General features: G+C 68.5%; 206 protein-coding genes, 3 tRNA genes, 3 rRNA genes, 1 other RNA gene, 10 pseudogenes and 1 riboswitch (2 of these 224 running past the window's edge). Of the genes and pseudogenes, 96 read left to right on the top strand and 127 right to left on the bottom strand.

Features of this window, described 5'->3' with window-relative positions; translation table 11 throughout:
* From OG953_RS27660 to OG953_RS27635, 6 genes are all read right to left on the bottom strand, one after another.
* On the bottom strand, positions 1 to 365 hold the 5' portion of the coding sequence (locus OG953_RS27660; protein WP_405687632.1) for a fumarylacetoacetate hydrolase family protein. The gene continues 496 nt to the left of window position 1, outside the view; 365 of the gene's 861 nt are visible here — the first part of the coding sequence; its start codon is at positions 363 to 365; the stop codon falls past the left edge of the window.
* Between the two features lie 136 nt (positions 366 to 501).
* Entirely contained in the window at positions 502 to 1272 is a 771-nt protein-coding gene (locus OG953_RS27655) for a YidC/Oxa1 family membrane protein insertase (protein ID WP_405687631.1), read from the bottom strand.
* A 91-nt stretch (positions 1273 to 1363) separates the two neighbouring features.
* Complete coding sequence (locus OG953_RS27650; protein WP_405687630.1) at positions 1364 to 1696, bottom strand: DUF6412 domain-containing protein; 333 nt, start codon at positions 1694 to 1696, stop codon at positions 1364 to 1366.
* A 297-nt stretch (positions 1697 to 1993) separates the two neighbouring features.
* Entirely contained in the window at positions 1994 to 3556 is a 1563-nt protein-coding gene (locus tag OG953_RS27645) for a sodium:solute symporter (protein ID WP_405687629.1), read from the bottom strand.
* The gene (locus OG953_RS27640) at positions 3553 to 3711 is read right to left on the bottom strand and encodes a DUF3311 domain-containing protein (protein WP_114249032.1); all 159 of its coding nucleotides are present in this window, start codon (positions 3709 to 3711) and stop codon (positions 3553 to 3555) included. The genes OG953_RS27645 and OG953_RS27640 overlap by 4 nt, the downstream gene beginning before the upstream one ends.
* Positions 3712 to 3766: 55 nt before the next feature.
* The gene (locus OG953_RS27635; protein ID WP_405687628.1) at positions 3767 to 4570 is read right to left on the bottom strand and encodes a class E sortase; all 804 of its coding nucleotides are present in this window, start codon (positions 4568 to 4570) and stop codon (positions 3767 to 3769) included.
* 78 nt (positions 4571 to 4648) lie between these two features.
* Here OG953_RS27635 and OG953_RS27630 point away from each other — a divergent pair, with 78 nt between their 5' ends.
* From OG953_RS27630 to OG953_RS27620, 3 genes are all read left to right on the top strand, one after another.
* A complete protein-coding gene (locus tag OG953_RS27630; RefSeq protein WP_405687627.1) occupies positions 4649 to 5650 on the top strand; it encodes an SEC-C metal-binding domain-containing protein in 1002 nt (333 codons plus the stop codon).
* Positions 5651 to 5758: 108 nt separating this feature from the next.
* On the top strand, positions 5759 to 6253 hold the full coding sequence (locus tag OG953_RS27625; protein ID WP_405687625.1) for a GNAT family N-acetyltransferase: 495 nt from the start codon (positions 5759 to 5761) through the stop codon (positions 6251 to 6253).
* A 109-nt stretch (positions 6254 to 6362) separates the two neighbouring features.
* On the top strand, positions 6363 to 6731 hold the full coding sequence (locus OG953_RS27620; protein ID WP_405687623.1) for a hypothetical protein: 369 nt from the start codon (positions 6363 to 6365) through the stop codon (positions 6729 to 6731).
* Positions 6732 to 6901: 170 nt separating this feature from the next.
* On the opposite strand, the gene OG953_RS27615 is transcribed toward OG953_RS27620, so the two are convergent.
* The 3 genes from OG953_RS27615 to OG953_RS27605 all read right to left on the bottom strand — a co-directional run bounded on the left by OG953_RS27615 (position 6902) and on the right by OG953_RS27605 (position 8069).
* Positions 6902 to 7138: a transposase gene (locus OG953_RS27615; protein WP_405692097.1), complete on the bottom strand. Its 237-nt coding sequence runs from the start codon at positions 7136 to 7138 to the stop codon at positions 6902 to 6904.
* Between the two features lie 19 nt (positions 7139 to 7157).
* Entirely contained in the window at positions 7158 to 7550 is a 393-nt protein-coding gene (locus tag OG953_RS27610) for an SgcJ/EcaC family oxidoreductase (RefSeq protein WP_405687622.1), read from the bottom strand.
* 99 nt (positions 7551 to 7649) lie between these two features.
* Entirely contained in the window at positions 7650 to 8069 is a 420-nt protein-coding gene (locus OG953_RS27605; RefSeq protein ID WP_405687621.1) for a RidA family protein, read from the bottom strand.
* Positions 8070 to 8204: 135 nt separating this feature from the next.
* Here OG953_RS27605 and OG953_RS27600 point away from each other — a divergent pair, with 135 nt between their 5' ends.
* Together OG953_RS27600 and OG953_RS27595 are read left to right on the top strand one after the other, a co-directional pair.
* Complete coding sequence (locus tag OG953_RS27600; protein WP_405687619.1) at positions 8205 to 8363, top strand: hypothetical protein; 159 nt, start codon at positions 8205 to 8207, stop codon at positions 8361 to 8363.
* A gap of 572 nt (positions 8364 to 8935) precedes the next feature.
* Positions 8936 to 9913, top strand: a complete 978-nt coding sequence (locus OG953_RS27595) for a NaeI family type II restriction endonuclease (protein WP_405687618.1) — start codon at positions 8936 to 8938, stop codon at positions 9911 to 9913.
* A 223-nt stretch (positions 9914 to 10136) separates the two neighbouring features.
* Here OG953_RS27595 and OG953_RS27590 read toward each other — a convergent pair whose 3' ends face one another.
* Together OG953_RS27590 and OG953_RS27585 are read right to left on the bottom strand one after the other, a co-directional pair.
* A complete protein-coding gene (locus tag OG953_RS27590) occupies positions 10137 to 10316 on the bottom strand; it encodes a hypothetical protein (RefSeq protein WP_405687617.1) in 180 nt (59 codons plus the stop codon).
* Positions 10317 to 10446: 130 nt separating this feature from the next.
* Positions 10447 to 10713 carry a hypothetical protein gene (locus OG953_RS27585; protein ID WP_405687615.1) on the bottom strand — a complete coding sequence of 89 codons (267 nt, stop codon included), beginning with the start codon at positions 10711 to 10713 and terminating at the stop codon, positions 10447 to 10449.
* Positions 10714 to 11490: 777 nt separating this feature from the next.
* Between OG953_RS27585 and OG953_RS27580 the strand changes: the two genes are divergently transcribed.
* The 4 genes from OG953_RS27580 to OG953_RS27565 all read left to right on the top strand — a co-directional run bounded on the left by OG953_RS27580 (position 11491) and on the right by OG953_RS27565 (position 15950).
* Positions 11491 to 12189, top strand: coding sequence for a hypothetical protein (locus OG953_RS27580; RefSeq protein ID WP_405687613.1), 699 nt, complete (start codon positions 11491 to 11493; stop codon positions 12187 to 12189).
* Between the two features lie 62 nt (positions 12190 to 12251).
* Complete coding sequence (locus OG953_RS27575) at positions 12252 to 13658, top strand: transcriptional regulator (protein WP_405687611.1); 1407 nt, start codon at positions 12252 to 12254, stop codon at positions 13656 to 13658.
* A 2-nt stretch (positions 13659 to 13660) separates the two neighbouring features.
* Complete coding sequence (locus tag OG953_RS27570) at positions 13661 to 15502, top strand: DEAD/DEAH box helicase (protein WP_405687610.1); 1842 nt, start codon at positions 13661 to 13663, stop codon at positions 15500 to 15502.
* Positions 15492 to 15950 carry a very short patch repair endonuclease gene (locus OG953_RS27565; protein WP_405687608.1) on the top strand — a complete coding sequence of 153 codons (459 nt, stop codon included), beginning with the start codon at positions 15492 to 15494 and terminating at the stop codon, positions 15948 to 15950. Before OG953_RS27570 ends, OG953_RS27565 begins: the two co-directional genes overlap by 11 nt.
* On the opposite strand, the gene OG953_RS27560 is transcribed toward OG953_RS27565, so the two are convergent.
* Entirely contained in the window at positions 15885 to 17102 is a 1218-nt protein-coding gene (locus OG953_RS27560) for a DNA cytosine methyltransferase (protein ID WP_405687606.1), read from the bottom strand. The two genes, OG953_RS27565 and OG953_RS27560, sit on opposite strands and share 66 nt — an antisense overlap.
* A gap of 161 nt (positions 17103 to 17263) precedes the next feature.
* Here OG953_RS27560 and OG953_RS27555 point away from each other — a divergent pair, with 161 nt between their 5' ends.
* Positions 17264 to 18019: an HNH endonuclease gene (locus tag OG953_RS27555; protein ID WP_405687604.1), complete on the top strand. Its 756-nt coding sequence runs from the start codon at positions 17264 to 17266 to the stop codon at positions 18017 to 18019.
* Positions 18020 to 18050: 31 nt separating this feature from the next.
* Here OG953_RS27555 and OG953_RS27550 read toward each other — a convergent pair whose 3' ends face one another.
* Positions 18051 to 18674, bottom strand: coding sequence for an ATP-binding protein (locus tag OG953_RS27550; protein ID WP_405687603.1), 624 nt, complete (start codon positions 18672 to 18674; stop codon positions 18051 to 18053).
* Positions 18675 to 18888: 214 nt separating this feature from the next.
* Between OG953_RS27550 and OG953_RS27545 the strand changes: the two genes are divergently transcribed.
* From OG953_RS27545 to OG953_RS27515, 7 genes are all read left to right on the top strand, one after another.
* On the top strand, positions 18889 to 19734 hold the full coding sequence (locus OG953_RS27545) for a helix-turn-helix transcriptional regulator (protein WP_327275028.1): 846 nt from the start codon (positions 18889 to 18891) through the stop codon (positions 19732 to 19734).
* A complete protein-coding gene (locus OG953_RS27540) occupies positions 19734 to 19946 on the top strand; it encodes a DUF397 domain-containing protein (RefSeq protein ID WP_405687601.1) in 213 nt (70 codons plus the stop codon). The genes OG953_RS27545 and OG953_RS27540 overlap by 1 nt, the downstream gene beginning before the upstream one ends.
* A 243-nt stretch (positions 19947 to 20189) precedes the next feature.
* Positions 20190 to 21896, top strand: coding sequence for a hypothetical protein (locus OG953_RS27535; RefSeq protein ID WP_405687600.1), 1707 nt, complete (start codon positions 20190 to 20192; stop codon positions 21894 to 21896).
* Complete coding sequence (locus OG953_RS27530; RefSeq protein ID WP_405687598.1) at positions 21886 to 22407, top strand: hypothetical protein; 522 nt, start codon at positions 21886 to 21888, stop codon at positions 22405 to 22407. The genes OG953_RS27535 and OG953_RS27530 overlap by 11 nt, the downstream gene beginning before the upstream one ends.
* A 16-nt stretch (positions 22408 to 22423) precedes the next feature.
* Positions 22424 to 22936, top strand: a complete 513-nt coding sequence (locus OG953_RS27525) for a nucleoside deaminase (protein WP_405687597.1) — start codon at positions 22424 to 22426, stop codon at positions 22934 to 22936.
* A 33-nt stretch (positions 22937 to 22969) separates the two neighbouring features.
* On the top strand, positions 22970 to 23059 hold the full coding sequence (locus OG953_RS27520; RefSeq protein ID WP_405687596.1) for a DUF397 domain-containing protein: 90 nt from the start codon (positions 22970 to 22972) through the stop codon (positions 23057 to 23059).
* Positions 23060 to 23421: 362 nt separating this feature from the next.
* A complete protein-coding gene (locus tag OG953_RS27515; protein ID WP_405687595.1) occupies positions 23422 to 23748 on the top strand; it encodes a hypothetical protein in 327 nt (108 codons plus the stop codon).
* 366 nt (positions 23749 to 24114) lie between these two features.
* Here OG953_RS27515 and OG953_RS27510 read toward each other — a convergent pair whose 3' ends face one another.
* Positions 24115 to 26172 carry an NPCBM/NEW2 domain-containing protein gene (locus OG953_RS27510; RefSeq protein ID WP_405687594.1) on the bottom strand — a complete coding sequence of 686 codons (2058 nt, stop codon included), beginning with the start codon at positions 26170 to 26172 and terminating at the stop codon, positions 24115 to 24117.
* A gap of 102 nt (positions 26173 to 26274) precedes the next feature.
* The gene (locus tag OG953_RS27505; RefSeq protein WP_405692096.1) at positions 26275 to 26715 is read right to left on the bottom strand and encodes a helix-turn-helix domain-containing protein; all 441 of its coding nucleotides are present in this window, start codon (positions 26713 to 26715) and stop codon (positions 26275 to 26277) included.
* Positions 26716 to 26744: 29 nt separating this feature from the next.
* Between OG953_RS27505 and OG953_RS27500 the strand changes: the two genes are divergently transcribed.
* The 4 genes from OG953_RS27500 (at position 26745) to OG953_RS27485 (ending at position 32635) form a co-directional block, all read left to right on the top strand.
* Positions 26745 to 27203 (top strand): hypothetical protein, encoded by a 459-nt coding sequence (locus OG953_RS27500; RefSeq protein ID WP_405687593.1) that lies wholly within the window; start codon positions 26745 to 26747, stop codon positions 27201 to 27203.
* A gap of 383 nt (positions 27204 to 27586) precedes the next feature.
* Positions 27587 to 28528 (top strand): ABC transporter ATP-binding protein, encoded by a 942-nt coding sequence (locus OG953_RS27495; RefSeq protein ID WP_405687591.1) that lies wholly within the window; start codon positions 27587 to 27589, stop codon positions 28526 to 28528.
* Positions 28525 to 29883: an ABC transporter permease gene (locus tag OG953_RS27490; RefSeq protein WP_405687589.1), complete on the top strand. Its 1359-nt coding sequence runs from the start codon at positions 28525 to 28527 to the stop codon at positions 29881 to 29883. Before OG953_RS27495 ends, OG953_RS27490 begins: the two co-directional genes overlap by 4 nt.
* A 4-nt stretch (positions 29884 to 29887) precedes the next feature.
* Positions 29888 to 32635: an alkaline phosphatase family protein gene (locus tag OG953_RS27485; protein WP_405687588.1), complete on the top strand. Its 2748-nt coding sequence runs from the start codon at positions 29888 to 29890 to the stop codon at positions 32633 to 32635.
* 104 nt (positions 32636 to 32739) lie between these two features.
* Here the strand turns inward: OG953_RS27485 and OG953_RS27480 are convergent, their stop codons facing one another.
* The 6 genes from OG953_RS27480 to OG953_RS27455 form a co-directional block, all read right to left on the bottom strand.
* Entirely contained in the window at positions 32740 to 33123 is a 384-nt protein-coding gene (locus OG953_RS27480) for a hypothetical protein (RefSeq protein WP_405687586.1), read from the bottom strand.
* Positions 33124 to 33188: 65 nt separating this feature from the next.
* A complete protein-coding gene (locus tag OG953_RS27475; RefSeq protein ID WP_405687584.1) occupies positions 33189 to 34172 on the bottom strand; it encodes a hypothetical protein in 984 nt (327 codons plus the stop codon).
* Positions 34173 to 34577: 405 nt separating this feature from the next.
* Positions 34578 to 35147: a DoxX family membrane protein gene (locus tag OG953_RS27470; protein ID WP_405687582.1), complete on the bottom strand. Its 570-nt coding sequence runs from the start codon at positions 35145 to 35147 to the stop codon at positions 34578 to 34580.
* Positions 35148 to 35697: 550 nt separating this feature from the next.
* Positions 35698 to 36456, bottom strand: a complete 759-nt coding sequence (locus OG953_RS27465; protein WP_405687580.1) for an LPXTG cell wall anchor domain-containing protein — start codon at positions 36454 to 36456, stop codon at positions 35698 to 35700.
* 383 nt (positions 36457 to 36839) lie between these two features.
* Positions 36840 to 37742: a serine hydrolase gene (locus OG953_RS27460; RefSeq protein WP_405687578.1), complete on the bottom strand. Its 903-nt coding sequence runs from the start codon at positions 37740 to 37742 to the stop codon at positions 36840 to 36842.
* Between the two features lie 2 nt (positions 37743 to 37744).
* Positions 37745 to 38656, bottom strand: a complete 912-nt coding sequence (locus OG953_RS27455; protein WP_405692094.1) for a LysR family transcriptional regulator — start codon at positions 38654 to 38656, stop codon at positions 37745 to 37747.
* Between the two features lie 245 nt (positions 38657 to 38901).
* On the opposite strand from OG953_RS27455, the gene bla reads away from it, so the two are divergent.
* The 5 genes from bla to OG953_RS27430 all read left to right on the top strand — a co-directional run bounded on the left by bla (position 38902) and on the right by OG953_RS27430 (position 45395).
* Positions 38902 to 39831 carry a class A beta-lactamase gene (gene bla / locus OG953_RS27450; protein ID WP_405687576.1) on the top strand — a complete coding sequence of 310 codons (930 nt, stop codon included), beginning with the start codon at positions 38902 to 38904 and terminating at the stop codon, positions 39829 to 39831.
* 277 nt (positions 39832 to 40108) lie between these two features.
* Positions 40109 to 40420 (top strand): ArsR/SmtB family transcription factor, encoded by a 312-nt coding sequence (locus OG953_RS27445; RefSeq protein ID WP_405687574.1) that lies wholly within the window; start codon positions 40109 to 40111, stop codon positions 40418 to 40420.
* A 76-nt stretch (positions 40421 to 40496) separates the two neighbouring features.
* On the top strand, positions 40497 to 41705 hold the full coding sequence (locus OG953_RS27440) for an MFS transporter (RefSeq protein ID WP_405687573.1): 1209 nt from the start codon (positions 40497 to 40499) through the stop codon (positions 41703 to 41705).
* A gap of 337 nt (positions 41706 to 42042) precedes the next feature.
* On the top strand, positions 42043 to 42828 hold the full coding sequence (locus OG953_RS27435; RefSeq protein WP_405687571.1) for an ABC transporter ATP-binding protein: 786 nt from the start codon (positions 42043 to 42045) through the stop codon (positions 42826 to 42828).
* Positions 42828 to 45395, top strand: coding sequence for an FtsX-like permease family protein (locus tag OG953_RS27430; protein ID WP_405687569.1), 2568 nt, complete (start codon positions 42828 to 42830; stop codon positions 45393 to 45395). Before OG953_RS27435 ends, OG953_RS27430 begins: the two co-directional genes overlap by 1 nt.
* A gap of 40 nt (positions 45396 to 45435) precedes the next feature.
* Here OG953_RS27430 and OG953_RS27425 read toward each other — a convergent pair whose 3' ends face one another.
* Complete coding sequence (locus tag OG953_RS27425; RefSeq protein WP_405687568.1) at positions 45436 to 45645, bottom strand: hypothetical protein; 210 nt, start codon at positions 45643 to 45645, stop codon at positions 45436 to 45438.
* Between the two features lie 304 nt (positions 45646 to 45949).
* On the opposite strand from OG953_RS27425, the gene OG953_RS27420 reads away from it, so the two are divergent.
* Together OG953_RS27420 and OG953_RS27415 are read left to right on the top strand one after the other, a co-directional pair.
* Positions 45950 to 46753: a hypothetical protein gene (locus OG953_RS27420; RefSeq protein ID WP_405687566.1), complete on the top strand. Its 804-nt coding sequence runs from the start codon at positions 45950 to 45952 to the stop codon at positions 46751 to 46753.
* Positions 46754 to 46886: 133 nt separating this feature from the next.
* On the top strand, positions 46887 to 47363 hold the full coding sequence (locus OG953_RS27415; RefSeq protein WP_405687564.1) for a GNAT family N-acetyltransferase: 477 nt from the start codon (positions 46887 to 46889) through the stop codon (positions 47361 to 47363).
* Between the two features lie 36 nt (positions 47364 to 47399).
* On the opposite strand, the gene cpt is transcribed toward OG953_RS27415, so the two are convergent.
* Entirely contained in the window at positions 47400 to 47930 is a 531-nt protein-coding gene (gene cpt / locus OG953_RS27410; protein WP_405687562.1) for a chloramphenicol phosphotransferase CPT, read from the bottom strand.
* 97 nt (positions 47931 to 48027) lie between these two features.
* Positions 48028 to 49857: an acyl-CoA dehydrogenase gene (locus OG953_RS27405; protein WP_405687561.1), complete on the bottom strand. Its 1830-nt coding sequence runs from the start codon at positions 49855 to 49857 to the stop codon at positions 48028 to 48030.
* Between OG953_RS27405 and OG953_RS27400 the strand changes: the two genes are divergently transcribed.
* From OG953_RS27400 to OG953_RS27390, 3 genes and pseudogenes are all read left to right on the top strand, one after another.
* Positions 49850 to 50131: a hypothetical protein gene (locus OG953_RS27400; RefSeq protein WP_405687559.1), complete on the top strand. Its 282-nt coding sequence runs from the start codon at positions 49850 to 49852 to the stop codon at positions 50129 to 50131. The two genes, OG953_RS27405 and OG953_RS27400, sit on opposite strands and share 8 nt — an antisense overlap.
* A gap of 175 nt (positions 50132 to 50306) precedes the next feature.
* On the top strand, positions 50307 to 50654 hold the full coding sequence (locus tag OG953_RS27395; protein WP_405687558.1) for a hypothetical protein: 348 nt from the start codon (positions 50307 to 50309) through the stop codon (positions 50652 to 50654).
* Between the two features lie 104 nt (positions 50655 to 50758).
* A pseudogene (locus OG953_RS27390) lies at positions 50759 to 51001 on the top strand (NADPH-dependent FMN reductase); the annotation flags it as partial.
* Positions 51002 to 51085: 84 nt separating this feature from the next.
* Here the strand turns inward: OG953_RS27390 and OG953_RS27385 are convergent.
* Both OG953_RS27385 and OG953_RS27380 read right to left on the bottom strand, forming a co-directional pair.
* A complete protein-coding gene (locus OG953_RS27385) occupies positions 51086 to 51841 on the bottom strand; it encodes an IPT/TIG domain-containing protein (protein WP_405687556.1) in 756 nt (251 codons plus the stop codon).
* 555 nt (positions 51842 to 52396) lie between these two features.
* The gene (locus OG953_RS27380) at positions 52397 to 52687 is read right to left on the bottom strand and encodes a hypothetical protein (RefSeq protein ID WP_405687555.1); all 291 of its coding nucleotides are present in this window, start codon (positions 52685 to 52687) and stop codon (positions 52397 to 52399) included.
* 259 nt (positions 52688 to 52946) lie between these two features.
* Between OG953_RS27380 and OG953_RS27375 the strand changes: the two genes are divergently transcribed.
* Positions 52947 to 53456 (top strand): MepB family protein, encoded by a 510-nt coding sequence (locus tag OG953_RS27375; protein WP_405687553.1) that lies wholly within the window; start codon positions 52947 to 52949, stop codon positions 53454 to 53456.
* 138 nt (positions 53457 to 53594) lie between these two features.
* On the opposite strand, the gene OG953_RS27370 is transcribed toward OG953_RS27375, so the two are convergent.
* Both OG953_RS27370 and OG953_RS27365 read right to left on the bottom strand, forming a co-directional pair.
* The gene (locus OG953_RS27370) at positions 53595 to 54179 is read right to left on the bottom strand and encodes a TetR family transcriptional regulator (RefSeq protein ID WP_405687552.1); all 585 of its coding nucleotides are present in this window, start codon (positions 54177 to 54179) and stop codon (positions 53595 to 53597) included.
* On the bottom strand, positions 54176 to 55678 hold the full coding sequence (locus OG953_RS27365) for an MFS transporter (RefSeq protein ID WP_405687550.1): 1503 nt from the start codon (positions 55676 to 55678) through the stop codon (positions 54176 to 54178). Before OG953_RS27365 ends, OG953_RS27370 begins: the two co-directional genes overlap by 4 nt.
* A 176-nt stretch (positions 55679 to 55854) precedes the next feature.
* Between OG953_RS27365 and OG953_RS27360 the strand changes: the two genes are divergently transcribed.
* Complete coding sequence (locus OG953_RS27360) at positions 55855 to 56157, top strand: hypothetical protein (RefSeq protein WP_405687549.1); 303 nt, start codon at positions 55855 to 55857, stop codon at positions 56155 to 56157.
* Between the two features lie 337 nt (positions 56158 to 56494).
* Here OG953_RS27360 and OG953_RS27355 read toward each other — a convergent pair whose 3' ends face one another.
* A complete protein-coding gene (locus OG953_RS27355) occupies positions 56495 to 57877 on the bottom strand; it encodes a DUF445 domain-containing protein (RefSeq protein ID WP_405687547.1) in 1383 nt (460 codons plus the stop codon).
* A gap of 202 nt (positions 57878 to 58079) precedes the next feature.
* Between OG953_RS27355 and OG953_RS27350 the strand changes: the two genes are divergently transcribed.
* Together OG953_RS27350 and OG953_RS27345 are read left to right on the top strand one after the other, a co-directional pair.
* Positions 58080 to 59330 carry a GDSL-type esterase/lipase family protein gene (locus OG953_RS27350; RefSeq protein ID WP_405687546.1) on the top strand — a complete coding sequence of 417 codons (1251 nt, stop codon included), beginning with the start codon at positions 58080 to 58082 and terminating at the stop codon, positions 59328 to 59330.
* A gap of 62 nt (positions 59331 to 59392) precedes the next feature.
* Positions 59393 to 59833: a hypothetical protein gene (locus OG953_RS27345; RefSeq protein ID WP_405687544.1), complete on the top strand. Its 441-nt coding sequence runs from the start codon at positions 59393 to 59395 to the stop codon at positions 59831 to 59833.
* Between the two features lie 136 nt (positions 59834 to 59969).
* Here the strand turns inward: OG953_RS27345 and OG953_RS27340 are convergent, their stop codons facing one another.
* The 3 genes from OG953_RS27340 to OG953_RS27330 are packed head-to-tail and all read right to left on the bottom strand — an operon-like array spanning position 59970 to position 62777.
* Positions 59970 to 61058: an ATP-binding cassette domain-containing protein gene (locus tag OG953_RS27340; RefSeq protein ID WP_405687543.1), complete on the bottom strand. Its 1089-nt coding sequence runs from the start codon at positions 61056 to 61058 to the stop codon at positions 59970 to 59972.
* Positions 61059 to 61102: 44 nt separating this feature from the next.
* Positions 61103 to 61984 (bottom strand): ABC transporter permease, encoded by an 882-nt coding sequence (locus OG953_RS27335; RefSeq protein ID WP_405687542.1) that lies wholly within the window; start codon positions 61982 to 61984, stop codon positions 61103 to 61105.
* Positions 61977 to 62777: an ABC transporter permease gene (locus OG953_RS27330; RefSeq protein ID WP_405692092.1), complete on the bottom strand. Its 801-nt coding sequence runs from the start codon at positions 62775 to 62777 to the stop codon at positions 61977 to 61979. The genes OG953_RS27335 and OG953_RS27330 overlap by 8 nt, the downstream gene beginning before the upstream one ends.
* 170 nt (positions 62778 to 62947) lie before the next feature.
* Here OG953_RS27330 and OG953_RS27325 point away from each other — a divergent pair, with 170 nt between their 5' ends.
* The gene (locus tag OG953_RS27325; protein WP_405687540.1) at positions 62948 to 65323 is read left to right on the top strand and encodes a transglycosylase domain-containing protein; all 2376 of its coding nucleotides are present in this window, start codon (positions 62948 to 62950) and stop codon (positions 65321 to 65323) included.
* Here OG953_RS27325 and OG953_RS27320 read toward each other — a convergent pair.
* The 3 genes from OG953_RS27320 to OG953_RS27310 form a co-directional block, all read right to left on the bottom strand.
* Positions 65317 to 65637 (bottom strand): DMT family transporter, encoded by a 321-nt coding sequence (locus OG953_RS27320; protein ID WP_405687538.1) that lies wholly within the window; start codon positions 65635 to 65637, stop codon positions 65317 to 65319. The genes OG953_RS27325 and OG953_RS27320 overlap by 7 nt on opposite strands.
* A 40-nt stretch (positions 65638 to 65677) precedes the next feature.
* Positions 65678 to 65743, bottom strand: a riboswitch (guanidine-III (ykkC-III) riboswitch).
* Positions 65744 to 65798: 55 nt separating this feature from the next.
* Positions 65799 to 66137, bottom strand: a complete 339-nt coding sequence (locus OG953_RS27315; protein ID WP_030923137.1) for a co-chaperone GroES — start codon at positions 66135 to 66137, stop codon at positions 65799 to 65801.
* 61 nt (positions 66138 to 66198) lie between these two features.
* On the bottom strand, positions 66199 to 66519 hold the full coding sequence (locus OG953_RS27310) for a DUF3618 domain-containing protein (RefSeq protein WP_405687537.1): 321 nt from the start codon (positions 66517 to 66519) through the stop codon (positions 66199 to 66201).
* A gap of 128 nt (positions 66520 to 66647) precedes the next feature.
* Here OG953_RS27310 and bcp point away from each other — a divergent pair, with 128 nt between their 5' ends.
* The 3 genes and pseudogenes from bcp (at position 66648) to OG953_RS27295 (ending at position 67455) form a co-directional block, all read left to right on the top strand.
* A complete protein-coding gene (gene bcp, locus OG953_RS27305) occupies positions 66648 to 67115 on the top strand; it encodes a thioredoxin-dependent thiol peroxidase (protein ID WP_405687535.1) in 468 nt (155 codons plus the stop codon).
* Positions 67116 to 67170: 55 nt separating this feature from the next.
* Positions 67171 to 67320 (top strand): annotated as a pseudogene (locus OG953_RS27300) (MFS transporter); the annotation flags it as partial.
* A 51-nt stretch (positions 67321 to 67371) separates the two neighbouring features.
* A tRNA-Leu gene (locus OG953_RS27295) sits at positions 67372 to 67455 on the top strand.
* A gap of 54 nt (positions 67456 to 67509) precedes the next feature.
* Here OG953_RS27295 and rdgB read toward each other — a convergent pair.
* Entirely contained in the window at positions 67510 to 68118 is a 609-nt protein-coding gene (gene rdgB / locus OG953_RS27290) for an RdgB/HAM1 family non-canonical purine NTP pyrophosphatase (protein WP_189279139.1), read from the bottom strand.
* A 194-nt stretch (positions 68119 to 68312) separates the two neighbouring features.
* Between rdgB and OG953_RS27285 the strand changes: the two genes are divergently transcribed.
* Positions 68313 to 69941: an IS200/IS605 family accessory protein TnpB-related protein gene (locus OG953_RS27285; protein ID WP_405692091.1), complete on the top strand. Its 1629-nt coding sequence runs from the start codon at positions 68313 to 68315 to the stop codon at positions 69939 to 69941.
* Positions 69942 to 69950: 9 nt separating this feature from the next.
* On the opposite strand, the gene OG953_RS27280 is transcribed toward OG953_RS27285, so the two are convergent.
* From OG953_RS27280 to OG953_RS27270, 3 genes are all read right to left on the bottom strand, one after another.
* On the bottom strand, positions 69951 to 70343 hold the full coding sequence (locus tag OG953_RS27280; RefSeq protein WP_405687533.1) for a hypothetical protein: 393 nt from the start codon (positions 70341 to 70343) through the stop codon (positions 69951 to 69953).
* Between the two features lie 102 nt (positions 70344 to 70445).
* On the bottom strand, positions 70446 to 71183 hold the full coding sequence (rph, locus tag OG953_RS27275) for a ribonuclease PH (protein ID WP_405687532.1): 738 nt from the start codon (positions 71181 to 71183) through the stop codon (positions 70446 to 70448).
* A 119-nt stretch (positions 71184 to 71302) separates the two neighbouring features.
* Entirely contained in the window at positions 71303 to 71536 is a 234-nt protein-coding gene (locus OG953_RS27270) for a glucose PTS transporter subunit EIIB (protein ID WP_014156020.1), read from the bottom strand.
* A 222-nt stretch (positions 71537 to 71758) separates the two neighbouring features.
* Between OG953_RS27270 and OG953_RS27265 the strand changes: the two genes are divergently transcribed.
* Together OG953_RS27265 and OG953_RS27260 are read left to right on the top strand one after the other, a co-directional pair.
* On the top strand, positions 71759 to 73069 hold the full coding sequence (locus tag OG953_RS27265) for a PTS transporter subunit EIIC (RefSeq protein WP_405687530.1): 1311 nt from the start codon (positions 71759 to 71761) through the stop codon (positions 73067 to 73069).
* 191 nt (positions 73070 to 73260) lie between these two features.
* Positions 73261 to 73437 (top strand): hypothetical protein, encoded by a 177-nt coding sequence (locus OG953_RS27260; RefSeq protein ID WP_405687529.1) that lies wholly within the window; start codon positions 73261 to 73263, stop codon positions 73435 to 73437.
* Between the two features lie 159 nt (positions 73438 to 73596).
* Here OG953_RS27260 and OG953_RS27255 read toward each other — a convergent pair whose 3' ends face one another.
* The gene (locus OG953_RS27255) at positions 73597 to 74349 is read right to left on the bottom strand and encodes an MBL fold metallo-hydrolase (protein ID WP_405687527.1); all 753 of its coding nucleotides are present in this window, start codon (positions 74347 to 74349) and stop codon (positions 73597 to 73599) included.
* A 177-nt stretch (positions 74350 to 74526) separates the two neighbouring features.
* On the opposite strand from OG953_RS27255, the gene OG953_RS27250 reads away from it, so the two are divergent.
* Complete coding sequence (locus OG953_RS27250; protein WP_405687525.1) at positions 74527 to 75033, top strand: type II toxin-antitoxin system PemK/MazF family toxin; 507 nt, start codon at positions 74527 to 74529, stop codon at positions 75031 to 75033.
* 158 nt (positions 75034 to 75191) lie between these two features.
* Here OG953_RS27250 and OG953_RS27245 read toward each other — a convergent pair whose 3' ends face one another.
* From OG953_RS27245 to clpS, 7 genes are all read right to left on the bottom strand, one after another.
* A complete protein-coding gene (locus tag OG953_RS27245; RefSeq protein WP_405687524.1) occupies positions 75192 to 76142 on the bottom strand; it encodes a PLP-dependent cysteine synthase family protein in 951 nt (316 codons plus the stop codon).
* Positions 76142 to 76420 (bottom strand): MoaD family protein, encoded by a 279-nt coding sequence (locus tag OG953_RS27240; protein WP_405687522.1) that lies wholly within the window; start codon positions 76418 to 76420, stop codon positions 76142 to 76144. The genes OG953_RS27245 and OG953_RS27240 overlap by 1 nt, the downstream gene beginning before the upstream one ends.
* A gap of 105 nt (positions 76421 to 76525) precedes the next feature.
* Complete coding sequence (locus tag OG953_RS27235) at positions 76526 to 76651, bottom strand: putative leader peptide (protein ID WP_405687521.1); 126 nt, start codon at positions 76649 to 76651, stop codon at positions 76526 to 76528.
* A 143-nt stretch (positions 76652 to 76794) separates the two neighbouring features.
* On the bottom strand, positions 76795 to 77226 hold the full coding sequence (locus OG953_RS27230) for a Mov34/MPN/PAD-1 family protein (RefSeq protein ID WP_405687519.1): 432 nt from the start codon (positions 77224 to 77226) through the stop codon (positions 76795 to 76797).
* Positions 77227 to 77508: 282 nt separating this feature from the next.
* Positions 77509 to 78948, bottom strand: coding sequence for an amino acid permease (locus OG953_RS27225; RefSeq protein ID WP_405687517.1), 1440 nt, complete (start codon positions 78946 to 78948; stop codon positions 77509 to 77511).
* 407 nt (positions 78949 to 79355) lie between these two features.
* Positions 79356 to 79940: a DUF2017 domain-containing protein gene (locus OG953_RS27220; protein ID WP_405687516.1), complete on the bottom strand. Its 585-nt coding sequence runs from the start codon at positions 79938 to 79940 to the stop codon at positions 79356 to 79358.
* Between the two features lie 45 nt (positions 79941 to 79985).
* Positions 79986 to 80300 (bottom strand): ATP-dependent Clp protease adapter ClpS, encoded by a 315-nt coding sequence (gene clpS, locus OG953_RS27215; protein WP_093900291.1) that lies wholly within the window; start codon positions 80298 to 80300, stop codon positions 79986 to 79988.
* Positions 80301 to 80378: 78 nt separating this feature from the next.
* Between clpS and OG953_RS27210 the strand changes: the two genes are divergently transcribed.
* The gene (locus OG953_RS27210; protein WP_405687515.1) at positions 80379 to 81707 is read left to right on the top strand and encodes a nicotinate phosphoribosyltransferase; all 1329 of its coding nucleotides are present in this window, start codon (positions 80379 to 80381) and stop codon (positions 81705 to 81707) included.
* 191 nt (positions 81708 to 81898) lie between these two features.
* Positions 81899 to 82486 (top strand): isochorismatase family protein, encoded by a 588-nt coding sequence (locus OG953_RS27205; protein ID WP_327274975.1) that lies wholly within the window; start codon positions 81899 to 81901, stop codon positions 82484 to 82486.
* 88 nt (positions 82487 to 82574) lie between these two features.
* Here the strand turns inward: OG953_RS27205 and OG953_RS27200 are convergent, their stop codons facing one another.
* Positions 82575 to 82919: a hypothetical protein gene (locus OG953_RS27200; RefSeq protein WP_405687514.1), complete on the bottom strand. Its 345-nt coding sequence runs from the start codon at positions 82917 to 82919 to the stop codon at positions 82575 to 82577.
* A 124-nt stretch (positions 82920 to 83043) separates the two neighbouring features.
* Positions 83044 to 85443: an immune inhibitor A domain-containing protein gene (locus tag OG953_RS27195; RefSeq protein ID WP_405687513.1), complete on the bottom strand. Its 2400-nt coding sequence runs from the start codon at positions 85441 to 85443 to the stop codon at positions 83044 to 83046.
* A gap of 372 nt (positions 85444 to 85815) precedes the next feature.
* Here OG953_RS27195 and OG953_RS27190 point away from each other — a divergent pair, with 372 nt between their 5' ends.
* Entirely contained in the window at positions 85816 to 86181 is a 366-nt protein-coding gene (locus OG953_RS27190) for a hypothetical protein (RefSeq protein ID WP_405687511.1), read from the top strand.
* Between the two features lie 100 nt (positions 86182 to 86281).
* On the opposite strand, the gene OG953_RS27185 is transcribed toward OG953_RS27190, so the two are convergent.
* The gene (locus OG953_RS27185) at positions 86282 to 86998 is read right to left on the bottom strand and encodes an RDD family protein (protein ID WP_405687510.1); all 717 of its coding nucleotides are present in this window, start codon (positions 86996 to 86998) and stop codon (positions 86282 to 86284) included.
* Between the two features lie 134 nt (positions 86999 to 87132).
* Entirely contained in the window at positions 87133 to 88785 is a 1653-nt protein-coding gene (locus OG953_RS27180; protein WP_405687508.1) for an RDD family protein, read from the bottom strand.
* Between the two features lie 212 nt (positions 88786 to 88997).
* Here OG953_RS27180 and OG953_RS27175 point away from each other — a divergent pair, with 212 nt between their 5' ends.
* Positions 88998 to 89474 (top strand): SsgA family sporulation/cell division regulator, encoded by a 477-nt coding sequence (locus OG953_RS27175; protein ID WP_405687507.1) that lies wholly within the window; start codon positions 88998 to 89000, stop codon positions 89472 to 89474.
* A 23-nt stretch (positions 89475 to 89497) separates the two neighbouring features.
* Here OG953_RS27175 and OG953_RS27170 read toward each other — a convergent pair whose 3' ends face one another.
* Positions 89498 to 90865, bottom strand: coding sequence for an FAD-binding oxidoreductase (locus OG953_RS27170; RefSeq protein WP_405687506.1), 1368 nt, complete (start codon positions 90863 to 90865; stop codon positions 89498 to 89500).
* A 97-nt stretch (positions 90866 to 90962) separates the two neighbouring features.
* Here OG953_RS27170 and OG953_RS27165 point away from each other — a divergent pair, with 97 nt between their 5' ends.
* Positions 90963 to 92564, top strand: a complete 1602-nt coding sequence (locus OG953_RS27165) for a tetratricopeptide repeat protein (RefSeq protein ID WP_405687505.1) — start codon at positions 90963 to 90965, stop codon at positions 92562 to 92564.
* Between the two features lie 196 nt (positions 92565 to 92760).
* Here OG953_RS27165 and hppD read toward each other — a convergent pair whose 3' ends face one another.
* Positions 92761 to 93906 (bottom strand): 4-hydroxyphenylpyruvate dioxygenase, encoded by a 1146-nt coding sequence (hppD, locus tag OG953_RS27160; protein WP_405687503.1) that lies wholly within the window; start codon positions 93904 to 93906, stop codon positions 92761 to 92763.
* Positions 93907 to 94040: 134 nt separating this feature from the next.
* Between hppD and OG953_RS27155 the strand changes: the two genes are divergently transcribed.
* The 8 genes from OG953_RS27155 to OG953_RS27120 all read left to right on the top strand — a co-directional run bounded on the left by OG953_RS27155 (position 94041) and on the right by OG953_RS27120 (position 100608).
* On the top strand, positions 94041 to 94514 hold the full coding sequence (locus OG953_RS27155) for an Lrp/AsnC family transcriptional regulator (RefSeq protein WP_405687501.1): 474 nt from the start codon (positions 94041 to 94043) through the stop codon (positions 94512 to 94514).
* 15 nt (positions 94515 to 94529) lie between these two features.
* The gene (locus tag OG953_RS27150) at positions 94530 to 95177 is read left to right on the top strand and encodes an ABC transporter permease (RefSeq protein ID WP_405687500.1); all 648 of its coding nucleotides are present in this window, start codon (positions 94530 to 94532) and stop codon (positions 95175 to 95177) included.
* A complete protein-coding gene (locus tag OG953_RS27145) occupies positions 95170 to 96441 on the top strand; it encodes an ABC transporter ATP-binding protein (protein WP_405687498.1) in 1272 nt (423 codons plus the stop codon). The genes OG953_RS27150 and OG953_RS27145 overlap by 8 nt, the downstream gene beginning before the upstream one ends.
* 101 nt (positions 96442 to 96542) lie before the next feature.
* The gene (locus OG953_RS27140; RefSeq protein ID WP_405692089.1) at positions 96543 to 97337 is read left to right on the top strand and encodes an ABC transporter permease; all 795 of its coding nucleotides are present in this window, start codon (positions 96543 to 96545) and stop codon (positions 97335 to 97337) included.
* 1 nt (position 97338) lies between these two features.
* Positions 97339 to 98319 carry a glycine betaine ABC transporter substrate-binding protein gene (locus OG953_RS27135; protein ID WP_405687497.1) on the top strand — a complete coding sequence of 327 codons (981 nt, stop codon included), beginning with the start codon at positions 97339 to 97341 and terminating at the stop codon, positions 98317 to 98319.
* A 112-nt stretch (positions 98320 to 98431) separates the two neighbouring features.
* Positions 98432 to 99040, top strand: coding sequence for an ArsR/SmtB family transcription factor (locus tag OG953_RS27130; RefSeq protein WP_405687496.1), 609 nt, complete (start codon positions 98432 to 98434; stop codon positions 99038 to 99040).
* A gap of 22 nt (positions 99041 to 99062) precedes the next feature.
* Complete coding sequence (locus tag OG953_RS27125) at positions 99063 to 99260, top strand: hypothetical protein (protein ID WP_405687494.1); 198 nt, start codon at positions 99063 to 99065, stop codon at positions 99258 to 99260.
* Positions 99261 to 99264: 4 nt separating this feature from the next.
* Positions 99265 to 100608, top strand: a complete 1344-nt coding sequence (locus tag OG953_RS27120) for an MFS transporter (protein ID WP_405687493.1) — start codon at positions 99265 to 99267, stop codon at positions 100606 to 100608.
* Between the two features lie 202 nt (positions 100609 to 100810).
* Here OG953_RS27120 and OG953_RS27115 read toward each other — a convergent pair whose 3' ends face one another.
* The 4 genes from OG953_RS27115 to OG953_RS27100 form a co-directional block, all read right to left on the bottom strand.
* Positions 100811 to 101605 carry a PDZ domain-containing protein gene (locus tag OG953_RS27115; RefSeq protein ID WP_405687492.1) on the bottom strand — a complete coding sequence of 265 codons (795 nt, stop codon included), beginning with the start codon at positions 101603 to 101605 and terminating at the stop codon, positions 100811 to 100813.
* Between the two features lie 165 nt (positions 101606 to 101770).
* Entirely contained in the window at positions 101771 to 102412 is a 642-nt protein-coding gene (locus tag OG953_RS27110) for an IclR family transcriptional regulator (RefSeq protein ID WP_405687491.1), read from the bottom strand.
* Positions 102413 to 102750: 338 nt separating this feature from the next.
* Positions 102751 to 104721 carry a hypothetical protein gene (locus OG953_RS27105; RefSeq protein ID WP_405687489.1) on the bottom strand — a complete coding sequence of 657 codons (1971 nt, stop codon included), beginning with the start codon at positions 104719 to 104721 and terminating at the stop codon, positions 102751 to 102753.
* Between the two features lie 146 nt (positions 104722 to 104867).
* Complete coding sequence (locus OG953_RS27100) at positions 104868 to 106505, bottom strand: hypothetical protein (protein WP_405687488.1); 1638 nt, start codon at positions 106503 to 106505, stop codon at positions 104868 to 104870.
* A 287-nt stretch (positions 106506 to 106792) separates the two neighbouring features.
* Here OG953_RS27100 and OG953_RS27095 point away from each other — a divergent pair, with 287 nt between their 5' ends.
* Positions 106793 to 107362, top strand: a complete 570-nt coding sequence (locus OG953_RS27095) for a hypothetical protein (protein ID WP_405687486.1) — start codon at positions 106793 to 106795, stop codon at positions 107360 to 107362.
* An 83-nt stretch (positions 107363 to 107445) separates the two neighbouring features.
* Here OG953_RS27095 and OG953_RS27090 read toward each other — a convergent pair whose 3' ends face one another.
* The 4 genes from OG953_RS27090 to OG953_RS27075 all read right to left on the bottom strand — a co-directional run bounded on the left by OG953_RS27090 (position 107446) and on the right by OG953_RS27075 (position 111464).
* Positions 107446 to 109227: a DEAD/DEAH box helicase gene (locus OG953_RS27090; protein WP_405687485.1), complete on the bottom strand. Its 1782-nt coding sequence runs from the start codon at positions 109225 to 109227 to the stop codon at positions 107446 to 107448.
* Between the two features lie 163 nt (positions 109228 to 109390).
* Positions 109391 to 109759 carry a type II toxin-antitoxin system death-on-curing family toxin gene (locus OG953_RS27085; protein ID WP_405687484.1) on the bottom strand — a complete coding sequence of 123 codons (369 nt, stop codon included), beginning with the start codon at positions 109757 to 109759 and terminating at the stop codon, positions 109391 to 109393.
* On the bottom strand, positions 109759 to 109956 hold the full coding sequence (locus tag OG953_RS27080) for an Arc family DNA-binding protein (protein ID WP_114249050.1): 198 nt from the start codon (positions 109954 to 109956) through the stop codon (positions 109759 to 109761). Before OG953_RS27080 ends, OG953_RS27085 begins: the two co-directional genes overlap by 1 nt.
* A 32-nt stretch (positions 109957 to 109988) precedes the next feature.
* Positions 109989 to 111464, bottom strand: coding sequence for an MFS transporter (locus OG953_RS27075; protein WP_405687483.1), 1476 nt, complete (start codon positions 111462 to 111464; stop codon positions 109989 to 109991).
* A gap of 209 nt (positions 111465 to 111673) precedes the next feature.
* Here OG953_RS27075 and OG953_RS27070 point away from each other — a divergent pair.
* Positions 111674 to 111745 (top strand) — tRNA-Cys (locus tag OG953_RS27070).
* A 109-nt stretch (positions 111746 to 111854) separates the two neighbouring features.
* On the opposite strand, the gene OG953_RS27065 is transcribed toward OG953_RS27070, so the two are convergent.
* The 5 genes and pseudogenes from OG953_RS27065 to OG953_RS27045 form a co-directional block, all read right to left on the bottom strand.
* Positions 111855 to 112613: a hypothetical protein gene (locus OG953_RS27065; protein WP_405687482.1), complete on the bottom strand. Its 759-nt coding sequence runs from the start codon at positions 112611 to 112613 to the stop codon at positions 111855 to 111857.
* A 512-nt stretch (positions 112614 to 113125) separates the two neighbouring features.
* Positions 113126 to 113656 (bottom strand): annotated as a pseudogene (locus OG953_RS27060) (IS200/IS605 family accessory protein TnpB-related protein); the annotation flags it as partial.
* Between the two features lie 123 nt (positions 113657 to 113779).
* Positions 113780 to 113947 carry a hypothetical protein gene (locus OG953_RS27055; protein WP_405687481.1) on the bottom strand — a complete coding sequence of 56 codons (168 nt, stop codon included), beginning with the start codon at positions 113945 to 113947 and terminating at the stop codon, positions 113780 to 113782.
* Between the two features lie 62 nt (positions 113948 to 114009).
* Positions 114010 to 114525 (bottom strand): DUF1269 domain-containing protein, encoded by a 516-nt coding sequence (locus tag OG953_RS27050; RefSeq protein WP_405687480.1) that lies wholly within the window; start codon positions 114523 to 114525, stop codon positions 114010 to 114012.
* 97 nt (positions 114526 to 114622) lie between these two features.
* A pseudogene (locus OG953_RS27045) lies at positions 114623 to 115065 on the bottom strand (phosphotransferase); the annotation flags it as partial.
* Between the two features lie 108 nt (positions 115066 to 115173).
* On the opposite strand from OG953_RS27045, the gene OG953_RS27040 reads away from it, so the two are divergent.
* Positions 115174 to 115248, top strand: a tRNA-Cys gene (locus OG953_RS27040).
* Positions 115249 to 115305: 57 nt separating this feature from the next.
* Here OG953_RS27040 and OG953_RS27035 read toward each other — a convergent pair.
* The gene (locus OG953_RS27035) at positions 115306 to 115530 is read right to left on the bottom strand and encodes a hypothetical protein (protein WP_405687478.1); all 225 of its coding nucleotides are present in this window, start codon (positions 115528 to 115530) and stop codon (positions 115306 to 115308) included.
* A gap of 382 nt (positions 115531 to 115912) precedes the next feature.
* Between OG953_RS27035 and OG953_RS27030 the strand changes: the two genes are divergently transcribed.
* From OG953_RS27030 to OG953_RS27005, 6 genes are all read left to right on the top strand, one after another.
* Positions 115913 to 116668, top strand: a complete 756-nt coding sequence (locus tag OG953_RS27030) for a hypothetical protein (RefSeq protein ID WP_405687476.1) — start codon at positions 115913 to 115915, stop codon at positions 116666 to 116668.
* 692 nt (positions 116669 to 117360) lie between these two features.
* A complete protein-coding gene (locus tag OG953_RS27025) occupies positions 117361 to 117774 on the top strand; it encodes a hypothetical protein (RefSeq protein WP_405687475.1) in 414 nt (137 codons plus the stop codon).
* Between the two features lie 3 nt (positions 117775 to 117777).
* Complete coding sequence (locus OG953_RS27020) at positions 117778 to 118353, top strand: hypothetical protein (protein ID WP_405687474.1); 576 nt, start codon at positions 117778 to 117780, stop codon at positions 118351 to 118353.
* A gap of 652 nt (positions 118354 to 119005) precedes the next feature.
* Positions 119006 to 119479 (top strand): hypothetical protein, encoded by a 474-nt coding sequence (locus OG953_RS27015; RefSeq protein ID WP_405687473.1) that lies wholly within the window; start codon positions 119006 to 119008, stop codon positions 119477 to 119479.
* A 167-nt stretch (positions 119480 to 119646) separates the two neighbouring features.
* Entirely contained in the window at positions 119647 to 122127 is a 2481-nt protein-coding gene (locus OG953_RS27010) for a hypothetical protein (protein WP_405687471.1), read from the top strand.
* A 3-nt stretch (positions 122128 to 122130) separates the two neighbouring features.
* Positions 122131 to 122751 carry a hypothetical protein gene (locus OG953_RS27005; protein WP_405687470.1) on the top strand — a complete coding sequence of 207 codons (621 nt, stop codon included), beginning with the start codon at positions 122131 to 122133 and terminating at the stop codon, positions 122749 to 122751.
* Between the two features lie 53 nt (positions 122752 to 122804).
* Here OG953_RS27005 and OG953_RS27000 read toward each other — a convergent pair whose 3' ends face one another.
* Positions 122805 to 123047: a hypothetical protein gene (locus OG953_RS27000; RefSeq protein WP_405687468.1), complete on the bottom strand. Its 243-nt coding sequence runs from the start codon at positions 123045 to 123047 to the stop codon at positions 122805 to 122807.
* A 125-nt stretch (positions 123048 to 123172) separates the two neighbouring features.
* Between OG953_RS27000 and OG953_RS26995 the strand changes: the two genes are divergently transcribed.
* The 5 genes from OG953_RS26995 to OG953_RS26975 all read left to right on the top strand — a co-directional run bounded on the left by OG953_RS26995 (position 123173) and on the right by OG953_RS26975 (position 127255).
* The gene (locus tag OG953_RS26995; RefSeq protein ID WP_405687467.1) at positions 123173 to 123634 is read left to right on the top strand and encodes a hypothetical protein; all 462 of its coding nucleotides are present in this window, start codon (positions 123173 to 123175) and stop codon (positions 123632 to 123634) included.
* Positions 123635 to 123646: 12 nt separating this feature from the next.
* Entirely contained in the window at positions 123647 to 125893 is a 2247-nt protein-coding gene (locus OG953_RS26990; RefSeq protein WP_405687466.1) for a DUF6571 family protein, read from the top strand.
* Between the two features lie 3 nt (positions 125894 to 125896).
* Positions 125897 to 126469, top strand: coding sequence for a hypothetical protein (locus OG953_RS26985; protein WP_405687464.1), 573 nt, complete (start codon positions 125897 to 125899; stop codon positions 126467 to 126469).
* Between the two features lie 61 nt (positions 126470 to 126530).
* Entirely contained in the window at positions 126531 to 126683 is a 153-nt protein-coding gene (locus OG953_RS26980) for a hypothetical protein (RefSeq protein ID WP_405687462.1), read from the top strand.
* Positions 126683 to 127255 carry a hypothetical protein gene (locus OG953_RS26975; protein ID WP_405687460.1) on the top strand — a complete coding sequence of 191 codons (573 nt, stop codon included), beginning with the start codon at positions 126683 to 126685 and terminating at the stop codon, positions 127253 to 127255. Before OG953_RS26980 ends, OG953_RS26975 begins: the two co-directional genes overlap by 1 nt.
* A gap of 8 nt (positions 127256 to 127263) precedes the next feature.
* Here OG953_RS26975 and OG953_RS26970 read toward each other — a convergent pair whose 3' ends face one another.
* From OG953_RS26970 to OG953_RS26955, 4 genes are all read right to left on the bottom strand, one after another.
* Positions 127264 to 127443, bottom strand: coding sequence for a hypothetical protein (locus OG953_RS26970; RefSeq protein ID WP_405687459.1), 180 nt, complete (start codon positions 127441 to 127443; stop codon positions 127264 to 127266).
* 144 nt (positions 127444 to 127587) lie between these two features.
* Positions 127588 to 128154: an AAA family ATPase gene (locus OG953_RS26965; protein WP_405687458.1), complete on the bottom strand. Its 567-nt coding sequence runs from the start codon at positions 128152 to 128154 to the stop codon at positions 127588 to 127590.
* 11 nt (positions 128155 to 128165) lie between these two features.
* Complete coding sequence (locus tag OG953_RS26960; protein WP_405687457.1) at positions 128166 to 128414, bottom strand: DUF397 domain-containing protein; 249 nt, start codon at positions 128412 to 128414, stop codon at positions 128166 to 128168.
* Complete coding sequence (locus OG953_RS26955; RefSeq protein WP_405687456.1) at positions 128411 to 129187, bottom strand: Scr1 family TA system antitoxin-like transcriptional regulator; 777 nt, start codon at positions 129185 to 129187, stop codon at positions 128411 to 128413. Before OG953_RS26955 ends, OG953_RS26960 begins: the two co-directional genes overlap by 4 nt.
* A gap of 123 nt (positions 129188 to 129310) precedes the next feature.
* Between OG953_RS26955 and OG953_RS26950 the strand changes: the two genes are divergently transcribed.
* On the top strand, positions 129311 to 129823 hold the full coding sequence (locus OG953_RS26950) for a hypothetical protein (RefSeq protein WP_405687454.1): 513 nt from the start codon (positions 129311 to 129313) through the stop codon (positions 129821 to 129823).
* A gap of 135 nt (positions 129824 to 129958) precedes the next feature.
* Here OG953_RS26950 and OG953_RS26945 read toward each other — a convergent pair whose 3' ends face one another.
* From OG953_RS26945 to mycP, 4 genes are all read right to left on the bottom strand, one after another.
* On the bottom strand, positions 129959 to 130627 hold the full coding sequence (locus OG953_RS26945) for a hypothetical protein (protein WP_405687453.1): 669 nt from the start codon (positions 130625 to 130627) through the stop codon (positions 129959 to 129961).
* Between the two features lie 2 nt (positions 130628 to 130629).
* Complete coding sequence (locus tag OG953_RS26940) at positions 130630 to 132900, bottom strand: hypothetical protein (RefSeq protein ID WP_405687452.1); 2271 nt, start codon at positions 132898 to 132900, stop codon at positions 130630 to 130632.
* 25 nt (positions 132901 to 132925) lie between these two features.
* Complete coding sequence (locus OG953_RS26935; protein WP_405687450.1) at positions 132926 to 133357, bottom strand: hypothetical protein; 432 nt, start codon at positions 133355 to 133357, stop codon at positions 132926 to 132928.
* Between the two features lie 199 nt (positions 133358 to 133556).
* Positions 133557 to 134828 carry a type VII secretion-associated serine protease mycosin gene (gene mycP, locus OG953_RS26930; protein WP_405687449.1) on the bottom strand — a complete coding sequence of 424 codons (1272 nt, stop codon included), beginning with the start codon at positions 134826 to 134828 and terminating at the stop codon, positions 133557 to 133559.
* A 1102-nt stretch (positions 134829 to 135930) separates the two neighbouring features.
* Here mycP and OG953_RS26925 point away from each other — a divergent pair.
* The gene (locus OG953_RS26925; protein WP_405687448.1) at positions 135931 to 136221 is read left to right on the top strand and encodes a hypothetical protein; all 291 of its coding nucleotides are present in this window, start codon (positions 135931 to 135933) and stop codon (positions 136219 to 136221) included.
* Positions 136222 to 136520: 299 nt separating this feature from the next.
* Here the strand turns inward: OG953_RS26925 and OG953_RS26920 are convergent, their stop codons facing one another.
* From OG953_RS26920 to OG953_RS26875, 10 genes and pseudogenes are all read right to left on the bottom strand, one after another.
* Entirely contained in the window at positions 136521 to 137003 is a 483-nt protein-coding gene (locus tag OG953_RS26920) for a hypothetical protein (RefSeq protein ID WP_405687446.1), read from the bottom strand.
* A 203-nt stretch (positions 137004 to 137206) separates the two neighbouring features.
* Positions 137207 to 139543 (bottom strand): xanthine dehydrogenase family protein molybdopterin-binding subunit, encoded by a 2337-nt coding sequence (locus OG953_RS26915; RefSeq protein WP_405687444.1) that lies wholly within the window; start codon positions 139541 to 139543, stop codon positions 137207 to 137209.
* Complete coding sequence (locus OG953_RS26910; RefSeq protein WP_405687443.1) at positions 139540 to 141270, bottom strand: 2Fe-2S iron-sulfur cluster-binding protein; 1731 nt, start codon at positions 141268 to 141270, stop codon at positions 139540 to 139542. Before OG953_RS26910 ends, OG953_RS26915 begins: the two co-directional genes overlap by 4 nt.
* A complete protein-coding gene (locus OG953_RS26905) occupies positions 141267 to 142163 on the bottom strand; it encodes an FAD binding domain-containing protein (protein ID WP_405687441.1) in 897 nt (298 codons plus the stop codon). The genes OG953_RS26910 and OG953_RS26905 overlap by 4 nt, the downstream gene beginning before the upstream one ends.
* Positions 142164 to 142560: 397 nt before the next feature.
* Positions 142561 to 143153, bottom strand: a pseudogene (locus OG953_RS26900) (family 20 glycosylhydrolase); the annotation flags it as partial.
* Between the two features lie 60 nt (positions 143154 to 143213).
* A pseudogene (locus tag OG953_RS26895) lies at positions 143214 to 143354 on the bottom strand (hypothetical protein); the annotation flags it as partial.
* Positions 143314 to 143603 (bottom strand): annotated as a pseudogene (locus OG953_RS26890) (carbohydrate ABC transporter permease); the annotation flags it as partial. The pseudogenes OG953_RS26895 and OG953_RS26890, both read right to left, overlap by 41 nt.
* A 9-nt stretch (positions 143604 to 143612) precedes the next feature.
* Positions 143613 to 143834: pseudogene (locus OG953_RS26885) on the bottom strand (sugar ABC transporter permease); the annotation flags it as partial.
* 200 nt (positions 143835 to 144034) lie between these two features.
* Complete coding sequence (locus OG953_RS26880) at positions 144035 to 144322, bottom strand: DUF3039 domain-containing protein (RefSeq protein WP_405687440.1); 288 nt, start codon at positions 144320 to 144322, stop codon at positions 144035 to 144037.
* Between the two features lie 30 nt (positions 144323 to 144352).
* Complete coding sequence (locus OG953_RS26875; protein ID WP_326765863.1) at positions 144353 to 144913, bottom strand: YqgE/AlgH family protein; 561 nt, start codon at positions 144911 to 144913, stop codon at positions 144353 to 144355.
* A 276-nt stretch (positions 144914 to 145189) separates the two neighbouring features.
* Between OG953_RS26875 and murA the strand changes: the two genes are divergently transcribed.
* Positions 145190 to 146530 (top strand): UDP-N-acetylglucosamine 1-carboxyvinyltransferase, encoded by a 1341-nt coding sequence (murA, locus tag OG953_RS26870; protein ID WP_093900252.1) that lies wholly within the window; start codon positions 145190 to 145192, stop codon positions 146528 to 146530.
* A 194-nt stretch (positions 146531 to 146724) separates the two neighbouring features.
* Here the strand turns inward: murA and OG953_RS26865 are convergent, their stop codons facing one another.
* The 6 genes from OG953_RS26865 to OG953_RS26840 form a co-directional block, all read right to left on the bottom strand.
* Positions 146725 to 147006, bottom strand: a complete 282-nt coding sequence (locus OG953_RS26865; protein WP_003968811.1) for an HU family DNA-binding protein — start codon at positions 147004 to 147006, stop codon at positions 146725 to 146727.
* A 388-nt stretch (positions 147007 to 147394) separates the two neighbouring features.
* On the bottom strand, positions 147395 to 148831 hold the full coding sequence (locus tag OG953_RS26860) for an NAD-dependent malic enzyme (RefSeq protein WP_405687438.1): 1437 nt from the start codon (positions 148829 to 148831) through the stop codon (positions 147395 to 147397).
* Between the two features lie 461 nt (positions 148832 to 149292).
* A complete protein-coding gene (locus tag OG953_RS26855) occupies positions 149293 to 151671 on the bottom strand; it encodes a HelD family protein (protein ID WP_405687436.1) in 2379 nt (792 codons plus the stop codon).
* A 103-nt stretch (positions 151672 to 151774) separates the two neighbouring features.
* Positions 151775 to 152674 carry an anti-sigma factor family protein gene (locus OG953_RS26850; RefSeq protein ID WP_405687434.1) on the bottom strand — a complete coding sequence of 300 codons (900 nt, stop codon included), beginning with the start codon at positions 152672 to 152674 and terminating at the stop codon, positions 151775 to 151777.
* The gene (locus OG953_RS26845; RefSeq protein WP_405687432.1) at positions 152671 to 153258 is read right to left on the bottom strand and encodes a sigma-70 family RNA polymerase sigma factor; all 588 of its coding nucleotides are present in this window, start codon (positions 153256 to 153258) and stop codon (positions 152671 to 152673) included. Before OG953_RS26845 ends, OG953_RS26850 begins: the two co-directional genes overlap by 4 nt.
* A gap of 88 nt (positions 153259 to 153346) precedes the next feature.
* On the bottom strand, positions 153347 to 153964 hold the full coding sequence (locus OG953_RS26840) for a CGNR zinc finger domain-containing protein (RefSeq protein ID WP_405687431.1): 618 nt from the start codon (positions 153962 to 153964) through the stop codon (positions 153347 to 153349).
* A 118-nt stretch (positions 153965 to 154082) separates the two neighbouring features.
* Here OG953_RS26840 and OG953_RS26835 point away from each other — a divergent pair, with 118 nt between their 5' ends.
* On the top strand, positions 154083 to 154637 hold the full coding sequence (locus OG953_RS26835) for a GNAT family N-acetyltransferase (RefSeq protein WP_405687430.1): 555 nt from the start codon (positions 154083 to 154085) through the stop codon (positions 154635 to 154637).
* A 97-nt stretch (positions 154638 to 154734) separates the two neighbouring features.
* Here OG953_RS26835 and OG953_RS26830 read toward each other — a convergent pair whose 3' ends face one another.
* The 6 genes and pseudogenes from OG953_RS26830 to OG953_RS26805 all read right to left on the bottom strand — a co-directional run bounded on the left by OG953_RS26830 (position 154735) and on the right by OG953_RS26805 (position 158537).
* Positions 154735 to 155298, bottom strand: a complete 564-nt coding sequence (locus OG953_RS26830; protein WP_405687428.1) for a GNAT family N-acetyltransferase — start codon at positions 155296 to 155298, stop codon at positions 154735 to 154737.
* 9 nt (positions 155299 to 155307) lie between these two features.
* Positions 155308 to 155721, bottom strand: coding sequence for a winged helix-turn-helix domain-containing protein (locus tag OG953_RS26825; protein ID WP_405687426.1), 414 nt, complete (start codon positions 155719 to 155721; stop codon positions 155308 to 155310).
* Positions 155718 to 156236 (bottom strand): hypothetical protein, encoded by a 519-nt coding sequence (locus tag OG953_RS26820; protein WP_405687425.1) that lies wholly within the window; start codon positions 156234 to 156236, stop codon positions 155718 to 155720. The genes OG953_RS26825 and OG953_RS26820 overlap by 4 nt, the downstream gene beginning before the upstream one ends.
* A gap of 167 nt (positions 156237 to 156403) precedes the next feature.
* On the bottom strand, positions 156404 to 156913 hold the full coding sequence (locus OG953_RS26815) for a GNAT family N-acetyltransferase (protein ID WP_405687424.1): 510 nt from the start codon (positions 156911 to 156913) through the stop codon (positions 156404 to 156406).
* Between the two features lie 348 nt (positions 156914 to 157261).
* Positions 157262 to 157460, bottom strand: a pseudogene (locus OG953_RS26810) (winged helix-turn-helix domain-containing protein); the annotation flags it as partial.
* Positions 157461 to 157535: 75 nt separating this feature from the next.
* Positions 157536 to 158537: a LysR family transcriptional regulator gene (locus OG953_RS26805; RefSeq protein WP_405687423.1), complete on the bottom strand. Its 1002-nt coding sequence runs from the start codon at positions 158535 to 158537 to the stop codon at positions 157536 to 157538.
* Positions 158538 to 158621: 84 nt separating this feature from the next.
* On the opposite strand from OG953_RS26805, the gene OG953_RS26800 reads away from it, so the two are divergent.
* Positions 158622 to 159878, top strand: a complete 1257-nt coding sequence (locus tag OG953_RS26800; protein ID WP_405687422.1) for an MFS transporter — start codon at positions 158622 to 158624, stop codon at positions 159876 to 159878.
* Positions 159879 to 159941: 63 nt separating this feature from the next.
* Here the strand turns inward: OG953_RS26800 and ssrA are convergent.
* The 5 genes from ssrA to ftsE form a co-directional block, all read right to left on the bottom strand.
* Positions 159942 to 160329: a transfer-messenger RNA gene (gene ssrA, locus OG953_RS26795) on the bottom strand.
* A gap of 109 nt (positions 160330 to 160438) precedes the next feature.
* The gene (gene smpB, locus OG953_RS26790; RefSeq protein WP_405687421.1) at positions 160439 to 160927 is read right to left on the bottom strand and encodes an SsrA-binding protein SmpB; all 489 of its coding nucleotides are present in this window, start codon (positions 160925 to 160927) and stop codon (positions 160439 to 160441) included.
* 18 nt (positions 160928 to 160945) lie between these two features.
* Entirely contained in the window at positions 160946 to 162133 is a 1188-nt protein-coding gene (locus OG953_RS26785) for a S41 family peptidase (RefSeq protein WP_405687419.1), read from the bottom strand.
* A gap of 67 nt (positions 162134 to 162200) precedes the next feature.
* Positions 162201 to 163118 carry a permease-like cell division protein FtsX gene (gene ftsX, locus OG953_RS26780; RefSeq protein ID WP_405687418.1) on the bottom strand — a complete coding sequence of 306 codons (918 nt, stop codon included), beginning with the start codon at positions 163116 to 163118 and terminating at the stop codon, positions 162201 to 162203.
* Positions 163119 to 163141: 23 nt separating this feature from the next.
* Positions 163142 to 163831, bottom strand: coding sequence for a cell division ATP-binding protein FtsE (ftsE, locus tag OG953_RS26775; RefSeq protein WP_124723233.1), 690 nt, complete (start codon positions 163829 to 163831; stop codon positions 163142 to 163144).
* 269 nt (positions 163832 to 164100) lie between these two features.
* On the opposite strand from ftsE, the gene OG953_RS26770 reads away from it, so the two are divergent.
* Positions 164101 to 164301, top strand: a complete 201-nt coding sequence (locus OG953_RS26770) for a hypothetical protein (protein WP_266361154.1) — start codon at positions 164101 to 164103, stop codon at positions 164299 to 164301.
* A gap of 108 nt (positions 164302 to 164409) precedes the next feature.
* Here the strand turns inward: OG953_RS26770 and OG953_RS26765 are convergent, their stop codons facing one another.
* The 4 genes from OG953_RS26765 to OG953_RS26750 form a co-directional block, all read right to left on the bottom strand.
* The gene (locus OG953_RS26765) at positions 164410 to 165330 is read right to left on the bottom strand and encodes a hypothetical protein (protein WP_405687415.1); all 921 of its coding nucleotides are present in this window, start codon (positions 165328 to 165330) and stop codon (positions 164410 to 164412) included.
* A gap of 404 nt (positions 165331 to 165734) precedes the next feature.
* Entirely contained in the window at positions 165735 to 166841 is a 1107-nt protein-coding gene (prfB, locus tag OG953_RS26760) for a peptide chain release factor 2 (RefSeq protein WP_405687413.1), read from the bottom strand.
* A 162-nt stretch (positions 166842 to 167003) separates the two neighbouring features.
* The gene (locus OG953_RS26755; protein WP_405687412.1) at positions 167004 to 168242 is read right to left on the bottom strand and encodes a serine/threonine-protein kinase; all 1239 of its coding nucleotides are present in this window, start codon (positions 168240 to 168242) and stop codon (positions 167004 to 167006) included.
* 181 nt (positions 168243 to 168423) lie between these two features.
* Positions 168424 to 170082: a serine/threonine-protein kinase gene (locus tag OG953_RS26750; protein ID WP_405687410.1), complete on the bottom strand. Its 1659-nt coding sequence runs from the start codon at positions 170080 to 170082 to the stop codon at positions 168424 to 168426.
* 498 nt (positions 170083 to 170580) lie between these two features.
* Here OG953_RS26750 and OG953_RS26745 point away from each other — a divergent pair, with 498 nt between their 5' ends.
* From OG953_RS26745 to OG953_RS26720, 6 genes are all read left to right on the top strand, one after another.
* Positions 170581 to 174249, top strand: a complete 3669-nt coding sequence (locus OG953_RS26745) for an FHA domain-containing protein (RefSeq protein ID WP_405687409.1) — start codon at positions 170581 to 170583, stop codon at positions 174247 to 174249.
* A gap of 142 nt (positions 174250 to 174391) precedes the next feature.
* On the top strand, positions 174392 to 175759 hold the full coding sequence (locus OG953_RS26740) for an ABC transporter substrate-binding protein (RefSeq protein ID WP_405687407.1): 1368 nt from the start codon (positions 174392 to 174394) through the stop codon (positions 175757 to 175759).
* A gap of 4 nt (positions 175760 to 175763) precedes the next feature.
* A complete protein-coding gene (locus OG953_RS26735; RefSeq protein ID WP_405687405.1) occupies positions 175764 to 177182 on the top strand; it encodes a carbohydrate ABC transporter permease in 1419 nt (472 codons plus the stop codon).
* 100 nt (positions 177183 to 177282) lie between these two features.
* Complete coding sequence (locus tag OG953_RS26730; protein WP_405687404.1) at positions 177283 to 178194, top strand: carbohydrate ABC transporter permease; 912 nt, start codon at positions 177283 to 177285, stop codon at positions 178192 to 178194.
* A 158-nt stretch (positions 178195 to 178352) separates the two neighbouring features.
* Positions 178353 to 180665, top strand: a complete 2313-nt coding sequence (locus OG953_RS26725; RefSeq protein ID WP_405687403.1) for a CDP-glycerol glycerophosphotransferase family protein — start codon at positions 178353 to 178355, stop codon at positions 180663 to 180665.
* Positions 180666 to 180708: 43 nt separating this feature from the next.
* Complete coding sequence (locus tag OG953_RS26720; protein ID WP_405687401.1) at positions 180709 to 182910, top strand: CDP-glycerol glycerophosphotransferase family protein; 2202 nt, start codon at positions 180709 to 180711, stop codon at positions 182908 to 182910.
* A 6-nt stretch (positions 182911 to 182916) separates the two neighbouring features.
* Here OG953_RS26720 and OG953_RS26715 read toward each other — a convergent pair whose 3' ends face one another.
* The 5 genes from OG953_RS26715 to OG953_RS26695 form a co-directional block, all read right to left on the bottom strand.
* Positions 182917 to 183291 (bottom strand): hypothetical protein, encoded by a 375-nt coding sequence (locus OG953_RS26715; RefSeq protein ID WP_405687400.1) that lies wholly within the window; start codon positions 183289 to 183291, stop codon positions 182917 to 182919.
* A 70-nt stretch (positions 183292 to 183361) separates the two neighbouring features.
* Positions 183362 to 184876, bottom strand: a complete 1515-nt coding sequence (locus tag OG953_RS26710) for a methyltransferase domain-containing protein (protein ID WP_405687398.1) — start codon at positions 184874 to 184876, stop codon at positions 183362 to 183364.
* Between the two features lie 40 nt (positions 184877 to 184916).
* Entirely contained in the window at positions 184917 to 186158 is a 1242-nt protein-coding gene (locus OG953_RS26705) for a hypothetical protein (protein WP_405687397.1), read from the bottom strand.
* Positions 186159 to 186363: 205 nt separating this feature from the next.
* Entirely contained in the window at positions 186364 to 189930 is a 3567-nt protein-coding gene (locus OG953_RS26700; RefSeq protein WP_405692088.1) for a CDP-glycerol glycerophosphotransferase family protein, read from the bottom strand.
* 113 nt (positions 189931 to 190043) lie between these two features.
* A complete protein-coding gene (locus tag OG953_RS26695) occupies positions 190044 to 192068 on the bottom strand; it encodes a CDP-glycerol glycerophosphotransferase family protein (protein ID WP_405687395.1) in 2025 nt (674 codons plus the stop codon).
* A gap of 101 nt (positions 192069 to 192169) precedes the next feature.
* Here OG953_RS26695 and OG953_RS26690 point away from each other — a divergent pair, with 101 nt between their 5' ends.
* A complete protein-coding gene (locus OG953_RS26690; protein ID WP_405687394.1) occupies positions 192170 to 195718 on the top strand; it encodes a CDP-glycerol glycerophosphotransferase family protein in 3549 nt (1182 codons plus the stop codon).
* Positions 195719 to 195724: 6 nt separating this feature from the next.
* On the opposite strand, the gene OG953_RS26685 is transcribed toward OG953_RS26690, so the two are convergent.
* On the bottom strand, positions 195725 to 196339 hold the full coding sequence (locus OG953_RS26685; protein ID WP_405687392.1) for a TetR/AcrR family transcriptional regulator: 615 nt from the start codon (positions 196337 to 196339) through the stop codon (positions 195725 to 195727).
* A 128-nt stretch (positions 196340 to 196467) separates the two neighbouring features.
* Between OG953_RS26685 and OG953_RS26680 the strand changes: the two genes are divergently transcribed.
* The 4 genes and pseudogenes from OG953_RS26680 to OG953_RS26665 all read left to right on the top strand — a co-directional run bounded on the left by OG953_RS26680 (position 196468) and on the right by OG953_RS26665 (position 198656).
* Positions 196468 to 197409: an ABC transporter permease gene (locus tag OG953_RS26680; protein ID WP_405687391.1), complete on the top strand. Its 942-nt coding sequence runs from the start codon at positions 196468 to 196470 to the stop codon at positions 197407 to 197409.
* Complete coding sequence (locus tag OG953_RS26675) at positions 197402 to 198190, top strand: ABC transporter ATP-binding protein (RefSeq protein WP_405687390.1); 789 nt, start codon at positions 197402 to 197404, stop codon at positions 198188 to 198190. Before OG953_RS26680 ends, OG953_RS26675 begins: the two co-directional genes overlap by 8 nt.
* A 99-nt stretch (positions 198191 to 198289) precedes the next feature.
* Positions 198290 to 198490, top strand: a pseudogene (locus OG953_RS26670) (serine/threonine protein kinase); the annotation flags it as partial.
* Positions 198459 to 198656 carry a hypothetical protein gene (locus OG953_RS26665; RefSeq protein ID WP_405692477.1) on the top strand — a complete coding sequence of 66 codons (198 nt, stop codon included), beginning with the start codon at positions 198459 to 198461 and terminating at the stop codon, positions 198654 to 198656. The pseudogene OG953_RS26670 and the gene OG953_RS26665, both read left to right, overlap by 32 nt.
* 75 nt (positions 198657 to 198731) lie before the next feature.
* Here the strand turns inward: OG953_RS26665 and OG953_RS26660 are convergent, their stop codons facing one another.
* The gene (locus OG953_RS26660; protein ID WP_405687388.1) at positions 198732 to 203723 is read right to left on the bottom strand and encodes an NAD-glutamate dehydrogenase; all 4992 of its coding nucleotides are present in this window, start codon (positions 203721 to 203723) and stop codon (positions 198732 to 198734) included.
* A 390-nt stretch (positions 203724 to 204113) separates the two neighbouring features.
* Between OG953_RS26660 and OG953_RS26655 the strand changes: the two genes are divergently transcribed.
* Positions 204114 to 204683 (top strand): DJ-1/PfpI family protein, encoded by a 570-nt coding sequence (locus OG953_RS26655; RefSeq protein WP_405687387.1) that lies wholly within the window; start codon positions 204114 to 204116, stop codon positions 204681 to 204683.
* A gap of 40 nt (positions 204684 to 204723) precedes the next feature.
* Here OG953_RS26655 and OG953_RS26650 read toward each other — a convergent pair whose 3' ends face one another.
* Entirely contained in the window at positions 204724 to 205395 is a 672-nt protein-coding gene (locus OG953_RS26650; RefSeq protein ID WP_405687386.1) for an HAD family hydrolase, read from the bottom strand.
* Between the two features lie 86 nt (positions 205396 to 205481).
* Positions 205482 to 205988: a DUF6912 family protein gene (locus OG953_RS26645; protein WP_382956879.1), complete on the bottom strand. Its 507-nt coding sequence runs from the start codon at positions 205986 to 205988 to the stop codon at positions 205482 to 205484.
* 291 nt (positions 205989 to 206279) lie between these two features.
* On the opposite strand from OG953_RS26645, the gene OG953_RS26640 reads away from it, so the two are divergent.
* Positions 206280 to 206708, top strand: a complete 429-nt coding sequence (locus OG953_RS26640) for an Rv3235 family protein (RefSeq protein WP_405687385.1) — start codon at positions 206280 to 206282, stop codon at positions 206706 to 206708.
* Between the two features lie 292 nt (positions 206709 to 207000).
* On the opposite strand, the gene secA is transcribed toward OG953_RS26640, so the two are convergent.
* Positions 207001 to 209820: a preprotein translocase subunit SecA gene (gene secA, locus OG953_RS26635; RefSeq protein ID WP_405687383.1), complete on the bottom strand. Its 2820-nt coding sequence runs from the start codon at positions 209818 to 209820 to the stop codon at positions 207001 to 207003.
* A 239-nt stretch (positions 209821 to 210059) separates the two neighbouring features.
* Here secA and OG953_RS26630 point away from each other — a divergent pair, with 239 nt between their 5' ends.
* Together OG953_RS26630 and OG953_RS26625 are read left to right on the top strand one after the other, a co-directional pair.
* Positions 210060 to 210635 carry a GNAT family N-acetyltransferase gene (locus OG953_RS26630; protein WP_405687382.1) on the top strand — a complete coding sequence of 192 codons (576 nt, stop codon included), beginning with the start codon at positions 210060 to 210062 and terminating at the stop codon, positions 210633 to 210635.
* 69 nt (positions 210636 to 210704) lie between these two features.
* A complete protein-coding gene (locus tag OG953_RS26625) occupies positions 210705 to 211880 on the top strand; it encodes a winged helix-turn-helix domain-containing protein (protein WP_405687380.1) in 1176 nt (391 codons plus the stop codon).
* 58 nt (positions 211881 to 211938) lie between these two features.
* On the opposite strand, the gene OG953_RS26620 is transcribed toward OG953_RS26625, so the two are convergent.
* From OG953_RS26620 to mtnA, 7 genes are all read right to left on the bottom strand, one after another.
* A complete protein-coding gene (locus OG953_RS26620; RefSeq protein ID WP_405687379.1) occupies positions 211939 to 212688 on the bottom strand; it encodes a response regulator in 750 nt (249 codons plus the stop codon).
* 184 nt (positions 212689 to 212872) lie between these two features.
* Positions 212873 to 213562: a ribosome hibernation-promoting factor, HPF/YfiA family gene (gene hpf / locus OG953_RS26615; RefSeq protein WP_093894003.1), complete on the bottom strand. Its 690-nt coding sequence runs from the start codon at positions 213560 to 213562 to the stop codon at positions 212873 to 212875.
* A 322-nt stretch (positions 213563 to 213884) separates the two neighbouring features.
* The gene (locus OG953_RS26610) at positions 213885 to 214613 is read right to left on the bottom strand and encodes a ComF family protein (protein WP_405687377.1); all 729 of its coding nucleotides are present in this window, start codon (positions 214611 to 214613) and stop codon (positions 213885 to 213887) included.
* Positions 214614 to 214684: 71 nt separating this feature from the next.
* A complete protein-coding gene (locus OG953_RS26605) occupies positions 214685 to 216550 on the bottom strand; it encodes an LpqB family beta-propeller domain-containing protein (protein ID WP_405687376.1) in 1866 nt (621 codons plus the stop codon).
* The gene (gene mtrB / locus OG953_RS26600; protein ID WP_405687375.1) at positions 216540 to 218564 is read right to left on the bottom strand and encodes an MtrAB system histidine kinase MtrB; all 2025 of its coding nucleotides are present in this window, start codon (positions 218562 to 218564) and stop codon (positions 216540 to 216542) included. The genes OG953_RS26605 and mtrB overlap by 11 nt, the downstream gene beginning before the upstream one ends.
* A gap of 1 nt (position 218565) precedes the next feature.
* Positions 218566 to 219255: a two-component system response regulator MtrA gene (mtrA, locus tag OG953_RS26595; RefSeq protein WP_187438793.1), complete on the bottom strand. Its 690-nt coding sequence runs from the start codon at positions 219253 to 219255 to the stop codon at positions 218566 to 218568.
* 4 nt (positions 219256 to 219259) lie between these two features.
* On the bottom strand, positions 219260 to 220405 hold the full coding sequence (gene mtnA, locus OG953_RS26590; RefSeq protein WP_405687374.1) for an S-methyl-5-thioribose-1-phosphate isomerase: 1146 nt from the start codon (positions 220403 to 220405) through the stop codon (positions 219260 to 219262).
* Positions 220406 to 220545: 140 nt separating this feature from the next.
* Here mtnA and OG953_RS26585 point away from each other — a divergent pair, with 140 nt between their 5' ends.
* Genes OG953_RS26585 through OG953_RS26565 form a run of 5 tightly spaced genes read left to right on the top strand, consistent with a single transcriptional unit; the run spans position 220546 to position 225975 of the window.
* Positions 220546 to 221748 (top strand): glycerophosphoryl diester phosphodiesterase membrane domain-containing protein, encoded by a 1203-nt coding sequence (locus OG953_RS26585; protein WP_405687373.1) that lies wholly within the window; start codon positions 220546 to 220548, stop codon positions 221746 to 221748.
* A 4-nt stretch (positions 221749 to 221752) separates the two neighbouring features.
* Positions 221753 to 222442: a DUF4129 domain-containing protein gene (locus tag OG953_RS26580; RefSeq protein WP_405687372.1), complete on the top strand. Its 690-nt coding sequence runs from the start codon at positions 221753 to 221755 to the stop codon at positions 222440 to 222442.
* Positions 222439 to 223656 carry a DUF4350 domain-containing protein gene (locus tag OG953_RS26575; protein ID WP_405687371.1) on the top strand — a complete coding sequence of 406 codons (1218 nt, stop codon included), beginning with the start codon at positions 222439 to 222441 and terminating at the stop codon, positions 223654 to 223656. The genes OG953_RS26580 and OG953_RS26575 overlap by 4 nt, the downstream gene beginning before the upstream one ends.
* Positions 223653 to 224654 carry an AAA family ATPase gene (locus OG953_RS26570; protein WP_405687370.1) on the top strand — a complete coding sequence of 334 codons (1002 nt, stop codon included), beginning with the start codon at positions 223653 to 223655 and terminating at the stop codon, positions 224652 to 224654. Before OG953_RS26575 ends, OG953_RS26570 begins: the two co-directional genes overlap by 4 nt.
* Positions 224655 to 224664: 10 nt before the next feature.
* Positions 224665 to 225975 (top strand): DUF58 domain-containing protein, encoded by a 1311-nt coding sequence (locus tag OG953_RS26565; RefSeq protein ID WP_405687369.1) that lies wholly within the window; start codon positions 224665 to 224667, stop codon positions 225973 to 225975.
* A gap of 107 nt (positions 225976 to 226082) precedes the next feature.
* Here OG953_RS26565 and rrf read toward each other — a convergent pair.
* The 3 genes from rrf to OG953_RS26550 all read right to left on the bottom strand — a co-directional run.
* Positions 226083 to 226199, bottom strand: a 5S ribosomal RNA gene (rrf, locus tag OG953_RS26560).
* Between the two features lie 79 nt (positions 226200 to 226278).
* Positions 226279 to 229403 (bottom strand): 23S ribosomal RNA (locus tag OG953_RS26555).
* Positions 229404 to 229699: 296 nt separating this feature from the next.
* Positions 229700 to 229701, bottom strand: a 16S ribosomal RNA gene (locus tag OG953_RS26550); it runs 1524 nt beyond the window's last position.
* The 16S, 23S and 5S rRNA genes sit together here, the layout of an rRNA operon.

The following is a 229701-nucleotide window of genomic DNA, read 5'->3' as shown; positions in this document are numbered from 1 at the left end:
CTGCCGCGCGGCACCAGCACCGTGTCGTCGGGCCCGACGACGGTGTCCGCCGCCTTGAAGAACAGGATCGGCTCGGCGGGAATCTCCGCACCGGTCTCGGTGGCGTGGTCGTGGTAGTTCAGCCCGATGCACACGATCTTGCCGATCCGGGCGAGCGGCGGCCCGACCCGAAGCCCCTCGGCGTCGAGCTCGGGCAGCTCGCCGGGCGCGGCCGCGGCGGCCCGTACCCGGGCGAGCGCGGACTCGTCGGCGAGCAGCGCGCTGTCGATGTCGGTGACGATTCCCGACAGGTCACGCAGGGTTCCGCCCTCGTCCAGCAGTGCCGGTCGTTCCGCGCCTGCCGTACCCACACGAAGCAGCTTCAACGGTCTTTCTCTCCTTGGTCGAGATCGGGCCCGTCGGATGGGTGGCGGCCACCGCAGGCTTGTCCGATCGTCCAAGACATCCGATCACTCCGCAAGACCCTGTTCACACACTGGACCGGCGCACTCGCCGTCCCGATTACGCCGCGGTGGCCACGGCGGCGCCCGCGGCCGGCATGTCGCGGTAGAGGACGGCCCGCTCGACCGCGGTCCAGGTGGTGCTCGTGACGACGTACAGCGCGGCGGCGAGCGGTACGACGGACACGGTGAAGAGGGTGGCGAAGGACATCAGGGGCATCAGCTTCGTCATCATGCCCATGCCCGGGACCGGCTGTCCGTCGGGGCCGGTGGTCGGGGTGACGGGGTTGGCGGCCATCTGCCGCTTCGTCCGCCGGAAGTTGAAGGTGGCGACGACGGCGACGATCGCGAACAGGCCGAGGTAGACCATGCCCTGCGCCCCGGACGGCCCGCCGTGCGCGAGCGCGTCCTGCCAGTGCTCGCCGAGCGGGGCTCCGAAGAGCTGGTGGCCGAGCAGCTCGTTGGGGTCGCCGCCGATCTCCGGGCTGGAGAAGAGGTGGTAGAGGAGGAAGAAGGCGGGCATCTGCAACAGGCTGGGCAGGCAGCCGGAGAGCGGCGAGACCTTCTCCTCCTTGTGCAGTTCCATGAGCGCCTTCTGCATGCGCTCGGGGTTCTTGCGGTGTTTCTTGCGCAGTTCGGCGATCTGCGGCTGGAGCCTGGTGCGGGCCTTCTGCCCGCGCGCCGCGGCCCGCGACAGGGGGTGTATCGCGAGCCGCACGAGCGCCGTGAACAGCACGATCGCGGCGGCGGTGGACGCGCCCTGGAAGAGCGGGTGCAGCACATCGGCCAGCACGCCGACCAGGGCGGCGAACGCGGACATGATGACGGACATGGGTGAGCCCTCCGGGGGTCTCGTCTTGCCGGGAAGAAGAGCGAACTCGGCATGACGAACCGCGAGGGGTGCCTACTACTGGTGTGAGCCCCTACGCGGCCGTCGGGAGGGCACGGCCGGGGGCTCGGGGGCGTCTGCGTCCCTTGGCGTCCGGGTCTCGCTGCGGCAGGAACGCGGTGCGTTTCTCCCGGTCGCGTATGGCCGTACGGACCCGGGTGCGGGGCACGGGGACGGCGCAGCGGGCGCTGATGACCGAGGCGACGGCGAGCGCGGAGCCGGCGGCCGCGGTGGCGGCGAGCGCGACGGCGGCGGAGAGGCTGCCGCCCTCGGCGAGGAGGACTTCGGTGACGAGGAAGAGCAGCAGTCCGACAGGGCGGAGCAGCTGGGCGAGGCCACCACGCAGACGGTTCACGTCACCGCTCATCGGCCCCTCCCTTCTTCCCCTTCGCGGCCTGACGGCCGGGCTCACGCAGCCACACTTTTCGCGCAGGTGTGCGTTCGGTACTCCAGCCGTTATACACGATGGGTCCGATATACCCGTCCGCGCTCAGGCGCGATCGGTCTCCAACGGCTGCGGCAGTCGGTGCGGCGCGAGCCGTTCCTGATCGTGGGCAGCCTCGCCGACGACTACGGCCGCCGCTGACGATCGCGATCGCCGCGAGGGGCTCGGGCGCGGACGGCGCGCTGCTGCTGTCGGTGGGTCCGGCCCTGCCGACGACGGTCAGTGTCCTGTTCCTGCGGGAACGCCGCTGAGCTCCGCTCCTGCGGGAGCGCCGCTGAGCTCCGCGTCCTTTTCCGGAGACCCGATCTCGTCCCGCGCGAGCACCTCGCTGTCCGGCCGGTCGTCGTGCTCGCGCGGGCCCGCGTACGTCACGGCGAGCGCGACGACGAGGTTGGCACCGAGCGCCACGATGCCCGCGTTCACCCCCCACACCGGATCGTTCTCCGTGAACACGAACCCGCACACCATGCCCACGCCGACGACCAGCCCGCTCATCGCCCCGAGCAGGGTCAGCCGCCGCCACATCAGCCCCAGCAGCACCATGGGGAGCAGCTGCGCCATCCCCTCGTACGAGATGAGGGAGAGCCGTACGAGGGTGTTCGGCGCGGTGTACGTGAGCACGAGCGCGATCACACCCGCGGCCACCACGACGGTCTGGGCGGCGCCCTTCTGCCGCCGCTCCCACCGCGGCACGAGCGACAGCACACTGCGCCCCCACATCGTTCCGATGACCAGCATGAAGACGGCCATCGGCACGATCGACGACAGAGCCGCCGCCACACCGATGACGCCGACCGCCCAGGCCGGCAGCGAGTCCACGACAAGCTTGAAGAGCGCCAGGTTGGACTCGGCGCCGACGAGCCCCGGCACGACGAAGAGAGCGGCCATGCCGAGCAGCATCGGCACGAAGAGCAGCACGTTGTAGGCGGGCAGCCACATCGCGTTGCGGCGCAGTACGTCGGCGCTCGATGCGCCGAGATAGCCGGCGACGGTCGTCGGGAAGATCACCACGGTGAGGGAGTTGAGGAACGAGGTGGTGATGAACCACGCCTGCCCGAGCCCGCTGTCCCCGTGCCCGGGGAAGGTCAGCCACTGGCTCTTCTCGGTGACGAGCCGGTCGAGGAAGGGCCCGTATCCGTCGAAGTAGTGGATCGGTACGTAGAGGGCGAGGAAGCCGAGCGTGGCGATCACGAGGATGTCCTTGAGGACGGACACCCACGCGCTGCCGCGCAGCCCGCTCACCACGACGAAGCCGGTGGTGACGGCGAAGGCTATGAAGTAGGCCCAGTTCAGGCTGATGGCGCCGTAGGAGATGGTCGATACGACCACGCCCATGCCGGTGATCTGGAGCTGGATGTACGGCAGCAGGAAGACGGTCGCGAGGACGGCGACCAGCGCACCGAGCCAGGGCCGTCCGAAGCGGTGCGCCACCATGTCGGTGATCCCGACGAGTCCGTGCTTGCGTGCGTACGCCCAGAGCATCGGCCCGACGACGTAGCCGAGGGCGTAACCGCAGGACATGTACGCCACCACGTAGAGCACGGGCGCCCCGTAGTTGTAGCCCCATCCCGCGGCGCCCAGGTAGCTGAAGCTGGTGTAGCCCTCGCCGGCCATCAGCACCCAGATGAACACGGTCCCGAGGCTGCGCCCGCCCACGGACCACTCCGCGAGCCCGCCACCCTCGCCGCTCCCTCTCCGCCGCCCGCGCATCGCGAGCAGCCCGAGGGCGACGGTGACGACCATGAAGACCCCGAAGACGGAGGTCGCGACTGCGGCGTTCACCGGCGGTCCCCCCGTCGGGTCAGCCATACGGCGACGGGTGTGAGCAGGGTCGCCCCGAGCAGCCACACGAAGAGGAACGGCAGCCCGAGAACCACGGGATGGACCCGGTTCACGAACGGCAGCGCCCCCAGGTACAGGACATGGGGGACCAGCAACCACAACAACTGCGGACGTCGTCTGAGCACGTCAGGGAACCTTAGTGCGACACCGCTACCGCGCCCGGACCCCCGTCAGTTTCCCCCATACGACAAGCCGGTACCGGGAGGTGAATTCGGGCGTGCATGTAGTGAGCGTCACATAGGAACCGGCGGTGCTGTACCCGGCGTACGGCTTCACATTGCTGCGCGGAACGGCCGCGATGACACCGCTGTCACGGGCGCTGGTCTGCCCGAGCGTCCGGTCGACGGTGTACGTGTAGACGGCGTCCCGGGTCTCCACATCGATCCGGTCCCCGCGCCGCAGCCGGTTGATGTGCCGGAAGGGTTCGCCGTGCGTGTTGCGGTGCCCGGCGAGCGCGAAGTTCCCGGCCCGGCCGGGCTGTGCGGTGCGCGGGTAGTGCCCGACGTACCCCTTGTCGAGGACGCCTCGTTTGCTGATGCCCTGGGCGACGGGGGCGGTGAGCCCGAGCCGCGGGATACGGATGACGGCGTACGCCTGGTCCCAGCGGGGCGCGGGGGGTGCGGTGCGGCCCCCGGACGAACGCCCGCCGGAAGCCCCACGTCCGGACCCGCCGCTGCTCCCCGTGCCGTCCGCCGGCCCCTGTGGCTGTCGCGGCTGCTCCTGCGGCTGCCCGTGCGGCTCCCCCCACTCCCTCTGAAGGGCCTGCACCTTGTGCTGGGCGTCGGCGCGGGCCTGCCGGTTGGTCCACCACAGCTGATGAACAACGAGCAACAACAGGACGACACCCAGGGTCACCACCACCTCGGCGCCCGTCCACAATCCGCGCGCGGCGACCCGACGCCCTCGCGAGTTCCGCTGCACCACGACCGGTATCCGCTCCCGCACGGCCCGCACGATAGGGCCATGTGCCGTAACTCTCCAGGGCCGGAACATCCCTCCGTCCAGGTGCCGTACAGCAGTACGGTGTGGTTCATGCGCCCCGACACGCCTGCTGACCACACCACCGAAGCCGAGCGCCTGCTGCGCACCGCGGCGCAGTACCCCGAGGACCGCGAGCCGCTGCTCCTCCAGGCCGCGGCCCATCTGGAGCTCGCCGGTGACCGCGCCCGCGCCACCACCCTCTACGACGAACTGCTCGGCTCCCCCGACCTCGACCACCCACACCTGGTCAAGGCCCTGAACGCGGCCAACCTGTGGGAGTACGGCCACGAGGCCGAGGCCCGCGCGATCATCGACGGCATCCGTGCCGCGGGCCCACTCGACCCGGCGCCCTGGGAGATCGCGGCCGAGACCCTCGAATCGCACGACGAGCTGGAGGCTGCCCACGACTGCTTCACGACCGCGCTGACGCTTCTCCTCACGCCGGGCGAGGAGGTCCCGTACGCCACGCAGTCGCTGCTGATCGGCCGCCACCGTGTGCGAAGGCTGATGGGCGTCGAGCACGACGTCTGGGACGAGCTGGCCGACACCGTCCACACGGCCTCCGTCCCGCTGGACGAGCTGCACGACCCGAAGCGCCTGTGGGCGCTGGGCTCCTCGGACCCGGGCGAGCTCCGGGCCGAGATCACCCGCCTCCGCGCCGAACTGGGCACGTACCGCACCGCGTTGTCCCGCCCGTTCCCGGTGGCGGTGCTGCACTGGCCGGCCACCGAACTCGACGAACTCCTCAACGCGTACCCGGTCCTGCGCGGCGAGTACCCCTCCCACGCCGACCACCTGGCCCGCCTGGAAGCCGCGCTCCGGGACCTCCACCAGGCCGGCACCCCGAACCTCGGCATCGTGACGGGCACGGTCCCGTCGTACGAGGCCTTCGCCGCCTCGGAAGCAACGTCCCCGGCCGACCCGGACCTCCTCCCCCAGTACGCCACCACCCTCGCCGCCCGCGGCCGAGCGGTCCCCTGGCCCCCGGCCCGCAGCGCACCCTGCTGGTGCGGATCGGGACGGAACTACCGGGAGTGCCACGGGGCGGAGTGACGGCCCCGGTCGATCGGGGGCCCCGCCACGGCAGGGCCCCCGATCGCAGGTCCACGTCCCTTCCCGCCACGGCAAGACCTCTGGCCCCAGCCCCCGTACCCTTCCCCCATGCCCGAACTCCAGCGCCTCCGCGCCGATCACGCCCCGGCCCTGCTCGCGTTCGAACAGGAGAACCGCGCCTTCTTCGCCGCATCGGTGCCGGATCGCGGCGACGACTACTTCGCCCGCTTCGACGCCCGGCACGCCGCCCTGCTCGCCGAACAGGCCGCCGGACTCTGCCACTTCCACCTCCTGGTGGACACCGAGGGCGAGATCCTGGGCCGGTTCAACCTGGTCGACGTCGCGGACGGCTCCGCCGACCTGGGCTTCCGTATAGCCGAAAAGGCCACCCGCCGGGGCCTGGCCACGGCCACCGTCCGCCAACTCTGCACCCTGGCCGCCACCGAGTACGGCCTGACCACACTGCGCGCAGCAGCCGCGCTCGACAACACGGCCTCACGCACGGTCCTGGCCCGCACGGGGTTCGTCCCCACCGGAGAAGAAATCCTGCTGAACGACCGCCCCGGGCTCGGTTACGTACGGAGCACGGCGGCCGAGGTCTGAGGGGCGCCGAGGCCCGAGGAACGCGGTTCGCCAGAGACGCGCCGGGCGATGGCTCGGGTGCCAGGACCGCCCCTCCTGTCCGGGCCGGTGCTCGTGCGAGGATGCGTGAATGGTGACGGAGGCGGAGTGGGAGCGAGTTCAAGGTGAGCTGCGCTTCGGTCAGGTCGTCACGGGCACAGTCGTCCGGGTGCCCAAGCCCGGGGTGATCGGTGTCTTCGTGGACATCGGCCTCAGTGTCGAAGGGTTCGTCGACGTCGTGCTTCTGCCTCGTGGACGAAACGAGGACTGGCCTGTCGAGGGGACTGTGACCGACTTCGAGATCTGGTGCGTGCACACGGGTCACCAGCAGATACGGCTGAAGCCGTCTGATCCGAAGTACCTGTGCGAGGACTTCGCCGACTTCGTTGCGCAATACAGGCCCGCTTGGCCATCCGAAATCGGCAAAGCCGTAAGGGGTCCGAAGCCATCAACTCCGTAGGAACTGCTCGGGCTTCGCTCCACTGAAGACCCGCGAAGTGTGAGACACGCGTGCGGGCAGCTCAAGGAACGCATGGCCCGCAAGCTGCGGACCGAGCCCGGCTAGGACCTGTCCGGGCGATCAAGTGCGGAGCCAGATGACCAGGGCCGCTGTGGTTGCGGTGCCGAGGATCAGCGCAGGTACTGGCCGCAGGGGCCGTTGCTGTAGGCCTTGTCCGCGGCGAGGCTGTCGGGCCTTGTGCGCGGTCTGCCCGGCCCGATGCGCGGGACGCGGATCTTCTCCAGCACCGGCTCGAACTGAGTGCAGTCCGCCCGCTGCCCCGACGTGACGACCAGGGACAGCGGGCGGCAGCGGCCGTCCGCGCTCAGGTGCAGCTTGCTGGTGAACCCGCCGCGCGAGCGGCCCAGTCACGTGATCATTCGGGTTCTATTCGAACCGCACTTCGGTGTTCTGGCATGCGTGCAGCAGCCACCTCCCGTCATCCTGCTTCGTCATGACGTAGAGCGGAGTGCCTTCCGTTTCGCCCTCTGGCGAGTGATAGACCTGCCGAACCTTGACGGCCGCCACGTCGGGCCGCAGGAATTGAGTGTGCACTGCCTCGTAGGTGATCTCACCATCCCAGCTGGCTGCGGGCAGCACGGCGCGGGTGAACTCGGCGATCGCGTCGAAACCGATCAGGACCTTGCCGTGGCCGGTGGTCCAGAGAGCTTCGGGGTGGAAGAGCGCGAGGAACCCCTCGACGTCTTTGGCGCGCTGAGCGTGCTCGACAGTGGTGACGACCTGTTCGATGGCTTTAATATCTGCGGTTTCGGTGTCCATGCAGATCACTCTGGGACCTCAAGCAGGCTTGAGGTCAAGGCCCAGCCGCGAGATCGCCAGGACAGGTCCTAGTCGGTTGCCCGTTACCGACCCACGCTCCTAGCTTTCGGGTCCCTCGGCCGGGCGGACCGCGACCGCGTCGATCTCGAAGAGCATCCCGGGCAGCGCGAGCGAAGCGACCCCGCTGAGCGTCTGGGCGGGCAGCCGGTCGGCCCAGGCGCCGTGCAGCGCCTTGCCGAGGATCTCCAGCTTCTCCAGGTCATGGTCGACGATGTACGTGCCGAGCCGTACGACATGTTCGAAGCCGAGACCGACACCGGCGAGCGCGATGCGCAGGTTGCCGAAGGACCGCTCGACCTGTGCGGCGAAGTCACCGGGCACGACCTGACCGGTGTCGTCGGAGGCGTACTGCCCACCGATGAACACCAGCTCGCCGGGTGCGGAAGCAGCATGGCTGTAACCGAACGGGGTGGGGTCGTGCAGCCCGGCAGGGTTGGTGATGGTGCGGCTGTCGCTCATGTGTGGCGATTCCTTCAAGTGCGGTGTTTCCACCCGGTGAAGCCCCTCCAGCGGAGTGGACACTCGATCCCCGCGCTGCGAGGGCGATGTCGTGACTCTACTTGAGGCACTTCGTGCGGGTTTCGGAAGCCGAGCGTGGCCGACTCACTTACCGTCATCAGCCGTACCAAGCAAAGCCCGTCGACCGGCCGCCGCTGGCTGACCGCGCGCGCCCAGGCCGACTTCACGTTCGCCGACCCGGGCTACTGCCAGGATCTCGTCGACCGACCTGATGAGCATCCTGAGCGGAATTGAGTGGGAACGTCCTAACCTCTTCCGGCCCTACCTGACCTATCTCTCACAACTCGACGGCAAGCTGGCCAAGGTAGACGGCTGGCTGCTCATCGCTCCACAGCTCTCGCGCTCCAGCCGGATCGAAGCAAGCATCCTCGGCTCGTCCCACTTCTCGCACGTCCGCCGTAGCCGCCAGGCAGGAAAGACTGCCTTCGGTCGTATCGCGAGCATGGAACACCGAACCGCAGCGCAGCTCACAATCGACTGCGCAGGGTCCCCTGAAGGTGCCACCAGCGCATCCACCGGAGTAGTCCTGCTGTGCCCGGTTGTGGAGGGTCAAAGCGACGCTGATACCGCGCCGCCGCACCCAATGGCATCGCCGATCCGTCAAAGGTCATCATGGCCTTCACTCTGATACCGCCGACCTGCGCGACCGACTCATCTCGCCGCCTGCTCCGGTTCCGGGCGAAGGACTCCCGGCACGCCAGCAGCATCGTCGTTCCAAACAACTCAGACTGACGGGAACTAGTCCCGTAACCCGGGAGTCATGACAGGTGCCAACGTGTTCTTAACCTTCCGTGAAGGAGCACTGAGTGACCCTGTTCGCCATGCCAGGTCCGGGACCTGGCGTCTGCGATGACCCTGAACTGATGCTGGTGCACCAGTATTTGATGAGGTGTGACCCCGATGGCCAGCGCTTCGCTCGGGTGCTCCGAGAGGCCATAGATCAGTTGCTCGACGGTGAGCACACCGGCCGTTTCGACTGGAAGGACCTCCACAAGACGGAGAAGACTCATGCCGGCACGCTCGTGGAGCTCAACCTCCTCCGAGAGTTCGGGTTCGCCAGCGGCCAGGACATGGACTACCTGATCGAAGGCATTGAGGTCGACTGTAAGTTCTCGCAGAAGGAGTTTGGCTGGATGATCCCGCCGGAAGCCCTGGACGAGATCTGCCTCGTTGTCTGGGCAGACGACCACGACGAGCGGGGCCTCTGGAGCGCTGGCCTCCTCCGCGCCGATCGCCAGAAGCTGACGGTAAGCGGGAACATCACCAAGAAAGGCAATCGCGACGGGAAGTTCCGCCTGACCAGGGATCACCACTCACTGATTACATGGCTTTGGCGCCGAAAGCCCCTGAAGGAAAACCTTCTACTACACCTGGATCCGTCCCTCCAGTCAAAAATTTTCGCGCCGAAGTCAGGGCAGGGGAAAGTTAACGAATTGTTCCGGCTGATTCAGCGACGCCGGATCGACCGCAACGTGGTGAGAACTCTCGCACGGCAGTACGACTACATGGCTCGAGTCCGGGATGACAAAAACGGAACGCGCGCACGCCCAGCCTTGCGACAAGAGGGCATCATCATCACTGGCGACTCGACAAACCATCGAGCGGTTGCTGAGGCACTCGGCGGACCCGTGCCAGAAAAAGGCGAATTTGTGAGCTTCAAAGTCGCCCGTGCACAGCCCGTCCACGGCGACCGCCCATCTGCGGAGCTCGACGGATGCCATTGGGTCGCGGTGAGCAAGGACGAAGCAGTCGACCGGCCCGCACCGAAGCTCCCATCACGTTGAACGGCTTCCCGCGAGACATGTAGATCGAGCGTGTCGTCGCGCAGGGGAAGGACGGTCGGCGCACCTTCCCCTGCAACGCCAGCTCGGCAAGGGGAGCAGGACCACCCTTCGCCACCGGCATACCTCTTCTTGGAAAGAGGGAATGCCCAGTGGTCACCTTGGCGGCTGGGGACATGCTGATCAGGTCAGCACTGAGAGTGGGCGCAAAACAGCCAGCAGGATCTCAGTCCGGCGTCCCGGAGGGCATGGTATCCGCGCTGCCGCTGCGCACCACCGTCACGGTGACCGTTTCGATGGTGGACCAATCGCCGCCCTGGTGAATCTTGGGCTCCAGGTCAATCTTCCGCTCCACGCGGGTCGTGACCTCGGACCAGCCGCTGCACCGGTCGCCGGCATTCTCCATGAGGGTTCTCCGTAGGTACTCAAGGGACAGATGGACATGTGTCATGACACCGACGGATCAACAGTCAGTCAGAGTCAGGGGGCAATTGATCTAGCCGCGGCTGAGCAGTCAGTCGCGGATGTCGGCGGGATCAGCCGCTCTCGGGGGGAAGGGCAACACGCATAACCAGCTCCGCGTACGTGGTGAGTCCAAGAGCGATAAGAGCGAGGGCAATGCGCATGGCCTCCTCCTGAGTGCGCTCACGCCCGCCCATGAGGACAGCCTCGGCCAGATCCACCCGTCCCGTGACATGCAGTTCGTTCACAGTCAAACTGATCTCGTCCGCAGTCATGGTCTTGCTGGCGGACCAGGAGATTCCGAGCACACTCCGACGGTCACCGGCATCGTGCGCAGCCACCAGGACACCGAGCGTCTGGCAGACGGCGTTTGTGGCGTTGCGCCGGTCCGCTGCCTGCCGGGGTGCCGGACGAGTGCCAGCGGGTACATCGGAGGCCGACTCACGGGCACCAACCTGGGGAGAGATCCGCCACCGGGATATGTTCGATGCTGCGGCAACGTCGCGCCCCCGCCGCACAGCGGAGCTGCGGAGCAGCTCAAGCTCAGCGAGGGCCACGGGTACTTCCTCCGGGGCGATGGAGCCGGAGAGCGCCTGGTGCATCGCCCTCAGCCGCTTGACACCGGGCACCCGGCGACCGCTCCAGTAGCAGGACAGGCTGCTGAGCGGGACGTTCAGATGTCGGGCCCGAGCTCCTTGCTTTGCGTTGGGAATGATGCTGAGCAAGTGACGGAAGCGGCGGACGAACTCTATGCGGTCGGGACCGCATCCTTCCCAGTAGCTCTCTCTTACACGGCCGACTGCAGCCACGGATCCCCCTCGCATGAGTACGTGATGAGTAAGAGTCAGTCTTTCCTGAGGGACAGGCCCCGGCGCAACCCGGAATGGGCCCTTCCGGCCTTTGACTTGTTTGCGGACAGTTGGATCCACGGGCCGGTGTTTGCGTTTATCGGAGCCACCCTCGGCTGACGTGTTTGCGTTCGGCCGCAAAGATCGGCAGGGACTTGCCGTGAGTTCTACGCACGTTCAATAGTGGATGCGGGCGCCGCACGCGACGACTGCACTTGCTGTGCAAGCTCGTTGCCCGAACTCCATCTCCGGCTATGAAAGGCAGGAAGTGTGACTTTCCAGGAGATTCCGTCGTGGCGGGATACAAGTAGGGGGACGATGGTCCGGTGCGCCCTCTGGCTGGTTGCTGAGGTAGGTGTGGGTGAGGTTTTCACGAAGACCGAGCTCCGGGATGCCTTTCCCGAGACATCCCAGATCGACCGCCGGATGCGAGACCTCCGGGATCGCGGCTGGAAGATCGCCACCAACCGCGAGGACCCGACGCTGACATCGAGCGAGCACCGCTTCGTCGAGATGGGTGCGGAGGTGTGGAAGCCGGGCCAGTCGAAGGCCAAGACGCCGGCGGCGGGCATTACGGCGACACAGCGCCGTGAGATCTTTGAGGCGGATGACTATCTGTGCCGCGTCTGCGGCATTGCGGCCGGCGAGGTGTACGAGGGGGGCGTGGAAACTGCTCAACTCGACGTCGCACGCCGGGATGTCCTCAAGCCCGGTGCGAAGGTAGTAGTGGAGATGGTTACCGAGTGCCGCCGTTGCCGGGTCGGTGGCCGGGGCGGCCAGGCCGACCTGGCAGGGATCCTCGGCCGTTTGGGACAGATGAGCCAGATCGAGCGGGATCACTTCACTCAGTGGGTGGTTTCGGACCGGCGGGACTTCAGCATGATGGAGCGTCTCTGGGGCGAGTACCGCACTCTGCCCTCGGAGTCCCGGAAGGCAGTGCGGGCTGCGGTCAGACCGGCAGAGCGCTGAGCCGCAGCGTCGGCGGTGCCGGCAGCTCAAGGCACCGCTGGAGATAGAGGAGAAGTACGAAGATGCTGAAGTTCGTCCTCCCGCCGAAGGCGGCTGAGAACGCCGAGTTCATCGCAAAGCGGCTCAAGGGGGCCGTCGAGGGAGAAGGGCCACGGGAGACGGTCACCGTGGAGTGGAACGGCCGCCCGCTTCACGTTGGCGTGATCGACATGCCGCTGCGCGACCTTTATTACAATCCCGCGACACACAGAATCAGGGCTCAACTCGGCCATGACCCGATTCTCTCCAAAAGCCTGCAGGCCGATCCATGGCTCGACGAGAGCCAGGACTACTTGAACCGTCTGCTGATCAGCAAACCGACCAACCCTGACGAATCTGACCCAGAATTTGAGGCTCTAGTAGCAAGCCTCAAAGCAGTCGAACAGCAGGAACCGGGGTTGATTACGCACGAAGGAATCCTGGTAAATGGTAATACTCGCGCCGCAGCGCTGAGGAAGCTACAGAAATCATCGATCCGTGTAGGTGTACTCCCCCCCTCATTCACCTGGGAGGACATCAATGCGGTCGAGCTCGCGCTTCAGCTCCGGCCGGATGAACGCAGGGATTACTCTTACATCAACCGGTTGATTGCGATGGAAGAGCAGGAGCTGTTGGGTCGAGCGGCAGCGGATATTGCTAGAGATTTCCACATCCAGCTGAAGACCTTCAAGCAAGAGAGGTGGATCCTCGGCGTTATCCGGGAAATGATTGAGCGCAGCCAGACAACAGACGGCGCAGAACTCAGCCTCACCGACTTCGAGGGACACAAAGAGAACTTTAAAGAGCTACACCGGAACTACATCAAACATCAGGCAACCAGTCAGGAACTCGCCGAGCAGGTCAAAGAAAATCGCATAGCAGCCATCATTCTTGATTTCGCGAAGACGAAAACACGTCTGATCGGTAGCGAATTCCTCCATGAATATCTAGAAGAAGCGCTTTCTCCGGAATTCAAAAAGATCATCCCCGAAGCTGCTCCTTCCATCGCGATTCCAGGACTTAGCGTATCGGTCGCCCCTCCGTCCGACTTTGTCCTGCAAGCAAGATCCATCACAGATCACATTCTGCAAGCCAAGGCTACGGAATCGGCCCGCCATCTCTCCACAGAAGCCCGCGACGCGGCCCGGCAGACTGTTATCTCAGCGCGTAAGGGAATGGGACGGGCGCTCCACGAGGCTGGCCGTGATGACAACTTGAAGAAGTTCCAACAGACGACCGCGGAGCGTCTCGATGACGCCAGTGCCGCCATTGACCAGAGCGTCAGTGACCTGGCTCAGGCGCTGGCCAGCAGCAGTCTGGACAAGGACGGGTTTGATAGCGCGCTACTGCGACTGAAGGGGAGCCTCGTGAAGCTCGCCCGGCAGGCGAACCGCGGAATTCCCGAACCCGGCGCCGGCATGGCATGGCTCATCAAGGCAAGCGAGGATTAGGCGTGGCTGACCCTGCGGAGCCGTCGCTGCGACTCGGTTTCGACGAGTCGCGGACCAAAGTCATCTTGAGGGCGCAGCCAGAGAGCCACGAGCAACTGGTACGGCTGGCTGCTAGGTTCAGCAGCGGCAGCCAGCGGGGGTCGCTATCCGCTGAGGTTGACCTTGAAGACTTCCTCTCTCATCTCACCCTGCTCAATCAGTGGCACGATCCTTCTGGAGTGATGTTTGCCCCTGACCTGATGGCATTGGCAGAAGGATCGGTGCGGGACTCGCAGGCGCTCGCGTCCCGGCTTGCCGCAGGTAGCCAAGGGAGGGATGTCACCGGGGATGTCCCTCCCGATGACGTGCTAGTGCGGCTAGGGGGAATGTGGAAAGCGCCGCTGACGGAGTTCCAGATCCGCGATACTGCCAAACTGTTGTCTCTCACACACGGGGCGAATTTCAGTGTGCCGGGCGCGGGGAAGACTCGTACGGCGATGGCTGTCTATGCAGCGCTCCGTGAAGCGGGAATGGTTAAGCGTCTACTCGTCGTCAGCCCGAAATCCGCCTACGAAGCATGGCAGGAGGAGGGCGAGCACTGCTTCACGATGCCACTGCCGGTCCGTATCTTCGAGCGACGGCCGGACAACGAAGCCGAAGTGCTGCTGGTGAACTACGAACGGCTGCACCGGTATCAATCAGAACTTGCGGACTGGCTGAGTACAGCGCCCACCCTGATGGTGCTAGACGAGGCTCACCGGATGAAGCTCGGCGTCAGGGGCACCTACGGCGCGACCTGCATGGCACTCGGGCCGCTGGCCCGCCATAGGCTCATCCTCACAGGTACGCCCGCCCCGAATGGCGCCAAGGACCTGGAGAGCCTGCTCTCTTTCGTGTGGCCGGGACACGGCCGCCGTGCTGTCGACAAAGCTGTGGCAGGCGGGGACTTGGCGTATGCGAGCAAAGTTCTCCGCCCACTGTTCACAAGGACGACAAAGAACGAACTTGACCTTCCTCCTGTAGATATCCAGGTGCGTTCTGTGAACCTCCCAGATGCCCACCGAAAGCTGTACTCAGCACTCTGCGAAAAGGCTTCAGATTCTGGACATCCGGAGCAGGACGAGCTCGCCAGAATGGGCAAAGTACTTGCCTACCTCATGATGGCCAGCACGAGTCCAGCGCTGCTGGAGAAGGGGCTGGAACGTTACGAACCGCTCCCCTTCCACATCCCATCCTCCAACGCACCAGACACCGGTTCGCTTCGCGATCTCATGCGGAATCTTCCTCGCTACGAATTGTCACCTAAATATGAGGCCGTCCTTCAGACTGTGTCTGAAAATGCCCGGGTGGGACGCAAGACTCTCGTGTGGTCAACATTCGTCCGCAACCTGACCACGCTAGGCGGCGCCTTGGCGAAATTCCGGCCAGCAATTGTGCACGGCGGAAGCATCGACCGCGATGAGCAGCTTCACCGATTTCGAAAAGACCCTGACTGCATGGTTCTGTTGTCTAACCCAGCAACGCTCGGAGAAGGCATCAGCCTGCACCACGTATGCCACGACGCTATCTTTTTGGATCGAGACTTTGCAGCCGGTCGATTCTTGCAGAGCCTGGACCGAATTCATCGTCTTGGACTCGCCGCCGACACGACGACACGCATCACTATCCTCCTTGCCAGAGGAACAATCGATGAACGAATCCATAGGCGACTCGGAGATAAACTGGAGTTCATGGGGAAGATCCTGGATGACCCCTCGGTGCAGGAACTGGCTGATCCGGAAGAGGAAGTAGCCCCCTACGGGATGGATGCCATGGACCTCCACTCGCTCCTCGAACACGTGGGGGCGGCCAAACATGGTGAATGACGAGAGTAACTGGATTCCCCCGGAGGGGACTTGGGCCTCATCGGCCGCCCGGCGCCGGAACATGCAGGCGATCCGGAGCCGGGACACCAAGCCGGAGCTCATGATCCGGAGGCTTCTCCATGCACAAGGGCTGCGTTACCGCGTAGGGGCCAAGCCTCTGCCGGAGCTTCGCCGGACGGCAGACATTGTCTTCCGCCCGGCGAGGCTGGCAGTGTTTATCGACGGCTGCTACTGGCACGGCTGCCCGGAACACTACGTCTCACCGAAGACAAATTCTGGCTACTGGTCAGACAAGGTCACACGGAACGTGACCCGCGACCGGGACACAGATGAACGCCTCCGCGAAGCGGGATGGACTGTGCTCCGATTCTGGGAGCACGAGTCACCCGACGGCTGCGCCCTCACGATCGCTGCTACGGTCAGCCGGCTCCGGAATGACAGGCGCTGAGAGGTCAGCCAACTTGAACAACAGCTCACTGTCCCGTTCCCGTTCCCCAGCCAGGACCCGCTCCTCCCACCCCGGGGCCACAACTCCTGCCTCGCGAGCCGCTTTCAGAGCGGCGATGATCTGCTCCCCCACTGCTTGAGCGACCGGCGGCGGGAAGGCATTCCCCACTTGCCGGTATGCAGCAGTCTTCTTTCCAGAGAACTTCCAGGTCTCCGGGAAGCCCTGGATGATCGCCGCCTGCGTCACTGTGAGCTTCGGCCCGGCCTTAGCGAAGAGATCACGATCCTGGCTCTCCAGCCGCTCCATTTCCGTTGAGTCATTCGCGACACCGAGCCCGCATACACCCAGCGCTGCCCACGCCTTCTTGGCTCGGGTGGGACCGAGGTCCGCGCCGCCATGCTTCTTAGAGCCTCCAACGAGCGTGGGCGCAACACCCTTCGATGCCTGGCGTAGCCACTTCTGGAACATGTCGTCGGCCCGTGGGTCATCAACGCCGTCGTAGCGTTTTTTCATGGTCTTCTTCAGCGCCTCCCCCACAGTGACGAGCGGCCTTATTTCCGGCTTCGTAATAGCGAAGAATGGAATGTATGCCTTCTTCATCGCCACCAGAATGGCGCGCGGGCGGAGCTGCGGAACCCCGTAGTTCTTGGCTTCCAGAACTTCCCAGTAGCATTTCTCATAGCCCATGGACTCAAGACGCTCCAGAAGCTCCTCACGGTACCCCTGGAACTTCTCCTTAGGCTCAAGCAGCCCCCGGACGTTCTCAATCATGACGGCTTTGGGCTCAAGTTCCTCGACCAGGTCGAGCATGGTCGGGAACAGGTCCCTCTCGTCGTCCCGCCCCAGCTGCTTGCCTGCGATGGAGAACGGCGGGCATGGAACACCGCCGGCGAGCAGGTCAAGGTCTCCCGCTTCCAGCCCTAGCTCCAACCTCAGATCCAGCGGCTTGAGCTGCGTCAAGTCAGCCTGCTTGACCTTGCAGTCCTCCCACTCCGCGTTTCCCTCTACGTTTTTCCTGAGGGTGGCTACCGCGTTCGGGTCGATCTCGATCAGTGCAAGATGCCTGAACAGCGCATTGTGCAGGCCCAACGCCTGCCCACCCGCCCCGGCGCAGATCTCAACCGAGGTGAACTCCCTCTTGGTGCTGGTCACGCACCCTCCTTCCAGACTTGCCCGACTGGCACCGATTGCCACCAGTCATCACAGAGGGTGACAGACCCCACTGACAACACGACCGTCCTCAAGTGTGCGTCACACATCTTTCCGCTCCGACCGCCCCACACGTGACAGCGAACACTCATACGATATGGCCCATGCCGAGAAGCCCTGCATGGACCCGCGACGAGTTGCTGCTGGCCTGCGCACTCGTGGTCGAGAACGGGTGGAATGAACTCCGTGAAGGCGACTCTCGCGTACTCGATCTCTCCGACCTGCTCCGGTCCCTGCCCATCCACGCCAACGCAGCGCAGGCCATCCCGAAGTTCAGATCCATCGGCAGCGTCAGCCGCAAGACTTCCGATCTTGCCTCGAACCACCCCGCATACACCGGCAGCCCTACCAAGGGCGGTCGGCTGGATAAGGAGGTCATCGCCACCTTCATCGCCCGGCCCTCCGAGATGCTTGGGGCTGCCGCTGCTCTGCGGCAGGGTATCGGCACAGGTGAGCTGCACAAGATCCCAGAAGATCCAGATGAACTCGATGATGAGGGAAACTCGGCGATTGAAGGCCGCCTCCTCGCCAGATGGGCCCTCCATCGCGAACGTGACCGCAATCTCCGGGCTCGCAAGATCGCGCGGGCGGAGAAGCTGGGGCAGCCCTTGCAGTGCGAGGTCTGCACCTTCGATTTCGGCCGGTTCTACGGAGCCCTCGGCAAGGGCTACGTTGAGATTCATCACGTACTGCCTCTCCACATATCCGGGCCCCGCGAGACCAAGCTGGAAGACCTCGCCTTCCTGTGCGCCAACTGCCACCGCATGTGCCACAGAGGCCATCGCGGCGCATCATGGCGCACCCCCGCAGCCCTGCGCGCGGAGATTGAGAAAGCCGCCAAGGCGGGCGAGGCAGCGTAGCTGCCCGCCTTCGGCTCGTACGCTGCGCACATCAGGCCGCCTCCGCCTCGAAGTGCATCTGCGCGCGGTCCAGCAACCCGTCCGGGTCGCCACCCCGGGAAGTGACCCAGTGCAGGACATCCGCGATGAGGTCGATGGCAGATTCCTCAAGGATCTGAACGGAGCGACTCTGCAGCAAAGGCGGTGCACCGACATCGCCTCGGTATTTCGTCAGGGCCGCTTCAGCACGCTGCACCCGGCGGCAGTGCAGCTCCGGGTCGGCTGACAGCTCACACCAGACAGCCTTCCCCGTCGCAGTCAGCAACGTTCCCCAGTCGGCAGCCATGCCGGCGAGCAGATGCAGACCCCGCCCGCACTCGTCGTCGCAGGTCGCCGATCCGAGGACCGGCACGCGGTAACTCTTGTCATGGAGTTCGATCCGCAGCCGGTCCCCTGCTGCCTCCAGGACCAGGGTGGCAGCGACACCTCTACCCACATGCTTGATCACGTTGGCTGCCAGCTCACTCACTGCCAGCTCAGCTTCTTCGGCGAAAGCCGGCAAGCGCCACTCCGCAAGCTGCCCCCTGACGGCTCTTCGCAGGTCCCGGACCGCTGCGGGCTCGGCCTCGAACGGCAGAACGCTGCGGAGTTGCGAACTGTTGTCGTGTCCGGACATGCACTCTCCTTCCGGCGCCACATCAGCCCTGCACCGGCCGTATCCAAACGACTGCGCTGAGTGGCCAGGTTTGCGAGTATGGCAGCAAGAAGTCTCTTCATGAAACTTCTCACGAGAATCGATCGGGTGAATCCAGATCCCGGCAACGGGTGTCAGACATAGCCTTGTTGGCGCCGAAGAGCCTCAGCGCACACGGAACGGAAGGCCACCCTCCATGTCCGTCAGGACCACAACACGACGTCGACAGCTCGGCGCGATGATGCGCAAGTTGCGCGCACGGAAGGGCATGACGCTGGAGGAAGCTGGACGGCTCGTCGGGATCTCAAAGGCCACGGTCAGCCGCTACGAGACCCAGGAAGGGCCAGTGAAATGGCCCATCGCGGACGCCCTCTGCCGGCAGTACGACGCGACCGACGCGGAGCGGAATGCCGTGGTCGCCCTGGCGAAGGACGCAAAGCAGCAGGGTTGGTGGGGGCCGTACACCGACTCCATCCCCGCTGACATGAATCTCCTGCTGACGCTCGAAGACGAGGCAGTGCGCGAGGACCACTTCTCCGGCACTTACGTACCCGGCCTTCTACAGACACGGAACTACAGCACAGCGATCCAATGTGCCAGCGAGATGCGTCTGGCGCCCGAGGAGATCCAGCGTCTCGTCGATATCCGCTTGAAGCGCCAGGAGATCCTGAGCCGACCGAAGCCGCCCCACCTGTGGGCGATCCTCGACGAGTCGGTGATCCGGCGCGTCGTCGGATCCCCCGAGAGCATGCGCGATCAGTTGAGTCACCTGCTGGAAGCCAACAACTCGCAACACATCACCCTGCAGGTCCTGCCGTTCTCCAAGGGCGCCCACGGCGCGGCCTTGGGAAGTTTCGTGATCCTCGGCGGGGTCGAGGCAAGCCTGGACGTCGTGTACGTCGACCTGCATGTCGGCCCGCTCTTCATGGAGACGGACGAAGAACTCGACCGATACAGACTTGCGTTCGACTACCTGCGTGCACAAGCGTTGGACATGGCCGCGTCGTCGGCCTTGATCGAGCGCGTTCGCAAGGAGATGTAATGCTTTCGGTTCCTCACTCCCCCGAGCCTCTCAGCTGGTTCAAGTCGTCATACAGCGGAGCGAACACAACTGAGTGCGTTGAGGCCGCCCACCTCCCACAGGCCACCGCGGTCCGCGACTCGAAGACCCCTGGCGGTCCGATGCTGACGTTCGGCCAGGCATCGTGGGCGGGGTTCCTCACCGCCGTACGGCACCAGCAGTTCGGCGGCTGATCAGCCCGCCTCCTGTGAGGGTGGCGTCCGCGCTGTCCTCACAGGAGGGTCTGCCGACCGCAGGCCAGCCCGTGCCCGGCTCCCTTCCCGCCTGTCTTTCGGCACCAGACAGCGCCTCGTCCAGGACTGCCACAGTCCACCTCACCCCCCAAACGCTGGCTCTTTCCCGATGGACCTCCTTGGCAACTCCCGTGCTGGCTGGCACAGTTGATAGAGCCAAATGAGCTCTGGGGGGCATCTGAAGTGCAGCACGTACGTCGCGAGGCTGTCCTGGCGTTCTGTGCTCTCTTACTGATCCCTCTCGCGGTCTACCTCCCTGCCGACCGCGGGGATGCCGTCGACGCGACGCAGTTCACGGTCGCATTCTTCGCAACGCTCCTCACTGGTGAAGCTGTGATTTTCGCGCTCACCTTCTCTGCGGCCAGCTCCTGGCCCTCCCTGCGCGCCATCGACAGCCACATCGCCTTCCGCGAATGGGTCTTCATCGGCTGGGTCGCCGCGATGTTCACCGCATGCGGGCTGCTGAGCAAGAGTGCGACGAGTCTCACGTACGGCGCTCTGCTCTTCATCCTGGCCAACGTCTTCGGTGTCTTCTCGTTCATCCGGCTCTTTGGTCTCGCCAGTATCGGTGGACGTAATCGGCTCCTTCGCCAGACCCTCACCGAGGCCCTGCCCGGTCCGCGGCCCCAGGTACTTCTGGACGACCCGGTGGTCGCCGCCTATCTCGGCGCCCTTGACCAGGCCATCAGCACCAACGATCCGACCGGCATCCGCAACCTTGTAGGCCAGCTCGTCGATGCCGAGGTCGAACCAAGAAGCCACGACTCTTCCGTAGTCCTGCGCCTGGAGGTCCTTCACCGGCTCGCCCGCGCAACCCTCGTGCGCGGTGCTGACCCGGTGGTGGTCGTCGGATGCGCAGAATCCCTGATCAATTCCGTACTGCGGCAGATTCACGATCTGGACGACCCGGCCGTGGTGCTCAGTGAGCTCAGCAGATACCTGGGCTGGCTCGGCAACACGGCCCGCCTCATGTCCGTGCGAGGCATTGCCTCCGGCCGGGCGGCCCGCGAACTCGTCGCCATGACAGTCGACAGCCGACTGCGCATCCTCCTCGCCGTCGATCCCGATCCCAAGCTCTTCCAGAGCCCCGATGAGGTCGGATCCGTCATAGCGGACCCGGCGGGAGTACTGATCTGGGCCCGGGACTTCACCGAGTTTCAGGGCGCCCATCAGGCCAACGCGCTCTACAGCGTGTTCCAGATCCTCACAGGTACCAAGTTCATGGGGAATTACTGGGACGGAGATTCCATCCTCGGCGAAATGCGCCGGAGGCTCTTTGGCTCAGAGATGCTGGCCGCGGGAGCGGATGCGGACGCAGCCCGTCTACTCTTCGGCACTGTCAACGAGTTCGACCGGTTCTGGGCGTTGGTCTCCGTGGGCGCCATCGCCACTCTTCGCGATACGCGAGTCCCTCATCCACCCGAGTTAGTCCGCCCCGAGTTCACGCCGGACCCGCAGCTCCTCGGCGCCTATCTGCGTTCCTTCGGCACGCATCGGTGGTTCGAAACAGCCCGTGAGGCCCATGCGGAGCTCTTGGCACTCGTCAGCCGCGCCGACGGCTCCGACGCCCCCTGGGAACTCATCCGCGAACGCACTGCGCAACGGGCGTTTCGGACACCGGCACCCCGGGCCGAGCCCAGGGAACGACCCGCTGCCATGGTGCTTGCTATCGCCTGTCGGCTCGCGCCCCTCGAACCGGACGGTTCCGACGCCGAACTACGTGCCTTCCTGGCCGCTCTCCCCACACCCGCGCTGGCAGCAGCCGATGAACTGGCTGCCCGGGTGCTCCCCGGTGCGACCGAGCAGAGGGAGCCGGGAGACGCGGTGGTCAAGGGGTTCAGGGTCATGCAACTCGTCGGCTCGCACACTCGGGTGGGACATGGACAGTGAACACTGGCGGAGCCATGCAGAGAGACTGCTGGAACCCTCCGTGCAGGCAGCGGTTGTGGTCCAGTGCGGTCTCGGTTGGCTGCGGCCACCCCAACTGGCCCTGCGGAACGAAATCGACGAAGCCCTCCTGACCGCGCAGCTGCAGCGCGGCGCCGCACTGCGGATCGACAGGCTCGTCCTTCACAATCTGCCGGTCGCGGTGAGTGAGGAGGCCGACTTCCAGGCGGTGACGGCAGCGTTCGACGTATGGCAGTTCAGGCTTGCCGCTGCCTGTTCTCTGCTGCCCGCACCTGCGCCGCGCATACACCGCCTCATTATCCGCGGGGACCGGCCAGAGACACCTCCGGCGGATATGGTCGCGGTACTGAAGGATGGCCAGTGGTCCGATGCGGAGCAGGCTGCAGCTGCGTTGCAGCGCATCGGCGCCCCGGGGAATACCACCCCTCTGACCGGGTACGACGTCGACCTGTCAGGGCCGTTCAGCGACAGCGATCCGTCGGTTCACATGTGAGATGAGGGAGATTCTGTTGCCGTACACCAAGGAGTCACCGGAGGACCGCGCCTTCCTGGAGAAGGCCATTTCGGTGTCACGCCACGCGTTGGACGACGAGGGAAAGACGCCCTTTGGAGCCGTGATCGTAATTGACGGCACGATCGTGGGTACGGGTACGAGCTCCGTGGTGGAACTCCATGACCCGACCGCCCACGCCGAGATGATGGCGCTGCGGGCGGCCGGCAGCGCGCTGCAAAACCACATCATGGAGAACGCTGTCATGTACTCCAGCAGCGAGCCCTGCCCCATGTGCCTCGTCGCGTGCTACTGGGCCCAGATTCCACGTCTGGTCTATGCCGCCACTAGCCACGATGTGGCGGCGAACGGATTCGAAGACCTGCAGTTCTACCGCCAGCTGTCGCTCTCCAACGAACACCGGGGCTTGCTGGAGGAGGTGTCCGTAGATGGCGAGCTACGTGAGAACGCAGCCGGAGCATTGGCGGAATGGGCTAGCCAGCTTCCTTTCACCGTCGTTCCAAAACTCTGACCTTCGTGTACTCAACTGCAGTGGGCCATCGGGGTGCGCGACTCGAAGCAGCCGCAGGGCCCCTGGATGGCCGTAGCCCCTGGAACGTGGGCGCGGTTCGTCGCTTCTCTGCGCACTCAGTAGGTCGGGGTCCGATCCGCCTCGCCGCCGTTCACGATGCGTCCGATGCTTCAAGCCGTGCCATGCTCCGCGCCCCCGCCGCGCGTAGGCCACCCCCGCATCGCGTGCCTCACCGCCCCGTACGAGGATGAGGATCGTCTGCCCGCGAGTGGCGGCGGCAGGGGGTGCAGGATGGACATGTGCGGTCGTCGTGGGGTCTTGGCAGGGATGGCCTCGGTGGTGTTCGCCCTCTCGGTGTCCGGGTGTGGGCCGGGGCAGTACGCGGGGTGCCGGCCGTTACTGGGGTCTCGTGGGCGGAGATCGTCGGGACCTGGCGGTGTATCGATGGCACCGTGGTCACCCTGCGAAAGGACGGAACCGCCGTCGTGAAGCTTCTCGACGGGGAGGAATTCGACTTCGACGATCAGTGGCGGATGTCCGGCGCCGGAACATGGGAACTGACCGACCGGGACATCGGTTGGGGTGATGGTCAGCACGTGTCCCTCTGCGTTACTCGGCGCACCTCGTCGGCGTGGCGTGAAGACGAGGACGCAGAGGACGGGGCAATGGGCACCGCTGACATCAGGGAGCCGGCGCCGGACACATACACCTGGACTCTGGAGTTGGAGCGCGGCGACAAGGGGCTGGCGCTGTATTTCTTCTTCAGCGACCCTGACAACCGCAACACCTACTGCCTGGAGAAAGAGCGGTAGGCCGCAGAAGTTTCGACCGTCCGCGGCCCCCTGCAGCGCGTGCGACGTCAGCCCTCGCCCGGCAGGGCCGCTGGCTTCCCGTTTTCCAGAACAGACGCTCAACTTGATCCGGAGGTGACCCGGCCGGGGCCGCCCCGGCGGCGCCGGCCGGGGTCCGCTGGGTCAGCGGCCGTTGCTGCGCAGGTGGCGGGCGTTCCTGCGCGCATCATCCTCGGCCTGATAGTCCTTCGGTCTGCCGTGATGTACCCGACCTGAGGTCTACGTGCGCCGAGGATGATGTGCAGAGATCGCTGGTGGGAACGCGGATCCGACTTACCGCCGCGGCATGTGGCTGACTGAGCGGGTGAGAACGGACCGGCGGGTGGCTCAGTCGCAGACCACCCGGGCGTCGGCCCAGTCGGCGTGGTCGGAGCCGTTGCCGTCACCGCCGTCGGTGACCCTCAGCCTCAGTACGCTGACCCCCGTCACGTCGACATCGATGGGGCGGGCGCTGTCGGTGCCGCGGACGACAGGCGTGTCGGCGATTTGCCGGCCGTCGCCGAGCACCTGATACGCCACCGAGCCTCGCTGCGTATCGTCATCGACACCAACCTCAGCATGGAAGGTGCGACAAGCACTGCCGAGCCAGAAGGTGATATCGCTGGTCGCGTGCGCCCCAAGGCCCTTGGCGTACGTCTTCCCGCCGATGGTCAGGGGGCCTCCGTCACCGGCGAGGGTACTGCCGTTGGTCTTGTCGCGCTCGACCGGGCCCCACCCGTTGGACTCGCTCAGGAACGGCAGGTCGCTGAGATACGCGGTTCCGCTCGGGTTGTTGGGGGGCGGCACCAACATCTGTCCGGACGCCTGGTCACCGTTTTCCGCACCCTGGTAGGTGGCCCGCGCGGACAGCGGGTAGTAGCTGGTCGCGGCATCCGCGGGTGCGGTGACGGTCCAGGTCGTCGTCGCCGACTTGCCGGGGGCGATGGCGTCGAAGGTGGTGGGGGAGGTGGCCTTCGCCGTCCATCCGCTGGGCACCGTGAGGCCGACGGAGGCGTCCTTCAGCGGGGTCGGGCTGGTGTTGTTGGTGTAGGTCGTCGTCACGGTGGCTGTGGAGCCGGGCTTGATGACCCCTGAGCCGCTGACCGTGAGCTGGTGCGGCGGGACGAAGCTGGGCACGTGCCACTTCTGGTGGAGCTTGCCGTCGCAGTCCCGGAGTTCCGCCGGGGTTCCGTTGGCGATGTCCGCGCCGGGGACGGTCAGGCAGTGGCCGGACGCCGGGTTGAGCAGGGAACCGTCGGTTCCGGGCCGCCAGGTCTGCGCGGGGGTGCCGTCGCATTCGGCGAGTTCGGTCTTCGCGTCCGCGGTGGCGGTCAGGCACTTGTCGGACTGGCGGATCGTGCCGTCCGCGTGCCTGATCCACTGCTGGTTGGCGGCGGCTTCGCAGTGCCACAGGCCGAGCGCGCCCGCCTCCGCCGGATCGGTCTGGTGGTTCTCCAGGCATCGCCCGGCCATGCCGCGCAGGCGCGCGGTCTTGGACATGTCCCACGCATCGGTGATCGTGGAGACGTCCGCGTCGGCCGTGTGGTTGATGTGGTCCAGGCCGTACATGTCCAGCAGCGTGCGCAGGACGTTGTAGTGGTTGATCTTCTCGCTGTACTCGCCGGCCCTGGCCATCGGCCCGACCATGATCGTCGGGATGTGGTTGGCCGGGGTGAAGTCGTCCTCGTCCCAGGTCAGCACGAAGAGGCTGTTGTGCGTCTTGGCCCACTGGATGTACGAGTCGAAGGTGTTCTTGACGAAGGCGTCACCCTGGGCGATGGTGCCGTCGTGCATGCTCTGCTGGCCGTTGCCCACGTAGAAGGAGACGGTGGGCAGCTTGGCGAACCCGTCCGGCGTGGTCGGGAACTCCTCCTGCCGCTTGTCCATCGGGTTCAGGTTGCCCGGGACGCCCGGGATGTTCTTGTAGCGGAGCCACTGGGTGGGCTGGCCCTGGTTGGCGTAGTCCGCGAAGCTGTACCCGTGGGTGGTCAGCTGGTTGGGCAGGTTGTCGGTGTCGACGGACTGCGGGGCCGGCCAGTCGCTGGTCTTCACGATGTCCGAGGCGGACAGCAGCGAGTAGTAGTTGGGCAGGCTCGGGTGCGTAATGCCGTACGAGTTGGTGAACAACGCGCCCTGGGCGGCCAGGGACTTGATGTACGGCGCCTGGTCCTGGGGTTTGGTGGACGGGTTGTTGAGGACGTCGTCGTAGCCCTTGTTCTCCATCATCACCATGACCACGTGGTCCGGCTTGGGAACCGCGGTGGATCCCACGACGACCGAAGAGTCGGCGTCCGAGGGTGCGGTGTCCGGAGTCGCCGCGGCCGCGGAAACCGCACCCGGAAGGGCGATGCATGCCAGCAGGACCGAGGCCATCACGCCTCGGATGCGTGTGCGCGGTATGCGCATCCTGTGCTTCCTTATGTTTGTATTCGATTTTGCTGAACTGGCCCGCGCGGCTTGCCCCTCGACCGATCGCGGACGAGTCGGGCGATCGCGCACGGGCTGACGTCACGGTGAAGACCATCGCGAAATGCAAACCGCTGTGACGTTTGCTTCTCGCTTTCCGCTCTTGACCCACGAAGCCTTGGTCAAATTAGAGCCGTTTGGTTGCCGACCCGGCACTGGTCGGTGAACTTCTCCCAAAATGGAAGTTCTCGTGTTGTTGTCAGCCAGCGGCCTCCCTCGCCCTGGCTCCGCCACTCGTGCACGTACGTGGGACTCGAATCCCTGTAGCCGGGCTTGCAGTTCGTCGTAGGTGCCGGGGTGGCCGGTTGCGACCGCCCGTAGCCTCAGGTCTTCGGGGGTTGCAGTCTGACGGCCGTTCTCCAGCTCGCTGATCCGGGACTGTTCCCATCCTGGGCGTGCGGCCGGTTCTGAACCGGTGAGTCGCCCGCCGGGGCACGCAGTGCGGAGTTCCCGGAGCCTGACGCCCAAGGCCGTCCGTGTCATCCGGTAGTCCGTACTCATCGGTTCAGCGCGTGCCTTCAGTCGAGCTGGTTGCTATCGGCCGCGAACATCTCGTGCGGGACCGCGTGATGCGTGGAGGGGATCCGGGCGAGGGAGTTACCGACCAGGGGCGCGCAACCGGCGGCTCAAACGCGCAGTTCCGATCCGACCAGATCACAGCTCGGCTTGCAGCATGGAACGCCGGGGACGTCACGGCACTGACCGACCGGTTGGGCAGCGCCCGGCTGCAGGCGCCGGGGCTCTCTCGACCGCTGACCACGGCCGCGGGCAAGACCGCTTACCTCAAGCGGCTCTTCGAGCATGCTGATGTGCAGCTGAAGGCGGGCCAGGTCGCCTTCGGGGAACGTACGACCTACGTGGAGTGGCATGGCAAGGTGACCAGTGACAAGGGGGCGGACGTCCCGTTCGGAATCGTCGAGCGGTTCGGCCCCCGGGGGAGTGGGAACTCTACTTCGACACGTTGCCCCTGATCGCCGACAAGGCGGAGATCGCTGCCCTCTTCCAGAGGCTGGCCCAGCCCGCGCCCTGAAGCTTCGATAGTCCGTTGCCTCATATCGGCCTTCAATCAAGGGACGCCGAAGACGAGTCCGAGTTCGCCGGTGCCGAAGCGTGATACCCCGCCCCGGGGTCCCGCCGGCCCGGCACCAACACCCGGGATCAGGCCGCCGGCTTCCCGTTGATCCTCGCGATCCGTTCGCGCCACGGGATGCGTTCGGGCTCCGGTGCGGGGGCGCCGTGGAAGGTCGCGTGCAGGGTGCCGGCCGTCTCCCGTTCCAGAAACGTTCAACCAGCCGCCCCTGCCTGCATCGTGTGCCGTCCCTAAGGTCCTTGAAGGTTTCGAAAGAAGGGTCTCATGGACACAATCCTCGCAATCCGGGCTCGCGGGATCACCAAGGTTTTCGGCGACGTCGTCGCACTCGACGGCATCGATCTGGATGTGGCGCAGGGGCAGATCCACGGCTTGGTCGGGCCGAACGGCGCCGGCAAGACGACATTGCTCGGCCTCCTGCTGGGCCTGGCCGTCGCCGACAGCGGTCGCCTCGAGATCCTGGGTACGCCGGTCGGGCGGGCGCTCGCCGCTCCCGACGGTGTCGCGGGCTTCGTGGACGGGCCCGGTCTCTACCCCTCGCTCACCGCCAGGCAGAACCTCGCCGCGCTGGCCGCTCTCCGTGGCCGCGACGCGCGGACAACGGGGATCGACGACGTGCTCGACCAGGTCGGGCTCACCGATGTCGCCGACGACCGGACACGCGGCTTCTCCCTCGGCATGCGTCAGCGGCTCGGGCTCGCCGCCGCCCTGCTCACCAAGCCTCGGCTGCTGGTGCTCGACGAACCTTCCAACGGCCTCGACCCGGCCGGAAAAAAACAGGTTCACGGTGTCCTCACCCGGCTCGCGGCGGAGGGAACCAGCGTCGTGCTCTCGAGCCACCGCATGGACGACCTCGAGGCGCTGTGTTCCGAGGTCACCATCGTCGCCGCCGGACGGGTCGCCTTCTCCGGCCCGTTGAGCAAGCTGGCCGCCGAGGACCGTGAACTCGACTACCGGTTGCTGACCTCCGACCCGCAGGCCGCCCGCCGACTGGCTGTCGACACGGCCGGGATCCGCGTCGTCGACGACGCCGGGGCACGGCACGACGTTGAAGTGCTCGTCGTGCGCGCACTGGTGCCCGCCCTCGACGAACTGGTGGTGAGGCTCGTGCACGCGGGCATCGCGGTGCGCGAGCTCGCCCCCGTGGTGTCGCCGCTCGAAGCAGCGTTCCTCGCCCTCACCCAGCAGCAGGAGGCCGGCCGATGACCGCGACCCTCACCCACGACAACGTTGCCAGTGCCCGCCGCGTCCCGGTTCTGCGCGGCTACCGCTTCGAGTTGGTCAAGCTGGTCTCGCAATGGCGGATCCGCTTGCTGGTCCTCGCCTGCTGGATCGTGCCGGGGCTCTTCGTCGCCGCCGTCAGCCAGCAGAGCACGCTCCCCACCGACACCCTCTTCGGTCGCTGGATGCACGCCACGGGGTGGGCCGGACCGCTGGTGGTACTCGGTTTCGCGGGCACCTGGGCACTCCCGCTACTGACCTCGGTGGTCGCCGGCGACGTGTTCGCCTCCGAGGACCGGCTCGGCACCTGGCGCCACCTGCTCGTGGCGGTCCGGTCGCCTCGACGGATCTTCGCAGCGAAGGCGCTGGCCAGCCTCACCGTCATCCTGCTGCTCGTGGCCGGGCTGGCCTGTTCCAGTGCGGTCGGCGGGGTCGTGGCGGTCGGTAACCAGCCGCTGGTCGGCCTCGACGGCCACCTGCTGGCGCCGGCGGACGCCGCCGGCAGGGTCTTGCTCGCCTGGGTCTGCGTACTCGCCCCGACCCTGGCCCTCGCCGCGATCGGACTACTCGGTTCGGTCGCGCTGGGGCGGTCACCGATGGGACTGCTGCTGCCCGCGCTTGTCGCGCTCGCGATGCAGGTCGCCCAGATGCTGCCGCTGCCCGTCGCCGTGCGCCTCGCCCTGCCCGGCTACGCCTTCATCTCCTGGAACGGTCTGTTCACCAGCCCGGCACAGGTCGGCCCGCTCCTGATCGGCATTGCGGTCAGCCTGGTGTGGGCCGTGCTCGCGACAGTGCTGGCGTACTTGCTTTTCCTCCGGCGCGATTTCACCAACCTCGCCTACGACGGTTCCGGGCGCCGCGCGATCACCACGGGACTCCTGCCGCTGGTCGGACTGGCCGCCCTCACCGTCGCGGTGGTCGCCGTGGCGACCCCGTCGATGGGCTCCGGAATCGAGCAGGACAAGGTCCAGCGGTCGGTCGCCACGTCATTCGCCCACCTCTACCGCATGCAGACCCAGCAGCTCAACCGCCCCGCCGTCACCGAGGCGCAACTGCGGGTCACGGCGGCGTGCAACAAGGGCGGCGGCCAGGTCGCCCCCCAGGGGCCGGGCAACGACTGGCGCTGCGTCGTCACCTGGCACCTCCCCGGCGTCGCGGCCGCAGGGACGGCCATCTACCAGCTCGACGTCGCCTCAGACGGGCGGTTCGTCGCCGATGGCGACGGACCGAAGGAAGTGAACGGCTACTTCCTGGTGCGGACCCCGACCGGAAACGCACCCAACCCGCTTTGGCAGTTCGACAGCAACGTCGAACTGCTCGACACCACCCCGAAGGGATAATTCCATGCAGGTAACACGACAGCGTCGGATTAACGAGAAGGAACAGATCAGCCTTTTCGGTAGGCGCGTCGGCCGCCGGACCACTCTGGTAACGGCGGGCATCGCTGTCGCCCTCGCCGTCACGGGCACCGCTGTTGCCCAGACGCACCAGTTCGGCACCCAGCAGGTCGGCCAGGTCACCGCTGACGGCCAGGTCGTCTCCGCCGACCAGTACATCGCCCCGTATGGCAGCCGCACCGTCATCAACGACGGCAAGATCATGTCGTCCTCGGTCAGCCCGGACGGCACCCACCTCGCGGCCTCGGTCACCGACGGTGGGATGGCGCTGGTCGTCATGGACCTCAAGACCGGGCAGGTGAAGCAGCGCGTCGGCAACAACGCGGCGGCGGACCTGCGCATCAGCGGCAACGACGTGGGCCAGGAAGGCCCCACGTACTCGCCCGACGGTTCGCAGCTGTGGCTGGGCCAGACCGACGGCTACACCAAGTTCACCGTGAACCCGGACGGCAGCGTCGCCAACCCGACGTCCATCAAGATCCCGGCCGACGGCTCCAAGCGCGCACTGGTGGGTGCGGCGGTGTTCTCGGCCGACGGCTCCACCGTGTACTCCGCGGTCAACGGCCAGAACCGGGTGGTCGCCATCGACGGGGCGACCGGGGCCATCAAGCAGAGCTGGACCGTGGGCAACGCCCCTCGTGGCATCGCCATGGTCGGCAACAAGCTCTACGTCAGCAACGAGGGCGGGCGTCCGGCCAAGGCCGGCGACACCACGATCAACTCCTACGGCACCCAGGTGCCGGCCGACCCGGACACCGGTGCCACCACCACCGGCACGGTCAGCGTCATCAACCTGGCGGCCCCGTCCGCCGCCGTCGGGAGCATCGACGTCGGTCTGCACCCGACCGCGGTGTACGCCAAGAACGGGGCGGTGTTCGTCACCAACACCGCCGACAACGACGTGTCGGTCATCAACACCGCCAACGACAAGGTCGTGCAGACCATCGCCACCCGGCCGTGGCCGGAGGCGTCGGTGGGCTACGAGCCCAACGCAGTGACGCTCACCGACGACGGTCGCCTGCTGGTGACGCTCGGCCGCGCCAACGCGGTCGCCGTCTACCGGTACACCTCCCCGCAGGAGCCGGCCAGCTACGTCGGCCTGCTTCCGACGGACTACTTCCCCGCAGAGATCACCACCGTCGGCAAGAACGTGGTCGTCTCCAACACCCGTGGTATCGACGCCCGCCGCCCCACCAACAAGGCCGGGCACGGCACCCACGACACGACGTCGAGCCTGACGCAGTTCACGCTGCCGGACGACGGCGTCATCAAGTCCGAGACCGGCAAGGTCTTCACCCAGAACGGCTGGCACGGCGGCTCGGTCACCCAGGGCACGGGCGACGCGAAGCCGGTGCCGGTCCCGGTGAAGCTCGGCGACCCCTCGACGATCAAGCACGTCTTCCTGCTCGTCAAGGAGAACCGGACCTACGACCAGGTCTTCGGTGACGTCCCGCAGGGCAACGGCGACCCATCGCTGGCGCAGTTCGGCGAGAACGTGACGCCGAACCAGCACGCGCTGGCCAAGCAGTTCGGGCTGTACGACAACACGTACGACATCGGCACGAACTCCGCCGAGGGTCACAACTGGCTGATGCAGGCCGACAACCCGGAGTACACCGAGTCCTCGGCCGGTGAGTACAAGCGCAGCTACGACACCCAGGACGACGCTCTCGGCCACCAGAAGTCCGGCTTCATCTGGACCGGTGCGCAGGCGGCCGGGAAGACCGTGCGGGACTTCGGCCAGTTCCAGTCGTTCGAGAGCAAGCCGGCCGGCGCGAGCTGGCAGAACCTGTACTGCGACGCCAAGAACATGGACGCGACCGGGCAGAAGACCGCCTACCCCATACAAACGGGCTCGGCGATCCCGTCGCTCAACAAGGTGTCGGTGCCCGGCTTCCCGAAGTTCGACCTCGGCGTCCCGGACGTCTACAAGTACCAGATCTGGAAGCAGGACTTCGAGAAGAACGGTCCGGCGAACCTGAACATGTTCTGGTTCTCCAACGACCACACCGGTGGTCCGACGAACTCGGCCGCCGCGGTCGCGGACAACGACCTCGCGGTCGGCAAGATGGTTGACCAGATCTCGCACAGCAAGTACTGGAAGGACTCGGCGATCTTCGTCGTCGAGGACGACTCCCAGGCCGGTCTCGACCACGTCGACGGCCACCGTGCCCCGATCCAGATCATCAGCCCCTGGGCGCAGCACGGCAAGGTCGACAGCCGCTACTACTCGCAGATCACGATGATCCGGACCATCGAGCAGATCCTCGGGATCCACCCGATGAACCAGAAGGACAGCGCGGCCAGCCCGATGCGTGGGGCGTTCACCCAGAACGCGGACTTCACGCCGTTCACCGCTCTGCCCAACCGGACCTCGCTGACCGATGGTCTGAAGACCCCGCCTGCCTGCGGCGTGGACACTCCGGCGCCGCAGAACCCCAGTGCGGCGGCCGCGCCGTCGGCGACGGTGCCGACGGACAAGCAGGAGGTCGCGGCGAAGTGGGAGGACTGGAAGTCGCATCAGCGGCTGACCGGGCCCAACGCTGTGCCCGACTACGCGAACCCTGCGCAGTTGAACCACTTCACGTGGTATGAGACGCACGACTGGAAGAAGCCGTACCCCGGCGAGAACAAGATCTTCGCGCCGAAGGACGTGCCGGGCGCCTACATCCCGTCGTCGGAGAACGACGGCTGACGTAGGCAGATCGCGTCAAGGGGTCCCTGGCCGGCGCCACCGCTGGCCAGGGGCCTCTTCTGTCCCCGGTCGTGGTGTAGGGGATCAACGTGGAAATCTGCAGGTCACGCATACGATTCGCCGACCGGCGACGCCCAGTACCCTGACGTTCCCTCAGGTCTGATGTGCCGCGCGCGGCCATCGTCATGATGCCCGTTGGCGTGACCTTCGGTGCGCGAGTCGCGCAGGGACTTGCCATCCACGGCCAGGGCCCGTAGCCCGTCGGTGGGTTCGAGGTGAGCGCCGAGCCGTGTCCCGACGGCCCGGTCCAGGGCGCCGTCGTCGATCCGGGCCGGCAGGACTCCGAGCCGGTAGCGGAATCCCTGTTTTCGGCGCGGGTCGGGAGAGTCCTCCAGCACCTCGACAAGATGCGTCAGTTCCTCCGGTGCGACATCCAGCGGGTCCGCTATGCGGTCACGGTGCCAGGGCAGGACTTCGGTCGTGGACACTGATGCGCGTCTCGCCGTGGTCGTGCGGTGAGCTCTCCTCGTCGCAGGTCCAGACGCAGGCGATGTCAGCCTTCACCCGCTGGGGCCGCCGACGTCCCGTTGATCCTCGCGATCCGTTCGCGCCACGGGATGCGTTCGGGCTCCGGTGCGGGGGCGCTGTGGAAGGTCGCGTGTGCTGTGGACCGGCGGCACGGGCCGCATTCCGTCTCGTCGGCCAGGGGGCGGAAGACGTGCTTCTCGCCCGGGCCCTCGCACTCCAGCAGCTCGCGGACGGGCGGGGGCTCGTACGGCGGGAGTGGGGCCTGAGGCTCGGGAAGCTTCTGCATGAGGCGGTAGCGGAGGAAGCCGACCGCTGAGCGCACGCCGTCCTGCGGGCGTTCGGCGAGTAAGGCCTGGCGCAGGTCGGACTCGCTCAGGCCGCGCTCCAGCCACTTGACCGCCTCGACGGCCAGTGCGCGGGCCTCCCGTACGCCCAGGTGCAGTTCGCGGCGTGAGTGGCGCAGGGAGAGCAGGACCCGTTCTGCCCGGGCCAGTTGGAGGGGGTCGGCCGACCCCGCCGTCGGCTCCGGATCCGGGTCCGCCGTTGGCTGGTCTTCGGAGGGTGGGTGGGGAGTGGTCTTATCACTGTGGTCTTCTACCGGTTCATAGCCACCGGCCGGCCGGGCAGTCGGTTCGCCGACGGTCGGGAACTGCGTACTCGGCAGCGGCAGGGCGGCGGGCACGGCCCCGCGCAGGTGTCTCGCCTGCTCACTCGTCAGAGGGTTGTTCGCGACCAGTTGCTCGGTGATCCAACGGCCGCCGACGCCCTGGCTCCGCCACTCGTGTACGTACCCGTGCTCGACCAGCTGGTGCTTCGCCTTCTGGTAGGCGCGGCCCTTGATGCCCAGCTTCTGGGCGAGTTCGCTCAAGGGCTTGGACGTGGCGTCCTCGGGAAGGCCCTGGACGTACACGAGCAGGACCTTCGCGTCACTGTTCAGACGCGGATGGCGGACGACATCGTGCGATGCCTTCGTATAGCGCGCGGACGGCGCGATAGCATGACGCAGCATTTCCGGTGGCCTCGCAGCTCCACTGGTGATGAAGGCCCTCGGTTGGTGTTAGCGCACCGCCGGGGGCCGCCCCATGCACACGAAGGCACACAGAGCGTGATGATTTCGTCACCGTACCGCATTGCCGCCATCTCCCACCATGCGAACGGGACTTCACGCCACTCGCTCGAAGTCGGCGTCAGCGCAAAGCTAACTGTGCCGGTGGTTCGCGGGTGATACGTCCACCGCGTCTGCAGCTTCACGCGCGAGTTCTCCGGTGGAGGTGTCAACCAGGCGCCGGACCATTGCCATCTGTACACGGAGGCGGTAGCGGGCCCGACTGCCCCGAGGAGGCCGGACGCGACGCTTCCCGCGACACCTGGGGATGTGACGCGGGAAGCGGGGGGAGAGATCGCGGGGCGGGGATCAGACGAGCCAGCGGTAGCGGCGGACGAGCCGGAATTCCTTCCACTTCCTGCCCAGGCCGAAGAAGTCGCCGGCATGGGTGGTCGCGATGACGATGCCGGCGAGGGCGAGCATCCAGTGGTCGTCGGTGATCGGGTTGTTCGCGGGCTGGAGCGTGACCAGCCACATGAAGCCGGTCATCACCGCGCAGGAGACGGCGGCGACCCGGGTACCGATGCCGAGCAGGAATGCCAGGCCGATGCCGAGCAGGCCCAGCATGAACAGCACGTCCAGGAACGGGCCTCCGGCCAGCGAGTCAAAGATGTGGCCGAAGGGGCCCTTGGTGCCGTACAGCAGGAACCCCTCGGTCGGCGAACCGCCGTTGATCACGGCATCGGCGCTTTTGGTCGAGAAGCCGAGGCCGAACACCTTGTCCAGGAACGGCCAGATGAAGGTCCAGCCGAGCAGGATCCGCAGGGCGGCGAGGGCACCCCGGGCGGTCCGGCTTCGGACGATCAGTTCGTCGAGGCTGCCGCTCCAGCGGGTCCCGTCGGTTGCACTGACGTTGTTGCGCAGGGGCGTTGCGGCCACCGCACTCACCTTCTCTCTTTCACGGTCCCCGGTTTGTGAACGCATTCACAAGATATCGCGCCGGTTTCACCCCTGAGGCCGGTAAAGGTCCCTGCATGTGGGGACTTTCGACCTTTCTGACCGTTTCGACCAGCAGAGACGCGTCCAACCCGTTACGGGATCCATTCGGCCTCGCCTCGCCAAGTCGGACGCCCGCGGCCCGGATTCCTGCGAAGCGTTCGCGCCAGGGGATGCGTTCGGGTTCCAGCTCGGCGGCGGCCAGCCGGTTCACGTAGCTGTGGACGCGCGGTCCGGGCCGGCCAGCTACCTCGATCACCGGCCACGCAGCCCCCACCCCAGCCCCCGGCCCTCGACGAGTCGCCCTCGCATGCTCCAGCACGCTTGTCCCCAGGTCGTCCGACGTGCCTTGCTCGGCCGAGGCACGTAAGCACTCGAAAACCGTCCAGGCGCCCCGAGAACCTCAAAACCCGTGGTCAGCCAAGGAGCTGACCACGGGCAGAGGTCAAAGAACGAGCTCAGTAACTACGGAGCCCGGGGGCGCAGGTGCGTATCAGTGCTGCTGTGCCTTGCGGCGGCGGAACACCAGGTAGCCGCCGGCCGCGACGAGCGCGGCGGCCGCTGCGGACAGCAGGCCGACGGGCGCGCCGTTACCGGTCTCGGCGAGGTCCCCGCCGCTCTGCGTGGAGGGTGACGACGAGGGGGACGAGGGGGAGGAGGCCGAGGACGTCGGCTTGGTGCCCTCGGGGGCGGACGACGTGGGCGCCGCGGTCGGCTGCGCCGGGCCGGACGGGGTGGCAGGCTTCGACGGGGTGGCAGGCGTCGACGGCTTGCCGCCGCCGGGCTTGCCGGGCTCGCTGGGCTTACCGGGCTTGTCGGGCTTGCCACCGCCCGGCTGCCCCTTGCCGTCGCAGTCGACCCAGAAGGTCTTGTGCTTGGCCCGGCCGTGCTCGCCGTCGAAGTTCCAGAACAGCTTGTAGTGGCCGTCGGGCAGGGACTGGTCCTGCGTACGGCGATGCCCCTCGGCATCGAGCGTCAGCGAACCGGTTTTCACGGTTTCGCCCTTGACCTCGGCGGTAGGGGGCCAGGCTTCGATGTGCCAGTCGACCTTCTGGTCGGCGTCGAAACCGAAGGCATCGAGATAGAAGGTGCATACGTGGGGCTCGTTCTTACGGAGCTCCTCGCCGGTCGCGGCGTCGTGGATCTTCACGGTGCCGTTGTCGCCGGGGGCGGTGGCGTAGGCCGTGGGGGCGAGCAGCAGGGCCGCGGTGACGGCGGCCGTGAGCGTGCCTGCGGAAACGAGTGGGCGCATGGGCAATCCAACGGTGGAGGAGAAGGAGGGGGTTACCGTGGGGGGCTACCGTGGGGGGTTCCACTCAGCCTCCTGTGACCGCGTGCACCCGTCAATGCACCTATGACCACTTGTGTCACATGGCGCACCGCTTGCCCCATTGGTCCCGCATAACGATTGAGGACATGGGCTTCGAGCGTGTTCCCATGGCCGTGGCGCGGGCAGCCCCACGCGAACGGGACTTCTCACCATCAGGCGAGCCAGTCGACCGAGCCGGTCCACCTGAACGTCCCGGTCGAGTTCCCCGACGGCTGGGAGGCCGGCCAGGCGGTGAGGGCGCACCTGACGGCCCATCGGGCGAAGACCCGTTGAGTCAGCCAGGAGTGGTGGGAGCATCCACCTGTTCAGGCCATCCGCAAGTGGTCGCGGAGCGTCCGGGCGACCTGTGCCATCAGTGCTTCCGTCTCGGGCTGCAGCACGGCCGGTACGCGGGATTCGGTGAGGGCGGCGACGGCGAACGCCTGCCCGTCGGCGTGCTCGACGACCCCGACCTCGTGTCGGAGGTTGAGCAACGTACCGGTCTTCGACGACCACCGGGACGCGTCGGAACTGAAGTCGGGAGCCAGCCGCTGCCGGATCACGTTGTTCGTCATCAGCTCGCGGACCCGCGCCGCGGTGGCGGGCTGGATCGTCGTCGGCCGCCACAATCCCTCCAGCAGGTCGACGAAGGTCCGGGCCGACCCGACGTTCGCGCGACTGATGTCGAGCTGGGCCACGGGATGCCCCTGTCCCGCTGTCGCCGCGCCGATGGCGAGGGAGTGGGCAAGGTGCACCTCGGTCGGCGCGAACCGTTCGGCCGGCGTCTGGGTGAGGTCCCCCATGAGGTGGCGTACCACGATGCCGTCGTAGCCGAGCCGCCGCAGTTCCGCGGTGACCGCGGCGGGCGGGGTGAGGGCGAACAGCGCGTCGGCCGCGGTGCCGTCGCTGATCGCCGTGCTGAGATACAGCAGGTCCTCGAGCGCGACCGTGGCCGGGTGCCGGAACTTGGTCAGGCCGGTCGGTCCTGGCACGGTGACGCGGCCGGGCTGCACCACGATCGCTGTGGCCAGGTCGAGTTCGCCGCGCCCGACACGTTCCAGTGTGGCGATCGCGAGCGGCACCTTGACCAGGGAAGCGATCGGATACTCCACCTCGGCGTCGATCGCGAGTTCATCACCGGTGTCGAGGTCACGCACCAGGAACGAGCCGCGCAGACCGCCGTCGTGCAGGGCCTCCCGCGCATCGCGCAGGACCTTGGTCGTCCCCACCGCTACGCCTCACCATCGCCCGGCACGTCGCCGCCCCGGCTGCCGTCGTCCGACATGCCGAGGCAGCGCCCGATCGTGGCGAGCGGGAGGGCCCGGATCCGCTGGGCGTCCTCGCGCAGTCCGGCCTCGACGTCGTAACCCCGTACCAGCTCCAACTCGCCGATCGGCCGCCAGTGCAGCCCCAGTTCGGCGGCCTGGACGGCGGAGCAGAGCAACAGGTCGGCCGAGCCGAGCACCTCGGCCGCGGCGTCGACGAGTGAGGCCGAGACCACGACCTGGGCGGGTTGGAGGCCGACCCCGTCCCGTAACCGGATCACCCGGTCGCGTACGTGCGGCACGTCGTCCTCCGGCTGGATCAAGACGCGTCGCCGGCGTGCGTTACGTGCGGCCCGGCCCGCGCGCAGGCTTTCCACGTATATCGTCTGCCCCGCCGGCTCGGCGCTGCCGGCCAGCCCCAACGGTATCCGCCATGGCGCTCCGTCCGCGGGTACGGACACGATCGCCGCCCGGACCTCCAGCGTCCGTGCGAGCGCCGCGCGTTCACCCGGCCCGGCTGTGTGCAGGGCGAGATTCAGGTCGTGCCGACGCGCCTCGGCAACGAGCCCGGCGAGCCGGCGTGGGGCGGAGACCGCCGGTACGGCCAGCCGGAACCGGCGTCGCTTGGCGCGCTCGGCGTCATGCTCCATCGCCTCGACGAGTTCGACCAGCCGCCGGGCCGAGGACAGCATGTCCCGGCCGAACGGGGTCAGAGTGACGTTTCGCGACGACCGGTCGAACAGCTTGGCGCCGAAATGCTCCTCCAGGGCGGCGATCCGCCGGCTGACGACCGACTGTGGCATGCCTGCCGCAGCGGCACCGACGGTGAAGCTGCCATGCCCGCTCACCGCCACGAACGCCTCGCAGGCCCTGACCATGTCCACGGCCGGAGCTTATAGCCATGCCGGATCAGCATGGGTCTGCGCATTTCTGTCTTGGACAGCATGTACTGCCGAATGCCAGATTGCCTTCTGCCCGACCTGGGCCATCTCTTGAGGCAGATACCGGTTTGCCGGTAATGAGCTTCCGGAGGAGCAGTGTTGCCCGGCGGTCACCCCATCTGCGGCAAGCGAACTCGAGCCGACTTGCCGTAGTCGTAACTCGCCCCGGTGGAGGGAAGACCATGACGTCACGACAACCGGCCATCACGCGCCGCACTCTTCTAGGGGTGGCGGCACTCCTGCCGTTGGCCGGATGCGCGGAGGGCAAGAGGCCGGCGACGCGGCCGTCAGTGGGCGCGCCCTCGTCTCCCTCCGCCACGGCGAGCGCTCGCCACAGCCAACTGGCCTCATTGGAAAAGAAGTTCGAAGCCCGCTTAGGGGTGTATGCCCTCGCCACCGGCACCGGGGCCACCCTCACCCACCGGGCGGACGAACGGTTCGCGTTCTGCTCGACGTTCAAGGGGCTGGCGGCAGCGGCGGTCCTGCACCGCAATCCGCTGTCGCACCTGGATACGGTCATCAGGTACACGGAAAACGACCTGATGAAGAGCTCGGCCATCACCAGGCGGCATGTGGCCACCGGAATGACGATCCGACAGCTGTGTGATGCCGCGGTCCGCTACAGCGACGGAACGGCCGGCAATCTCCTGCTCCGCGATCTCGGCGGACCGGCCCGGTTCACGGCATACGTGCGCAGTCTCGGCGACACGGTCACCAGGATGGACCGGATCGAGCCGACGATCGCGCAAGCCACCCCGGGAGATCCCCGCGACACCACCTCGCCCCGGGCATTCGGCACCAACTACCGGAAGATCCTGCTGGGGGACGCCCTGCCGACGGACAAGCGCACCTTCCTCCGCCACCTGCTGGAACGCAACGCCACCGCTGCCGGCGCGCAACGTATCCGGGCCGGCGTACCGCGGGGATGGAACGTGGCGGACAAAACCGGGACCGGTGACTACGGCACCCTCAACGACATAGCTGTGGTGTGGCCCCCGAATGCCGCGCCACTCGTCATCGCCATCACGTCCAGCAAGGCCACCAAGGACGCCACGTACGACCAGGCCCTCCTCGCCGAAGCCGCCGCGTACGTAGTGTCCACTCTCGCCTAGTCCGACGTCACTCGGATACGGCGTTGGGCGTGGCGTGGGCATGAGGACGGCCACCGCGTTGATCACCGATGGTTTGCGAGGACAGCCGGAGATCCTGCGGTGGCCGTATGCCACAGCGCAGACCCCACCGGGTCGGGGGTTCGCGCCCGTGCGGCGCCGGACGCGGGCGACTGAACATCGCCCGAAGGGAGCGGGGGAAGCCGCCCGATTTGACTCGCCACTACATATCGCGAAAGCTAGATGCGTCCCGTGGAGAAGCAGGCGGAGAGGCAGACCGATGGATCCCCTGGCCATACACAAGGCGCTCGCCAACCCCGCGCGTCTGCAGTTCATGCAGTGGCTCAAGGACCCGGCGAAGTATTTCGACGAGGACTCCTACCGGCAGCAGGGGCTCGGCTTCCACATCGGTGTGTGCGTCGGCGACATCCAGAAGCGTGCCGGGCTGGCACAGTCGGTGGTGTCCGGCTACTTGCAGACCCTGAAGGACGCGGGGCTGCTCACCTCGGAACGCATCGGCAAGTGGACGTACTACCGACGCAACGAAACGGTGATCGCCGAATTCGCCGCGCACGTCCGCGACGAGCTGTAGCCCACCCGACTTCCGTGCACCTGCCCTCTCCCACAGCTCAATGTATCTACTTTTCTAGATTTGATGAAGGGTCCCGATGAGAAAGACCTCCCTCACCGTCCTGGTGCTCGCCCTGGGCGTGTTCGGGATCATCACCACCGAGATGGGCATGGTCGGCGTACTCCCCCAGGTCTCGGCCGAGCTCGGTGTCACGCCGTCCGCCGCGGGGTGGCTCGTCGGGGCGTTTGCCCTGGTCATCGCCGTGTCCGGGCCATTCACCACACTGCTCGCCTCCGGCGTCGACCGCAAGAAGGTGCTCGCCACCGCGATCGCGGTGTTCGCCGTCTCCAATGCCGTCTACGCACTCACCACGCAGTACGAGGTGATGCTGGCCTTCCGCATCGTTCCCGCCCTCTTCCACCCGGTGTTCTTCGCAGTCGCGCTCGCGACCGCCGCACGGCTGGTGCCCGCCGAGGACTCGACCCGGGCCACGACGACCGTGTTCGGCGGAGTCACCGTCGGCTTCGCCTTCGGTGTGCCGCTGACCTCGTACCTCGCCGAGCACGTGTCCCTGGCGTCGGCGTTCTGGTTCGGTGCGCTCGTCAACCTGATCGCCTTCCTCGGCATCCTGCGGTTCGTACCATCGATGCCTGTCGGGCAACGGGTTTCCTACGGCGCCCAGTTGAGCGTTCTCAAGCAGTCCCGGATGTGGCTGACCATCGCGTCGGTCGTCCTCGTCTTCGCGGCGATGTTCTCGGTCTACGGCTACTTCGCCGAGTACCTCGGCCAGGTCACGCACATGGACGGCACCTGGGTCAGCGCCATGCTGATGGCGTTCGGCGTCATCATGATCCTCGGGAATTTCGTCTTCGGTGGGCTGTTGCGGCGCAACCTGATTCGTACGGTGGTCGCCTACCCCGTCCTGTGTCTGCTCGTCTACGTGCTCCTGTACGCCGTCGGCCCGCTGTTCGCGCCGATGATTGTGGCCGTACTGGTCTGGGGGGCCGTGCACTCGGGCGGGCTCATCGTGAGCCAGAGCTGGCTGGGGAGGGACGCCGTCGACGCGCCCGAGTTCGGCAACAGCCTCTTCATCTCGTTCTCGAACCTCGGCATCACCGTCGGAACCGCGGTCGGGGGCTGGGTCCTGGCCGAGTACGGTGCCCGTCAACTGGCCTGGGCAGGAGCCGGGTTCGCGGTCGCCGCACTGATCGCCATGGCTCTGCGCCTGGGACTGGACCGCACCGGTGCGCGACAGACGCCGCCCACCGGCCAGGAGGTGCGGACACTCGGGGACGTCCGGAGCTGAGACGACCGGAGCCGGTCATCGGGACTGCCCGTTCCGTGTCCTGCACGGGGCCTCGTACGCCGGCTGGGCCGCCGCCGTGGTCCACGGCCTCACCGCGGGCCGGCCGCCGGCCCCCTGGGTGGTCGCCTCGTGCGCGGCCTTTCCGGCCGCCGCCGGGCCCAGATGCAGCGCCGCAGACGCGCCTCGGCCCACCGGCGAGCACCGGGTCAACTGCCCCAAACGGCCCCGGAGTAGATCGAATATCGAACTACGGACCACGCTCGACTCGATGCCCTATACGCTCGAAAATCACCCCCCTGAGACCCGGAACCGCACTATGGAGAGGACAGGTCGCAACATGGTGACCGAGACGAGCGGCCCTTCCCTCGACAACGGCTACAACACGGCCAACCGGGGGCACGCCCTTCGTCTGGCCGACGTGACCAAGGTGTACGGCAGGAACGGCCGCGGCGTCCGCGCCCTGGACGGGGTCTCCGTAGGGATCGAGCGCGGCTCCTTCACCGCGGTGATGGGCCCGTCGGGCTCCGGCAAGTCGACGTTCCTGCACTGCGCGGCCGGTCTCGACAAGCCGACCACGGGCCAGTCCTACATCGGGGACACCCAGCTCAACGACATGAACGAGACCCAGCTGACGAAGCTGCGCCGCCGGCGCATCGGCTTCGTCTTCCAGGCGTTCAACCTCATCCCGTCCCTGTCGGTCCGTCAGAACGTCGAGCTGCCACTGCGCCTCGCGGGCGAGAGCCTCGACAAGAACTGGCTCGACGAGATCCTCGGCCGCGTCGGCCTGGGCGGCCGGGCCGCCCACCGGCCCGCCGAACTCTCCGGCGGCCAGCAGCAGCGCGTCGCCATCGCCCGCGCCCTCATCACCCGGCCCGACGTCATCTTCGGCGACGAGCCGACCGGCGCCCTCGACACCGTGACCGCCAAGGAGATCCTCTCCCTGCTGCGCTCCTGCGTGACCGAGACCGGCCAGACCGTCGTCATGGTCACCCACGACCCGGTGGCCGCCTCGTACGCCGACACCGTCCTCTTCCTGGCCGACGGCAAGATCGCCGGACAGATGGACGCCCCGACCGCCGACCTCGTCGCCGAGCGCATGACACACCTGGGAGCGTGGGCCTGATGCTGCGCTACGCACTGCAGACGCTCAAGGCCAGGAAAGGCGGCTTCATCGGCGCCTTCCTCGCCCTGTTCTGCGCCGCCGCCCTGGTCACCGCCTGCGGCATCCTCCTGGAGACCGGTCTGCGCGGCACCATCGCCACCGAGCGCTACGCCGCCGCCCCGGTCATCGTCGGCGCCGACCAGAACGTCCACCAAACCACCATCAAGACGAAGAAAGGCAAGGTCAAGAAGAAGCACAAGGCGAAGCCGCTGGCCGAGCGGGTCTGGCTGCCCGCGGGGACCACCGAGACCCTCGCCGCCTTACCCGGGGTGCGCAAGGCGGTGCCGGAGACGAACTTCCCGGCGTACGCGGTCGGCCCCCAGGGCCAGATCGTGCCCGGCATCGACGGCAAGCCGTCCTACGGCCACGCCTGGTCCTCCGCCGCACTGACCCCGTTCGAGCTGACCGACGGCAAGGCACCCGCGGGCGCCGACGAGGTCGTCCTCGACCGGGAACTCGCGGCCCGCACCGGCCTCAAGACCGGCAGCAGCCTCGTCGTCCAGTCGACCGGCGCCCCGACGACGTACAAGGTCAGCGGCATCGCGGCGGCCAAGGGCGGCGACCTGCACCAGCAGACCTCGCTGTTCTTCTCCGACGAGACCGCCCGCAACCTCTCCGGACGGGCCGGCCAGGTCGCGACCGTCGGCCTGCTGCCCAAGCCCGGCGTCTCCGCGAGCGAACTCGCGGACCAGGCCAAGAAGGCCCTCGCCGGCGACGGCCGCAAGTACGCCGTCGCCACCGGTGGCGAGCGCGGCCCCATCGAGTTCCTCGACGCGGGCAAGGCCCGGGTCAAGCTCGTCTCCATGGGCGGCGCCATGGGCGGTACGTCGCTGCTCGTCGCGATCCTCGTCGTCGTCGGCACGTTCGCGCTCTCCATCCAGCAGCGATACCGCGAGCTCGCCCTGCTGCGCGCCATCGCCGCGACCCCCAAGCAGGTCCGTCAGCTGATCGGTCGCGAGGCCCTGATCATCGGCGGCCTCGCGGGCGGACTCGGCTCGGTCGTGGGTCTGCCCATCGCGTACTGGCTGCACAGCAAGTTCATCGACTTCAAGGCCATCCCCGACACCCTCGCACTCACCTTCAGCTTCGTGCCGTTCACCGCCGCCATAGGCGCGGCCCTGCTCGGGGCGTGGGTCGCGGCCCGCATCTCCGCACGCCGCACCGCCCGCATCCGCCCGGCCGAGGCCCTGTCCGAGGCGTCCATGGAACAGCGCCACTTCGCGTGGGGACGGCTCGGCGTGGGGATGCTCGTCCTGGCCCTCGGTATCGGTGTGGTCGTCCTGCTGGGCTTCCTGCGCACCGAACCGGCCTCGCAACCCGTCACGTTCCTGTCCGTCGTGGTCCTCGCCGTCGCGGTCTCGCTGCTCGGCCCGGTCATCACCCGCGTCGCCGTCGCGATCCTCGGGATACCGCTGAAGTTCTCGCGCGTCGGCGGTCACCTTGCGACCGCCAACGCCCGGGCCAACGCCAAGCGGATGGCCGCTGCCGTCACCCCACTGGTCCTGCTCATCGGCATGGCCTGCACCGTCCTGTTCGTGCAGACCACCATGGGTGACGCCGCCTCGGCCCAGGCCCAGGCGGGTAACAAGGCAGACTGGGTGGTCGCTTCGAACGGCCCCGGCGTCCCCGCCGAGGCGGCGGACGCGCTGCGCGCCGTACCGGGCGTCACCCAGGTCACCGAGATCGTCCGGACCCAGGTCCGCGTCGGCCTCGACAAGTACCCCGCGCAGGGCATCTCCGCGCAGGGCCTCACCACGAACTGGGACCCGGACGTCTCCCGGGGCAGCCTCAAGGGCTTCGGGGACAAGAGCATCGCGATGAGCGACGTCTCCGCCGACCACCTCGGCAAGAAGCCCGGCGACACGCTCAAGGTGACGCTCGGCGACGCCACTGCGGTCGAGCTGAAGGTCGCCGCCGTCTACGAACGGGGTCTGGGATTCGGCGACCTGACCATGTCGCACGACCTGGTCGCCCGGCACGTCGACAACCCGCTCGCCTCCTCCGTCCTCGTCAAGACGGCCGGTGACGGCAAGGCGGGCCGCGAGCAGCTGACCGACACCCTCAAGCGCTTCCCGGGCATCGGCGTCCTCGACCGCACCCAGGTCGACGACCTCCAGGCCGACGTGCAGCAGTCCAACGCCGAGGTCAACTACCTCGCGATGGGCCTGATCATCGCGTTCACCGCGATCGCCGTGGTCAACACCCTGGCCATGTCGGTCTCGGACCGCACCCGCGAGTTCGCCCTGCTGCGGCTCGTCGGCACGACCCGCCGCCAGGTGATGTCGATGCTCAGGATCGAGTCCGCCCTGATCGTCCTGGTCGCCGCGGTGCTCGGCACGGCCATCTCGCTCGCAGTGCTCACCGCCTTCAGCGTCGGGATGACGGGCGCCGCCCAGCCGTCCGTCGACCCGCCGATGTTCCTCGGGGTCCTCGGCTTCGCCGCGGTGCTCACCGCGGTGGCGACGCTGGTCCCCGGCCGCGTCGCACTCGGCGGACGCCCGGCGGACGTCATCAACGCCCGCCAGTAGGCCGACGCACCACGTCAACACCTCAGGGGTGTACGGCAGCTCAGCTCCCGTGCACCCCTGAGTGCTGCACGGAGGCATCACGTGCGGCGTCCAGCCGGCGGAGATCGTCGATCCTGCCGTCCGCGAACCCCTTCGGGGTCAGCTGCTCGACGACGGCGACGAGTGCGTTCTGCTCGGCCTCGGCCAGTTCCACGACGGCGCCGGCCGCTGCTGCCGAAAGCGGCAGGGAAAGCGTATAGGTCTCGGACATGTGGACATTCCTTGGGCCGGTCGGAAATTTCCGCCGCGCTCGGCGGCGATGTGGACAGCGGCAGCTGACCGGGGCGGGAGGGGGCTGGAGGGGGGGCTGGCTCCAGTGAAGCATGTGCGGCCAAAAGAGTGCCGATCAGTCCGTCTCCGGGACGCGCGGCAGGGAGTTTCAGGAGACTGGCAGTCAGTGCTGAAGGTGGTTCTTGACAGTTCGCACCGAAGGTCGATTTCCGGCCACAACACAACGCCCCGTACGCTGCAACATATCGGTCACCATCGGTCGGCCGGGAGAGAAGGGCGACAACATGACCTCCGAGACCAACACACTCGGCACCCTCGATGCAACAACTGCCTTGCTGCAGGCGGAACTTCCGCGTCTGGAACAGCACCAGCAAACCCTGGAAAAGGAGCTCGCGACCGTCACCGAGCGTCTGGAATCGGTGCGGACTGCGCTGACGGCCCTGCGTTCGCTGTCCACTTCCCCTGTCCCCTCCTCGAACACGGAGGCCCAGGAGGTCAAGGCGCCGGACGTCAAGGCAGAAGCCGAGGACGTCAAGGCGGAGGCGGAGACTGAGAGCGTTGCAGCTCCCAAGATTCCGCGGCAGGCTCAGAATTCCATTGCCGCCGCCGTCCAGGCGGAGGCCCCGCAGGAGCCGGCAGCGGCCGCCCCCGCGCGCCGCACCGCCCGGAAGGCGTCTGCGCCCAAGGGCCGCAAGCAGGCTCCCGCCAAGCCGAAGAGCGAGCGCGGGCAGGCCAAGAAGGCCGTCGCCACCAAGTCCGCCAAGCCCGCCAAGGCCACCGCGCCTGCCAAGGCCGCAAAGGCCACCGCGCCCGCCAAGGACGCCAAGCCCGCCAAGGCCAGGGCGCCGAAGAAGGCAGCGCCTGCCGCGCCTGCCGTCGACGACAGCGGCAGCCTCACCGAGATGGCCATGAAGGTGCTGTCCACGTTCGGCGACACGCCTGTCCGTGCCCGTGAGGTCACGAAGGCCCTTGGGCGTGAGCTCACCCCCAACAGCATCAACACCGTGCGCAGCACCCTCGACCGGCTCGTCGGCACCTCCCGGGCGCACCGCGCCGGCCGAGGCCTGTACCAGGCGCCCGCCAACTGACGCTCCCTGCAAGGGAATTCGTTCAGACGCCCCCGCCACGGCCCGATGGCCGCAGCGGGGGCGAAGGCGCTCCTGCATCGTGCGTCAGCGGTTGATCCCGGTGGATTTTCGGCACGCTCTGTAGGTTGCAGACATGTCTTCATCGATCCGCCTCGAAAAGGTCACGTCCGACAACGTCGAGACCGCCTGCCTGCTGAAAGTACGCCCCGACCAGGACGGGCTCGTGAAGCCGGTCGCCTGGTCGCTGGCTCAGGCGTATGCCGCACCCGAGGTCGCCTGGCCCCGGCTGATCTTCGACGGTGAGCGGCTCGTGGGCTTCGTCATGGCCTTCTTCGATGTCCGGTTCGATCCGGAGAAACCGGATGACCGGCTCCGCTCCGGGCTCTGGCGGCTGAACATCGCCGCCGATGAACAGGGTCGGGGTTACGGCCGCTTCGCCGTGGAAGCGGTGTGCGAGGAGATACGGCGGCGCGGGCAGACGCGTACGACCGTGACCTGGGTTCCCGGGGCGCACGGGCCCGAGAAGTTCTATCTGAAGCTCGGGTTCCGGCTGACCGGGGAGATGAGCGGGGATCAGGTCGTCGGTGAGCTGGAGCTCGGCGACGTGTAGTGCTGTGGCCGGAAGTGGCCGCAGCGACCCGACGCATCACTCGATGCGGTCGGCGATGATCCGCGCGCACTCCATGGACTCGCTCCGCGTCGTGTCCACCTCCAGGTCGTAGATCACGCCCCGGTGGACCACGTCCGCCTGCGACGCCGCCATTCCCGTGACCCGGTCGCCGCGCGCGATCTCACGGGCTGCGGCGACCGTGCTCTCGCACCGGACGCCGACCCACAACACCTGCACTCCACCGAGCGCCTTCTGCCACCGCTGCTGGGACGCCGCTCCGCCGAGGAAAACCTCGTCGACGATGACCCTGGCTCCGGCACGGGCCATCGCGGTGACCCCCTCGATCCACGCCGTCTCCAACGTACGGAACTCGGGGCCGACGATCACCTCACCGTCCGGAGCGAACTCGATGCCCGCGTCCGACACCTGCATGGACGCGGGCATCGCCTGGATCAGTGTGTCGACCCCGAAGGCCAGCCAGGGGTCCGGCAGGACCGCCTGCAGGCACCGGGCGATCCCGGACTTCCCCGAGCTGGAGCCACCGTTGAGTACGATCACCTGGGTCATCACCGCGCCACTCCAAAACCGTGTCCCCTGTGGTGACACGCCCTTTCCCGACACGACGCCGCCGAGCGCACGGCTCGGAGATCTCACTTTGAGGCTCTCACCCGGACAGCAGGCTGCCTTCGATGCCGTCGAAGGCATCAGGATGGTTGATGGGATGGTCGCGGAGAACGTCCTCCACGACGGCGAATCCGTTCGTGAGGGTCAGGGCCTCGGGTGCGAGGTCCCCGACGACACTCTCGGCCGCGTCGGGGAGCTGCCTCACCTGGGCGCTGGTCAGATACCCCTCCGCAAGCAGGTCTCCGCTGTGAGCCGCGACACGACGCAGGGTGAACAGTCGGTGCAGCAAACGCAGCTGGCGCTGCGCTTCGGGGTGAGGCGCCTGGTTGGCGGCGTCCAGAAGAGCTTGGGCAGCCTGGCTGTGTGCGTAGGCGTCGACCAGCTCCAGAGCCGGTGTGACGGCGGTGTTCCATCGGTTGAGGGGATTGCCGGCCGGTGCGCTGCGCAGGCGCGTACGTGCACGCTGGTGCCAGATGCGTTCGATGTCCGCCAACAGGTCTTGGAGGAAGTCCGGATCGCCGAGGTCGCGAGCCTCGGGCGGCGCATCATGGGGCTCCTTCGGAGTGAAGTGCCCAAGAAGCATTTCGCCGGCGGCCTTGACCCAGATGACGAGGTTGTCACCTTCCGCTGTGATGGTTCCCTCGTTGGCCGCCAGCTGGCCCGCGATCCCGTTGGCCAGGAAGAGCCCCTGCGCACCGCAGCGTTCGCGGCACTCGGTCATGACGGCACGGGCCCGCCAGGTGATCCAGCCCTTGGCTATGGCTGCGAACCGCTCACCGTTCTCCCGCTCCGACTCCGTTGCCTGCGCCCACTGCCGTACCGCGGCGCGGTGCAGGAGAGTCGCGGCGTAGGTGGTGGCGATGGCATCGAGGAGTGGAGCGTGGTGGCTGCGGTGAGCGAACAGCGGAACACTGCCTCCGGCTGTCACGCCGGAAGTCTGCCTCGCGTGGGCGTGCCGTACGGCCACGGCGAGCGCGTGGCGCGTGACCCCGAGGCTGTAGCCGCTCATGCAGAGCTTGCCGGCGGTGACGCGGCCGATGGAGTGCAGGAAGCGCTTGCGGGGACTGCCGATCGAACTGGTGAAGACGCCTTCCGGTGTGAGGCGTCCGTGGTCGGACTGCAGAAGCGCTTCTTGTGGCAGACGGACCTGGTCGAAGGAGGTGACGCAGTGGTCGACAGGGGCGGTGGCTGTCTGGGGCAGCCTGCGTATCTCGACTCCTGGCATCGGTTGCCCGGTCTCGTCGCTGAGCGGAGTAAGGAACAGGAAGACGCCCTGGTCTTTGCCGTCCGTGATGAGGCGGGCGGCGACGACAGCGGTTTTGGGACCGCCGGTGGAGCTGGTGTTGGGCATGAACTTGCGGGCGGCCGCGCTGGGAGTGTTCAGCACGAACTCGCCTGTGGTTCGGTCGTACGTGGCGGTGGTCTCCAGTTGGGAGGCGCTGTTGCCGTGCCCGGCCTCCGTGCACAGAAACGTTCCTGTACGCCGCAGCTCGACGAACTCCCGCAGATCGCGGTTCGGGCCCGACGTGTGTTCGAGGAGGCTGCCGAGGAAGAGGTTGTAGTGGATACTCGCCACCGTTCCCAGTCCTGCGTCCACCGGGCCGACCCATTCGTGGAGTGCCGCGAGTCGTTCCACGTCGACAACGAAGTCCTCGGGGCTGTCGAGTTCCTCGTTGATCAGATGTAAACGCTCATAGGACAGTGCGGCACGTTCGTCAGGCGACAGCCCTTCTCTGAAGCTGAACGGCTCAGTGCTGAACAGCTTGCGCCAGGGCTCGTGGAGCTGATCCAGTCGTTCGCCGAAGAGTGCCTGCGTCAGCGCTGCGGCGGTCGAAGAGGCCTGGTCAGAGGGGAGCGAGGTCTTGATCACGTTTCGAACGCTAGCTCATACGTTCAGTCAGCACGGCGTGATGATCAACACGATTGAGATCACCTGGATGTTGGTATCAGCCCGTTCCGAGGGGGCACGGGAAACCTTCTGGACCGCCGGCAGCGCCGGCATGGGAAGTCGTCCGCGCGACCGCATGACCGAGCGCATCCAGTGCCTGATACGCAACAGGGACGCGATCGGCGAGTACCTCGACGCCGTACGCGCGACCGGACGACCGGACCCCGCCTCCGAAGCGCCGCCCGTGCTGTCGTGACCCGCCGCGGCGGCGGTCAACTCGATGACCGCGGTACATGACCCACATGGCCGTCGGCAGAACCGATTCAGCAGCTCCCGTCCGGGTGACGGAACCCCACATCTGACAGTAACCGCAGGTCAGCGCCACAGACTTGGGCCGGTTCCGATTCTTTCCCGCACAAGGAGTGCCCTTCATGCGTCTTCGTTCCACCGTGGCTGCCGCCCTCGGCGCGCTCGCGCTCATCGTGGCTGTGCCGTCCTCGGCCGGTGCGGCCTCCGGTGACTTCGGCTACACGTACACCGGTCTCGACGGCTCCCCGCAGATCGGCATCCTGTTCGACCCGCCGAGCAGGGTGTGCATCACCCTGCCCGAGGTCGCCGATCCCGGTTCCTCGAACCCCGCCCACACTCCGTGGAACCACACCGACGCAACCGCCGTTGTCTTCACCGGCGTCGACTGCGAGGGCGAATTCTTCCTCCTCCGGCCGAACGGCGGCCACGCCTCCAGCCGGCTGAAGCTCCGTTCCGTCGCCTTCAGCTGATCCCGCCACCACCGCGCAGACCGAGAGAGGGGCCGTCCCGGGGGCGGCCCCTCTCTCATGCGGGGAATGAGGGTCACTGGTTGACGGGGCATGCCGACGCACCGGTGATCCTTTTGCTGTCCGGAAGTCTGCGCAGCGGCTCCTCCAACGAGACCGTGTTGCGCACCGTGCAGGCTGTGGCGCCTGCGGGCGTACGGACCGTTCTCTACGGTGGCCTCGCGGCGCTCCCGCACTTCAATCCCGATGACGACGCCGTGCCGCTGCCGGTGCCTGTGGTCGCGTTGCGTGCGGCGATCGACGAGGCGGATGCCGTTCTGGTCTGTACGCCGGAGTACGCGGGTACCCTGCCGGGGGTGTTCGGCGACCGCGCCTACGTCGACGCGGTCGCCGCTCTACGGTCCAATGGACCGTCTCACGGCTGGGACTCTTGGTCAGATGCCGGGAGAGGCGAGGTAGGTGAATCCGTCTGCTGCCAGGGCGGTCCCGGCGGCGTTGGTGACCCGGACGTCCGACGGGCCGGGCGCGCCGTCGGTGGTGGGCGGGGCGACCACCGACAGGGTGGTCGCGTTGATGACAGTGAACGGGGCGGGAACGGCACCGAAGGTGACCGAGTCGGTCGTGTCGAAGTTGGTGCCGGTGATGGTCACTGCCGTCCCACCGGACGCCGGGCCGGAGTTGGGGGCGATGGCGGTGATGGTCGGGTTGTCGATGTAGGTGTAGGAGAGGCCGTTGTTGGTTCCGCCTGCGGTCGTCACACTCACCGACACGGTTCCGGCCGCGGCGCCCGCGGGCACTGTGACGCTGACCTGACTGTCGGAGATCACCGTCGGGGTGGCGGTGACAGCGCCGAAGGACACACTGGTCGCGGTGGACAGCCCGGTGCCGTTGACGGTGATGCTGTTGCCGCCGCCCAGCGGGCCGGAGGTGGCACTCAGTGAGGACTCGAACGGGGCGCCGACATAGAAGAACGGCACCGGGTTGCTGGTCCCGCCCGGGGTGGTCACGGTGACGCCGACCGTACCGGCCCCCGAGGGGGACACGGCAGTGACCTGGGTCGGCGAGACCTGGGTGACACCCGTCGCGGACTTGGAACCGAACTTCACCGCGCCGGCGTTGGACAGGTTCGTGCCGGTGATGGTCACCAGAGTGCCGCCACCGGTGGAACCCTCATTCGGAGAGATAGGCATGACTGTTCTCCCTTGCTGGATGAGACGGACGGAGAAACCACGAACCGGCCGATCGGCCACACCGCCTGACAGCCGGCAACCAGCCGGCAATCCAGGGTGAGCGAGCAGTTCCAGAGGGACACGCGATGCCGCACGGCAGCCACCCTGCGCACAGACGCAAAAAACCGGCGGACGTCGCCCACTACCACGTTTCCCCGGCACGGGATGGGCGACCCGCCGGTTCGATACCCACAGTGACCCATGCGGGCGCATAACCAACAAGGGCATAGGCAGAAGAATCAGCCATATGGAGTACACCGAGCCGAGGTCGGCCGGCAGATGGAGCTTGTCGGCGGTGAGCTCGGCGCTGGGCACGCAACCGGCCCCGCGCCGCCACCGGCACCACCGACCTTTCGCAGGCCAGGACGCCAGGCATGACACTGCGGGCCCCGGGATTCCTCGGGGCCCGCAGTGAACCGTTCCGGGCTTGATAGAGACTCCAGCCAGGGCGAGGCAACTGCGGTCCGCCCAGCAGGAGTCGAGCGGGCCGAGTGACTCCCGGCGGGGGCTCGGGGGTCAGGCGCCGATCGCCCAGATGAGGGTGATGGTGCCGACGAATCCGATGGTGCCGAGGGTGGTTCCGGCGATTGCGGTCCACAGGCGGCCGGTGCCGTGGCGGGCGTAGTGGATGCCCGCTGCGCCGAGGGTGACGGCGAGGGCTCCGGCGATGATCGCCCATGGGAACGTGACGAACGCGAGCGCGGGCGCCCATGCACCTATGACGGAGATGGCGCCGAGGACGAGTGCGGTGGGGCCCAGGGCGACGGCGGGTGTGTCGGTTCGGTCGGGCACGGTCGGCTCAGGCATGAACTGCTCCCCCTTTTGAACGAGTTCAAATTGTGTGCCGATCATAGCGCCGGGACGGCGGCGGACCGGCCGGGGGCAGGGCATGGCGAAGCCCCGTCGGCCGGGCGGGTCTCGGGGTCAGCCACGGCAGCCGAACCCGGGTGCGGCCGGCCCCGTGCACTCGTCGGCGCCCCTCCTGCGGCGCGATGACAGAATCGGATGAATGATGACGTCTTGTGGGCCCGGCCCCGCACCCGAGCCCTGGTCGTGCGAGGGGTCGATGCACGCCGACCTTCTCGCGGCGAAGTCCCTGGTCTACGACCCGTGCGGGTTCATATGTTCCCGGCCGGTGCCCGAGGCGGAGAGCGCCGAGTACGGGGCGCATGTATTCACCGTGGACGGCGCCGCCGTCAGGTTCCGGGCGGCCAGGACGACCCCGACGAAGGTCGGCCAGTTCGTGACGGTGTGGAAGCGGTCCGCCGGTGGGCCGATTCAGCCCTACGACTCCGAGGACCCTGTCGATCTCTTCGTCATCAGCACCCGTGACGCCGACCGTTTCGGGCAGTTCGTGTTTCCGCGGGACGTGCTCTGCGAGCGGGGCATCGTGTCGAGGAACGGTTGCGGTGGGAAGCGCGCCTTCCGCGTCTACCCGCCCTGGGTCACGACGACCAATCGCCAGGCAGGCCGTACGCAGGAGTGGCAGGCGGACTATTTCCTGCGTGTGGGCCTGCCTGCGGAAGAGGGTGGGGCGGTCGCCCCCGGCCGGTCCCGGGCGCTCTATCACCCGTGACGGCACCGCCCGCCCGGCGCGGTCGGCACAGGGCGGCGACCGTCAGCGGTAGTCCTCCGGGTGGCCCTGCATCCAGGTGTTGATGCGGTCGCGGGTGCCGATCAGCCCGGACCCTACATTCCCGGCGTCGCCGGTTCCTCACCCCGTGATCAGGATCTGCAGCGCGGGCGCGTACAGGTCCGCGATGTGTTCGGGGGTGGCGTCCGCGCCTGCGCCCTCGCGGTGGAGGCTGAGGGTGGCGCCGAGGCCGAGGAGGTGACCGGCGATCAGTTCGGCGCGCAGGGTGCTCTCGGGGCCGGTGAGACGGGCGGCCAGGGCGTCGGTGACCTGTTCGTGGAAGCGGTCGCGCAACAGGGAGCGTTCGTCGCGGTTGCCGAGCGAGAAGACGACCCGCAGCAACGGGTCGGACTGCAGTTCCCGGCGGCGGCTCACCAGCGTCACCACCATGTGGCGGCCCAGCATGTCGAGCGGGGCGTCGAAGAGTTCGGCGGCTGCGGGGCCGAAGTCGGCGACGGTGTTGAAGAGTTCTTCCTTGCGGCCGAAGTGCTTGACGACCAGGGAAGGGCTCACTCCGGCGTCGGCCGCTATCCCCCTTATGGTCACCTCGGCATACGGGCGCTGTGTGAACGCCCGGCGGGCAGCGCGCAGGATCGCGTCCCGGCCCGTGCCCGGATCGACAGCGGCCGGAGCCGGGACCGGAACGGTGGCCTGGCGGCTGGTCATGCGCCCTCCTGGATCGGCATCGTCCGCACACCGTCCTTCCGGTCGCCCGGGGCGTTGCGGCTCTCTTCGACCGTACCCGCCGTGGGCGTACGGCCGCCCGGCAGGCACAGCGTGACCAGCAGCGCCGCGAGCGCCGCGCCCGCCGCGATCAGGAAGACCACCTGGTAGGCGTGGAGCGTCGGGGCTGTCCGGCCGCCCACCAGGAACGTGATGTCGGCGAGGACCGCGGCCACCGTCGCGCTGCAGAAGGCCTGCCCGATCGACCGCATCAAGGTGTTGAGGCCGTTGGCCGCGCCCGTCTCGCCGACCGGGACGCCGCGCATGACCAGCGCGGGCAGCGCCGAGTACGCGATGGCCGTGCCCGAGGCGACGACCGTCGCACCGGCGATGATCATCCAGAGGCTGTGGCTGGTGAAGTACCGCACCACATAGCCGGCCGCGATCACGCCCGCCGCCAGCGCCAGGCTCACCTTCGGACCGTACTTCGCGGAGATCCGCGCCGAGACCGGCGAGAGCGCCACCATCATCACGCCGCCCGGCAGCAGACACAGCCCGCTGACGACGAGCGAGGCGCCGAGCCCGTAACCCGTCGCCTTCGGCTCCTGCACCATCTGCGCGGTGACCAGGGAGTTCGCATAGAAGGCAAAGCCGATCAGCAGGGCGGCGACGTTGGTGAGCAGGACGGCCGGGCGGGCCGAGACCCGCAGATCGACCATCGGCGTCGGGACGCGGAGCTCGTACGCACCCCAGGCCAGCGCCACGACGACGGCGGCCACCAGCAGACCGACCGTCCGCGCCGACGTCCAGCCCCAGTCGGCGCCCTGGGTGACCGCGAGCAGCAGACAGACCAGGGCCCCGGACAGCCCCAGCGCGCCGACGGCGTCGAAACGGCCACGGGTGCGGAGCGGGGATTCCGGTACGCACCACAGCACCAGCACGATGTCGATGACACCGATCACTCCCGAGACCCAGAACATCGTGTGCCAGTCGAAGTTCTCGACGACGAGGGCGGCGACCGGCAGCCCGACCGCCGCGCCGATGCCGAGCGTCGAGCTCATCAGCGCCACGGCGGACAGCACCCGCTCGGGCGGGAGTTCGTCGCGCAGGATGCTGATGCCAAGCGGTACGACGGCGAGCGCCGCACCCTGCAGGGCGCGGCCGGTGATCAGCACCTCGATGTGGGAGCTGGCCGCGCACAGGACCGAGCCCACCACCAGCACCATGAGCGAGGCGACGAGCACCCGCCGCTTGCCGTACATGTCACCGACCCGGCCCAGTACGGGCGTGAAGACGGCGCCGGTCAGGAGGGTGACGGTGACCAACCAGCTCGCGGCGGCGGGGGTCGCGCCGGTGAGGGCCGGGATGTGCGGGAGGAGCGGGACGACGATCGTCTGCATGACCGCGACCACGACACCGCAGAACGCGAGGACGCCTACGGCGAAACGGGGGTGCGGGGCCTCATCCGTGGCGGCGGTCGGGGCAGGTATGTCCGCGGGCATGGCTCTCCGTACGGTGCTCGTCGGCAGGGGCTTCGCGCAGAGGTGCACGCTCGTTCACCCCCAAGGGTAAACGCTTGTGCACCCCCGCGGCGACAGGAAGTCCGGGCACCGCGTTAGCCTCGAAGACCCGGACTCCGGGTCCGGACAACTCAGACAAGAAGGCGAAGGTGGTTGCGATGGCGAAGGTTCCGACAGCGGCGGTGGCGGCGAGCGGGCTGGTCGGCGGGTACGCCGTCGCACGGTGGACCAAGAAGCGGCCGCTGGGCGGGGTCGCCCTCGCCGCCGCGGGCACCGTCGCCGCGTACGAGTGGAACCGGCAGGCCGGGCCGCGCGCGGCCGTCGGGCTGACCACCGCGTATGTCGCCGCGTTCGCCGGTTCGCACCCGCTGGCCAAGAAGGTCGGCGCCTGGCCCGCCGTCTTCGCCGTGGCGGGCGGCGTGGCCGCCGCGTCGTGGGCGGTCACCCGCCGGGCCGCCTGAATCGCGTACGGATTGCCGGTGATCAGCCGGTGATCATCTACCGGACGCGTTGAACGCGGGCGGGGCCATGTGCGTAGTCAAGGGCACTCCCCCGCGTAAGCCGGGTGCGTATCCGTACGACAGAACGGGTACGCACCCGGAACCCTTGAGACCGACCGGCAATTGGGGGGTGGGTGAAGGAGCGGGGCTGGGGTGCGTGCATCGCAAGGCGGAGGATTGAGCCATGGCGGAGCCATGGTGATTGACGACAACGCCGCGAGGTGCGTGCCCCAGCCCCGTGACGCCGCCCCCCAATTGCCGGTCGGTCTAAGGCTCCGACGAGCCGGAACCCCGGGCCCTACGCCCCCAGCGCCCGCGACACCGTATAGATCAGCAGCCCCGCCAGCGCACCCACCACCGTGCCGTTGATCCGGATGAACTGCAGGTCACGGCCGATGTGCGCCTCGATCTTCTTCGACGTCTGGTCCGCGTCCCAGCTCGCGACCGTGTCACTGATCAGCGACGTGATCTCCGCGCGGTACGTCGTGACGACATAGACCGCCGCGTCCTCCAGCCAGCCCTCCAGCTTGGCCTGCATCCGCCCGTCCGTCGCCAACCGTGCGCCGAACGTCAGCAGTGAGGCCCGCGCGCGCAGCCGCAGCTCGCTCTGCTCGTCGTCCGCAGCCGCGATCATCATCGTGCGCACCGACGACCATGCCGATGCGATGACCTCCTGGACCTCGCCGCGCCCCAGGATCTCCGACTTCAGCCGCTCCACCCGTGCCCGGGTGTCCGAGTCCGTCTGGAGGTCGGCCGCGAAGTCCGTCAGGAACGTGTCGATCGAACCGCGCGCCGGGTGCCCCGGCATGTCCCGCATCTCCGTGATGAAGCGCAGCAGTTCCTTGTAGACCCGCTCCCCCACCCGCTTGTCGACGAACCGCGGCGTCCAGCCCGGTGCCCCGCCCTGCACCGCGTCCATCACCGAATCGCCGTGCAGCACCAGCCAGTCGTGGGCGCGCACACAGATCAGGTCCACCATCCTGCGGTGGCCGCCGTCCGCGACGATCTTCTCCAGCATCTTGCCGAGGCCGGGAGCGATCTCCGCCGCATTGGCCCGCCGGGTGATCGCCTCACCCACCACGGCCTGCACATCGGAGTCCCGCAGCACCGTCAACGCACCGCGCAGCGCGGTCGACAGCTCGGCGGTCACCCGGTCGGCGTGTTCCGGCTCGGCGAGCCAGGCGCCGAGCCGGCCACCGATACCCAGGGCATGGATACGGCTGCGTACGACATCGCCGGAGAGAAAATTCTCACCGACGAAGGCCCCCAGGGAGGCTCCCAGCTGGTCCTTCTTGGAGGGGATGATGGCGGTGTGCGGGATCGGCAGGCCGAGCGGACGCTTGAACAGCGCCGTGACGGCGAACCAGTCGGCCAGCGCACCCACCATCCCCGCCTCGGCGGCCGCGGCGACGAAGCCCGGCCAGCCGCCCACACCCGCGTTCTTCGCCCAGGTGGCGAGGACGTACACGAGCGCGACCAGCAGAAGGAGGCCCGTGGCCGTGGTCTTCATCCGGCGTACGCCGCGACGCTTCTCCTCGTCGGCTGCGGTGTACGCGAACGAGGCGAGGGGGGCTGGGTGGCCGCCGGGCGCGGGACGGGCCGCGCCCGCCACCTGCTCCCGGGCACGCTCCGGCTGCCCCGCACCCTGTTCCCCGGGTCCGGTCCCATCGATCCGTTCCATCCGCTCCACCCGTCCGCGTACGCATCGCCCCCGGTGTCCCGTACGCATTGTCCCTACCTGACCTACTCCCGGGCCGCACGCCGAGTTCCCGACGCCTTGCCCCATCATGGGATCAGTCCGATTAAGACCGACCGGCACAGGGGGGGGCGACGCCGCCCCAGCCATGCGCCGGTCGGTCTCACCACGAGGAGACACACCGCCCATGCCCAGGCGCCAGGGGTACGCCCTGCACATCGCCCTCGTGGCGGGCACAGCCGCACTCGCCACCGGCGTGGCGTTCGCCGGCTCCCTGCTCTTCTCCGGCTCCGGCACCCGGTCGCAGCAGATCGCCGCACCCGACCCGCGGTCCGTGGCCCGTACGCCCGCCGCACCGGCCCACTCCACCGGCCTCTGGCTCGGCACCTGGGCGGCGGCCCCCACCACCGGGGTGATCGACACGTACAACGGCAGCGACCTGACCCGGCGCACCATCCGTAACGTCGTGCACACCAGCATCGGCGGCGACGCGGCCCGCATCACCCTCTCGAACCTCTTCGGTACGCACCCGCTGGTCGTGGACCACGCCACGGTGAACGCCCGTCCCGTGACCTTCCGGGGCTCCGCCGCCGTGACCGTCGCCGCGGGCGGACAGATCGTCAGCGACCCGGTCCTCGTCCCGGTCGCCGCCGACGCCGATCTCGTCGTCACCCTGCGCACCCCCACCGCCGAGGGCCCCGTCACCATCCACCCGGGCACCCACCAGACGTCGTACGTGGAGGACGGGCGGGGCGCCCGGCGCACCACCGACTGGCGCTACCTCACCGCCGTCGACGTACACAACGAGACCGCCGCCGGAACGATCGCGGTGATCGGTGACTCGCTCACCGCGGGCACCGGCTCCACCCTCGACGCGAACAGCCGCTGGCCCGACGTGCTCGCCGACCGGCTGCGCGGCCGGTACGGAGTGGTCAACGCCGGTATCGCGGGCAACCGCATCCTGCGCGACGGCAGCGGCGCACGGGCGAGCGCCCGCTTCGACCGCGACGTTCTGGACGTCGCCGGGGTGAAGACGGTGGTCATCGCGCTCGGCATCAACGATGTGCAGCAGCTCCCGCAGGAGACCGACCCGCAGCGCATCGCGGACGCACTGCGGTCCATGACCCAGCGCGCCCACGCACGCGGACTGCGGGTCGTCGGGGCGACACTGATGCCGTACGAGGGGTTCCGCACCTGGACGCCCGCGCAGAACGCCGTACGGGAACAGGTCAACGAGCTCATCCGGGCGGGCAGGATCTTCGACTCGGTCATCGACTTCGACAAGGCGGCCCGCGACCCGTACCACCCGACCCGGCTGCTGCCCGCCTACGACTGCGGCGACCATCTCCACCTGAACGACACGGGCTACCAGCGGCTGGGCTCATTGGTCGACCTGCCGGCCCTGCAACACGACCGGCCCGTCTCCGACCAGCTCTGACTGCGGGACACCCGCGCCAAAACCGGTTGCCACCCCTGCGCGGCGTGCCGTCATACTCTGCCATGAGCAGAATCGCACAGGTCATTGTGCTGGCGTTGTACGCCGACGAGGTCATGGAACCACTGACCCTCCCCGACGAGTCACGCAGTTGGCGTGGCACGTTCCGGGCGCTCGACCTGTTCGCAGGAGGGTGGGTCATCGAGTTCGACCGCATGAGGCCGCGCACCGGTCTGCTGAGGCATCTGGAGTCGCTACCGTGGCCCGATCCCCGGAAAGTGCAGGTGCTGATCCACGACGAGGAGGACGATGTCTTCGGCCTGTGGACGATGCGGGACGGCGCACTGGCCGAGGTGCCCCTGCCGGACACCCAGCGCTACCACAGCGCGGCGCCGCCGACCGATGAGTTCCCGCCGAGCCCGGGGTACCTCTGGCTGGCGGGCGGAGCCGAAGCCGAACGCGAGGACCTGTTCACAGAACCTCAGGATCTGCGCCCCGCCTGGTAGCGGCAGAGTCGGCCCGATCGGAAGAGTCCTAGTAACGGTCTCCCTCACCCTTCTCCAGCCGCCCCCGCTCGCGCCCGCGCTCCCGGTCCAGCTCCCGCGCCCGCTCCGCGTCCCTCAGGCGCTGCTACCGCGCAGCCTATTGAACGCGTACGCTCCCGTCACCGATCTGCATGCCGCCGGCCGACGCGTACATCTTCGCGATCACGGCCTCGATGTCGGGCTCCCGCACCGACAGGTCGACCAGCGGGTAGTCCGCCGCGATCCGGGCGACCAGCGGTGCGGCCGACTCCGAGGCCGGGAAGGCCAGCCACTGGCGCGGCCCCTCCACCTTCACCGTACGGACCGAAGGCACCGACTCCAGCCTGATCGGCGGGAGTTGACGCTCCAGGTCGACCACCAGCGTCCGCTCACTCTCGCCCACCTCATGCAGTCCGGCAAGCGCCCCGTCGTACATCAGACGGCCGTGGTCGATCACCATCACACGCTTGCAGAGCTGCTCGATGTCCGTCAGATCGTGCGTGGTGAGCAGCACGGTCGTGCCACGTTCGGCATTCAAGTCCCTCAGGAATCCACGGACTTTGGCCTTGGAGACGACGTCCAGACCGATCGTCGGCTCGTCCAGGTACAGCACCTCGGGATCGTGCAGCAGCGCCGCCGCGATGTCGCCGCGCATCCGCTGCCCCAGCGAAAGCTGCCGTACGGGTACGTCCAACAGCTCGCCCAGATCGAGGAGTTCGACGCAGCGGTCCAGATTCTCGCGGTAGCGGGCGTCGGGAATCCGGTACATCCGGTGCATCAACCGGTACGAGTCGCGCAGCGGCAGGTCCCACCAGAGCGTGGTGCGCTGGCCGAACACCACACCAATGCGGTGAGCCAGCCTCGTACGCTCCCTGGACGGGTCGATGCCCGCCACCCGCAGCCGGCCGCCGCTCGGGGTGAGGATGCCGGTCAGCATCTTGATCGTCGTCGACTTCCCGGCACCGTTCGGGCCGATGTAGCCGACCATCTCGCCGCGCGCGACGCGGAAGCTGATGGAGTCGACCGCTCGCACCTCGCGGCGTTCACTGCGCATGAAGCCGGTCTTGCGGCGCACGTCGAAGACCTTTTCGACGTTGTCGAGCTCGATGAAGCCGGTGTCGGTGCCCTTGCCGATGTCCGTGCCGATGTCCGTGCGGATGTCCGTGTCGGTGTCGGTGTCGGTGTCGGTGTGGGTTTCTGCGTTCATGTCCGATGCCCTCGCCCTTGCCCTCGCCCTGCTCGATGTTTTCGTCAACTGCCTGTGCTGCGGTACGCGCGCAGGCCCGAGCGCCAGGCCAGGCCCGCGAGCAGCCAGCACAGGCCCGCCACCACCGGAGGCAGGAACGCCACCCAGTCCGGCAGGCCCAGCGGATAGTCCCGGCCCAGCACATACAGCGCGGGCAGCCAGTTCACGAAGGCCAGCGGCACAACAAACGTGACCCCGCGCACCAGGTCCTTCGCGAAGATCGACGGCGGGTACTGGAGCAGGGTGTTCCCGCCGTACGTGAAGGAGTTCTGCACCTCGGAGGCATCCTGCGCGACGAACTGGAACGCCGCCCCGGCCACGAACACCGCCGCGAAGATCGCCGCCCCGCTCAGCAGCATCAGCGGAACCATCGCCACCTTCAGCGGTGTCCACCCGATGTCCAGCTTCACCAGCGCGTACCCCAGGACCAGCGCCCCCTGAGTGATCCGCCCCATCCTGCGCAGCGCGAACCGGTCCGCCGCGACCTGGGCGAGCACCGGCACCGGCCGCACCAGCAGCGTGTCCAGCGTGCCGTCGCGCACCCGCCGCCCCAGCCGGTCCATCGAGCCCATCACCAGGTCGGCGAGGCCGAACGCGGTGCCCGAGGCCCCGTACAGCAGCGCGATCTCCGCCAGCGTGTAACCGCCCAGCGCATCCACGTGCTGGAACATCAGCAGGATCGCGACGAAGTCGAAGGCGGTCACCGCGAAGTTCCCGAACGCCGTCATCGCGAACGAGGCGCGGTACGCCATCGTCGAGCGCAGCCACATCGTCGCGATCAGCCCGTACGCCCGGACCCCCTCGACAAGCCTCGACCGCTCGACGAACACCACCTCGGGCGTGTCCGCCGCCTCGGCCACCTCCACCGCACCGGCCGTCTCAGCCACCCTGAACCACCACCCTCCTCGTCGCCACCGACTGCACCAACCGCCCCACCAGCAGCAGCGTCAGCGCCCAGCCGCCCTGGAAGGCGTACGCCTCCACCAGCTCCCACCCCGTGCTCTTGCCGAGCAGCACATCGGCCGGCACCTGGAGCAGCGACGACCACGGCAACACCCGCGCCACGTCGCCCAGCACCCCGGGGAACAGCGTCAGCGGCAGCAGCATCCCGGAGAAGAACATCCCGGCCAGGGCCGTCATCTGCGACACCCCCGCCCCGTCCAGCAGCCAGAACGCGGAGAGCGCCACCAGATAGCGGATCGCGAAACTGACCACGACGCCGAGTGCCACCGAGACGAGGAAGGCCAGCCAGACCCCCGGCGAGGCGGGCAGGGCCAGATCGAAGGCGAGCGAGCCCAGCAGCATCGGCACGATGCCGCGGCCCAGCAGATGGAACGCCGCCCGACCCAAGTCGCCTGCCAGCCACCACAGTTGGAGATCCACCGGCCGGTAGAGATCCACCGCGACATCGCCCGTGCGGATCCGCTCGATCAGCTCGTCCTCGAAACCGCCGCCCATCATGGCGCAGGTCATCAACAGCGCCTGCCCCAGCCACACATAGGTGAGCGCCTGGGGCATGTCGTAACCGCCGAGCTGCGGACGCTCGTCCCACAGCGCCACATAGGTGTACGCCATGATGAAACCGAAGACGGTGTTGGTGAACACTCCCGCCGCCGTCGCGGTCCGGTAAGTGGCATAGCGCCGGAACCCACCCGCCGCCACCACCGCGTACAGCCGCACCGCATCCACCCCCATCGCCCGGGCACCCAACGGCGTTGGCCACCAAAGCGCAAGACCTTAGTCCAACGAAGACGACCGCCGCGACCGCTTTTCAGGGGTCGATCCGGCGCTTATTCCACAGAAAAGGGCACTATGGGGGAACTGACCGCGGCCGAGGAGTCTGCACGGACATGAGCGACGAGCCACAGCAGCCGAGTGGGGAACACGAACCCTGGGGCTGGGACCCCAGGAACCCGTCCGCCCATGGCAGCAACAGCGGCAACAGCGCAGATCAGGGCGGCGAAGCCGGCCGGGCGAAGAAGCCGAAGCGCCCCAAGCGCACCGGCTGGCGCCGCGCCGTCCCCACCTGGCGGATGGTCCTCGGCGCAGTCCTCGTCGTCGCCCTGCTCCTGATCGGCGGCTTCATCGCCGGATACCAGCTCGTCGACATCCCGCCCGCCAACGCCAGCGCCACCGCGCAGTCCAACGTCTACCTCTACAAGGACGGCAGCGTCATCGCCCGCTCCGGCGAGGTCAACCGGGAGAACGTCAAACTCGCCCAGGTCCCGCTCACCGTCCAGCACGCCGTCCTCGCCGCTGAGGACCGCGACTTCTACTCCGAACGGGCCGTCGACCCCACAGCCATGGCCCGCGCCGCCTGGAACACCCTCACCGGCAAGGGCAAACAGGGCGGCTCGACCATCACCCAGCAGTACGTCAAGAACTACTACCTCGGCCAGGAACAGACCATCATCCGCAAGATCAAGGAGTTCTTCATCGCGGTCAAACTCGACCGCGAGGAGTCCAAGAACCAGATCTTCGAGGGCTACCTCAACACCAGCTACTTCGGCCGCAACGCCTACGGCATCCAGGCCGCCGCACAGGCCTACTACAGCAAGGACATCGGCGACATCACCACCGCCGAGGGCGCCTACCTCGCCTCCCTGCTCAACGCCCCCAGCGCGTACGACGTCGTCGCCCACCCCCAGAACAAGGCCGCGGCCCTCGCGCGCTGGAACTACGTACTCGACGGCATGGTCAAGGAGAAGTGGCTCGCCGCCGGCGAACGCGCCGCCATGGAATTCCCCGTACCCGGCAAGGTCAAGCCGCCCACCGGACTCTCCGGACAGCGCGGCTACATCGTCCAGGCCGTCGAGGACTACCTCACCAGCAACAACGTCATCGACGAGAACACCCTGGCCACCGGCGGCTACCGGATCACCACCACACTGGAGAAGAAGAAACAGAACGCGCTCGTCAAAGCCGTCGACGACAACGTCATGTCCCGGACGAGCACAGAGCGCGAGGCCGACCGCAATGTCCGCGTCGGCGGCGCCTCCATCGACACCGGCACCGGCCGGGTCGTCGCCATGTACGGCGGCGTCGACTACACCAAGCAGTACGTGAACAACGCCACCCGCCGCGACTACCAGGTCGGCTCCACCTTCAAGCCCTTCGTCTTCACCTCCGCCGTCGCGGGCGGCTCCACCACCCAGGACGGCCGGCGCATCACCCCCAACACCGTGTACGACGGCACCAACAAACGCATGGTCCAGGGCCCGAACGGACCCACCGGATACGCCCCCGCCAACGAGGACGACATCAGCTACGGGCCCATCACCGTCCGCGTCGCCACCGACAAGTCCGTCAACGCCGTCTACGCCCAGATGGCCGAGGACGTCGGCCCCGACAAGGTCAAGCAGACCGCCATGGACCTCGGCATCCCCAAGAACACCCCCGATCTCGCCCCCTACCCGTCCATCGCGCTCGGCGTCGCCACCGCCAGCGTCCTCGACATGACCGAGGCGTACGCCACCCTCGCCAACCACGGCAGGCACGGCGCGTACACCCTCGTCGACAAGATCAGCAAGGGCGGCGAGGACCTGGAACTCCCCGACAGGAACACCGAACAGGCCGTCAGCCGCGAAGCCGCCGACACCACCACCGCCATCCTCCAGAGCGTCGTCGAGAGCGGCTCCGGCATCGCCGCCCAGGGCGCCGGCCGCCCCGCCGCGGGCAAGACCGGCACGGCCGAGGAGGACAAAGCGGCCTGGTTCGCCGGCTACACCCCCGACCTCACCACCGTCATCGCCGTCATGGGCCAGGACCCCGAAACCGGCGTGCAGAAACCGCTCTACGGAGCACTCGGACTGGCCCGCATCAACGGCGGCGGCGCGCCCGCCCAGACCTGGGCCCAGTACACCGAGGCCGCGCTGCGCGGCACCACGGTCGAGAACTTCGACCTCAGCCTCGAAAGCGGCGCCGAAGAAACCGTCCAGCCGACCGAGGAGAACTCCAGCCCCGGCACCACCGGAACACCGTCCGAGACCCCCTCCAGCACAACGCCCAGCAGCCCCGGGAGTATCCCGCCCAGCAGCCCGTCGACCCCCGGGAGCAGCGAACCCGCCACCGGCGGCACGGAAACCGGCAGCCCGACCGGCGGCGGAACGGAAATCGGCGGCGCGGAGAACGGCGGCGCGGAGAACGGCGGCGAGGACGGCTACGACTTCCTCCCGGGCGACCCCGGCACCCCGGCACCGCAGGGCACCCCGGCGCCGCGTCAGTGACCCGAGGTCACCTTCAGCCCCACCACGGCCACCAGCAGCAGAGAGATGAAGAAGATCCGGGCGGCGGTCACCGGCTCACCCAGCACCACCATGCCGAGAACCGCCGCACCGGCGGCACCGATACCGACCCACACGCCGTACGCCGTACCGATCGGCAGCGTCTTGGCGGCCTGGGACAGCAACACCATGCTCCCCACGATCCCGAGCCCCGTGAACACGCTCGGCCACAGCCGGGTGAACCCCTCGGTGTACTTCAGCCCGATCGACCAGGCCACTTCCAGCAAACCGGCGACAATCAGCAGAACCCACGCCACGACAGCACCTCCGACGAGACAGAAAACGCGAACAACACGGGGTGCGTCGTCTTTGCATAACCCGGTACGGCGCGTCTCGTCGGGGTCACCCCACGATAGCAAAGAACATGCAAAGGGCCTGGTGGCACCGGTCACCAGGCCACACTCGCAACTACTGCCGCCTACAGATACAGCCCGGTCGAATCCACCGACCCCTCGAACCGGTCCGCCGCCACCGCATGCAGATCCCGCTCGCGCATCAGCACATACGCCACACCGCGCACCTCGACCTCCGCGCGGTCCTCGGGGTCGTACAACACCCGGTCGCCCGGTTCCACCGTCCGCACGTTCTGACCCACCGCGACCACCACGGCCCAGGCCAGTCGGCGGCCGACCGCAGCCGTCGCCGGAATCAGAATGCCGCCACCCGAGCGCCGCTCGCCCTCCGGCGTATCGGACCGGACCAGCACACGGTCATGGAGCATGCGGATGGGCAGCTTGTCGTCGGTGTTCTCGCTCACGCCCCGCAACCTACCTGTCCGCCGCGGCTCCGCACGCATCCGGGGTGAACGGACCGCGGCATCAGTTCTTCCGCCGCCGCTTCGACACCGCGATCAGACCCACGACACCCGCCGCGAGCAACGCCGCCGGAATCACCCGCTCCAGACGCGGGGCGCCGTCCTCGGACACAAACCGCGCCTTCACGTCCGACACCGTCCGGTTCACCGCCACAAAAGCCCGCCCGGCCGTCCGGTCCACGGCCTCGGCGGCCTTGGCCTTCGCATCACCCATGATCGTCTTCGGGTGCACCCGCACCCCGATCTCATCGAGCACCACCGCAAGCTGCTCACGCCTGCTGATGATGTCCGCCTCGATCTGCGCAGGGGTCCTGGCATCCGACACTGCGCCGCCTCCGTGGTCCTCGTCCGGTAAACCTTCATCGACAGTCTGTCAGCTCGACCGCCCACGTTCCCGGCGGCACCCCTATTACGCTCGGTCCCGTACACCCCACGTGCCACCTGAGGAGAACCATGAGCGAGCGACTCCAGCCCGGCGACACCGCCCCCGCTTTCACCCTCCCCGACGCCGACGGCAACGAGATCTCGCTCGCCGACCACAAGGGCCGCAAGGTCATCGTCTACTTCTACCCGGCCGCCCTCACTCCCGGCTGCACCAAGCAGGCCTGCGACTTCACCGACAACCTGGACCTGCTCACCGGCGCCGGATACGACGTCATCGGCGTCTCCCCCGACAAGCCCGAGAAGCTCGCCAAGTTCCGCGAGAAGGAGGACCTCAAGGTCACCCTGGTCGGCGACCCCTCCAAGGAGACCCTTGAGGCATACGGCGCCTTCGGCGAGAAGAAGCTCTACGGCAAAACGGTGACGGGCGTCATCCGCTCCACGATCGTCGTGGACGAAGCGGGCAAGGTCGAGCGAGCCCTCTACAACGTCAAGGCCACCGGCCACGTAGCCAAGATCATCAAGGACCTCGGGATCTGAACCCGAACCGTCGAGGACTGCCTCGGACGGCCGAGAAGATGTGAGCGACATCCCCGCGATGGCGGCGGCCCTGGTCGGCGTGATCGCCGTGGCCTGCATGAAGGAGACCGCCCAGAAGCCCCTGGCCGGCTCCCCGCCGTCGGTGGAGACACATGAGGAGGCGGCAGAACTGGCCGCGACCCAGACGCCGGATCCGAGGTTCTGACCCCGTACCTGCCGGCCCGCAGGCACACCCCGGTAGCATGTCTGACGGCTGGCGGCGGTGGTGCAATGGCGACACAGCAGACTTAGGATCTGTGGCCCGTGAAACGGCTTGAGGGTTCGAATCCCTTCCGCCGCACAGTAAACGGCCTGCGAATCAATCTACTTGGTTCGCAGGCCGTTCTCTTACCCGTTACGCCTGGCTCAACAGCTCCCGCACCACCGGTACCAGCGCCCGGAACGCCTTGCCGCGGTGGCTGATCGCGTTCTTCTCCGCCGGGGTCAGTTCCGCGCAGGTGCGGGTTTCGCCGTCCGGCTGGAGGATCGGGTCGTAGCCGAAGCCGTTCGTGCCGGACGGGGTGTGGCGCAGGGTGCCCAGCAGGCGGCCCTCGACCACGCGTTCCGTGCCGTCGGGGAGGGCCAGGGCTGCCGCGCAGGCGAAGTGGGCGCCGCGGTGAGGGTTGTCGATGTCGGAGAGCTGGGCCAGGAGCAGGTCCAGGTTGGCCCGGTCGTCGCCGTGGGTGCCGGCCCAGCGGGCGGAGAAGATGCCGGGGGCGCCGCCGAGTACGTCCACGCAGAGGCCGGAGTCGTCGGCGATGGCGGGGTGGCCGGTGGCCTTCGCGAGGGCGTGGGCCTTGAGGAGGGCGTTCTCGGCGAAGGTGACGCCGGTCTCCTTGACGTCGGGAATGTGGGGATACGCGTCCGCGCCGACGAGCTCGTGGTCGAGGCCTGCGTCGGCGAGGATCGCGTGGAGTTCGGTGATCTTCCCGGCGTTGCGGGTGGCGAGGATGAGGCGGGTCATGTCACCCAGTATCGGGGGTTGTGAGCTGCTGTCGGTTTGCTGAGCTGAAGTGCGTTGTAGTGAGCAGGAGTGAGTCCTGTCGGTGGCTTCGCGGGAGTGGGAACGGTAGTTCTGGGGCCGAATGGGTGACCTTGGCGGCTGGTGCTCGTTGGACTGGGTAGCGGGTGTCCGGTCTCGTGGGAGGGGGTGTTGTGGTGGGTGGTTTGCGGGAGCTGGCCGCGCCCTTCGTGGTGCCCGGGCCGTGCGGGGTGGCGGTCCGGGACCGTCTCAAGCACCTCACCCCCCAGGACGAGATAGTCCTGCGTGCGGTCGGTGAGCACCAGGGCGCGCTCGCTTCCCGCGACCTCAGGGCCCGTTGTGCGGATGGCCTGGAGCACAGCAAGGAGACCTGGGCGTCGCGCAAGCGGGACCTGACCGCGCAGTCGTCGTCGCGGATCGCCGGTGCGATCACGAAGGCCACGCACGATCAGTGGGCGCTGGCGCGCCGTTGTCAGGCGGCGCACATCCGGAATCTGGAGGCCGGGATCGGGACGCTGCGGCACCGCCTGTCCCTCCCCATCGGCGCGCCGGGAACGAAGCGGGCAGCCGGTGGCTACCGTTCCAAGGGTGAGTGGTTCCACAAGTCCCGGCGCCTCGCGGCGCTGGAAGCCCGGCACGATGCCGCGGTCCGTGACCGGCAGGCCGGACGCGTCCGGGTCGTACGCGGGGGCAAACGCCTCCTCAACACCCGCCACCACCTCACCCAGGCCCAGCTGACCGAAGATCAGTGGCGGGAGCGCTGGGAAGCGGAACGCTGGTTCATCGCCGCCGACGGCGAGTCCGGGAAACGGTTCGGGAACGAGACCATCCGCGTCACCCCAGACGGCGAGGTCAGCATCAAACTGCCCGCCCCGCTCGCACACCTGGCCAACGCCAAGCATGGCCGGTACACCCTCAACTCGACAGCGGCGTTTGCGCACCGGGGTCAGGAGTGGGCCGATCGCATTGTCGCGAACCGGGCCGTGGCCTACCGCATCCACCTCGACGTGGACCGTGGCCGCTGGTACCTGACCGCGTCCTGGCAACGCCCCGTCGTGAAGACCATCCCGCTGGAAGCAGCCCGGGCCCGGGGCGTGATCGGCGTCGACACCAACGCCGACCACTTCGCCGCCTACCACCTCGACCCACACGGCAACCCCATCGGCGAGCCCCGGCGGTTCTTCTACGACCTGTCCGGTTCGGCCGGTCACCGCGACGCACAGATCCGCCACGCCCTGACCCGGCTGATCCACTGGGCCAAGCGTGCCGGTGTCGCCGCGATCGCCATCGAAGACCTCGACTTCACCGCCGAGAAGACCCGCGAGAAACACGGCCGCAGGAAACGGTTCCGGCAGCTGATCTCCGGCATCCCGACCGGAAAGCTCAAGGCCCGGCTCGTTTCCATGGCCGCCGAACAGGGCCTGAGTATTGTCGCGGTCGACCCCGCCTACACCTCGATGTGGGGTGCCCAGCACTGGCAGAAGCCACTGGCCAACCCGCACCGCAGAATGTCCCGTCATGATGCCGCCGGTATCGCGATCGGACGACGCGCCCTCGGACACCCGGTACGGCGTCGGACGGCACCGCCCCCACACGACCGGAGTGATCGTGCGGGGCATCGGACCGTCCAGGCCGGACCAGGCAACCGGGGGCGTGAGGGAATCCGCCCACCCGCAACGGACCGGCTCCCTGGAGAGCCGTTACCGAACGGGACGCGAAAGCGGGAACCCAGCGCATCCAACACCGTTCGGGATGCGCCCAGCACGCAGCAGTGGGTCCAGGACTCACTCATGCACACTGGCTAGGAACGGTGATCAGGGCGTGCAGACCTTGCCGATCTCCTTGGCGGCGTCGGTGACCGGGGTGATGTCGGGGGTGGCGTCGCCCTTGTCGATGGAGTCGCGGACGTTGCCGACGCCGGACTGCAGGTCGTCGACGGCCTTGCCGAGGTCGGCGTTGTCGGTCTGGTCGCCGAGGTTGCCGAGTTCCTTGTCGATCTCGTCGAGGGCTTCGGATGCCTGGGTGGGGTCGTTCGAGGCGTTGGAGACGGCCTGTTGGAGGTTGTCGACGCTGGTGGCGATGGCGTCGGCGGTGCGGACGCAGTCGAGTGCTTTGTCGACGGCGCCGCAGCCGGCTGTCGCGGTGAGAGTGAGGGCGGTCAGGGTCAGCGCGACGGTGATGCGGCGGTGGCGGGTGGCCTCGGCCATGGTGCGGTTCCTCCCCAGGTGCGGATACGCGGACGGGCGCACGGTTCGACCCGTGCGCCCGTGTTCGTAACGACGCGTTGTGGTGCGTATTTGGTTGCTTCTTTACTCGCTCAGCGTGCGGGCCAGGGCCTCGTTCTGGAAAGCGGTGAGGTCTGCGCAGCCGACGGTGGCGAGGTCGAGGAGGGCGCCCAGTTCCTTGCGGTCGAAGGGGGTGGCCTCGGCGGTGCCCTGAACCTCGACGAAGCGGCCGTCGCCGGTGCAGACGACGTTCATGTCGGTCTCGGCGCGGACGTCCTCCTCGTAGCAGAGGTCGAGGAGGGGGGCGCCGTCGACGATGCCGACGCTGATCGCCGAGACGGTGTCGGTCAGCGGCTTGCGGCCGTGCTTGACGAGCTTCTTGCGCTGGGCCCAGGTGACGGCGTCGGCGAGGGCGACGTAGGCGCCGGTGATGGCGGCGGTGCGGGTGCCGCCGTCGGCCTGGAGGACGTCGCAGTCGAGGACGATGGTGTTCTCGCCGAGGGCCTTGTAGTCGACGACGGCGCGCAGGGAGCGGCCGATGAGACGGCTGATCTCGTGGGTGCGGCCGCCGATCTTGCCGCGTACGGATTCGCGGTCGCCGCGGGTGTTGGTGGAGCGGGGCAGCATGGAGTATTCGGCGGTGACCCAGCCTTCGCCGCTGCCCTTGCGCCAGCGGGGGACACCTTCGGTGACGGAGGCGGTGCAGAAAACCTTGGTGTCGCCGAAGGAGATGAGTACGGAGCCTTCGGCGTGCTTGCTCCATCCGCGTTCGATGGTGACGGGGCGGAGCTGTTCGGGGGTGCGGCCGTCGATACGAGACATGGTGTCGACTTTATCGGGTGCGGGAGTGACGGCCGTTCGGGTGCACCGCAAGCCCCGTCCGGGTGGGCAGGGCCTGCGTGGTGCTGACGTTTCGGCTCAGTGGGGGGTTCGACGGCTGGTCACATCATGTCTTCGATGTCGGCGGCGATGGGGTCGGCATCGGTGCCGATGACGACCTGGATCGCGGTGCCCATTTTGACGACACCGTGGGCTCCGGCGGCCTTGAGCGCGGCTTCGTCGACCTTGCTGGGGTCGTGGACCTCGGTTCGCAGGCGCGTGATGCAGCCTTCGATCTCATCGATGTTCTCGATACCGCCGAGCCCGGCGACGATCTTCTCAGCCTTGCTGGCCATGGCCTTCTCCCTGGTTGTTCACATGCATGCGACGGCCCACCATGGGTCCGTTTCGTCACCGTAACGCACGTTTGGCCCAGCTTCGCGGGCGAGTGACTGGGCCGTCCCGAAGGATGACGATCACCGGTTCCCTGTCTTCCGGGCGGGTTACGCACCGCACCTCAACTGGTCTATACCAGCCTGCAACGACCGCCGAACGCACCGTTTTCCGGGAGGATGCCGATGAGCTCGAGCAGCGCCGCACTTCCACAGAAGACGTGGTGGAACGGCCTCTTCCAGGGCCTCCAGAAGATGGGCCGCAGCCTCCAGCTCCCGATCGCCGTCCTGCCGGCGGCAGGCATTCTCAACCGGCTGGGCCAGCCGGACGTATTCGGCGACAAGGGCCTGCGTTGGGGCAATGTCGCCAAGGTGTTCGCGGCCGCGGGTGGCGCACTGCTCGACTCGGGACTCGGCCTTCCGCTGCTGTTCTGCGTCGGTGTCGCCATCGGGATGGCGAAGAAGTCGGACGGTTCGACCGCGCTCGCCGCAGTGACCGGCTTCCTCGTTTATTACGCGGTGCTGCACGCCTTCCCGGTGGACTGCGCGCCCGGTTCCACGTTCACCTCGGGCGGCACCTGGTTCGGCACCTGCGTCACCGGCGAGGCCAAGGTCACGGCCGCGGAGTACCAGAACCCCGGGGTGTTCGGCGGCATCGTGATGGGTCTGCTGTCTGCCCGGTTCTGGCAGCGGTACCACCGGGTCAAGCTGGTGGACTGGCTGGGCTTCTTCAACGGCCGCCGGCTCGTCCCGATCATCATGGCGTTCGTCGGCCTTCTCGTCGCGGCGCTCTGCGCATGGCTCTGGCAGCCGATCGGTGACGGCCTGACCAGCTTCTCCAAGTGGCTGGTGGACCTGGACTGGGCGGGCTCCGGAATCTTCGGTGTCGCCAACCGCGCCCTGCTGGTCATCGGCCTCCACCAGTTCCTGAACACCTTCGTCTGGTTCCAGTTCGGCGACTTCACCAAGCCGGACGGGACGGTCGTGCACGGTGACATCAACCGGTTCCTGCAGGGCGACCCGACGGCCGGCCAGTTCACCTCGGGCTTCTTCCCGATCATGATGTTCGCCCTCCCGGCGGCAGCACTGGCGATCTACCACTGCGCCAAGCCGCACCGCCGGAAAGCGGTCGGTGGCATGATGCTCTCGGTCGCCCTGACCTCGTTCGTGACGGGAATCACCGAACCGATCGAGTACTCGTTTCTCTTCGTCGCACCGCTGCTCTACGCGATCCACGCGGTGCTCACCGGCGTCTCGATGGCCGTGACATGGGCGCTCGGGGTCAAGGACGGCTTCAGCTTCTCCGCCGGGCTGATCGACTACGTCATCAACTGGCACCTGGCGACCAAACCCTGGCTGATCATTCCGCTCGGCCTGGCCTTCGCCGTCGTGTACTACGTGATCTTCCGGTTCGCGATCACCAAATTCAATCTCCAGACTCCGGGCCGGGAGCCCGACGAGCTGGAGGAGGAGATCGAGAGGAACCTCACGAAGTAGCACTTCAGCCGGGTTTTTCGGCCCGTCCGGAGCAGGCCCTCGGACCTCGCGGTCCTGGGGTCTACGCCATCGTCTTCGGTCTGATCCGGCCGGTCCTCGGCACCGGTCTGCATAACTTCGCTGAGTGGCTGGTCGGTTCGGGCGCGGTCGGCGCGGGCATCTTCGGTGTCGCCAACCTCGAGTTCACCTTCATGTTCATCGCTCCGGTGCTGTACGCGATCCACGCGGTGCTCACCGGCGTCTCGATGGCCCTCACCTGGGGCCTCGGCATGGGGACGGCTTCGGCTTCTCCGCGGGTGCGGTCGAGCCGACTGCTGCGTGAGCGGGAGGTGAGGGCTTCGTCGTGCACCAGATGTGCGAACGGCTAGTGCCGTGACCGGCAATGTTTGCCCGGGAGGAGCGTCGTCCAGTGCGTGCGATCGCAAGGCGGCCAGAAGTCCTTGTAGCGGAGCTACCAGGGCTTTTGGCCAACGCAGCGAGCGTGCGTGCTGGGCGGCGCGACGGGGCAAAGCTTGCCGGGAGTGGCACTAGATCTCGTAGACCGCACCCGGTGCCGCCACCTCCACCGGCCCGCTGTAGAGCAGGCGGGCATCGGCCAGGTTGCGGTCGGCGTCGGTCCACGGCGGGATGTGGGTGAGGACGAGCTGTCCCACCCCGGCGCGGGCGGCGATGTCGCCCGCCTCGCGGCCATTGAGGTGGAGGTCCGGGATGTCCTCCTTGCCATGGACGAACGATGCTTCGCAGAGGAACAGATCGACGCCCTCGGCAAGTTCGTCCAGGGCCTCGCAGGCACCCGTGTCGCCGGAGTACGTGAGCGAGCGGCCGCCGTGCTCGATCCGGATGGCGTAGGAGTCGACGGGGTGGCAGACCTTCTCCGTACGGACCGAGAAGGGGCCGATCTCGAACGAGCCCGGCTTCAGCGTGTGGAAGTCGAAGACCTCGCTCATCGCCCGCTCGGACGGGGTGTCGGCGTGGGCGGTGGTCAGCCGCTGCTCGGTGCCGTCGGGACCGTAGACCGGGATCGGGGCGGGACGGCCGCCGTCGTGCCGGTAGTAGCGGACGACGAAGTACGCGCACATGTCGATGCAGTGATCGGCATGGAGGTGGCTGAGGAAGATGGCGTCGAGGTCGTAGAGACCGACATGGCGCTGCAGCTCGCCGAGGGCGCCGTTGCCCATGTCGAGGAGCAGCCTGAAGCCGTCGGCCTCTACGAGGTAGCTCGAACATGCTGATCCCACGGACGGGAACGAGCCGGAGCAGCCGACGACGGTGAGCTTCATGGAGCGTGAACCTCCGAGACGTGGGAACGGGGAGGGTTCGTGCGGTCTGTTGAGCGGTTCGTCGAGCGTAAGGCGCGAAACAGCCGGTCGCTCCTCCACGGCCGTCCGTTGTGGGGGAACTCACCTGCTCTGTCACCGGTTCGATGGAAGAGGCGGGGACGCCGGTACGGTCGGGACATGGGCATGTCCTGGTGGTGGATCGCGATTGCCGTTGTCGTCCTGCTCGCGCTCGTAGTGGCGGTCGCCGATGGGCGGGGGCGGGGCGGGCAACGGCCTCGGGGCCGCTCCGGCAGGTCAGCGGGTACGCGCTCCGGTGGGCGTCCGGGCGGGCGGACGCGTCCGCCGGCGGGGCCGGGGCGTGGGCCGGGGCCGGAGCGCAGGCCGCGGCCGGGTGAGATCTGGTGGGCCGAGGTGCCGTACGAGGACGGGCCCGGGGCGAAGGACCGGCCCTGCCTGGTGCTGTCGGTACGGGGTGACTCGGCGCTCGTCGCGAAGATCACCAGCAAGTATCACGAGGAGCGGCCCGGGGTGATCGCGCTGCCCGCGGGAACGGTGGGGGATGCGCGGGGGCGGGAGAGCTTCCTGGAGACGGATGAGTTGCGGGAGGTTGCCGTGCGGGGGTTCCGGCGGCGGGTGGGGGTGGTGGATCCGGAGGTGTGGAACCGGGTGCGGGGGCTTGGGTGAGGTGGGGGTGGGGGCGCCCCGCTCCTCAAGCGCCGGAGGGGCTGGGGGCCACGTGGGGCTCCGCCCTGCCCCCGCGCCTCAAGCGCCGACGAGGCTGAAAGATGCCTTCAATCGCCGGACGGGCTCAATGTTCGGCTCGTCCGGCGATTCAGGACGGGCTACGCCCAGAGCTGGCCGTGCAGCGTTTCGATGGCCGCTTCTGTTGTCGGGGCCGTGTAGACGCCCGTCGACAGGTACTTCCAGCCGCCGTCCGCGACGACGAAGACGATGTCGGCCGACTCCCCCGCCTTGACGGCCTTGTTCCCCACTCCGATCGCCGCGTGAAGTGCGGCGCCGGTGGAGACGCCCGCGAAGATGCCCTCCTGCTGGAGGAGTTCGCGGGTACGGGTGACGGCGTCCGCGGAGCCGACGGAGAAGCGGGTGGTGAGGACGGAGGCGTCGTAGAGCTCGGGGACGAAGCCCTCGTCGAGGTTGCGGAGCCCGTAGACCAGGTCGTCGTAGCGCGGCTCGGCGGCGACGATCTTGATGTCGGGCTTGTGCTCGCGCAGGTAGCGGCCGACGCCCATGAGCGTGCCGGTGGTGCCGAGGCCCGCCACGAAGTGGGTGATGGACGGGAGGTCGGTGAGGATCTCCGGGCCGGTGGTGGCGTAGTGGGCGCCCGCGTTGTCCGGGTTGCCGTACTGGTAGAGCATGACCCAGTCGGGGTGCTCGGCGGCCAGCTCCTTGGCGACGCGTACGGCCGTGTTGGAGCCGCCCGCCGCCGGGGAGAAGATGATCTCGGCGCCCCACATGGCGAGCAGGTCGCGCCGTTCCTGGGAGGTGTTCTCCGGCATGACGCACACGATGCGGTAGCCCTTGAGCTTGGCCGCCATGGCGAGCGAGATGCCGGTGTTACCGCTGGTGGGTTCCAGGATGGTGCAGCCGGGGGTCAGCCGGCCGCCCTTCTCGGCCTGTTCGACCATGTGGAGCGCGGGGCGGTCCTTGATCGAGCCGGTGGGGTTGCGGTCCTCCAGCTTGGCCCAGATGCGGACGTCGTCCGACGGTGACAGCCGCGGCAGGCGGACGAGCGGGGTGTTGCCCACCGCGGCGAGCGGGCTGTCGTACCGCATCAGTTCATGCCGCCGGCGACGGCCGGGAGGATGGTGACGTTGTCGCCGTCGCTGAGCTCGGTGGAGATGCCGTCGAGGAAGCGGACGTCCTCGTCGTTGAGGTAGACGTTCACGAAGCGGCGGAGTTCGTTGCCGTCGACGATGCGTTCACGGATGCCGTTGTAGCGGCTGTCCAGGTCCGCGAAGAGGTCGGCGAGGGTCTCCCCGTTGCCCTCGACGGCCTTGGCGCCGTGGGTGTAGGTGCGGAGGATGGTCGGGATGCGGACCTCGATGGCCATGGCGTGGGCTCCTGTCGAAAGCGGAGAGGTGGCGTGGGGCGCGCGGCTCTGCCCCCGCGCAGGGGTTGGTGCGTGACGAATGGGTGCTCGGGCCGCGGGCCCGGCTCAGGCCTCGTGGCCGACGGGCAGGCGGCTCGTACAGATCGCGCTGGAGAGCCTGCACAGGTCGACGTGCAGCCGCGCAACGAGCAGCATGCCCGGCGTCTTGTCGCTCACGTCATGGGGAACCATGCGCTCATCGTATCGATTCCCGGTCCGCGATCCGGAATGTGATCTCACCTGATGGATGGTCGGTGTTCGACAGGTGGACGGGACCGTGGTGGGCCAGGTCCCGTCCGGCCGGTGGAGCGCCGGGGTCGGGCGGTGCGAGGAGGTCAGGCGGCTTCGTACGCCTCGACGACCTCGACGTCCTCCTCGGTGATCTCACCGTCCACGATCCGGTAGGAGCGGAACTGGAAGGGGCCCGCGTCGTCGGTGTCCGCGGTGGAGACGAGCACGTAGTGGGCGCCGGGTTCGTTGGCGTACGTGACGTCGGTGCGGGACGGGTAGGCCTCGGTCGCGGTGTGGGAGTGGTAGACGATCACCGGCTCCTCGTCGCGGTCGTCCATCTCCCGGTAGAGCTTGAGGAGGTCGCCCGAGTCGAACTCGTAGAAGGTGGGCGAGCGGGCGGCGTTGAGCATGGGGATGAACCGTTCGGCGCGGCCGGTTCCGGCCGCGCCCGCGACCACGCCGCACGCCTCGTCGGGGTGGTCGGCGCGGGAGTGCGCGACGATCTGGTCGTAGAGCGCCTGGGTGATGGTCAGCATGGCGCCAGGATAGGCGGGCCGGTGACTGGGGAGCGGGGGAAGGAGCGGGACCTGGTGCGTGCGATCGCAAGGCGGAGGAGGGAGTCATGGCGGAGCCATGCCGACCGACGACAACGCCGCGAGCGTGCGTGCCAGGACCCGTGACGCCGCTCCCCAGCCACCGGCCCGCCTATGCATGCGGGCCCCCGCGTACCGAGGCGTGGTACGCGGGGGCCCGCATGGTGGACGCGACCGTTGGGGCGGCGGCCGTCCGGGGAGTTCCGGGTTCGTACGGAGTTGGCCTCAGCTCTTCGCGAAGGCCTTGTTCTCGGGGTTACGGGCCTTGAGCACCAGGTACGAGACGCCGAGGATGGCCGCCCAGAGCGGGGCGCAGTACAGCGAGATCCTGGTGTCCTTGTCGATGCCCATCATCACGATGACCATGGCGATGAAGGCCAGCGCGAAGACGCTGGTGAACGGGGCGCCGGGGGCCCGGAAGGTGGACTGCGGGAGCACGCCGCGGTCTGCAAAACCGCGGTAGCGGATCTGGCAGATGAGGATCATGATCCAGGCCCACATGCCGGAGATGGTGGCGAAGGAGACGACGTAGGTGAAGGCGTCGCCGGGCCACTGGTAGTTGATCCAGACGCCGACGAGCATCAGGGCGGCGGAGAAGGTGGTGCCGATGAGCGGGGTGCCGCTCCTCGTCAGTTTGGTGAAGAACTTCGGGCCCTGGCCGTTGAGGGCGAGGTCGCGGAGCATGCGGCCGGTGGAGTACATGCCGGAGTTGCAGGAGGAGAGGGCCGCGGTCAGCACGACGAAGTTGACGATGCCGGCGCCGATGCCGAGGCCCATCTTCTGGAAGGCGGCGACGAACGGCGAGATGCCGGGCTGGAACTCGGTCCACGGGACCACGGAAAGGATCATGATGAGGGCGCCGACGTAGAAGACGGCGATGCGCCACGGCACGGTGTTGATGGCCTTGGGCAGGACGGTCTTCGGGTCCTTCGACTCGCCCGCGGTGACGCCGACGAGTTCCACGGCGAGGAAGGCGAACATCACGATCTGCAGGGTCATCAAGGTGCCCTTGATGCCGTGCGGGAAGAAGCCGCCGTCGGCCCAGAGGTGGGTGACGGACGCGGTGTCCCCGGCGTCGGAGAAGCCGAGGGTGAGAATTCCGGCGCAGATGAGGATCATGCCGACGATGGCGGTCACCTTGACCATCGAGAACCAGAATTCGAGTTCCCCGAAGAGCTTTACGGAGATCAGGTTCACGCCGTACAGGATGATCGTGAAGATCAGCGCCGACACCCATTGAGGAATGTCGAACCAGAACGTCATGTACTGGGCGGCCGCGGTGACTTCGGTGATTCCGGTGACGACCCAGAACAGCCAGTAGGTCCAGCCGGTGACAAAACCGGCGAAGGGGCCGATGAATTCGCGGGCGTACTCCGAGAAGGAGCCCGACACCGGGCGGTACATGAGAAGTTCACCCAGGGCTCGCATGATGAAGAAGATCACCAGGCCCGCGATGGCATAGGCCAGGATGAGACTGGGCCCGGCCTTGGAGATCGCCTTTCCCGCACCGAGGAAGAGGCCGGTGCCGATGGCCCCGCCGATGGCGATCATCTGGATCTGACGGGCGCCGAGGGCCCGCTGGTACCCCTCGCCCGCCGTGCCGGCATCCGCGACCGCTGCGGCCTTGCGGCCGTCTTGTCCCTTGTCGACCTGCGCCGATGTCATGTGCTGCGCCTTTCTCCACGCCGATCCGCGCCGTTGCGGCTGCGGATCAGGTCCGGATCCCCCCGGATATGGATGGAGTGCCGCCGGCGGTCGCCGGCCTGTAGCGCCCTCGGGAACAGGAGTGGCGTCCCCGAGTGGTCGTGAAGATTTATCACGGTCACATGGGCGGATCATCGGACATTATGTGGGGCACACCACAGGAAAAAGCGGACAAGGGTTTCCAGTCGCCACAAAAGAGGCCGTTCAGGTGATGGGATCGTTATTCGGATTTGAGCGTCTTTTGAGCGAACGCGATGCGCGAGTGGCCGGGAAGTCCGTAAACGAGTGGTCGGTGAGACCGACAGGCAAATGGGGGGCGACGCCCCCTGAGTCCGCAAGCGAGTGATCGGGAACTCCGCATGCGGGAACTACGGCATCAGGGTTTCCACGAGGGTTTCCTGGAGCGCGCCGAGCCAGAGATAGGCCATGACCATCGGCTTGCGCGGGTCGCTGTCGGGGAGCCGGTAGAGCGAGCCGGCCCCGCCCTCGTCGTCGTCGGAGACCTCGAGGCGGGTGCCGATGGTCAGCCGGAGGTCATTGAGCGCGCCGAGCCAGTTGCGGCATTCGTCGCCGGTGAGCTCCAGTACGGCGTCGCCGCCCTCGGCGATGGAGAGGGCATCCAGGGTGCGTACGACAGTGAGGGCGTCGTCGCGCTTACGGGTACGCAGATCGTTCTCGGTGAAGCGGCGGAACTCGGCGGAAGCGGCGCGCAGTTCGCTGTCCTCGTCGCCGTATGCCTCGGGGAAGAGGCGCGCCACGGCAGGGTCGGTGGGCGGTTCGCTGGGCCCCTCGGCGAAAAGGGCGGCGAGCGGGTCCTCGCCCTCGGCGGGTTCGTCGCCGGGGCCGATCAGTTCCAGCAGTTGGACGGCGAGGGAGCGCAGGATCGCGATCTCCACCTCGTCGAGCGCGACGGCCGCGCCGCCGCCGGGGGTGGCCTCGAAGTGGCCGGCCATGGGTTTTCTCCGATGGTGGGTCGGGCGGGGCAGAGGAGGATCGGTCTAGTTGCGGTCCTGCGTGAGGGTGGCCCACAGCCCGTAGCCGTGCATGGCCTGGACGTCGCGTTCCATCTCCTCGCGGCTGCCGCTGGAGACGACGGCGCGGCCCTTGTGGTGGACGTCCAGCATCAGCTTGTGCGCCTTGTCCTTGGAGTAGCCGAAGTAGGCCTGGAAGACATAGGTCACATAGCTCATGAGATTGACCGGGTCGTTGTGGACCAGCGTCACCCAGGGGACGTCGGGCTCGGGGACGACAAGACTCTCCTCGGCCGATTCGGGACGCTCGATCTCAGTGGGGGCGACGCTCACCCACCCCATGCTGCCACCAGGGAGGGGCCATCGCATAAACGACCCGAGATCTCGTCACTCTGACGAAATCGCGGTAGCATCCGGAACATGAACTCTGCGGACCTTGGGCGACGGGTCGGTGTGCCGTCGACCGCGCTCTTCACCGACCAGTACGAGCTCACGATGGTGCAGGCCGCCCTGAAGGCCGGCACGGCCGACCGGCGCTCGGTCTTCGAGGCGTTCACCCGCCGCCTGCCGGACGGACGGCGCTACGGCGTCGTCGCGGGCATCGGACGAGTGCTGGACGCGGTGGAGAACTTCCACTTCGACGACGAGATGCTCACCTTCCTGCGCGAACAGAACGTCGTCGACGGGCCCACGCTCGCCTGGCTGGCCGACTACCGCTTCAGCGGTGACATCTGGGGCTACCCGGAGGGCGAGGTGTACTTCCCCGGCTCGCCGATCCTGCGGGTCGAGGGCTCCTTCGCCGAGTGTGTGCTGCTGGAAACGGTGATCCTGTCGATCCTCAACCACGACTCGGCGATCGCCGCGGCGGCGTCGCGGATGTCCGCCGCGGCGGGCGGGCGCGGGCTGATCGAGATGGGTGCACGACGCACCCATGAACTGTCGGCGGTGGCGTCGGCGCGTGCCGCGTACATCGGCGGCTTCGACACCACGTCCGACCTGGCCGCGGGCTTCCGCTACAACATCCCGACCGTCGGGACGAGCGCCCACGCCTTCACGCTGCTGCACGACACCGAGCGCGACGCGTTCCGGGCCCAGGTCGACTCGCTGGGCCGGGGCACGACGCTGCTGGTCGACACGTACGACGTCGCCGAGGCGGTTCGTACGGCGGTCGAGGTCGCAGGTACCGAGCTGGGTGCGGTACGGATCGACTCCGGGGACCTGCTGCTGGTCGCGCACCGGGTGCGGCAGCAGCTGGACGAGGTGGGCGCCACCGGGACGAAGATCGTGGTGACGTCGGACCTGGACGAGTACGCGATCGCGTCGCTGGCCGCGGCGCCGGTCGACGCCTACGGGGTGGGCACGCAGCTGGTGACCGGCAGCGGGCAGCCCACCTGCGCGATGGTCTACAAGCTGGTCGCCCGCGCCATATCCGCCGACCCCGCGGAGCCGCTGCGTCCGGTCGCCAAGAAGTCGCTCGGCGCGAAGACGTCTGCGGGCGGTCGCAAGTGGGCCGCGCGCCGACTGGACGAGAACGGAGTGGCCGAGGCCGAGGTGATCGGTACCGGTCCCGTACCGGCCGAGCTGGCCGACCGGCAGCTGCTGGCCGAACTGGTCAGAGCTGGTGAGGTGATCGCCCGTGAGCCGTTGGACGCGGCGCGTGAACGGCACATAGCGGCGCGGTCGGGGCTGCCGATGTCGGCGATGCAGTTGTCCCGCGGGGAGCCGGTGATTCCCACGGAGTACATGTGACGGGGCGGCGGAGCGGAGGCCGGGGGCGCCCGGTCACCGCTTCGCCCTCGATCTCCCCCATGGCCGGGAGGGCATGGGAGGGGCCCCCTCGGCGGGCTTGCTCACGTCCCCTCCCTAAGCCGCTCCGGAGTCTCTAGGCTCGAATACGACCCCCGTCACCGCCGACCGTCCCCCACCGAAGGACACCCGCCATGCACCGCGCCTTGATCGTCGTGGACGTTCAGAACGACTTCTGCGAGGGCGGCAGCCTCGCCGTGGCGGGGGGCTCCGATGTCGCCGCCGCCATCACCGACCTGATCGGCGAGGCCCAGCCCGGGTACCGCCATGTGGTGGCCACCCGTGACCACCATGTCGACCCGGGCAACCACTTCTCCGCGCAGCCGGACTACGAGCACACCTGGCCGGCGCACTGCGTCGCCGGTACGGAGGGGGTGGGCTTCCACCCCAATTTCGCCCCTGCGGTCGCCTCCGGGGCGATCGACGCGGTGTTCGACAAGGGTGCCTACGCCGCGGCGTACAGCGGCTTCGAGGGCCTCGACGAGAACGGTGTGGGGCTGGCCGACTGGCTGCGGGACCGCGGGGTCACCGAGGTCGACGTGGTCGGCATCGCGACCGACCACTGCGTGCGGGCGACGGCGCTGGACGCGGTCCGGGCAGGCCTCACGACGCATGTGCTGCTCGATCTGACCGCGGGGGTCGCCGAGGAGACCACGGAGCGGGCGCTGGAGGAGCTCCGCCGGGCGGGCGTGAAGCTTTCCGGCAAGCCCGTCGTGGCGTAGTCGGGCGAGAGCCGCCGCGGTTCCTCGCCGCCCCTGGCCGCTCTCACCCGCTGACGCCCGTCACCGACACCGGCGCCGGCCCCCCGCCTCAGGCCGGTCGGCGGTCCGCTACGGCCGGTACGGCCGGGCGGAGCAGCGCCCGGATCGGGTGCCAGAGTTCCTGGGCCTGCTCCGGTCTCGCTCGCCAGAGCACCCCGTCCGGGTGGTGCAGCACGGCGGTGATCTCGTCCGGGGTGGGCGGCTCGGCGTTGCCGCGGAGGTAGACGGCGCGCAGGCCCAGATTGCGCAGCCGGGTCAGCGCGCGGGCCCGGTTGGCGGCGTGCACCAGGACCCGGACCGGGGTGCCCGGACCCGTTCCGTCCGTCGGACCGGTCAGGGTGATCGCCACCACCACACTGCCGTTCGGCAACTTGCTGAACCCTCCGCCTGCCATGCTCCGCGCTCCCCCGTGAGACGTCATGTCAATAAGGATCTGAACAAGACGCACCTAAACACGATCGGCCGCCGCCCGCTAGAGGGCGACGGCCGATCAAGCTCTGACCTGCGGTGATGCGGGACTACTTGTGCGAGGCCCCGACCTTCACGGTCATCGTCGAGCCGTCGCGCGGCTCGCTGACGATCGTGATCCGGGTGTTCGTGTCAGCGACCTGAACACTTCCGGTCTTGTTCTCGCTGTACCAGTAGGTTCCCTTGTGGTCGTCGAAGACCGGGATGCCGAGCTGCGGCTTGATCTTCACCGCCACGTCGGCGTTGTGCAGCGTGAAGCCGTCGGTCGCCTGCCGGCTGAAGGGCGCGTCGAAGGGCTGGATCTTGTTGCGCATGATCGTGCCGTCCGCCCACTTCAGCGGCTTGGCGTGCGCGTCGATCGGCAGGATCAGGCCCTTGCCCGGGTGGACGAAGACGTTGTTGTCCTTCTGGGAGGTGTCCCAGAGCCAGATGAGCAGACCGTTCTGGTACGGGTAGTGCTCGACCCAGTCCGGACGGGTCTTGGAGAAGCCGAAGTTGTACGGGCCGACCTTGAGGGTCTGGTCGTAGCTGACGTACTGGCGGTTCTCCGCGATGTAGAACTGCGCGTAGTCCTTGGTGAACGACTCGCCGACACGGGAGAAGCCCTTGGCGGTCCAGCCGTTGTCGTCGCCCTCGGCGTTGTCCGTGAAGAGCGCGGCACCGTCGGCGTTGACCGAGATGGTGTCGGCGGCGAAGCCGACGCCGCCCGCGCCGCCGTCGGTGGCGTAACGGAAGCGGATGTCGATCTTCTTGCCCGCGTAGGCGTCCAGCGGGTACGAGAGCTTCTGGTACTTGCCGGAGACGTCGGTCAGGGCCGGCTTGTCACTGGCGTCGCGCGGGATCGCCTTGCCGTCGGCGGTGCCGTCGATCGCGGTCCAGCTGGTGCCACCGTTCTCAGACACCTCGGCGTAGAGGTAGTCGTAGTCCTTCTCGATGTCCCACCAGCCAGAAAGGTCGAGGGACGCCTTGGACTTGCCGGTCAGGTCGACCGAACGGGACAGGGTGTTGTTGAGGTTGTCGCCCATGTCGCTCCACCACTGCTTGGAGCCCTCGGCGGGCTTCGTGACAGCGGTGGTGACGGGCTTGTCGGGCAGCGAGACGAGGAGCGCCTGCTTGTCCTTGGTGTTGTACTCGGACACGCCCAGCTTGTGGGTGGAGTTCGTCGCGGCCTTGGCCTCGGCGTAGTCGAGCCAGCCCAGCTGGAGCTTGTCCCAGGCGGTCATGTCGCCGGGCAGGTCACCGATCTGGTTCTTGCCGGTGCCGAGCCAGGAACCGGCCGACATCAGGGACCAGAAACCGACCGAGTTCTCGGCGCGGTTGGTGGTGTCGTAGAGGTCCGGCAGACCGAGGTCGTGGCCGTACTCGTGGGCGAAGACGCCCAGGCCGCCGTTCTCGGGCTGCGCGGTGTAGTCGCCGACCCAGAGGCCGGTGTCACCGATCTGGGTGCCGCCGGCCTTGTTGTCGGCCGGGCCGGTCGCACCGGCGTCGGTGCCGTACGCGTACCAGCGGTGCGCCCAGATGGCGTTCTTGCCCTCGACGCCGCCGCCCGCGGACTCGTCCTCACCGGCGTGGACGATCTGGAAGTGGTCGATGTAGCCGTCGGGCTCGTTGAAGTTGCCGTCGTTGTCGTGGTCGTAACGGTCCCACTGGTCGTACTGCGCGAGGTCCGTCTTGATCTGCTCGGGGGTACGGCCCTTGGCCTTCTGGTCGGCGGCCCAGGCGTTCACGCCGTCCTTGATCATGTCCCAGGCGTTGGCGCAGTTGGTCGAGCCGCAGTAGTTGGACCCGTAACGGGCCTCGTTGTACGGCACCTTGACCCAGTCGGAGACCTCGCCGTCGACCGAGTAGCGTCCGGAGGACGTCTTCTCGTAGTACGTCTTCAGCGAGTTCTTGCCGGCGCCCTCACCGAAGTAGAGGTCCTGGAAGTGGGCCTGGTTGTAGTCGGCCTGCCAGGCGGTGCTGTTGTCCTTCTCGGGGTCCGGCTTGGCTATCTTGTTGTGCGCCGGGCCGGGCGTGCCGCCGTACTTCGGAACGGCCGGCTCGGGGCCGTCGCCGTCCGGGTCGAACATGGTCGTGTTGTCGACCTTGTCACCGAACTCCACCAGAACCGTGAAGATCTTGTCGGTCTTCTCGCGGCCGAGCTCGACGTACTTCTCGTCGTCGAGCTTGACGACCTTGGAGCCGTTGCGCGTCGACACCTTCTTGTCGCCCGCTATGACCTGCTCCAGGGCGGCCTGACGCTGGGCGTCCTGCTGCTTGCTGAAGGGGCCCTGCAGGTCGTGCGCGTTGCCCTTGGCCGACCCCGGGTCGCGGCGGTCGACTACCGGCGCCTTCGCCCCCGATGTGTGTTCATCCGCCTGGGCAGTGGCGAAAGCCGACGCCGTGGCGGCAGTGGCGGCCATGGCCACGACAACCGCTGCGGCGCGAAGCGCCCGTCTGTTAGTGGTCACTTGATGCAGTTCCTCCCCGGCGTCCGCGACTGCGGCCTGGGGTGGTGTAGAAGGGCCGCGCGCGGATACGCGTCACAAGTGACGACATTCGACCGGAGTTACGCGAGAAAAGACAGACCTTGACTTGAACAGGCCAAGTGCACTATGCAGGGGCACATTTCCGTTATCCGGACGTTCACCATGCAGGCAACCAGCGCGTCACGGCCCGCGGTTGGGGAACGGAATGACTCCATGCGCCCCCCGTGCACCGGTACCGCGGGTTAGGTGATGCTTACTACCGGTTCCTCACGGGCATCCACCGTCGTAGAGTCGCTTGACACTGCGACCGTGTCGAGAGACTGCCCATCCGATGCCCCGAGGACGGATACCGACATGCCGCGTATCACTGCCGCACAGCTTTCCTACGGTTCGGTCACCGTCGTCTTCTCGACCCTCGCCATGCTGCTGCTCTCCCGTACGGGTTCGGGCCTCGGCATCGCCGTCATCGGGACCGCGGCGCTTGCGCTCGGCCTGCTGGTGGCCGTGACCGTACCCCACCCGTCCCGGGCGAAAACAGTGAAGCCGGCGAAGGCCCGGGCCGCAGTTCGTACGAACCAGGATGCGGTCTCCGCCGCCGTCGAGGCCGAAGGCCTCGCCCGCGACGGAGTCCAGGCCTCGATCCCGGCGGCCCGCACGGCCGAGCAGCGCGCCGCGGCGCGTGTGGACGAGCTCCTGGGCGAGCATTCCCTGCGGCGCTGACGCATACGGCCTCGGTCTCCGTACAGGCTCGAAAACCGAGCCTGTACGGAGACCGAGGCCGTATGGCGCAAGAGGGACCCAGGGAGCGTCCGGCACTCCCCTAGTCGGTCTGCACGACCACCGTCTTCGCCGCCTTGTCGTGGAGGCCCTGCCGGTACGGCTTGTCCGTGAACATGAGCACGATATTGATCAGCCACCACAGGCACGGGCAGCACAGCAGCGCCGGCAGCCACAGCACCACGGCCCGCAGGAACGACGCACCGGTGTCCGGTACCCGGCCGTCGCTGAGCATCGCGACCCGCAGCTTCAACAGCCGCTTGCCGATGGTCCGGCCGTCCTTGTGTGTGAAGTACGTGTCATACCCGACGTAGAACACCAGACCGATCAGCGACCAGAGCAACTGGTGCCCGCTGTACGTCTGGCTGAAGACATCGCTGAGGTTGCTGTTGCTGCTGTTGCTGTTGTCGTTCATCTCGACCAGCCCACCCCACGGCAACGAGATCAGATACAGCGGGATCGAGATGATCAGGAAGTCGATCAGCCGGGCCAGAATCCGCTTGCCGGGCTCGCCGAGCGGCGGCATACCGGCCAGCGGATCCACGCCCCCGTACGGGCCACCGCCGCCGTAGGGACCAGAATCGTACGGCGGCGGAGGAGGCGGCGGAGGCGGCGGAGCGCTGTCGTATGGCGAACCCGACGACGGCCCCTGCGGCTCCTGAGGTTTCTGCGGCCCCTGCGGCTCCTGCGGCTCCTGCGGCTTCTTGAGGAACGGGTCCTCCTCGGGCGGCTGACCGGACGTCGGCTGATCGTTGCTCATGGGGGCAGTGCACCCCGGCCCACGAGCGCCCGCAACGGCTCAGGTGCGTTCGGGGGAACGGCACGCCCCCCGAAGGCCCCTCCCCCGATGAGCCGTCAGCCGGAGGAGTGGGCTCCGCGGGCCCTCGCGCGGAATCAGCCCGCCACGAAGGTGTGCGCCACCTTGTCGTGCCAGCACTGGCGCCACGGCCGGTCGAACAGACACCAGAGCACATTGACCACTCCGACCACCAGGACGCCCAGCACGCCGTAGACCAGCCAGCGGCGCAGCGCGGCGCCGAAGGACGGGGCCTCGTGGGACTCGATGTTCCGCACTTCGAGTCCGCAGAGCTTCTTGCCGAGCGTACGGCCCCACTTGGCGGTCGGCAGCGCCTCCAGCAGGACGCCGAGCACGAGGAACGCGCCGAGGACCCCACCGAACAGACCGGCCGTGGTGGAGTCCACCAGCCAGACGGTGACCGTCTCACCGGACAGCTTCGCCGCGCTGATCTTCTCGTCGATGTGGTCCATCGCCCGCGAGACGAGCGGGAAGCCGATCGCGCCGACGAGCGCCGCCAGCACCACCGTGTCGACGAGCCGGGCGGCGAACCTCCTGCCGAGTCCGGCGGGCCTGGCCGATGCCTGGGCCTGCGCGAGCTGCTGGAAGGGGTCGTTGACCGGGGGCTTCCAGGGCACGACGGGCTGGTCCGGCTGCCCACCGTGCGCACCGAGCTGCGGGTGAGGCTGCTGCCCCTGGAGCGGGAGGTGGGGTTGGTGTTGCTGGGGCTGCGGGCGGGCCGCCTGGTCGGGCTGGGCGAGTTGGTGGACCTGCTGCGCCCAGGAGGCGGCACCGCCGCCGGGGCCCGAGGTGAGAGGACTGTTGAGCTCGGCGGGGGCCGGGGCGTGGGTCTGTGCCGGGGCGGGGGCGGGATTCTGCGCCTGGGCCTGTGCGGGGGGCTGCGCGCCGGTCCCGGGGGCGATCGCGCGGATCGCCATCGTCCCGTCGGCGGGCGGGCCGCCCGCGTCACCGCCGCCGGGGCGGGCCGGGCGGTCGACCCTGATCGCGACCGTGTTCTCGGGGGCCTGGCTCCTGCCGTCACGCATGCCCGGCAGCGCACCGCCCGTCGGATCCGGGGAGGCCGGCCGACGCGGGTCTACGGAAGCACGGTCGACAGGTTCCCGGACCGCGGAAGCACGGTCGACGGGCTCCCGGACCGCGGAAGCACGGTCGACGGGCTCCCGGACCGCGGGAGAACGGTCGACGGGCTCCCGGACCGCGGGAGAACGGTCGACGGGCTCCCGGACCGCGGGGGCCCGATCAGCCGGGGTTCGGTCCGCAGACGTACGCGGATCCCGGCCGGACTCCGGTCCCGAGCCGGACCCCGCCCCCGACGGCGGCCGGCTCTGCTCGCCCTGCCGGCCCGGCTCGCCCTGTCCGCCGGGCTGCCCGGCGCCGCCCCAGGAAACCCGCCGGTCGCGTTCGCCGCCGAAGCCGGTCTGCCGGGAGGCGTCGGCCTGCCAGGCGGTGGCCGGTTCGGGGCGGTTGTCCGCGTACGGCTCCTCGTCGAGGAAGACCGGACCGGTCTCGTCCACCGGCGCGGGCGCCGGGACCGACGGCTGCGACTGCGGTTCGGCCGCCGCTCCGGACGACGTTGCGGGCATCGACTCGCCCTGCTGAGGGGCGGGCCGGCTCGTGCCGGGCACCCACGAAGCGCCGTTCCAGTACCGGACATATCCGGGAATGGACGGGTCGGGGTAATACCCCTCGCGGGGGCTTTCGTCACCGGGTGCCGGGGTTGGGGCGCTCATCACCGTGGTCCCGTATCTCTTCGAGGCCTCAATACAACGGGTCCACATCTATCAGACGCCCGCGTACCGCCGGGCCGGTCCAGGGGTTTGGGCCACTTTCCGGTCACGCAGAAATTTTTTCCGGAAGTCGCGTAATAGATGGCGGGGAGGGCGCTCTCTCCCTGTGCGGACCGGTCGCGGGACCGGCCCACAGGTACCGAAAGGACGCACTCATGCACACCGTCGTGGAACACGAGCTGGAGCTCAAGCTGGTTCTGTCGCCCGAGCGCAGCATCCCCGTCCCTGCCCGGCTGACGTACCGCACGGAGGACCCGTACGCCGTGCACGCCGCCTTTCACATCGGCTCCGACTTCCCCGTCCACTGGACGTTCGCCCGCGATCTGCTGGTCGAGGGCGTGTTCCGGCCGTGCGGCCAGGGGGACGTGCGGATCTGGCCCACCAAGGTCGACCGGCGCAACGTCATCTTCGTGGCCCTGAATTCGCCCGACGGCGACGCCCTTCTGGAGGTGCCGTCCGCCGTGGTGGCCACCTGGGTGGAGCGGACTCTGCGGCTGGTTCCGCCGGGTACGGAGACCGAGCGGCTCGGCATCGACGAGGGTCTCGCCGAGCTGCTCGCGCCGCTGCCGGCCGACGATCTGTGGCTGAGCGACCCGTGGGCATCGGACGAGTGGCAGGACGGCGACGCGTGAGCGGGCGCGGTCCTGGCCGGCCGTCAGAACACCTTGCCCGGGTTGAGCAGCCCGAGCGGGTCGAACGCCTGCTTGATGCCCCGGTGCAGTTCGACGCTCACCTCGCCGAGCTCACGCGCGAGCCATTCCTTCTTCAGGACGCCGACGCCGTGTTCACCGGTGATCGTGCCGCCGAGTTCCAGGCCGAGCGCCATGATCTCGTCGAAGGATTCCCGGGCCCGCCGGGACTCGTCGGCGTCGGTGTGGTCGAAGCAGACGACGGGGTGGGTGTTGCCGTCACCCGCGTGCGCGCAGACGCCGATGGTGAGGTCGTACTTCTCGGCGACGGCGGCGGTGCCTTCGAGCATCGCGCCGAGCTTCGAGCGCGGTACGCAGACGTCGTCGATCATCGTGGCCGGCTTGACCGTCTCCAGTGCGGTGAGCGACATCCGCCGGGCCTGGAGCAGCATTTCGGACTCGGCGGCGTCCTGAGCGGGGACCACCTCGGTCGCGCCCGCCGCGGTGCACAGCTCGGCGACGGCGGCCAGGTCGGCCGACGGGTCCGGGGTGTCGAAGGCGGCGAGCAGGAGTGCCTCGGTGGTTTCGGGGAGGCCCATGTTGGCCATCCTGTTGACGGCATGGACTGTTGTACGGTCCATCAGTTCGAGGAGTGACGGGGTGTGACCGCGCTCCATGATCCGGCAGATCGCATCGCAGGCCGTGGCCGCGCTCGGGAACTCGGCGGCCAGGACCAGCTGCTGCGGCGGCTGGGGCTTCAGCGCGAGCACGGCCTTGACGACGATGCCGAGGCTGCCCTCCGAGCCGACGAAGAGCCGGGTGAGGTCGTATCCGGCGACGCCCTTCGCGGTACGGCGGCCGGTGGTGAGCAGCCGCCCGTCGGCGAGGACGACCTCCAGGCCGAGTACGTATTCGGCGGTGACCCCGTACTTCACGCAGCACAGACCGCCGGACGCGGTGCCGATGTTGCCGCCGATGGTGCACGTCTCCCAGCTGGAGGGGTCCGGCGGGTAGTGGAGACCGTGCTCGTTGACCGCCCGGGACAGCACCGCGTTGATGACGCCCGGTTCGACGACGGCGATCCGGTCGACGGGGTTGATCTCCAGGATCCGGTCCATCTTCACCAGGGACAGCACGATGCAGCCGTCGGAGGCGTTGGCCGCGCCCGACAGACCGGTACGGGCTCCCTGCGGGACGACCGGGACGCGCAGGGCCGTGGCTGTGCGCATGACGTGCTGGACCTGCTCGACCGTGCGCGGGAGCACGACGACGGCCGGCGTGCCCGCATCGCAGAAGCTCGCCATGTCGTGGGCGTAGGAGGCGGTGACGTCCGGATCGGTGATCAGGGCCTCGGCGGGCAGACCCGCACGCAGTTGTTCGAGAAGGCCGTTCATGATCCAAGCGTGGCACTCGGGCCCATTGGTGTGAACCCGTCTGCCGCAGACTTCACAAGACGCGGTGTGATCTTCGTACTGACGCAGAGTGATCGGCATGGATGTCACGCCGCAGCAGCCTCCGGAGTCCCCCGATTCGACCCAACCTCCCCTTGAACCCCCCGGAACCGGCCCCGCACCGCCGGACCCGGCCCCCGCCGAGCTGCCGCCCCTTTCGCTGCGTACGACGCTGCGCAGGGCGGCCATGGGTGCGGTGGCGGGTGCGGTACTGGTGACGGGTGCGGTGGTGGCCGTGCCGGAGGACGAGAAGAAGTCCGCGCCACCGCCCGCGCCCGGTCCGGTTTCGCGGGCCCTGAAGGCCAGGGACATGGGCTCCCCCGCCTCGCTCTCCGATCTGACGGCGCTGATCGGGGACCGGCAGCTGTGGGTGGGCACGCATCCGTCCGACGCGCCGTCGTGGGCGTTGCTCGGTACGGCCTATGTGGAGTGGGGGCAGCGTTCCGCGGACGCGGCGTACTACGGCCGGGCCGAACAGGCACTGAAGCGTTCGCTGGACGTCGAGCCGGGTGAGAACGGGAACACGGCGGCCTGGGTGGGGCTCGCGACGCTCGCCAATGCCCGGCACGACTTCGTCACGGCGAAGAAGTGGGGCGAGACGGTACGGGCACGGGAGCCGAAACAATGGAACGTGTATCCGGCCCTGATCGACGCGTACAACGGCCTCGGTGACTACAAGTCCGCGAACACGGCGGTGGAGAAGTTCACGGCTCTGCACTCCGGTGCCCCGGCGCTCATCCGGACGGCGCAGGGGTACCGGGACCGCGGCCGGCGCGAGGACGCGCTGGCCGACGCGCAGGCCGCGGCGGACCGGGCCACCACACCGGCGCAGAAGGCGGAATGCCTGTATCTGCTGGGCGAACTGGCCTGGGAGCGGGGCGAGCCCGACCAGGCGGTGGCGCAGTACAGCGCGGCGCTGCGGACCGACCGTGCCCATCCGTCGCTCGCGGGCCGGGCCAGGGCGCTGGTGGCGCTCGGCCGTACGGACGAGGCCGAGCGCGACTACAAGGCGGCGCTGGCCAACCTCCCCCGACCCGAATACATGCTGGAGCTGGGCGAGTTGTACGCGTCGCTGGGCCGGGACGAAGAAGCCCGGAGCCAGTACGCACAGCTCGGCGAGGCTCTCGCGCGTGACGACGGCGAGGGCGTGGACAACGCAACTCTGCGCGGCCGTTTCGAGACCTATCACGGGGATCCGGCCGCGGCGGTGAAGCTGCTGAAGGCGGAGTGGGACCGGTCGCACCGCAGCGCGGCGGTGGCGGACGCGCTGGGCTGGGCGCTGCACCGCTCCGGCGACTCGTCCTCCGCGCTGCAGTACGCGACGCGGGCGGTCGACACGGATGGGCGGAACGCCTCGTACATGTCCCACCTGGGCGCGATCCAGCAGGCGTTGAAGGACTACGGTCCGGCGCGCCGCAATCTGGCGGAGGCCCTGCTCATCAACCCGCACTTCTCGCCGCTGGAAGGCCCGGCGGCCCAGAAGGCCCTGGACTCCCTGGGCGGCCCTCCGGCTGACGTCCCGCAGGGCATGGAGCCCGCCCGGGCACCCGAGACGGCGGCGAAGCCGCGGCCCGCCGCACCGGCGCCGCAGCAGCAGACACCCGCCAAGGCCCCGGCCTCGCATGTGCTGAGCAGCCGCTGACGGGGGCGGGCGTTACTTCGCCCGGGTCCCGCGTCGGTCCGGTCGCCGGACGGCCCGCGATGTGCGGGCCGTCCGGCGATTTCCGTCGCTGCCCCGAACCGTTTGTCGGCGCAGGGCAGGACGGGCCTTGGCCCCGGTCCTCTGGAGGGGGTTCGCCAAAGGCCCCGCCTTCACGCTCTCGGAACTCGGAGGTGGCTCAGAGGTTGCCGCGCTTCTCCTGCTCGCGCTCGATCGCCTCGAACAGGGCCTTGAAGTTGCCCTTGCCGAAGCCCATCGAGCCATGGCGCTCGATCATCTCGAAGAAGACGGTCGGGCGGTCCTGGACCGGCTTGGTGAAGATCTGCAGCAGGTAGCCGTCCTCGTCGCGGTCGACGAGGATCTTCAGCTCGCGCAGGATCTCCACGGGGACGCGGGTCTCGCCCGCCCACTCGCCGAGGGTGTCGTAGTAGGAGTCGGGGGTGTCCAGGAACTGGACTCCGGCCGCCCGCATCGCGCGCACCGAGGCGACGATGTCGTTCGTGGCGAGCGCGATGTGCTGGACGCCCGCGCCGCCGTAGAACTCCAGGTACTCGTCAATCTGGGACTTCTTCTTGGCGATCGCCGGTTCGTTGATCGGGAACTTCACCTTCAGGGTGCCGTCGGCGACGACCTTCGACATGAGGGCGGAGTACTCGGTGGCGATGTCGTCGCCCACGAACTCCTTCATGTTGGTGAAGCCCATGACCTTGTTGTAGAAGCCGACCCACTCGTTCATCCGGCCGAGTTCCACATTGCCGACGCAGTGGTCGATGGCCTGGAAGGTCCGCTTGGCCGGCGGCTCGACGATGGGGGCCGCGGCGACGTAGCCGGGCAGGTACGGGCCGTCGTAGCCGGTGCGCTCGACGAGGGTGTGGCGGGTCTTGCCGTACGTGGCGATGGCGGCCAGCACCACCGTGCCGTGCTCATCCTTGACCTCGTGCGGCTCGGCGAGTCCGAGGGCGCCGTGCTCGACTGCGTACGCATAGGCCGCGCGGGCGTCCGGGACCTCGATGGCCAGGTCGACGACGCCGTCACCGTGCTCGGCGACATGGTCGGCGAGGAAGCGGCCGTGGTCGGTGGACGCCTTGATGACGGAGGTGAAGACGAAACGGGCGGAGCCATTGGTCAGGACGTAACTCGCCGTCTCGCGGCTGCCGTTCTCCGGTCCGGAGTAGGCGACCAGCTTCATGCCGAAGGCCGTCGAGTAGTAGTGAGCGGCCTGCTTGGCATTGCCGACGGCGAAGACGACCGCGTCCATTCCCTTGACCGGGAAGGGGTCGGCCTGCCGGGCTGTGTCGGGGGTGGTGTGCAGAGTCTCAGTCATACGCGAAGGCTCTCGCCGCTTCGCAAGGTGCGCAACAGTTCGCGAATCCGCTGGTCAATCTGCACAGCCGATGGGGATGATGGCCGGGCTATCTGTACATGATGACCACCACAGCGACCCCCCGGAGACGCACCATGGCGATCGATCATCTGGACGGGCGGCTCATCGTACTGCTGGCCCGCGAGCCCCGTATCGGCGTCCTGGAGGCGTCGCGCCGACTCGGCGTGGCGCGCGGGACGGTGCAGGCGCGCCTCGACCGGCTTCAGTCGAATGGAGTCATCCGCGGATTCGGCCCGACCGTCGATCCGGCGGCGCTCGGCTACCCCGTCACCGCGTTCGCGACGCTGGAGATCAAGCAGGGCCAAGGCGCCGATGTACGGGCCCACTTGGTCGGTGTCCCGGAAGTGCTGGAGCTGCACACCACCACCGGGCACGGCGACATGCTCTGCCGTCTCGTCGCGCGTTCCAACGCCGATCTTCAACGGGTGATCGACCGGGTTGTCGGTTTTGATGGCATCGTCCGGGCCTCCACAGCCATCGTCATGGAGAACCCGGTTCCGCTGCGCATCATCCCGCTCGTCGAGCAGGCCGCAGGGGACAACGACTGAGCCGAGGAGTGGCGTGTGAGCTTCTGGGAGTACCTGGGCAACCGGCATCAACAGCTGCTCACCGACGCGTATCAGCACGTCAGTGCCGTATTCCAGTGCATGGTCATCGCCACCGTGCTGGGTGTGCTGATCGGGGTCGTCACCTATCGCAGCGGATGGGCGGGGTCGCTGGCCATCACGTCGACGGCGACGATCCTCACCATCCCCTCCCTCGCCGCGATCGGTCTGCTCATCCCGCTGGTCGGGCTCGGGGTCCCGCCCACGGTGATCACTCTGACGCTGTACGGGCTGCTGCCCATCGTCCGTAACTCGATCGTGGGGCTGCGCGGCGTCGATCCGTCGCTCGTCGACGCGGCGAAGGGCATCGGGATGTCGCGGCCGGCCCGGCTGTGCCGGGTGGAGCTGCCGCTCGCCTGGCCGCCGATCCTCACCGGCATCAGGGTCTCCACACAGATGCTGATGGGCATCGCCGCCATCGCCGCTTATGCGTCGGGCCCCGGCCTGGGCAATGAGATCTTCCGCGGCATCGCCTCGCTGGGCAGCGCCAACGCGCTCAATCAGGTGCTCGCAGGCACGCTCGGCATCGTCATCCTCGCCCTGCTCTTCGACGCCGCGTACGTACTGCTCGGGCGGCTCACCATCCCCAGGGGGATCCGTGTCTGATACCGCCGACGGGAACACGGCCGCCGACAGCGCCGGGACGACGAAGACCACTTCCGGCGCCACCATCCATCTGGACAACCTGACCAAGCGCTATCCGGGAAATCCGAGCCCGGCGGTGGACAGCGTCACGATGGACATCAAGGCCGGTGAAACGGTGATCTTCGTCGGCCCGTCCGGCTGCGGGAAGTCCACCACCCTGAAGATGATCAACCGGCTGATCGAGCCGACGTCCGGGCGGATCAGGATCAACGACGAGGACGTCACCGACATCGACCCGGTGAAGCTGCGCCGCAAGATCGGTTACGCGATCCAGTCGTCCGGGCTCTTCCCGCACATGACGGTCGCCGAGAACATCGCCCTCGTACCGAGGATGGTCGGCTGGTCGAAGTCGAAGGTGAAGGACCGGGTCGAGGAGATGCTCGATCTGGTCGGCCTCGACCCCCGGGAGTTCCACGGGCGCTACCCGCGTGCGCTGTCCGGCGGACAGCAGCAGCGGGTGGGCGTGGCGCGGGCCCTGGCGGCCGATCCACCGGTGCTGCTGATGGACGAGCCGTTCGGCGCGGTCGACCCGATCACCCGGGATCACCTGCAGGACGAGCTGATCCGGCTCCAGCACGAGCTGCACAAGACGATCGTCTTCGTCACCCACGACTTCGACGAGGCGATCAAGCTGGGTGACCGGATCGCGGTACTGCGGGAGCGTTCGCACATCGCGCAGTTCGACACCCCGGAGGCGATCCTCACCAACCCGACGGACGACTTCGTCTCGGGTTTCGTCGGTGCCGGGGCCGCGCTGAAGCGGCTCAACCTCACCCGCGTACGGGATGTGGAGATGGTCCAGTTCCCGACGGTTACGGTCGACGACCCGCTCCAGTCGATCTTCAACAAGCTGCGCAGCGGCCCGCACAACGAGCTTCTGATGCTGGACCGCAGGAACCGCCCGTACAAGTGGCTGCGGCGCGGCGACCTGATGCGGGCGCGGGGTTCGCTGGCGCGTGCCGGGCAGTTGGTCCATGACACGGTGACCCGGGACGCGACGCTGCACGACGCCCTGGAGGCGGTGCTGACCGACAGCGGCGGACGGGCCCCGGTGACCGGGCGGCGCGGCGAGTTCATCGGGGTCGTCGACATGCACACCCTGATGAACTCCGTCCAGGAACTGCTGGAGGCCGACCGGCTCGCCGCCATCGAGCACCAGCACGACCTGGAGGAAACGCGCGCCCACCAGACCGAACAGGAGCTGGAGGGCGGTGCGGGCTCATGAATCCCAACTTCCCGCGGAATCCCGAATCGGCGCGGCCTCCGCGCTCCCCCCGCCCGGCGCCCGCGTCCGACAAGGACCGCCCGCCCGGCGAACACGACGTCATGGGCCATGCCTTCCGCGACGAGGAGGAGGAACCCCCACCACCACCGGCGGGGCCGCGGCGCCGGATCACCTGGCGCAAGCTGGTACTGCTGCCGGCCGCGCTCGCGATCATCCTGGCCATCACCTATCTGTGGATCACCCACACCCACCTCGACTCGATCGCGAGGAATTCGCTCACCGGCGGCAATGTGCGGCTGCGCTGGTGGCAGCATGTGAAACTGACCGCGATCTCGACGTTCTGGGTTCTGATCATCGCCATCCCGCTGGGGATCGCACTGACCCGGCGCCGGCTTCGCAAGGGCGCCCCGGCGGTCACGGTCGTCGCCAACATCGGGCAGGCGACCCCCGCGATCGGTCTGCTGGCGCTCCTGGTCATCTGGCTGGGCATCGGCCCGTCGACGGCGATCATCGGCATGGTGATCTACGCCGTGCTGCCGGTGTTCTCCAACACGGTGGCCGGTCTCAAGGCGATCGAACCGAGCCTGGTCGAGGCCTCGCGCGGCATCGGCATGTCGGCGATGGGGACGCTCACCAAGGTCGAACTGCCGCTCGCCGTCCCGCTGATCCTGGCCGGCGTACGGACGGCGCTGGTGCTCAACGTCGGTACGGCGACCCTGGCCACCTTCGTCGGTGGCGGCGGCCTCGGGGACCTGATCACCTCGGGCATCCAGACCCAGCGGATGCCGGTGTTGGTGCTCGGTTCCGTACTGACGGTGGTGCTGGCGCTGCTGGTGGACTGGCTGGCCTCGCTGGTCGAGGTGGCGTTGACGCCGCACGGACTGGAGGTGGGGTGAGATGAGCCCGCGGCAGGTGCGTGCCGGACTCGTGGGGGCCCTCGCCCTGGCTCTGACGCTCTCCGGGTGCGGTCTGAAGAGCGGCTCGCCGATGGTGGACAACGTGGTGCCGGGCTCCGTGGGGCAGGGGCAGCCGCTGAACGGTGCTTCGCTGACCGTCACCTCGAAGAACTTCAGCGAGAACATCATCCTCGGCCAGATGATCGGCCTGGTCTTCAAGGCCGCCGGTGCGGAGGTCCTGGACCGGACGAACCTGCCCGGTTCGATCAGTGCGCGCGAGGCGATCATCAAGGGCGGCGCGGACGCGATGTACGAGTACACGGGCACCGGCTGGATCACCTATCTGGGCCATGCGAAGCCGATCGCCAACCCGTTGGCGCAGTGGAAGGCGGTCCGCGACGAGGACCGGAAGAACGGGGTGACCTGGCTGAAGCCGTCCACCCTCAACAACACCTACGCGCTCGCCATCAGCAGGAAGAACAACGCGAAGTACCACCTGAGGACGCTCTCCGATGCCGCCGCGCTGGCGAAGAAGAACCCCTCGGCGGTGACGATCTGCGTGGAGAACGAATTCGCCTCGCGCGACGACGGGCTGCCGGGCATGGAGAAGGCGTACGGGATGTCGCTCCCGGCCGCCAACATCAAGAAGATGGACGCCGGGATCATCTACACCCAGGTCTCGAAGTCCAACTCCTGCCTGTTGGGCGAGGTGTTCACCACGGACGGCCGGATCAAGGCCATGGACCTCGATGTACTCGTGGACGACAAGCACTTCTTCCCCAACTACAACGCGGCGCCCGTCATCCACACCACGACCTTTGAGAAGTACCCGCAGATCGCGGGGCTGCTCGACCCGGTCAGCAGGAAGCTGACGACGGAGGTCGCCCAAGTGCTCAACGCGAAGGTTGATGTCGACGGGCAGGACCCGCACGAGGTGGCGAAGGACTGGCTGATCCAGGAGGGATTCATCAAGAAGGGGTGAGGAGCGGGTGGGCTCCCCGCGCCTCCCCTCCCCCTCAACTTCCGCAGAGTTACAAAGAAGTTGATGCAAAAAAAGTGTTGCAAAGCTGTCTTTGCAACTCTACGGTTGAGACATGGAAGCGAAAGAAGCCACCGGCAGCGACAAGGCCACCGACGACCCGAAGGTGCTCCACGTCGACGCCCGCAAGCTGCGCGGGCTCGCACACCCCCTGCGCATCCGACTGCTCAACACGCTCAGGGAGTTCGGCCCCGCCACCGCGTCCGGCCTCGCCGACCGTCTCGGCGAGTCCAGCGGCGCCACCAGCTATCACCTGCGCCAACTGGCCTCGTACGGCTTCGTGGAGGACGACCCGACGCTCGGCAAGGGCCGTGAGCGGTGGTGGCGGGCACTGCACTCCGGCAGCGCCTTCGACACGAAGATCCTGCGGGACGCCGACCCCGAGGTCCGCGGCGCGATGAACGTCGTGCTCCACGAGATCGCCACGGGCCACGCCCAGGAGCTCAACACCTGGCTCGGCACGATGCACGAGTGGCCCCGGGAATGGACCGACAGCTGGGACCTCAGCGACTTCAAGATCCGGCTCACCCCCGAGCTCACCAGCGAACTGACCAACAAGATCCACGAATTGGTCGACAGCTACCGCGGACGCGTCCCCGAGGACACCGAGGGCTCGGCCATGGTCCGTACGCATCTGCACCTCTTCCCGCGCCCCAACGCCTGAACCGACCGAAAGGACCCATGCCATGAACCCCGAGACGCTCCTGCAGCTGCACGCCGTCAGCTCCGCCGACCTGCGCCGCCAGGCCGACGAGTTCCGTCTGGTGCCGCGCGCCCCGCGCAAGGGCCTGCGGACCCAACTGGGCTGGACGATGGTCGAATTGGGCTTGCGCTTGATTCCGAACCGGCCCACGCTGATGCCCCACTCGCCCCGTACGGCCTAGCTCCATGGACGGGGGGAAGAACGCACACGACAACGCGGACGCCCGTACGGATACCGCCGTGCCCGCCGTAAGCCGGGACCGCAGGCCACTCGCCTCGGTACTGACGGCCAACTCGATCTCGACCATCGGGAGTTCACTCACCCTCATCGGCGTCCCGTGGTTCGTCCTGGAGACCACGGGCAGCGCGGGACGGGCCGGCGTCGTCGCCTTCTGCGCGACTCTGCCGATCGTCGTCTCCGCACTGATCGGCGGACCCGTCATCGACCGGATCGGGCGCCGCCGGGTCTCCGTCGCCTCCGACCTGGTCTGCGGCGTCGCCGTAGCCGCCATCCCGCTGCTGCACTACGCGGACGCCCTGGCGTTCTGGATGCTGTGCGCGCTGATGGCGCTCAGCGGACTCCTGCACACCCCGGGCAACACGGCCCGCTACGTCCTCGTGCCGGATCTCGCCGAGCACGCCGGCGTCACCCTCGCCCGCGCCGCCAGCTTCTTCGACGCCGTCTCGCGCGGCGCCCGGATGGTCGGGGCGGCGCTGGCCGGCGTACTGATCGCCCTGGTCGGCGCGGAGACCGTGCTGCTGCTGGACGCCGCGACGTTCCTGACGTCCGCGCTGCTGATCGCGGCCGGGGTGCGGGGGGTACGCGCGGCCGAGCCCCGCAAGGCCGCGGCGCCCGTCTCGCTGCGGGCGTACCGCGCCGAACTGCGCGAGGGATACGCCTACTTGCTGAGCAACCGGCTGCTGCTGGCCGTCGTGGTGATGGTCCTCTTCATGAACGGCACCGATCAGGGCTGGAACGCCGTCCTGCTGCCGGTGCACGCCTCCGCCGAACTGGGCGGGGCCAGGGACATCGGGCTGCTCACCGCGCTGTTCGGCGCGGGCGGACTGACCGGGGCGCTGCTGTACGGGGCGTTCGGGCACCGTTTCTCGCGGCGGGCCGTCTTCACGGTGTGCGTGGTGCTGTGCGGCGCGCCCAGGTACGCGGTCGCGGCGCTGACCGGGACGACGCTGCCGCTCGCCGTGACCATGGCGCTGAGCGGCATCGCGGGCGGGGTGCTGAACCCCATCCTGACGACGGTGATCTACGGGAGCGTGCCCGACGAGCTGCGCAGCCGGGTCTCCGGGGTCCTCACGGCGGGCGGCGAACTGGCCATGCCGGTGGGCGGCCTCGCGGCCGGCCTGCTGGTGGAGAGCGCAGGCGCGAGAGGCGCGCTGCTGGCGATGGGCACGGTGTACCTGCTGGCAACGCTGAGCCCGTTGGTGTTCCCGGTGTGGCGCACGATGGACGCGGCCGAGTCCGAGTCCGGGGACACGGCGGCAAAGGCCTCGGTACCGTCACCGGCCGCCTAGGGTCTTTCGTTTGGATCAGGCCGGATCAGGGAGCGGGTTCCGGTGCCGTTCATCGCAAGGCGGAGGAAGGAGGCATGGCGGAGCCCGATGGGGTCTCCCCTGGTCGAGCGGAGCCGAGAGCTTGGGGAAGACTGACGACAACGCGGCGAGGCGCGGTGCCGGGGCACGCGAGCCCGGCATGATCCAAACGAAAGACCCTAGGTCAGCAGCTCGGGACCTTGCGCCCCTGCTCCAGCGCCTGGAGCGAGGACACCGCGCTCTTCAGGGTCGTGACCGGGATCAGCTGGAGCCCCTCGGGGAGCTCGGCGCCCGCCTCCCGGCACTCGGCCTTCGGGACGAGGAAGACGGTCGCACCGTCGCGGTGCGCGGCCTGGGTCTTGAGCGACACTCCGCCGACCGCGCCGACCGTGCCGTTCGCCTGGATCGTTCCGGTGCCCGCGATGGTGCGGCCACCGGTGAGATCGCCGCCGGAGCCGTCGCCGTCGAGCTTGTCGACGATGCCGAGCGCGAAGAACAGGCCCGCGCTGGGGCCGCCGACATCGGCGAGGTGCAGGGTGACGTCGACCGAGTCCTTTGGCTTGCCCAGGTAGTTCAGGGCCGCGTCGACGGCGGAGTTCTGCGACTTCTTCATGTCCTCGAGGTTGTGCTTCTCGATCTCCTTCTCGGAGCCGCCGGTCGGGTAGACGGAGTTGCGGGGCAGAACCGCCCGGTCCGTACGGAACCAGCTGTCGGCCACATCACCGATGCCGACATCGGTGTTGGGCCCGGTCGCGACGATCGTCGTCATCCGCAGTTCGCCCTTGGTGGGGCGGGTGGGCGCGCCCTTGATAGTGATCACGGGGGTGCCGTGATCCTCCCCGAGCACGTTCGCGGTCGTGCCGGGCTGCGCCAGCGTGAACGGCAGCGGCGCGAAGGCTGCCACGCCGAACAGGGCGAGGACGGGCAGGGCGCACAGGGCGAGGGTGCGGGTGCGGGAGCGCAAGAGACGAGTGAGCACCCGCCCAATCTAACCGCCGGGGCGGGGTGTGCGGGCCGGGTGGTGGGGCGTACCCGTCCTGCTCCGGCTGCCCACGCTCCGCGAGAGGCCGGGGCCGTCCGGCTTGCCGCTTTGTCCTCAATCGCCGGACGGGCTGGATTTGTCCGCCCGGCCGCCACAGATTGCCTACCTCAGCGCGTCCGCCACCTCGCGGGCCGCGTCCACGACTCGGGGGCCGACGCGTTCGGGTACGGCGTCCGCGAGCATCACCACGCCCACGCTCCCCTCGACCCCCGTCACCCCCATCAGCGCGGCCGCCGCCCCGCTCGCCCCGGCTTCCAGTTCGCCGTGGGTGAGGGTGAAGGCGGTCTCGGCCACCGGCTTCTGGCGGGCGGCGAGGATCGCCCGGCCCGCGGCGCCCCGGTCCAGCGGGTGACGGAAACCGGCCCGGTAGGCCACGTGGTAGTCGGTCCAGGTCGGCTCGACCACCGCGACCGCCAGCGCGTCGCTGCCGTCGACCAGCGTGAGATGGGCGGTGGCCCCTATGTCCTCGGCGAGGGACCGCAGCGCGGGCAGTGCGGCTTCCCGCACGAGCGGGTGCACCTGGCGGCCCAGGCGCAGCACGCCGAGGCCCACCCTGGCCCGGCCGCCCAGATCGCGGCGTACCAGGGCGTGTTGTTCCAGGGTGGCAAGCAGACGGTAGACCACGGTTCGGTTGACGCCGAGTTTGTTGGACAACTCGGTGACGGTCAGGCCGTGGTCGGTGTCGGCAAGCAGTTTGAGGACCCGTAGTCCCCGGTCGAGCGTCTGGGAGGTCTCTGCGGTCACGACGCCCTCTCCTCTTTGGTGAGCGGCGGCGGCTGGTTCCCACGGAATGTGTGCCACCGGTCCCAGCGGCGACGCACGGAGAGGCCGCCGGCCCGGCCAAGGCAACCGGCTGCGCTCCGCGGCGGCGCTGCCACGGAGCGTGCATTTTTTTGCGACAGTAGCGAGCCCGTCCGCTCAGCGGAAGACCTCGTCCAGAATCCGGGCGTCAGCGGAAGTGGAGTTGTGGTGAAGAAGCGTAAGCGCCGGTCAGCGCTGCGTCGGCCGAAGCCTGGACGTCTACGCGCGTCCAGGTCGGCCGACGGCTCGGCGACACTCCGCACACCGGACGTGAACGGGTGTTAGCTCACTGTGAACGACTGTTGCACAATTTTTCCGTTCACGAGCACCTCGCAGGCTCTGATCGCCCTCGTCGCCGGGTCGCGGACGGTGAAGTTGAGGGCGAAGGTGCCGTCGAGTCCGATGACCCGGGTGACGTACGAGTCCGAGGTCTGTTTCCCGTCCGCGGTGCGGCCGGTCACCGAGACCGTGGCGACGGGGGCGAAGCCCCGGCCGGTCACCTGGACCACCGTGCCGAGGGGCCCCTCGGACGGCGAGAGTGCGAAGGACGGTCCGGCGGGGACGCTCCCGTCCTGGACGGTGAACGCCGCCGTCTCGGTGCGCGGGTTGACGAGGACCTCCCGGACCCGGATCGCGACGGTGTCGGTGGCGTTGACCGTGAAGGTCTGCGAGAACGCCCCGTCCAGCCCGACCACCTTCGTCTTCACCGGGTCGGACGTCTGCGATCCGTCGGCCCGCAGCCCGACGACGGATACGGTGGCGACCTTCGCGAACCCCTGCCCGAGGACGGTGACGGAGGTGCCCTTCGGCCCGGCCGACGGGGTGAGGACGACAAAGGTCGGGGCGACGGTCAGCGGGGTGAGGGCCTGCACTCCTCCCGCGGTGACCTGGAGCGCGTACACGGCGCGCGGGGTGGATCCGGCAACGGTGACCGTACCGGCGAGGGTTCCGTCGGCGTTGATCCGGAGGGTGGAGCCGCTGATCCGGGCGCTGTCGCAGGCGCTGCCGTCGGCTGCGCAGAGCGCGGCGGCGGGCGTGGTCCCGGTCGGCCAGTCACCGCCGGAGAGGGCGATCGTTCCGCCGGGTTTGACCTTTGCCGCACCTGCCTGGAGCGTCGCGGACGCGTCGGTCACGGCGAACGGGGTGGTCAGTACGGTCGCCGGGTCGTTGCCCTCGTCGACCTGGATCGCGGCTATGGCCGGGTCGGAAACGGTGAAGTCGGCGCTGAACGTGCCGTCGGGGGTGCTCTTCACATAGACGGCGGTGTCGTCGAGCGTCGCCCCGCTCGCGTCCAGGCCGACAGTGTTGATCCACCGGTCCTGGAAGTAGTTGCTGCCGGTCACCTCGACGACGCTGCCGAGCGGCGCACCGGCGCGGGAGAGCGCGATGGCCCGTGGCCCGCCGGGCACGTACGCCTTGACGGTCAGGGGCGCGGTCGCCTCCTTCGTACCGTCGCCGACCTTCACCAGGTACGAGCCGTCCGCCACGGTCCCGGCGGCGGCGAGCACCGCACTTCCGGTCAGCTCCCCCGAGCTGCTGATCGCAAGGGTGCTGGAGACGAACTTGCCGGTGTCGCAGCCACCGCCGTCCGCCGCGCACAGAGAGGGCACGGGGGTGGCGCCGGCGGTCCACAGGCTTCCCGTCAGGACGACCGCGGTGGACGGCCGGACGGCGGTGGTGGGCGCGGTCAGGGTGGCGGGCAGGCCCGCGGTGCCCTCGGCGGTGACGGTGCCGATGGAGCCGCCGCCGCTGATCACGTCGCACGGGGTCTCGTAGGTGGAGCCGAGCACCTTCGTACGCGTCAGATTGCGTACGGGGGTGAAGGAGATCGGCCCCTTCGCACTGGCGGGGATGATGAAGTCCCCTTCGTACGGCGGGATCTCGATCGGCTTCCCGGACGGGATGTCGAGGTTGATCTGGGGCCCGGTGACGGTGACCGTGCCGGTCGCGCCGCCCGACATGGCGAAGTCGATGCTGGGGGTGGTGGGCACATCGCTCAGGCTGAGCCCGCTGGTGGCGGGGGACGGGCCGAGGGTGACCTTGGCGTGGACCTTGCCGCCCGGGTCGACGACGGCCGGCGAGAGGTCGACGCTCATCTGCTGCGGCCCGGTGGCCTCGCCCTGTCCGGCGGGCAGGGCGCAGTGGACGGTCGGGGTGACCGTGCCGGCATGGGCGACGGGGGCGAGTGCGACGGTTGTGCCGGTCCAGGCGAGCACGGCCCCGGCGGTGAGGGCGACGGCGCGGCGTAACACCGCACCCGGTCTTCTCGATCTCGGCCGTACGAACATGCGACTCCTCCGTGACTACGGGAATTCTCCGAATTCGAAATGGCGACGCCCGCCCGCTCCATTGCGATACGGAGCAGGCGGGCGTCTCCGGGGCTTTCCCCTGACGGTTCTCAGAGAAGAGTGAGTGTCAGGGTGGCGCTGTAATCTCCGGGCCGGGTGGATCCGGGAACCGTCAGCGTGAGATCGGCGTCGGCGTCGAACCGGCCGCCGGTGAACGGACGGGATCCGTCCGGATTCATCCGGCAGAGGCTCGCCGCCTCGCTTCCCAGCGCGGCGGGCGACCCGGCCACAGGCACCCCCACACTCCCGTTCTGCGCCGTGCACTTGGGTGTCCACCGGACGGCGCCCGCCGGGATGGTACCCCCGTCGGCGCTGGTGAAGCCGGTGAGGGTGGCGGTCAGGGACCAGCCGCTGTCGACGCCGCGGGCGTCCTCCACCTCGACCCGGTTGAGCCGGGAGCGCTGCACACCGCTGCCGGTGCCCAGGACCGTCGTACCGAAGTCGACGGTGTCACCGTCCTGGACCATGGACAGTGTCCCGGCCCGGACCGAGGTGTTCAGTTTCTGGTCGGCGGTGCCGCCTCCTCCCCCGCCCGTGGAGACGGTGAACGGGGCGGTCCGTACGGTCGCCGGATCGTTGCCCTCGTCGGCCTGGACGGCGACGACGGCATCGGAGATCACGGTGAACTCGACGGCGAAGGTGCCGTCCGAGCCGCTCTTGACGTAGACCGCGCTGTCGTCGAGCCCGGTGCCCGTCGCATCGAGGCCGATGACATTGATCCAGCGGTCCGGGTTGTAGTTCCTGCCGCTGACCGTGATCACACTGCCGACCGGTCCGCTGCTCTGCGAGAGCGAGATCTCGCGGTCGCCGGCCGCGACGGCCTTGACGGTGAGGGGAGCGGTGGCTTCCTTCGTACCGTCGTTGACCTTCACCTCGTACGCGCCGTCCGGCACCGCCCCGGCCTCCGCGAGGGTGGCCGTGCCGTGCAGCGTTCCGTAACTGTCGATGGTGAGGGTGTGGCCCTTGAACTTCAGCGGATCGCAGCCGCCACCGCCCACCGCACAAAGTGAAGGCACGGGTGTGCCACCCGACGTCCAGCCCGAACCACCCAGCGTCACAGGGGTGTTGGGGTGTACGGGATCGGCGGGGGCGGTCAGGGTGGCGGGCTCGGAGCCGGTGCCCTCCACCGTGACGGTGCCGATGGGGCCACCCCCGTCGACCACGTCGCAGGGCGTCTCGAAGACCGAGCCGAGCACCTTGGTCTGCGTCAGCGTACGGACCGGGGCGAACGAGATGTCGCCGGAGGCGTCCGCCGGGACCAGGAAGTCGCCCTCGTACGGCGGGAGTTCGATGGGCGTCCCGGCCGGGATGTCCATCGTGAACTCGGCGCCCCGCACGGTGACGGTTCCGGTGGCCCCGCCGGACATGGCGAGGTCGAGGCTGGGGATGGTCGGCACATCGTCCAGCGCGAGTTGGCTGGTGGCGGGGGACGGGCCGAGCGTGACCTTGGCGTGGACCTTGCCGCCCGGGGCGACGACCGCGGGCGACAGCTCGACGGTCATCTGCTGCGGCCCGGTCGCCTCACCCTGACCGGCGGGCAGGGTGCAGTGGACGGTCGGGGTGACCGTACCGGCTGCCTGTTGTCCGGCCGGTGGCGCGGCCTGGGCAGTGGCCCCGACGCAACTCAGGGACAGTACGAAGCAGGCAGCGAGCAGACCGGTCACACCGGGTCTTCGTCGTCGGATCACCAGACACCCCTCCATGGCCCATTGATTGCGCACATTGAGGAGGTCACGCGCAGAGAAGTCAAGAGAGAATTAACTGATCCTTATCCGGAGAATGATCGTTATCTGAAATGCCCGAAAAGCATTTCTACAAGCACTTTTCACGCACCTGTTGACATCTCTTGACATCTCCGAAGATCACAGTTTCACTGCATCCGACATGCCGGGCCCGGCACCCGAATCCGCAAGAAGATCGCATACGGCGATTTCTTCGAATCCGCGGAATTCAACCGGAAGGAGTTCCTCCCGCCATGTCGATCACTTCTGTACGGCCGTCGAGAGTACGGCCGTCGAACCGAAGACACGTCCGCGTCCCGCTCGTGCTGGCCGCGGCCTGTTCCGTGGCCGGCGCCCTCGCCCTGGCACCGACGGCCCAGGCGGTGACCCCGCTCATGGCCACGGCCACGTACGACTGCGGAACCTGGGGCCACGGTCTCGCCACCCTGACCGCCGCCGACTCGGGCACGTCCAAGACCATCAAGATCAACTCCACCGCGATCACCATGCCGACCGGCACCAGTGCCGACCCGAACAGCATCACGACGACGCTCAAGCTCACCAAGACCTCGGGCGGCGTCACCAGTCAGGTGCAGTTCTCCGGGAAGACCAACCCCGGCATGACCAGCCCCAACCCGATCACCCTGGGGCCGCTGAAGCTCACCTCCGGCACCCTGGCGGCGGGTGACACCACGAATTCCGTGGTGCTGGCCACTCCCCCGAGCGCCACCAACTGGTCACTGCAGATCGTGGCCTCGTCCCCGACGTCGGCCACGGTTCCGTGCGTGGCCACGGTCAACCAGTCCGCACCGTTCGTCTGGTAGCCGCACCCGATCCGCACGAACGACGCCGGCCCGGAGCGAGGACCGCTGTCCCCGCTCCGGGCCGGCACTTCACGAGAGCCACCTCACGTCATACGGGTGGCCCACTCCTGAACCTTCTTGATCCGCTGCTGGATCTGCCCGGCCGTCGCCTCCGCACTCGGCGGCCCACCACACACCCGCCGCAGCTCGGTGTGGATCACACCGTGCGGCTTTCCGCTCTGATGCGTGTACGCCGACACCATCGTGTTGAGCTGCTTGCGCAGCCCCAGCAGCTGCTTGTGCGTGACCACCGGCCGTGCCTCGGCCGGCTTCTCCAGCAGATCGGCGTCCCCGGCCGGCTTCTGGCGGCTGTGCGCGATCTGCCGGGTCTGCCGCTTCTGGAGCAGCAACTGCACCTGGTCGGGTTCGAGCAGCCCCGGAATCCCCAGGTAGTCCTGCTCCTCCGCGCTCCCGGGGTGGGCCTGCATGCCGAATTCGGCACCGTCGTACAGCACCCGGTCGAAGACCGCGTCGGATTCGAGGGCCTCGAAGGGCAACTGCTCCTCGGTCTCCTCGTCCTCCAGCTTCTCGGCGTCGGCGAGGAGCTTGTCCTCCTCCGCGAACGGATTCTCCTCGTCGCTGCCCTTCTTGGGCTTGTCGAGGACGTGGTCCCGTTCGACCTCCATCTCGTTGGCGAAGTCGAGCAGCATCGGAATGGTCGGTACGAAGACGGAAGCGGTCTCGCCGCGCCTGCGCGAGCGCACAAAACGGCCGACGGCCTGTGCGAAGAAGAGCGGCGTGGAGATGGTGGTGGCGTACACGCCCACGGCGAGGCGCGGCACGTCGACGCCCTCCGACACCATGCGGACCGCGACCATCCAGCGCGATTCGTCCTCGCTGAACCGGTCGATCTTCTTCGACGCGGCCTTCTCGTCGGAGAGGACCACGGTGGCCTTCTCGCCCGTGACCCTCTTGAGGATCTTGGCGTACTCGCGCGCCGACTCCTGATCGGTGGCGATGACGAGCCCGCCCGCATCCGGAATGCCCTTGCGGACCTCGGTCAGCCGCTTGTCGGCGGCGCTCAGCACATTGGGGATCCAGTCCCCGGTGGGCGACAGGGCGGTACGCCAGGCCTGCCCGATGGCGTCCTTGGTCATCGGCTCGCCGAGCCGGGCCGCGATCTCGTCACCGGCCTTGGTGCGCCAGCGCATGTTGCCGCTGTAACTGAGGAAGATCACGGGCCGGACGACGCCGTCGGCGAGCGCGTTGCCGTAGCCGTAGGTGTAGTCGGCCGAGGAGCGCCGGATGCCGTCGTTCCCCTCCTCGTACACGACGAAGGGGATCGGGTTGGTGTCGGACCGGAACGGCGTACCGGTGAGCGCGAGGCGACGGGTGGCCGGGTCGAACGCCTCCTGGCAGGCCTCGCCCCAGGACTTCGAGTCACCGGCGTGGTGGATCTCGTCGAGGATCACGAGGGTCTTGCGCTGCTCACACCGATTGCGGTGCAGCATCGGCCGGACGCCGACACCCGCGTAGGTGACCGCGACCCCGTCGTACTCCTTGCTCAGCGGGCCCGCGCTGTACTCGGGGTCGAGCTTGATCCCTATCCGGGCCGCGGCCTCGGCCCACTGCTTCTTCAGGTGCTCGGTCGGTGCGACGACGGTGACCTGCTGCACCACGTGGTGATGCAGCAGCCATGACGCGAGGGTCAGCGCGAAGGTGGTCTTCCCCGCGCCGGGGGTGGCGACCGCGAGGAAGTCGCGCGGCTGCTCCTGGATGTACTTCTCCATGGCGCCCTGCTGCCAGGCTCGCAGCTTGCCGGCCGTGCCCCAGGGGGCGCGGCCGGGAAAGGCGGGTGAGAGGTGGTGGGAGGCGGTAGTAGTCACGGTCTCCGGTTCGGGTCTCTCGGGTACGTGGGGCGCTGTCCGTACGGCCGGGACGGACCCGTACGCGATACGACAACCGGGCCACCCTACCGGGGGCCCGGCCGGAACCCCGTATGAACGAGCGGTGGTTCGGCGCCGCTGAGACCCTCTTCACAGAGGTGCGCTACACGGCGAAACCAGGGAGCCGTTCCGCGATCCTGGGCATGTCGAGGGACCCCTGGCACACGTCCAGCACGAACTTCTCGGCCTCGTCGACATCGAAGTCCGCGCTCAGGCGATGCCCGTTGATGTGCAGGAAGACCCAGGTCGCGTACCAGGCGATGCGCTTGTTTCCATCGACGAGCGCGTGGTTGCGGGCCAGGGACTCCATGAGCGCCGCGGCCTTCTGCCACACGTCCGGATAGGCGTCCTGGCCGAACACGCTCGCCTGCGGGCGGGCGAGCGCCGAATCGAGCAGCCCGTAGTCGCGCACCTCGGCAGCCCCGAGGCGCTCGGCGAGGTTGAGCAGCTCGGGAAGTGTCAGGTACTTCATCAGGCGAGCCTCCGGTTGAGCTCCTCACTCACCTTCAGCACGTGATCCGCCGCCTCGTTGAAGAGGCGCGAGTGTTCGTTTATGGCGGTGATCACCGCGTCGTGGGCGAACGACTGCATGCTCCGCCCCTCCGACTCGGCGCGCGCACGCAGTGCGTCCAGCTCTTCCTCGGTGAACCGCAGATTCAGACCAGCCATGCACGGATGGTACCGCGCGGTACCACGCGGCACTAAGGCTTTGTCCGCACCCGCGTCGCCACCCACGCCCCCACCAGCGCCACCCCCGCCATCGGCAGGAAGACCGCCGCGAACGCCCCCGGGTGGGACCCGGAGGCCCCCGCCTCCGCCGCCCCGTGCACGGCCCCCACCGCTCCGCCGCCGAGCGCGGCGAAGGCGGCTCCGCCCGCGGCCAGCAGCAGGACGTTCGACAGCCCGTCGGAGATCTGGAGGGCGGCCGAGTTCGCCCCCGCCTCCTCCGGCGCCGACAGCTTCAGCAGCAGCACGCTCGTCGACGCGATCACCATTCCCATGCCGAAGCACCCGAAGGCCCAGGCCACGGCCACGGTCCAGACCGGCACCCAGTCGATCAGCACGGACGGCGCGGCCGCGATCGCCGCAGCAACCAGCACCATGCCGCCCACCATCAGGCGTTCCCGGTACGGCTCAAGGCGCGGCCGGGACTGCACGTAGGAACCGAGCGCCCACGTCCCGCCCCCGGCCGCGAGCGAGAGCCCGGCCATCGTCGGGCTCAGCCCACGCTCGGTCACCAGCATCAGCGGTACGAACGACTCGGCGGCGATGAACGACCCGGCCGCCACCCCGCGCAGCAGCACCACCGAGGGCAGCCCGCGCGCCGCCCGGCCCGTGCCCGGGGGCAGCAGCCCCCGCACGGCGGGCACGAGGAGTGCGACACCCACGGCGGCCGGCAGCAGCGCGAACCAGTTCAGCTCCTGCCCGGCGTACTGGAGCAGCGCCGCACCCAGCGAGATCCCGAGCGCGAGAAGGATGCGGCGCCGGTCGTACGGCTCGACGGGCGCCGCGGGGTCGGCCGGCCCCGAGGCCCGGCGCCGGATCGCGGGCAGCGCGAGCGCCAGCGGGAACACCACCAGCACGGGAATGCCGATGAAGACCCACCGCCACCCCAGGTGCTCAGTCACACTCCCGGCGGCGAGCGGCCCGACGACGGACGGGATCACCCAGCTCGCGGCGAACGCGGCCATGATCGACGGCTGCAGACGCTTCGGATAGGCCCGGCTGATCACCACGTACAACGCCACGATCACCAGCCCACCGCCGAGCCCCTGGACGGCCCGCCCGGCGATGAACATCCACATGCTGCCCGCCGTACCCGACAGCAGCAGCCCGACCCCGAAGGCGCTGATCCCGGTGGCGAGCGGCGCCAGCGGCCCGCGCCGGTCCGCCCACTGCCCGGACAGGACCATGGCGAACAGGCTGGTGGTGAAGTACGCGGAGAACGCGAACGCGTAGAGCGGGATGCCGTGCAGCTCACGGGCGGCGACCGGCATCGCGGTCCCCACGGCCGTCGCCTCGAAGGCGATCAGGAACACGACGGAGACGATGCCGATACTCAGCGCCCGATAGGTCCGCCCGAGCACCCCTTCGGTTTCGGCGGGCGGGACCGGTATCGCCGCTTCGACGGCGGTGCCGGTATCGGTACCGGCGTCTCGTGGTTCCAGGGCACTCATGAGCCCAAGAGTAAGGGGCAAGATCTCATGTGGCCCCTGTCGCGAGGCGGTCCGCCGCTCGTACGTTGGTCGTAGGACCGCGACATGCCGCGCGGGCGGCGACAGACCCCGATCGTGAACGCGGTATGGCAGTCGCATTGCGGCCCGCCCCGCACCCTTGAGCGGCGAGGACACCTGGCCCTACGGTCGAACCACGACGAGGAACACACGGCCGTGTGCCCGAGTGGTTCAGGGGCTCGACTGCAACTCGAGTTACACCGGTTCGAATCCGGTCACGGCCTCCGAGGAACACGGAACGGCCGCTCCCATGGCGCAGGGGCGGTCGTTCCGTACGTTCAGGCGCGTCACCTCGGTACCACGGCCCGGATCCTGTCGCCATGGCCGGGCTCACTATTTCGGTGTGAGCACGGGGGTCTTCGGCAGACCGCCGTTGTTCTCACATTCGAGTTCCTTCACCAGCTTGAGCGTAACCGCGTGCAGGATCTTCATATTCATATTGCGGTACTCACGTGTATCGGGCGCGTCGCTCTTCCCGCGCCCGAAACCACCTTGAATCCGCAGCGGCGTCTTGTCCGAACCGTCCAGCTGAGGACTCACGCACTTGAAGTAAAGATTTGCACCACCTCGCCTTACCGAAGACTGCACACCCATGGTGTACAACTCACCACCGGCCGGGGGTCCGTAATCCTCCACGTCCTCCGGGGCGTACATGGAGTAGCCGATTTCTGCATCGTCACCCAGCCTGCCGCCCTTAGGAACCAGCTTGCAGACATCGTCTCCCGAAGCCCACGGACGGCCGGACTCATAACCCTCCTTGAGCGCCGCGACCGTTCTCTCCATGCCCTTCGCATCCCGCCAGAAGAAGACCTTTTCCTCCGTCACCTTCTCAACCATCTCCGCCAACGGGCCGGCGAACAGACCACCACATACCTCACCGGCCCCGACGAAATCCGCGTGCTCCTCCTCACCCGAAGCACACGCCACACCCCCGGCCCCCAAAGCCAGAACCAGCCCAGCAGCCATCAGCGATCGCCGCACCCGTACACACTCATTTCGCCCGTCCCGCATCCGGTCCACCCCATCCGCCGCTTCGCAATCGTCCATTACCGCCAACACTCGCGACTCTTCACGCAGTGCCGCCTGGTTCAAGCCGCCCTACCACCGTCAGCCACTCGACTCGCACCATGCGCACAGATCATGCCTCCGGCTCGACACCCTGGACCCGCGCACGAAGGTTCCCGACCCCGTAACCAATGAGCCTTGAGTCATCCAGATCCTCGGCCAATGAACCGCCCGTCCTGGCGTCCAGCCTCTCGATCCTCTCCTTGTGTCGCGAGGTGAACTCCTCGACCGGAGTCTCCGGTTCATTGGCTCCTCGCCGCACCCCACCAGGACCACCGACGCCCTCGAAATGAGAGCCACTCCGCACGTCGATGTACGCCCCGACTATCCCAAGTCGTAGGTGAGTTGTAACCGGAATGGCCCGGCAGGCAAAGCGTGGGCCGTTTCAGGTTGTTGAGGAGCGGCGTGTCAACTGGGCTGACAGGGAGGACAGTTCTCTCCTACTGCCCGAGAGTCTCTCTACAGTGGACGGGATGGCTGATCGCACAGACCATGGCGTCGACCCGCAGACCCGCCTCGACCTGCTGGCCTGGCTGATCGAACGCGCCCGCATTGGTGTCGACGCCGATCACGCCCCGGGCTCGGGCGGTCTCGGTCTCGGTCTCCAGCGGGATGGGCTGGACGACGGAGTGTTGCCAGGAGGCGGTGAGGTACCAGCGGCTGCGTTCGGTGTCGAGGTGGATGCGGTAGGCGACGGCCCGGTTCGCGGTGATGCGGTCGGCCCACTCCACGCCCCGGTGCGCGAACGCGATGCGGGCGGTGAGGGTGCGCCGGCCGTGAGGGGCGTTGGCCAAGTGCGCGAGCGGGACCGGCAGCTTGATGCTCACCTCGCCGTCCGGGGTGACGCGGATCGTCTCATTCCCGAACCGTTTCCCGGACTCGCCGTCGGCAGCGATGAACCAGCGTTCTCGCCACTGCTCTTCGGTGAGCCGGGCCTGGGTGAGGTGGTGGCGGGTGTTGAGGAGGCGTCTGCCGCCCCGCACGACCTGGACGCGTCCGGCCTGTCGGTCACGGACCGCGGCATCGTGCCGGGCTTCCAGCGCCGCGAGGCGGCGGGACTTGTGGAACCACCCGAGTGGTTCAGGGGCTCGACTGCAACTCGAGTTACACCGGTTCGAATCCGGTCACGGCCTCCACGCAGTACGCCCGCCCAGCACGCGTCATCTGTCGCGCAGGGCGGGCGTAGGCGTTTTTCAGGAACAGCCCCGGGCCTTGAGCGCGGACGGCACGAAACCGTTGATGAATTCCTTCAGTGCTTTGCGCCGGTCGGCGACGTCTTCGGGTACCGGCTTGGATTCGCCGAGTTCGACAAGGACGGCGTACTTCCGCGGGGAACCCTGATCTGCACCGGGTCCCCACATACGAAAGGCGACCACCCTGCGCCGCGCGCAGGGTGGTCGCCTTCTCTCGTATGGTCCGGAGATCAGGAGGCGTTCGTCGGCTCTTCCTGGAACCCTTCCTTCATCATTTCCCGCAGCTGCGCCTCGTCCTCCTTGCTGAGCGAGGTCTGCACGAGCTGACCGCCGAACTTGACGATCTCGGGGACGACCTTGTCGCGGACGGACTTCTTGACGAGCACGAAGACGGCGGCGGCACCGGGCCGGAGATTGGTGCTGAGTTCCTTCATGAAGTTGTCGTTGACACCGGTGTCGACGGCGGACCCTCCGGCGGCGCCGGCCGCGGCGCCCACCGCGGCACCGAGGAACGGCACGAGGAAGAGCAGTCCGATGACGCTCCCCCACAGCGCGCCGCCCGCGGCTCCGGCACCCACGTGACTGACGGCCTGATGCAGCTTGATCTTGCCGTCCTTCTCACGCCGTTCGACGACGACGACGTCCTCCAGCTCGACGAGGTGCTCACGGTTCATGGACAGCAACTTGTCCCGGACCTGGTCGGCGGTGGCGAGATCGTTGTAGGCGATGACGAACAGATTGCTCATGTGGCTGACTCCTCCTCGTGGTGCCTTACCTCACCAACTATAGAGAACTATTATCAAATAAGACATTCGGCCCGGATGTATCGGCCCTCAAGCCTCTTCAGCTCCCCGCCGCTCCCACGACCCGCGCCCGGCCGAGCTCAGCAAGGACCGCTTCGACCGTCTGCGCCACGGTCTGCCCGGTCGTGTCCAGCCAGAGCCCGGTCCGCGGCGTCTCCTCCCGCAGCACCCGGTCCAGCGACTCGACCGTCCACCCGACCCCGTAACCGCTCTTGCCCCGCCCCACCTCCCGCTCGGCAACGACCCGCGGCTCGGGCGCGAGCACGACGACGTACAGCGGCCGGGTCCGTACGAGTTCGACGTACGCGACCAACTCCTCCCCAACACTGCGTCCACGACGGTCCAGCCCTCACCCGCGTACGCATCGGCCGTCATCGCGGACAACCGGTACCGGAGCCGGAGCTGGGCCACGGCCTCCTCATACGCCCCCGGCACCATCTCAGCCCGCCCCGACACCACCATCCGCCTGAAGACCGGGCGGCGACAGGACCCGATCGTGAACGCGGTATGGCAGTCGCATTGCGGCCCGTCCCGCACCCTTGAGCAGCGCGGACACCGGGCCCTACGGTCGAACCACGACGAGGAACACACGGCCGTGTGCCCGAGTGGTTCAGGGGCTCGACTGCAACTCGAGTTACACCGGTTCGAATCCGGTCACGGCCTCCATGCGGTACGCCCGCCCAGCACGCGTCATCTGTCGCGCCGGGCGGGCGTAGGCGTTTTTCAGGAACAGCCCTGGGCCTTGAGCGCGGACGGCACGAAACCGTTGATGAATTCCTTCAGCGCTTCGCGGCGGTCGACGACGTCCTCGGGTACCGGCTTGGATTCCCCGAGCTCGACAAGGACAGCGTATTTCCGCGGCGAACCCTGATAGGCGCACTCCTTCACGGCGAGCGCGAAACGGTCCATGATGCGGGTGCCCCGGTACTGCGCACCGTCCTTCGGCACGGCATCCTTCCCCAGCCTGAGGTACCAGTCCCGTCGGCGAAGGGGTCGACGTCGTTGTGAAGTACGTCCCCGACGACGGACAACGCGGGGCGCTCGTCGACGGTGAGCGCGCAACGGAGACTGCCGAGGGCGGAGCATGTAATACCGCCCGCCGGCCGGATGGCCGCTGACCTCCAAGTCCTGCGGCGCGTACATGTCGAAGCCGATCCTCGATCTGTCCGTCGGCTGGCTGCGTAGGTCACATCTGAGAGCGGTTGTTCGCGACGTTCAGGAACGCTTCGTAATCAGCGTCGTCCATGATGTCGGCGAGAAGCAGGAACACTGGCCACGGGAAGGTGCGGGTGGTGCAGAGCCTGTCAGAGCCAGGTGGCACTCTGGGCGCGTGCTGATCGATGGATACGAGAACGACCCCCTCATTGCCGCGGAGGAGTTGCTGGCTCTGCCGGGGTTCTGGGCTGCCTACCTGCTGTGGATGTGCCAGACCGAGGAGCACGAACCGGATCCGCTGTGGTTCGGTGCTGACGAGGCCGACACGGACGCGGCGTACGAGGCCCTGACCGACGAGGAGCGCTGGCCGGTCTTCCGCATCCCGTTCGCCGATGGCCACAGCGTGGTCATCGTGGGCCGCAACTTCGCAGATGAGCTGGGGACGGAGTACTTCATCTCCCACCCTGAGTGGGATCGGCACGGCTACCTGGCCACCATCGACGGGCACCAAGCCGGCCCCGGACTGTCCTGGCGTGAGCTCATGCACATCGCTGGCACGCCCGCCCCCGAGGTTCCCGGGGTCCACGCACCGCACGTCCGTCTGCTGCTCCTGCTTCCGGCTCTCGGCGACAGCAACCTGCCCACCGAAGCGGCCGCGCTGATCGGCGACGCACTTATCCAGGTGGGCGTCGCCGAGGACAGAGCGCCCGGACTGGCAGATGCCCTCCTCCACGACCACCCCCTGTGGGAGCCAGCGGAATGGGCACTGCCCTCCCTCTCCCCGCTCTCCGGCACCGAGCAGCACTTTCCCGGCATCCTGCACTGCGACGAGCCCAGCAGCCCTCGGTGCGGAATCCGCCTCGCCCAAGGAATCACCCGCGAACAGAGCGACCGGCTGGCCCGAGCACTCGGCACCTGGCCCACGCCATGACCACCTGCTCGGAGCCGACCAACACACGAGACGGCCGGGGGCGAGCGCCGGCGCGCTTCCAGAACTCAGCAACACACTTGCTGTCGCCGAGGGACCGCTCCCAGCGGTGACCAACAAACGCTGCTGACTCTCGGCGACAAAGCCAGCCGGCGCACCTTCTCCGGATACAGCTCGCCCCCCGCAGCCCAGTGGTGCCCCCTTCCCCTACCGCTGACATGGCCCTTCGCGTATCCAAGGCGCAGTATGGCTCGCGCGTGAAGAACCCGTACGTATGATCGATCGCCTGTGGTGGGTAGTTGATCACGTGGGTAGCGTGGCGTGCGGGGCAGCTTTCCGATCAGGGACATGGGGGTGTCGACGATGTCCTTCGAAGACGAGTGGGGCGCAAAGAAGGCCCCCGTCGCCATGAGGCTGAACCAGCCCGACAGTACGGGCGGTTCGACGCCGACGAAGGGATCGGCCGACTACGTGATCCCGGACGACGAGCTGGGGGACGTCGGCCACGCCGCCTATGGGCTCTTCAACGGCCTCCAATCGGGCGGCAAGCACGCGAACGCGGCGAGCGAGACCGCCGGCACGAGCCTGAAGGGCGACGGCTTCGACAGCGGCGCGGCGCTCGCCGAGGTGAACCGGACCTGGGAGACGCAGGTGAAGACCGTCCTCCGCATGCCTGGGTCCGGCAGTCATCGACCGTGCTCGGCCACCTCGACGGCGTGCGCGGCGACGTCATCTACGACCTGGGCCAGGCGGAGAAGGACGCCAATGCCTGGAAGAAGATGGTCAACTGCCACGTCGTCGGCGGGCTGCTGACCCCCATCCCGATCGCCGGCGACGCGGTCCAGCGCTCGGTCGACTGGGGTCTGGGCGCGTACGTGAACAAGGAAGACGCCAAGGTCGACGCCGAGACCCGCAACAACATGATCAAGCATTACGACGACGGCCAGAGGCAGATGTACGCCATGTTGCGCGGGATGGCGACGAAACGCGGGCTCACGAAAGAGGAGCTGGACGCGAGCCCCGGCGAGTACGAGGACCACCTCCAGTCGATCGCTGAGCAGTGGTACCAGAGCGGCATGGGGGACGCCGACAAGTGGATGGGACAGTAACCGATGGACAAGAAGTGGCTGCCGCTGACCGTCGTGCTCGGCGCCGCCGGGGTGGCCGTCGTGACGGCGAGTTTCTGGCCTGACGGCGAGGAGAAGCCGCCGCTGCCGCAGACCCTGTGTCACGGGGCGCTCAGCCGGGAGACGGCGGAACTGATCGACGACGGCAAGGGGGGCGAGGCCAGCGCGGAGGAGTGGGAGAGCAAGGGCAAGGGCGCTGACTACGCGGTGTTCAAAGCGTGCCACGTGCTGCGCGCCAACCCGGACAGCAACTACCCCCGCGGGATCTTCAACCTGATCATCGAGGACACCCGGAACGACTCCGGGCCCAGGAAGGACTCCGTCCCCCTCGGCCCCGGATTCACGGGCTGGGTGCTCCCCGACCAGGCCGAGGCCACGCTGCCGGCCGGCTGCGCCGCCCGTATGGGCTCGACCGCCCCGTACATCACGGTGTCGCTCAGCGCGCCCTCGCAGGCGGAGAAGAAGGGCCTCGTCGACCGGGACACCGCGATCCGCAACAGTGCGGCCGTGGTGCGGGAAGCCGCTGCCAATCTGGCCAAGCGGTACGACTGCGAGGCGTAGGACCGGCGTCAGCGGGGGCAGTCGTCGTCCACGGTCCCCGCTGTACGTCGGCGCGATGGGCGGCTTGGCGGAAGAGCGCTTCGTCGGGGTGGAGACGCACTCGGCTGTGGCGCCAGACCGTGCCGAAAGAGAGGCCGCCGGGGCGAGCATATGCCAAGCACCAGGCGTGTCGGCTGGTGCGGGGTAAGCGACAGTTGCGGCGTGGCAGACCGTGCCGATGCCGGGGCCTGTCCAGCGGCAGCCGCATGGTCCAGGTGTCATGCACGTCCGGAACACCGAACCCCTGGCGAATCACAGGCCGTCAGCGCATTCGGCGCCGCCTTCCCGCCACGCCGGAACACCAGTCGCGATGCTCGTCAACAGCGTCCGCAGTCAAGGCCCTTGATGACTGACCGCTCGTCCGCCAGCAAGCCCTTGAGGAGTGGAGTGTTGTTGCGAGCCGAGGTTAGCGCGCGCATAGGAGGTGCCGTCGTCCCGGTGACTGGGACTCATCCGACCCGAGTGCTGGGAATGGACATCCCGAGCCTTCCTTCATAGAACACAGGTGACTGCGAAGTGGCCAGCAGGACCGGCCTCGCCCGGGGTGCGTTGCTACGTTGAGACCTCGCTGAGGCAGCGCCCTGCCGGGCGCCCGGGGGAAGAGAGCTCAGGCATGACGTGGAACGAGTGGGAACAGGCCAAGGCCGAAGCAGCGGAGAAGCATGCGGCGCGCACTCGCCTGAACCAGCTGCCGACCAGTACGGGCGGCAGCAGCAAGGGCGATCTTGTGGTGCATCAGGATGATCTGGGGGCGGTCGGCCATGATGCGTTTGTCCTGCACGGCCACCTCGGCAAGCAGGCGGATATTGCCGGGGCAGGTATGAGCAAGAACGGTGCAGGCTCCACGATGCAGGCTGCTGCTGCATTGAAGAGCCACCATTTCGCGACCGGTCCGGTGATGGAGTCCGCGGTGGAGCTCTGGACGACACGCACGAAGTCGCTGCTGCAGGCCTGTGCCCATATCTCCAACCATCTGGACTTCACGAAGAAGTCGCACGCCAAGGACGATGAGCTCATTGCTGCGGAGCTTCGCGGCCGCGATGGTTCCGCGGCGCCCGTTTCGCGGCTCAATGAGTACTTCAAGTAGCAACGTCCTGGGCGAGGGGAGTACCTGCCACCTCTCCGGCCGTACGGAACGCATCAAGAACTGATCATCTTCCTGGGTTGTCGGTCTCCCGGCTCGTAGCCTCTCCGGGTTCGCGGTGATCGCAACTGCGTGCGAGCTGACCGAGCAGCCGACGCCTGGGGGAGATCATGGCGCTCAGCTTTGACGACCTGTACCAACTCCCGCTGAGCGGGATGAAATCAGCGGTGGACGACTGGGCGAAGATGGCCACACATCTCCAGACCCTCGCGGAAGAGGCCCGTGACGGCATGCGGGCCAAATCCGAAAAGGCATCCTGGGCAGGTGTCAATGCCGATGTCTCCAGGACATTCATCAGTAAGACCGCCAAGGAATTCGACGACATGGCGAAGTCGGCGAAGGGCCTGGCGCAGGTGATAAGTGAGGGATACGAAGCCTTCAAGAAGGCCCAGGACGATCTGAAGAAGGTCGTCGACGAGGAAGCGCCGGCGCGCAGGGTGACGGTGAGTGCGACCGGAACGGTACGGGCCTCGAAGCCGTTGGCGGAGAACGTTGATGCGGCCGGCAAGCACGATCCGGACTACCAGCTGCTCGTGCGCAAGGAGCAGCAGGACATCGCATACATAGAGGACCGCATCCGTGTCCTCGTGGAAGCGGCGGATCAGGCCGACCAGGACGTCGCGAAGACACTCCGCGCCAACCTGGGCGACGACCCGTACCAGGCTGACGCCCCCAAGTACGGCAGCACGGGCGAGATGAACGCCGCTCGTGCCGTCGAGATCGCCACCAAGGGCGACGGAGCCACTGATGCAGAACTCAAGGAACTGGACGGCCTCGTCCACGATTTCCGCAATTCCCCCGACTTCACGACGGCGTTCTACCAGGGGCTGGGGCCGGAGCGGAGCGTCGAGTTCTTCGCTGATCTGACGCTGAACTCCGAGGGCGACAGCAAAACCAGGATCGCAGCCGTCCAGGGGCTGCAGAAGGATCTCGGGTTCGCTCTGGCCACGGCAACCGACCCGGACCACAAGCCTCATCTGTCGGAGAAATGGCAGACGGACCTCCGCAAGGTCGGTTCGAGTCTCGTCGACGTCGACACCGGCCGCCGCGCCAACTACCAGCCATACGGCTACCAGGTGCTCAGCAATATCCTCCGCTACGGCGAGTACGACAGACGCTTCCTGACCCCGATCGCCGAACATGCCGCACAACTTCAGGCCGCTGACCCGGATATCTGGAAGCGGAGCGTGCCCCAGAACGAGCCGTACATCGGGCTGAGCCTCAACCCCACCGGTCAGGGCGGTGGGAGTGGCTTCAACGCCATGACCGGAATCCTGGAAGGCCTCGGACACAGCCCGGAGGCGTCGAAGGACTTCTTCGACGGCAAGATGACGCCGTACGACCGTGATGGCCAGAAGATGGACAAGGCGTACTTCGAGCGCCAGGTCGGCGGTGGATACAGCACGGCGAACCTGGACAACTGGAACCTTCGTGAGGACGCTGACTGGAACATTTACCTCAAAGACCTCAAGCCGATGGACGGGCTGGACGGCAAGACACACGCCGACTACTTCGACATGTTCACGGACAAGGACTACGACTGGTTCGACGACCGTTCCGAGACAGCTCCGCAGATCGGCGACGGAGATGCTCAGGACGCGTGGGACAAGGCGGCCGAGAAGGCAAAGGAATCGGGCCCCGACGCGCTCGGGCACGCGCTGGAGTCAGCGGTCTCGGGCCGCGCGTACGACGACGACACCATTGCCACAAAGCCGATCCCTCACTCGGAGGAGCAGTCGCAGCTCATGCACCGGGTGGTGGAGAAGTTCGGTAGCGACTCCGGTAGCGAACTGATCGCGATCAAGCCGGAGGGCAAGAGTGGCGTGCTGGCGCCGATGAACGACAGCCTGGGCAACATGACCGCCGAGTACATGAGGGACTTCCAGAAAGGGATGGGCGCGTCGCGTATCGAGACCCATGGCGTGGATGCCGGTCTGTCGGACCTGAACGGCGGGCCGCTGCTGAACTTCCTCGGAAGCGTCGGCAAGGATCCCGATGCCTACGGCGCGATCATCAACGCCCAGCAGGCCACGACGACCGACCTCATCAACGGCGTGGCCGACAAGTACGTCGACGGAGGCAAGCAGCAGGATTTCGGCGACGTGCGCCAGGATGTGGCGACCTTCACCAAGCCGGGAGCGACCATCGCGGGCATCGTGACGGAAGCCCGCGCGGAGGCGATGTATGTCGAAAAGACAGCCGGGGACAAGGACTTCAACGACGGTCTCAAGAACGGCGCCAAGTGGGCGGACCGCGGGTTCGGTGTCATCAGCAAGCCGCTGGAGGCCACCGGCGTAGGCGCTCCGCTTGCCTGGGTCGTCGAGGACATCAAGGAAAGCGTCACTGAAAAGTACGGGAAGGACTCCGGAGAGGAAGCCGACAAGACCGTGAACAACTATCTGGAGGATCGACGTCAGGTCAGTGCCCTCGCCGCAAGGGACGCTGCGGAGCTCGGAGCCCGGGAGGCGGGCCTGTCCGTGGAAGAACAGAAGAAGTTCGGTGACGACGCCGAGGACGCGGCCAACGCCGGGAGCCACGAAGGCACAAGCAGGGGAGGCGGGTACAACCCGCCTCCGAAGAGCAAGGGGTGACGGATGTCTGAGGTGCAGGCGCGGCGTGGCGTCGCGGGCCGGTCGCGCCGCGGCCGGGCTCTTGTGGCCGGCAGCATTGTGCTGGCCTTGATCGGTGGTGGGGTCTGGTGGTGGGCATACGGAGATTCAACAGTGGAAGTGCCTGACCGGATCTGCGGGGGCGCGCTTCCCGGCAGTGCTGCGGCGGCGGTCCTCCCGAAGGAGGGCACAGCGTACGAGGAGAGGTCGGACAACGAGTTCGGTAAGGGGGAAGAGCCAGGGGTCTGGTGCAATGTGGGTGCCGGAAGTCAGTCCATCATCTTCAGCTCCTGGTGGTCGGTGTCTGATCTGGGGGCGCGTGGGGCTGAGAGATCCGGCAATACCGCCATTCAGCTGGGGCAGTCGAAGGGATACACGAATGAGATCGATGCGGAGCTCTATGTGTCCTGTCGCGGTAGGTCGGCTTCGAAAGAGTGGCTCAAGGTGCGGGTGGCGCGTTATCGGGGCATGGACAGGCCACGAGATGGACAGGCTGCGGTCCCTCTGGCGGAACTGGTGGGGGACGCCGCTCGGTACGTTGCCAACGAGCTCGGATGTGAGGGCGCTTCCAAAATTCCCCGCGGTGTTCCGTCGATGAAGCCATGACCTGACCTGAGGCCAAACAGAACGGCCGAATGTATCGGGGCCCTCCAGCCGCTTCAGCTCTCCCCCGCTCCCACCACCCGCGCCCGGCCGAGCTCCGCGAGGACCGTGTCGACCGTCTGCTCCACGGTCTGCCCGGTCGTGTCCAGCCAGAGCCCGATCCGCGGCGTCTCCTCCCGCAGCACCCGGTCCAGCGCCTCGACCGTCCATTCCGCCCCGTAACCGCTCTCACATCTCGCCCCCCGCAGCCCAGCGGTGCCCCCTTCCCCTGCCGCTGACAGGGCCCTTCGCGTATCCAAGGCGCAATATGGCTCGCGCGTGAAGAACCCGTACGTATGATCGATCGCCTGCGGTGGATAGTTGATCACGTGGGTAGCGTGGCGTGCGGGGCAGCTTTCCGGTCAGGGACATGGGGGTGTCGACGATGTCATTCGAAGACGAGTGGGGCGCGGAGAAGGCCGCCGTCGCCATGAGGCTGAACCAGGCCGACAGTGCGGGCGGTTCGACGCCGGCGAAGGGATCGGCCGACTACGTGGTCGTGGACGACGAGCTGGGGGACATCGGCCACGCCGCCTATGGGCTCTTCAACGGCCTCCAATCGGGCGGCAAGCACGCGAACGCGGCGAGCGAGACCGCCGGCACGAGCCTGAAGGGCGACGGCTTCGACAGCGGCGCGGCGCTCGCCGAGGTGAACCGGACTTGGGAGACCCAGGTCAAGACGCTGCTTCAGGCATGCGCGCACATCTCCAACCACCTCGACTACACGAAGACCTCAAGCAAGGCCGACGACGACTGGATCCAGGCACAGATGCGCATCGTCGGGCCCGTCGCACCCGGGGCCGATGCGTCCGTGCCCGCCTCTCGGATCAACGAGTACTTCCGGTAAGGAACCGCCGCCATGCCCACCTTCGAGCAGCTCCTCAACGTCAGACTCGGCCCGCTCGACACCGCTGCCACCCAGTGGACCGAGATGATCGGCAAGCTGACCACCCTCCAGACCGACGCATCGGCCATGAAGACCAAGGCCGACAAGTCCACTTGGAAGGGCGAGAACGCCACCGTCACCAAGGAGTTCGTCACCAAGACCGCCAAGGAGTTCAGCGACGCCGTCACCGAGGCCGAGTCCGTACGCGACCTCCTCAAGGACGCCCACACCCTCCTCAAGACCGCCCATGACGACCTCAAGGACGCCTACGAGAACCCGCCACCGGGCATCACCATCTACCCCGACGGCGTCCTCAGCCACCGCGTCCACCCCGACCGCCGGTCCAAGGACAGCACCGAACCCATCGCGACCGAAGCGCAGTTCGACGCGCTGCGCAGCAAGCTCGAAGGCATCCTGAAGCGCGCCAACGAGGCCGACGAACTCTGCGCCTGGGGTCTGCGGGCGCTGATCCGGAACCACCCCAACGACTTCGGCAGCACCGACCTCGGCGGCGTCGCAGACGCCAAGAAGATGCGCGCCGAGGAGAAGCAGCAGACAGAGAACGGCCGCGAGGCCGCCAAGCTCTACGCCCGGTGGGAGCACCTCGACGACAAGGAGCGCGATCGGCTCCTCACGCTCGTCGAGGGCGGGAAGGACTCGCCGGCGTTCTCCGCCGAGCTCATGCAGAACCTCAGCTACAACGGCCGCGACGGCCAGGAGGCGGTGCTGCTGCTCGCGGGCAGCCTGGAGGGCGGCGGCCGCGACGGCCAGGTCTCGGGCACCGACGCCCGCCTCTACAAGGCGCTGTCCGGCTCCCTTGCCACTGCCACCGGACCCGACTCCTCGATCGGTACCCCCGGTGGTGTCACCTCGGCCTGGACCGACAAGCTCATCACCACGGCCCGTGACGGCAACGGCCTGCCCGACCGGCACCCCGGGGCGCTCAAGGGCGGGGCCGCGGGCTTGAACGCCCTCACTCACCTGATGGCCGCCGACGCCGGCGACGACGCCGTGTACGACCCGAACAAGGACCCCAAGGAGAAGTCCTCGCCCTGGAAGAAGGACGAGGGCGACCCGGTCTACAGCGAGGCCTTCCTGACGCAGGTCGGCGACACCATCCGCGAGTGGGAGACGAGCAACGACGACGCCTACGACGGCGTCATGAAGAACTGGCAGGGCACGCAGGAGGACCCGATGAAGGGCCTGCTGAACGCCATGAGTCGCAACCCGTCCGCCTCCACCCACTACTTCGACCCGAACACCACCGACAACCTCAAGTACTTCCTGGACGACCGGGAGTGGCCGGGCGGCGACGTCGAGAGCAAGATGCCGACGGAGACCCAGTACACCTCGGCCCGCGCCGAGTTCGGCCTCGCGCTCGAGGCCGCGGCCACCGGCCGCGTACCCGGCTCGCCGATGCACCCGGTACCCGCTCACCACGACGGCGCCGAGACCGCAATCTTCGAGCGGGTGATGAGCGAGTACACGAAGGAACTCAGGACGGACCAGGGCGCCGTCCCCGTCTCCATGCGGCTGCCAATGGCCGACATGATCGCCGACTACGGCTCCGACGTGCACCAGATCCTCGGCAAGAAGATGGACGGGCCCACCGACTTCAACCAGCTCGAGATCGACCGCGGCGACCTCACCCGGATCATCCGCGCCACCGCCGAGGACCCCAACGCGTACAAGGCCATCCACGCCTCGCAGACCGTGGTCTCAAGTGCGGGGCTCGACCGCTTCCCCGCGGAGTCCTTCCGCCAGGAGGACCCGGAGCTGCGTGCCTGGGTCAAGCAGTCCGCGTCAGTGCTCGGGCACCTCGACGGCGTGCGCGGCGATGTCATCTACGACCTGGGGCAGGCGGAGAAGGACGCAAACAACTGGAAGCGGATGGTCAACTACCACATCTACGGTGGGCTGCTGACCCCCATCCCGATCGTCGGCGACGGGGTCCAGCGCGCGGTGGACTGGGGTCTGAACGCGCACGTGAACACCGACAACGCCAGGGTCGACGCCGAGACCCGCAACAACATGATCAAGCACTACGACTACGGTCAGAAGGAGATGTACGGCATGTTGCGCGGCATGGCGGACTATCGCGGGCTCACCGCGGAGGAGCTGGACGCGACTCCTGGCGAGTACGAGGACCACCTTCAGGCGATCGCCGAGCAGTGGTACGGGAACGGCATGGGGGACGCGGACAAGGCGATGGGACAGTAACCGATGGACAAGAAGTGGCTGCCGCTGACCCTCGTGCTCGGCGTCGCCGGAGCGGCCGTCGTGACGGCGAGCCTCTGGCCTGACGCCAAGGAGAAGCCGCCGCTGCCGCAGACCCTGTGTTACGGGGCGCTTAGCCGGCAGACGGCGGAACTGATCGACGACGGCAGGGGGGGCGAGGTCAGCACGGAGGAGTGGGAAAGCCCGGGCAAGGGCGACCTCACGGTGTTCAAGACGTGCCAGGTGATGCGCGCCAATCCAGATAGCGAGTATCCCCGCGGGATTTACCAACTGATCATCGCGGACTTCCGGAGCGACCCCGGCCCCAGGAAGGACTCCGTCCCCCTCGGCCCCGGCTTCACCGGCTGGGCACTCCCCGACGAAGCCAGAGTCACGCTGCCCGCCGGCTGCGCCGCCCGCATGGGTTCGACCTCCCCGTACATCATGGTGACGCTCAAGGCGCCCTCACAGGAGGAGAAGAAGAGCCTCGTCGACCGGGACACCGCGATCCGCAACAGCGCGACCGTGGTGCGAGAAGCCGCCACCAATCTCGTCAAGCGGTACGGCTGCAAGGCGTAGGACCGGCGTCAGCGGGGGCAGTCGTCGTCCACGGGCCCCGCTGTACGTCGGCGCGATGGCCATGCTGCGCAAGATAGCGAAGGAGCGCGGGCTCGAGAGTTCGGAGCTGGATGCGAGCCCCGGCGAGTACGAGGACTGTCTCCAGCCGACTGCCGAGCAGTGGTACCAGAACGGAATCAAGGACGCCGACATGAAGATGGGCGAGCGCTACTGATGGACAAGAAGTACCTCGTTCTGCCTGTCGTCCTGGTGGTCGCGGCGGCCGTCATGGCTGCTGTCCAGCTGTGGCCCAGCGAACTGAAGGACCTGCGGGCCCAGAATCTGTGCCTGGGCATGCTCACCGAGCAGACCGCGGGCGGGCTCGACGACCGCAAGGGCGGCGAGCTGATGGTGGACGAGTACGATCCGGAAGGGTCGAAGGGAGACCCGGTGTTCTCCACCATCTGCTTCGTCGGACGCAAGACAAGCGAGAGCACGACCTACCGTGGTCAGTACACACTCGACGTCCAGCCCACCAACCTGCTCAACGCCCCCGCAGAGGGTGCCACCCGCCTTGCTGGAGGCCGCTCCGGCTGGGTGGGCCCCCGGCAGAGCGAGGTCCAACTCCCCGCCGCGTGCCCCAAGGAGATGCGGACGGACGCCTCGTACGTCACCGTCGTCCTGAAGGTCGCCCCCGGTGTCGTCGCGGCGCAGAACTGGAACGACAATGCACTGACCAAGGCATCCCGCACGATCATCCTGGAGGCGGTGGACAACCTGGCCAAGCAGTACGGCTGCGAGGCGTAGGACCGGCGTCAGCGGGGACAGTCTGTCGTCCACGGGCCCCGCTGTACGTCGGCGCGATGGGCGGCCTGGCGGAAGAGTGCTTCGTCGGGGTGGAGGCGCACTCGGGTGTGGCGCCAGGCCGTGTCGAAGGAGAGGCCGCCGGGGCGGGCGTATGCCAGGTGCCAGGCGTGCTGGCTGGTGCGGGGCAAGCAGACAGCCACGGCGTGGCAGGCCGTGCCGATGCCCAGACCTGTCCAGCGGCAGCCGCATGCTCCAGGTGTCATGCACATCCGGAGCGCCGAACCCCTGGCGAATCACCGGCCGTCAGCGCATTCGCCGCATCAAGCAGGACCTCAGTCCGACTCTGACGCACCCACCACCCGCGCGCCTTCGAGCTCCGCGAGGACCGTGTCGACCGTCTGCTCCACGGTCTGCCCGGTCGTGTCCAGCCAGAGCCCGATCCGCGGCGTCTCCTCCCGCAGCACCCGGTCCAACGACTCGACCGTCCATCCGGCCCCGTATCCGCTCTTGCTCCGCCCGGCCTCTCGCTCGGCAACGACTCGCGGATTGGGGGCGAGCACAACGACGTACAGCGGCCGGGTCCGTACGAGGCTGACATACGCTGCCAGTTCCTCCCCGAGCACCACGTCCTGCACCACGGCGGTCCACCCCTCGCCCGCGTACGCGTCGGCCGTCATCGCGGACAACCTGTATCGGAGCCGGAGTTGGGCGATGGCCTCCTCGTACGCCCCCGGCACCATCTCGGCCCGCCCGGACACCACCATCCGCCGAAAGACGTCCCCCCGCACATGAACGGCCTTCGGCAGCTGCTCGGCAAGGGCCTGGGCAACGGTGGACTTCCCGGAGGCCATCACGCCGGTGATGAGGACGACAGCGGGGCCGGGATCAGCAGCTCGCAACACGTTCACGATCAGCCCGCGACTGCACCCGTGAGGAAGGCGGTCCACGCGGCGGGGGCGACTGCGAAGGTGGGACCGTCGGTGACCTTCGAGTCGCGGACATGGACGGTGTGGGGACAGGCTGCCACCTCCACGCAGGCTTCGCCCTCGTTGCCGCTGTAGCTGGACTTGCGCCAGTCGTAAGCGACTTCGACGCAGGCTTCGCCCTCGTTGTTGCTGTAGCTGGACTTGAACCAGGAGAGCTCGGGCCCGGTGGTCACAGTTGCCTCGCCTTCGTTTCGATGATCTCCGCCGACTTCCAGGGATTGAGCGCCTGGGCCCGCAGGATGCCGAAGAGGTCGAACATGTCAACCACCTGCTCCGGCCTGGCAATCAACCTACCGCCGCCCTGTGCCTCCACGTACACCAAATTGCGTCCTTCCGCCGTGCACATCAACTGCATGGGCCCCATCAACCCCGCGTGGGTGTGCTGGTCCGAGGGCATCACCTGCACCGTGAGGTGGTTCATCCGCCGCATGCACTCCAGCAGATGCAGCAACTGCTCCTTCAGCACCTCCGCGCCACCGAGCGTCCGCTCCAGGATCGACTCCTCGATGACGAACCCGACGTACGGCGGAGGCGTGCGCATCAGCACCGCCTGCCGTTCCAGTCGCGCCTCGACGTGCCGGACGATCTCGTCCTCGGTGTACGCGGGTTTGCGTGCCCGGTACAGGGCGTACGCGTACGCCTCCGTCTGGAGCAGCCCCGGAATCAGCATCGTCTCGTACGCGCTGATGACCCGCGCCTGCCGTTCCAGCCGCGCCCAGTCCAGGAACTTCGCCGGGTACTTCTCCTCGTCGATCAGCTCGATGCACGCCTTCAGCGCACCACCCGCGACGAAGGCCCGGTCCGCGTCGGCCAGCAGTTCCAGCGACGGAATGCGCTCCGCCCGCTCGACCGCCCCCATCAGCGACTCCGAGATCAACAGCTTGTCCGCCGCGTCCTTCTGCGTGAGCCCGGCCCGCACCCGATGGATACGGATCAGTTCACCCACGAGCCTCCGCACCTGCGACGGCGCACTACTTGTCCCCACAGTCACCACCACCCTCCCCACATCGCGTCGATGTGGACCGTGTCCTCCTGGTCACGCTATGCAGCCGTCGGGATGCTTGGGGTCATGACGAGCAAGAAACGCCCCGAATGGGTACCCGCCGCCGGACACCAACTCCACCTGACCGGCATCCACTTCGATGCCATCCGGCTGCGTGGTGTACGGGGCGAGGCAGTACTGCAGCACCTCGGGACACTCACCGAAGGCGAACCGGGCCCGGTCGTACGGGAGATCGCGGGCGCCCGGTGGACGTACTTCCTGATCCCGCCCGGGTCGAGCAAGGAGTACGACTGGCCGCCGGGCGCCAGGTGCTTCGGGCCGGCTGCCCGGGACCAGTACGTGGGAATCCCCGCACCGGACGGCAACACGTACCCGCTCAGCTGGCGGTGCGGGGCGCCGCAGGAAGGGGAGTTCGTGGACGTGGAGCTGCTGTACGGGCTGGTGATGGCGCAGTTGGCTCCGGAGGAGGCGGGCGCGGGGAGCGGCGAACGACCGATCACACCTTCACCGTGGCTCCTTGCAATTCCCCTACCCGAGAACCGCAAGGAGCCGCGGGTGCACAGCGACCCGCGGGAATGATGTCACTGTTGCCCTTCCCTCCACCGGGCACACCCCTGCAGGGCACCGCCGAAGCAGCATGCCGGTAATGAGGAAAACAGCGGGACCCTGCTCGCTACGTCCCGCAGAAAACACCGAGTCGACCGTCGATTCCCGTCACTTGAGACGAGGATCTTCCGAAACCGCGACATCTGCCTCAGGGAGAATGATCTCATTCTTGCAGTTCAGCCGATCAGTAACCTTCTTGGCCGAGGCATTCAGCAATCGCACCCTGGACTGCTCACTGAGCCCGATGGGGTCAGAAATCACGACCCTGAGGAGATGCATCTTCTCGCCCGGTTCCACCAGGTCGGGTCTCTGACAGTCGACAAACATCCGGGAGGTCAGAGAGCCGTCCAGCTCGTACGCCGCAGACGTTCCCTTCACTCTCCCCGACCCCGGCACATTATCGAATGTGCTATTCCACCACTCGAACCATATCCTTAGATCTCTTGCGCTATCTGGATTCTTTTTGAGGATGCAGCTGGGATTTAGCGTGTACCGTCTGTTCATACCTCTGGAGAGGATCTCCGCCACGCCCGAAGATGTGCCGTAGACGTCACCTTTCGACGGCGGTTCCCAGCTGACTTGATCAGAGCCTAGAAGATTCTCCGCTTCCGCCCGTGTCTCACCATCGAAGATACCCTCGCACACTTCGGACAGGGGCGTCATTCGATCCGAATGATGAGGCTTATCTGCCTTATCGCCTTGATTTCCACACGCGGCAAGAACGGCGGACGCCACCACAGCCGCCAGCACTGCACCAACAGAGCTATATCTACTCACGCTCAGTCCGCATCCGTCTGGTCGGCTTCGGTGTCACCGCTGCCATACCTGTTTTCCATTGTGGCGACGACGTCGTTATGCCAACTGGTGCCATCAACTTCAGGATGCACCGCAATATATGCATCGAGAGGAGACATGGCCTGCCGCTGGCCAACGGCCACCAGATCACGCTTATCCGACTCTTCCTTGCGGTCGAAATCCGCCTCTTTCTTCGCCAATTCGCGATCGATGGCTATTCCTTGATCGGTTTCAACGGCGCCCCCCGCACCCTCGATAATCATGGGTACGGCAATCTGCGCCACGGCAGCCGCTCCGGTCGCCACTGCAGGACCGCCAAAGGGGAGTGTCGCCAAGCCAACGCCAACACTCACACTTTGACTGATCCCGAACTTCTTCCACTCAGCCGCTTCCGCCATTTTTCGATTGGCTGCGTCCGTCTTCTCGCCGTAGTCGTGATTGATCTCAGTGATGCGAGCCTGGTCAAGGATTCCATGCGTCTTGGCGCCTGTTTCAAGGATCAGTTTGAGTTCGTCGTCCGGCACCGGGTGCGCCTTGAGTCCGCTGACCGTGTACTGCTGCTGAGCCTGAGAGAGGATCTCGTAGTTCCCCTCGTGCTGGCCAACCGACTGGAGAAAACTCAACGCGCTCGCGTTCTTCACGAAAATGTGGCCCTTGCCGGAATGACCGAATGCCGCATCCCGGAGGTCCTTCCCGCCCTCACTGTCACCGAAATTGGATACGGACCAGTTCAGATCATCGATGTACCCGGCGCCCATCTTGGCCAGGCTGTTGCCGATGCCGGGCTTGTCCGCGACAAACCCGTGGTCGCCCCCGACAATCCTCACGACCTGCTCCATGACGTTCGCCGTCGTATCGTCCCGGCGGAGCCCCAGTTGCGGTTGGTCGTACGGCACACCCAGCGTCGCTGCTTCCAGAGCATGGCCCAGCTCGTCATATCCGTAGCCACGTTTGTTCCCGACCAGATAGTTTCCGTTCGGCCACTCCCGGTCCTTGAGCAGGTACTGGAGGTCGGGGTCGATCTTGTCCTTCTGCTGCCAGCCCTCGGAGTAGAACATCGCCTTCGCCGCGTCCGGGTTGTGCCCAAGCGCATCCATGTATCCGGCCATGGGGTCCAGGCCGTGGTCAGTTCCCGGACCGAAGTTTAGATATGTCTCGTATCCATCCGGCTGCCACAGAGATTTGAGTTTGGTGCCCTTGTGGTCCTGCTCGAAATCGATCAGGCTTCGGCCGTAGTCGGTGAGAAAGCCCTTTTCGTACTCGCCTGTTCGCATCAGGCTGCTCATCACCTGGTAGCCGTACGGGCCGTCGCTGATGGTCCCCGCGTCCATGTCGACCATCCGGACACGGTCGTCACCGAGAGCCACCATCTGCTTCTTCCAGCGCTCCATGGCGGCACTGTCGGAGTGGGTGGCGGTCGCCAGGGTCTGGCTCAGTGACTTCTGGATCTCAGCCGAGATCTTGGTCCGTTCGTCGCCGGTCTGCCTGCGGTCCGCGATCCTTGTCCAGAACTCCAGGGTCTTCTTGGGGCCGAGCCGAGTTGCAAACTGTTCAGTGAAATACGGATCACCTTCGTGCTTCTTCAGAAGGTTGTTGATCCGCGTGAGCGTCTTGATGTCCGGGGTCTTCTCGGCTGATGCAAGCTCTGTCAGAGCAGCCAGATCCTTCTCCGCTGCTTCTCTTCCCTGCTTTGCGTCCTTAATGCTGTGGTAGGTGTTCGAATCAAAGCCGCGGTCACGGCCATTGCCGTCCTGCGAAAGAACCCAGCTCAGGATCGAGTCGGCCTCGTCGGCCGCGGTCAAGCAAGACCCAATGCTCTCGCGGTAGGCGACGATGGACTCCTGGTACCCCTTCCGGAGTACGGCCAGGTTGTCCACCGGAGCATCGGCCGGCGCATCGAACCAGACCTCGCCGTCCGGCTTGATCGACAGGTACTTGTCCTGCTCGATCTGCTCACGCAGCCGCTTGAGTTTCTGCTGCGACGACTTGAAGACGTGAAGCGCGTCGTCGAGCAGCAGATGTATGTCCGTGGCCTCTTCGGCGGCGGAATCGATCTGCCTCTTCACCTTGCCGAGCTTGGTCCGCGCTGCGTTGGCTGCTTCGCCCTCCCAGTCGTAGTCCCACAGCCCCTTCTCAACGGTGTTTTCGTACTTCCGCGCGATGGTCTTGAACTGACCGGGCAGGTTACGCCACTTCACGACCGCTTCCGAGAGCGGGGCGAGATCCACGTGGAGGAGATTCTCGTACGTCAGCATGCCGGTTCTCCCGATCCCTGCGCCGTCACTTCAGGTCCCGGTCTTTCTTGGACGCCCGCTTGTGCCGGTCTGCTTGTGCCTGGTCCTCCGCCGCGAAGCCATCGGCGGTGGCGCGCAGGGCTCCTGACACGTCCTGCTCGAGCAGTCCGTCGACGTACTTCATCTGAGCATTCCAGCGCTTCACGAACACCTCGAATGCCGACCGCGACGCGAATCCCTTGAGGCTGGGGCCCACTTGCTTGGTCTCGGTCATCGTCTTGTTGTCGGCGTCCCGAAAGTCGCCCCGAACGATGTCGGCCTTACCCGCCCGCCTCCGCAGCTCACTCCCGGTGATCTTCACCTTCTCCTTGGCTCCGGACGGGCCTACCCCAGGTGGAAGGCTGTTGAGCTGCATCGCGGTTTGCTGCCTTGTGGCTGCTTCGGCTCGCAGTTCAGCCCATTCTTCGTCGAACGACACCCTTGCCCCCGTTTCGGATCCAGCCCAGACGCATACGTCGCCTCGTTGCCAAAGTGAATCCTCTTGGGTGGCCGACGACGCGAATGTCTTGAGCGAGTTAAAACTAGCTGAATCACGAGGGCGTGGAACAGTGTGTTCGAGTCATTCCTGCAGAACTCTCACACCACAACGTCTTGCCTGCAAGGTCCCCTTTGTGAATTCAGGAGTAGGGGCTTTGCCTCGGAGTATCTCCGTAGGGCGAGTTGGAGCCGGGGGGAGCGGTCGGAGGGGGTGCATAGGCCGGGTGCGTGGGCTGCTGGTGAGGCTGGGATTGCTGGTACAGGTTGGGGTGCGGAGCCTGCTGCGGGTACGCGGGCGGTGCGGCTGCGGCGGCGGACCCACGGCGGCGGGAGCGGATAGCCAGAGCGGTGACCACTGCGCCGATGAGCGCGGCTCCGCCGATGCCTAGGCCGATCCAGAGGCCGGTCTTGCTGCTGGTGACGCCGGATGCCGGGGCTGCTGCGGCGGGCTTGTCAGTGTCCCCTGAACTTCCGGTCGCCTTGGAAGGCTCGGCGGAGGGGCTGGGGCTCTCGGCCGCTGCGAGGTCGGGGAGCGGGTACACGTCGGCCGGGCCGGGGTTGCCCGGGTTCATCAGCACAATGCGGGGCCGGACAGAGCCGTAACCCACGTAGTCATTCCGCTTGGCACCGCTGGTCGGACCGCCGGCCGTATTCAGCATGACGCGGAGGACCTGGTTGTTGGTCCAGTCAGGGTGCTTGGACCAGATGAGGGCGGCGGAGGCGGAGGCGATGGCAGTGGCGTCACTGGTCCCGCTCGTCTTGCACAACTGAGTTCCGCCTGTACAGGGGTGGACCATGTCAATGCCTGGCGCCGTGAAATCGATCTGCGGCCCGTGTTGGGACTCGTCGGTCTTCTTCCCATCCTGGTCGATGGCCCCAACACCGACAACCCCTGGCGTTCCGGCTGGGTACACGACCGTGTTGGCCCCGTCACCGCTGTTGCCCGCCGCAGCAAAGATCAACGACCCATTATCGAGCGCGTACTTCACGGCATCCGTCAGTGCCTGCGATCCCGCGTGTGCACCCAGGGAAATATTGATGACCTTTGCACCGCGCTCGACCGCATACCGAATCGCCACGGGAGCAACCTTGTTGAACTCCTCGTCACCCTCTGCCTGATTTGCCCCGACGCCGGACTCAGGCATACGAACCGGTAGAATCTCGGACCCCGGCGCAAGTCCGAACGCCCCGTTCCCTCTATTGCTGCGGCCTGTGCCTGCGATCAGTCCGGCCATGCTCGTGCCGTGACCGTCATAGTCGGTGTGCTCATCACCCGCGACGTCCGGCTCCAGATCCTTGCCCTTAAGTACCTGCCCAACAAGGTCGGGATTCGACGGATCCACACCGGTGTCGAGCACGGCAACAATGACCCCCTTGCCCGTACTCGTCTTCCACATTTCGTCGGCCTTCATGACATCAAGGTGCCACTGCATGGAACGCGTGGAGTCGGCAAACGCAGGCACGGCAGCACCGCCCACCAACAGTAGGCCCAACACAGCCGACATCGTGGTTCGCCGTCGGGTGAGACCCCTGTTCCTGATGCGCATCCGAATCCCTCGTGATTTCTCTGCTGATCAGTCGATGACCGGCGGGACAACCCGTCGGCCACCCTGTTGCCAGGTCTCATCGTCTTCGACCAAATAATCCGGCCGCTCGCCGCCCTCGTCACGCCCTGTCGCATGCGTCCGAGAACTCTGAGGGGCGATGCCACCGCCCCGCCCTGCCAGCCCTGCACCGCGCTCCGAGTCTCCCGAGGCGCCACCTCTCACCAAACCCGACCCTCCGGGTGTGAACGGTCGCGTATCCGCACGGCCCCGCTGCTGACGTCCCCCGACCACGCCACCTGTCTCTCCAGTCAGACGACGACCGCCGCCGACGACATTCGGAGAGATGCCGGGACCAATACCACCGCCCATGCCTGGGACACGCCCCATGGGCGCCGGTCCGTGGGCGTTCTCGCTGCCCATGACCGTCCCGCGCGGAATACCGACGGCAGGACGTCCTGAGCCTGGGGGCACAACACGGCCGCCGGTGATCCCGTTGGGTCCGGCGGGACGGCCCATGGGCCCAGGGCCAAGCGGACTCACACCTGGGACACCCTGCGGCGGACGTGGCATCCGTGTCGTTCTGCCCCCTCCATTCGTGCTGCGTGGTGCGGAGGGACTGGTATTGGGGACAGGCGGAATGACGCCCACTGTCGGCGGGAGAACGGTGTCCGGCCTGGGCCCGGTCGGCGGCACCACTGGATTCGCGACCGTGGAGGGTGGAGCATCCGGCAGCATGGCCACTCCATCAATCCCCATGTCCACCGGCCTTGAGACTGGGGGCGACACGGTGTGTGAGGAGAAGTTCGTTCCTCCGGCGGGCGCGGTCACAGCAGCTACTACATCCGTGCTGCTTCCCGGTGCAGTGGCGTACCCAGCACCGCTGGTGGTCGATCCGGATCCGGGCCCAACGTGTCCGCCTTGTGCCCCGTCGAGTTTCTGGGCACCCTGCGGGGCGATCACCTCCGGCATGGCCGGGAACACCGGCTTGTCCAGAGACGTCATCTGCTCCAACGAGTGGGTATACGTCTGCGACAGGCTGCGCATCCGCGCAGCCGCCTCTTCGCGGTTCTTCTCCCTCGACGCAATCAACGTCTCTGCAGACTTCTTCGCCACCGCCGACGCATCAGGATCGTTCCTTGCGGCGAGAGCCGCCTCCAAATTCGCCTGTGCGCTCGCCTCCGTCCGAGGAATCGATGCCTGCGCCAGCGCAATCGCGTTCGACGCCTCACCGAGCAACCTCGAGGTGTCCTCGCTGTAATCCCCCAGGCGCAGTGTCGCGTTGGCCAGATCCGCGCTCCATGTATGGAATGCCTTGGCCCCCTCGCCCTTCCACTCCACCCGCTGCGGACGGACTTTCAGCTCCTCGGCGATCTTACGGATCTCCGACGCCGCGCTCTTCAGACGATCAGCAGCCCCCTGGATCTCACCGCTGCTGGCCTGGTCCAGCCACTTCAGCATCTCCTCGTGGGTCTTCTTGTCGAAATCCGTACCCATGACGCCGTTCCTCTCCCCGTCCTCGTCCCTGTCCTTCGCATGCAGAGAACATCTCCACCGGCATCAATAGGCACGGCTGTCAGACGTGTCTCCCGGCTCCTCCGACTTGGCCGGAAGCTTGTGTGCGTTCTTCGCCGTAGCGTCCGCCGCAACCTGTCCGGCCTCGTGGTGGGCGATCGTGCTGCGCTGGATCGCACGCATGCGGTCGCGGACATCCAAGTCGACGTTCTCGTAGCCCTTGTGGGAAGCGAGAACCGCGATGCTCATGCCCTCGATGGAGTCGGACAGGACGCGGGAAAGCCCTTCCAGCTCCTTGACGACCTTGGAGTACGCGCCGTGGAGGCCATCCGCCTCCGACCACTCGCCCTTACCGCCGCCGAACCGCTCGCGCCCCATGGCGTCTTCGCCGACCTTCCCCGGCCCCGCCGGCGACGCCTTGAGGTCGCGCAGGATCTCCTCGACGCGTTCGCGGAACTTGGTGAACGACGACAGTTCGGTGACCAGTTCGCCAACGGCCTGCGGTGCCACCGCACCCATGGCTCCCATGCCGCCCAGGACAGCCAATGAATACGCCGAAGACTCCGCCCCCGGATCGCTCGCTCCCACAACACCCTCCCCCGTTTAGCAACAGCCGATTGACGCTTCGACTTCAGCCTCGGGGTTCACCTTAGCCAGCAGCGGTGACAGTGCGCACCTCCGGGTTGCATGTGCAACCCGGATCACATCGAATCACACCATCCGTACAGGGCTCAGGACTTGGGGACTGCCACCGCCGCCTGGGGCCTGATGGGGAGGCGGTTGATCGGGCGGCCGGTGGCGGCTCGTACTGCTGCGGCCACTGCTGCGGGGGAGGTCACCACAGGGATCGCGGAAGCCGGCTTGGCGCCGAAGGGGGCCACCACGTCGCGTTCTTCGATGAGTTTGACGATGCGAATGTCCGGTGCGTCCAGGGCGGTCGGCAGCGCGTAGCCGGTGAGGTCGGGGTGGCGGATCAGGCCGCGGGGGCTGCGGAGGTTCTCGGTGAGGGCGGCGCCGATGCCCAGGGTGATGCCCGCCTCGATACGGGTCGCCAGCTGGGACGGGTTGAGGACCCGGCCGACGTCCTGGGCGATCGCCATCTCCACGACCCGGACGGAGCCGAGTTCGATGTCGACGTCCACCACCGCGCGGATCGCGCAGAAGGCGAGGCCGACGAAGGCGTCGCCCTGGCCCGACTCGTCCAGGGGTTCGGTCGGGTGGGGGCGGCACTGGGCGGTGGCCCAGAGTTCATTGCCGTCCATCGCTTCCGTGACCGTCGTGGACAGCACTCCGTCGTACGAGGTGATCTTGCCGCCGGAGATCTGCAGCAGCTCCGTGGACATGCCGAACTTGTGGGCCAGGGGCTGGAGAAGCTGTGTGCGGACCATCTTGGCGGCGCGTTCCACCGCTCCTGCCGAGACCCAGGTGTGGCGGCCGTGCGTCGCCGGGCCCGCCGGGGGCTGGTCGGTGTCGACGGACGCTACGTGCACCTCTTCGATGCCCAGGGTCTCCTGAACCACCTGGCGGGCGAGGGTCGAGAAGCCCTGGCCCGTTTCGACCGCGGCGCAGATGACCGTCGCGATGCCGTCGTGAACCCTGACCGTGGCCGTGGAGACCTCGTCGGCGCCCTCCGCCCCGAGCATGTGGACCATGCCCAGCGCATAGCCGACCCCTCGGCGCACCGCACCGGGCTCGCCCGCGCCCTCCGGGCCGCCGGGGAGCAGCCAGTCGTCCTCCGGGGCGTCCACGGGGAGGGCGGGGAGAGGGAACTCCCGTACAGAGCCGAGGAGTTCGGCCACCGGTGCCGGGCAGGTCACCGTCTGGCCGGTGGGGAGGATGTCTCCGGTGGACAGTGCGTTACGCAGGCGCAGATCGGCCGGGTCGATGCCCAGCTTGGCGGCCAGCTTGTCCATCTGGCCCTCGTACGCCGCGCATACCTGCATCGCGCCCTCGCCGCGCACATGGCCGGACGGCGGGTTGTTCGTACGGACCGCCCAGCCCTCGATGAAGGCGTGCGGGACGACGTACGGGCCGCAGGCGAACGCGACCGCCGCGGCCAGCGACTCGGACGAGTCATCGGCGTACGCGCCCGCGTCGAGCAGGATCTGTGCCTCGACCTTCACCAGCCGGCCCTCGGCGTCCGCGTGGTGGCGGTAGCGGAGCAGCGTCGGGTGGCGGTGGGCGTGGCCGAGGAAGGACTCCTCGCGGGTGGCGGCCAGTTTGACCGGGCAGCCGGTGCGTAGGGCGAGCAGCCCGAGTGGGAGCTGGAAGCCGGGGTCCTCGCGGTCGCCGGTCGCGCCGGGGACGCCCGTGACGACGACCTTCACCCGGTCCGGTTCGAGGCCGAAGCAGGCGGCGGCGAGGTCGCGGTCGGTGTGCGGGTCGGTGGAGGCGGTGTAGATCTCCACTCCGCCGTCGGGGCGGGGCACGGCGAGTCCGGCCTCGGCGCCGATCGGGGCCGGGTCCTGACGGCCGATGCGGTACAGGCCCTCGACGATGATCTCGCCGGTGACATCCGGGTCGCCGTAGCGCAGCGGGATGTGGCGGATCAGATTGCCGTCGGGGTGCAGTGGTTCGGCGGCGAAGGCCTTCTCCGGGTCGGTGACCGGTTCGAGGACCTCGTACTCGACGGCAATGGCAGCGGCGGCGAGCCGGGCCGTGTCGGGGTGGTCGGCGGCGACCGCGGCGATCGGCTCGCCGTGGTGGCGCACCAGGTCGGAGGCGAAGACGGGGCGGTCGACGACCCTGCGCCCGTACGCACTCTCCCCGGGTACGTCCTCGTGCGTGACGACGGCCCGTACGCCCGGCATCTCGACGGCACCCGAGGTGTCGATGGACAGGATGCGGGCGTGCGGGTGCGGGGAGCGGAGGACGGCCGCCCACAGCAGGCCCTCGGCCCAGAGGTCGGCGGCGTACGGGAAGGTGCCCTCGGTCTTGGCACGCGCGTCGGCGGGCGTGAGGGAGACGCCGAGGCCGAGCGCGGGCGGCTCGGCGTCGGGGCCTTCGACCGGCGGGGTGGTGATCCGTGTGCTGGTCGCGTTGGCAGCGGTGGCTGCGTCGTTGCTCACGCCATGCCTCCGTCCTGCAGGTGCGGCTGAACACTACCCGCGCCGGGGGGCGCCTGGTGCGGGATGCGGGCCTCGTCGGGCTCCGGGGACGAGGAGTCCGACGAGGCAGGGTCGGTGATCGCCTCGCGGCCCGCGACGACCTCGTTCACGGCGTCGAGGACGCCCCGGTAGCCGGAGCAGCGGCAGAGGTTGCCGCAGAGCGCCTGACGCGTCTCCAGTTCGCTGGGGGCGTGGTTGCCCTCCAACAGGTCGTGGACGGTCATGGCCATGCCTGGGATGCAGAAGCCGCACTGGACGGCACCGCACTTGGCGAGGGCACGCTGGACGTCCGACGGCTCGCCGTCCACGGCCAGGCCCTCGACCGTACGGACCTCGCTGCCGGCCGCGGTCGCCGCGGGGACCAGGCAGGAGGCGACCAGACGGCCGTCCACCTGGACGTTGCAGGCACCGCACTCGCCCTGCGAGCAGCCGTCCTTGGCGCCGGCGAGGCCGAGGCGCTCGCGGAGTACGTAGAGGAGCGACTCGCCGATCCAGGCGTCGGTGACGGGGCGGTCGGTGCCGTTCACATGCAGGACGTAGGAGGCGGCGGGGTGCTCGCTGGGCAGCGGTGAGGCTTCCGGCGGGGTGTCCAGTGGTGGTGCGTCCGGGGCCGTGTCCGGGGCTGTGTCCGGCTCGGAGTCGGGTGCCGTGCCGGCCGGCGGCTCTGTCGGGTGGTGCTCGGGCGTGGCCTCCACCGGGTGCTCGGCCGGGGTGTCGGCCGCCGGAACGGTGTCGGGGGCCGGGGCGGTGTCGGGGGCCGGGACCTGTGCGAGGTTCACCCCGAAAGCGGGGGTGTCTCCGGCAGCGGGTACGGGTACGTCCTCGGCCGCCGTCCTCGGTGCCGCCTCCGGGGCCTGGACGGTGCTGACTTCGTACGCGGACGGCTCCACCGCAGGCACGGAATCGGCTCCCGGCGCGCGCTCCGGCTCGACGTTCGCTCCGGGTGCCGGCTGCTCCACCGCGGGCTCGGGCTCGGGGTCCGCGACCGGCTGCTGTGTCGCCCACGGTGCGGGCGCACCGCCCGGCAGCGTGGCCGGTGGGGTCCGGTCCGCGTACCACTGGGAGGCCAGAGCCGACGCCGCGAACTCGCCGGACTCCTCAGGGAGGTCACCGTCGGCAACCGGAATCGTCCACTGGCCGGTGTGGCCGGCGGGGTCGGCATGCCCACTGTGTCCGGACTGGCCGCTGTGGTCGGACTGACCGCTGTGGTCGGCCGAAGCAGCGTGCCCAGGTTGACCGTTGTGGTCCGCGTAACCGCCGAACTCGGCGGACTCGGCGGACTCGGCGAAGTTCCACTGGCCCGTCGCGGCCGGCGTCTCCCGGTACTGCTCCTGCTGCGGGTACTCGTACCCGTACTGCGGCTGCTGGTTCGGGTCGGGCCAGTGCACCGCGTCGGGTGCCGACTGCTCCGCTCCCGTACCCCGCTCCTGCTGGCTCTGTGTCTGCATGACCCAGCTGCCCGTGGCCGCCGGGTCGAGTCCGGCCGCGGGGGTCAGCGGCAGGATCATCGGCGGTACGTAGCCATGGCCGGGCGCGGCCAGCGGGATGTCCGCCAGGTCCTCCGGCGGCAGGTGGACGAAGGCCGTCGCGTCGGCGTCGTACTCGCCGCCCTGCGGCGTCGGCTGCCAGCCCCCGTGCTGCGGCTGCTCCCGCTGCCCGTGCTGATCGTTGTGGTCCTCGTTGCTCACGACAGTGCCCTCCCCAGCGCTCGTCGGGCCAGCGCGGCGACGGTTCGCCGCAGATGCAGTACGGCGGGGGGCAGCGGTGGCGCCTCTCCCCCGTCGGCGGGCGGTGCCTGGTCCGGGATGCAGGCCGCGGCGACATACTCGCCGAAGGCGGCCAGCGCATCGGGTGCCAGGCCCCGTTCGCCGTCCCAGTCGATCAGTGAGGCGATCCAGCGCTCGGCCTCCAGCGGCCGCAGCGGCATCGGCGCGATGGCGCCGACCGCGCAGCGCACTCCGCGCCGGGCCGGGTCGAGGACGATCGCGACGGATGCGGTGGCGCGGGCGGGACCGGTGCGGCCGGTGGCCTTCAGGAAGACCTGGGGGGCGTGCAGCAGCGGTACCCGGACGAAGCCGATCAGTTCGGCGGGTTCGAGCATGTCGCGGCCGGCCAGCAGGTGCGAGACCGGGATCTCGCGGCGGGCGCCGCCGGGGCCCGCGATGACGAGTTCGGCCTCCAGCGCGGCGAGCACCGGCAGGGCGTCACCGGTCGGGGCGGCGGTGGCGATGTTGCCGCCGAGTGTTCCGGCGTTCCGGATCTGGGGCGGGCCCGCGGCGCGCGCGGACGCGGCCAGGGCGGGGATGAGGGCGGCGAAGTCGGGCCGCCCCATGCGTGCGTGGGTGAGTCCGGTGCCGAGCAGGGCGTGGCCGTCCTGGTAGTGCCAGCCGCGGAGCTCGCTGATCCGGCCGAGGCCGACCAGCCCCGAGGGGCGCAGCAGCCCCTTGTTGACGGCCGACATCAGGTCCGTACCGCCTGCCACAGGAACGGCGGCGGGCATGGCGCCCAGCGCCGCCACGGCCTCGTCGAGCGAGGCCGGCAGCGTCACGGACTGCGTCGCCTGCGGTGCGTGCGTGGTCAACCCAGCTGCCCCTTCCCGGTGTCCCGGCTGTCCGGCTTGTATCGCCGTACGGTACGTGCTCAAAGCCTGGACGTGGCAACTCTGGCACATCTTCCGACCGGCCCGACGCGAGGGTCCGCGAAGGGCGTATCCGTCCCCGACCAGGGGGATGGTCCCGATTCGCCCCGCTTTAACGCGGAGAGCGAATTGCCACTCTTCGGCGAGCCTTGTGCGGCTTGTTCCGTTCCGGCTGCTCCGACGGGGGCGCGTTCCGTTCCGGCGGGGGCGCGCTCCGGCTGCTCCGGGCCGGCGGGACGCGTTCCGGTATTCCGTTCCGGCTGGGATGCGTTACGGGTAACGACCGCCGGCCGTCACGCTCCCGGGGAGGGTGACGGCCGGACCCGGCGCGCGAGCGGGATCACACGTTCGGGGGCGGTCCCTCGAGGGGGCGTCCGAGGACGCCCGGGCGCTGCTGCCGGGGCAACGGGCCGCTCGGCGGCCGGTAGTCGACGCCGAGCGCGTCAAGCCGGGCGTAGTGCGTGGTCATTCGGCGTTCGAAGTCGGCGAAGTCCCGTTCGGCGGAGGCGGGCAGGGGCGACCGGGCGACCTCCGCGAACGCCGCGAGGCGCGGGAAGACCTGGTAGTCGACGCGGGCCCGGTTCTGCATGACCTCGGTCCAGACATTGGCCTGGGTGCCGAGGATGTGACGGGCCGCCTCCTCGGAAAGGCCCGCAGGTACGGGTTCGAAGCGGTAGACGTCCTCCAGGGTGCGGATGAAGCCGTTGGGCATCGGCTCGTCGGCGCCGCCGTCCTGACGGTGGTCCAGGTACACGTGCCGCCTTCGAAGATTTCGTCCCAGCCGATGAGCCGGCGTCCGCGTGCGGTGAGCCAGGTGTCGAAGTGCCGGACGACCCAGGACTGCAGCTCGTCCTCGTCGGCCAGGCCGAATTCGTCGATCCGGGGTTGGGTGGCCGGGGACTCCTTCCACTGGTCCTTGCGGCACTCGTCGCCACAGACGCCTGCGGCGCTTCCTCCGGTGATCACGACGCTCCGGCCGGTCCCGGTGGCCAGCCGGTAGCCCTCGGGTTCCAGAGCCGGGTCGATGCGCAGCCGGATGGTGTTCGCGGTGTCCTCGTGGCCCGGTGCGAGCGGCAGGCCGAAGGCGGCCCCGAGCGTGGAGCGCAGCCAGCGCGGAGACGATGACGACCGCACCGGCCACGAGCAGGCTTTGAGGAAGTACCGCCCGAAGTCATGCTGTTCGAAGACCCGGCGGAACGAGTCCGGGGACGGCGACAGCGTCCACGGGCGGAGGTCGGTGGACTGGATCTCGCCGGCCGGTTTGAGGGCCGAGAGCACCATCCAGTACAGCGGGGAGGCGACCGCGGCGGCGATCAGCAGTGCCGCGGCCTCGGCGGCCAGCCGGCCGGCCCGGCAGATGCGCAACATGCTCCTTGCGCTCACAGTTCCTCCCCCCTGGCGCCGCACCAGGCGCAGATAGACGAGCGTGACGGCCAGCAGGATCACCAACATCACGACGCCGATCGCCGAGCCGAGGCTGTGCTGCGAGGACGCGAACGCCTTCTGGTACGCGTACACGTTGAGCACCAGGTTCTGGCCGGCGATGCCGCCGCCGTTGGTCATGACATAGATCTGGGTGAAGACCTTGAAGTCCCAGATGATCGACTGGATGGTGTCGGTCATGGCACCGATGCTGCGTCCGTTCCTAGTCGTCGGCGTACTTGCCCTTCACCGGTCCCGCCCGCAGACGCCGACAAGTGGTCTCAACCACTCTGCGACCCAGCGATGCAGCCCGTGCAACGCAAAGAGCCCCGGGGCGCGCATTCGATGCGCGCCCCGGGGGCCCTGAGCAATGGTGGCCGAACGGCTCCGGACTACTTCTCGTCCTTGCCGCCCTTGCCCTTGTCGCCACCGGCACCCATGGACTCGTAGATCTCCTTGCACATGGGACAGACCGGATACTTCTTCGGGTCGCGACCCGGTACCCAGACCTTGCCGCACAGTGCGACCACGGGCGTACCCTCCAGGGCACTCGCCATGATCTTGTCCTTCTGGACGTAATGGGCGTAGCGCTCGTGGTCGCCGTCGCCGTTCGACACCTGTGGCGTCGGCTCTACGAGGGTGCCCGTACCTGCCCCGCGCTCGGGCTCAAGAGTGCTCATAACCGTCAAGGGTACTGAAAGGCCGGAGCATCAGTTCAGCGAAGGGTCGTCCGGGTAGGTGGCGATCATCGCCAGTTCGCTGCGCTGGCGGCGCAGGACCGCCCGCCAGAGGTGTTCGGGGCGCGGGGAGGAGACGTCTCCGGGCTCGGACTCGACGACGTACCAGGCCCCCTCGGTGAGTTCCGTCTCCAGTTGTCCGGGGCCCCAGCCGGCGTACCCGGCGAAGATCCGCAGCGAGCCGAGCGCCGCGGCCAGCAGCTCCGGCGGGGCCTCCAGGTCCACCAGGCCGATCGCCCCGTACACCCGGCGCCAGCCGAGCGGGCCCTCGTCGCCGGGGATGACGGCCACACCGAGCGCCGAGTCGAGCGAGACCGGGCCGCCCTGGAACACGACGTCGGGTTCGCCGGTCAGGCCGGCCCAGGGCGTGAGGATGTCGCCGACGCCGACCGGGGTCGGGCGGTTCAGGACCACGCCGAGTGAGCCCTCCTCGTCGTGGTCGAGGAGCAGCACCACCGCACGGTCGAAATTCGGGTCCGCGAGCGCGGGTGTGGCCACGAGCAGTCGCCCTGTGAGCGAGGACACCTCGGTCATGGCAGAAATGATCCCGCATCTTCGCTCTCCGCGGGGACCGAGTGGGCCGCCCGGTCACCGAGGGGGGCCGGGCGCAGCTCAGGGCGCATGGATGCACGGGGAGCGCGCCGTCCGGAGGGCATTGCGGACGGTAACCCTCCGCAAGAGTCGGGGAGCAGAGCGTGTTGTGGCGAATTCATGACGTTCGCACACCCCCTGCTCCCTTACGGAAGGGGGGCGGTGGGCCATTACCCTTTCGGTTGGCCCCCTGCCCGACCACTCCGGAACGCGAGATTCATGACCGGCACAGACGATGTCCTGCTTGTCCACGGCGGAACCCCGCTGGAGGGCGAGATCCGCGTCAGAGGCGCCAAGAACCTGGTGCCGAAGGCAATGGTCGCCGCGCTGCTCGGCAGCGGACCCAGCCGGCTGCGCAATGTGCCCGACATCCGCGACGTGCGGGTGGTGCGGGGGCTGCTGCAGTTGCACGGTGTGACGGTCCGGCCGGGTGACGAACCGGGCGAGCTGATCCTGGACCCGACCCATGTCGAGAGCGCCAACGTCGCCGACATCGATGCCCACGCGGGCTCGTCGCGCATCCCGATCCTCTTCTGCGGCCCGCTGCTGCACCGGCTGGGCCATGCGTTCATCCCGGGGCTCGGCGGCTGTGACATCGGCGGCCGGCCGATCGACTTCCACTTCGACGTGCTGCGGCAGTTCGGCGCGACCATCGAGAAGCGGGCGGACGGCCAGTATCTGGAGGCCCCGCAGCGGCTGCGCGGCACGAAGATCCGGCTGCCGTACCCGTCGGTGGGCTCCACCGAGCAGGTGCTGCTGACGGCCGTGCTCGCCGAGGGCGTCACCGAGCTGTCCAACGCGGCCGTGGAGCCGGAGATCGAGGACCTCATCTGCGTACTGCAGAAGATGGGCGCGATCATCTCGATGGACACCGACCGGACGATCCGGATCACCGGTGTCGACCGGCTGGACGGTTATACGCACCGGGCGATCCCGGACCGTCTGGAGGCGGCCTCCTGGGCGTCCGCGGCGCTGGCCACCGAGGGCAACATCTACGTGCGGGGCGCACAGCAGCGCTCGATGATGACGTTCCTCAACACCTTCCGCCGGGTCGGCGGGGCGTTCGAGATCGACGACGAGGGCATCCGCTTCTGGCACCCGGGCGGCGCGTTGAACGCCATCGCCCTGGAGACGGACGTGCACCCCGGCTTCCAGACCGACTGGCAGCAGCCGCTGGTCGTGGCCCTGACGCAGGCCTCGGGCCTGTCCATCGTCCACGAGACGGTGTACGAGTCCCGGCTCGGCTTCACCTCCGCGCTCAACCAGATGGGCGCGCACATCCAGCTCTACCGCGAGTGCCTGGGCGGCTCCGACTGCCGCTTCGGGCAGCGCAACTTCCTGCACTCCGCGGTCGTGTCCGGGCCGACGAAGCTGCAGGGCGCGGATCTGGTCATCCCGGACCTGCGCGGCGGTTTCTCGTACCTGATCGCCGCGCTGGCGGCGCAGGGCACGTCGCGGGTGCACGGCATCGACCTGATCAACCGCGGCTACGAGAACTTCATGGAGAAGCTGGAGAAGCTCGGCGCGAAGGTGGAGCTGCCGGGCGGGGCGCTGGTCTGAGGCGTGGCGCCTGACGGCTGCTGACGGGGGTTCGGGGCACTGCCCCGGGCCCCCGTTCTTCGTTCGCGGTGGGAGCCGGGTCCGTAGCCCTGGCCCGCGATGGCGGCAGAAGCCCAGAACGGGCCCTCTCGGGCCGGTACGCCGAAGGGCGGTCACCCTGGTCGGGTGACCGCCCTTCGGCGCGCCTGTGGGGCTTACTTGCCCTTGGCGGCTTCCTTGAGCTTGGAGCCCGCGGAGACCTTCACGCTGTAGCCGGCCGGGATGTTGATCGGGTCGCCGGTCTGCGGGTTACGAGCGGTGCGAGCGGCACGGTGGGTGCGCTCGAAGGTCAGGAAGCCGGGGATGGTGACCTTCTCGTCGCCCTTGGCGACGATCTCACCGACGGTCTCGGCGAGCGCGGCCAGCACGGCGTCGGCGTCCTTGCGAGTCACCTCGGCGCGGTCGGCCAGGGCGGCCACCAGCTCACTGCGGTTCATGTTGTTACTCCCGTGTTCTTCTTGCCTGTGAGGCGTGAGATCGAAGCCGATGCTGCCAGGGCCCTCGGACAGTCCCCGGACCCGGGTCTGTCGTCAGACCCTCGCGCCCGATTACGCATCCTGCCCCCACCTGCGGCGGGAAAGCCAATCCGGCACCCTCCGGAGTCACACGAAAAGCACCACTGCCTCGTCGTGGTGACGTTCCGTCGACCCCCCGAAAGCGGTCCGCAGCGGATGCGGGGCTCTGCGGGACGCGCCGCCCGCCCACCCTAAAGGGGCGTTTGTGGCGCCGCGACCCGCGACGCGCCGTACGTCAGGCCAACGTGGGGGCACCGCGGCCGTGGGCGACATCGACAGGGGCCGTAGCGGGTTCTGTGAGTGGGTGGGTTCAGCCGAAGTTGCCCGAGCCTGTCACAGCACCGCCCGCCGCCTTCGCAGCGTCCCGGACGGCACCGGCGACCGCTCCCGCGACCCTGTCGTTGAAGACCGACGGGATGATGTAGTTCGCGTTCACCTCGTCCTCGGCGACGACATCGGCGAGGGCGCGCGCCGCGGCGAGCATCATCTCCGTGTTGACGGTGCGGGACTGCGCGTCCAGCAGACCGCGGAAGACACCCGGGAAGACCAGCACGTTGTTGATCTGGTTCGGGAAGTCGGAGCGGCCGGTGGCGACAACTGCCGCCGTCTGACGGGCGATTGCCGGGTCGACCTCGGGGTCCGGGTTCGCGAGCGCGAACACGACCGCACCGTCGGCCATGGCGGCGACATCGGCGCCGTCCAGCACGTTCGGAGCGGAGACGCCGATGAAGACGTCGGCGCCCACGACGGCCTGCTTGAGGGTGCCGGTGATGGATTCGGGGTTGGTGTTGTCGGCGATCCAGCGCAGCGGCGAGTCGGCGTCCGCGGAGACCAGGTCCTCGCGGCCCGCGTGCACCACGCCGTGGATGTCGGCGACGACGGCGTGCTTGACGCCCGCGGCGATGAGGAGCTTCAGAATGGCCGTACCGGCCGCTCCGGCGCCGGACATGACGACCCGTACGTCCCCGATTCCCTTGCCCACCACGCGCAGTGCGTTGGTCAGCGCGGCCAGGACCACGATCGCGGTGCCGTGCTGGTCGTCGTGGAAGACGGGGATGTCCAGGGCCTCGCGCAGCCGTGCCTCGATCTCGAAGCAGCGGGGTGCGGAGATGTCCTCCAGGTTGATGCCCGCGAAGCCGGGGGCGATCGCCTTGACGATCTCGACGATGGCGTCGGTGTCCTGGGTGTCCAGGCAGATCGGCCAGGCGTCGATGCCGGCGAACCGCTTGAAGAGGGCCGCCTTGCCCTCCATCACCGGGAGGGCGGCCATCGGGCCGATGTTGCCGAGGCCGAGCACGGCGGAACCGTCCGTCACAACTGCGACGGAATTGCGCTTGATGGTGAGGCGGCGGGCGTCCTCGGGGTTCTCGGCGATCGCCATACAGACCCGGGCCACACCCGGGGTGTAGATCATCGAGAGGTCGTCACGGTTGCGGATGGGGTGCTTGGACGCCATCTCGATCTTGCCGCCGAGGTGCATCAGGAACGTACGGTCGGAGACCTTGCCGAGCACGACACCCTCGATGCCGCGCAGGTTTTCGACGATCTCGTCGGCGTGCGAGGTCGAAGTGGCGGCGATGGTGACGTCGATCCGCAGCTTCTCGTGGCCGGAGGCGGTCACATCGAGGCCGGTGACCGAACCGCCGGAGGACTCCACGGCCGTGGTCAGCTGGGAGACTGCTGTGCCGCTCGCGGGCACCTCCAGCCTGACCGTCATCGAGTACGAGACGCTGGGCGCCGTTGCCATGGCCGAGTCCTTCGCTTTCCTTAGCTTCATTGCCGCGCGGCCGGGGCGCTCACCTCGGACACGCTTCCCGATCGTCGCACCTACTGGCTGGTAGCCGGTAATGACTGCCGCGTTTCGAAAAGTATTTTCCACCATACGAGAGATCGCTGCTTCAGTGGAACCCCCGGCGCCTCCCCGCCCGGGCCGGAAGCCGCCAAGCCCGCAAAGAAGCCGTCAGGTCCACAAACAACAACAGACCCGCGCCACCGGAAGGTGACGCGGGTCTGTCTTCTTGTTCAAGCGGCACCGACCCGCCATGCTCGCCTCGCGGCAAGTGGTCGCTCGAAGCGACGAAGGTTGGGCCCGGGGGCTTGGATCGAGCCGGTGCCGACACCAGGCTAACAAAGACCCCGCAGAAGTGATTCCCGCAGGACAGACCGGTTCGAAAATCTGCCCCGACGGCGGTGCCTCCGCTCCTTGCCTCAGTCCCTCAGCAGGTCCGGGACGCCGTCCTCGTCGGGCAGATCCCGCTCCCCCGAGACCACCGTGAGCTGCTGCGTCGCACGCGTCAGCGCCACGTACAGCACCCGCAGACCGGCCGGGGACTCGTCCGCGATCTCCGCGGGCGAGACGACCACCGTGGCGTCGTACTCCAGGCCCTTCGCCTCCAGGCTGCCCAGCGCCACCACCCGCTCGCCGAGCTCGGCGAGCCAGTTGCGGGCCTGCGCCCGGCGGTGCATCGCGACGACCACACCCACCGTGCCGTCCACCTCGGCCAGCAGCCGCCGCGCCTCCTCGCGCACCGATGCCGCCAGATCGCCGTCCCGTACGGTCTCGAAGCGCGGCTTCACACCCGTGGAACGGACCGCGGCCGGTGACGCCATTCCGGGCATCGCGAGCGCCAGGACCTTCGAGGCCAGCTCAGCGATCTCCGCCGGGTTGCGGTAGTTGACCGTGAGGGTGAAGCGGCGGCGCGGCCGGTTGCCGAGTGCCTCGTCGCGCGCCCGGGCCGCCTCGTCCGGATCGGACCAGGAGGACTGCGCCGGGTCTCCGACGATCGTCCAGGTGGCCGTCCGGCCGCGGCGGCCGACCATGCGCCACTGCATGGGCGTGAGGTCCTGCGCCTCGTCGACGATGACATGCGCGTACTCCGTACGCTCCGCGGCCAGCCGCTCGGCCCGTTCGCGCTGGGTCTCCTCGCGCTGCGGCATCAGCTCCTCCAGTCCGGAGAGCTGGTCCAGCGGGTCGAATTCGCGCTTCTTCTTCGGCCGGAGCGGGGTGCCGAGCAGCGTCTGCAGCTCGTCGAGGATCGCCACGTCGTGTACGGAGAGCGGCCCGTTCCCTTCGCTGTCGAGCCGCTTCAGGGAGCGGGCGAAGCGGCGCACCTCGCCCTGGTTGAGGACCCGGCGCGCCCAGCGGCCGAGCCGCTTCTCGTCGGCCATCGCGGCGAGCACCCCGCGCGGGGTGAGCTCGGGCCACCAGGCGTTCAGGAAGGCGAGGAAGGGCGTCTCGGTGGAGACGTCCTCGTCGAAGGAGGAGCGCAGTTCGGCGGCCAGCTCGGGGTCGGCGTAGCGGCCCCGGCCCGAGGACTTGTTCCACAGGGCGTCCAGGAGCAGCCTGCGGGCTCGCGGGCGCAGCAGGTTGACCGGGGCGGTGCCGCCGAGGACGGACTGCCGGATGCGGTGCAATTCGTCGGCGTTCAGCTCGACACGGGCGCCGAACGCGACAACCCGCAGCCGGGTAGGGGTGACCGGGGCCTCGTCGGCTCCGTCGCCGAAGGACAGCTGGCCGTCCCGGTCCTCCGTCTTGCGGGGGGTGCCGGGCTGTTCCAGTGCGCCGCGTGCCGCCTTGCGCAGCACCTGGAGCATCCGGGAGGAGCCCTTGATCCGGGCGACGGCGGGTTCGTCGTACGTGGTGGCGCCCTCGACGCCGGCCGCCTCGTCGGAGAGCGAACCGACCGCGCGGATCGCGACCTGTCCTTCCTCGCCCAGCGAGGGCAGCACGCCTTCGGTGTACGCGACAAGGAGCGGGGTCGGCGAGACGACGAGGATGCCGCCCGCGTAACGCCGCCGGTCCTGATAAAGGAGGTACGCGGCGCGGTGCAGGGCGACGGCGGTCTTGCCGGTGCCGGGGCCGCCGGACACCTCGGTGACGGAGGCGGCGGGGGCCCGGATCACCATGTCCTGTTCGGCCTGGATGGAGGAGACGATGTCCCGCATGGTGTGGCTGCGGGCCTGGCCGAGCGCCGCCATCAGGGCGCCGTCGCCGATGACGGGGAGCTTGTCGCCGCCCAGGCACGCGGTCAGCTCGGGGCGCATCAGGTCGTCCTCGACCCCGAGGACCTTGCGGCCCTTGGAGCGGACGACCCGGCGGCGTACCACCCTGCCCGGTTCCTTCGGCGTCGACCGGTAGAACGGTGCGGCAGCCGGTGCGCGCCAGTCGATGACCAGCGGCGCGTAGTCGGAGTCGAGGACCCCGATCCGGCCGATGTGCAGTGTCTCCGCGATATCGGCGGAGTTGTCGTCGCGCACGGCGTCGTCGGCCGGTTCGACGGAGGTGTACGCGCCGTCCGGGCCCCGTTCGCCGTCCTTGCCGAGCAGCAGATCGATCCTTCCGAAGAGGAAGTCCTCGAACTCGCTGTTCAGCCGATTGAGGTGGATTCCGGCCCGGAACACCTGGGCGTCGCGCTCGGCGAGCGCTCCAGGGGTACCGACCTGGCCGCGCTTGACGGCGTCACTCATGAGAAATTCCGCCTCGTGGATCTTCTCTTCGAGGCGGTGATAAACGCGGTCGAGATGTTCCTGCTCGACACCGATTTCCCGGTCCCGCATCGAATCGACAGCGGCATCCTGCGCGGCCACCGAGGCCCCCTTCTGACGTGCATTGGGCAGCCGTCAACCCTATGCGAAGCGGGGGCCGCCGCGCACCTGCCGCGCGTATCGAAATGGCACGGCGGGGTATCGATCAGGCGTCGACCTCCACCAGCCGCTTGCCGTCGAACGTTCGCACCTCGAAATGGTCGATGTCGCCGCGGCCCATCGCCGCACCGCCGTGGACATAGAGCGGGTACTTCGAGGCCGGGTGCGGGGAGTCCTTGATGCCGTATCCCCACTTCGGTACGGACCAGGAGGTGACGACCTCTTCCTCACCGGTCTTCGACACGGCGATCAGGCTGCATTTCTCCGGACCCGTGACGTTCTTGAGCTCCAGCACGGCGTGGGTGCCCCATGCCTTCTTCTCCATGCCGATGGTGGCGTCGACCTTGGTGGTGGGGTCGGTGGCCCGCACCTTCTCCTTCATGTGAGGGAAGAAGGCGTCCTCGGCGGGACCGGTGGGGTACGGGTCGGCCGCCTGCGCCGAGGTACCGTCGTTGCCGATCGCCAGGACCACGACCGCCGGACCGCCGATGATCAGCGCGGCTGCCGCCGCGACCAGATACATGGAGCGGCGCCTGCGCCTGGCCCGTTTGACCGCGACCTCGTCGACCAGCCGGTCGAGCATGCGGGGAGCGGGCGGCTGCGGAACGTGCGGGACGGGGCGGGCGCCCGGTACGGCGACCGGGGACTCGGAGAGCAACGCGAGCATGGGTTCCAGGCCGGCGAACTCGTCGAGATGGGCGGCGCACAGGTCGCAGTCGGCCAGATGCGCCTCGAAGGCGGATGCCTCGGCATCGTCCAGAATGCCGAGGAGATACGCACCGGCGGCGTCGTGCCCGGGCCCTTCGGCGGCTCCGCCCGGGGCTGTGTGGCCACCGGGGCCACCGGGGCCACCGGGGCTGCCGGGGCTGCGGGGGCTGCCGGGGTTTCGGGGGCCGGAGGGACCGGTCGGCCGGAGCCCGAAAGGCTCCCACTCGTGGTCGCTCATGCCGTGATCCCCCTTTCTTCGAGAGCAAGCTTCATCGAACGCAGTGCGTAGAAGACCCGGGACCGCACCGTCCCGCTGGGGATGCCCAGCACATCAGCCGCCTCATTGACCGTACGGCCCTTGAAATAGGTCTCGACCAATGCTTCCCGGTGCGCAGGGGTCAAATCGTCGAGCGCGTCCGAGAGAGTCATCAGCCACAACGCCTTGTCTGTCTCGTCCTCCGCGGGAATGACCTCCAGCGGCGACGGATCGACCTCGTGCGGCCGGGACTGCCGGCTGCGGTGGCCATCGATGACGATGCGCCGGGCGACCGTCACCAGCCAGGGGCGGACGGAGCCGGCGGCCCGGTTGAGCCGGCCGGCGTTCTTCCAGGCACGGATGAGCGTTTCCTGCACCACGTCCTCGGCGCGCTGTCGGTCGCCGGCGACGAGGCGGAGCACATACGCGAGCAGAGGTCCGGCGTGTTCGCGGTAGAGCGCCCGCATCAACTCCTCGTCGGGGACGTCGGAGGGGGACGGGGGCGGCTCACGGCGATGTCGAGCCCTGTGCGGACGGTCATCGGCCACGGCCGCATCCTTGCGCACCCGAACCTCCCGGTCGAGACCCTGTCGAGCTCCTTGACCATGAACACGGAGGGGGACCACGATGCATTCAATTCCACTTCAAGATTCTTTACGGCGTTCCCGCGTCCGCGTCCGTGATCGCCACGGCCGCCGCCCGGCGCCGGTGCCGGGCCACCCGCTCCCGGTTCCCGCACACCTCGCTGGAGCACCAGCGGCGTCGGCGTCCGCGCGAGGTGTCCAGGTAGAGGCGGCGGCAGTTGCCGGCCTCGCAGCGGCGCAGGCCGGCTCGCGCCACGGGGTCGGTCAGGAGTTCCACGACGTCGCGGGCCACGGCGGCCAGCAGTGCCCCGCATTCGGGATCGGCGCTCAGTGTCCGTACCAGCGTGCCGCTTCCGCCGCGTACGGCCCGCAGTCCCGGTGGTGCGGCCGAGGCGAGCGCGTTGACCCGTTCCAGGGTGCTCTCGGCTCTGCGGCCGCCGAGTTCGGCGGTCAGCAGGCGGTCGACGCCGGCCCTCAACTGCCGGAAGCGCACCACCCAGGTGTCGTCCACTGCGCCGAGGTCGGTGCCGCTCGGTACGAGTCCGGCGGCCACCAGCCAGTCGGCGAGCCGCCCGGCGCCGTCGAGCAGTTCGCATGCGCCGGAGGTGCCGATTCCTGTGGCCACCAGGTCCAGGCAGGGGCGGCCGGAGTCGAACCGCCAGTCGTACGAGCTCTTACTCGCCGCCATGGGCATGTCACCGCCTCGGGGTCTCCGGTGGAGGTCTCCCCCAGAGTGCCCCTCGTGGGGCCGCCCCGGAACCCCTGCTGCCATGCGGGCCGGTGAACGCGAGCCGTACGGTGTCCTGATGGACGACGATCTCCGTACCGCCACCCTGACGGCCGGCCCGCTCCTGCTCCGGCCGTGGCTGCCCGACGACGGACCGGCCCTGATCGAGGCGTACCGCGATCCTGCGATGCGCGCCATGGTGCGCATACTGGTCACGGACGAGGCGGAGGCTCAGCAGTGGCTGCGGGTGCAGCAGGAGGGCCGGGAATCCGGCAGCCACTTCAGTTTCGCGGTGGTCGATCGCGATCACGCCGACGAACCGGTTGGCAATGTGATACTCAAGTACCCCGAACCGGGCTCCGGCAGCGCGGAGGTCGGCTACTGGACGGCGGCGCGGGCGCGCGGCCGCGGAATCGCGCCGCGGGCGCTCGGGGCGCTCACCGACTGGGCGTTCGAAGCGTTCGCCGGGGACGGGCTCGTGCGGCTGGACCTGCTGCATCAGGTGGACAACGAGGCGTCCTGCCGGGTTGCCGAGAAGAGCGGATACGGCTTCGCGGAGGTTCTTCCGGCACGGCCGCCGTGGCCGCTGGACGGACACCGGCATGCGCGGGAGCATACCGGGGGCGTCCGGTAGCCGTCTTTGTCCTCAATCGCCGGGCAGGCTCAACTTTGACTCCCGCACGGCGAAAGCAAGCTCGTCCGGCGTTCGAGGACACTCCCAGAGCCAACGATCAGCCCGTCAACGGCCCATCGTGCAGGATCCGCTGGAACAGCCGGTGGTCGCGCCACTCGCCGTTGATGTGCAGGTAGCGCGGAGCCATCCCGTACTGCTCGAAACCGCACTTGGCGAGCACCCGCTGCGACGCCACGTTGTCCAGCACCGTCCCTGCCTCGACCCGGTGCAGGCGCAGCTCGTCCCTGGCCAACTCACAGATCCGCTCGACGGCGACCGTGGCCAGCCCGCGGCCCGCGTACTCGACATCGACCCAGTAACCGAGAACCCCGCTGCGGAACGGTCCGAGCACAATGCCGTTGAGGTTGAACGAGCCCACCACACGGTCCTGTTCATCGGCGAGCACCCACGGCATCACCCGCCCCGCGTCGCGGTCCGCGAGCATTCCGGCCAGGCGTTCCCGCTGCCCCTGCTCGGTGTAGAAGGTGTCGGGCCGCACCGGCTCCCAGGGCTGCATGTACGCGCGGCTGCGGGTCAGCGCCACGGCGAGGGAAGCGGCGTCGGCCGGGGTGACGGGACGGAGTCGTACCTCCGCGTCGAGCCGGTGGATGTCATTGGTCATCCCAGCACGCTATCCCGGCCTCATTTCGCCGCGCGCTCCCCTGCCGGGCCCGTCGGCCGGTCGAAGGTCCGGATCGGCTCCGCCCAGGGCCTGTGCGCTCGCGCCGGCGTTTTGGGCTGCGGAGACGATGTCCTGCAGCGCTGCGACGTGTTGGGCCAGTGAGAGCTGTCCGGCAGGGGTGAGGGAGAGCCAGGTCCTCGGCCGTTTGCCGACGTAGCCCTTACGGATCTCGACGTATCCGGCGGCCTCCAGGGCCGACGCGGCCTTGCTCAGCACCGAGTCGGACACGTGGCAGTGGTCACGAACCGCCGCGAACTCGGCTTCGGCACAGGCGGAAAGGAACGCCACAATGGCCAACCGGGAGGGGACGTGCAGCGTCTCGTCGAGGACGGGCCTTTGTGGCTGGGGTGGGCCGGCGTTCATACCAGTTCCTGCAGTTGACGCCTGATCACGGTGTTGTGCCGGGCAAAGCCGGCCCAGAAGCCGAGCCCCAGGGTGACAGCCATGGCGACGACGGTGACGTGTGCGCCGCCACCGACTGCCCAGCACACTCCCCCCACCAGGCCGGCAGCGGCGATGGTGGGGGCCAGGACCGTGAGGATCTGCTTCCTGCGTTCCGCCCCGGACTGTGCGGACCTGGGCTGGATCACGCCCCTGCTCCGCCTCGAGGCCCGCCTGAGCGCGAAGACCACCAGCCCTGCCAGCGGCCAAGCGACCCATTGCTGAACGAGGATCCCGTCCGCCTCCAGGAGCCTCTGTGCGACAACGAAGTAGATCGCGAGGACGGCACCACTGGTCGGCCCGTACCAGGCAGGCAGGATCCGGGCCTGGAGTCGCGCGCGGGCCTGGGCGGCCTCGATATCCCGCAGAGCACTCGTCGCGGCGTCGGCCGACAGAGCGCCCTCGAGTGCTCCATCGCCAGTGGTGTTCTGTTCCATCACGCGCTCCAAGGCGTTCCCACCGGCGTCTTGACCGGCCAACTGTTGCCATCATGCCATGTACTTTCTTCATGGAAAGTACATGCCTGCCTCGCAATGCCGTGGACCCCCGGAGCGAAGAGCCGAGCTCCGGGAAACGATCAGGAACAGCGCGGGCAGGAGCATGTTCAGCCGTAGGTCTTCGCCGGGACGACGAACGAGATCCAGGTGTCGGGCGGCACGTCCGGTCGGCCTGGTACCGGCCTGCGTTCCTCGATCCAAGCGTCGCCGGCGATCTCGGTGGCGACCCGACGCCAGAACTGGACTGCGGCAACGTTGCCCTCTTGGAAGGCGACCTGCCACGGCCCCGGATGCTTGGCCACGACCTCTTGAACGGCGCGCAGCCCGATCCCGGTCCTCCGGACGGCACGCACCACGAAGAAGCTGCTCAGGACCCGCGTCGGAGCAGTCAGGCTGCGGACGAACGCGAGCCCGACAGGGCTCTCGCCACTTGTCACGAGATAGGGCGCCCAGTCAGCCTTCGTGAAGGCGGCGTGGAGCCGATCACTCCGGAAGGTTCCGTCCGGGTTGGGCAGCACACCGCCGAACTCCGACATGTCGTGGCGAAACATCAGCCAGAGGCGTTCCAGTACGGGGCGGTCAGAAGTATCGGCGAGGCGCACGGATACGTCGGACATGCAGCTCCTTCGTGTTCGGCGGCCGGGTGGCGGCGGGGCGTCTCCGGCCCGCTTGCGGATGGCAGGATCGCGGTGGTCGCTCCAGTGCGCCCAGGCCGTGAGCCGGGTCCAGGGCATGAAAAAAGCCTCCCTGGCGGAGGCGTTGCCCGGCCGGGGAGGCGTAAGTGCTGACGGACAAGTTATCAGGCTCCTGGAGGATCCCCTCTCTCTCGAACTGGTCGGCGCTCGGCGTCGGCTGATCTCTACGGCGTACTCGGGGCTGAAGCTCCGCGTTCGTGATCCCAGTTGTCTGCGGTGTTCCGACTGAAGCCGAGCAGGCGGCTGATCAGATGATCTGAACGAAACGGCCTAGCAAGCAGGACTGACATCGGGACTGTCCCCCACCTGGTCCAGCGCCAGCCGGTAGCCGCGCTTGACGAACGTCTGGATGAGGCGGGGTGCGCCCAGTGACGTACGCAGCCTCGCCATGGCCGTCTCCAAAGGCGTGTTCGTCCGTTCCGCTGCCGGACAGCGCGCGCAGCAGGTCGGCGCGGGCCACCACCGCCCCACCCTGTCCGCGCCCCCACCACATTGCACCCGGGCGATGAACGTAGCGCACGGCAACGGCACTTCCTTCCCCCGATCAGGTGGATTTCAACATGAGAGATGCATCGATCTCGGGCAGCCAGCTTCCGTCCGGCCGCACCATCCAGCCCTGCTCGGAGCCCAGTTGAGCTGCGGCTTTGCGCAATGCGTCCAAGCCGGGGTGGCGCAGCCCCTTGCGCCAGACCAGCAGCAGCGGGGAGAGCGGTACGGGCCGGGCCAGCGGACGCACCACGGTGGCCGGCATCGGAGGGAAGTCGACCACGCACAGAACCGGGTGCCGCGACTTCGCCATGACCCGTTGAAATTCGGCCACGCCGATCGCGAGTGGGGCAGGTGGCGCCAGCTCGATGCCCCACTCGGCGAAGAGCAGCCGGGCGAGGTCCGTCCACTCCTCGGTGCGCGGGTTCCCGGCACCCGCGTAGACGGTCTCGCCGGCCAGGTCGTCCAGCGCGACGACCTCGTGCGCGGCGAGGGGGTGATCGTCGGGGAGCAGAACGGCCATCGGCTCGTACCGCACCGGCTGTACGCCGAGCCGTGCCCGCACCGCGGGGTCGAGTCCGGCGGCGCGGCCGAAGGAGACGTCGAGCCGCCCGGCGAGTATCTCGTCGGCGGCCCAGGTGAGTCCGCTCTCGAAGCGCGCCATCAGCTCGCACGCCGGAGCCAGCTCCCGTGCGCCGGCGAGTACGCGGGCGGCCGTCATGCCGTCGGTGTTGAGGTCGACGAAGAGCGGCCGGGCCGCGGGGTCGGCGAAGGCTGCGGCAAGATCGGCGTGCGCCTCCAGCACCCGCCGGGCGTACGGGAGGAGCCGTTCACCGTCTGCGGTGAGGGCGACCTGCCGGGTGGTGCGTACGAACAGTTCCGCGCCCAGCTCGCGCTCCAGCCGACGGATGTCCCGGCTCAGTGCCTGCTGGGCGATGTAGAGCCGGGCGGCGGCACGGGTGAAGTGCAGCTCCTCGGCGACGGCGACGAAGGCGCGGAGCAGCCGAGGGTCGGTATGGGTATGCGTCTGGGTGCCCGTATCGGCAGCGGAGGAGGCCACACCCGGGAATTTACAACACACATGCGTTAATCGGTACGGAGAAGGTGTTGGACCCCATGGGCCGTGCGCCGCAAGGGTTGATCCATGCCGTACGAGAGAACCCCGCACACCGACCCCATGTTCGCCGTCTCCGGGGACCTGCTGGTCATAGCCCCGCGCACCGCCGCCGCCAGGCCGACGCCCACCAACCCGTACCGCCGACTGCTCGCCACCCCGGGTGCCCGCGCCTTCACCGCGGGCAACCTCCTCGCCCGGCTCCCCATGGGCATGTTCAGCGTCAGCGCGGTGATCATGATCGCCGGTTCGCGCGGCTCGTACGCCCTGGCCGGCACCGTCACCGCGACCGGCCTCGCCGCGACGGCGGTGGTCGCACCCTGGACGGCCCGGCTCGTCGACAGGTACGGACAGGCCAGGGTCGCCGTACCCGCCACTGCGATCGCCACGCTCGGATCGCTGGCACTGCTGCTCTGCGTGCACTACGGCGCCCCGGCCTGGACGCTCTTCGCCTCCTACGCCGCGACCGCCACCACCCCCAACACCGGCGGGATGTCCCGGGCCCGCTGGGCCCATCTGCACCGGGGCGATCCGGCCGCCCTGCACACCGCGAACTCCTTCGAACAGGCCGCCGACGAACTCTGCTTCATGCTCGGCCCGGCCCTCGCCGCCCTGCTGTGCGCGGCGCTCTTCCCGGAGGCCGGAACACTCGTCGGAGCGATCCTGCTGATGACCGGCGTGCTGATCTTCGCCGCCCAGCGCGCCACCGAACCGCCGGTGGCACCCCGCACCCACGCGGGCTCCCCGCTCCGCGCCCCGGGCATGCCGGCCCTGCTCGCCGCCTTCCTCGCCACCGGCGCGGTCTTCGGCGCGATGGAGGTCGTCACGATCGCCCATGCCGGGGGCGCGATCCTGGCCCTCCAGGCTGCCGGATCATGTGTGGCGGGACTGCTGTACGGATCGCTGCGCCCGGCCGTGGACATCCGGCGCCGGCTGCTGGGCTGCCTGGCGGGAATGACGGCGCTGATGTCCCTGCCGCTGCTGGCCGCCTCCTCGACGGATTCGCTGCTCGCCCTCGCGGGCGCGCTGCTGCTGGCCGGTGCGGCGACGGCCCCGACCATGGTCACCGGCATGACGCTGGTGCAACGTCTCACCCCCGAGGGTCAGTTGAACGAAGGCATGACCCTGGCCGTGACCGCGCTGCTGGGCGGGATCGCCGCGGGTTCGGCGATCGGCGGCTGGATGGTGGAGCACATGGGGCAGGTGACGGGCTATGTCGTTCCGGTGTGCGCGGCCGGGCTGGCGCTGGTCGTCGCGGCGGCCGGGGTCCGGGCCCCCCGGAACTGAGGACCGGCAGAAAAACGAGGACCCCGTTGCCGGTGGGCAACGGGGTCCTCGTTCACATGGGAATTGTGGAGATGGCGGGAATCGAACCCGCGTCCAACGGTGCAGAATCAGGGCTTCTCCGAGTGCAGTCCGCTGCGCTTTTCTCGGCCCCGGCAGTCACGCGAACAAGCTGCCGACGGGCCCAGCCACTGTTTGATTTCCTTCTGGGCCCCGTGGCCGGGTCCAGAAGTTTAGATCCCTTGATGATGTCAGGATCCGGGTCGGGATCAACCCCGGGCTGACACTCCGCAGAGTCTTCGCTTAGCTGCTAATTAGGCAGCGAGGGCGAAGGCGGAGGAATCGCGCTTGGAATTGGCGATTATTGGTTGCGACATATGGTTTACGAGATCATTGCCGCTTCCTCGACTCGCTTCCCCTGCTTCGACATCCGCTGTCGAAACCGATCATCCCCATGTTGTTTTTTCAAAACACGCACCCGCTGTGAGGTGCAGTGCCATCGTACGCGACCAACGCACGACGATGCCAGCCTATTCCTGTCGGCCCGCCCGTACGCTTCCCGGCTATGCGCTGCGCTGACGCCGGCGCACTGCCGAGATCGCGCGGTTGGTCTCCCGCAGGTCCTGCTTCTCGCGCAGGGTCTGCCGCTTGTCGTACTCCTTCTTGCCCTTGGCGAGCGCGATCTCGACCTTGACCCGGCTGTCCTTGAAGTACAGCGCGAGCGGCACGATCGTGTGACCCGTCTCGCCCGACTTCGACTCCAGCTTGTCGATCTCCGCCCGGTGCAGCAGCAGCTTGCGCTTGCGTTTGGCCGAGTGGTTGGTCCAGGTCCCCTGCACGTACTCGGGGATGTGGATGTTGTGCAGCCAGGCCTCGCCCCCGTCGATCTGGACGAAGCCGTCCACCAGGGAGGCCCGGCCCAGCCGCAGCGACTTGACCTCGGTACCCATGAGTACGAGACCGCACTCGTAGGTGTCGAGGATGTGGTAGTCGTGCCGCGCCTTCTTGTTCTGCGCGATGAGCTTGCGCCCTGTGTCCTTTTCCTTAGCCATAGTGCAGCCATTTTCGCACTACGACCCACCCCCGAGGCCACTCAATACCGTCTCGGCCCGCTGCTCGGCCCCGGAGCTGACCGTGAGGTCCGGGGTGATGCCGCGGCCGTCGACGTCGCGGCCCGCCGGGGTGCGGTAGTGGCCGACGGTCAGCTCGGCCACCGAGCCGCCCGGGAGCTTGCTGGGCATCTGGACCGACCCCTTGCCGAAGGTGCGCGACCCGACGGTGACGGCGCGGCCCCGGTCCTGGAGCGCGCCGGTGAGGAGCTCGGCGGCGCTCATCGTGCCGCCGTCGACGAGGACGACGAGGGGGCGGACGGTGTCACCGCCCGGCTGCGCGTAGAGGGCGCACTGCTCGCCGTGCACGTCGTACGTGGCGACCAGGCCGCCGTCCAGGAAGGCGGAGGCGGCGGTGACGGCCTCGGTGACCAGGCCGCCGGAGTTGCCACGGAGGTCCAGAAGCATCCCGGCGCCCGCCGGTGCGTCCCGGACCGCGTCGCGGACCTTGGCGCCCGAGCCCTTGGTGAACGAGTCGACCTCGATCAGTACAGCCGCGGAGGAATCGGAACGGTCCGGTCCGATCCGCCGTACGGTGACGGCCTCGGTGGTGAGCCTGGCCCGGCGCAGCGTCTCGGTCCGAAGGGCGGCGCCCCGCTGGACCCCCAGCACGACGGTGGTGCCCGCGTCCGCCTCCGTACGGTCTCCGCGCAGCAGGGCCACGGCCTCGGCAACGGGGCGCTTGTCGATCCGGTGGCCGTCGATCGTACGGAGCAGATCGCCCGGCTCGATGCCGGCCTGTTCGGCGGGGCCGCCGGGCTGGACCCGGGCCACCTCGACCAGCCCGTCCGCGGAGCGCTTCGCGGCGATCCCGACACCGGTGTAGGAGCCGTCGAGGGCCTGCTCGAACTCCTCGTACTGCTGCTCGTCGTACACCGCGCCCCAGCGGTCGCCGCTGCGGCTGACGACCTCCTCGGCCGCCTCCTTACCGGACTTGCCGTCGGCGACGGCGCGGGCGGCGGCGTCGGCCACCTCGTCGCCGTCGATGGTGGAGGCGACGGAACGGGCCGCTATGTCCGAGGACTTCGCACCGTCGTGCGGCAGCGATCCGGTGGCCGCCGCGGTGGCCAGCACGGTCGCGAAGACCAATGTCAGGGCCGCCCCGCGGCGCACGCCGCGGGGCCCGAAACATTGCGTGGGGCCCGACATGGCGCCGAGTCTAGGACAACGCCCCTGTGGCGCACGGCCGGTTGGCCGCGCACCACAGGGGCGCTTGTCACACCTTCAGGTACTTGCGGAGCGCGAAGAGAGCGGCAACGGCGGGCATCAGCAGACCGATTGCCAGGACCAGGGGCAGCTTGGTGAAGACCGCGTCCCAGCCGATGAAGTCGATCAGATTCAGCTTGCTCTGCAGTGCCAGACCGCCGTCGATCAGGAAGTACCGGCCGGCCAGCAGCATCACGCAGGCCAGGACACCGCCGATGAGACCGGCGAACGCGGCCTCCATGATGAACGGCATCTGGATGTAGAAGCCCGAGGCGCCCACGAGCCGCATGATGCCTGTCTCGCGCCGTCGGCTGAACGCGGACACCCGGACGGTGTTCACGATCAGCATCAGCGCGATGACCAGCATCAGCGCCATCACGAAGAGGGCGGCCACGTTCATGCCGTTCATCAGCTGGAAGAGGTTGTCCAGGATGCTTCTCTGGTCCTGGACGGACTGCACCCCGTCACGGCCGGCGAAGGCGGTGGCGACCACCTTGTACTTCTTCGGGTCGTGGAGCTTGACCCGGAACGACTCCTGCATCTGGTCCGGCGTGATGTTGCTCGCCATGGGCGAGTCGCCGAACTGGTCCTGGTAGTGATCGAACGCCTCGTCGGCCGTCTCGTGCGTGACCGTCTGGACGACGTCCATCTTCTTGAGGTCGTCCTCGATCTGCTCCCTCTGCTCCTTGGTGACAGCACCCTTGGCGCACTTGGGAGTCGAGGTCACATCACTCTTGCTGCAGAGGAAGATCGAGACGTTGACCTTGTCGTACCAGTAGTCCTTCATCGTGCTGACCTGCTCGCGCATGAGCAGCGCGCCGCCGAACAGAGCGAGCGAGAGGGCGACGGAGACGACGACGGCGAAGGTCATCGTGAGGTTGCGACGGAGGCCGACGCCGATCTCCGACAGGACGAACTGGGCGCGCATGGCGTCCTTTCAGTGCTCGATGCTCAGTGCTGGTAGCCGTAGACGCCGCGGGCCTGGTCGCGTACGAGACGGCCCTGCTCCAGCTCGATGACACGCTTGCGCATCTGGTCGACGATGTTCTGGTCGTGGGTCGCCATGATCACGGTGGTGCCGGTCCGGTTGATCCGGTCCAGCAGCTTCATGATGCCGACGGAGGTCTGCGGGTCGAGGTTGCCGGTCGGCTCGTCCGCGATCAGCAGCATGGGGCGGTTCACGAACGCCCGCGCGATCGCCACGCGCTGCTGCTCACCACCGGAGAGCTCACCGGGCATCCGGTCCTCCTTGCCGCCGAGGCCGACCAGGTCGAGAACCTGGGGCACCGCCTTGCGGATCTCTCCGCGCGGCTTGCCGATGACCTCCTGCGCGAACGCGACGTTCTCCGCAACGGTCTTGTTGGGCAGGAGCCTGAAGTCCTGGAACACGGTGCCCAACTGGCGGCGCATGTGCGGCACCTTCCAGTTGGACAGGCGCGCGAGGTCCTTGCCCAGGACGTGGACCATGCCCTGACTGGCGCGCTCTTCGCGGAGGATGAGTCGCATGAAGGTGGACTTGCCGGAGCCGGAGGAGCCCACCAGGAAGACGAACTCACCCTTCTCGATATCGAGAGACACATCCCGTAGAGCGGGACGGCTCTGCTTCGGGTAGGTCTTGGAGACGTTGTCGAATCGGATCACGGATGCACCACGGTCGGCCGGGAGTAGGTGTGCGTGACCATACGCGAACCGGGCTGACGCGTGCAGGCGCGCGTCCGGGGATGGGCGATTTATGGCGGAACGGGACTGGCCGGAAGCGGGGCCGAAGCGCTACGGAACGGGTGATGTCCGGCGGGCCGCGCCGAAATCCGCGCGAGCTGGCACAGTGGTGGGGGGAACAGTTGCGTTTCCCTGAGCGTTGTGCGGAGTGAAGACGTATGCGGCTCCGCCGCGCGGGAGGAGGAAAGCGCATGACCTATGACCGACTGGTGTGCGCAAACTGCGCGGCACCCGTGAACGAGGGCCGTTGCCCTGTGTGCCGGGCCAGCCGCGCACGGCTGCAGCAGGAACAGGAGCAGGGAATGTTCGCGGGGCTCAGCCCTGTGACGCTGGTGGCCCTGCTGGTGGTGCTGCTGGGCGCGCTGGCGCTGCTGGCGCACCAGACCGTGTAGTCGAGGCCGTCCGTCCGCCTGCAAGAGCGTGAACGTGTACGCAGAGGGGCCCGGGATGCCGACAGGCGTCCCGGGCCCCTCTGTGCGTACCTGTACCGCAGGCGGCCCTTAGGCGACCGTACGGCCGTTCATCAGGCGCGGCAGGATCCGGAAGCCGATGCCTCCGGCAATCATCGTCGCGGCGCCGACCAGCAGGAACGTGGTTTCGGCGGCACCGGTCTCGGCGAGCTCGTCCTTGCCCTTGCCCTGCTCGACCGGCTGGTTGCCGGCCGAGTCGGGGGTGGTGTTGTCCGCGCAGTTCGCACCGTCGAGGTCGACGGTGCAGGTGCTGGTGTCGCCACCGGTTGCGGAGCCGGAGGAGGCGTTACCGGTCGTGGAGCCGGTGTCGCCACCGGTCCCGCCGCCGTGCGAGGCACCACCCTGGTCGCCCGCGCCACCCTGGTCGCCCGCACCACCCTGGTCGCCCGCACCACCCTGGTCGCCCGCGCCACCCTGGTCACCGGCACCACCCTGGTCACCCGCGCCACCCTGGTCACCGGCACCACCCTGGTCGCCCGCGCCACCCTGGTCACCGGCACCACCCTGGTCGCCCGCACCACCCTGGTCACCGGCACCACCCTGGTCGCCCGCACCACCCTGGTCACCGGCACCACCCTGGTCGCCCGCACCACCCTGGTCACCGGCACCACCCTGGTCGCCCGCACCACCCTGGTCACCGGCACCACCCTGGTCGCCCGCACCACCCTGGTCACCGGCACCACCCTGGTCACCGGCACCACCCTGGTCGCCCGCACCACCCTGGTTGGTGGTGCCGCCCTGGTCGACGCCACCAGGTTCCCCGCCGTTACCACCGTTGGCCTCGTTGGCGATGCCGACCTGGGCGCCGACGGAGGCGTCACCGGCGTCCACGCCGATCCCGATTCCAATACCGGCGGCCGATGCCGCACCGGCAACGGTGAGCGAGGCACCCGCCGCGATCACCGCACCCGCGGCTATCCGCGCGACGCGTACTCGCGTCTTCTTGGTCATCTGCTGCTACCCCCAGTAGCTGTTCTTGTCAGTGGAGCAGCCATATGCGGGCCCCGGCTCTGCGGGGTTTGCTCCGAACAGCGCCACATGGAGCCGTGGTCACGCCGCCCGCCCCCGTTCACACCCGTCCCAGACATACGCATGCTGCCCTAGCAGCCTGTCCACAGTTAAGGTCTGCGTCAAGGCCGTTCCGTGCAATGTGCACCGATTTGGTCGCAGTTGACCGTCATTCAGAATCACGACTGTGACGCACTCACCACGCCACCTGCGCAACTCGGAACCCCAACTCCCCTTCCGGTGCGACCTCGTGCCCCTCCCCGACGAAAACGGCGGTGCCGGAAACCCCATGGGGTTTCCGGCACCGCCGTAAGAACAGGAAGCAGCAACAGGCCGCTGGGCCCCGCCTACTTCTCCCGCTGCTTGCGCCAGCGGATGCCCGCCTCCAGGAAGCCGTCGATCTCGCCGTTGAAGACCGCTTCCGGGTTGCCGATCTCGAACTCCGTACGCAGGTCCTTGACCATCTGGTACGGGTGCAGGACGTACGACCGCATCTGGTTGCCCCAGGAGTTGCCGCCGTCGCCCTTGAGGGCGTCCATCTTGGCCTGCTCCTCCTGACGGCGGCGCTCAAGGAGCTTCGCCTGGAGGACGTTCATCGCGGACGCCTTGTTCTGGATCTGCGAGCGCTCGTTCTGACAGGAGACGACGATGCCGGTGGGGAGGTGGGTCAGGCGCACCGCGGAGTCCGTGGTGTTGACGCCCTGGCCGCCGGGGCCCGACGAGCGGTACACGTCGACGCGCAGCTCCGACTCGTCGATCTCGATGTGGTCGGTCTGCTCGACCACGGGGAGCACCTCGACACCCGCGAAGGACGTCTGGCGGCGGCCCTGGTTGTCGAAGGGCGAGATCCGGACGAGCCGGTGGGTGCCCTGCTCGACGGAGAGGGTGCCGTAGGCGTACGGGACCTGGACGGCGAAGGTGGTCGACTTGATGCCGGCCTCTTCCGCGTACGACGTCTCGTAGACCTCGGTCTTGTAGCCGTGCCGCTCGGCCCAGCGGATGTACATGCGCTGGAGCTTCTCGGCGAAGTCGGCGGCGTCCACGCCACCGGCCTCGGCCCGGATGTTGACCAGCGCCTCACGGGCGTCGTACTCGCCGGAGAGGAGCGTACGGACCTCCATCTCGTCCAGCGCCTTCTTGACGGACTCCAGCTCCCTCTCGGCCTCGGCGAGGGCGTCGGCGTCACCCTCGTCCTCGGCGAGCTCGAAGAGAACCTCAAGATCGTCGATACGGCCACGGAGGGCCTCGGTCTTGCGGACCTCGGCCTGGAGGTGCGAAAGCTTGCTGGTGATCTTCTGCGCCGCCTCCGGGTCGTCCCAGAGGGATGGCGCGGCCGCCTGCTCCTCGAGCGCGGCGATGTCCGCCCTCAGCGCATCCAGGTCCAGGACGGCCTCGATCGACCCCATGGTCGAGGAGAGGGACTTCAGCTCTTCGGAAATATCGACGACTGCCACGGGTCCAGCGTAACGGCTGTCGGCGCGGACATTCCTCGGGCCGCATGATCACGACTCCGCTGCCGTGTGGGCGCCGCGTCCCCGGGCCGTACGGCGAAGGGGTGCCCACGGGACTCTGCGGCCCCGGAGCCATCCGGAACCGCCTCGCGGGGCCCCGTGGGGTCAGGGTGTTCCCGGCGCCGAGTTCTTCGTGTCCTGCGCAGGCGCGTCCGCGGCGTCGTCGCCCAGCGCCAGCCAGCCGCCCACACCCAGCGCCACCACCAGCACCAGCGCCGCGGCGCCCAGCGTCAGGCGGCGCTTGCGGACGGCCGCGGACTTGTTGCGGGCCGAGCCCGGGCGGGGCCGGCCCGGGGAGCGCGGGGCCCTGGCCGTGCCCCGGGGGCCGCCGGAGAGTTCATCGGGGGCCGGGACACGCATGCTCGTGTGGGTGTCCCGGTTGGAATCGGCGGACGAGCCGGGGACCAGGGGGACCGCGCCGCGGCGGCGGGGTTCCTCGGGTGCGGGGGTGTACTGCTGCTCGTCGTACGTCTGGGGTTCCGGTTCGACGTCCGGCTCGTCCACGTCCAGTGGCGGGATGCCGGCCAGGTGCGGGAGCTGCTCGCGCAGCCGGGCCGCGAGTTCGGAGGCACGCAGCCGGGAGGCCGGGGCCTTGGCCAGGCACTGGACCAGGATCTGCCAGAGCTCGTCGGGGATGCCCGGGAGCGGGACGACCGTCTCCGTGACATGGCGGCGCAGGACCGCGCCGGGGTGTCCGCCGCCGAAGGGCGTGAAGCCGGCGAGGAGTTCGTACAGGACCGTGGCGAGGGCGTAGATGTCGACGGCGGCGCGGGGCGGGAGGCCTTCGACTATCTCGGGGGCCAGATAGTCCGGCGTACCGATGATCTTGCTGGCCTTGGTGCGGCGCGGGGTGTCGATCAGCTTGGCCACGCCGAAGTCGGTGAGCAGCGCCGGGTGCGAGCCGCCGGGGCCGAGCGGGCCCTCCATGTCGAGCAGGATGTTCTCCGGCTTGACGTCACGATGGACCACCCCGGCGGCGTGCGCGGCGGCCAGGCCGTCGGCGACGTCCGCGATGATCGCGACGGCGGCCTCGGGCGCGAGACGGCGTTCGCGGTCGAGGCGGGTGCGCAGGTCCGTGCCGCGTACCAGGTTCATGACCAGTGCCAGGTCGTTGCCGTCCACCACCAGGTCGCGGACGGCGACGACATGCGGATGGTCCAGGCCGAGCAGGGCGGTGCGCTCCTGGACGAAGCGACCCACGAGCTCCTGGTCGGACGCGAGGTCCTCGCGAAGCAGCTTGATGGCCACCGGGCCCTCGGGCCCGTCGCCGAGCCACACCGTGCCGGCGCTGCCGCGCCCCAGGATCTGGTGGGCGGTGTACCGGCTGCCGATATTCCGTGCCAAGACTGCTCCCTCAGCGGCTGGCGATGGACCGTCGCTCATGACCCCCGGTCGACAAAGTTACGCGTCGATCGGGGTGTTGAGTGCCCGGGATGGCGCCAACCTTCACTTCTGCGGGCGAAATGCGGTGGAAACTGGCCCGCAGAAGTCGATATAGCTACAGAGTTGATGACGTACCGGCCGCTCAGGGGCCACTGCTGCCGCTGCCGCCGCCCAGTTCCGAGACCCAGTCGGTCACGCTGGAGACGGTGTCGCTGATCGCCTGCCAGAAGTCCCTGCCCTGGCCGATCCAGTCCTTCAGCGGGGTCAGTTCCCAGATCAGCCAGCTCGCGACGAACAGCAGCACCAGGGTGAACAGACAGCCCTTGAGGCAGCCGAGGCCGGGAATCCTCATCGGGTTGGCGCTGCGCTGCCTCGGCTCGCGGGGCTGCCGCGGGGCCGGCTGCTGCGGCGGCTGCTGCTGCGGAGGCGCGTACTGCTGCCGCTGGTACTGCTGTTGGGGCTGGTGCTGGGGTTGCGGCTGGTACTGCTGCTGCCGGGGCTGGGGGTACTGCTGCGGCGGCGGCTGCTGCTGGTACTGCTGATGCTGCGGCGGCTGCTGCCGTCGCTGCGGCTGCTGCTGGGGCTGGGACCGCTGGGGGCGGCGGCGCAGCGGGTCCTGGCTCGGGTCGAGGTACTGGACCTGCGTCTGCTCGTTGCGATCGCGGGCCGCCCGGAGCTGGGACTGCCAGGGGTGCGGCCCCTCGGGCTGCGGAGGGCCGTCCGGGTGCGGCGGTACGGGCGGCATGACCGAGGTCGGGTCGGCGTGCCCGCCCGGGCCGGGGGGGTGCTGCATGACGCTGGTCGCGGCGTTCGGATCGTACGAGCCCGCGTTGCTGGGCAGCACCTGCGTCGGGTCGGCCGCACCGGGGGTCTGGGGAACGGCCGCGGGCGCCGGGTCGGGTGCGAGCAGGGCGCCCACGCCGTCGGCCGCCGCGATCTGGGCCGAGTTGGCGCGCACGCCGATACCGGCCGCGACGGTACGCAGTCCACGGGCCAGGTTCTCGGCGCTGGGCCGCCGGTCGGGGTCCTTGCTCAGGCAGCGCTCTATGACCGTCCACAGCGGGGCCGGAACGGTGCTGGGGCGGCGGGGCTCCTCGCTGAGGTGCCGGTGCAGGACTTCGAGGGCAGTGCCTCCGGAGAACGGCGGGCGCCCGGTGACCAGCTCGTACAGCAGGATGCCCGCGCCGTAGATGTCGACCGCGGACGTCTGCGGCCGACCCTCGGCGGACTCCGGCGCCACATAGGCGGGCGTGCCGACGAACTCATGGGTCCGGGTCAGCCCCGGGGAGTCGGCCAGGCGCGCGATGCCGAAGTCGGTGAGCATCGGGTGCATCTGGCCGTCGCGCTCGTCGAGCAGGACGTTGGCGGGCTTCAGGTCGCGGTGGACGACGCCGTCGGCGTGGCTGGCGGCGAGCGCGTCCGCGATCTGCGCGGTGAGGAGCGCGGCGGCGACCGGGGTGAGCGGGCCGTTCTCGCGGAGGTAGCGGTGCAGGTCGGGGCCGTCGACCAGATCCATGACGAGGGCGAGGAGGTCTCCCTCGACGACCAGGTCGCGGGTGCGCACGATGTTCCCGTGGGTGAGCCGGAGCAACACGGAGCGCTCGCGCAGGAACCGCATCACGACGTCCGCGTCGTTGGCGAGCTCCTCCTTCAGGACCTTGATCGCCACGGTCTCGCCGGGCTGGCCGGCGACGGCCGCCTCGGCACCTGCGGTCTCCCGCTGGCGGGCACGCCAGACGGTGCCCGTGGCGCCGCGTCCCAGCGGCTCCTCGAGCAGGTACTTGCTGCCTACCGGCCGCACGTCATGCGCTCCCTGCTGATCGTGGTGCTTGCGGTGCTCCCGGATCCCCCGGGAGTTCCGGCCCACTCTAGTGGGGTGACCGGCGAGGTCGGGCGGGTCCGCCCGGTTGCCGTCGCCGCCCTTGTCCGCCGGGCCCGATTGCCTCCTGAAGGAGGTACCGGCCGGTTGCGGAACAAGACGCTCACACCGGGCGGATGGTTGCCGTACGCACGTGCGATGAACCGTTCCGGGCGCTCTCCCGGATCGGTTGCGCTGCCGCGGAAAACGTTCCAAGCAGGCACTTATGGGCACACAGCCGACCTTTCAAGATCACTTAGCGGTGGCCCCCGGGCGTGTTGTCGGTGACAGGTGCGAGGATGCCTTCAGCACGGACTGTGGGGTAGGGAGCCCTGTGGCACGTGACGAACCTGTACCGGACGACGCGTCCGGGTCGGGTGGGGGGAATCACAGGGCGTTTCCCCTGCCCGGCGCCCCGCGCAGAAGGGACCGCTGACGGCGATGCAGATCCGGCTGACCGTCCTCGCGCCGCGCAGCGGCCAGACCCCGGCGCGCGCCTGCGACGTGCTGGTCACCGCCCCGCCGGGGACGGCGCTCGCCACGGTGGCGTCCAATCTGGCCGCGGCCGTCTCCGGGCCCGACGGCTCGCTCGGCAGCGGTGCGGTGGTGTTGTTCGCCGGGCGTGAGCGGCTCGACGCGCAGCGGTGCGCACTGGGTGAGCCCCCGCTGGTCGACGGAGCGGTGCTCTCGCTCCAGGTCCCGGGCGAGGACGAGGCGGCGGACGACGCCGTTCCGGCGCAGCTGCACGTGGTCGCGGGGCCCGACGCGGGCGGGGTCCATCTGCTGCACGGCGGCCGGATCCGGATCGGCCGCTCCGCCGACGCGGACGTCCCGCTCGACGACCCCGATGTGTCCCGGCTGCACTGCACGGTGACGGTCTCCGCGGACGGCCTGGTCTCCGTGGCAGACCTGGGCTCCACCAACGGCACCCTGCTCGACGGCAGGGAGGTCCGCGACCGCCCGGTCCGTCTGAAGCCCGGCGCGCTGCTGCGGCTCGGCGAATCGACGCTCCGGCTGACCTCGGGCGCGCGTACGCCGACGCTGGCGACGGCCCCGGACGGCGAGGGGCATCTGCGGGTGTCCGGTACGGCAGGCGCGGCCGCCGCCGATGGCGGCTTCGCCGAGGAGTACGGCTCCCGCCACGGGTACGCCCCGGCCGCCGCCGACCCCGGGCCCGCCCCGCACGAGGGGCCCGGCGACCGTCACACGTACGAGAGCGGCGAAGGCGGGTGGGCCGACACCTGCCGCCAGTCCCCCTCCGAGCGCTCCCCCCGCTTCCCGGACGACGGGACACCCCGGCGGGGCGGGATAGGCGCCTGGGCGCGCAGGCTCGCGGGCAACAGGGGCGAGCCGGTGCACGAGGCGACGTCCGACGAGACAGGCGCGGCCGGGCTGCCGTTCCCGGGCGCCGCCTCCCCCGCGACACCATCGGGATCCGCCGCGGAGAGCATCTGGCCCGACCCCGCGGCCGTGCTGCTGACCGCGCTCGGCCCCGGCCCCCGGCTGTGGGAGCGCGACACCGCGCACCCGGAGGTGCTCGTGGTGCGCCTGGGGACGACGGACCGGGCCGAGCTGCCCGCCGTGCCGGTGACCGTGGGGCTGCGGGAGGCCGGCTCCCTCGGGCTCGCCGGGCCGCGGACCCGGCTGGCCGGACTCGCCCGTTCAGCGGTGGCTCAGCTCGCCGCGCTGCACTCCCCCGCCGATCTGGAGATCATGCTGATCAGCACGGACCGCGCCCGCAGCGCGGACGAGCGCAGGCGCGAATGGGCCTGGCTCGGCTGGCTGCCCCATCTACGCCCCATGCACGGCCAGGACTGCCGGCTGCTCCTCGCGTACGACCGGGAGCAGGCCGTCGCCCGTACGACGGAGCTGGTGCGTCGGTTGGACGACGGGCCGCTGGGGCCCGGCTGGGCGAGCCTGGACAGCAGCACGGTCACCGAGGCGGCCAGGCAGTACTCGGGCCCGTACACCGTGGTGATCGTCGACGGCGACCCCGGCTCGGCGGTGCTGCGCGAGAACACCGCCCGGCTGGCCGCCGCGGGTGCCGCTGCCGGAATCCATCTGATCTGTCTCGCCGAGACTCCGGCCGCCACGCCCACCTCACCGGTCGCGGCGACGTACGAGGCCGCCTGCCACGCCTCGATCGCGTTCCGCGAGTGCGGGGCGGTGGCGATGCTGAGCGGTGATGTGGCCACGGCACTGCGGCTGCTGCGCACGGCGGACGGCCGGGCCGCGGGCCGCGGCACGGTCGCCGCGGTGGACGCGGTGTCGGCGCACTGGGCCGAGCGGTTCGGCCGGGCGCTGGCCCCGCTGCGTACGGAGGGTTCGGCATCGGCCCACGGCCGGCCCGCGTCGGCCGCGCTCCCGCCGACCGCTCGGCTGCTGGACGAACTGGGCCTGGCGCGTGCCACCCCGGCATCCCTGATGGCCCGCTGGGCCTCCACCGCGGACGACCAGCCCGGCGCCACGGTCCGCGGTTCGGGCCGCTGGGCAGGCGGGCCGGCGGGCGCCGGTGGCGGTACGGATGCGGCCGACGCGGATGCCCGCGGTTCGGGACGTACGGAGTACCCGCGCAGTGCGGGCCCCCGCGTGGGCGCCCAGCGCACAGGTGGCGCACCGGGGCCGGACCGCGCGGGCGGGTACGCACCCGGCTCGGGGCGCACCCCGTACCCCGGCAGCGAGACCATCACCCACATCGGCACCGTCGGCCACGGCCTCGTGCGCGACGACGCCCACGACACCGGTGGCTCCGGACGCACCCCGTACCCCGGCACCTCCGCCCCCCGTGCCGGCGGTGGGCGCTACGGCAGTTCGCCCGGGGACACCCCGAGCTCCCGCACCGTTCCCGCGTCCGGTACCTGGGGCGGAGGTGATGTCCAGGGGGCCGGCAGTCTCCGTTCCGCCGGATCCGGGCGGAGCTCGAACCGGGTCAGCGGACCGCGCGGCGGCGACACACCCCAGGTCGCGGCGCGAGGCGCCGGGAGCGGAGCGGCAGCCGCACGTACCGCCGTGGAAGCGGACACGGGCACCGGCATGCCCGCAGCCGCCCGGGCCGAAGGCACCGCTGCCGTGGCCGCCGGGCGGCCCGTCGTGGTGCTCGGGGCGGGGCCCCGGGGCGCGGTCAGTGTGGATCTGGCGGAGGAGGGCCCCCATCTCCTCATCGAGGGGCCGGCCGGCAGCGGACGTACGGAGTTGCTGCGGGCCGTCGCCGCCTCGCTGGCCGCGGCAGCCCGGCCCGACCGGCTGGGCATACTCCTGGTCGACGGCGCCGGTGGCGAGCGTGGTGAGAGCCTGCGCCCGTGTACCGAACTCCCGCACGCGTTCACGCACCTGGTGGCCTCGGATCCGGTACGGATGCGCGAGTTCGCGCAGGCGCTGGGCGGCGAACTGAAGCGGCGCGCCGAACTGCTCGGCCAGTACGACTTCACCGAGTGGCACCACCGGCACGAGGTGGCGCAGCGGATGGCCGGCCAGCGCCCGCCGGGCGCCGCGGAGCAGCGCGGAGACCTCGACTCCCCGGCGAGCGGGACGCTCCGGCTGCGGCCCACCGCAGCACGGTCCACGGACCCCGGCCCCTCCCCGCTGCCCCGGCTCGTCGTCCTGGTCGACGACTTCGACGCGCTGGTCGCCCCGGCGCTCGGCAGCCCCGGCCGCCCCGCCGCGGGGTCGGTCGTACGGGCCCTGGAGGCCGTGGCCAGGGACGGCGGCCGGCTCGGCGTCCACCTGGTCGCGACGTCCGCCCGCCCGGACCGTACGGAGGACACGGACCTGGCCCATGGGGCCCGGCTGCGTATCGTGCTCGACGCGCCGGTCGTCCCGCCGTCGCCGGAGGATCCGGCGCCCGGACGTGGCCGGCTGGGGCATCCGGACGGGCGGGTGACACCGTTCCAGGGCGGCAGAGTGACGGGACGTATTCCACGTACGGCGACCCTGCGCCCCACCGTCGTCCCGCTGGAGTGGGAGCGGATGGGCGATCCGCCGGCCCGTCGCCCGGTCCGCGAGCTGGGCAACGGTCCGACGGACCTGGCGCTGCTGGCCAGTGCGCTGGAGCGGGCGGCCAGGTCGGTGAACGCCGAGCCGATAACCCCGTTCGGGTCCGTCCGCTCCTGAAGCGACGCCGGGCCCGAACATCCACTGACATCACGTCACGAGCCCATCACGATCAACGAGTTGACACGAGAAGCGGTATTGCGGCGCCCGTGCACCGGGCGTAGGACTGTGCGCACACAACGATGTGAGAGACGGGGCAGCGATGCGCACAACCCTTGGGATCAGCAGGGCCGCCATGGTGTTCACCGCCATCGGCGCACTGGCTCTGACCGGTTGCGGTGACGACGGCGGCAGCGGAAAAGGAAAGCCGGACAAGAGCTCCGGGGGCGGCAAGGGAAGCTCGTCGAGCGTCGTATTACCGAAACTGGACGGCGAGAAGATCTCGGTCGCGGCGGTCTGGACCGGCCCCGAGCAGGCCAACTTCGTCAAGGTTCTCAAGGAGTTCGAGAAGCGCACGGGCGCCACGGTCACCTTCGTCCCGGCGCAGGACCCGATCGTCAACTTCCTCGGTACGAAGATCGCGGGCGGTCAGCCGCCGGACGTCGCGATGATCCCGCAGGTCGGCGCGATCCAGCAGGCCGCCCAGAAGAAGTGGGCCAAGCCGGTGGGCGCCGACGCCAAGGCCCAGCTGAACAAGAACTACTCGAAGGTCTGGCAGGACCTCGGCGCGGTGGACGGCACCCAGTACGGCGTCTACTTCAAGGCCGCCAACAAGTCCCTGATCTGGTACAACGCCAAGGCGTTCGAGAACGCGGGCGCGAACGAACCGAAGACCTGGAAGGACTTCCTGGCGACGGCCGAGACGGTCTCCGCCTCGGGTGTCACCCCGGTCTCGGTCGGCGGGGCGGACGGCTGGACCCTCACCGACTGGTTCGAGAACATCTACCTCTCCCAGGCCGGCCCGGAGAAGTACGACCAGCTGGCCCAGCACAAGATCAAGTGGACCGACCCGTCCGTCAAGGACGCGCTGACCACGCTCGCCGAGCTCTTCGGCAAGCCGTCCCTGATCGCGGGCGGCGCGGACGGCGCGCTGCAGACGGAGTTCCCGGCCTCGGTCACCCAGACGTTCACCGGCGGTGACCAGCCCAAGGGCGCCATGGTCTTCGAGGGCGACTTCGTGGGTATCAACATCGCGCAGACCAAGGCGAAGATCGGTACGGACGCCAAGGTGTTCCCGTTCCCGGCGGTCGGCGCCGAGTCCCCCGTGGTGACGGGCGGCGACGCGGCGGTGGCCCTGAAGGACAGCAAGGGCGCCCAGGCCCTGCTGACCTGGCTGGCCTCGACGGACGCGGCGAAGATCTGGGCCGAGCAGGGCGGGTTCATCTCGCCGAACAAGGCCCTGGACGCCGCCGCGTATCCGAACGAGGTGCAGCGCACCATGGCGAAGGCGCTGATCGCCGCCGGTGACGCCGTCCGGTTCGACATGTCCGACCAGGCCCCGCAGTCGTTCGGCGGGACGCCCGGGAAGGGCGAGTGGAAGACCCTCCAGGACTTCCTGAAGAACCCGAAGGACATCGCGGGGACTCAAGCCAAGCTGGAGTCCGACGCAGCCAAGGCGTACAAGAGCTGACGGGATGACGACAGCCGCAGCGGGGGGCGCCGACGCGGTGCCCCCCGCCGACAAGCATCCGTCCGGACAGTCGTCGGTACCCGCGCCCAGGAAGCCGTCCGATGCCTCGGCCGGCGGCCCGGGACGCAGCCGCAGAAGTGTGACCGGCACCCGCCGGGTCATCGCGGCGCTGTTCCTGGCACCCGCGCTGGTGCTGCTGGGCGCGCTCGTGGTCTATCCGATCGTGTACTCCGTCTACCGGTCGTTCTTCGACCAGGCGGGTACGGGCTTCGCCGGACTCGACAACTACAAGGCGCTGTTCACGGACGACACCATCCGTACAGCGGTCAAGAACAATGCGATCTGGGTCGTGTTCGCGCCGACGGTATCCACCGTCCTCGGGCTGATCTTCGCGGTGCTGACGGAGCGGATCCGCTGGGGTACGGCGTTCAAGCTGATCGTCTTCATGCCGATGGCGATCTCCATGCTCGCCGCGGGCATCATCTTCCGGCTGGTGTACGACGCGGCCCCGGAGCGTGGGGTCGCCAACGCCGTATGGGTGGGTGTGCACGACACGTTCGCCGAGTCGGCGGGCTATCCGAAGGCGCATCCGCTGCCCGTCCACCCGCTCAAGGCGGGCGGCGGCGGTTCGTTCGTCACCAAGGCGCCGGTACGGGCCGGGCAGCCGGTGCAGTTGCCGCTGGTCGGTGTGGCGCCGGCGAAGATGCCGACGGACGCGAAGCCCGCGAAGGCCGCGGCGACGGGGGCCGGAAAGATCACCGGTACCGCGTGGCTGGACTTCACCAGGGGCGGCGGCGGCAGACCCAATGTCATCGACGCCAAGGAACTGGGGCTCAAGGGCATCGAGGTGGAGGCGGTCAAGGACGGCAAGGTGGTCGCCTCGGCGACGGCGGCCGCGGACGGTACGTTCACCCTGCCCGCTTCGGCGGACGGCGCCGAACTCCGGCTCCCCGCCTCCAACTTCAAGGAGCCGTACAACGGAGTCGAGTGGCTCGGCCCGACCCTGGTCACACCGGGGATCATCGGCTCCTACGTGTGGATGTGGGCCGGGTTCGCGATGGTGCTGATCGCTGCGGGCCTGGCGGGCCTGCCGCGTGAACTCCTGGAAGCGGCCCGGGTGGACGGCGCGAACGAGTGGCAGGTGTTCCGCCGGATCACGGTGCCGATGCTCGCGCCCGTTCTCGCGGTGGTGCTGGTCACGCTGATGATCAACGTTCTGAAGATCTTCGACCTGGTCTTCATCATCGCGCCGGGCTCCTCGCAGGACGATGCGAATGTGCTGGCGCTCCAGCTCTACCGCTCCTCGTTCGGCACGGACGCGGACCTCGGGATCGGCAGCGCCATCGCCGTGCTCCTGCTGCTGCTGGTACTCCCGGTGATGTTCTTCAACGTCCGCCGGATCCGGAAGGAGGGGCGCCGATGACGAGAGCGACGACCACGACCGCCACCCCCTGCCGGGGGTCCGGGGGTTGCCCCCCGGGACAGCACAGCAACGTCCGCCGGATCCGGAAGGAGGGGCGCCGATGACGACAGCGTCGAACACGGCCACGAGCACGACAGCCGCAACCGAACCGGTGAAGGCCGAGCAGTCCCTCGGCGCACGCATCGCCGCCCGCGCCGGCGGCGGTGTGATGCGTGTCTTCCTCATCCTGGCGGGCCTGTTCTGGCTGATGCCGACCATCGGGCTGATGCTGTCCTCGCTGCGCGGTGCGGACGACATCGCGTCAACCGGCTGGTGGAAGGTCTTCACGGCCCCGTCCCAGCTCACCTTCGACAACTACTCCCGACTGCTGGACAATTCGACCATCACCCACTCCCTCCTCAGCACGGTCCTGATCACCGTCCCGGCGACCGTCCTGGTCGTCGTGATCGGTTCACTGGCCGGATACGCCTTCGCCTGGATGGAGTTCCCCGGCCGCGACTGGTGGTTCCTCGTGGTCGTGGGGCTGTTGGTGGTGCCGGTGCAGGTCGCCCTTGTTCCCGTCTCCAAGCTCTTCGGCGCGGTCGGAATCTTCGAGACGACCTTCGGTGTGATCATCTTCCACACGGCCTTCGGTCTGCCCTTCGCGATCTTCCTGCTGCGGAACTTCTTCGCGGAGATCCCGAGGGAACTCCTGGAGGCGGCCCGGCTCGACGGGGCGGGCGAGATCCGGCTCTTCACCCGGGTCGTGATGCCGCTGGGCGGTCCGGCGATCGCCTCGCTCGGCATCTTCCAGTTCCTCTGGGTGTGGAACGACATGCTGGTCGCATTGATCTTCGCGGACTCCGGCTCCCCGCCGATCACTGTGGCCCTGCAGCAGCAGGTACGGCAGTTCGGTAACAACATCGATGTGCTGGCACCCGGCGCCTTCGTGTCGATGGTCATTCCGCTTGCGGTCTTCTTCGCCTTCCAGCGTCAGTTCGTCTCCGGCGTGATGGCGGGCGCGGTGAAGTAGTCGCACAGCTGTGTGTCAACACGGGGTGGTCCTGTTCACCGCAACAGGACCACCCCACCTGCAATTTTGCTGGTTTGCCACGTTTTGGCGTAACCCTGTCACTCCATCGGACGTTTGCGGACCGCCCGCCCGCGCTGCGAACGACCCATGGATGTGTTGTGCCCCGGTTCAGTGTCATCGTGCCCGCGTACCGGGTTCAGGCGTATCTGCACGAGAGCCTGGACTCGGTGCTGACCCAGTCCTTCGAGGACTTCGAGCTCATCGCGGTGGACGACTGCTCACCCGATGCCTGCGGCGCCGTCATCGACGAGTTCGCCGCCCGGGACCACCGGGTGCGGGCCCTGCATCTGCCGGAGAACGTGGGCCTGGGCCGGGCCCGTAACGCCGGGATCGCACAGGCCACCGGCGACTATCTGATCTTCCTGGACAGCGACGACACCCTCGCCCCCGGCGCCCTGCGGGCCGTCGCCGACCGGATCGAGCAGACCGGGGAACCGGACGTCCTGGTCTACGACTACGCCCGTACGTACTGGACGGGCGAAAGCGTACGCAACACCTTCGCCGAACACCTCGCCGAGACCGGCCCCGCCACCTTCACGCTCGCCGACCGGCCCGGGCTGCTGAAGGTCCTTATGGTCGTCTGGAACAAGGCGTACCGCCGGGCGTTCGTCGAGGCCGAGGGATTCGCCTTCCCGCCCGGCTACTACGAGGACACGCCCTGGACGTACCCGGTGCTGCTGGCCGCCCGCTCGATCGCGGTTCTCGACCGGGTGTGCGTCGGCTACCGGCAGCGGCGCCAGGGCAACATCCTGGCCACAACCAGCCGCAAGCACTTCGACATCTTCGAACAGTACGACCGGGTCTTCGCGTTCATCGACGCCCGCCCCGAACTCGCGCCCTGGCGGCCGGTGATCTTCCGCAGGATGCTCGACCACTTCTGCACCCTCTTCACCACCCCCGGTCGGCTACCGCGCGGCAGCCGCGCCGAGTTCTTCCGCCGCGCCCGCGCCCATTGCGGCCGCTACAGCGCCCCGGGCGCCCCCGCCCCGCGCCGCGCCCGGCTGCGCCACGGCCTGATCCGGCTGGGCGCGCACCGCACGTACCGTGCGCTGTGGACCGCGCAGTTGCTGCACGGCCGGCTGCGGAAGGACACCACGGCCGTCCGCCGGGTGCTGCGGGCCGCCGCGCTCCAGGCGTACTACCGCATCCAGCTGCGGCTGCCCGTCCAGGCGGACCGGGCGGTGTTCGCGGCGTACTGGCACCGCGGATACGCCTGCAATCCGGCCGCGATCGAGGCGAAGGCCCGCGAACTGGTCCCCGGCCTGCGGACCGCCTGGATCTGCCGCCCCGAGGACGCGCACACCGTGCCCACCGCAACACAGCGGCTCACTCCCGGAACGTACGGCTACTGGCGGGCGCTGGCCCGCTCCAGGTATCTGGTGAACAACGTCAACTTCGACCGGCGGCTGGTCAAGCGGCGCGGCCAGGTGCTGCTCCAGACGCACCACGGCACACCGCTCAAGACCATGGGTCTCGACCTCCAGGACCGGCCGGCGGCGGCCCACGGGATGGACTTCGGCCGACTGCTCGCCAATGTCGACAAGTGGGATTACTCCCTCTCCGCCAACCAGCACTCCACCCTCGTCTGGGAGAAGGCCTACCCGTCGGCCTCCGCGAGCTGCGCGACGCTGGAGTACGGCTATCCGCGCAATGACATCTACCAGCGGGCCACCGCCGACGACGTGGCGCAGCTGCGCGAGTCGATCGGCATCCCCGAGGGCACCCTGGCCCTGCTGTACGCGCCCACGCACCGCGACTACCGGCGCGACCAGCACATCGCGCTCGACCTGACACGCGTGCTGCGGGTCCTCGGTCCGGGCTTTGTGCTCCTGAGCCGCGCCCACTACTCGTACGGGGCTCCGCCGGCCCGCGAACCGCACCCGCGGATCATCGACGTCAGCGGCCACCCCTGCGTCGAGGCGCTCGCGCTCGCCTCGGACGCGCTGATCACGGACTACTCGTCGCTGATGTTCGACTACGCCAATCTGGACCGGCCCGTCGTCATCCACTTCGACGACCGCGAGGCGTACGAAGCGGCCCGCGGCACCTACTTCGACCTGCACTCCTGCCCGCCCGGCGCGATCGCGCACAGCGAGGACGAACTGCTCGACGTCTTCGCGACCGGCCACTGGTGCAGCACCCGCTCCGCCCGGCTGCGCGCGGCGTTCCGGGAGCGCTTCTGTCCGTACGACGACGGGCACGCGGCGGAGCGGGTGGTGCGCCGGGTCTTCCTGGGTGACACGTCCGCGCAGCCGCCCGCGATTCCTCCGGCACGGCGGCGGCCCGCACCGGCGGCGGGCAACCCGGCGCAGGTCCCGGTCTCCGCACCGGCCACGGCCACGGTCCCGGCGGACCGGCAGGCGTCCGCGGGCCTCGGCCTCGCCGGGGCGCAGCCCACCAACCACCCCTGAGCGCGCCCCTCTCCCGTAGACCCGAGTCCGAGAAAGAGCCTGTATGCCCCGGCTGAGTGTCATCATCCCCGTCCGCCGCGCCCGAGGGCAGTTGCGCGAATGCCTGGAGTCGGTGCTCACGCAGTCGTTCACGGACATCGAGGTGATCGGGGTCGACGACGGTTCACCGGACGGTTCGGGGCTGCTGCTCGACGAGTTCGCCGCACGGGACGACCGGGTGCAGGCCATCCATCTGCCGCCGGGGGCCGGGCCGGACGGGCGGCGAAACGCCGGGGCCGAGCGGGCCTTCGGGGACTATCTCCTCTTCCTGGAGGACAACTTCGTCCACCTGCCGGGCGCCCTGCAGGCCGTCGCCGACCGGCTGGACGCCGCCGGTGACCCCGAACTGCTGCTGTTCGGCCATCACAGGCGCCCGTTCCGGGGCCGTCCCCGCCCGACCCGGTCACTGGAGCTGCTCGGCGAACTGCCCGAGGGCCGGCTCACCCTGCTCGAACACCCCGTACTCCTGGACATCGCACCGGTCTCCTGGAACCGCGCCGTGCGCCGCACCCTCCACGAGGGCGAGAAGCTGTCCTTCGGGCCGGGGCAGCACGGGGAACGGATGTACGCACTGCAGACCCTCGCCGCGGCCGAGTCCGTCACCGTACTCCCCACCGCCTGTGTCGAGCACCGCAGCCGGCGCCACCTGCCCGTTCCGGCCGACGGGACGGAACCGGCGGACGGCTCGACACCGCACCAGCTCGTCGACGCGTACGCCGGTCTGATGGCGTTCGTACGGGACCGGCCGCTCCTGCATCCCGTGCGGACCCTGCTCTTCGAGCGGGCGGCCTGGGAACTCCTTTCCGGATACCCGTCGGTGACCCGGCGGCGCAGGCGCTACGTACGGTCCGTGGCGGCGTTCCACCGTGCGCACCGGCCGGAGGGGCACCGCTTCCCGGGCGGCGCCCAGGGGCTGCGGCCGAAGCTGATGGGCGGTGGCCGGTACGTCGTGCTCGGCGCCCTCGACACGGTCCTGGCCCTGCGCCGGAGTCTGCGGGCGGCACCCGGCGCGGTCAGGACGCGGGCCAGGCGCACCCTGTCCGCGCGCTACTACTGGTGGCAGCGCAGGCTTCCGCTGGACCCCGGGCTCGCCGTCTACGCCGCGTACTGGAACCGCGGGATGAGCTGCAATCCGGAGGCCGTCTTCCGCAAGGCCCAGGAGCTCGCCCCGCAGGTGCGCGGCGTGTGGGTGGTGTCGAAGAACCAGGTGGACGCGGTGCCCGAGGGTATCGACCACGTGGTGCCGGGAACCCGCCGCTACTGGCAGTTGCTGGCCCGGGCCACGTATTTCTTCAACAACGTCAACTTCCCCGACCACCTGGTCAAGCGCCCCGGCCAGATCCATGTGATGACCCATCACGGCACCCCGCTGAAGATCATGGGGCTCGACCAGCAGGACTATCCGGCGGCGGCCCAGGGGCTGAACTTCGACCGGCTGCTCCAGCGCGTCGACCGGTGGGACTGGAGCGTCTCCGCCAACCCGCACTCCACCGAGGTGTGGGCACGCGCCTATCCGGGCGCCGCACGGTCCCTCGAATCGGGCTATCCGCGCAATGACGTCTTCGCGACGGCGACGGACGAGCGAATCGCGGAGATCCGCGAGGGTCTCGGCATCCGGCCCGGCCGCCGCTCCATCCTGTACGCGCCGACGCATCGCGACTACGAGGCGGGGTTCAGCAGCCGGCTCGATCTGGTCCGCTTCTGCGAGGCGCTCGGCCCGGACACCGTGGTGATGGTCCGCGCCCACTACTTCTACGAGGGTGCCGGGCTCCCGGAGCACCCTTCGCTCGTCGATGTCTGCGATCATCCGCGGATCGAGGAGCTGTGCCTGGCGGCGGACGCGTTGGTGACGGACTACTCGTCGGTGATGTTCGACTACGCCCATCTGGACCGCCCGATCGTGGTGCACGCCCCCGACTGGGAGACGTACCGCACGGTCCGGGGAGTCTGCTTCGATCTGCTGTCCGGGAAGCCCGGCGACACCCCCGGGGCGGTCTCCACCGATACGGACGAGCTGGCCCGGATCTTCCTCGACGGCAGCTGGCGGAGCCCGGTGAACGAGGCGCTGCGGGCCGCGTTCCGGGCCCGGTTCTGTCCGTACGACGACGGGCGCGCCGCGGAGCGGGTGGTGCGGAGGGTGTTGCTGGGGGAGCGTGCGGTGCCGGGCCCGTCCGGCGGCGTGTCCTCGAACACCGGACGGGCTTGAGTCTGCTCAGCGTTGCTGGCCCGCCATCACCGTGAAGAGGCCGACGACCACGAGCAGCGAGCCTCCCCAGGTCCACATCGAGGTCCGCTCGTGCAGCACGGTCGCCCCGGCCAGCACGATCAGCAGATACCCGAGGGCGTTGAACGGATAGGCGATGGACAGCGGCACCTTGGCCAGGGTGGTCATCCAGGCGATGGCGGACACCGCGAAGACCACCAGGCCGAGGACGACCCAGGGGCTGGTCGCGGCGCGCAGGGCGAGGGAACCACCGCCCTGCGCGGCAGCGGCCGCGGCGCCCTTCATCCCGTGCTTGAGCATGATCTGGCCGCCCGCCGACGAGAACACGGCGAACAGCAGCAGCATCAGACTGGGGAGGGTCAAGGCCTTGCTCCTGACTGCGGCGACCGGCGTGTCGGACGTCGGGGCGGGGGTGGGACGGGGGACGGCGGCCTCAGACGCCGACCCGGTCGGCAGGGGCGTACTGTCGGTCGAGGATGTCCTGTACATCGACGTGCTCTCCAGCGATGATCGTCTCGGCCGCATGCGGGGTGAGCAGTGCGACGTGCTGATAGCCGAACAGCGTCGGCCGGATCCGGGTGAGCAGCTTCGACACCCCGCCGAGGACCGCGGGGAGCGGTCCGCCTCCGAGCAGCGCCCAGAACGGGGCTCCGGTGGAGGCGATGTGGAGGACGTCGTAGCCCGCATTCCTGACCGTGCGGCGCAGGCTGGCCCGGGTGAAGAAGCGCAGATGCGTTTCGTCGAGGATGCCGCGCCGGTCGTAGTCGAAGACGCCGAGCGCGACCCGCAGCCGTGAGTACCAGTGGCTGAAGTTCGGTACGGAGAGCAGCACATGGCCGCCGGGCCGCAGCACGGTGGCGACCTCGGCGAGCACGCGCTCGGGGCGGGAGAGGTGCTCGATGACATCGCCGGCGACGACGTAGTCGTAGTCGGTGCCGATCTCCACGGGCAGCCCCTCCTCCAGGTCGGCGAGGTGGAAGTGGGTGCATTTCTCGCGTACGCCGGGGACCTCGACGTAGTCCACGCCCGTCACTTCGTGGCCGAGGGCTTCGAGGCGCTGTGCGAACAGGCCGCCGGAGCAGCCGAGATCGAGGACCCGGCCGGGCGGGAGGCTGCGCATCTTCTCCAGGATGACGGCGTGCGAGGAACCGTCGCCCTCCTTGAATGCGTACTCGACGGGCTTGGGGATCCATGCGCAGGTGCCGAATCCCTTGACGGCGAGCCGGTATTCGAGGACGTCCTTGACGACGTCCTTCGCGTACTTCATGCCGTTGACGTAGCAGATCTCGTCGCCGTAGTAGGTGGGGACGGGGATCTCCTTGATCCGCATTCCTTCGTTGAGCAGCTGGACGATGATCTGGGTGTCGAAGTCGAACGCGTCGGTGTTCCGGTGGATCGGCAGCTTCTTGAGTGCCGCGACGCTGTAGGCGCGGTACCCGGAGTGGAATTCGGTGAGCTGCGAGCCGAGAAGGGTGTTCTCCAGACGGGTGAGAATGCGGTTGCCCAGCCATTTGTACATCGGCATGCCGCCCTTGAGAGCGGATCCGGGTTTCATCATCCGCGAGCCGAACACAGCATCGCATTCGCCGCGTTCGATCGGTGCGACCATGTCGGGCAGGAATTCGGGGGCGTACTGTCCGTCGCCGTGCAGCAGCACGATGATGTCGAGTCCGTGTTCGGCGGCCAGCGCGTATCCGGCCTTCTGGTTTCCGCCGTATCCGAGATTCTTGGTGTGCCGCATCACCACGGTCCGCGGCAGTCCCTCCGTCTGCGACCAGCGGCAGCCTGCGGTGAAGGTCGCGTCATGGCTCGCGTCGTCGAGAATCAGGACCTCGGCGACCTTGGACCGGAAGTCTTCCGGAATGCGGTCGAGGGTCCTCTCCAGCGTCGTCTCGGCGTTGTACGCGACCACCAGGATGCCGATCCTGGGGCTCGGGCTTTCCTTCACGGGGCGTTCTCCAGTTGCGCTCGGTGCTTGGGAGGGGCGGTCAGTTGACGGGGGAACCGGTGGGCCGCGGGGTGCAGGGCTCCGGGACCGAGGTCCGCTCGGCGGGGGATTGCGGGGGTCCGGCCGGCTGCGCGGCGAGGATCTTGCGGACTCCGCCGGCGAGGGCGGCGGCGAGGACGAACCAGCCGGCCTCGCCCAGATGCAGCACTGTTTCGCTCCAGTGCACGGCGGAGCGTCCCTGGTAACCGAGGACCGCCGTCAGGCCGAGCAGACAGCCGTACGCGACGCCTTCCCAGAACCCGATGACGAACAGCCCGGCGGCCGCCCAGGTCAGGTACTGCAGGGCGGACGCGGTGGAGAGCAGCAGCAGGAGGCCCATCGTGACGGCGACGACACCGGGCAGCTGCGCGGGCCGCAGCCGGGCGAGCCAGACCCCGACCGCCACGCAGGCCAGCACGAAGAGGAAGTGGCCCTGGCCCTGGATGAAGGTGATGAAGGACTGCGGCAGGCCGAGCACATCGGCGAACCGGACGAGGCCCCAGAGCCGGTAGCTGCCGCCCGCGTACTCCAGGACGTTCTCCTTGAGGCTCTGCGGCACGGTCACCAGGACCGGTCCCCAGACGAGGGCGACGAGGCCGGTGAACCCGGCGGTGAAACGGATGAGCGCCGGCCGGCCGGCCCGCAGCGCGACGACGAACAGCGCCGGAATCACCACCACCGGAACGAACTTGACGCTGATCGAGAGCGCGGCACACACCCCGGCGGCCAGCGGCGACCTCCGGTCCACGAGCAGATGGGCGGCGGCCAGGGCGAACGTGATGGCGACCGCGTCGGTGTTGCCGTGATAGCCGGAGGTGGCGATCAGTACGGGGCTGGCGGCCACGCCCACACCGCAGGCGACCGCCGTACCGGCACAGCTGCGCCGGCGCACGATTTCGAACACGAGGAGAGCGCAGAAGAAGTCGGCGATCGAGGCGGGTGATCTGATCAGCGTTCCGAAGGGAATTCCGAGTTCGGACAGTTCATGCAGACCGAGGAGCATCCAGCCCGCCAGTGGCGGATGGTTGTAGACGGGCAGTCCCGGAAGCGGCTGTTCGTAAATCCGAATGGGGCCGTACCGCACGATGGCCTCTGCGAAACCTTGAAAGATCCGCACGTCGGCCGGTCCGGGCATATTCGCCGCGATCAGCATTCGGGTGAGGAGACCGGCGGCCGCAGCAATGAGCACCACCGCTCGCGCCCGTCGTACGTCCCAGGTTTCGCATCGCATTCGGATACCCATGAAAACAGAACGTAGCAACCCGAAGACGCTGAGCAACGCACCGATGACCACACTTACATGGACCGCGACTTCGATGCCCTGCGCATCTGCGCAAACGTCCGAATCCCTGAATCACTCAAACGATTCAGGCGGGTGTGGTGGCCTCGGGTCCCCTGCCCGGCCGGCACCGGGACCGGCCGGGCTGCACGGACCGCGGTCCGGCGGATCAGGGCCGGTCAAGGCCCTGCAGCATCCGGTCGACCACCCCCGCCGCCGCGCGTCCGTCGTCCAGGTCGCAGAAGTCCCGGAGAAATGCCTCGTACGCCTGCGCGTGCCCCTTGGTGGCCCGCTCCGGGTCGCGCAGCGCCTCGATGAGCCCGGCGGAGCCGGGGATCAGGGGGCCGGGGGCGCGGGCCTCGAAGTCGAAGCAGAAGCCGCGCAGGGTGTCGCGGTAGTGCGCCAGATCGTGGGTATGGAAGAGCATCGGTCGGCCGGTCTGGGCGAAGTCGAACATCAGCGAGGAATAGTCGGTGACCAGCACGTCGCTGATCAGCATCAGCTCGCCGACGTCCCCGTAGCGCGAGACGTCACGGACGAAGCCGCTGCCGCTGTCCGGGAGACGGTCGGTGACCAGATAGTGGCGGCGGACCAACAGAACGGTGTCCGCCCCGAGTTCGCGTTCGGCGACGGTCAGGTCGAGCTGCAGGTCGAGGGCGTAGCGGCCGCCGCCCTGCGGCCGGTCCTCGCGCCAGGTCGGCGCGTACAGCACGACCCGCTTGCCTTCGGGGATGCCGAGCCGCTCCCGTACCGCCGCGGCGACCTTGGTCCGGTCCGAGGCGTGGAACAGGTCGTTGCGGGGATAGCCGCACTCCAGGACCTCGCCCCGGTAGCCGAACGAGCGCCGCAGGACGGGGGTGGAGAAGCGGTTCGGGGAGACCAGGACGCTCCACTGGCGGGCTCGCCCCTCGATGGTGGCGATGTAGGCGGTGTTGGCCTGGGCGGTGCCCGCGAGGTCGAGACCGATGCGCTTGAGGGGGGTGCCGTGCCAGGTCTGGACGACGCACTGGCCCTCGCGTCGCTCGAACCACTCCGGCAGTTGGGTGTTGGTGACGATGTGACGGCTGCGGGCCAGCGCCTCGTGCCAGGCGGCGGAGCCGTGCTCGACGGCCATGGTTCCCGCCGGAATACGGGCCTGCTGGTCGCGCACCACCCATAGATGTTCCAACTCGGCGCCCCGTCGCGCCACTTCCTCATGGATCGCGCGCGGCGAGTCGGAGTACTGGCGGCCGTCGAAGCTGCTGTACAGCACGGTGTCGCGCAGGGGTGCCATGCGCAGGCCCCGGTACGCCTCGCGCAGCAGCCGCTTGCCGCGCGCACCGCGTTCCGCGGCGGTGAGCACCGATGCGCAGTCGATCAGCAGTTGGTCGTGGAAGCGCCGTTCGATGAAGTACTTCCGGCTCGCGAGGGTGCGGGCGGCGGGCAGGGTGCGGTGGGCGGCGGCCGGGATGCGCAGCGGGGCGTCGTACGCGTCGTCCCTCGCGCCCTTCTCGCGGAGGAAGAGGTACCAATGGCCTTGGCCCAGCGGCAGTTTCCCACCGGGTCCCTCGACGGCGTCCGGCCGGAGCGCGGCCCTGAACCGCCGCGCCCCGACGGCCCCGGAGGAGGTGAGGGGGAAGACGGCCTCCTCGCCGTGCCCACTGTGCCGGGCCACCAACTCGACGGGCCGTTCCGGGTCGTCGGGGAAGGTGCCCTCCAGGAGGAGACGTCCGTCCTCCGTCCAGGTCGCCAGGTCGACGGCGGGTTGTACGGTGCGGTCGCTGATCAGCAGATTGCCGCGGGAGCTTGCGGTCAGACCGAGTTCGCGCCGCTGGTCGCCGTCCCTGCCCAGCGGGTAGCGGCCCGGCAGTACGGGTCCCGGCACATCGATCGGTGTCCTGCGCCCGTCCGGGCCGACGAGTTGCAGGCTGTACGGAAGCTGTGCGGGCGCCGCCCCCTCCCCCGCCCCCTGCCGGGCGTCGGCGAAGGCGCCGAGCGGGACATCGGCTGTGAAGCGCCGCCACCCCGCCACCGAGGGCACGGCCCCCTCGTGCACGGTCACCGGACAGTCGAAGGAGGCACCCGAGTCCCGGTGGATGAGTGCGAGGCGCAGCGGTCCCTTGCCGAAACGGTCGCGGATCATCCCGTCGATCACCACGGTGCCTGCGCCACCGCCCGTGCCGCCCGCGCGGTGTGTCTCGAAGCGGGCATCGATCCGCTCGGCGTGCAGGACGAGCCTGCCGCTCTCGAAGGCGGGCACGATCCGGTGGTCGCCGTCGGGCCGGTGCACGGGCGGCGGTGCGGCCGCCTCGCTCGTCGAGAGGTCGGAGCGGCGCAGCATGCCGTGCCCGGCGATGCCGATCTCCAGGCGCCAGGTGAGCCGTTCTAGGCTGCCGGCCGCATCGATGCGGAGCCTGGCCGGGTCGATGACGGTCTCGAAGCCGGACCGGTCGTAGTCGTGCAGGCTCTGCCGGGACCGGGCGGTGGCCTCGGGTTCGGCGACCGTGCGCAGCCTGAGCGGCAGCACATGCCGTCCACCCGCCCGCAGCCAGCCGGCCCGGAACTCGGTGCCGCGCGTGGCGGCGGGCAGATTCCGGATGTACGCGTACCCCTTGAGGTGCAGCTTGCCGCCCCGCCAGTGGGCGTCCCGCAGCCGGGCGATGAGCGGCAGCTCCCGGTCGGTGACCCGCAGCACTGAAGGCGGCACCGGCCGGACGAGGGCCGGGAAGGAGGCGCTGCGGCGCCGCACGCCCCGTACCGCGAACGCTCCCGGCTCGGCCTTGTCGAAGGCGAGCAGGGCCAGCAGTTCGTCGGTCCGCCGTTCGCGCACGAGGTGCCACATCAGGCGCAGCCGCAGCGGGAGCGCGTCGAGGACGGCCGGGTCGACGTGGTCGGTGAACTCGTTCGCGTAGGTGAGGAAGGCGCGCCGGTACTCCTCGTCGCCGCCGGGCAGCGCCTCCATGAAGTACCAGAGGTCGTTGGCGAGAACGTGCGCGTCGTACTGCCGTTTGTCGGCGGCGCCGCGGTGCTCGTCGAGGAACGTGGAGACGCCCAGCACGTGCGAGGCCCGGTCCTGGATACCGCGGACGACGGCGCGACGGGTGGTGATCGAGCCCGCTCGGTCGCGCCAGTGGTAGACCGCGTCCTTCAGCACATCGACGGAGCGGGCCAGGAAGTGGGCGGGCAGGACGACCGGGATGTCCTCGTAGAGGGCGCCGACCGGGAAGGCGAAGGCGTGCTCGTCCCAGAAGGACCGGCGGAAGACCTTGTTGCAGGCGATCCGGTCGGCGGCGAGGTCCCAGTCGCGGGAGATGTGGGTGCGCAGCCGGGTCGTCGCCATGGGCTTGCGGAAGTTGGGCGACTGCTGGAGCTTTCCGGAGGCCCGCAGCCGCAGCACATTGCCGGACGCGATGTCCGAGCCGGTCTCGTCCAGGGCGCCGACGAGGAGTTCGTACGCGCGGGGCGGGAGCACGTCGTCGCTGTCGACGAAAGCGAGATGGCGGGCGCCCGGGTCGCAGTTGCGGACCCCGGTGTTGCGGGCGTGCCCGAGTCCGCCGTTCTCCTGGCTCACCAGCCGGAACCGGCCGTCCTGTTCGGCGAACTCGGCGGCCAGGGCCGCGCTGTCGTCGGTGGACCCGTCGTCGACCATCACCACCTCCAGGTCGGTCATGGTCTGCTCCGCGAGGGACTTCAGGCAGTCCGTCAGATAGAGCTCGACGTTGTGGACGGGTACGACGACACTGAGCCGTGGCGGCATGTTGAGCACGTCCGTTCATCGGGGCCTGGTTGTCCGTATGGCTCAACCCCGTGCAGGGCCGGGGGTCACCGGTTGCGGTCTTTCCCGAACGGGTGACATCGGCTGCGACGCGCTTACTCCCTGCCGCTCAGGAACAGCCGCCGCACCACGCGCTCGGCCGCGTGTCCGTCGTCGTACGGGCAGAAGCGCTCGCGGAACGCCGCCCGCAGCTCCGCTGTCGGCGCCGAGCGCCATTCGCCCGTCCTGAACAGTTCCAGCAGCTCGTCCTCGTCGGTGGCGACGGCGCCCGGGGTGTCGCCCGGGCGTCCGGACAGCAGATCGAAGTAGGTGCCGCGCGAGGCCCGGTAGGCAGCCCAGTCCGGGGCGTGGCTGATGATCGGGCGGTCCAGGCAGGCGTAGTCGAACATCAGCGACGAGTAGTCGGTGATCAACGCATCGGAGACCAGGCAGAGTTCCTCGACGGACGGATATCCCGTCACGTCCACCACCCGGGCGCCGCCCAGCTGCGCCGAGCGGCCGTAGAAGTAGTGCGCTCGGACCAACACGACGTAGTCCGGTCCGAGTTCGCGGGCGAGTCGTTCCAGGTCGAGGTGGGGGACGAAGCCCTTGCGGTAGTCGCGGTGGGTGGGCGCGTACAGCAGCACCGTCCGGTCCGGGGCGAGGCAGAGGCGCTGCCGGATCGCGGCGGTCTGCTCCGGGGTGGCGGTGAAGAAGATGTCGTTGCGCGGGTAGCCGAGGTTCAGATGCTCGTAGCCGGAAGGGTAGACCCGGTCCCAGATCTCGGTGGTGTGCGGGTTGGCGGAGAGGGAGAAGTCCCACTGGTCGGCGTGGGCGACGATCTTCTCGAAGCTGATGCCGTTGGTGAGGGCCGGGTAGGCGCGCTGATCCAGGCCCATGGTCTTCAGCGGGGTGCCGTGGTGGGTCTGGAGATAGCGCTGGCCGGGGCGTTTGGTGAAGCCGCCGGGGAAGCTGGAGTTGTTGATCAGGTACGTGGCGGTGGCCATCGCCCGCCAGTAGGCGCGGGAGCCCTCGATGACATACGGGATGCCGGGCGGCATGCGGTCGCGGTGACGGGAGGAGACGGCCCAGACGCCCCGGATGTGCGGGGCGAGTTCGAGGGCCTTGGCGTGGATCGCGGCCGGGTTGCAGGCGACGCCCCGGTTCCAATAGGCCCCGTACACCGCGAGGTCGGGGTCCAGGGGGCGCAGCAGATCCGTGCGGTATGCGGCGCGCATGACGCGGGCCCGGAGCGTCTTCTTGCGGTGGCGCAGGGCGGCCCGGGTGCGGGTGCGGCCGGTGCGGGCGGCTTCCCGGGCGCGGTGGACGGCGTAGTTGCCGGGGAGGGCTGCGGCGCGGTGGAAGGCGGCGCGGTCCTCGGGGGCGGTCCGGCCGGGGTCGGCGAGGACGGCGCGCAGGTGGCGGATGCGCGCCGCCCGGATCCGTGGGTCGTGGCCCGTCTCGGCGAGCAGCCGTTCGTATGCGTCGAGGATCGCGAAGTGGTGGCGTCCCGGGGTGGTGGCGAAGGTGCCGGAGCGGCGGATGCGGTGGCGGACACAGATCCGGTCGAGGGTGTCGAACGTGCCGGCGTCGGAGGCGAGGAGGGTGGCGCGGTGGACGGGGAGGACGTCCTCGTAGGGGCCGTCGGTGAAGTGGAGACCGTGCGCGGTCCAGAAGGCGCGGCGGAAGAGGCGCGGGACGGCGGTGGAGAAGCCCTCGGCAACGGACGCCGGGGACGGGATGAAGGGTGCCGGGGACGAGACGTCCCCCCACCAGTCGATGCGGTCGTGTCCGAGGAGGAGCACGTCCGGTTCGCTCGCGGCCAGCCGGCCGGTGATCGCTTCCAGGGCGCCCGGTCGCAGCAGATCGTCGCCGTCGAGGAAGAGGAGATACCGCCCCCGTGCCTCTGCCGCCCCGGCGTTGCGGGCCGGACCCGCCCCGCGGTGCTCGGCGAGGGTGATCACCCTGGCCCTCGGGTCGCGCGCCGCGAACTCGGCGGCGATCTCGGCGCTGCCGTCCCTCGACCCGTCGTCGACGACGAGAAGCTCCCATTCACCGGGGCCCTGGCCGAGCACGGACTCCAGGCTCGCCCTGAGATATCCCTGAACGCGGTGGACGGGCACGACAACACTGAGGAGCATGGCAGCCGAGCGTAATCGCGCACCCACCGCGCACCGAATCGCGCGTTCACCCGTTCGGGGCAGTGCCGGTGACCAGGCGCGTCCGCCCCGGTTGACCTGGCATGAAGCCGCGCCTCAGTGTCGTCGTCCCGGTCCACAACGTCGAGGACTATCTGGAGGACTGCCTGCGGTCGGTGGCCGAACAGTCGGTCGACGACATCGAGGTGGTCCTCGTCGACGACGGTTCGACGGACGGCAGCGCGGCCGTCGCCAGGGCGTTCGCCGCCCGCGACCGCCGCTTCCGCTACGTCCGTCAGCCCAACGCGGGGCTGAGCGCGGCCCGCAACACCGGCGTGCGGCACACCACGGCGGAGGTGCCGTATCTGGCGTTCGTCGACAGCGACGACATCGTCGTCCACGACGCCTACGAACGGATGCTGGCGTCACTGGAGTCGACGGGCTCCGACCTCGCGACCGGCAATGTGTGGCGGCTAAACGAACAGGGGCGGCAGCAGGCCTGGCAGTACCGCTGGATGACCACCACCCGGGCCCGCACCCACATCAGCCGCGATCCGCGGCTGCTCGCCGACCGGGTCGCCTGGAACAAGGTGTTCCGGCGCTCCTTCTGGGACCGGCACGCCTTCGCCTTCCCGGAGGGGAAGCTCTACGAGGACACCCCGGTGATGATCCCGGCGCACTTCCTCGCGGGCTCGGTCGATGTGCTGCACAAGCATGTCTACTACTGGCGGGTCCGGGAGGGTTCGATCACCCGACGGCGTACGGATGTGCAGGGCGTACGGGACCGTATCTCGGCGTGCGAGCAGGTCAGCGCGTTCCTGGCGGGCCGGGGCGGGGTGGCGAACGGCGGTGCGCGGCGCCGCTACGACCTCTCGTGCCTGCGCGACGACTTCGTGTACTTCCTGGAGGGGCTCGCGATGGGCGGGCCCGAGTACCGGGATGCGTTCATGGCGGACGCGGGGGCGTTCCTGGACCGGATGGAGCGGATGGACGGGGCGGCCAGGTCGGGCCGGGCAGTGGCCCATGAACTGCCGGTGGAGCTGCGGATCAAGTGGCAGCTGGTGAAGGAGCGCAGGCTTGCGGAGCTGCTGGCCGTGCTCGCCTTCGAACGGGCCAACGGCGCCGGAACGTTCACGGTCGGCGGCGTTCCGGGGCGGCGGCAAGCCGGTTTCCCCGGCATCCCGGACAGCACCCGCCTCGCCCGTACCGATCTCCCGGCCGTGGCAAGGCTGTTGGAGGCTCAATGGGGCGACGACGGGAAGCTGCTGCTGCGCGGTTACGCGTACATCCGCAATCTGCCGGCAGCGGCTCCGCGCCACTCGCTGAAGGTGGGCATGGTGCGCGCGACCCGCGGCCAGCATCTGCGGACGGTGCCGGTACGAAGCGTTCCCGCACCCGAGGCGACCATCAACTCCGGTCAGCAGTTGCACAGTTACGACCACGCGGGTTTCGAGCTGACTCTCGACCCGCGTCGGCTGCGGCCCGGCGGCTGGCTGGTGGGCATGATGGTGGCCGCTCATGGCACGGTCCGCCGGGTAGCCGTGCGGGCCGTGGAGGCGGGGTCCGTACAGCCGCTCGTCCATGATCTGGGCGAGGGGCGGCGGGCGGTGCTCGACTACCTGGACGGGCGGCTGAGGCTGACCCTGGCGCAGCTGCCGGCCCGGTGCGAGGACCGTCGCATCGGCGAGGAGCTGGAGTTGACCGGTCGGCTGTACGGGGGCGCCCGGCCGAGGGCCCTGGTGCTGACCTGCGAAGGGGTGGCGGACCAGGAGTTCGGCCACCCGGTCGAGTGCCGGGCCGACGGCCGTTTCACGGTACGGATTCCGCTCACCGACCTCGCCGGGATGGCGGCCGCACCACAGGCACCGCACCGGGCGCCCCGCGAGGTCGAGCCGGAGCCCGGCGGACGGTGGCGGGCGCGGCTGGTGCTGGCGGACGGGTCGAGGGTGCCGCTGGCCGCGGCCCCGGAGGCGGCGCCGCCGGTCGTGGCCGATGCGGCGGGCGAACTGGTGCTGGACCTGAGCGGGCAGCCGTTCGTGGACGGGGCGGCGTGGACGTCGGACGGTGCGCTGCGGGTGGAGGGGGTGACCGGCGCCGGAACGGGCGTACAGGAGGACGAAGGCCCGGCCCACCTCGTACTGCGGCACGAGGCGCTGCGCGAGACGGTGACGGTCCCCGTCACACATGAGGAGCCGCGCGCGGCAACCTACGGGGAAGCACCCGCAGGGGCGTCCGAAGGGGTTTACGAGAGTGCTTACGAGGGGCGCCGCTTCACCGCGTTCCTCGCGCCCTCGGTGGCCGCGGGGCTGCACGAGGGCCGCTGGGACGCGTATCTGGGCGGCCGGCCGGTCCGTGTGCTGACCGCACTCACCGCCCGTCTGCCGCTCCGCCGCACGGGGGCGGACTCCACGGCCCCCGCACCCGGCCGGGAGTTCGCCCTGGACCGCAGGTTCGGCGACCGGCTGACCGTACAGGCCGGACCGGTACTCGCGGTCGCCGAGCGGGGCGCGTACCGCCGGGCCGAACTGCGCGGCACGCACTATCCGGCCCGGCGCGCGCAGCCGCTGCGGGACGCCGTGCTCTACACGGGCGGCGCCTCACCGCGCGCCGTCCACGCCGAGCTCCTGCGCCGGGGCGTGGAGTCGGAGCACCTCTGGGTCACCGACGGGCTCCACGGACACAACCCGTCCGCCGCCGTCCCGGTCATCGAGCACAGCGCCGCCTGGTACGAGGCGCTGGCGCGGTCCCGCCGGATCGTCACCGCCGACCAGCTGCCCGAATGGTTCGAGCGGCGGCCCGGCCAGACCGTCGTGCAGACCTGGCACGGCACCCCGCTCGGTCGCTTCGGTACGGATCTGGGCGGCACCCTGTACGCCGACCACCACCGGCTCGCCTCGCTGCCGCGCCGGGCGGCCCAGTGGTCCGTCCTGGTCTCCCCCAGCCGCCACTCCACCCCGCTGCTGCGCCGCGCTCTCGGCTACGGGGGCGAGGTCCTGGAGGCGGGTTCCCCCGCCAACGATCTGCTCTTCTCGGCCGACCGGGCCAAGACCGCCGAGCGGGTACGGCACAGGCTCGGCATCCCGGACGGCCGCCGGGTCGTGCTGTACGCGCCGACCTACCGTGACCAGCTGGCCCACCCGTCCGGCACCGGTGGCGAGCGGCCCCGCTACCGCTGGGATCCGGCGCTCGACCTGGCAGCGCTGGCGCGGTCCCTCGGCGACGGCCACACCGTGCTGGTGCGGCGCCATCCACAGGTGACCGGGAGCGTGCCCGAGGGACACGGCGTACGCGATGTGTCGGCGCACCCGGACACCGCGGAGCTGCTGCTGATCGCCGATGTACTGGTCACGGACTATTCGGGGCTGATGTTCGACTACGCGCACACGGGCCGTCCGATGCTCTTCCACACCTACGACCTGGAGCACTACCGCGACACGGTGCGCGGTTTCTGTCTGGACTTCGAGACCCGGGCGCCGGGGCCGCTGCTCGTCGGCACGGACGAGATCGCCGGGGTCCTGCGCGATGCCGGCGCCCTGGCCGCGTCGGCGGCCCGGCACGCGGAGGCGTACGAGAGTTTCCGCCGGGACTTCTGCGACCTGGACGACGGCGGGGCGGCGGCGCGGGTCGCGGACCGGCTGCTCGCCGAGGGGTAGTACCTACTACCCGGCTCGGTTCTTGAGCGCGGCGACGGCGGATGCCGCCAGGTCGTCGAGGTAGCCCTTGGGCAGCGGGGTGCGGACGACGGCGAGCCGCCAGTAGAGCGGGCCGACGATCAGGTCCAGCGCACGGTCCGGGTCGCTGTCCTCGGGCAGCTCACCGCGCGCCACGGCGTCGCGTACGACGACGGCGGCGATGCCCCGATGCGGGTCCAGCAGGGCGGCCTTGATCGTCTCGGAGATCTCCGGGCTGCGGGCCGCCTCGACCAGCAGGTCCGGGATGACCTGCGAGGCGACGGGGTGGCGCAGTGCGTAGGAGGCGAGTTCCAGTACGGCGCGGACATCCCCGTACAGCGAACCGGTCGCCGGAGCCGGCATGCCCTGGACGGCGACGGCGGAGACCAGGTCGAGGACCAGGGCCAGCTTGGACTTCCAGCGGCGGTAGACGGCGGTCTTGCCGACGCCCGCGCGCCGGGCGATGCCCTCGATCGACATCCGGGCGAAGCCCACCGCGGCCAGCTCCTCGAAGACGGCGCTGCGAATCGCATCGGTGACGTCCTCGCGCAGCACAGCGGCTCCGGCGGGGACACGGCGGCGGGTTCCCGGGTCGGTGGTCATGACCGAATCATAGTCCGTAACGACGAAACGGTTGCGTTGCGACGTGAATGCGCCCTACCCTCGGCGTTGCGACGATACGGTTCCGTCCCGTCGGTCTTCGTGTTCCTGCCCTCCCGTCGAAAGCGATCGTGGTGAGCCAGACATCAACACCAGCGGCCCCGGCCGACACCCCTGCCGGTACACCCCTGCCGGTGTACGCACCGGGTGAGCTCGCCGCGCTCGCCGCCCGGCACGGACTGACCATGAGCGGGGCCCGGCCCACGCTGGGCGCGTACATCCGGCAGCTGTGGGGGCGGCGGCACTTCATCACGGCGTTCGCCACCGCCAAGCTGACCGCCCAGTACAGCCAGGCGAAGCTCGGCCAGATCTGGCAGATCATGACCCCGCTCCTGAACGCGACGGTCTACTACTTCATCTTCGGCGTCCTGATGAACACGAAGCGCAACGTCGAGGACTTCGTTCCGTTCCTCGTCACCGGCGTCTTCATCTGGACCTTCACCGCCAGCTCGATCACGGCGGGAACCCGCGCGATCAGCGGCAACCTCGGCCTGGTCCGGGCCCTGCACTTCCCGCGCGCCTCGCTGCCGATCGCGCTGGCCCTGCAGCAGCTCCAGCAGCTGCTGTTCTCACTGGGCGCGCTGGTGCTGATCCTGGTGGGGTTCGGGCAGTTCCCCAGGCCGTCCTGGCTGTTGGCGATTCCGGCGCTGTTCCTGCAGGCAGTGTTCAACACCGGTGTCTCCATGGTGGTGGCACGGCTGGCCGCCCGGACGCCGGACATCGCCCAGCTGATGCCGTTCATCCTGCGCACCTGGATGTACGCCTCGGGCGTCATGTGGAGCGTGGACACGATGCTCAAGGGGGACCGGGTTCCGCACTTCGTGATGGTGATGCTGGAGTGCAATCCGGCGGCCGTCTTCATCGACCTGATGCGGTTCGCGCTCATCGACAGCTTCGGCGCGTCCCATCTGCCGCCGCATGTGTGGGCGATCGCCGCGGGCTGGGCGCTCGTGTGCGGCGTGGGCGGATTCGTGTACTTCTGGCAGGCGGAGGAGCGGTACGGACGTGGCTGACAACGTGACTGACTACACCGAGCGGGTGCCGACCGTCGTCGTGGACGACGTACACATCACGTACAAGGTCAATGGCGCCCGTACCGGAAAGGGCAGCGCCACCTCGGCGCTCAGCCGGATCGTCTCGCGCCGGCAGACCCCCGGGGTGCGCGAGGTGCACGCCGTGAAGGGGGTGAGCTTCGCCGCGTACAAGGGCGAGGCCATCGGCCTGATCGGCTCCAACGGCTCGGGGAAGTCGACACTGCTGAAGGCGATCGCCGGTCTGCTGCCCGCGACGAAGGGCCGGGTGCACACCCAGGGCCAGCCCTCGCTGCTCGGGGTGAACGCGGCGCTGATGAGCGATCTGACCGGCGAGCGCAACGTCGTGCTCGGCGGCCTCGCCATGGGCATGACGCAGGCCCAGATCCGCGAGCGCTACCAGGGGATCGTCGACTTCTCCGGCATCAACGAGAAGGGCGACTTCATCACCCTGCCGATGCGGACGTACTCCTCCGGAATGGGCGCGCGGCTGCGCTTCTCGATCGCGGCCGCCAAAAGCCATGACGTCCTCCTGATCGACGAGGCGCTGTCCACCGGCGACGCAAGGTTCCAGCGGCGCAGCAAGGAACGGATCAAGGAGCTGCGCAAGGAGGCCGGCACGGTCTTCCTGGTCAGCCACAGCAACAAGTCGATCACCGAGACCTGCGACCGGGCGATCTGGCTGGAGGCGGGGACGCTGCGGATGGACGGTCCGGCGGACGAGGTCGTGGCCGAGTACGAGAAGTTCACCGGCAAGAAGTAGCGGCGCGGGCGGCGGGCTGAGGAGAGCGGCCGGGGCGGCCGGGGCGATAAACTCCCGTGCCGCACAAAGGGGTTGTCCGGATACCGCTCAGGGGGACACATGCAGGACGGCGTACCGGGACCGCTGCGGGCGGACGATCCGCAGGAGATCTCCGGTTACGTCCTGCGGGGCCGGGTGGGCGAGGGCGGGATGGGCACGGTCTATCTCTCGCACACCCGGGGCGGCCAGCCCGTCGCGCTGAAGGTGATCCGCCGGGAGCACGCGCAGAGTGCGACGTTCCGGGTGCGGTTCGCCCGAGATCAGGGAGAAGGAGCTCCAGCGCGGCCAGACCCTGCCGGTGGGCACCCGCCTCTGCACGGTGACGTCCGACGGCAATCTCGCCATGCTGAAGATCACCGAGGTGGAGAAGCACCCCACCAACGATCTGCCGGACTACTTCACCGAACTCACCCTGTGGCAGCAGTGAATATCGAGCCCGTCCGGCGATCGGGGGCGGGGCGGCTGCCGGGTACCCCGGCAACCGCCCCGCCCCCACCAACCCCTACGCGTGCGTACGCAACAGCGTCCGCATCGTCCGCATGGCCACCGACAGATTCGCCAGATCGAACGCGTCCGACCCCTGAATCTCCTCAAGCGTGGAGCGCGACCGGGTAAGGATCGCCGCGTTCTTCTCCTCCCACGCCTTGAACCGCTCCTCCGGCGTAGAGCTCCCGTTGCCCACGGACAGCACATCCGCGGTGAGCCCGGCGTGCGCGGCGTACAGGTCCTCGCGGATGGAGGCGCGGGCCATGGACTGCCAGCGGTCGGCCCGCGGCAGCTCGATGATCCGGTCCATCAGCTGGGTGACGCCCAGCCGGTCCGCGAGGTCGTAGTACACCTCGGCGACGGAGAGCGGGTCCTTGCCGGTGCGGTCCGCGATCGCCACGATGTCCAGCACCGGGAAGGCGGAGGAGAATCCGGCGACCCGCTGGGCCAGCTCGCCCGGGACACCCGCCTCGGTGAGCTCGTCCAGGATCGACTGGTACCAGTCCAGGTCGGCGCCCATCAGCATCTTGGGCAGTTCGGCCCAGACCTGCTCGACACCCGCCTTGAAGAAGTCGATCGTCCCGGCGATCTCCAGCGGCTGCGGCCGGTTGCCGAGCAGCCAGCGCGAACCGCGCTCGACGAGCCGGCGCGAGTGCAGCCGGATCCGGGTCTGCACATCGGCGGCGACCTTGTTGTCGAGCGCCTCGACGGCGTCCCACACCTGGCCGAGGCCGAAGATCTCGCGGGCCGCGAACTGCGCCCGCACGATCTCCTCGATCGAGGCACCGGTCTCTTCCCGCAGCCGGTGCAGGAAGGTCGAACCACCGGTGTTCACGGTGTCGTTGACCAGGACCGTGGTGATGATCTCGCGACGCAGCGCGTGCCCGTCGACCGCCTCGGGGAACTGCTCGCGCAGTTGCTGCGGGAAGTAGGCGTGCAGCAGCTTCTGCAGGTGCGGGTCGTCCGGCAGGCTGGTCTTGATCAGCTCCCGGGCCGCCGTGATCTTCGTGTACGCGAGCAGCACGGCCAGCTCGGGCTGGCTGAGCCCCTTGCCGGCGTTCAGCAGTTCGCGGATCTGCCGGTCGGTGGGCAGGAACTCCAGCCCGCGGTCGAGGTCCCCGTCACGGACCAGCCGGCGCATGAAGCGCTGGTGGGCATGGAGCAGGGACGCCGACTGAGTCGTGGCGTTGGCGAGCGCCACGTTCTGCGCGTAGTTGTTGCGCAGCACCAGACGGCCGATCTCGTCGGTCATCTCGGCGAGCAGCTTGTTGCGCTGCTTGACGGTCATGTCGCCGTCCCGGACCAGACCGTTGAGCAGGATCTTGATGTTCACCTCGTGGTCGGAGGTGTCCACACCGGCGCTGTTGTCGATCGCGTCGGTGTTGATCCGGCCGCCGTTGCGGGCGAACTCGATCCGGCCGAGCTGGGTGGCACCGAGGTTGCCGCCCTCGCCGACGACCTTGGCCCGCAGGTCCTGGCCGTTGACGCGGATCGCGTCGTTGGCCTTGTCGCCGACGTCAGCGTTCGACTCGGCGGACGACTTGATGTACGTACCGATGCCGCCGTTCCACAGCAGGTCGACGCGGGCCTTGAGGATGGTCTGCATCAGCTCGGCGGGCGTCATCTTCGTGACACCCGGCTCGATCCCGAGCGCCTCACGGATGTGCGCGTTGACCGGGATGGACTTGGCGCTGCGCGGGTGGATGCCACCGCCCGCGGAGAGCAGTTCCTTGTTGTAGTCGGCCCAGGAGCTGCGCGGCAGGTCGAAGAGGCGGCGCCGCTCGGCGTACGAGGTGGCGGCGTCCGGGCTGGGGTCGATGAAGATGTGCCGGTGATCGAAGGCGGCGACGAGCCGGATGTGCTCGGAGAGCAGCATGCCGTTGCCGAACACGTCGCCCGACATGTCACCGACACCGACGACGGTGAAGTCCTCGGTCTGGGTGTCGTGGCCGAGCTCGCGGAAGTGCCGCTTGACGGACTCCCAGGCGCCGCGGGCGGTGATGCCCATGCCCTTGTGGTCATAACCGGCGGAACCGCCGGAGGCGAACGCGTCACCGAGCCAGAAGCCGTATCCGACGGCGACCTCGTTGGCGATGTCGGAGAACTTCGCGGTGCCCTTGTCGGCGGCGACGACCAGGTATGTGTCGTCCTCGTCGTGACGGACGACGTCCCTGGGCGGCACGACCTCGCCGGCCACCATGTTGTCGGTGATGTCGAGCAGCGCGGAGATGAAGGTGCGGTAGGACGCGATGCCCTCGGCCATCCAGGCGTCACGGTCGACGGCCGGGTCGGGGAGCTGCTTGGCGACGAAGCCGCCCTTGGCACCGACCGGCACGATGACGGTGTTCTTCACCATCTGCGCCTTGACCAGGCCGAGGATCTCCGTACGGAAGTCCTCGCGCCGGTCCGACCAGCGCAGACCGCCTCGGGCGACCTTGCCGAAGCGCAGGTGCACGCCCTCGACGCGCGGCGAGTAGACCCAGATCTCGAACGCCGGGCGGGGCGCCGGCAGATCCGGGATGGACTGCGGGTCGAACTTCATCGAGACGTAACTGTGCGGCTTGCCGTCGTCCGCCATCTGGAAGAAGTTGGTGCGCAGGGTGGCCTTGATGACGGTGAGGAAGGACCGCAGAATCCGGTCCTCGTCGAGCGAGGCGACCTGGTCAAGGGCCCCGTCCAGCTCTTCGAGGAGCCCGTCGGTCAGCTCGGTGCCGGCGCTCTGCCGGTCCGGGGACATCCGTGCCTCGAAGAGCGAGACCAGCAGCCGGGTGGTGTGGACGTTGTTGCGGAGAGTGCTCTCCATGTAGTCCTGGCTGAAGGTCGACCCGGCCTGGCGCAGGTACTTCGCGTAGGCGCGCAGCACCATCGCCTGCCGCCAGTTCAGACCGGCGCCCAGCACGAGCGAGTTGAAGCCGTCGTTCTCCGCCTCACCGGTCCACACGGCGGCGAAGGCGTCCTGGAACCGGTCGCGGGCGTCGTCGGCGAGGTAGTTGCCGTTGCCATTGGTCTGCGGCATCCGCAGGCCGAAGTCGTAGATCCAGGCGTGCGTACGGTCCGCGCAGCGCAGCTCGTACGGACGCTCGTCGACGACCTCGACACCGAGTCGCTGGAGCGCCGGAAGCACGGCGGACAGGGAGACCTGCTCGCCGGTCCGGTAGATCTTGAAGCGGCGCTCGCCGGGGCCGGCGCCGACCGGTTCGTACAGGCTGAGGGCGAAGTCCTTCTGGTCCTTCTTGAGCGCTTCGAGGTGGACCAGGTCGGCCACGGCAGCGCGCGGCGTGTGGTCGGCCTTGTAGCCCTCGGGGAACGAGTGACCGTACTGGCGCATCAGCTCGGCGGCGCGCTCCTCGCCGCACTCTGCGTTCAGCGCCTCCTGGAAGCCGTCGGCCCAGGAGCGGGCGGCCTCGACGAGCCGGGCCTCGATGCGGTCGGCCTCGGCGTCGGTGAGGTCGGGCAGCTCGGTGCCGGGGGCGACCCGGACGACGAAGTGCAGCCGGGAGAGGATCGACTCGGTGTTCCAGGCGGTGAAGTCGACGCTGGTGCCGCCCAGCTCCTCCTTGAGGATGTCGATCAGGCGGAGCCGTACGCCGGTGGTGTAGCGGTCACGCGGCAGGTAGACGATCGCGGAGTAGTAGCGCCCGTACTCGTCCTGGCGCAGGTAGAGCCGCAGTCGGCGGCGCTCCTGGAGGTACAGCACGGAAGTGACGACGGAGCGCAGCTGGTCGACGGGCGTCTGGAAGAGCTCGTCGCGCGGGTACGTCTCCAGGATCTGCAGCAGGTCGCGGCCGTCGTGGCTGTTGGGCGAGAAGCCGGCGCCCTCCAGCACCTCGGCGACCTTGCGGCGGATGACGGGCACCCGGCGCACGGACTCGGTGTAGGCGGCGGACGAGAACAGGCCGAGGAAGCGGCGCTCACCGATGACATTGCCGTCGGCGTCGAACTTCTTCACGCCTACGTAGTCGAGGTAGCTGGGGCGGTGGACGGTCGACCGGCTGTTGGCCTTGGTGAGGATGAGGAGCTTGCGCTCGCGGGCCTTGGCCCGGGCGTCGGCGGGCAGCCGGTCGAAGGACGGGCTGACGGGGTGCGCCTCGTCGACGCTGTGGTGCGGGTCGGAGCGCAGGATACCGAGGCCGGTGCCGGGGACGGCGGCCAGCGCGTCGGTGTCCTTCAGCTCGTACTCGCGGTAGCCGAGGAAGGTGAAGTGGTCGGCGGCGAGCCAGCGCAGCAGCTCCCTGGCCTCGTTCACCTCTTCGTCGGCGAGGTCGTCGAGCGGCTCGCCGGGCAGGTCGTCGGCGATGCGCAGTGCGGCATCGCGCATCTTCTCCCAGTCCTCGACGGTCTCCCGTACGTCGGACAGCACCCGCAGCAGATCCTTGGCGATCTGCTGGAGGTCGGAGCGGTCGGTCTCGCGGTCGATCTCGACATGGATCCAGGACTCGACGAGCGCGTCGTGCGGCAGCTCGATCCCGGCGCCCTTGGCACCCTTGGCGTCCTTGCGGCCCTGCAGGCTCGTCGAGATGCCGTTGCCCTCGGCGAGGACCTCGATGAGCTTGCCGGTGACGTCGCGGCGTACGACGACCTGCGGGTGGATCACGACATGGATGCCGCGCCCCTGCCGGGACAGCTCATTGGTGACGGAGTCGACCAGGAACGGCATGTCGTCGGTGACGACCTCGACGACGGAGTGGCTGCACGTCCAGCCGTTCTCCTCGACGGTCGGGGTGTGCACCCGGACGTTCGCCGTGCCCTGCGGGCGTGTCTCCGCGAGCCGGTAGTGGGAGGAGGCGGCGCCGAAGACGTCCACGGGGTCACGGCCCGCGATGTCCTCCGGAGCGGTGTGCAGGTAGTAGCGCTGGAGGTAGGCGAGGAGTACGTCCTGCCCGGGACGCTCCTGGTCGGCCCCGGGGGTACCGCCCGGGCCACCGACACCACCGCCCGGGCTGTTGTCAGCTACCTTGGCGGCCCGTGCGAGCAGCTCGGCCTTGGCTTCGTCCAGCTTGGTCTGCATGTCCTCTGGCTCCTGTCGCGCGCCGTTGCGTGACGTAGGTGAAAAAGACGACGTACCGCCACGACGCGGGGTTTCCGGTCTGAGTCGACGCTATGCCGCTATGAGAGATGGCCGGGACCGTATTGGCCATTTTTGGCAGTCGGCCCGGGCTGTGAGGATCAGTGATGGCCCGGGTGCTGTGGCACTCCGGGCGCAGGCCGGGGGCTTCGCTGCCCCCGAGGCGTATCGCGCTGATCACGGGGTCCAGGCTATCTCGCCCGCCCCCGTAACCGTCACGAGCCGTATGTGTACAAAAGATGGCCCCGAAGTTTGACACTCTGGACAGCGCGTCGGCCCGTATTGCCGCACTCTGGTAGACGGAACAGGCCGACGAACCGTGGGAGCCCCGCCATGGCACCGAAAATCCTGATCGTCACCGGCGACGCCGCCGAGTCCCTGGAAGTCCTCTATCCCTACCAGCGGCTGCGCGAGGAGGGTTACGACGTCCATATCGCGGCCCCCGCCCGCAAGACGCTCCGCTTCGTGGTCCACGACTTCGAGCCCGGCTTCGACACGTACACCGAGAAGCCCGGCTACACCTGGCCCGCCGACCTGGCCTTCTCCGAGGTCGACGCCGAAGATTACGTGGCCCTGGTCGTACCGGGCGGCCGGGCGCCCGAGTATCTGCGCAACGACGCCGAGCTGCGCAAGATCCTCAAGGCGTTCTTCGACTCGGACCGGCCGGTGGCCCAGATCTGCCACGGCCCGCTGATGACGGCGGCGGTCGGCGCACTGGTCGGCCGGCACGTCACCGCGTACCCCGCGCTGGAGCTCGACATGCAGGCGGCGGGCGCCGTCTTCGAGGACCACGAGGCGGTGGTCGACGGCACCCTGATCTCGTCCCGTGCGTGGCCGGACCACTCGGCGTGGATGCGTGAATTCCTGAAGGTGCTCCGCACAAAGGCCCCGGTAACCACCTGACCGCGCTCACGAGGGACCAGGCCCCCTCGTCCTTCCCTGCCTATCCAGCCATCCGCTCGGCGAGGTCGGCGGCCTCGGCCAGGCTGTCGACCACCGGCACCCCGGCCGCCTCCAGACTGGCTCTGCTGTGCGATCCGCCGGTGTAGAGCACGGCCTTCGCACCGACATGTGCAGCGGCCACGGCGTCGTCCACCGCATCGCCGATGACCACCGTGTGCTCCGGGGACACCCCGTCCAGCGCGGCGATGTGCCGCTCCATGTGCCGCGCCTTACTGCCGCCGGACGGCCCGGTGCGCCCGTCGACCCGTACGAAGTGCCGCTCGATGCCGTACCCCCGGACCACGGGGACCAGCTGGTCGTGTCCGTACATGCTCAGGAGAGACTGGCTGCGTCCGGCCAGCTGCCACTGCGCGAGAAGCTCCTCGGCACCCTCGGTGAGCCCGCAAGCGGCCCGCCGCTCGGTGTAGTGCAGGTGAAATATCCCGTCCATCCGCTCCCACTCGGCCTCTGTGGGCAACCGGCCCATCAGCCGTTCATAGAAACGGGGGATCGGGATGCAGTACATCTCGCGGTACTGCTCCAGGGTGATCGGCTCAAGGCCGACCTCGCCGAACGCGGCGTTGGTCGCGCCGACGACCGCGGCGTTGTCGTCGAGCAGTGTGCCGTTCCAGTCCCAGACCAGATGCGTGCGGTGCTTCCCATGCGTCCCCATGCATAAGAAAGTACCCGCCGGGTCCGACACTCGTTCCGGCAGCGGGGCAGCAACCGCAAGGCTGCTCTTCCCCCCTCCGCTCCCCCTCATCCGATCAGATTCGGAATCTCCTGAATGCCGAACCAAAGCAGCTCGTGATCCTCGGCGCCGTCCACGGTGAACTGCGCGTCGTCGTCACCGAGGTCCGCCGCGCCCAGTGCAGCTGCGGCGGCCGTGACGTCCCTCTCGGCGTCGTCCGCGTCGACATGCACGGCAGCAGCCTCGGTGAGCGCCACGGAGGACGCGATCCGCACCTCGCCGAGCGACGACGAGTCGAGGCTGCGATCCGGGTCGGCCACGGCCGCGCCGTCCGGTACGTCGACGGCGACGACGACCCGTCGGCGGACCGCGTCGGGATTACCGGCGATCAGGCGCAGCGAGGCGGAAGCGGCCCGGTTGAGCGCCGCGTACTCCAGCTCTTCGATGTCGTCGGAGACGTACCACTCACGCAGTCCGGGGGTCACCGCATAGGCGGTCAGCGGACCGGGACCGATCTCGCCCGCCTTGTGCGCCGCTGCGAGACCGGGGAGCGTCAGGGGGACGTACACGCGCATGGCTGGCCGCTTTCGTAGTCGGAAACGTCCTCAGGATACGTGCGACGTCCCCCTTTGGGGTTACGTGCATCGCTGCTGTCCCGTCCACCCCGCAACCGCCACTCACCCTCCCCACGCCTTTCTCGCACCCCGCACAGCACCGGGCTCATCACCCGGATAGGTGATTCCTCCCGATCGCGTCCGGCGCCCCATCGGCGCTTGCGGCCGCCTCCGCCGTCACCGTAGAAGATCCACAGCAGAAGTTACCGCCCGGTATTCAGCCGGGCCTCTGAAGCACGGGGGCAATGAGCGATGAGCACGAACAGGACCCGGCCCACCGGACGACACGACCGGCGCAGGCCCGAGTCGGTACCACCGCAACGCGCAAGGACTCCCCGACGCGTCCGCCCCCACCACTGGTTCGCCGAGCGCCTCCTGGCGGTCCTCAGCGGCCAGCGCCCGGTGCACTGGATGCTCGGACACACCATCGGCGAGGCATACGACCAGCTGGCCGAACTGGCCCCCCGCACCCCCCTCAGGGCCCGCGGCGCGCGCCCGGTCATCCGCATGTGCCACGGCGCCCAGCCGGCTCCGGGCGTGGTGGAGGCCTGCGCGAGCATCGCAGCGGGCGAGCAGGTAAGGGCCATGGCCTTCCGCCTGGAACAGGGCACAGACCTCCGCTGGCGCTGCGCAGCAGTAGAGCTGGGCGACGAACACCTACAGGCAACGCCCACCCGATAGACACCCGGCCAGGGACTTCCCCAGCCCCGCAGCCACACGAGCAACGGGGCCAGGGGGAGCCCCGGAAACCACTGGCCGCCCACCGCACCACAGCCACCCCGCCCTGCCCACCCCACAGCCACCCCCCACCGCACCCCACAGCCACCCCCCACCGCACCCCGCGCCCCCCCGGGCGCACCCCCCGGGAACGGGACCCAGGGTCCGGGCCCAAAACAAACCGGGGCCGGCCACCCACAAAAGGTGCCCGACCCCGGCCAAAACCCCACCGGCGCCAACAGCGCCGACGCCACCGCTACTTCTTGCGGCGCCGCCCACCCCCACCATTCTTCTGCGCCTTGCGCCGCTCCGCCCGAGTCAGCCCGTCCGACTCGGACGCGATCCCACCGTCACCGTTGGAGAAGTCGCCCTCGACGACCCCGCCCTCCCCGTCCACCGTGGGAGCGGAGAAGTGCAGCCGGTCCGGTCGCTGCGGAGCATCGAGCCCCTTGGCCCGGATCTCCGGACGCGCCGCCGGCACGAGGTCCTCCTTGGCGAGCGAGGTCCGCTCGGCCTCGTCCTGCACCGGAACCTCCTCGACCTGCTGCTCGACCTGGACCTCCAGGTTGAACAGGTAGCCGACCGACTCCTCCTTGATGCCCTCCATCATGGCGTTGAACATGTCGAAGCCCTCGCGCTGGTACTCGACCAGCGGGTCCTTCTGCGCCATGGCACGAAGGCCGATGCCCTCCTGGAGGTAGTCCATCTCGTAGAGGTGCTCACGCCACTTGCGGTCCAGGACGGACAGCACCACACGCCGCTCCAGCTCACGCATGATGTCCGAGCCGAGCTGCTTCTCGCGCTCGTCGTACTGCTCGTGGATGTCGTCCTTGATGGACTCACCGATGAACTCGGCGGTGATGCCTGCCCGGTCGCCGGCCGCCTCCTCCAGCTCGTCGACGGTGACCTTCACCGGGTAGAGCTGCTTGAACGCACCCCACAGCCGGTCCAGGTCCCACTCCTCGGCGAAGCCCTCGGCAGTCTCCTGGCGGATGTAGTCGTCGATCGTGTCGTCCATGAAGTGGCGGATCTGGTCCTGCAGATCCTCACCCTCCAGGACCCGGCGACGCTCGCCGTAGATGACCTCGCGCTGCCTGTTGAGCACCTCGTCGTACTTCAGGACGTTCTTACGCGTCTCGAAGTTCTGCTGCTCGACCTGCGACTGGGCCGACGCGATCGCCCGCGTCACCATCTTGTTCTCGATCGGCACATCGTCCGGCACATTGGCCATCGACATGACGCGCTCGACCATCTGCGCCTTGAACAACCGCATCAGGTCGTCGCCGAGCGACAGATAGAAGCGGGACTCGCCCGGGTCGCCCTGACGGCCGGAACGGCCGCGCAGCTGGTTGTCGATACGCCGCGACTCGTGCCGCTCGGTACCCAGAACATAGAGCCCGCCGAGCTCCCTGACCTCTTCGAACTCCGCCTTCACGGCCTGCTCCGCCTTCTCCAGCGCGGCGGGCAGCGCGGCCGCCCACTCCTCGACGTGCTCGACGGGGTCGAGGCCGCGCTGGCGCAGCTCCGCCTCGGCGAGGTCGTCGGGATTGCCGCCGAGCTTGATGTCGGTGCCTCGTCCGGCCATGTTCGTCGCGACCGTGACCGCGCCCTTGCGGCCGGCCTGGGCGACGATCGTCGCCTCACGGTCGTGCTGCTTGGCGTTGAGGACCTCGTGCTGGACACCACGCTTGGAGAGCTGCTGCGAGAGGTACTCGGACTTCTCGACCGAGGTGGTGCCGACCAGGATCGGCTGGCCCTTCTCGTGCTTCTCGGCGATGTCGTCGACGACGGCGGCGAACTTCGCGACCTCGGTGCGGTAGATCAGGTCCGACTGGTCGGCACGGACCATCGGCCGGTTGGTCGGGATCGGCACGACGCCGAGCTTGTAGATCTGGTGGAACTCGGCGGCCTCGGTCATCGCCGTACCGGTCATGCCGGACAGCTTGCCGTAGAGGCGGAAGAAGTTCTGCAGAGTGATCGTGGCGAGGGTCTGGTTCTCGTCCTTGATGTCCACCCCTTCCTTCGCCTCGATCGCCTGGTGCATGCCCTCGTTGTAGCGGCGGCCGGCGAGAATACGGCCGGTGTGCTCGTCGACGATCATGACTTCGCCGTCGATGACGACGTAGTCCTTGTCTTTCTTGAAGAGTTCCTTGGCCTTGATGGCGTTGTTGAGGTATCCGACGAGCGGGGTGTTCACCGACTCGTAGAGGTTGTCGATGCCGAGCCAGTCCTCCACCTTCGCGACACCGGACTCATGGATCGCGACGGTCCGCTTCTTCTCGTCGACCTCGTAGTCGCCGGTCTCCTCGATTCCCTTGAGCGGGTTGCCCGCCTCGCCCTTGGTGAGGCGAGTGACCAACTTCGCGAAGTCGCCGTACCACTTGGTGGCCTGGTCGGCCGGGCCGGAGATGATCAACGGCGTACGGGCCTCGTCGACGAGGATCGAGTCGACCTCGTCGACGACAGCGAAGTTGTGGCCGCGCTGGACGAGCTCGTCCGCGGACCACGCCATGTTGTCGCGGAGGTAGTCGAAGCCGAACTCGTTGTTCGTGCCGTACGTGATGTCGCAGGCGTACTGCTCACGGCGCTGGGCCGGCGTCATGTTGGCGAGGATGCAGCCGACGGTCAGGCCGAGGAACTTGTGAACCCGGCCCATCATTTCGGAGTCACGCTCGGCCAGGTAGTCATTGACCGTGATCAGGTGCACGCCCTTGCCGGAGAGTGCGTTGAGATACGTCGGCAGGGTGCCGACCAGGGTCTTGCCCTCGCCGGTCTTCATCTCGGCCACATAGCCGAGGTGCAGGGCTGCGCCGCCCATCATCTGGACGTCGTAATGGCGCTGTCCGAGGACCCGCTTGGCGGCCTCACGGACGGTTGCGAATGCCTCGGGGAGCAGGTCGTCCAGGCTCTCGCCGTCCGCGTACCGTTCCTTGTACTCGTCGGTGAGCGCCCGCAGCTCGGCGTCGGAGAGGTTGACGAAGTCCTCTTCGATGGAGCTGACCTGGTCCGCGATGCGGTGCAGTTTGCGCAGGATCTTGCCTTCGCCTGCACGCATGAGCTTGTTGAAGACGGACACTGAGGCTGGTCTCCTTGCCGGTCGGGCCTGGCACTGGGTCGTGTTATGGACTCTGGCGCGGGCACGGCAGGTGGGCCCCACCGCAACGGCCATCGTAAGCGAGGACCCCGCCGCGCCGGGAGGGCTGCCGCCGCGTCGGCTCCGCCGTCCCTTCCAAGTCAACGGCCGGGGGGCTTCGAAGGTGCCGGGAAGTCCGAAAAGTGTTCGCTTCACGGCCGGTGCCTCACCAGAATCCGTACATGGAGCCGATCACCCTCACCACCGAGCGTCTGCTGCTGCGTCCCTTCACGATCGGCGACGCGGACGAGGTCCACGCCGCTTGTCAGGACCCGGACATCCAGCGCTGGACAGTCGTGCCCTCGCCGTACAGCCGCGCCGACGCGGAGCTCTTCGCGGGGAAGCTGTCCCCGGCGGCTGGCGCGACGACTCCCATGTACAACTTCGCGGTGGTCCCGCGCGAGGGCGGGGCCCTGGCGGGCGCGCTCGGCATCGATCGCCGCAATCCGCAGGGTACGTACGAGGTGGGATTCTGGACCGCCAAGGAGCACCGGGGCCGCGGATACATGACGGAGGCCGTGCTGTCCGCCGCCCGTTGGACCTTCACCTCGCTCGGCGGCGACCGGCTGGAATGGCGGGCCGAGGCCGGCAACGTCCCCTCGCGTGCCGTGGCGCTTCGGACGGGATTCCGGATGGAGGGCGCGCAGCGGTCGGGGCTGCTCAACAAGGGCGTCCGGCGCGACGCGTGGGTGGGGGCGCTGCTCCCGTCCGATCTCGGCCTGCAGGGCACCCACGCCTACCTGCCCGCCACCGCCTGACTCACCGGCCTCTTGCCACCGCGAGGGCTCCACGGTCGGATGTCAGTGCCTCCTTCTAAGGTGCGAGGCATGACGTCTGTGCCGCCTCCCGCCGCCGAACTCTCCACCGACCAGGCACGCAGGATCGCCCTGCGCGCCCAGGGCTTCCTGGGCGCTCCGGACCGCAGGGCCGGAGTTCCGGGCGTGTTGCGGCATCTCGGTGCCGTACAGCTGGACACGATCTCGGTGCTCGCTCGTTCGCACGAGCTGATTCCGTACGCGCGCCTCGGCGCGGTCGGCCGGCGCACGGTCGAGGAGGCGTACTGGTCGGGTGGCCGCACCTTCGAGTACTGGTCGCACGCGGCGTGCATCCTGCCGGTCGAGGAGTGGCCGCACTTCGCGTTCCGCCGCCGCGCCTACCGCTCGCGCCCCCACTGGCACCACGACCTGCCGGACGGCGCCTACGAAACGGTGATCAAGCAGCTGCGCACCGAGGGCCCGATGACGGCGACGGAGCTGGGCGGTGCGAAGAACGGCGGGGAGTGGTGGGACTGGTCGGCGTCGAAGGTCGCCGTCGAGCGCGCCCTGATGTACGGCGAGGTGGTGTGCACCGAGCGGCGCAGCTGGAAGCGGGTGTACGACCTCGCCGAGCGGGCCCTGCCCGATGCCGTGCTGCACGACGATCTGGACGACGCGGAGTGCCTGCGACGGCTGGTCGCGCTCGCGGGGCATTCCCTGGGCATCGGCACCCGCGCGGACATCGCGGACTACCACCGGCTCAAGGGTGAGCAGTTCGACGCGGTGGTGGCGGACTCCGGTCTGGTGCCGGTGACGGTGCAGGGCTGGGCGAAGCCGGCCTGGGCGGACCCGGCAGCGCTGGCCTCCGAGCCGCGCGGGCGGCACCGTACGACCCTGTTGTCGCCGTTCGACTCGCTGGTCTGGGAGCGGGCGCGCACCGAGCGGATCTTCGGTTTCACCCATCGCCTGGAGGCCTACGTCCCCAAGCCCAAGCGGATACACGGTTACTTCGCGATGCCGCTGCTGGCGGGCGGAAAGCTGCAGGGCCGCGTCGATCCGGCGCGCGAGGGAAGCACGCTGGTCGCCCGCCAGGTGTCCTTGGAGGGCAGGAAGGCCGTGGCACCGATGGCCGAGGCGCTGGTGGAGGCCGCGTCCTGGGTCGGTTGTACGGATGTCCGGCTGGAGCGGGTCGACGCACCGGAACTGCGCGGGCCGCTGGCTCAGGAAATCGCCCGCGTTCTGGCGTGAGCGCGCATTCCCGTCCCTTTACCCGGCGCCGCCCCTTCCGGTCCCGTCGTGGGACCGGTCATCTGATCTCCAGGATCTTCTCCCGCATGGCGTAGACCACGGCTTCCATCCTGGAGTGCAGCTGCAACTTCTCCAGAATATTGCGGACGTGGTTCTTCACGGTGTTCTCGGAAATGAACAGTTCCTTCGCGATATCGCGATTATTCATGCCCGTTGCAACGAGTTTCAGGACTTCAAGTTCCCGGTCGGTGAGCCGCGGCGCCGGCACCAGCCTGCGCTCGTCGGTCCGCTGGATCATCGACTTGAACTCGGTGAGCAGTTTGGACGCCATGGAGGGGCTGATCTGGGACTGCCCGTCGGCGACCGCGCGAATCGCGGTGGCCACCTCGTCCGTGGAGATCTCCTTGAGGAGATAGCCGGTGGCTCCCGCCTTGATCGCGTCGTAGAGATCGGCCTCCTCGTCGCTGATCGTCAGCATGATGATCTTCGCGCTGGGGGCCACCTCCTTGATCGACGTGCAGGCCTCGATGCCGCCGCGCTTGGGCATCCGTACATCCATCAGCACGATGTCGGGCAGCAGATCGGCCGCCTTGTCGACCGCCTCCGCCCCGTCACCCGCCTCGCCGACGACCTGAATATCCTCCTCCTGGGCGAGGACGATCTCCAGACCTCTGCGGAAGAGCGCGTGGTCATCCACCACGAGGACCCGGATCGGCTCCTTGCGGGAACCACTGTCCGCGTCCGCCCCGGTATCGGCAGCGCCGTCGGCATCATTCGCATCGCGCACGGGCCCGAAGGTGTCCGCCATCGTTCCTCCCCCTGAAGGCCATGGCCTGAAGTTCACAAACTGTCCGCCAACGGCAGTTCACAGAGCACTGGTTGGCTTGGGACGACATGATTTCATGCCCGGACGTCGGAGCGGTGATTCCGTGGCCGCACACGGGTGCCCCTGGGGGCGCACAGGCGCTCCAGGGGCACCACAGAAGGGGGCGTCAGCCGCCGAGCGCCCCGCCCGCTCCGCCCGCCTCATCGGCAGCCAGCGGATCGGTCCTCAGGTGAATGACACCGTAGTCATAGGCATGCCGTCGGTAGACGACACTGGGTTCCTTCGTTTCGGAGTCGACGAACAGATAGAAGTCGTGCCCGACCAGCTCCATCTCGTAGAGCGCCTGATCGAGCGACATCGGTGCGGCGACGTGCGTCTTCTCCCGCATCACCAGCGGACCCTCGCCCTGCACCTCCAGCGAGCCGAACCTGGTGGTGGGTACGGACTGAGCCGCCTCGTTGCCAACCAAATCGCCCTCGCCGTTGAACGACGCCGCGCCCGGCACGGTCTCAGCGACTTCGGCAGCGGGAATCCGGCCGTTGCCACGACGGCTGTAGCGCTTGTCGTGCTGCTTGCGCAGCCGCGCCTCCAGCTTGCCGGTGGCCAGGTCCAGCGCTGCGTACGGGTCGCCTGCGGCCGCTTCCGCCCGGATCACCGGCCCACGCGAGCGGAGCGTGATCTCCACCCGGTCGGAACGGTCGGCCTGACGGGGGTTCGGCTCCTTGGACACCTCGACGTCGAGGCTGATCACCTTGCCGTCGAACTTCTGGATCTTGTCCAGCTTCAGCTTTTCGGCCACGTGCTTGCGGAACCGCTCGGGCACCTCGGTCTTGCGGCCCTTGACGACGATGTCCACGCAGAACTCCGTTCCCGGATCACTCCGCTCACTGGCGGAGCATCTCCCTTTTGCACCAGGCCCCGGTGGTAACCGGAGCCGCGGACTCGGTGACCTCCACCTCCTCCTCCCCCATCGGCAGGGTCTCCACCCCACCGAATTTTCTGCATCTGGACTACTGGTGAGTTGCCTGCCCGAAACCTGGCGGTGCATTCATCGAGGTCTGGCATTCACCATTCCTCACAACCGAACATAGCCTGCCTGGCCTGATGTCGGCACCTGCTACTCGCACGTACCTCCGTTCAGGTCTTTTTACCCACTCACCACCTGCAACGATGCAAGTTCACTGACAGTTCCGGTTTATTTCGAAGGCCGGCGAAGATACTGCAACAACCGCTGCCTGCCCGCTGCCGGACAGGGCACCCGTTTGCCCGCCCGCTGTCCCGATCGCCCGGGCTGCCTCGGCCAGCGAGGCACCGGTAGTCAAAAGGTCGTCCACCAGCACCACCCGTCCGGCCGCAAGCAGCCGTTCGCCCCCGGCCACGACTTCCAGTGCCCCCGCAAGATTCGCCTGCCTCTGCCGGGCTCCCAGCCCCGCCTGATCGGCCACCGGGCGCCGCTGCCGAAGCACCGCGACCACCCGGGCACGGGTACCTCCGCGCCGCAGCTCGCCCGCGGCGGCCAGCGCGATCCGGCGCATCGGATCATGGCCCCGTGCCGCCACGGCCCGCCGCGTCGACGGCACGGGTACGAGCAGAACCGGGCCGATGACACCCACCTGCCCCATCCCGGCCCGTACGGCCCCCGCCAGCGCCTTGCCAAGTGCCCCGGCCAGCCCCAGAGCGCCCCGCTCCTTATGGGCCAGGAGCACCGCACGTACCGCGTTCTCGTACGCGGCGGCCGCATGCACCACTGGCAGGCCCGCGGGCTCCGGCACGGGCCTGACCCGGCGCGGCACCTCGCCGTACAGCTCCGCACGGCATTCCTCGCACAGTTCGGTACGCGTCCTGCCACAGCCGCCACAGGACACCGGCAGAACCAGTCCGGAGATCTCCCGCCACCATCCCCGCATGACTCCACTGTGCCCTCCCCGAAGGGGCCGGGCCACCCCTGTGGAAAACGCGGAAGCGGCCTGGCGGGGCCTCAGCCCGGGTAGACCAGCGACGAACCGTCCTTGACCACCGTCTGCCAGTTGTCACCCGGCGACAGCTTCACTATCCCGTCGCTCGACGTGGCCGCCATCAGCGGCAACTGCTCGTCGTCCGCCGCCGCGACCGACGACACCTGGTTCACACCGGGCAGAACACCCGATGCGGCCGTCGAGCCGTCCACCTGCACATAGCGCACCTGCTGCACGCCGCCCTGCTCCTTGCCGACCACCACGAGACGGCTCCGGCCCGACCACGACATCGCAGTCACATCCGTCAGCTGCGGTGCGGCCTGTCGCAGCTCCACCACCGAGACCTTCTGCTCCTTCTCCGGCCCGCTCCGCTCGATCCGGCCGATCTTCAGCGTGTTGTGACCATCCTGCTTCACCAGGAGGGCGATCCGCACGCCGTCCGCGGACATCCGCAGCGCCTCGATCCGCCCGCCGTCCAGGCTCGGCACGGTGACCTCCTGCGGCTTGCCGACACCGCCGGCCAGCCGCAGCAGTCTGGGGTTGCCGGGATCCCGGTCGGCCACCCAGAGGTCGCCCCGACCGTCCCAGCTCGGCACCGACAGACGGTTGTTCGGGTTCTGGGCCTTGCTGGTCACCGCGGCCGCAGGAAGCTCGCCGTCCGAGACAATGGACGACACGTAGAGGGCCGCCTTGTCGTGCGAGACCGCCGCCGCCCGCTGCTCATCCCTGGCCACACCGACCGCACCCATCCGCACCGGTCCGTCGCCGAGCGGACCGGACACCACCTCCGGGGTGCCACTGCCCTTGGTGCTGCCAGGAATTCGCTCCACATGCCCCTTGGCATCGACGAAGTACTGGCTGTCCGGCCCACTCGACGAACCGTCAGGTGCGAACTCCTCCGCCTGATCCGTCCCGAGGACGCACAGCGTGGAGCCGTCGGAGCGCTGCAGTTCGACCTGCTCGACCCGTGCGGACGTCAGGTCCCGCAAGGTGTAGAGGACCTGTGAGGCCATCATGCGGCAGGAGCGCTGTCCGACGCCGTCCGCCTTCTTGTTGAGCGGGACCTTCAGTACGTTGCGGTCGTCGGGCGCCAGCGAGGTGACGCCCTTCTTCAGCGCCGTACCTGCGGGGAACCGGGAGTCGACCACCGGCCGCAGCCAACTGGTCGGCCCTGCCAGGAGGCTGCGAACCGCCTGTGTCACGGTGTCCATCCCCGTGACAGGGTCCGTCCGGCTGCGGAGATAGACGGGGTCGGCGACCAGGGTCGACTGCTCCGACGTCCACCCCGCGGCGAAGTAGTACTTGTCCACAGAGCGGTAGAGACGCTTGAAGTCCGACTGCCCGAGCAGAAGGCCGTCCGGCACGAGGTCGATGCGCCACTCCTTGCCCTCCGGCCCGTTCTCCTTCACCAGACGCAGGGACTGGTTGTAGTCCGTGGGCACGAGTGGCTGATAGGCGCTCTGGGCGTCGACCGTTGCCACCTTCTCACCGGTCAGGGTGTAGGTGATCTCCGTGATGCCGGGGTCGCTGTCGCGGAACGGGCGGTCACTCCGGTTCGGCGCCTTGGTGAGCACCGTCGTGAACGCGCTCGGCTTCCAGGTACTGGCTGCCTTCCTCGTCAGGTACTTGCGGGTCGTCTTGAAGTCCGAGTCATCACTCGTCATGGACTCCAGGAAGCCGTCGACGACCTCGTTGGGGGTGGCGTTGTCACGCGGCGCCACGGCATACACCTGCACCTGGGAGTCACCGGGCTGTGAGGCGTCGACAGCCTTGACATCCCCGGTGACGGGCATCGAGCCGCACGCGGACAGCAGCACGACACCGCACCCGAGCAACGCGAACAGCCCCAGCACACGTCCATGGCCGTCCCTACGACGGTCAGTGCCCACGATTCGTGTCCCCCCGATCCGGGTCCTGCACTGCAGAGTCGAAATCGCCACCCCGTCGGTCCTCGGCGGCGCGCGCGACCACCCTTGCACCGCTCCCCGGCAGGGCCGCCGGATGCACCGAGATCGGCGTCGTCCGGGGTGCCACGGGGGTACGCGAGGGTACGGGCAGCGCGGACCGATCATTGCCACCGGGCTGGGTCGGCACTGCCGTCAGCCGGTGTTCACTCCCGGTCATGGAAGCGACTGCGGCTCGCTCCCGGTTCTCCCGATTGCGCCGGGAGTCCTCGGGTTCCAGTGGTATCGGCGATCCGCGCAGTGGTTCGTCCGCCGTGCGTGGCAGAGTCAGCCGGAACTGCGAACCGCCGCCCGGCTCGCCCCATGCCTGTAGCCAGCCGCCGTGCAGCCTGGCGTCCTCCACGGCGATGGACAGTCCGAGTCCGGTGCCGCCGGTCGTCCGTGCGCGAGCCGGATCGGCCCGCCAGAAACGGTTGAACACCCGCGTCGCCTCGCCGGGCTTGAGTCCCACGCCGTAGTCCCGGACAGCCACGGCGACCGCACCTCCGGCCACCGCCATCCGCACCACGACGTCCCTGCCCTCGCCGTGCTCGACGGCGTTGACCACAAGGTTGCGCAGGACGCGTTCGACCCGCCGCGCATCGGCCTCCGCGATCACCGGCTGCTCATCGCCGACCACCCGGATACGGGTGCCCTTGCGCTCGGCCAGCGGCTCGGCCCCACCGATCACCCGTCGTACGACCTGTCGCAGATCTATCGGCTCGGCCTCCAGCGCGGCGGCGCCCGCGTCGAACCGGCTGATCTCCAGCAGATCGGAGAGCAGCGACTCGAACCGGTCGAGCTGATCCCCGAGCAGCTCCGCGGAACGCGCCGTCACGGGATCGAAGTCGCTGCGGGCCTCATGGATGACATCGGCGGCCATCCGTACGGTCGTCAGCGGTGTCCGCAGCTCGTGGGACACGTCGGAGACGAAGCGTCGCTGCATCCGGGACAGCTCCTCCAACTGCTGGATCTTCAGCTGCAGGTTCTGCGCCATCTTGTTGAAGGCCTCACCGAGCCGGGCGATGTCGTCCTCGCCGGTGACCTTCATCCGCTCCTGGAGCCTGCCGGCGGAGAGCCGCTCGGCGATGCCCGCCGCCATCCGTACAGGCGTGACGACCTGCCGCACCACGAACCAGGCGATGGCCCCGAGCAGCACGACCACGAACAGTCCCGCAGTCGCCAGTGTGCCCTTGACCAGCGTCAATGACTTTTCCTCCTGCGTCAACGGGAAGAGGTAGTAGAGCTGGTACGGATTGTGGTCGATGTCGTAGAGCCGCTTGCCCACCACGAGTCCGGGCTGCGGCGCCTGTCCGTTCGCGTACTGGATCAGGGAGTACGTCTGGAACGCTCCCGGCCCCTTGTTCACGGAGTCCCGCAGGCTCTGCGGAATGCTCGCCGCCTCCACACTGCCCGAGCCGCGCGGCGCACGGGTGCCCTCGTCGGCGCTGAGTGCCACCACGTTGAAGGCGTTCTTGCCGCCACTGGCGAGCTGATCGACGAGTTCGGTCCGCCAGGAGTTGTTGGCCGAGGTGCCGTCCGCAGCGTCGCCGCCCTGCCCACCAGGGGTGAGCGGGGCGTTCGCCTTCTCCTGGGCCGCCGCGAAACCGCCGGCGGCCTGGGTCTGGGCAGCCTTGCCCTTCGCTTCGAGCAGGCCGTTGCGCACCTGACCGATCACGACCAGCCCGAGGAGCAGCACCACACCGAGCGACATGAGCAGCGTGCCCGCGACGACCCGCAACTGGAGGTTGCGTCGCCAAAGCCGCACGGCGGGCAGCAGCGGACGCCGCACCCAGCGCATCAGCAGTCGCGGCACAGGGCCGCCGGGCGCCCGGTCGTGGAACAACCGGCCACCCTGCAGAAGACGTCGGACCTGGGACGCCTTGTGTCCTGGAGCAGCAGCCCGCTCCGCACGGGCTCCCGGCTCCCCGGGCTGCGGAGCAGCGCTACTCAGGGGCATATCAGCTCGGTCCGGCCTTGTAACCGACGCCTCGGACGGTCACCACGATCTCAGGCCGCTCCGGGTCCTTCTCGACCTTGGAGCGCAGGCGCTGGACATGCACATTCACCAGCCGGGTGTCGGCGGCGTGGCGGTATCCCCAGACCTGCTCCAGCAGTACCTCACGGGTGAAAACCTGCCACGGCTTACGGGCGAGTGCGACCAGCAGGTCGAACTCCAGCGGGGTGAGGGCGATCGACTGTCCCTCCCGCTTCACCGAATGACCAGCCACATCGATGACCAGATCCCCGATGGCCAGCTGCTCCGGCGCCGGTTCCTCGGACCTCCGCAGACGTGCCCTGATCCGGGCAACCAACTCCTTAGGTTTGAACGGCTTGACGATGTAGTCGTCGGCCCCGGACTCCAGGCCCACCACCACGTCAACCGTGTCGCTCTTGGCAGTGAGCATGACGATCGGCACACCCGACTCGGCCCTGATCAGCCTGCAGACCTCGATGCCGTCCCTACCGGGCAGCATCAGATCCAGCAGGACCAGGTCCGGCTTGGCCTCACGAAATGCGGCAAGTGCCTTGTCGCCGTCCGCTACGAACGACGGCTCGAACCCTTCACCACGCAGCACAATCCCGAGCATCTCGGCCAGTGCGGTGTCGTCGTCGACGACAAGGACGCGTCCCTTCATAATCGACATCATCCCATTAGCTAATCGTTACCTGCGATGATCTGGCACACAGCTCTGCCAGTCCGACCCTTGTGACCGGGGAAACTGCGCCCCCCTCCGTGACGATCGCCGTGACCAGCTCCGGCGGTGTGATGTCGAACGCGGGGTTGTACGCCGGGGTTCCCGCCGGTGCCAAGAGCAATCCGCCGGTGTCCCCGCCTGCCGCCCCGATCCGCGGGGATGTGAGCTCCGTCACTTCATTCCCCAGTCGCTGCTCCACGGTGATCGATGCCCCGTCCGCGGTGTCCAGATCCACGGTCGTGGTCGGCGCCACCACGATGAACGGTACGTGGTGGTACTTCGCGAGCACAGCCAGCGGATAGCTCCCCACCTTGTTCGCCACCGATCCGTCCGCGGCAATGCGGTCCGCCCCGATGAGCACGGCATCCACCTCTCCCGCGGCGAACAGCGAACCTGCGGCGCTGTCCGTGAGCAAGCTGTACGGCATGCCATTGCGCGCCGCCTCGTACGCGGTCAGCCGGGTACCCTGCAGCAGCGGACGCGTCTCGTCCACCCACAGCCGACGCAGCCGCCCCTCCCGATGTGCCCCGAGCGCCACCGCGAAGGCAGTGCCCTCACCACCCGAGACGAGCGCCCCCGTATTGCAGTGGGTCAGCAGTCGATGCCCGCCACCGGGCAGCAGTTCGTCCAGAAGTGCGAGCCCGTACCGCGCCATACGCCCGCTGGCCTCGGCATCCTCCCGGTGCAGCGCCATGGCCTCGGCCAGCGCAACCGCCGCAGCCCGCTCCGGATCTGCCTCCTTCTCCATGGCCGCCCGGTACGCCCCGGCAGCCCGCCGCACCCCGTAACCGAGATTCACCGCGGTGGGCCGCGCCCGCTCCAGCAACTCTGCGGCCTCCGCCACGTCGTCTCCTCGCACCGCTGCCAGAGCCACGCCATAGGCCCCTGTGATGCCCAGCAACGGCGCCCCGCGCACCGCCAGCGTCCGGATCGCCTGCACCAGCGCGGGCACATCGGTGCACACCAGCTCGGCCTCCTCGGCAGGCAGCCGAGTCTGGTCGAGGAGCACCAGCACGGGACCTTCCGGAAGCTCGTTCCAGCGAAGTACGGGAAGCGCGGGAGGCTCGATGCCCACCGACGATTGCGCATCCTGATCAGCCATCCGCCCAGTCTGCCGGGTGAGCCACCCACAAATGAAGGTACGAAGGAGATACAGGGCCAGGCCCGTACTGGAGCAACGCGTGGCACGATGGCTGCCAACCTGCCGCGCCGATGAGCGGACAGGACCATGAAGGAGCGAGAATGAACGACACTCCGGGCTGGGCCTCGCCCGGATCTGCCCCCTCCGAGGGTCAGGGGGCGGGCGTCCCCCGGCCTTCCGAGCCCGTCGACGGCAGCGGCCCGGCAGGGAACTGGTCTCCCACGCAGCCGCCCACAGGGCAGTGGTCCCCACCGAGCACTCCCGGCACAGGTCCCGGCGCACCACCCCCCGCCCCCGGCTGGGGCGGGGGGCCGCACGGCTCCGGCTGGAGGCAGCCGCCCGTCGCAGCCAAGCCCGGTGTCATCCCGCTCCGGCCACTCGGCGTCGGCGAGATCCTCGACGGCGCGGTCTCCACGATGCGCGCCCACTGGCGCACGGTCCTCGGAATCACGCTGACCGTGTCCGTGATCGCCCAGATCGCGATCATCCTCGTGCAACGCTATCTGCTGCCGGAACCCGCAGCGGTCGACCCGAACGCCACCGGTTCGGAGGCACTCCGGCAAACCGCCGACTCGGCTCAGTCGGCGCTGGTCAACAGTGTGCCGCCCCTGCTCATCACCATGATCGCCACACTGATCACGACATCCGTACTGACCGTGGTGATCAGCCGCTCGGTACTGGGCCGCCCGGTGACGCTCTCCGATGCATGGGCCGAGGCCCGGCCCCGGCTTGCTCAGCTGCTGGGTCTGACATTGCTGCTGGCCCTGATCAGCGCCGCCATCCTGATGGTGGGCCTGCTGCCGGGCATGCTGGTCGGCTCCGCCGCAGGCGCCGGACTCGTCGTCATCGGACTTATGGCCGCGTTCGTCGTCGTCATCTGGCTGATGGTCCGCTTCTGTCTCGCCTCGCCGGCGCTGATGTTGGAGCGGCAATCGATCACAACCTCCATGCGCCGCTCCGCGAAGCTGGTCAGGGGCGCATGGTGGCGGACCTTCGGCATCCTGGCGCTCACCTGGCTGCTGACCCTCATCGTGAGCGTGATCATCGCCATCCCGTTCAGCGTCATCGCGATGACCCTGGACGGCGGCGGTATCAGCTCCTTCCTCACGGACGGCCCCACGGACTTCGGCTGGCCGTTCCTGATCGTCTCCGGCATCGGTCAGGTGATCACCGCAACGATCACCTACCCGCTCTCCGCTGGTGTGATGGCCCTGCTCTACATCGATCAGCGCATCCGCCGCGAGGCACTCGACATCGAGCTCGCCCGGGCAGCGGGCCTGCCCGGATACGACACCAGGAGCTGATGCCGTGTCGGGGGCGGGGGGCACAACAGCAGCACGGCTACTCATCCACGCGAGCAGTGACATACCCGTGGACACTCCACGTGTCCCCGCCCGCGAGGCCGCGAAGCACGAACTGTCCAAACCGATGTACCACGAGAACGATCCCAACCTCCTCCAGCGCGGCCTCGACCGCCTCTGGGGCTGGATCGGCAATCTCCTGAACACGGCCTCCGACGCCGCACCGGGCGGCCCACTCGGTCTTGTCGTACTTGTACTGGTCGTCATCGGCCTGGTCGCTGCACTCTGGTGGAGGCTGGGCACCCCGCACCGCACCGTGCGTTCCGCAGATGCCCTCTTCGACGACAGCCCCCGCAGCGCGGCCGAACACCGGACAGCCGCCGAGACCCACGCGGCCGCCCACCGCTGGAACGAGGCGGTCCAGGAACGCATGCGCGCCATCGTCCGCTCCCTGGAGGAGCGCGCCCTGCTCGACCCCCGCCCCGGGCGCACCGCCGACGAGGCCGCCGCCGAAGCGGGCCGTCCACTGCCCGCACACGCCACGCGACTCCACGCCGCCGCCAAAGAATTCGACGATGTCGCATACGGCGGCCGGACCGCGGACCAGCAGGCGTATCTGGACGTACGAGCTCTGGACCTCGATCTCGAAACCGCCAAGCCTCTCCTGACAGCCGCGGCCCAAGGAGCAGCCGAATGACCGAGGTCACCGCCGCCCCCACCACCTCGGCATCCCTCGCCCCGCACCAGATCTGGATCCGCACCCGCGGTCTGCTGCTCGCCCTCCTTGTACTCGGCGCTGCCGGAATCGCTCTGGCAACCATGCGCTCCGGAGACCAGCACGGGCGCCTCGACCCCCGTTCCGCCGACCGCTACGGCAGCCGGGCCGTCGCCGAACTCCTCAAGGAGCGTGGCGTCTCCGTTCACGTAGTCACCACGCTCGACGAAGCCACGGCCCTGGCCGGCCCTGAAACCACGCTGCTCGTCGCCTCCCCCGCTCTGCTGACACCGCACCAGCAGAGCGAACTCCGTGCTACGACCGACCACTCGGCCGGCCGCACCGTCCTTCTCGCGGCGGGCTCTCCGTCCGTGGGCACGCTGGTCCCCGGTGTCCGCGCGGAGTCCGCCGGACCGGTAGCCACCCGCGCCCCTCAGTGCTCCCTGCCCGCCGCCCGCAACGCCGGCGACGTCGAGACGGGAGGCTTCCACTACGCCTCGGACGGCCTCGACAACACCACCGCCTGCTTCCCGAGCGACGGCCTCCCCACCCTGCTCCTGGTCGAACAGGGCGCGGGTGACACCGTTCTCCTCGGTTCTCCCGACCTTCTCTACAACGACCGGCTCGGAAACCAGGGCAATGCCTCCCTGGCCCTGCAACTCCTCGGTTCCCGCCCGCATCTGGTCTGGTACCTCCCCTCGCTCACCGATACCTCTGCTGCCGCCGAGAACGGCGGAGACGGCGGCGATGGCGCCCACGACGACCGCAGCTTCGTCGACCTGATCCCCCGGGGCTGGCTGTGGGGCACCCTGCAACTCGCACTGGCCGCCGTGCTCGCCGCCATCTGGCGCGCCCGTCGTCTGGGCCCGCTGGTGGCCGAGCGGCTGCCCGTGGCCATCCGCGCCTCCGAATCCACCGAGGGCCGAGCCCGCCTCTACCGCAGGGCGAACGCCCGCGACCGGGCCGCCGACTCACTGCGCGCCGCCACCCGCACCCGTATTGCCCCACTCATCGGAGTCTCCCCACGCGATGCCCACTCCCCCGTAACACTCATCCCTGCCGTGTCCGCCCGTCTCAGCACCACCGGCAGCGTCCTCCAAGCCGTGCTCTTCGGACCCGTCCCGTCCGACGACGCCGCTCTTGTACAGCTGGCAGACCAACTCGACACCCTCGAAAGAGAGGTACGCACGTCATGAGCGCCCCGCCCCCAGTGCCCGCCGGGACTACCGAGACCGTCGGGCACGGCGACACAGCCCGCGCATCCCTGGAAGCGCTGCGCTCCGAGATCGCCAAGGCCGTGGTCGGCCAGGACCCGGCAGTCACCGGGCTTGTCGTAGCTCTGCTCTGCCGAGGCCATGTCCTCCTCGAAGGCGTCCCCGGCGTGGCCAAGACCCTCTTGGTCCGGGCTCTCGCGGCCTCACTCGAACTCGACACCAAGCGTGTCCAGTTCACCCCCGACCTGATGCCGAGCGATGTCACCGGCTCACTGGTCTACGACGCCCGCACGGCAGAGTTCTCCTTCCAACCCGGGCCTGTCTTCACCAACCTGCTTCTCGCCGACGAGATCAATCGCACCCCTCCCAAGACGCAGTCCTCCCTCCTGGAAGCGATGGAAGAGCGCCAGGTCACCGTCGACGGAACCCCTCGGCTGCTGCCCGAGCCCTTTCTCGTAGCCGCCACGCAGAATCCCGTCGAATACGAGGGCACCTACCCGCTCCCCGAGGCCCAACTGGACCGGTTTCTCCTTAAACTGACGGTGCCATTGCCGTCCCGCGACGAGGAGATCAACGTCCTCACTCGTCATTCCGACGGCTTCAATCCGCGCGACCTCCAGTCAGCGGGCATCCACCCCGTCGCCGGCCCGGCCGATCTTGAAGCCGCCCGCAGCGCAGTCGCCCAGACCAAGGTCGCCCCCGAGATCGCCGGCTATGTCGTCGATATCTGTCGTGCCACGCGTGAATCCCCCTCGCTCTCCCTCGGTGTCTCTCCCCGAGGCGCCACCGCTCTGTTGTCGACCGCCCGTGCCTGGGCCTGGCTCACCGGCCGTGACTACGTCATTCCGGATGACGTGAAAGCCCTGGCACTCCCCACGCTTCGCCATCGCATCCAACTGCGGCCCGAGGCGGAGATGGAGGGAGTCACCCCCGACTCCGTCATCACCGCAGTCCTCGCCCACGTACCCGTACCCCGATGAGGCGGTGACCGTGGCCCTCACCGGACGTACCGCCTTGCTGGCCGCCCTGGGGTCACTCCCTGTAGGCGTCCTGGCCCCTAGCTGGACAGGCATACTCGCGGTCAACGCACCGCTCTCCCTAGCGATTCTGTGCGACTACGCCCTGGCCGCGCCAGTGCGAACGCTTCAGTTCACCCGATCCGGTGACACAACCGTTCGTCTCGGCGAGGCCGCCGAAGTGCAACTCACCGTAACCAATCCTTCTCTTCGCCGCCTACGGGCACACCTCCGCGACGCCTGGCCGCCCAGTAGCTGGCCCACCGGCACGGACCAGGCCTCATCCCGTCACACGCTGACGATCCCGCCAGGGGAACGCCGCCGGCTGACCACCCTCCTGCGACCGACACGGCGCGGTGACCGCCGAGTCGAACGCGTCACCGTGCGCTCGTTCGGACCTCTAGGGCTTGTGGCCCGCCAGGGAAATCACGACGTCCCGTGGACGGTACGTGTCCTGCCACCCTTCACCAGCCGCAAGCATCTGCCGTCCCGCCTCGCCAGGCTCCGCGAGCTGGACGGCCGCACCAGCGTCCTCACTCGTGGAGAGGGCACGGAATTCGACAGCCTACGTGCCTACGTGCCCGGTGACGACACGCGCTCCATCGACTGGCGCGCTACAGCACGTCAGTCCGCCGTCGCAGTGCGAACGTGGCGCCCCGAGCGGGACCGTCACATCCTCGTTGTCCTGGACACCGGCCGTACTTCGGCGGGTCGTGTCGGTGACGTGCCCCGTCTCGACGCCGCTCTGGACGCGGCCCTGCTTCTCACAGCGCTTGCCACTCGTGCGGGCGACCGCGTGGATCTGCTCGCCTACGACCGCCGCATCCGCGCCCAGGTCCAGGGCAGGTCTGCGGGAGAAGTCCTGTCGGCCATGGTGAATGCACTGGCGCCGGTCGAACCCGCACTCGTGGAAACGGATGCCCGGGGTCTCAGCGCTGCCGTTCTTGCCCACGCTCCTCGTCGCTCCCTGATCGTGATTCTCACCGGTCTGGACGCGGCGCCCGTAGAAGAGGGCCTGCTCCCTGTCCTCCGCCGACTGACCCAGCGCCACACGGTGCTGGTGGCTTCAGTGGCCGACCCACACATCGAACAGATGGCAGAAGCCAGGGGCACCGTGGACGCGATCTACGAGGCCGCAGCCAGCGCACAGGCTCAAGCACGGCGACTCCGCACCTCAGAGCAGCTCCAGCGCCACGGCGCGGTGGTCGTCGATGCCGCCCCGGACAACCTCGCCCCGGCGCTCGCCGACGCCTACCTGGCTCTCAAGGGAGCGGGTCGCCTCTGACCCACCGATCGCGTCAAAGAATTCACTCATCGGGAAAGGGCCCTCCAGACGGACCGTAAACGCAGAAAAGCCCCGCACCAGAGGTGCGGGGCTTTCCCGTAAAAGGAGTTCGGCGGCGTCCTACTCTCCCACAAGGTCCCCCCTGCAGTACCATCGGCGCTGAAAGGCTTAGCTTCCGGGTTCGGAATGTAACCGGGCGTTTCCCTAACGCAATGACCACCGAAACACTATGAAATTAACCAACACCGGAACACAACACGGCCGTTCGTTATTTCAGAACTAACACAGTGGACGCGAGCAACTGAGGACAAGCCCTCGGCCTATTAGTACCAGTCAGCTCCACCCGTTACCGGGCTTCCACATCTGGCCTATCAACCCAGTCGTCTACTGGGAGCCTTAACCAATCAAGTTGGTGGGAATACTCATCTCGAAGCAGGCTTCCCGCTTAGATGCTTTCAGCGGTTATCCTTTCCGAACGTAGCCAACCAGCCATGCCCTTGGCAGAACAACTGGCACACCAGAGGTTCGTCCGTCCCGGTCCTCTCGTACTAGGGACAGCCCTTCTCAATATTCCTACGCGCACAGCGGATAGGGACCGAACTGTCTCACGACGTTCTAAACCCAGCTCGCGTACCGCTTTAATGGGCGAACAGCCCAACCCTTGGGACCGACTCCAGCCCCAGGATGCGACGAGCCGACATCGAGGTGCCAAACCATCCCGTCGATATGGACTCTTGGGGAAGATCAGCCTGTTATCCCCGGGGTACCTTTTATCCGTTGAGCGACAGCGCTTCCACAAGCCACTGCCGGATCACTAGTCCCGACTTTCGTCCCTGCTCGACCCGTCGGTCTCACAGTCAAGCTCCCTTGTGCACTTACACTCAACACCTGATTGCCAACCAGGCTGAGGGAACCTTTGGGCGCCTCCGTTACTCTTTAGGAGGCAACCGCCCCAGTTAAACTACCCATCAGACACTGTCCCTGATCCGGATCACGGACCCAGGTTAGACATCCAGCACGACCAGAGTGGTATTTCAACGACGACTCCACAACCACTGGCGTGGCTGCTTCAAAGTCTCCCACCTATCCTACACAAGCCGAACCGAACACCAATATCAAACTGTAGTAAAGGTCCCGGGGTCTTTCCGTCCTGCTGCGCGAAACGAGCATCTTTACTCGTAGTGCAATTTCACCGGGCCTATGGTTGAGACAGTCGAGAAGTCGTTACGCCATTCGTGCAGGTCGGAACTTACCCGACAAGGAATTTCGCTACCTTAGGATGGTTATAGTTACCACCGCCGTTTACTGGCGCTTAAGTTCTCAGCTTCGCCGACCCGAAAGTCAGCTAACCGGTCCCCTTAACGTTCCAGCACCGGGCAGGCGTCAGTCCGTATACATCGCCTTACGGCTTCGCACGGACCTGTGTTTTTAGTAAACAGTCGCTTCTCGCTGGTCTCTGCGGCCACCCCCAGCTCATGGAGTAAATCCAATCACCAGTGATGGCCCCCCTTCTCCCGAAGTTACGGGGGCATTTTGCCGAGTTCCTTAACCATAGTTCACCCGAACGCCTCGGTATTCTCTACCTGACCACCTGAGTCGGTTTAGGGTACGGGCCGCCATGAAACTCGCTAGAGGCTTTTCTCGACAGCATAGGATCATCCACTTCACCACAATCGGCTCGGCATCAGGTCTCAGCCTTAACGTGTGACGGATTTACCTACCACACGGCCTACACCCTTACCCCGGGACAACCACCGCCCGGGCTGGACTACCTTCCTGCGTCACCCCATCGCTTACCTAGTACAAGTCTGGTTCGTCGGCTCCACCACTACCCTCAACTCCGAAGAGATCGGGCCGGCTTCACGGACTTAGCATCGCCTGATTCAGTATTGGGCGTTTCAAAGCGGGTACCGGAATATCAACCGGTTGTCCATCGACTACGCCTGTCGGCCTCGCCTTAGGTCCCGACTTACCCTGGGCAGATCAGCTTGACCCAGGAACCCTTAGTCAATCGGCGCACACGTTTCTCACGTGTGTATCGCTACTCATGCCTGCATTCTCACTCGTGAACCGTCCACAACTCGCTTCCGCGGCTGCTTCACCCGGCACACGACGCTCCCCTACCCATCCGTACTCCCGTTGGGGATACATGTACGAATGACACGACTTCGGCGGTACGCTTGAGCCCCGCTACATTGTCGGCGCGGAATCACTTGACCAGTGAGCTATTACGCACTCTTTCAAGGGTGGCTGCTTCTAAGCCAACCTCCTGGTTGTCTCTGCGACTCCACATCCTTTCCCACTTAGCGTACGCTTAGGGGCCTTAGTCGATGCTCTGGGCTGTTTCCCTCTCGACCATGGAGCTTATCCCCCACAGTCTCACTGCCGCGCTCTCACTTACCGGCATTCGGAGTTTGGCTAAGGTCAGTAACCCGGTAGGGCCCATCGCCTATCCAGTGCTCTACCTCCGGTAAGAAACACACGACGCTGCACCTAAATGCATTTCGGGGAGAACCAGCTATCACGGAGTTTGATTGGCCTTTCACCCCTAACCACAGGTCATCCCCCAGGTTTTCAACCCTGGTGGGTTCGGTCCTCCACGAAGTCTTACCTCCGCTTCAACCTGCCCATGGCTAGATCACTCCGCTTCGGGTCTTGAGCGTGCTACTGAAACGCCCTATTCGGACTCGCTTTCGCTACGGCTTCCCCACACGGGTTAACCTCGCAACACACCGCAAACTCGCAGGCTCATTCTTCAAAAGGCACGCAGTCACGACTGCATGTGCAAGCACATACAGCGACGCTCCCACGGCTTGTAGGCACACGGTTTCAGGTACTATTTCACTCCGCTCCCGCGGTACTTTTCACCATTCCCTCACGGTACTATCCGCTATCGGTCACCAGGGAATATTTAGGCTTAGCGGGTGGTCCCGCCAGATTCACACGGGATTTCTCGGGCCCCGTGCTACTTGGGTGTCTCTCAAACGAGCCGTTGATGTTTCAGCTACGGGGGTCTTACCCTCTACGCCGGACCTTTCGCATGTCCTTCGCCTACATCAACGGTTTCTGACTCGTCTCACGGCCGGCAGACCGTGAAAGAGAGATCCCACAACCCCGCATGCGCAACCCCTGCCGGGTATCACACGCATACGGTTTGGCCTCATCCAGTTTCGCTCGCCACTACTCCCGGAATCACGGTTGTTTTCTCTTCCTGAGGGTACTGAGATGTTTCACTTCCCCTCGTTCCCTCCACACTGCCTATGTGTTCAGCAGCGGGTGACAGCCCATGACGACTGCCGGGTTTCCCCATTCGGACACCCCCGGATCAAAGCTCGGTTGACAGCTCCCCGGGGCCTATCGTGGCCTCCCACGTCCTTCATCGGTTCCTGGTGCCAAGGCATCCACCGTGCGCCCTTAAAAACTTGGCCACAGATGCTCGCGTCCACTGTGCAGTTCTCAAACAACGACCAGCCACCCATCACCCCACCCCTGAGGGCGAGTTCACTGGGGCCGGCAACTGAAGGCGACCTCACGGCCGTACCCTCAGATACCCAACAACGTGCCCGACACAACCGATCCCTTCCCACGTTCCACGCCGAAGCAGTACTAGTGAAAAACAACCTGTCGTGCCGAATAGTCAACGTTCCACCCATGAGCTGACCACCGTCGAACATTTGCCGACGTAGTGGCTCTGGATTCCTTACGGAATCTAGATGCTCCTTAGAA

Origin of the sequence: Streptomyces sp. NBC_00057 (genome assembly GCF_045041165.1) — a bacterium.
Taxonomy (GTDB): domain Bacteria; phylum Actinomycetota; class Actinomycetes; order Streptomycetales; family Streptomycetaceae; genus Streptomyces.
The sequence above is the reverse complement of the archived record's forward strand: the minus strand, read 5'-3'. Positions and strand labels throughout refer to the sequence as shown.

Excerpts from the sequence above, each read along its gene's own strand:
- OG953_RS27655 (WP_405687631.1), bottom strand. The coding sequence starts at position 1,272 with ATGTCCGTCATCATGTCCGCGTTCGCCGCCCTGGTCGGCGTGCTGGCC.
- OG953_RS27650 (WP_405687630.1), bottom strand. The coding sequence starts at position 1,696 with ATGAGCGGTGACGTGAACCGTCTGCGTGGTGGCCTCGCCCAGCTGCTC.
- OG953_RS27630 (WP_405687627.1), top strand. The coding sequence starts at position 4,649 with ATGCGCCCCGACACGCCTGCTGACCACACCACCGAAGCCGAGCGCCTG.
- OG953_RS27625 (WP_405687625.1), top strand. The coding sequence starts at position 5,759 with ATGCCCGAACTCCAGCGCCTCCGCGCCGATCACGCCCCGGCCCTGCTC.
- OG953_RS27620 (WP_405687623.1), top strand. The coding sequence starts at position 6,363 with ATGGTGACGGAGGCGGAGTGGGAGCGAGTTCAAGGTGAGCTGCGCTTC.
- OG953_RS27610 (WP_405687622.1), bottom strand. The coding sequence starts at position 7,550 with ATGGACACCGAAACCGCAGATATTAAAGCCATCGAACAGGTCGTCACC.
- OG953_RS27605 (WP_405687621.1), bottom strand. The coding sequence starts at position 8,069 with ATGAGCGACAGCCGCACCATCACCAACCCTGCCGGGCTGCACGACCCC.
- OG953_RS27590 (WP_405687617.1), bottom strand. The coding sequence starts at position 10,316 with ATGGAGAATGCCGGCGACCGGTGCAGCGGCTGGTCCGAGGTCACGACC.
- OG953_RS27575 (WP_405687611.1), top strand. The coding sequence starts at position 12,252 with ATGCTGAAGTTCGTCCTCCCGCCGAAGGCGGCTGAGAACGCCGAGTTC.
- OG953_RS27565 (WP_405687608.1), top strand. The coding sequence starts at position 15,492 with ATGGTGAATGACGAGAGTAACTGGATTCCCCCGGAGGGGACTTGGGCC.
- OG953_RS27555 (WP_405687604.1), top strand. The coding sequence starts at position 17,264 with ATGCCGAGAAGCCCTGCATGGACCCGCGACGAGTTGCTGCTGGCCTGC.
- OG953_RS27550 (WP_405687603.1), bottom strand. The coding sequence starts at position 18,674 with ATGTCCGGACACGACAACAGTTCGCAACTCCGCAGCGTTCTGCCGTTC.
- OG953_RS27545 (WP_327275028.1), top strand. The coding sequence starts at position 18,889 with ATGTCCGTCAGGACCACAACACGACGTCGACAGCTCGGCGCGATGATG.
- OG953_RS27540 (WP_405687601.1), top strand. The coding sequence starts at position 19,734 with ATGCTTTCGGTTCCTCACTCCCCCGAGCCTCTCAGCTGGTTCAAGTCG.
- OG953_RS27530 (WP_405687598.1), top strand. The coding sequence starts at position 21,886 with ATGGACAGTGAACACTGGCGGAGCCATGCAGAGAGACTGCTGGAACCC.
- OG953_RS27510 (WP_405687594.1), bottom strand. The coding sequence starts at position 26,172 with ATGCGCATACCGCGCACACGCATCCGAGGCGTGATGGCCTCGGTCCTG.
- OG953_RS27505 (WP_405692096.1), bottom strand. The coding sequence starts at position 26,715 with ATGACACGGACGGCCTTGGGCGTCAGGCTCCGGGAACTCCGCACTGCG.
- OG953_RS27495 (WP_405687591.1), top strand. The coding sequence starts at position 27,587 with ATGGACACAATCCTCGCAATCCGGGCTCGCGGGATCACCAAGGTTTTC.
- OG953_RS27490 (WP_405687589.1), top strand. The coding sequence starts at position 28,525 with ATGACCGCGACCCTCACCCACGACAACGTTGCCAGTGCCCGCCGCGTC.
- OG953_RS27485 (WP_405687588.1), top strand. The coding sequence starts at position 29,888 with ATGCAGGTAACACGACAGCGTCGGATTAACGAGAAGGAACAGATCAGC.
- OG953_RS27475 (WP_405687584.1), bottom strand. The coding sequence starts at position 34,172 with ATGCTGCGTCATGCTATCGCGCCGTCCGCGCGCTATACGAAGGCATCG.
- OG953_RS27465 (WP_405687580.1), bottom strand. The coding sequence starts at position 36,456 with ATGCGCCCACTCGTTTCCGCAGGCACGCTCACGGCCGCCGTCACCGCG.
- OG953_RS27455 (WP_405692094.1), bottom strand. The coding sequence starts at position 38,656 with ATGGTCAGGGCCTGCGAGGCGTTCGTGGCGGTGAGCGGGCATGGCAGC.
- bla (WP_405687576.1), top strand. The coding sequence starts at position 38,902 with ATGACGTCACGACAACCGGCCATCACGCGCCGCACTCTTCTAGGGGTG.
- OG953_RS27445 (WP_405687574.1), top strand. The coding sequence starts at position 40,109 with ATGGATCCCCTGGCCATACACAAGGCGCTCGCCAACCCCGCGCGTCTG.
- OG953_RS27440 (WP_405687573.1), top strand. The coding sequence starts at position 40,497 with ATGAGAAAGACCTCCCTCACCGTCCTGGTGCTCGCCCTGGGCGTGTTC.
- OG953_RS27435 (WP_405687571.1), top strand. The coding sequence starts at position 42,043 with ATGGTGACCGAGACGAGCGGCCCTTCCCTCGACAACGGCTACAACACG.
- OG953_RS27430 (WP_405687569.1), top strand. The coding sequence starts at position 42,828 with ATGCTGCGCTACGCACTGCAGACGCTCAAGGCCAGGAAAGGCGGCTTC.
- OG953_RS27425 (WP_405687568.1), bottom strand. The coding sequence starts at position 45,645 with ATGTCCGAGACCTATACGCTTTCCCTGCCGCTTTCGGCAGCAGCGGCC.
- OG953_RS27420 (WP_405687566.1), top strand. The coding sequence starts at position 45,950 with ATGACCTCCGAGACCAACACACTCGGCACCCTCGATGCAACAACTGCC.
- OG953_RS27415 (WP_405687564.1), top strand. The coding sequence starts at position 46,887 with ATGTCTTCATCGATCCGCCTCGAAAAGGTCACGTCCGACAACGTCGAG.
- cpt (WP_405687562.1), bottom strand. The coding sequence starts at position 47,930 with ATGACCCAGGTGATCGTACTCAACGGTGGCTCCAGCTCGGGGAAGTCC.
- OG953_RS27395 (WP_405687558.1), top strand. The coding sequence starts at position 50,307 with ATGCGTCTTCGTTCCACCGTGGCTGCCGCCCTCGGCGCGCTCGCGCTC.
- OG953_RS27385 (WP_405687556.1), bottom strand. The coding sequence starts at position 51,841 with ATGCCTATCTCTCCGAATGAGGGTTCCACCGGTGGCGGCACTCTGGTG.
- OG953_RS27380 (WP_405687555.1), bottom strand. The coding sequence starts at position 52,687 with ATGCCTGAGCCGACCGTGCCCGACCGAACCGACACACCCGCCGTCGCC.
- OG953_RS27375 (WP_405687553.1), top strand. The coding sequence starts at position 52,947 with ATGCACGCCGACCTTCTCGCGGCGAAGTCCCTGGTCTACGACCCGTGC.
- OG953_RS27370 (WP_405687552.1), bottom strand. The coding sequence starts at position 54,179 with ATGACCAGCCGCCAGGCCACCGTTCCGGTCCCGGCTCCGGCCGCTGTC.
- OG953_RS27365 (WP_405687550.1), bottom strand. The coding sequence starts at position 55,678 with ATGCCCGCGGACATACCTGCCCCGACCGCCGCCACGGATGAGGCCCCG.
- OG953_RS27360 (WP_405687549.1), top strand. The coding sequence starts at position 55,855 with ATGGCGAAGGTTCCGACAGCGGCGGTGGCGGCGAGCGGGCTGGTCGGC.
- OG953_RS27355 (WP_405687547.1), bottom strand. The coding sequence starts at position 57,877 with ATGGAACGGATCGATGGGACCGGACCCGGGGAACAGGGTGCGGGGCAG.
- OG953_RS27350 (WP_405687546.1), top strand. The coding sequence starts at position 58,080 with ATGCCCAGGCGCCAGGGGTACGCCCTGCACATCGCCCTCGTGGCGGGC.
- OG953_RS27345 (WP_405687544.1), top strand. The coding sequence starts at position 59,393 with ATGAGCAGAATCGCACAGGTCATTGTGCTGGCGTTGTACGCCGACGAG.
- OG953_RS27340 (WP_405687543.1), bottom strand. The coding sequence starts at position 61,058 with ATGAACGCAGAAACCCACACCGACACCGACACCGACACCGACACGGAC.
- OG953_RS27325 (WP_405687540.1), top strand. The coding sequence starts at position 62,948 with ATGAGCGACGAGCCACAGCAGCCGAGTGGGGAACACGAACCCTGGGGC.
- bcp (WP_405687535.1), top strand. The coding sequence starts at position 66,648 with ATGAGCGAGCGACTCCAGCCCGGCGACACCGCCCCCGCTTTCACCCTC.
- rdgB (WP_189279139.1), bottom strand. The coding sequence starts at position 68,118 with ATGACCCGCCTCATCCTCGCCACCCGCAACGCCGGGAAGATCACCGAA.
- OG953_RS27280 (WP_405687533.1), bottom strand. The coding sequence starts at position 70,343 with ATGGCCGAGGCCACCCGCCACCGCCGCATCACCGTCGCGCTGACCCTG.
- rph (WP_405687532.1), bottom strand. The coding sequence starts at position 71,183 with ATGTCTCGTATCGACGGCCGCACCCCCGAACAGCTCCGCCCCGTCACC.
- OG953_RS27270 (WP_014156020.1), bottom strand. The coding sequence starts at position 71,536 with ATGGCCAGCAAGGCTGAGAAGATCGTCGCCGGGCTCGGCGGTATCGAG.
- OG953_RS27265 (WP_405687530.1), top strand. The coding sequence starts at position 71,759 with ATGAGCTCGAGCAGCGCCGCACTTCCACAGAAGACGTGGTGGAACGGC.
- OG953_RS27260 (WP_405687529.1), top strand. The coding sequence starts at position 73,261 with ATGTTCATCGCTCCGGTGCTGTACGCGATCCACGCGGTGCTCACCGGC.
- OG953_RS27255 (WP_405687527.1), bottom strand. The coding sequence starts at position 74,349 with ATGAAGCTCACCGTCGTCGGCTGCTCCGGCTCGTTCCCGTCCGTGGGA.
- OG953_RS27250 (WP_405687525.1), top strand. The coding sequence starts at position 74,527 with ATGGGCATGTCCTGGTGGTGGATCGCGATTGCCGTTGTCGTCCTGCTC.
- OG953_RS27245 (WP_405687524.1), bottom strand. The coding sequence starts at position 76,142 with ATGCGGTACGACAGCCCGCTCGCCGCGGTGGGCAACACCCCGCTCGTC.
- OG953_RS27240 (WP_405687522.1), bottom strand. The coding sequence starts at position 76,420 with ATGGCCATCGAGGTCCGCATCCCGACCATCCTCCGCACCTACACCCAC.
- OG953_RS27235 (WP_405687521.1), bottom strand. The coding sequence starts at position 76,651 with ATGGTTCCCCATGACGTGAGCGACAAGACGCCGGGCATGCTGCTCGTT.
- OG953_RS27230 (WP_405687519.1), bottom strand. The coding sequence starts at position 77,226 with ATGCTGACCATCACCCAGGCGCTCTACGACCAGATCGTCGCGCACTCC.
- OG953_RS27225 (WP_405687517.1), bottom strand. The coding sequence starts at position 78,948 with ATGACATCGGCGCAGGTCGACAAGGGACAAGACGGCCGCAAGGCCGCA.
- OG953_RS27220 (WP_405687516.1), bottom strand. The coding sequence starts at position 79,940 with ATGGCCGGCCACTTCGAGGCCACCCCCGGCGGCGGCGCGGCCGTCGCG.
- clpS (WP_093900291.1), bottom strand. The coding sequence starts at position 80,300 with ATGGGGTGGGTGAGCGTCGCCCCCACTGAGATCGAGCGTCCCGAATCG.
- OG953_RS27210 (WP_405687515.1), top strand. The coding sequence starts at position 80,379 with ATGAACTCTGCGGACCTTGGGCGACGGGTCGGTGTGCCGTCGACCGCG.
- OG953_RS27205 (WP_327274975.1), top strand. The coding sequence starts at position 81,899 with ATGCACCGCGCCTTGATCGTCGTGGACGTTCAGAACGACTTCTGCGAG.
- OG953_RS27200 (WP_405687514.1), bottom strand. The coding sequence starts at position 82,919 with ATGGCAGGCGGAGGGTTCAGCAAGTTGCCGAACGGCAGTGTGGTGGTG.
- OG953_RS27190 (WP_405687511.1), top strand. The coding sequence starts at position 85,816 with ATGCCGCGTATCACTGCCGCACAGCTTTCCTACGGTTCGGTCACCGTC.
- OG953_RS27185 (WP_405687510.1), bottom strand. The coding sequence starts at position 86,998 with ATGAGCAACGATCAGCCGACGTCCGGTCAGCCGCCCGAGGAGGACCCG.
- OG953_RS27180 (WP_405687508.1), bottom strand. The coding sequence starts at position 88,785 with ATGAGCGCCCCAACCCCGGCACCCGGTGACGAAAGCCCCCGCGAGGGG.
- OG953_RS27175 (WP_405687507.1), top strand. The coding sequence starts at position 88,998 with ATGCACACCGTCGTGGAACACGAGCTGGAGCTCAAGCTGGTTCTGTCG.
- OG953_RS27170 (WP_405687506.1), bottom strand. The coding sequence starts at position 90,865 with ATGAACGGCCTTCTCGAACAACTGCGTGCGGGTCTGCCCGCCGAGGCC.
- OG953_RS27165 (WP_405687505.1), top strand. The coding sequence starts at position 90,963 with ATGGATGTCACGCCGCAGCAGCCTCCGGAGTCCCCCGATTCGACCCAA.
- hppD (WP_405687503.1), bottom strand. The coding sequence starts at position 93,906 with ATGACTGAGACTCTGCACACCACCCCCGACACAGCCCGGCAGGCCGAC.
- OG953_RS27155 (WP_405687501.1), top strand. The coding sequence starts at position 94,041 with ATGGCGATCGATCATCTGGACGGGCGGCTCATCGTACTGCTGGCCCGC.
- OG953_RS27140 (WP_405692089.1), top strand. The coding sequence starts at position 96,543 with ATGGGCCATGCCTTCCGCGACGAGGAGGAGGAACCCCCACCACCACCG.
- OG953_RS27135 (WP_405687497.1), top strand. The coding sequence starts at position 97,339 with ATGAGCCCGCGGCAGGTGCGTGCCGGACTCGTGGGGGCCCTCGCCCTG.
- OG953_RS27130 (WP_405687496.1), top strand. The coding sequence starts at position 98,432 with ATGGAAGCGAAAGAAGCCACCGGCAGCGACAAGGCCACCGACGACCCG.
- OG953_RS27125 (WP_405687494.1), top strand. The coding sequence starts at position 99,063 with ATGAACCCCGAGACGCTCCTGCAGCTGCACGCCGTCAGCTCCGCCGAC.
- OG953_RS27120 (WP_405687493.1), top strand. The coding sequence starts at position 99,265 with ATGGACGGGGGGAAGAACGCACACGACAACGCGGACGCCCGTACGGAT.
- OG953_RS27095 (WP_405687486.1), top strand. The coding sequence starts at position 106,793 with ATGTCGATCACTTCTGTACGGCCGTCGAGAGTACGGCCGTCGAACCGA.
- OG953_RS27085 (WP_405687484.1), bottom strand. The coding sequence starts at position 109,759 with ATGAAGTACCTGACACTTCCCGAGCTGCTCAACCTCGCCGAGCGCCTC.
- OG953_RS27080 (WP_114249050.1), bottom strand. The coding sequence starts at position 109,956 with ATGGCTGGTCTGAATCTGCGGTTCACCGAGGAAGAGCTGGACGCACTG.
- OG953_RS27075 (WP_405687483.1), bottom strand. The coding sequence starts at position 111,464 with ATGAGTGCCCTGGAACCACGAGACGCCGGTACCGATACCGGCACCGCC.
- OG953_RS27055 (WP_405687481.1), bottom strand. The coding sequence starts at position 113,947 with ATGTGGGGACCCGGTGCAGATCAGGGTTCCCCGCGGAAGTACGCCGTC.
- OG953_RS27050 (WP_405687480.1), bottom strand. The coding sequence starts at position 114,525 with ATGAGCAATCTGTTCGTCATCGCCTACAACGATCTCGCCACCGCCGAC.
- OG953_RS27020 (WP_405687474.1), top strand. The coding sequence starts at position 117,778 with ATGGACAAGAAGTGGCTGCCGCTGACCGTCGTGCTCGGCGCCGCCGGG.
- OG953_RS27015 (WP_405687473.1), top strand. The coding sequence starts at position 119,006 with ATGACGTGGAACGAGTGGGAACAGGCCAAGGCCGAAGCAGCGGAGAAG.
- OG953_RS27010 (WP_405687471.1), top strand. The coding sequence starts at position 119,647 with ATGGCGCTCAGCTTTGACGACCTGTACCAACTCCCGCTGAGCGGGATG.
- OG953_RS27005 (WP_405687470.1), top strand. The coding sequence starts at position 122,131 with ATGTCTGAGGTGCAGGCGCGGCGTGGCGTCGCGGGCCGGTCGCGCCGC.
- OG953_RS26995 (WP_405687467.1), top strand. The coding sequence starts at position 123,173 with ATGTCATTCGAAGACGAGTGGGGCGCGGAGAAGGCCGCCGTCGCCATG.
- OG953_RS26990 (WP_405687466.1), top strand. The coding sequence starts at position 123,647 with ATGCCCACCTTCGAGCAGCTCCTCAACGTCAGACTCGGCCCGCTCGAC.
- OG953_RS26985 (WP_405687464.1), top strand. The coding sequence starts at position 125,897 with ATGGACAAGAAGTGGCTGCCGCTGACCCTCGTGCTCGGCGTCGCCGGA.
- OG953_RS26980 (WP_405687462.1), top strand. The coding sequence starts at position 126,531 with ATGCTGCGCAAGATAGCGAAGGAGCGCGGGCTCGAGAGTTCGGAGCTG.
- OG953_RS26975 (WP_405687460.1), top strand. The coding sequence starts at position 126,683 with ATGGACAAGAAGTACCTCGTTCTGCCTGTCGTCCTGGTGGTCGCGGCG.
- OG953_RS26950 (WP_405687454.1), top strand. The coding sequence starts at position 129,311 with ATGACGAGCAAGAAACGCCCCGAATGGGTACCCGCCGCCGGACACCAA.
- OG953_RS26940 (WP_405687452.1), bottom strand. The coding sequence starts at position 132,900 with ATGCTGACGTACGAGAATCTCCTCCACGTGGATCTCGCCCCGCTCTCG.
- mycP (WP_405687449.1), bottom strand. The coding sequence starts at position 134,828 with ATGAAGGCCGACGAAATGTGGAAGACGAGTACGGGCAAGGGGGTCATT.
- OG953_RS26925 (WP_405687448.1), top strand. The coding sequence starts at position 135,931 with ATGGCCGGGAACACCGGCTTGTCCAGAGACGTCATCTGCTCCAACGAG.
- OG953_RS26920 (WP_405687446.1), bottom strand. The coding sequence starts at position 137,003 with ATGGGAGCCATGGGTGCGGTGGCACCGCAGGCCGTTGGCGAACTGGTC.
- OG953_RS26880 (WP_405687440.1), bottom strand. The coding sequence starts at position 144,322 with ATGAGCACTCTTGAGCCCGAGCGCGGGGCAGGTACGGGCACCCTCGTA.
- OG953_RS26875 (WP_326765863.1), bottom strand. The coding sequence starts at position 144,913 with ATGACCGAGGTGTCCTCGCTCACAGGGCGACTGCTCGTGGCCACACCC.
- murA (WP_093900252.1), top strand. The coding sequence starts at position 145,190 with ATGACCGGCACAGACGATGTCCTGCTTGTCCACGGCGGAACCCCGCTG.
- OG953_RS26865 (WP_003968811.1), bottom strand. The coding sequence starts at position 147,006 with ATGAACCGCAGTGAGCTGGTGGCCGCCCTGGCCGACCGCGCCGAGGTG.
- OG953_RS26860 (WP_405687438.1), bottom strand. The coding sequence starts at position 148,831 with ATGGCAACGGCGCCCAGCGTCTCGTACTCGATGACGGTCAGGCTGGAG.
- OG953_RS26850 (WP_405687434.1), bottom strand. The coding sequence starts at position 152,674 with ATGAGCGACCACGAGTGGGAGCCTTTCGGGCTCCGGCCGACCGGTCCC.
- OG953_RS26840 (WP_405687431.1), bottom strand. The coding sequence starts at position 153,964 with ATGGCGGCGAGTAAGAGCTCGTACGACTGGCGGTTCGACTCCGGCCGC.
- OG953_RS26835 (WP_405687430.1), top strand. The coding sequence starts at position 154,083 with ATGGACGACGATCTCCGTACCGCCACCCTGACGGCCGGCCCGCTCCTG.
- OG953_RS26830 (WP_405687428.1), bottom strand. The coding sequence starts at position 155,298 with ATGACCAATGACATCCACCGGCTCGACGCGGAGGTACGACTCCGTCCC.
- OG953_RS26825 (WP_405687426.1), bottom strand. The coding sequence starts at position 155,721 with ATGAACGCCGGCCCACCCCAGCCACAAAGGCCCGTCCTCGACGAGACG.
- OG953_RS26820 (WP_405687425.1), bottom strand. The coding sequence starts at position 156,236 with ATGGAACAGAACACCACTGGCGATGGAGCACTCGAGGGCGCTCTGTCG.
- OG953_RS26815 (WP_405687424.1), bottom strand. The coding sequence starts at position 156,913 with ATGTCCGACGTATCCGTGCGCCTCGCCGATACTTCTGACCGCCCCGTA.
- OG953_RS26800 (WP_405687422.1), top strand. The coding sequence starts at position 158,622 with ATGCCGTACGAGAGAACCCCGCACACCGACCCCATGTTCGCCGTCTCC.
- smpB (WP_405687421.1), bottom strand. The coding sequence starts at position 160,927 with ATGGCTAAGGAAAAGGACACAGGGCGCAAGCTCATCGCGCAGAACAAG.
- OG953_RS26785 (WP_405687419.1), bottom strand. The coding sequence starts at position 162,133 with ATGTCGGGCCCCACGCAATGTTTCGGGCCCCGCGGCGTGCGCCGCGGG.
- ftsX (WP_405687418.1), bottom strand. The coding sequence starts at position 163,118 with ATGCGCGCCCAGTTCGTCCTGTCGGAGATCGGCGTCGGCCTCCGTCGC.
- OG953_RS26770 (WP_266361154.1), top strand. The coding sequence starts at position 164,101 with ATGACCTATGACCGACTGGTGTGCGCAAACTGCGCGGCACCCGTGAAC.
- OG953_RS26765 (WP_405687415.1), bottom strand. The coding sequence starts at position 165,330 with ATGACCAAGAAGACGCGAGTACGCGTCGCGCGGATAGCCGCGGGTGCG.
- OG953_RS26745 (WP_405687409.1), top strand. The coding sequence starts at position 170,581 with ATGCAGATCCGGCTGACCGTCCTCGCGCCGCGCAGCGGCCAGACCCCG.
- OG953_RS26740 (WP_405687407.1), top strand. The coding sequence starts at position 174,392 with ATGCGCACAACCCTTGGGATCAGCAGGGCCGCCATGGTGTTCACCGCC.
- OG953_RS26735 (WP_405687405.1), top strand. The coding sequence starts at position 175,764 with ATGACGACAGCCGCAGCGGGGGGCGCCGACGCGGTGCCCCCCGCCGAC.
- OG953_RS26730 (WP_405687404.1), top strand. The coding sequence starts at position 177,283 with ATGACGACAGCGTCGAACACGGCCACGAGCACGACAGCCGCAACCGAA.
- OG953_RS26720 (WP_405687401.1), top strand. The coding sequence starts at position 180,709 with ATGCCCCGGCTGAGTGTCATCATCCCCGTCCGCCGCGCCCGAGGGCAG.
- OG953_RS26705 (WP_405687397.1), bottom strand. The coding sequence starts at position 186,158 with ATGGGTATCCGAATGCGATGCGAAACCTGGGACGTACGACGGGCGCGA.
- OG953_RS26700 (WP_405692088.1), bottom strand. The coding sequence starts at position 189,930 with ATGCCGCCACGGCTCAGTGTCGTCGTACCCGTCCACAACGTCGAGCTC.
- OG953_RS26695 (WP_405687395.1), bottom strand. The coding sequence starts at position 192,068 with ATGCTCCTCAGTGTTGTCGTGCCCGTCCACCGCGTTCAGGGATATCTC.
- OG953_RS26690 (WP_405687394.1), top strand. The coding sequence starts at position 192,170 with ATGAAGCCGCGCCTCAGTGTCGTCGTCCCGGTCCACAACGTCGAGGAC.
- OG953_RS26685 (WP_405687392.1), bottom strand. The coding sequence starts at position 196,339 with ATGACCACCGACCCGGGAACCCGCCGCCGTGTCCCCGCCGGAGCCGCT.
- OG953_RS26660 (WP_405687388.1), bottom strand. The coding sequence starts at position 203,723 with ATGCAGACCAAGCTGGACGAAGCCAAGGCCGAGCTGCTCGCACGGGCC.
- OG953_RS26655 (WP_405687387.1), top strand. The coding sequence starts at position 204,114 with ATGGCACCGAAAATCCTGATCGTCACCGGCGACGCCGCCGAGTCCCTG.
- OG953_RS26650 (WP_405687386.1), bottom strand. The coding sequence starts at position 205,395 with ATGGGGACGCATGGGAAGCACCGCACGCATCTGGTCTGGGACTGGAAC.
- OG953_RS26645 (WP_382956879.1), bottom strand. The coding sequence starts at position 205,988 with ATGCGCGTGTACGTCCCCCTGACGCTCCCCGGTCTCGCAGCGGCGCAC.
- OG953_RS26640 (WP_405687385.1), top strand. The coding sequence starts at position 206,280 with ATGAGCACGAACAGGACCCGGCCCACCGGACGACACGACCGGCGCAGG.
- OG953_RS26630 (WP_405687382.1), top strand. The coding sequence starts at position 210,060 with ATGGAGCCGATCACCCTCACCACCGAGCGTCTGCTGCTGCGTCCCTTC.
- OG953_RS26625 (WP_405687380.1), top strand. The coding sequence starts at position 210,705 with ATGACGTCTGTGCCGCCTCCCGCCGCCGAACTCTCCACCGACCAGGCA.
- OG953_RS26620 (WP_405687379.1), bottom strand. The coding sequence starts at position 212,688 with ATGGCGGACACCTTCGGGCCCGTGCGCGATGCGAATGATGCCGACGGC.
- OG953_RS26610 (WP_405687377.1), bottom strand. The coding sequence starts at position 214,613 with ATGCGGGGATGGTGGCGGGAGATCTCCGGACTGGTTCTGCCGGTGTCC.
- mtrB (WP_405687375.1), bottom strand. The coding sequence starts at position 218,564 with ATGCCCCTGAGTAGCGCTGCTCCGCAGCCCGGGGAGCCGGGAGCCCGT.
- mtrA (WP_187438793.1), bottom strand. The coding sequence starts at position 219,255 with ATGATGTCGATTATGAAGGGACGCGTCCTTGTCGTCGACGACGACACC.
- mtnA (WP_405687374.1), bottom strand. The coding sequence starts at position 220,405 with ATGGCTGATCAGGATGCGCAATCGTCGGTGGGCATCGAGCCTCCCGCG.
- OG953_RS26585 (WP_405687373.1), top strand. The coding sequence starts at position 220,546 with ATGAACGACACTCCGGGCTGGGCCTCGCCCGGATCTGCCCCCTCCGAG.
- OG953_RS26575 (WP_405687371.1), top strand. The coding sequence starts at position 222,439 with ATGACCGAGGTCACCGCCGCCCCCACCACCTCGGCATCCCTCGCCCCG.
- OG953_RS26570 (WP_405687370.1), top strand. The coding sequence starts at position 223,653 with ATGAGCGCCCCGCCCCCAGTGCCCGCCGGGACTACCGAGACCGTCGGG.